Source organism: Bacillus sp. FSL R10-2780, from assembly GCF_038006125.1.
In the GTDB taxonomy this organism is placed as follows: Bacteria; Bacillota; Bacilli; order Bacillales; family Bacillaceae_G; genus Bacillus_A; species Bacillus_A cereus_U.
The window spans coordinates 2,248,226-2,478,911 of the sequence record NZ_JBBOUQ010000001.1; the positions used below are offsets into that span (position 1 = coordinate 2,248,226).

Sequence of the window (230,686 nt, forward strand, 5' to 3'; positions counted from 1 at the left end):
ACGGGCTGAATGTAAACGCCGCTTTGGAAAAACTTTATTATTGCAAACAGAAATTAAAGAAGAATTACTCTTTGAACAAAAAGAAAGCTGACCATAAATTGGCCAGCTTTCTTATCCGATCATATTTTCACATGAAGATTAGGGGCATCCTCTTTAAGGATCGGGATTTACCCATTATGTGCGTTCCATAATGGTCATCGAACAATATATTTCTATACAATAAACTATTGAATAGAATAGGGCAAAACTTGTTCGCATTTTTAGAAAAGGGATAGGGATATAATTCAAGTAATACTTCGAATACTCGAACTTTACACTCATTATATTAAAGCAAATCTTTTTATATGGGAAATATGAATTACTTACATAATTCATTCGTAAAATATATTAATAGTTTTCTTTACTCTACTAACAACATACATCCAGCTAATATTGGTGTCATAATCATCGAAAACCTTAGAAGCATGCGAGGTGCATAATTTGTAAACTTAGCTCCTATATATGCGCCTAACATTGTCCCGATTAAAACTTGTACTAATAATACATAATCTAAATACCCTTCCGAACTATATCCAAGCCCACCTCCAATTGCGATTGGTAATATAACGAGCATTGTCGTCCCTACAGATTGACGGATCGTTAAACCTAATAGAACCATTAACCCGAGTTGGATAAAGGGTGCTGAACCAATCCCAAACGAACCAGCTAAAATTCCAGTAACCAGTCCGAGACATATACATTTAATCAAGTTATCCTTCGTAAGTTCTTTTCCCTCTTTTAAAGACGACTGCTCCCTGTTTTGAAACATAATCAATCGAATAAACATAAAAATTGCAGATAAAAATAACATACCCGCTGTAAACCAATGCAACAGATGTGCTGGTATTAGCGAACCAAACTTTGAACCAATAAAGGAACCAATTGCTCCAAATCCCCCAACAATCCCACCTATTACAAACACAACATTCCCTTCTCGGTAATGACTTACTACTCCAGATAATGTTGTAAATGCCATAGCAGTTAAAGATGTTGCAAGCGCAACATGAATAGGGATATGGAATATTAGAGTGAGTATCGCGATGATAAATCCTGCTCCTCCTGCTCCGACAAATCCTAATAAAACTCCCATTAATAACATTGTTATAATAATTGCCACATACTCCCCCTCCAATACCCCAATTATCTATCATATGCGCACTTCTATACAAACAAAAAGCACCCTAAATGGATGCTCTTTCTACTTTTCTATATTGATAATATGTACTTACTCTTGATTAATCAAAATAACAGCAGGACCAGAAACAACTACTCCGGCCACTTCTATCTTTTCAAATTCCATCACTGTAATAGATATAACTCCTTCTCTTTCCATCAATTCCTTACTCAGGACTTCAGTCGGTATTGATTTCACCGTCCTACCTCCTTTTCATTTTATACAAAATTACAAAAACTACCCAATGCCTCTAAATATATGCATCACCTCCACTTTCATTCCTTATTCCATTCAACAATTCATGCCCCTTCTAAAACAAATTAAACAATAAAAAAGAAGCTATAAAAGATATAGCTTCTTCCCTCAATATTTTAATCTCGTTGCACCTTATATTCTATTACTCTTCCATCTCTATCAAATTGCAATACAAGGCATTCACTATCTATAGAAATAAAACCACGTTCATTCCCAAGATAATACAAAGTAGTAATTCCCTTTTCCCAACTTCTTGTTTCCGTGGGGGCCCCTAACAATTTTGTAATTTCCTCGTTTGATTTCCCTATCATTTTATGTTCTTCCAATAAGTTATCTACCATATATACCCGTTTTTCTTTATAATTTAACCATCGATCCTGATTAAAATTTGAAGTGTATGCATTTATACTTAATTGTACGATGCACACTATTAATGGAATGAGCCCCACCATCATTACAGTAAACAGTTGTTTCTTACCCTTATTACGTTTTGCAGAAACATGCAAGCTAAACTTTTGAATAATAACTAATAGGACAAAAGGCATTACTACCAAAAAAATACTCATTACACTCAATGACACATGAACCATATCAATAACAAAAATAAACGTAATATACATTAATATATACAAACAAAAATAAATGTATAATATCCCCCTCAATATAGCGCTTTTACCTTTTACCTTTCTCCATTCATTCAACACCCCTACTTTATTTTTCACTTCGCAACATAATTCATCTGGCCAATCATATCTCTAAGCTTTTGTAGTTCTCGTGCTGTATATATTACTTTACTTGTTAAAACTTCATTTCTGAAAAACGTTACAATTTGCTCTCTATCTTTAAATCTCGGCAATTCTTCATTAGAAAGATCAATAACTTCTTTTCCGCTTTCATTTTCAAAATATACAATCGGTTTTACTTTTTCCTTTACAATATCTACTTGCATTTCTTCCAAACAATTATATAAAGTTTGAGATAGTATTTTCGCTTTATACGCTGGATTCCCTTCATTTCTTACTTGCATAGTTAATGAAGTTCCCTCCGTAATAAATTCAAACGTCTCTTCTTTTTCAATTTCATGTTGATACTTACCAATTTCCTCCATCATAAATGAACATACACCAGCATTTTCTCTCGTTAAACCATGAATTAATGTCCCCGTCCATTCTTTCGTCTCAAGTAGATAAATGCCAGTTTTACATAAGATGAGGTGATGGATTCGATTATCATTTATGTCACGTTTATCTCTATATTTATTGCGTATCATAAAAACGTTCGGTATAATATGAAACTCTTCTTCTAGTATTATTCCTTGCTCAACGAAACCTCGCTTCATATAATGTAATGTTTCATGCGCATTCACTTCAGCACCATTTTTGGTATATTCTCGTAAATCCGCAATTAAATTTTGAAACATATGTATTTCACTACTATGCTTATCTTGCATTTCACTACGTTCTTTACTATGTTGAACAGCCAATTGATTTTTCATCATACGCATATTTTCAAGTTCTCTAGCTGTATTCACTTGTAAATCATTATATTTTTTCTGTTCCATATTCTTTAAAGTATCCTGTTGTTCTTTATGCCCTGTAATCGTAGCTGCAATCTCATTTTCATACGTTTCAATCGCTTGTTTTTTTTCAAACTCTACTTGCTGACTCTCTGATTCTAACTGTTTATTTTTATAAAACAGTACAAACACTACAGCTAATAATATTAAAATCCCACCTATTAGCACATACTCCATATTATTACTCCTTTATTTCATTTCCGATTATTTTTAAACATATATCAAATACATTATACTATGTTATCAATATATACTTTGTAAAAATTATATATTTTTCATAAAAAAGCACCTTAAGCAAAATACCACTTTATTGTCCACAAGAAATTTCATTGCATACTTTTACTACTTCAATGAATTAAAAACAGACCTTATAATTACAAGGCCTGTTGCAAACTCCCTTTATTTTGTAGTAAGTACATATTGTAGTAAAGTCCTTGTTCACTAAGCAATTCTTGATGTGTTCCTCTTTCTATGATTTCCCCTTCATGCATAACAAATATTTGATCCGCATCTTGGATTGTAGACAATCTGTGTGCAATCGCTATCGTTGTTCTACCTTTTCGCATTTGTTGCAATGCCGTTTGGATCGCCTCCTCTGTTTCTGTATCAATATTTGCCGTCGCTTCATCTAACACTAATACTTTCGGATTAGTTGCTATCGTTCTAGCAAAAGCAATTAATTGCCTTTGACCACTAGAAAACGCAGCTCCTCTTTCGACTACTTCTGTATCATATTTCTCTGGTAATTTTTCAATAAACGTATTCGCTTGCACAAATCGCGCGGCTTCTTCTATCTCTTCATCCGTTATCTCTTCATTATACATACGAATGTTTTGCTTTACATTTCCAGCAAATAAAAATGCATCTTGCAGCACAAGACCAATTTTCTTTCGAATTTCTTGTTCTTCAAACTTCTCTAAACCCACTCCGTCTATTACAATATTACCTGATTTAATATTGTAAAATCTCATTAATAAATTCATAATTGTACTCTTACCACTACCAGTGTGTCCAACGAAAGCAACCGTTTGCCCTGGCTTTACGTGAAAAGATACATTTTTTAAAACGTCACGCTTTCCATCATATGAAAAAGTAACATCTTTAAACTGAATTTCTCCGTTAACTACTCGTGGATTTTCACTCCCCATTTGAACAGGAGCTAAATCTTTATCGTCCATTAAATGAAATACACGCGATGATGAAACGAGCGCTTGTTGGAAGAAAGATAGTTTCATCATCATCTCATTTACCGGCTGGAAGAAACGATGAATATAGTTAACGAAAGCATATAAAACCCCTACTTCAACAGGACTCTTTAAAGCGTCAATTCCAAATAAACCAAGAACTAACGCAATTGCTACAATATGAACAAGATCTGTTGCTGGACGTAAAAGTAATGCATCTAATTTCAATGTACGACGTCCAGCACTATAATGCTTGTTGTTCACTTCTTCAAACTCTTTTCTCATCCGCTTTTCTTGCCGGAACACTTGAACAATATTCATCCCTTGAATGGACTCATTTAACTTTGCATTTAATACACTCAGTTGATTACGTACCTCTAAATAAAAAGCTGCACTTTTCCGTCGATACAGCACCATAATCGCAAACATAATTGGAATTAATATGAGAGAGAATAGCGCTAATTTTACATCTAGTAAAAACATCGCTACTAAAATCCCCACTAAAAAGACTACATTTTTCACGAATGTTGATAGTACACTAACATAAAAATCCTTAATCGCTTCCGTATCATTCGTTATACGAGATACAAGTGTACCAATCGGCGTACGATCAAAGAAACTTAATGACAATTTTTGAACATGGTCATACACTTCAACTCGCATATCTTGAACAATCTTAAAAGCGATATTTTGAAAGTACAATAAGTCTAAATACGTAAATAATACTTTTAATAAGTGAGCAATAATATACACTACAAATAGAGTTACAAGTGCTGATTGTTCAAAGTTACGTGGTACTAAGTGTTCATCAAGAAATTGTTTAATTAAAAAAGGACCCATCATTTCAGTTACAGTTGCACCAACTAGAAATAAAAATGCTAATGCTAATAACCCTTTATATGGTCTCATATAAGAAAGCAATCTCCTTAAATCACTCCGCTTTTTCTCAGCCATCATACGCCTCCTTTCTCTACCAACGCCTCTAACTGCTGGCTTTCATACATTTCTTTATACCAACCATTTTCGTTCATTAGTTGTTCATGTGTTCCTCGCTGCATAACCTTACCTTCATCAATAACAAGAATAAGATTTGCATGCTGAATCGCACTTAAACGGTGCGCAGTAATAATCGTCGTTTTTTCTGCTCTTTCTCGTTTCAATGCAGTTAATATAGTTTCTTCTGTTTTTGCATCTACAGCTGATAAACAATCATCTAAAATTAAAATTTCAGCATCCGTTAATAACGCACGTGCAATTGAAATCCGCTGTTTTTGGCCTCCTGATAGCGAAACCCCTCTTTCACCTACTACCGTGTCATATCCTTCCGAAAATTGAATAATATCATTATGAATACAAGCAATCTCAGCAGCCCTGCTAATTTCTTTATATGTAGCATCGGCCTTTCCAAAAGCAATGTTCTCCCCAATACTCGCTGAAAATAAAAAATGATCTTGCGGTACGTATGAAATTGCAGAGCGTACACCGTGAAGTGTTAAATCTCGAATATCCCGCTCACCAACTTTTAATTCACCATTAAAGTGGTCATACTCGCGAATTAAACATTTTAATAACGTCGTCTTCCCTGCACCGGTACGCCCGACAATTCCTAACGTTTCACCTTTTCTTAAATTAAAGTAAATATCTTTTAAGTTTAATAGTTCATTCTTTTTATAAGAAAACGAATCAACAGCAAACGAGACATCACCACTTGCTATAGCATGTATAGCATTTTCCTTATTCACTACATCCGAAGTTTGTGAAAGTATTTTCTCCACACGATCATACGAAGCACGTCCACGCTCCATAATATTAAATAGCCATCCAAAAGCTAACATTGGCCATACAAGAGTCCCTAAGTATGTTGTAAATGTTACCAATTCCCCTACAGTTAATTCACCCCGTACGACTAATAATGATCCGTAACAAATTGCGATTAAAAATGAAAATCCGACAATTAAGGAAATCGTTGGATCGAATAACGAGTCAATACGTGCAACTAACATATTTTTATGTACGACATCTTCCGATTTTTTCCGAAACGCTTGTAAATCCTCTTTCTCTTGTCCAAGTGAGCGAATTACCTTCATCCCACTCATACTTTCTTGTACTTTATCATTGATTTCAGAAAACGATTGCTGCGCTTTATGAAATCTTCTATGCAATAAAGTTCCATAATAATTTGTAGAAATAGCTACAATTGGCATCGGAATTAAACTTAATAACGTTAACTTCCAGCTAATTGTAAACCCCATCGCTACGAGTACACATCCTCCAACAGCTAATGAATCAACGAGTGTTAACACACCTGACCCAGCAGTTTGCTGAATCGCCTGAATATCATTTGTCGCATGTGCCATCAAATCGCCCGTACGACGTGATTGATAAAAGGATGGGCTCATCTTTGTAAAATGTTCATATAAATTCTTTCGCAATTGACGAGCTAGTTTTAAAGAAGATCCAAAAATCATAATACGCCATAAGTAACGTAATATATACATCGTCATTCCTACAACTACTAATAGAATAACCCAGTTCAACAATTTTTCAGACGTTAATGTTCCATTATTAATTTCATCTACTACAATTCCTAGTACCCTTGGCGCTACAAGTTCAAGAAGCGCGACACCAAATAACATAATAATTCCAATTATGTACGCTCGTTTTTCTTGTTTAAAAAACCAAGCTAAATTAAAAAATACTTTCATATTTATCCTCCTCCCTTAAAATGAGCGATATTTTCAGTTTATCAAAAATACAGAATTTTTAAAAGTTTTAAATATCTTTTATATCCAAAAGAAAAGGGCACTCGGTAAGAGTGCCCTTTGGCGCTTATTTTGTTTGTTGCTTATTCATCGCGCTCATCATTTGATTGATTTTCTTTTGGGAAGGTTTTTGTCCCATTTGCATCATCATCATTTTTAACATTTGTTCGTTAATTGGTGGATTTTTTTGTAAGTAATTCATCATATATTTGCGGGCAATGAAAAATCCTAACGCCACGCCTGCTACTAGTGCTACTACGCCCACTAGAATACCTAACCACATTGGCATATCTTTTCCTCCTTCATGTTGTCTACCTTACAGTGTACTAAAACCTTTTCAATAAGACAAGATACTATTCGACATTTTTTACACATATGTTCGTACTTGTTTGAGAGGATTTAACCATCCGTACTTTTTATTTTCATAATCCATCGCTAAAAATGTTAACTCACACTTTCTAAGCACCTCAAAGAAAGTTGTTTCCATGGATACATTTCCAGAAGTATTCATTCGAATATATTGTGGTTTCACCATTATTTCGCCATATTCGGCTCCTGTATAGAGCGTATGAGTATGATGTGTTCTTTCATATTTGCCAAGAACATGCAAAGCTTGTTCTAATTTATGATGAAGTTTCATTACTTGTAATGGCATCGTAATATACGTCATTTGTTTATATAATACTTTCTTCTCCGAAAGGGACCCAGATTCTGAAAATCGAGCAAATAAATCAAAAAACAAATATTCACGACCAAAGTAAGCTTTCGCAATATCCTCTTGAATTAAATACAATTCATACGTTTTCATTTTTTCCCTCCCGATCTGGACAACCTTTTCCCTACATTATATAAGAAAAAATTTGCAATGATTGTCTGACTACGGAGAGAGAAAAAACTTTTCCTGTCGAAAAAACTCAATTACATAGAAAAATCTCCCCATGCTGGAGAGATTTTTCTAAAATCATTAAAGCATTTCTTTTACTTTGCGAACAACGTTCTCTACAGTAAATCCATACTCTTCCATAATCTTCTCACCAGGAGCAGAAGCACCGAATGTGTCGATACCTAGTACATCTCCATCAAGACCTACGTAACGGTGCCATCCGAATGTAGCACCCATTTCAATTGCGAAACGTTTCGTTACTGCTTTTGGTAGTACAAATTCTTTGTACTCAGCAGTTTGAGCTTCAAAGCGATCCATAGATGGCATGCTAACAACAGCTGCATCAACGCCGTCTGCTGCTAAAGCTTTTTGCGCTTCGATTGCTAAGCTTACTTCAGATCCAGTTGCAAGTAGGATTACATCAGCCGTTTCTTTCTTGCTTGCAGAAACTACATATGCACCTTTTGCTACTTTTTCATAAGTATCGTCTTTTGCACCTTCTAATGTCGGAAGATCTTGACGAGTTAACACTAATGCAGTTGGTGTTTTTGTAGATTCTAAAGCTAATCTCCAAGCTGCAACAGATTCGTTACCGTCAGCTGGACGAATAACAGAAACGTTTGGCATTGCACGAAGTGCTGCTAATTGTTCAACCGGCTCATGCGTTGGACCATCTTCACCAACAGCGATACTGTCGTGTGTGAATACATACGTTACAGGCAATTGCATTAATGCTGCAAGACGAATTGCTGGACGTAAGTAGTCAGAGAATACGAAGAACGTACCACCGTAAGTTTTTAAACCGCCATGTAGTGCAATACCGTTCATTGCTGCACCCATCGCAAACTCACGAACACCGTACCAAATGTTTTTACCGCTGTAATCAGCTCTTGTGAAGTCTTTTTCGTTATTCATGTATGTTTTGTTAGAACCAGCAAGGTCAGCTGATCCACCAAAGAATGATGGTACAGACTCTGCAATAGCATTAATTACAGCACCTGAAGAATTACGTGTTGCTGCTTTTGATCCTAATTCATAAGTTGGTAAGCTTTGTTCCCAACCTTCTGGAAGAAGACCATTCATTGCTGCTTGCAGCTCGTTTGCTAATTCTGGATATGCTTGTGCATATTCACCGAGCATCGTGTTCCATGCAGCTTGTGCAGTCTCACCAGCATCTTGTACCGTTTTACGGAAGTTGTCATATACTTCTTCTGCTACATGGAAATCTTGTTCAGCAGTCCAAGCATATGCTTCTTTCGTTAATTTTGTTTCGTCTACACCAAGTGGAGAACCGTGTGAAGCTGATTTTCCTGATTTGTTTGGAGAACCGAAACCAATTGTCGTTCTTACTTCAATTAGCGTTGGGCGTTTTTCGTCAGCTTTCGCTTCTTCAATTGCTTTTGCAATTGCTTCAATATCGTTTCCATCCTCAACACGGATTACTTGCCAGCCGTATGCTTTGTAACGATCTTCTACACTTTCAGAGAATGAGCGATTTAAATCGCCATCTAATGAAATATCGTTTGAATCGTAAAGCACAACAAGACGACCTAATTGTAAATGAGCAGCTAATGAAGATGCTTCAGCAGAAACGCCTTCCATTAAATCGCCATCACCACAAATAGCGTATGTATGATGATCTACTACATTGTACGCATCACGGTTATACTTTGCTGCTAAATGTCTTTCAGCCATCGCCATACCAACAGCTGTTGCAATACCTTGTCCAAGTGGACCAGTTGTTGCGTCTATACCTGCTGTGTGACCATACTCAGGATGTCCTGGAGTTTTGCTTCCCCATTGACGGAAGTTCTTTAAGTCATCCATTGTTAAGTCATAACCAGATAGATGAAGTAGGCTGTATAGTAACATTGAACCATGACCTGCAGATAATACGAAACGATCGCGGTTAAACCACGTTGGGTTATTTGGATTGTGTTTCATAAATTGAGTCCATAATGTATAAGCCATTGGTGCTGCACCCATTGGCATTCCTGGGTGACCAGAGTTTGCTTTTTCAATCGCATCAATGGATAATGTGCGAATCGTGTTGATAGAAAGTTGTTCGATTGAATGTGACATGCTATTCTTCCCTTCGCGTATGTTAGTAAACGTTTTATACATTTATATGATAGCTTCCCACGCAAGATTATACAACATGTATCGACAAATATGTTGATGTTTTTTTGATTTTTTATAAAAAAACCAATGTTTCCGGTAATGTATGGGTATTCAATATGACATACTTTTTTATTGTTTTTATTTTAAAAATAAAGGGAATTATCTGTATATTTATACAAATATATGAACTTCTTCTATACCAACTTTTTTGATAAACACTAAAAAAATACAAAAAAAGCATCTAACTTCGATGCTTTTAAAATTCGTTAAATAATCCGTTTTCGAATCGAACTTGAAATAAAATCAATTATAATTACCATTAAAATGATGCCTAATAAAATAATTCCCACGCGGGACCAATTCCGTGAACTCAGTGCAAAAATTAATGGAGTACCAATACCACCTGCTCCAATAACACCTAAAATCGCAGCGGATCGTACATTAATTTCGAATCTGTATAACGTATACGATAGAAAATCCGGTAACACTTGTGGTAATACTGCATACCAAAGTATTTGAAACCGATTTGCACCTGTTGCGATTAACGCTTCCGTCGGTCCCTTGTCTATATTCTCAATTCCTTCCGAATATAGTTTCCCTAACATTCCGATAGAGTGTAATCCTAAAGCTAGAACTCCGGCGAAAGAGCCTGGACCGACAGCTTTTATAAATAAAAGGGCCATAACTAATTCAGGAAATGTACGAACAAAACTAAGTACAAATTTCCCAGTTACTGAAGTTAATTTTCCACTACTCATATTCGTTGCCGCCCAAAAAGCAAATGGAACAGATAAAAAGGCAGAAATAAATGTACCTAATATCGCAATTGCCAATGTATCAATTAAACCATGTAACAAATCTTCACCATCTGGTAAAGATACATAGGACCAATCTGGGTTCAGTACGCCTGTCATAATTGCTTTTGTAATTTCTCCCGCTGTATCCTTTATTCCCTCTAGCGGGACTCCTGAAAAGGCCCATACATATATAACTGTAAGTGCTATAAAAATAATCCAGCGATATACACTCGGTTTCTTCGGTTTCGGTACGATTATCGTCGTTTTACTCATTATAATTTCTCCCGCAACAATGTACTTACATAATCAATTAGCAATACAACAACAAGAGTATAAATAATAATAGAAGCAGTTTGTTGATATTGTAAAAATCCAAGTGTACGATCGTAATATAATCCAATACCACCCGCTCCTACTAAGCCTAGAACAGCTGCTGCACGCACATTCACCTCAAATGTATAAAGGACATAGGAGACAAAGTGCGCTTTTACTTGCGGAATTACCCCATAAACAATCCATTGCACCTTATTTGCTCCTACCGCTGTCATTGCTTCTAATGGACCTGGGTCAATTGATTCAATTGACTCATACAACAATTTCGCCACGAGTCCAATCGAGAAAAAAGTAAGCGCCAAAATACCTGGAAGTGGTCCTATTCCAAAAATAGCTACGAAAATTGCCGCTAATAATAAATCTGGTATTGTCCGGATAAAATTTAAAATCAATCGAGCTGGACTGTACAAAAATGCGCTAGTAAACACATTACTTGCCGCAAATAGTGCAATTGGAATAGCTAAAATCGCTCCTAAAGTCGTCCCAATAATTGCCATGCGTATTGTATCTAACATTGCTGTTGTAATAACTTGAAAATAGCTCCAATCTGGCGGCACCATCTCTTTCAGCAAATCCATCATATTAGGAAAACCAACTACTAGTTTTGCAAATGATGCGTCGACCTGCACACTACTTCCCCACAAAAGTAAAATAACTAGAATAGCCGTTAACATATGTTTCAATTTACTCGGCGGCTTCGGTATCGATTTCGAATATATCGTCACGTCATTCATTTAGCTGCCACCTCTAATAATTCGCTTTTCTGAGCTACGTCCCCATAAATTTCAGCAAATTTTTCATCCGTTGCCTCTTCTACTGAACCATCAAAAACAATTTCACCTGCATGTAATCCAATAATGCGTGTAGCGTATTGCCTAGCTAAATCAATAGAATGTAAGTTTACAATTGTCGTAATTCCAAAATCTTCATTAATTTTTTTCAAATCATCTAGCACTTGCTTTGTTGTCAACGGATCTAACGATGCAACAGGTTCATCTGCCAATATGATTTTCGCTTCTTGCGCCAACGCTCTAGCAATCGATACACGTTGCTGTTGTCCTCCTGATAATTCATCAGCCCTCGCATATGCTTTTTCTAAAATATTCACTCTTTTTAACGATTGAAATGCAAGCTCCAAATCCTCTTTTGGAAATAGACCTAACGTTGTACGCAGTGTCGAATGATACCCAACACGTCCAGCTAATACATTCTTCAATACCGTTGACCGCTTTACAAGGTTAAAGCTTTGAAAAATCATACCAATATCTCGACGCATACGTCGTAACCCTTTTCCTTTTGCAGCAGTAATAGACTCACCTTCTATTATGATTTCACCTTCCGTAATCTCATGAAGGCGATTTACCGATCTGAGAAGTGTAGACTTTCCAGCCCCGGATAACCCTACCATTACAACAAACTCACCTTTTTGAATTTTCAAATTTATATTATTCAATCCTTTTGTACCATTCGGATACACTTTGGAGACATTTCGAAACTCTATCACACATCTTACCTACCTTCTATGTATTCAAAACGGCAAACTAACTGAAACTACACCCCTTCCAGTTAGCTGCCATTTTCATATGTATTATTGCGTTTTTACTTTCTTTCCGTATTCACGAACGATATCAAATTTACTATCATCAGATTTAACGTATCCTTCATGTGAGTATACTTCTTTAATGATTTTGTGCCCTTCCTCATTCTTTCCTATTTCAATGAAAGCATCCTGTAATTTCTTGCTCCACTCTGCATCTAAATCAGAACGTACAGAAATCGTATCGTTTGGAATTTCCTCCGTAAATTTCACTATTTTCGTTTGATCGAATATATTAGGATAATCTTTTTTTACAATATTACGAGCATCTTGGAATACAACAGCTGCATCTACATCACCATTTAAAAGCGCAATAAGTGACTGATCATGACCTTTTAATGTAACAGGTTTCACATCTTTCAACGGATCAATTCCCTCTTTTAACAATACAGCCGCAGGCCATACATACCCCGCTGACGATGTTACATCCTGATAACCAATTTTTTTACCTTTTAAATCTTTTACACTGTTAATATTAGAATCTTTCTTAACAACAAACTCAGATTTATAAAAGTCTACTAAATCTTTTGTAGGAGCTCCTGTCTCATCATCTACACCAAAACGTTGTGCCTGTAAAATTACATTTGCAGCCTTTTTCTCATGCGCTAACACATACGCTGTTGGAGGTAAAAAGCCTACATCTACTTGCTTAGATGCCATCGCTTCTACAATTGTATTGTAATTCGTTGAAATACTAACTTTTACCGGCATATTTAATTTATCACTTAATAGCTTTTCCAACGGTTTTGCCTTCGCCTCTAACGTATCTGCATTTTGAGAAGGAACAAATTGAACATTTAAAGTCTTCGGTACATAACCTTTTTTCGTATCTTCATTTTTACTTGCACTTGATTCCTTCGTTCCACAGCCACTTAATAATCCCGCTGCTAGTACAACTGTTGTACTCATTACAAAAACTTTTTTCAACATATTAATGCCCCCATTTTTGTTGTTATAAAATAACCTTCCGTAAACATGAAGAAATATATCACACATTTTCACGAATAATTCTCTATTTACAGAATCTTTACACATTCTATACATTCACATTAAAATTCCCTTCATATATTTGATATGCTTAATTAGTAGATAACAATAGAAAAGGTGAATGATATTGAATCAAAATCAAATTGTAACTTTAAACATCTTATTAACAAGCGATATACATGGTACTGTTTATCCAATTCACTACCAAGATAACTCCCAAGCAGACATTGGTTTAGCTAAGATTTCCACTCTTATAAAAAAAGAACGTTCTCAAAACACAAACGTTCTTTTAATTGATAACGGGGACTTCATTCAAGGAACACCATTTACTTATCATTACGCTACATACGAAAAAGATATGGAAAACCCAATGTCCTTATTAGCCAACTACTTAGAGTATGACATTGCAATTATCGGAAATCATGAATTTAATTATGGAATGGATATATTAAATAATGCTGTGGCTACTGCAAATTTCCCTTATCTATCAGCAAACATTTTAGATAAAAACAGAAAAGAACCTTATTTCGGGAAACCATATATAACAAAACATATTGAATCAAATATAAAAATTGCTATTTTAGGGGTGACAACGCATTACATCCCCCATTGGGAACAAGCACATCATATTAAAGATTTACAATTTGAAGATGCATTTGAAACAACAAAAAAATGGGTTTCTTACATCCGTAAACATGAAAAACCAGATTTACTAGTCGTAGCCTATCACGGGGGATTTGAACGCGATTTACAAACCGGGGTACCGACTGAAGTTTTAACAGGTGAAAACCAAGGATATGCAATGTGCCATGAAATTGAAGGCATAGATATTTTACTAACAGGCCACCAACACCGAGAAATCGCTCACACCGTGATTAATGGTGTAACAATTTTACAGACCGGATGCAATGGACACTCAGCTGGAAAAGTAACAGTAACATTCGAAAAAGCAGAACAAAAATGGGTGAAAAAAGAGAGTTATTCAGAGTTATTGCCCGTACAAGGAATTGCGGCAGACCAAGATGTTCTTTCCTTGGTTGCCAATTATGAAGAGAAAACACAAAATTGGCTTGATAAACCTATTGGACTAATCTATGGGGACATGCAAATTTCAGATGCTATGCAAACTCGTTTGCAAGACCATCCTTTTATTGAATTCATAAATAAAATACAGATGGATATAGCTAATGTTTCAATTTCTTGCACAAGTTTGTTCCATAATACATCTCCAGGTTTCCCGAAACATGTAACAATGCGTGACATCGTTTCTAATTATATTTATCCAAATACATTAAAAGTAATTAGAATAACCGGAGCGGATATAAAAGATGCTCTCGAACTCTCTGCTTCTTATTTCACATTAAAAGCAGATGGATCCATCATCGTAACCCCTACCTACATAGAACCAAAGCCGCAACACTATAATTACGATATGTGGGAAGGGATTTCGTACGTATTAAACATTTCAAAACCAATTGGTGAGAGAGTAGAATCTTTACAGTATAAAGGCGCTCCCCTTAATATAAATGAAGAATATGACGTTGTTATGAATAATTATCGCGCAAGTGGCGGAGGGAACTTCTTTATGTTTCAAAATAAGCTAGTAGTAAAAGACATACCAACAGATATGTCTGAACTTATCGCTAACTATATATTGAAGCACAAAAGGATAGAAGCAACAGTCAATCACAACTGGAAAGTTATTAAATAACGAATTTAACAAATAAAAAAAGATGGGCTATGCCCATCTTTTAATTTAATTTTGCATTCTCTTGCTTTTTTAAAGCTTTTAATTTCGCCGGTGTAACATCCGTTCCTTCTTCGTTAACGACTTTAATTCCTTTTAATTCGTTTAACATATTTTGACGAAATCCTTTTAAATATTGTTCACGTAGCGATTGGCGCTCACGTTGTTCTTCTTCAGTTAAGCCTTCAGCTTTTGCTTTTTTCGCTAAGAAGTTAATGCGTTCAATGAGTTCTTGACTTGGCATCTCGAATCCCCCTTCTACTCAAAACTGATTATTATCATACAATAGTTAGTCCTCTTTATCAAGCAATTGCTTTGTATATTCTACATACCTTCGATGTACAGTTGCTTTTGAAACATCATGACCAAAACCACGAAGTGTTGCTGCAATTTCTTCAAAAGTTAATTCATTCCGGCGCAAACGTACAATTTCCTCAATTGGCACTTCTTTTTTCTCACGTCCTACGCTTAAATGACGATTTTTCAAATTATTCTCTGGACGAAATCCTTTCTCCACTGCTCTTTGCATGCCACGTTTAATTTTTAAATTGTGGATCTTTCTTTGATACTCTTCAACGATCCCAATTATATTTAGCACCATCGAATCAGAATCTGAAAGCTGTAATTCACCACTATGCGTGTGCGTATAAACTTTTATCCCCTCTTTATGTAAACAATGCATTAATGCAATCTTTGCATTTCCTCTACCAAGACGCGTTTCATCTTGTATAAGTAGTACATCAACTTGTTCATCTCGAATTGTATCTAGCACTTCTAATATGCCATCACGTTCAATTGTATAACCGCTAGCCTGCTCCTCAATTACCTTTGTAACATCCATTTGATAGCGCTCAGCTAAATGCAATAATTCATCTTTTTGACGCAATAATGATGTTTCCTGTTCTTCTTTTGTTGTGCTCACACGTGCATAAATAATTGCATTCATTTTGAACCCTTCTTTCTCACTATATCTTCCTTATAGTGTATCATAAATTTGCCTTTCGTTCGAACTTATGTTTGTAGAATGTTTTTTCGCATGTTATACTTAATAATAAGAAAAATGAAAGAAAACGAGGTGTTAGAAAACATGGAAAAGTTAACGAAACGCCAGCAAGACATTCTCGACTTTATTAAGTTAAAAGTACAAGAAAAAGGATATCCACCTTCCGTACGTGAAATCGGTCAAGCAGTCGGCCTTGCTTCTAGTTCTACAGTGCACGGACATTTATCACGACTAGAAGAAAAAGGATATATTCGACGCGACCCAACAAAACCACGCGCAATTGAAATTTTAGGTGACAACCGAATAGAAACACAGTCAGTAATTCAAGTTCCAATCGTCGGAAAAGTTACTGCCGGTTTACCGATTACAGCAGTCGAAAGTGTAGAAGATCACTTCCCACTTCCAGCAAGTATCGTTGCTGGAGCAGATCAAGTGTTTATGTTACGCATTTCTGGAGATAGCATGATTGAAGCTGGTATCTTTGATGGTGATTTAGTTGTTGTTCGCCAACAACAGTCTGCAAACAACGGTGAAATTGTAGTTGCTTTAACAGAAGATAACGAAGCAACTGTTAAACGTTTCTATAAAGAAAAAGATTATTTCCGTCTACAACCGGAAAACTCTTCACTAGAACCTATTATTTTAAAACAAGTGTCAGTTATCGGAAAAGTAATTGGCGTATATCGTGATTTACATTAAAAATAATAAAAAGAAGATAATTCCCTTATTTATATAGGTAATTATCTTCTTTTTATATTTTGATAGATTTCCGTTCATTCAAAAGAATGCGTTTCATTAATTATTAACGTGTTTCAATAGTAACATCTCCAGCAGCGGTTTTACCGCTAATCTTTTTACTACCATTACCAATCGTTATATTTTTATTGTCTTCATTAAAAATTGTCACGTCTCCAGCAGCGGTTTGCCCAGTTATAACTGCATCTTGTGGTTTTTCCAATAAAGTAATATCTACATCTCCAGCAGTTGAACTTGCCTCTAAATCATATTTAGAATCATGATCAATAATATCTATATCCCCACTAGCCGTTTTTGCTGTTACTTTCCCTATTACTTTTTTAAAATTCACCTCACCAGCTTTTGTAGACCCCTCCACACTCTTTGCTGTTACATGTTTCAAATCCACTTCTCCGGCGAGTGTTTCAACACTTACGCGGTCACTTTTCACATTACTTATTTCTATTTGTCCAGCGGATGAATTTACTTTTATCTCTTGATAAGAACGTTCTGGTACTAATATAGTCAATATAGGCGTTTGAAATCCGAAATTGTAAAATGAAAAATGAAATGAAACACCTTTTTCTATTTCCCCTATGACTTTTAATGTGTCACCATCTTCAGCAATACGAATCTCCTGTTTACTTACGTCTCCTGTTTGCTTTACATAAAAAGAGGAATCAGGAGATTCTTGGACAACAATATCTCCAGCATCTAACTTAACTTCCACATTTTTTAGCGTTTCGTTTTTAATAACTTCTTCCTTATTTCCTTTCTCTACAGTTTCTACTGCTTTCTTATATGTTTGTGAAATCCCTATTACTCCAATAATGATACAAGCGATAGCTACTAATAATATTTTTTTCATCATCTACTCCCCTTTTATCATTTTGAAGTTCCATACTACATAGCGTACACATAATCTTTTAAACCACTTCGTACTATAATAAGCTACAATACATAACAACAAACCTACTCCAACAAACGTTATACTAACGAAAAGATCCAACCATATAAAAGTACCCATAAATACTTTTACAATAACGAAAAATGGTGTCACTACACTAGCAATACCACCGACCCAAAAGGAAAATATAAAAGCTATAATTGCAATTAATGGGCCTAACACAATAATAAAATTAAACAAACTAAGTCCAACCGCTGCCAGGACAGCTCTTGTTACATTCGAAGTCGATGGATCTTTTTTCATCTCATCAAAGCGATACAAAGCAAGCAAGTCTTTCGCAATTACTTTCGGAGAACCAAGCCCCTTTATTATTTCTGATTCAGTTTTCCCCTCTTCCATCCCAAACTGAAAGTGCTCTTCATAATCAAATAAAATATCTTGTCGCTCTTCTTCTGGTAACTTTCTAAGATGACTTGATAATTCTTTAAGAAACTGTTCTTTACTCATCCCATTCCACCCCTTCAATAATTTCTTGAACACCTCTAGCAAAATCACGCCACTCTGTTACTAATAACGTAAGTTGCGTCTCCCCTTGCTCTGTTAGTTGATAATATTTACGGGGCGGTCCTTCCGTGGATTCTTTTAAATATGTTTGAAAATATTCCTCTTTCGTTAAACGACGTAATAGCGGATATACAGAACCTTCCGATATTAAAAATTTATTTGAAATTTGCTGAACAAGTTCATAACCATAACAATCCTTACGTTTTACAAGCGCCAATACACACAGTTCTAACACACCTTTTTTAAACTGAACGTTCAAGGACAATCCCCCTTTCTTATTTCAGTACTGTTCAATACACGGTACCTATTATATCCATAATATACCATTAAGTACTGTTTATTGCAAGGTACTAAATTATATTTATTCCCTAAATTTACAAAACACAAATATAAAAGCCCGAATAAGATCTGCTGTAACTGACCATTATCCGGGCTATCATTCAACTCGAATTACAATAATACAAAATTTCATTCAATCTTTCTCCCCTAAGAACCAACTTCCATTTGTGAGCCCAATAAATTTCGAAACACACCTTTTCTCTCCTTAGCCAATTGATTAAATTCACCTTTTTGAACAATTTCACCTTTTCCTAAAACAATAACTTGATCTGCATTACGGATCGTAGATAAACGATGCGCAATAACAATAATAGTCATCGTTCCTTTCAATCTTTCTATTGCTGATTGAATCTTCACCTCATTTTCAGTATCTAATGCACTCGTAGCTTCATCTAATACTAAAATGGACGGTTGTCTTAAAATAGCTCGAGCTAGTACAAGTCGTTGACGTTCACCACCTGAAAGCCTCACTCCACGATCTCCAATAAGAGTATCAAGCCCTTTTGGAAGCATTCGTACAAATTCAGCTGCCGCCGCAAAATCTAATGCAGCCCAAATCTGTTCTTCACTCGCATTCGGATCAATCATCAATAAATTTTCTCTTATGCTTGCATTAAATAAGAAAGGATCTTGTGGCACATAACTAATAGCCCGTCTCAATGACAATAAATTTTCACTTGTAAGAGGAGTTCCATCTATTAATACTTGACCTTTCTCTGGTTGAATCAATCCCATTAAAACATCGATTAATGTACTCTTCCCAGCTCCCGAATGTCCCACAATAGCCGTCATACTATTGATTGGTATTTTTACATTTATATTTTGAAGTGCATACAAATGCTCCTTCTTATTATACCGAAAATAAATATCCTTACATTCAATACCCTGTTCTATACAAATCGGCTTTATATTTTTTTGCTGATATATATCCTGCATTTCAATCGCTTCAATACATTCCCCTTGTAATTCCCATAATGACTTAAAAGCAGGAATGCTTGCAGCAAGCTGTTCTAAATTTGACTGAATTGTCATAAATCGTGGCCATATCCTCGAAAAGATAAGTATGATTAATAGTAATTGGGCCGGTTGAGCTTTAAATATACTTACTGATAATAATATAAAAAATGCAATTAAAATAGCCATTGAAACTTTATAAAACAATTGAGAGTTCGATCTTATTCTCATATACTCCATTTGTTCGTTACTCATCTTTCCTGTTATAGATTGTAACCAATCTAAACGTGATGCTTCCAAAGTATTACTCTTTATATCTTTAATTCCATTAAAATGATCTGTTATACCAGAAAGATAGCCTTGTGCCAATTTTGAGGTCTTACCGCCTAGTATTCGTGCTTTTTTTATAAAAACACGAGAAGCTACCAAGAATAATAAGCCAAAGACCAAAACAAATATAGTTATTTGGGGTGATAATAAAAACGCAATCCCCACCTGTATGAATGTAAACAGAATAGCAGCTAACAATTGTAAAATTAAATTAACCCCATAACTTACGCGAGCTAATTCTGTAGTTAATATATTTATTAGATTTGTTTTCCTTTTCTCTAAAAAAAAACTCCACTTCGCTTTTAGAATCATACTATATGTTTCTATTCTTAATTCTCGTACAAAAGCTTGTTGCGTTCTCGCATCCCTTAGCGTTATGTTTCTTTGTAGTAGATTTTGACCTAACACTATTAGTATATATATACCTAAAATAGAAATTAGACTTGTTGTTTTAGGGAAATCCTGTAAAAATCTATAGACAGGTGCAATAAAAGCAGTCTCCTCACCTACATTGATTATTCCAGTCATACTTATCATAGGAATTAATAAAATAATACCTATCCCTTCAAGTAAACTTATTAAAACCATACCAAACAAATTCACATACAGAATTTTCCCTGCAGAAGAATATAATTTCTTCATAAAATATATAATATGATTCATCGATGTTCCCCCTATAACAAAGCAAGCTCCTTTGTTTTCCTCCAAAGACACAGAAACGGACGTAAAGGAAAATATAAAAAATGAAGAGATTTAGGTAACGGTAATGTTTTTGCATCAATTGGATAAGGATAAAGTTGGCTCAAAATAAATATAATTTTTTGCTGATTAGACATCAGTGAAAATAAATGTCTACTATGATAAGCAAGTACTTCTTCAGGAACAGGTTCAGAATGCAAGTTTATCATTTTCTTGAAATAAAACAGTGCTTCTTGTGCTAGCTGCTTCGAATGTTTTTTAGCTACTAATTCCGTCATTCTTTCATTTAGTCGTGTACCTAGCAATTGTGATGCCAAAATTAATGCTTGTCCTCCCAAATGAAGTATTTGGTATTTTCTCATTAATTTATGAATCTCATTCCAGTTAAGATCTTGATTGACAATTTTTTTTATGTCTACTAACCAACGTAACCTGGACCAACCATGTCTGGCACCATGAGATACAAGAAATAAAAATAAGTCTTCCTTTCCTAACATATATACCGAATTACTCGTAAGTGTACTTTTTCTCTTTCGCTTCCAAAGCTCTTCAAACCCAGGTTCCTTACCCGGTCCGGGATTTAACCTCCAATGAATTTCAATTTTGATCCGCCTTGTTGGATGGAAAAATGTTATATGGTGATGCCTCCATTTCCAATCACTTAATATCGTTTGAATATAATCATCTTTCACATATCCTTGCTCTAAAAGTAGTTTTTCTACTTTTTCTAAATTTTGAATAGGAATGAGAACGTCCAAATCGCAGGATGTTCGCAAAGAAATATCTCCATATAAGTCCTGAGATAGTACAGGCCCTTTTAGAAACATCGTACGAATCTCATTTTCATTAAAAAGTTTATTTATTCGTTCCATTTCAGCACTTAAATAAAGCATTTGAAATGTATTATTTTTATATTTTCTATTTAAAGTTTGTACAACATGTGAAGGAATTCGTTCCTCATCTACCTGTTTAAGTTTTTGATAAATCACCGGATAAACACGATGATGCATAGCTTGCTCAAGAAAAACCTCCCAATCAATATCTGCAAACCATTCACTACTGTAAGTTTGCAGTGTTTCGTCATCTTGTAACTTCAAAATTGCAAAAAGAAATTTCAATTCCTTAGACATGAACTCTACATCAAGATCAAAATCATTCCTCATTTTATTCTCCTTTAATAGTGTCCTCACTTAACCTCTTTGCAAATGATCCAACGACAGTAAACTTCTCCATCCCCTCTGATCCAGTAACATAAAAAGAACCGCTACGTAACCATGCATGCGCAATTAATTCTCCATTATTATCCTTAGCAGTTCCTAAATAAAGTGTACTCTCAATATGACGTTTTTCGAGCATTTTCATCCCAGCTATAGCTTTAACAAGGCACTGACTTTCCCAAAAAGTATAACGACTCATAACAGAAATAGCTTCGGACACCTTATTTAGTGTATCCCAGTTTGGCTGAATGTGAGTAAATGATGTTTCGTTCATGTAATCTCCTAAAGAAGGTGCAACTTTGGAAAAGGTAATACTTTTTAATACACGCGCCCACCCTAAAAAAATAAAAGCCTCTAAAAATAAAAGCTTTGTTTCCGTGTTCAGTGATAAAAATACCCTTAACCTTTTCACAATATTCATTAATCCCTCCCTAACAATTCTCTTAAAGTTATGAATCTACTTATTAGGGTGGTCTTTTATTTGAATTAAACCTTCTTGAAACAAACACTCTAAAAAGGAAAGAACTTGCTCTTCACAATCTTTTCGTTCAATATCATAGTTAGATACTAACATAGTAACAAGCTGATTAATTATTATCGGCTTCTCAATAAGCTCCCATATTTCTCCGCCTATTTCTCCTAAGTTATAGTAATTTCCTTTTTGGACATTTAACATAACTTTTTCTCCATCCATATCGCTTACTATATTACCCTTACTTTGGACAACGTTATGTTCTAATGATATTTCTCTCGAGTGGACAACCACCAACCATACTCCCTTTCTGTATAGTATTTAAAATAACTTGCACTAGCTCATAAGCTGTAAATCTTGAAGTCGGGCGACTTACTTGAAACATTTCCATTCCACTTGCAATATTAGTTGAAGTTTCAAAATGCCATTCCATCAATCCTAATTTAGAAATCAAAGAACTCCTAAAAGTATGACGGTATAATTTATACAAGCGTGCGAGCCCTTCTATACGGGTCATCTCAATATCTTCTCCCTGTGTTTTTACTAATTCAATAACACCAGCAAGAGGTAATGGATCAGGAAAGAATTGAGAATTCACAGGAACAGCATACTTCGTTTCTCTTTCAAATAAAGGGCTAAATTGCGCTACTTCCATTCCTAACTCATTTATGCTCTCTTGCCATAATTTTTGTTGTGCGTAAGAAGGATGAACTATTGCAGTATTTTTATTCAAAAGAGACACAGCAACTACATCATCACTTAAAAGCTGATATCCTTTATTCAAAAAAGCCGAGGCTAACGTTGATTTTCCAGCTCCTGAATCACCAATCAATGCATATGCTTTTCCATCGATGGCAATTACACTCCCATGCAATGGGAGTGTTTTACGTTGCATTAAAAGCGCCCCCATACAAGTTCCCAGAATATATAGGCGAATTTTATCTTCTTCTGCGTCTGCCATAGGTGAAAAGGTGATTTTCTCGCCGGCTTGTATAGAAAATATTGCAGTTTGAGGAACATGAAACATAACTACATCATCCTCCACTACAATTGTTTTTTTCTTTTCTGCGCTATATTTACGCCACTGTTCTGACAAATCCGTTATTTCAACTTGAACATCTGCCATCTCTTTTTTTTCATTCAGCTGAGACAATTCGGGTAATGGAATTTCACTTACTATTTTTAACCCGAAGGCTTGATATAACACATTCCCCATAGAATCAAACATCCTATCCCCCACATTGTCAATTTTTTGAAAGCTCTTATATAATAAAGCTATATAAGAGCTTTATTTTTCCAATGACTTAACTGTACTTCACTGGGTCATCTGGGTCAGGTTGAACAGCATCTGGATATTTATGCCCAGGCCCAGCCATAGTCATATTAATATTAAGTACTTCTAATACAGGTTGTTTCCATTCCTTTTTCATACGTATCACCTCCTTTCATATTGCTTTTTTTATAAATCGATAGAAGATTAAGCTGCGCATTAAAACTCTAAAATCTAAATCAAATGCATATTCTGGTCGAGGTTCTTTACAAATTTTTGAGATAGCTTTCTTAATTACCTCTACATTTAGAAATTCAGAGATTACTGGATCTACACTAAGTTCTTCAACTTCCTCAATAAATTCATTCCAAAAAGGAGCCATACGGTAAACACCATCTGCACCTTGAATACCTCGAACCCGTTGATTCAATCGTACTTTATCAGGAAGGAAGTTCTTTGTGGCTCTCCGAATCAGGGCTCGATCTAAACCATTTTGAACATACTGTTCTTCTGGGACTGACAAACAAAATTGAATCAATCGTAAGTCATTTGTGGGATCACGATCCCATAAGGCATAACGTAATGATAATTTCGTTTCATACGTGCCATTTATGCTCCAATAATATGGTTTTTCAAACTGTTCTCTTTTCATGTCATATGCATTAGAAATAGAGGTGCCTGTTATATCTATTTCTTGTTCTCTAAGTCTGTCAAAAACATTCATTTCCCTTGCAAATTCCGGATTAATTATTGCGGAATTTGCATCTTGTTTTCCTGAAAAAAGTAACTGGTGCAAAAATGGAAATGCCTTTCGTCTTACCACTTCAAAAACACGTGATTTTTTTACTCCTATATTTCTACTATATAAATATAGTTCACGATAAAAACGAATCCAATGTAGCTTTTTCAATAACATTGCCTGGTAATCTAACATAGGCCCCCACGATACTGTCCAATTACCTCTTTGACCACTAAGAAGTACTCCTATTCCATGCTGAGATGCTTTTTCATAAACTCCACTCAACCAAAAAGTATTCTCAAAAAATTTATATGGCATCTCCATTGTTTCCAGCCAATCATCAATTTCCGATAGTGGGCTTCTCTCTGGCAATTCTAAATAATAATCCTGTATATTCCCTACATGCTCTACAGTGGATTGAATAAATGGCCTTTCATCAGCCATTCTACCTTTGTGTGTCCAATCTTCAAATCCTGTTACAGGGACATAACTAAACGTATGTAACTTTTTATTTTCAGCACGTAAATCCTTTGCAGCGAAGCTAACGACAGACCCTGAGTCTAGCCCTCCGCTCAAATGAGCTCCTACTTGGTGATGTGTTCGTAAACGTGCCTTCACTGCACTTTGATACACCTCTCGAAACGCCTCTTCATACTCTTCATTTGATTTTAAATTAAGCATTTTCCCAACAGTTGGTGTATAGTATCGTGAAAACTTCACTTCGCCTTCCTTTACCAAAATAGTGTGTGATGGAGGCACTTGTTCTATATATTTGTAAACTGTTAACTGTGGATCTACCGATTCGAAATTTACAGGTATAGCTAAAAATTCAGCAATCCACTGCTCATTCAATTTTTTATCAACATATGGTAGAGTAAATAACGGATTTATAATAGTGCAAAAAGCAAACTTTTCCTCACCACGATAAAAATAAAGTGTCCGGCTTCCCGAAAAATCTCTAGCTCCAAAAAGAATTTGTTTTTTCTCATCCCAAATCATAAAGGCAAAATCGCCTACCAAATATTTTGGAGCCGCTTCCCCCCATTTCTGATAAGAGAGTAAAATCAACTCACTATCTGTCATGTTTTTTCTATCTGCATAATCCACTTGTAATTTTTCAAATAACTCATTACGATTATCAATAATAGCATCTGCTGTAATTGCCAGTTGCTTTTCGTAATTATAAAAGGGTAATTGTTCACCAACAGATTCTGGTGTGATCCACTGTGCGTGACATCCTAGAAAAACATTTTCTTTATGCCATATTTGAATATCATCAGCAGGGTACTTTTGTAAATAACTCATTAACTGTGTGCCATGCTGAATCGATATAGTTTCTTCATTAAAATGAATAATACCTGTTATAGCACTCATTTTCCCCACCCCTTATACAACAAGTTACCACAACGGTTCTTTTTTATTTAACACAACTTTTCTCTCACGATTTAATTCTTTTTAAAGAACAAAATATACATTTCAACTCACAATCAATCACACACTCCGATTCGCCTATAACCCTAGGTATATATACATTTAAATTATCATTATATTACTTTTCCGTCAATATACAAATGGGAATATACACCAAATATACAACATTAAGGTTCATTATAATGAACCTTAATGTACCTGTTTCTCTGTGAATTATTCCAGGTTATATAATATTTATAATCGCCTGAATAACTCTCCACTGATCCTCATCCATCATATTGGACCCAGAAGGAAGACAAATCCCCTGTTCAAATAATCTTTTAGATACATCATTATCTTTCTGATGATAATAATACTTACTTTCTTTAAAAAGTGGCTGCATATGTAGTGGCTTCCAAGTAGGACGTGCTTCAATATTCTCTTCTGCTAAGGTTGTCAATATTTTTCCAATAGAGATACCAGATTCCTTTTCATCAATCATCATAGTTGTAAGCCAACGATTCGAGCGAGTATTTTCTAATTCTGGCATAAAATAAAATCCAGGTATGTGAGATAATTCTTCATAATACCGATTAAATATACGCCTTCTCGTCCTCACTCTATCTTCTAACACTTTTAATTGCCCTCTCCCAACACCTGCTAAAATATTACTCATTCGATAATTATATCCTATCTCACTATGTTCATAATGTGGTGCTGGATCCTTTGCTTGCGTCGCTAAAAATTTTGCTTTCACTAATGCTTCCGCATCATCAGATACAAGCATTCCACCACCCGAAGTTGTAATGATTTTATTTCCGTTAAATGAATAAACGCCAAACCTCCCGAATGTACCGCTTGCTTTCCCTTTATATGTAGAACCTAGAGATTCTGCTGCATCCTCGATTATAGGAATATCATATTGATTACAAAGCGAAAGAATTTCATCTAACTTAGCACTTTGACCATATAAATGAACAAGAATAACAGCCTTCGGTAATTTCCCTGCTTTATTAGCATCATATAATGCATGCGCTAGCGCTTGTGGTGACATATTCCATGTTTCCGGTTCTGAGTCAATAAATATCGGTTCAGCTCCCAAATAAACAATCGGATTCGCACTCGCTACAAAGGTGAAACTTGAACAAAACACTGTATCTCCCTCTTGAACATCTAATAACCGTAAAGCTAAATGAATGGCAGCCGTACCTGAACTAACTGCAGTCCCACCTTTAACTCCTACAAAGGATGCAAGTTCTCTTTCAAATTCATCTACATTTGGGCCAAGAGGGGCAATCCAGTTTGTATCAAATGCATTTTGAATATATTTTTGTTCATTTCCGCCCATGTGCGGTGAAGAGAGATATATTCGTTTTTTATGCTGAACTGTTTGCATGTAAACACACCCTTTATACATATTTAAAATATTATGTATTTAAAAACATATGCTTTAATACAGGGATCTCTGGAAGTCTTCTTAAACTATTAATTGTATAATGCGCTTTATAATCTTGCTCAACTATAAGATTACGGTAAATCCCATCTTCTCTATTAATATGAATTGTTATCCACTTTAGTTTCTTGGCAGTTATAAAATCCTTACTTAAATTATCTCCTATATAAACACACTGCTGATGAGGAACCTGTAGTTCCTTACTTATTTTTTCATAAGGAATTTGGCTCGGTTTCCAATATTCTTTTCCAAGCTTATCAGTGAGAATTATCGAATGAAATCTCCCTTTTAACTTTAATGCATTAATCTTCTTTTCTTGGGTAACTAAATATCCGTCTGAAATAAGTCCTATTTTAACGGTATTAACTAAATTATTTAGTACCCACTCCGCTTCATCCAACAATTGAATATCTGGTTTATGAAACCTATACTGTTCTATCAAATTACTAATCAAATTTTCATCGTAAGGAATGTTTAACTTTTCAAGCGTTTTATTAAACACAAACCCTCTTTCCCCCAAATCAAATAATTGAATTGCAGCATTATAAAATCCAGTTTTCTTGTAGTTCTCTTCAATCCACTCATCCACTGCTTTAAAACCACTTACGATATAATCCTTTTCTTTATATAAAGTATCATCCATATCAAAAACAATTGCTTTAATCACCATGTTAAGTACTCTCCGTAAAAACCGCTTCATCATATCTAAGCATTGTTAAATTTTCTCTCCAATCAAAGTCCTTATCTATAAACACTTCCCCCTGACACATTTTAATTGTCCAAAGTGGAAAATTCGCTCCTGCTTCTATTGATAGTGGAATTCCCCCACCAAAACGTGGGTTTATTTCAATAAACGTAATTTGTCCATCCTCCTTTTTAAAACATTGTAAAGTAATACACCCAATAGGATTAGGAAGAGCTTTTATTACAGTTTCTGCCGCTTTGATGATTTCAATATCCTTCTTGGTCATACCTTTACTTACCTCACCTGCTCGTGTCTCTATACGTAATCTAGGAACGATCGTTTTTATATTTCCATAAAAATCTACCATGGCATCTATTGTGTATTCTTCTCCTGAAACGTACTCTTGTACCATAGCGTTAGGTATATACTCCTTAAAAAATTCCAATTCCTTTTCATTCATTATTTTTGTTACACCTTTACTAGAACTGCCATCATAAGGTTTAATTAATAGTGGAAATTGATATTCTTTTCTTTCAATCTCTTCATCACTATATACTCTAGGCGTTGGTATATTATTAGCAACAAAAAAGTTATATGTGTATTTTTTGTTATTAGCTATTTTATTTAATTCCATACTAGAAACTAATACACTTACACCGATACTTTCAAAAACCTTAGTATTATTAGCCAAAAGGATTAATTCTGTATCAATTAACGGTATTATTAAATTTATTTCTTCAGATCTACATATTTTTAATAATTTATTTATATACCCTTCTTCATTTACACGTGGAACTACAAAATGCTTATCGCTATAGTGAATGGTAGGAGCAGTTTCTTTTAAATCTGCAGTAAATATTTTCCCTTTGATTCCCTCTTGTTTAAGTGCTTCCTTAAATTTTTTAATTAAAACGACCCTCCTACCCGAGCTAGTAAACAGAATATTCATTTTATTATCTCCCACGCTCGATTCCCCCTTTAAAAACTGGCATAGTCACATGATTATCATTTGTTATCCCTTCCGACTTTAAAACCTTCCTAAAAGTTAGGTATAAAATTTTCAAGTCTAAAAGAAAACTTTGATTCTCAACATACCATACATCTAACTTAAATTTTTCATCCCACGAAATACTATTCCTTCCATTGATTTGAGCCCACCCGGTGATTCCAGGTCTTACATTATGCCTTTTAAATTGTTCTTTCGAATATAAAGGTAAATATTCCATTAATAATGGCCGAGGACCTACTAAACTTAATTGACCCTTTAGCACATTTACTAATTGAGGTAATTCATCTAAACTATATTTCCTAAGAAATTCCCCAAATTTAGTTAATCTAGCGTGATCAGATAGCAGTTCGTTATTACTATCTCTAGCATTAGTCATCGTACGAAATTTATAAAGATTGAATGGCTTTCCATATAAACCTGGACGCTCTTGTTTAAAGAATATTGGAGACCCTAATTTAAACTTAACAAAAATGGCTATTAAAGCTATAACAAAAGAAAAACACAATAATAAAAATAGAGAAATAAACATATCAAAACATCGTTTCATTTATTATCACTCTCCTAACCCTTTATTTGCTTTCAATCTTTTCCTCGAAAGTTTCACCTATTAATCAATTCATATTACCTACATAAAAAAAACATAAAAAAGGTTAGAATAAAATTATTCTAACCTTCTATCAAACCAAAACGTTTAAATACTGCTAACATATCAACATATTGCCACTCTAGCTTTCCATCTGTGCCTATACCACTATTATGCGAAGGAGCATTCGCACCACTAATACCTGCTGTTATAGCTTTATACACTTTTCCACTGGCATTTACTAAACTATTTACTGAATACTCTTTACCCGCCGTCCACTTGTTTCCATTCGCTGTACCAGGACTTATACAAACCCACCCAATATATCCACCAATAATTGGAGTAGCATTAAATACTACTTCTCCACGAATGTACTTTCCATAATTAGGTTCTACTGCTGCTGTAGATGAAAGCGGTATATTTCCTATTATATTCTTTTCTAATTGTGAATTAACATTATTCGTAAAGATTATATTTGAATTAACTGAATTATTACCTTGAGATATTATAGTTGTTTTTGGTGTCGGCAACACTGAATCTTTTTTTCTGTAAGCCCCTTCGATCACTATTGTTCCCATCGTATTAATTCCAATTTCATTATTCGTAACAATGTTATTATTCGAAACATTCAAATAATTTTCCGTGAACACCCTTAGCGTATATTGTGAACCAAGCGAAGTAACTTTACCATTTACCTCTATATTATTATTCATAACCTCTAATCTTGGTATATAAATAAATGATACGCCTGGTCCTCTTGCTTCATGAACCGCTAAACTATAAGGTTTTTCCCAAACAATCCGATTATTTCTAAAACTATGCGTTGGATACCCCGTATCTTTCGCTAAATTCTCATTACCATATATATCTCCACCATCAAATCTAAAAGATTGGTTTATAAAGATATTATTCTCAACTCTCATAAATTCGGCCGCCATCATACGACTATAATTAGGTGTTTCTCCTTTATGAATAAACTCACACTTTTCAAGAATTAATCTTTTAGCACCAACATAATGACCACCGCTTGATTCAGTAGTTAAAAATTTCACGTTAGAGAATATAGCATTTTCTGTTTGAGCATAACCAGTTGTTGCAATTCCTTTCGCTCTCCTAATATCAAATAAGGAATTATATATTTCTATATTTTTACTTCTAAAATCTAACACTCCATTTACATCCGGATCGTCAAAAGTAAATTTACAGTTGTTAATTTTTATAGTTTCTCCACTTAAAGAAATTGTACTTTTTGAAAAAACACAACCATCCAAAGTCGTATTTCCTCCTGCTATATTACACATTTGTCCAAATATAGAATCATTTGTGAACGAGCAAAAAGTTCCATCAGCTTCTAATCCACTTGTTATAGACCTTCCTGATATTGGTCCATAATAAACATTATTTAAAGAGGCGTAATCATCCCCACTCCCCCCGAAACTAACAATTCCTTTAAATTTATTATTCTCTAAAAACACACCCCGTGTACTTATACATATAAATGCACCTGCTCGATTATCATAAACGTGAGTATTTCTAACCGTAATTTTTTGATTTGTCATATATCCATCTTCGACATCTATACCGTAGCCTGGATTACACCCAACAGAACGGCTCATTGGATTGCTATTATTAAAAATTTCACAACTGTCAAACGTCACAAACCTTCCTCCATTAACTGAAGCCCCGAGCCTGCGATTTTGATAAAGCTTACTATTGCTTACATTAATATATTGTGGTATTTTAGCACACAATACATAATGTAAATTCCCATTCATCAATGCATAATTTTGTAAAAACGAAAATCTTACTTTTTTCGTATTAGCAGGCATTGAATTTAAATACACAAATTCATACGTTCTTGTATTTCTATACCCTAAATATGATCTATCTTCCGCATAAAAATGTACCTTAATAATAGTTTTGTTTAAATTGCTCCCTGTTCCATACCCACCGTATCCATCTCCAGAATAATAAAAATATCCAACAGATTTTACTAGGCTTCCTGTAACATCAAAAAATTTAGTTACTGTTGTATAATCAGATTTTGTACTGTCTAATTCACCTTTACTATTTAAATCTCCTTGTGCAAAATGCGCAGGGTGCTGCATGCCACCTAGTGCTGAAAAATCCATAGATGTTACAACTCCATCCCCTGTACACTCACTTATCTCACAATCCTTAATTAATATGTTATAACATAAATCTTTACATTGAATCCCATGCCCCCATTCATGTGTACCACCACTTGAATAGTCATGAGTTTCTCTATCACCTTTTATTATTGCTCCCTCTATATTCACATTTTTTATTCCATCACATAATAATATGTTATATTTCGGAAGATTATTAGATTCCTTGATAAATATACAATTATAAAGTCTATACGTTGTATTATCACAAAAGTTTATCACATTATTTTTATCTATTAAATATTTCCCCTCAGGTAACTGAACAGTTTGAAAGCCATTATCCCTAGCCCATACAAAAGCATTATTTATGCCCTGTGTAGTTTGCAAAGGAAAAGTTGCATCATTTTTTATTCCCCAGCGATCGAGTTCAACCATATATATAACCATTTAATTCATCTACCCCCATTAATATCCGCTTATATTGTATATGATTTTCTAATAACTATCATATTCATTTAGTGGATCTATTGTATGGATAGATGTTCTACTTCCTTGACTAAAAAGGTATACCTCTCTAACGTTGGACAAATAGGTATACTACAAACTATGTCTTGTATCTATTCGCAAAGTATCCTATTACCTCTTCATCTACACTTCGATCAAATTTCCTTGCAAAATATTGATTTGACATTTCAATTGAATTAACATCTTTCAGTGTAAATACTATAGGGTGATTTTTATTTTTATAATCCTCTCCCCATCTTAAATATACTAAGTTATTATTTATTACCTGACATTTAAAATCTGAGTTCATTATAATTGTCTGAAAAAACCATTCATCTGGACATAACGCATATTTAAACAAATAATAATACCAGCTATTTTGTTCCAAAAACTCTATAATATATTTTACAACATCCAACGGAATACAAAACCATTGTGAGCCGTGGTAAAATTCCATTTTATCAGGTAATTTATATTGATTTGAAAATATATTTATTCCAAATCCATATAGAATCATGATCAATCTTCTGAAAAACCTAAAAGGATGGAATATACTGTATTGTTTTCTTGTAACTTTTGGCCACCTGATATTTGGAAAAGCCGCATCTGGATTATTTCGATCTACATGTGTTGCAGTCATAAATATTTTATTGCTATTCTTTAATAAATACTCCCCAAATCCGTTTTTTACTACTAAATCTTGACCACTTCTAAAACAGACAAAATCGTATTTACATTGTGTTTCCAATACTGCTTTTAATAGCAGAATAGTTGCCTCTACTTGACTAATATCTCCCCATTGTACATCCACACTCTTATTTAATATTTTTAAATTTTCATTTTTAGAGATCAAAGGATATATTTCATCGAAATTCTTTTTATCTATATGAACAAATACATCCCCATATTTTTCTGAAATCAGTTGACTTATAAACTGGTTTACTTGTTCTGGGTTTTTATGCACTTGTAAAATATATGCTATTCGTGGTTTGCTTCTAAAACTCTTATCGTATTCCAATAGTATTTTCGAGTTCTCTCTCATATCTTTGTTCATAATTAGCCTCCACCAAATCAACATAATGAACCATTATATTCGATATTAAGAACGATTAAAGGGGATTAACCATTTTTATTTGTATTTAAAAATAAATCCCCCCTGATCTCCAATCCTGTACATTATCCCTAATGTACCCTATACATTCGCTTTCTACATTTAGATATTATATTTTTTGCTGGCTTCATAAATAAATCTTTTTCATATTCATTCGTCCCAAACAACCATAGTAAGTAAATATATACTACAGAAAATATACTAATCTTAATAATTAATAACCCCCAACTATATTCAAGAAAAAAATGATTCATTATCGCCCCAAATACCACACTTATTACAACAGTAGAACTCATCCTCATAATATTGCTCCAAAATCTAGGTATATCTATATTAACTTTTTTCCAATAATATATATTCATTATCACTATATTACCTAAAGTGAATGCCACTGCAGTTCCTACAGCACCACCTATAGCTCCCCACCATTTTACAAATACAATACTTATCAGTACATTAATTACAGCTGTAATAGCATAGACTATCGATTTGAATGTTTGAATATTTTTCGCTTGAAGTATAATCCCCCCTATACTTTGCATTAACGATACGATCATGGGTACCAAAATAATAATAGCTATAATAAAAGCATCATTATATTCTTTACCAACCCATAAATGAATAAACTCTCGCCCAAAAACAATAAATCCACTAAAAACAAATGCTAATATAATATATTGAATTCTACCTATTCTAATAAATAAATTTGAGATTTCTTTGTCTGTTACATCTTTTGTTACCATACTTGTCACCCTACTTAAAAACACATTGGATATTGCTGTTGAAAAACCCGAAAAGTATCCTGTAAAAGATGCTCCAATTGAATATACTGAAATTGCCGCTGCTCCGCTAAATATCCCTAATATAACTTGATCCGTAGACCAATATATTTTATCAATTATTAAATTCAGAAAAATAAATGATGAGAATACTATTATTTCTTTTAGTAACCCTCTTTCAACCTTTTTAAATAAAATTTTAATTTTAAGCACTCTGAAGCAATAGTATATGTTAATCAAAATTACCATCAAGTTTAACAGTGTTGTCACTATGACCATTGTAATAGAACCATAACCCTTAATAAGAAAGGGTAACATTATAAGGGGATTTATAATGGCATACACTATACCTATCACTTTCTGAAAAACAAACCGTTCGTAAGCTAACATGACAACACTGAAAAAACCAAATCCTATTCCTGTAGATATGTTCACTATCATTATCCACATTAAAATTGTTAACGTATGAACTTCATCCATGCTTAAAGAGTGTGAAAACATGCTATCAGCATTTATAGTTAATATTGTGCCAGCTATTAATGCTAATATTCCTAATACTCCATACATCACACAAAACATTCCATATAAATTCGAGATTCCTTCATCATCCTTTAAAGCTCTATATTTTGCTGTATATCTGATTACTGCATTTCCTAATCCAAAGTTCAATATCCCCACATAACCTGCCACCGAAGATGCTAAACTATATACACCATATTCTGATTGACCTAGAAAATTCAACATAACTGGAGTATATATTATTGATATAATACTATTAATAAATAACGCCACATATGATAGTAATGCACCGGCTTTAAGTTGATTTTTCATCTTAACAAATTACCTTTCATCTAACATAATTAATAGTTTAATTAATCAAAACTATCTAACATATTATTGATGTTTTCCCTCCAAATTGAGCCCTCATCTTCAGCAGTATTATTATTTTACTAATCCCTTACCTACTTTTTAAAATTTAATTTTATTGTCCCTTTATAAACAATTAGAAGTTTCTGATTTTAAAAGCCTTTTCTTTTTTTTGATGCCTTGATCATAATTTTCTATCGCTAAATTCCGAGAAAAATATTCACATAAATTTTGATTAATCACCAATTTCTTTATAGCTTCATAAATATCATCCTCATCTACATCTACAATTAGTCCTGTTTCCTCATGTCTTATTTGTTCTTTAGCACCAGTAAAATTCGTTGTCACAATAGCTTTATTTAAGTATCTTGCTTCAGCAAGTGTTATACAATATCCTTCATGCCTAGACGGCTGTACATATATATCGCATTCATCCATATAAACATATGGATTTCTTTTTTCTCCTAGTAAAATAAATGTATCTTTGAGCGAATAATGCTCTATAAGTTCTTCATACTGCTTTCTTGAACTCCCATCACCTACACAATACCATTTAACTTTGAAACCCTCACCAATTAATCTAGATAATACTCGTATAGCTAAATCTTGTCCTTTCTCGTTGGCTAATCTACCAACTGTCAATATCCTCAACCCAGTAAAATTATCACTAAATCCCTTACCATCTTTTGCTTGTTTTTGAATTAAATTTGAGGAAATCACATTTGGAAATACGTCTGTTTTCTTTTTTATAGAAGGTATAATGCTAATCAACTTGTTTTTCGCTTCATTTGATACTGTAAAAATTCGATCAAATTCCTTATATATATTCGCTGAAAACACTTTATTAAAAGAAACCTTTGTAACATCAAAGTGAATCCATTGAATTTTCTTTTTGGCCACTATCTTCTTTACTACAAAATAACTTATAAAGTCCATAGGTCCCGCATAGGCAACTACACTATCATATTCATTATCAATTACAGGATAATCCCTTAATACATACTTAAAAAAAAGACTTCTATCTTTCATTAACTTACATATTAAGTGAAAAAAAATAACATTAAAGGCTTTTATAATCTTTCCTTTTTTTAGTAAATCCATAAAAACTATATACGGTGAATTATTTAGTGTATCCTTTATATTTTGATATCCTTCCAAATATTTAACTTGAACTTCTCTAGGAATTGAACCTAAAAACCCTCCGTATTTTTCCAACATTAAAATCGTTACATCATACTGATCTTTCGGCATCTCTGCTATCATATTAAGTAATGCCTTTTCAGTTCCGCCCACATTCATATTTATAACCATAAAAATGATTTTTTTTTTCATATTTCCTCCAATGTAAATTTTTATGTTCCTAAAAATCTACTTAGTTTTTCAAAATGATTATCAGCTCTACCACTTATAATATTCCGTTCTAATTTATAAGATAATGACTTATTTATAATATTTTCATCATATTGCATATGCAAATTATCCATATTTATTAAAGTACCCTTAAACTTTATATCATTAAGCATATTACTAGTTTTTTGGCTATATATTACAGGCACAACCCCAACATCTAATAATAACCCTAGTATATTTGCATGAAATCTCGCTGCAATTAACAATTTAAAAGAAGCTATCAATTCGATAGCTTCTTTTAAATTCCCATTATAACTATAGATTATAATATTTTGTAACGCTCTAGACGAGAGGCGGGATTTTATTACATTTATTACTTCCAAATCTCCCTCTCGTTCACAAAATGACATTAAATAACATTTATATCCTTTACTTATTAATAACTCCAATGCTTCTACAGTATTTCGTACATACTGATTATAATAAGTTGATAATCCTTTTTTATGCCGCACATCAATAATTGAAAATCCGATTTTGTTTGATTTTTTTTCTTTACGATATCCATCTACATTCATACTAAAAATAATATCAGGCGCATACCTAACTTGTGATAAGTTTTCAAATAATTGAAATGAGTTCATATCTCTAAAACATACATCATCACATAACATGAAAAGTTTTTTATAATCTTCTAAAAATTCATCCGTTGTAAACGGTCCAAAATTTGCTCCTAGTATATAAACTTGCTTATCTCTTTTCTTAAACTCTTTTACCATCCTCATCCTATCTTCATATAACGACTTATGATACTCCTCTTCTCTAAAAATTGAACCTCCTATAAATAACAAGACATCATGCTCTTCCGCAACTTGATCATAGTTTGTTATAGAATCAGATAATTTAAGCCTTTGCCCAATTTTATCAAAAAATGTGTACTTTCTTCTCTTTACATTACTATATTTTGAAATAAGTTGATCATAACTTTTCCCCAGATAATTAACGGTAAACATGCTATTTGGGTATTTTTTCAGCAATATATCTAAAAATAAGTCATCTCCTAAGTTAAACATCAAATATATATCTACAAAAACTTTTTTCATTTCATTATCACCACACATTATTTTTCTATCAATGCATAAAATTCCCTTAATTGTTTTATCGAACTATACGGTTCTGTAGTATTCAATTTTTTTATTATTTGTTGTCTAAATTTAACATCATCCAAATATTTTTTAATCCCTTTGTATATTCCATTTATATTTTTCTCTACTAGTAAACCATCAACATTATGATTTATTATTTCCTTCGCTGTAGGAAAGTTTGTACATACAATAGGCTTCCTTAAAATTTTCGCTTCACTTACCGTGAGACCGAATCCTTCTTTTATAGATGTTTGTACATATATATCACAATTTTTTATATAGGGATATGGGTTCAATTTTTTTCCAAGTAGCATAAAACAATCGCTCAATTTATATTTATTTATTAATTCCTGAAGTTTTTTGCGTTCTGGACCTTCTCCAATTCCAAACCATTTAAATTTGTAGCCTGATTGTTGTAATAACCTCGCTGTTTCTATGGCAGTACTATACCCTTTCGCTGTTACTAATCTACCAACCGTCACAATATTAATAAACGATTGATCAAATTCATTAACTTCATGTTCATTAGCCATTTGATTAATCATATCGGGGTCTACTATATCAAAAAGAAGATCTACCTTATCCTTATATTCTTTCCTAATTTTAGATACTGAATCTTGAGTATTCCTCGAAACAGTAATTATTTTATTGATTTTTTTATACGATTCATAGTCAAGCTCTTTATCGTATAATGTATGGACATAGTCAGTATTTATCCACGCCATTTTTTTTGATGCATATACCTTGTTGGCAACAAAATATGTCGGCATTCCTTGGCTATATGCAATTGCTACATCATATTTCTTTTGAGCTGGAGCAATTATTTTTTCAAGGCTTCGGAATACTACTTGCTCGCTATGTAAAACATGATTTTTATATTCATTTATCCTTAGGTGAACAGTAGTTTTTATTCTATAATAGAAATACAGAATGCTTTTATTTACTGGAATTTTTTCATTACTTATATATTGAAAATACTCTGGTATCGGTAACATATTCACTTGATTCGGTACATATTTTCTAAGATCACCATCTTTTTTAAATAATAAAAAATCAATTTCATACTTCGAATAATCAATTAAATTTAACAACGAAACTATACTCTTTTCCGCCCCACCTATATTTAATGAATCAATAACAAAGAGCAATTTCTTTTTCATGAATCAATCTGGCCCCCTATTTTTATTCTTCTTTTAAAATCTCTTAGCATATTTAAAAATACACCATAAAAAATGCTCAATCTTATAAAATCTTTTTTCACCAGAAAAATATATACCTTATAGACTACATTGCTAGATGAAAATAAATGCACCGAATTACTAATTTCGTAAATAGATAAGATTTCTTTTATATTTGATGTCGCATTTCTTATTCCAATTGCTCTCATTCTCACACTTTCTTGCTCTATTAAACCTAATACAAAATCTTGAACTCTCTTTGTAAGTATTTCATTTATCTTATTTTTCTCTAAATAAACAGAATGTAAAATCTTCTCGATTCGTTTCCATACATTTATATAGTTTTCAATATAATGTATGGAAATATTAGAGCTTATACTGTTTTCATTTAATCTATTATAATAATATAAATAGTCCTTTATGGAACTAACCGTTTTACATCTCGAGGCATATTGCAAAACAAAAATTAAGTCCTCGCACATAAATATTTCTTTGTCCATCTTAAAATCATACTTAGTGATAATCTCTTTTTTGTATATTTTCCCCCACAAAACACCACCTGTTCCCTGACAGATTATTTCCATAAAGTTCTGTATAGATATATTCTTTTCAAAATCAAAATCTGTATACTTTAATACTCCATATTTCGAAATATCTCTATATCCACAGCAAACTAAATCAGAATTTGAATCAATCATTTTGTTCAACAAAAATTCAACATAATATTTATCTACTGTATCATCTGCATCAATAAACACTAAATATTTTCCTGTTGCATTTAAAATGCCCTTATTACGTGCCTCAGATGGCCCTTTGTTTTGCTGAGAATAATAAACTATTCTACTATCCCTCTTTTTATACAACCTTATTATACTTTCACTTTCATCATTGGACCCATCATTAATAATTATTATTTCAATATTAAGATAACTCTGCCTGATTATACTATCTAAACATCTTGAAATATATTTTTCACCATTATAAACAGGTACGATAACACTTACCTTTGGATTCACTTTCTCTTTCCTTTCTCAATTAAATTTTCATACTTGTAGAAAAGAATATAAACAAACTTAACTCTCTTCATCAATAATCTTATATAACTTTTCAATCTCATTGCTGTTTCCATAATCCACTTTCATCGTATTCATCATTAATCGCTTCCTTAGTTCCATATCCTCAATCATTTCCCTTATACCTTTCACTATTCCATCTATCCCATTCGGAGTTATCCACCCGTCAAAATTATGACACAGCTGACTTTTGGACGTAGGAAAATCGGTTATTATAACGGGTTTCTCTAAAATCTGCGCTTCCCTCACCGTTACCGCTTTTCCTTCATATCTCGATGGCTGACAATAAATATCACATTTATTAACATACGGATACGGATTCACCTTTTTTCCTAACAAAATGAACCTATCAGTTATATTATTTTCTTTTATTAATTGCTTAATTCGAGATTCCTCACTTCCATATCCTACAACATACCATTTTATGTCATACCCTAATTCCACTAATTTCTTACATGCGTATACTGCTTGATCAAATCCTTTCGCACTACTCAATCTTCCTACAGAACAGATTTTTATCGAATTGTCACTCTCCATCTCATTTTTTATGTCTTTTTTCGCTTGATCCTTTACAAACGTAGGTGACAAAATATTTTCTATAACGATTGACTTTTCCTTTAAACTAGGAAATACCCTTAAAAAAGATTCTTGACAGTCTTGAGATACATTAACTATATAATTTAATCTGTTCCACATCTTTTCATCTAATGATTCGTCCGGATTAACGACTGTGAAGTAATCTGTGTGATTCCAACCTAATTTTATATTCGCTGTTACCTTATCCAATATAAAATTATGAGGACCGAGGAAACTAATTGCCACATCATATTTTTTAACCAACTTAGGGAGCAGAGAGATAGAATAATGCCATGTATATTGCATTTGTCGATATGTCCGTTTTTCTTTCTCTTGTTCTCTATTCTTCATATTAGCTTTCAGCTTAGCTAATATTCTCATCACTCCTAAATAAATATGTCCCTCTTTCACAATGTTTTTGATTGATCTCTCAAAAGTTGTATACTGCTTAATTACTGGCAATAAATTAACTTCTTCAGGAACAAGATCCAAAAAATCTCCTTCTTGCCTATACAAAAATAGATCTACGTCATATTTTTTATAATTAAAGGATTCTAATAGCCCTATTAAACTTCGTTCAGCACCACCTATGTTTAAAGAGTACATACTTATTAATATTTTTTTCTTCATAAATATCTCCTCGGATTTAGCATCTAATTAAATATAAAGTTACATATGCGATTTGCTACACGAAATGGCAAGTTATTATATAGTAAAGACATCATCCGCTCTCCTTTTCCTCTCCTATCTTTCCATGGCTTAGTCTCTTTCCATGGTGTCATTGCTAAATACTCCTCATACAATGCAGTTAGTGGATGCCGGCATCCTTTAACCCAAGGTCTGTTTACAAATGCTGGAGTATAATGTATAAACACTGGAACCTCTATTGCTTCTCTTAATTCACTCTCACTATAATAATTTTGCAGACCATAGTATTGCATAATTTCATATCTACCCATAGTAAAAAAAGGGGTCATAGCATTATATTTAGGATGAAGATATAACACCTTTCCTTTTAATACCCCATTTATAACCCCTTGATCATGATGGAACACTTGACCATTATATTTATTAATAAACTCTATAAACTGTTTTTCAATCCCCTCTGTTCTCCATCTCTTAAGATTCACTAAGAGCATACCAGCGTTTATATATCTATCGTTTTTATCCATATTTATCCTAAATTTAGTTTGATTACTAACCGTATCACAAACACCTGCCACAAAATATTCTGTAATATCAGTATTCCATAAATCACTTAAACTACTATTGATTATTGAATCACAGTCTAAATAAATAATTTTATCCAAATCTTCTGGAATGACGCTTGCTAAAAATAATCTAGCATATGAATTTATTGCAATTGAGTCACCGATATTAAGTTCTAACCTATCTGACAAAACATTAAAATTTATATATTGAATAGTTCTGTTATATTTCTTACAAATGGAATTTAAATTTTTTTTACTATATGATGAAAGGTTATTTTCAATAAGATAAATATTAATGGTATTAAAATGATTATTATTCTGCAACAACGATATCAATGATACCCCTACATGTTGGGCATAGGTATCATCACTTGAATACACAACACTTAAATTCAAATTCAACCCCCCCATTATTTAGATAATATTTTTCTTAATTTTAAAACATTATCTCCACCTATTATTTTAGACAACATTACTTTTAGCTTTACCTTCAACCTAATACGAAATGGCAACCAACTTTTATAGAAATAATGCATCGCATACGTATCTTTAGTTATAAATTTTCTACAATTTATATAATCATATGGAGAAAAATATGTTTGTGGATAAAAAACACCTATATCCTCTATTTCTTGATACTCTCCATTTGGCTTTAAGCCTAAATTCTGTAGAATCTTTGTTACAATAGCAACATTGGTCAAATCATCATAAGCTCCATTGTTTTTTATAAATTTTTTCTCTTTATAAGAATCCAAAAACACTTTAATAAGTGGATTCCCTTTCCTTGCTCCGATTGTACTTGTAGCTATATAATCTGCCTGTTCAAAACCCCAAAAAGAATGGTGATGCAATAAATTATCAAAGGATTTAAATACCTCAACATCAGTATCTAAATAAATTCCACCAAAATCATACAAAACATGAACTCTTGCATAATCACTTACAAATGCATACTTCTCATTTTCATACGCTTCTTTTACATACAAATTACAATTTATATCAAAATTTTTTTCATTCCATTCTATGATTTCATATCCGGGTAGATTCTCCCTCCAGCTCGTAATACACTTTTCAACTATACTAGGCTTCTCTTTCCCACCAAACCAACAATAATGTATTTTGCGCGGAATTTTCTCGGCCTTTCCCACCTTAATTCCTCCACTCACTTTTTATATTTCCCTATCACTCATAAATAACTACTTCTATAAACTATCCCTAAAGTAATGAGGTGTTCATAAACAAAATAAATAAAATAGCATACTAGGATGCTATAATAAATTAATTTTCGATCCTTTTTTGTAAATAATTTTACAACCCATGCAATTAAAATTAGTTGGTATAATCCAAAATAAATAGAGAATCTTGCAAAAATCCAGTTTTGTGTCGAAATAAACATAAATACCGTACCAAGTAAAGCCATATTTACGATATAATCACACTCAGGAAAAATCTCTCTCAGTCTATCTCTACCAATGTACGCAAGAATAAGCGGTACCGAATCTACAGCAACCCTCAGTATATTAGCTCCACCTTCATGAAATTCTTTATATTGGCTATATTGAGTATCTTCTATAGCTTTAAATAACACCTCTGTAAATTGATTGAACCCTATAACTATAAGTACGGCTAAAAAAAGAAGTAGAAATGTTACCCCTGACCATGCTCTCCTTCTTATTAAAAAATATAAAGGAATAAGTACTAACGCACTTTGATGAAAAGTTGAAGCAATAAGAACTATTAAAATATACATTTTCCAGTTACCATCGAAAATATATTTAGTCGCAGCGAAGATAATCGCAGCGGCCAAATATTGCCTTATTCCATTCATAGAGACTAAATACATTCCAGATGTTATATATACATAGAGACTTATCTCAATTAACCTTGAATATTTATATAGAGTAAGTACAATTAACACATTTGTTATCAACGCTGTAATAAAAACCATAGCTTGAGGATCGTCCGTGTACCCCTTTAAAATCATTTGAAAAATATAGAACCCCTTATCTTTATTGTTCTGAATATGCTCCCAATTAAATTCAGTAATTTTATATGCATGCATATAAAAATAAGTATCCCCAATATTATTTCGAAGACCCGCTACTAGTACGAGGGATAGAGCGGCCATCAAAATTAGAACCTGATTTGGCTTTATCGATGTAAGACTATTAGTCACAGGAATAGCAAAATACCTTGCAAAAAATGCGAGTATGAATACTATAAAAAGATTCATCCAAAGTATAGTCATTATTATGTCCTCTCATTTACTTACTAAGTAAATCCCTATATATTTACTTCCATTCTTGTTTTCATTGTAATGTAACTATAAAGAATAATCCCCAATGGTAATGCGCAAATCGTCAGACCTTTGCATGGCGACTCTTGTATAAATCTTTTATTTCTCGCTATGAAGCTGCTGGATACATAATGTACAGCTTGCCTATACTTGAATACTCGATTAGTAAATGGTAATTTCATAAGTTCCTTACGATAAAAAGCAAAACCTCTTGGATTTTTACGATATTGATTTAGCATATTCATTGATGAACCGTCAGGCATGTATTCAACATAGCAAAGTGCTTCGTTCATTAGTAACATCTCATATTGTTGATCTAACATATAGTATTTATATGCTAATCCTACATATTTTTCATTTTTAAAAATTGGGTATGGATATTTCTTAGTCAATTCTGTGCGATAGACCAATTTTTTATCACCTGTAACACCATGTTTGTTGTAAAGATCAAAAAGCGTGGAGTATTTAAGGTCCTCTGGTAACTTTGAGCCAATTATTTGCCCATTTATATACAAGTCCAGTCCAATTATTCCACTAACTTCATCATTCCCATAACTATTCCAAAAAGAAAGAATTTTTTCTACAGCATCATCTGGCATGTAATCATCAGAATCAATACAAACGTTTAACTCCGTATCAATCATTTCATAGGCTGTATTATGAGCACCATGCATCCCTTGATTTTGTTGCCAATGATACATAATTTTGATATGTTTTTCAGCAATCCAGCTATCCACCAATTCTTTTGTGTTATCACTAGATCCATCATCTATTATTAACCATACAAAACCCTTACATGTTTGACGTTTTAAACTCTCATAACAATTTTGAAGACAATACGCTCTATTATAAGTAGGGGTGAAAATCGTTAAATTCTCCAAATTACTCACCTCGAAAGTACGGAATAAAAATCTTGGGTTAATTCTGCCGTATGCTTAATATCGTATCCTTTTTCTAATAATAATTGAGCTGATATATTCCTCGAGAAATTACTAGTTTCTAATTTTTTCATTTTTTCTATCCAAGCCACTTTATCCGTTAGAGGCAAATGTTCAACTAAATTCATTCCCAAATCCACTTCTTTCGTAATAGTATCCGATATGATACAAGGTAAACCAACCCCTTGCGCTTCTACAAGTGTGACTGGTAATCCCTCATGAATAGATGGAAAAACAAATGCATCAAATGCTTGAAGTATACGTTCTATATCACCTCGTACCCCAAGAAATCTTATATTCTTCTCTATATTCAAATCTTTAACTTTTTTTTCAATTTCCATGCGAAGCGGCCCTTCACCAGCTAATAACAGTATTGAATTTGGCCGAAATTGAGTTAACTGAGCAAATAAATCTATAAGATAGGTATGATTTTTTTGATAAGCGAATCTTCCGACATGACCTATAACAAAAGCTTCCTGTTCAATTTGTAATTCCTTTCTTACTTGTTTTCTTATTTCTGGACAGAACAAAAATCTATCACAATCAATTCCATTTTTTAAGATTTTAGCTACATCAGCTTTACCCGCAAATAGCCACCTGGCAGCAGCATTTGAACATGCTAACAAATGCGTTGCACATGTACCTATAGATTTTCCTGCATACCATTTATAGATTTTTGCAGCAGCACCACCTTCACTACTAGTATTGTGACTATGTGCAATCCTAACCGGTATTCCCGCCTTCTTAGCAGAACGAAGTACAAATCCGCTCATTTTATCCATGTGTGAATGTGCAATTCTATATTCTTGATGAGAGGTAAAGAAAGCATCCAGTGCCTTTATATATCCTCTATGTCCAACGTTTGTGATATATGGAATTCTATGAATTTCTCCGCCTAACTTTACTATTTCTTCATCAAACACTCCTTCTTTACATGTTAAAAAATCAAATTGAACTTTGGAACGATCTATATTGCGATATAAATTCATAATTAGCGTTTCGGCGCCGCCTCTATTCATATTTACGACTACGTGTAATACTCTTAATGGAGTACCCACCTTAACTCCTCCATTTCACCCATGAATGTTGTATAGATTTCTTGTTTCTCTTTTAACACTTCATTAACTGAATATTCATTTGTAATAATAGTACGTCCACACTGTCCAAACTGAGCTTGTAATTTAGTATTTTTAGAAATAGAATTTATACTTTCAGACATCGTCTTTATATCATCACGATCTATAATCCAACCATTTTTATTACTAATAATTAGCTCCCTATGTCCCCGATTGTCAGTAGCTATAACCGGAAGTCCACAAGCCATAGCTTCCATAATATTAACTGGTAAACCTTCCCGGTAACTCGATGCAACAGCTAAGTCACACATCTGCAACAAAGAGGCTATATCATTTCTATAACCAAGAAAGTGAACCATATTACTCACGCCTAGTTGAGTCGCTATTTTTTTGCACTCTTCCTTTAACGGTCCTTCGCCAGCAAGTAGAAGCTTTGCATGCGGAATTTCATTTTTCAACTGCGCTAATGATTGAATTAAAAAGTTTTGGTTTTTGTTCTTATTAAATTCGGCAGCATAAAACATTAAAAAATCCTTTGTCTTATAACCATTTTTAAGCCTTAATTGCTCTTTTTCACTTTCAGTAACAGGAACATATCGTTCTATATCTACTCCTACGCCATGAACAAGTTTAATATTTTTCACCTGAAACCGATGTCTTACGGCTAAATTGTAATCTTCTTGATTAATTGTTATGAGACAATCCGTAGTAGTAGCTAAACTTCTTTCAATCGGATAGTATAGAAGCCAATTTATGAATGGTGATCCTTTACAAAAATGAAATCCATGTGCTGTATATACGACTTTCGTTCCTTGCTGCCTGGCTTTTCGAGCAGCTAAACGAGCAATTACTCCTCCCATAGGCGTATGACAATGAATGATATTATATTTATTTTGATGAATAATTGATTTTAGTTTTTTATATGCGTGGAGGTTTTGTATGCTAAGAGGTGATCTTTGAATAGGAATATTATATTTTTGAGTTACGTACGGAAGATGTATATTCCCATTCGCTGCAACATGTACTTCCCATCCTTGGTCTGCAAACCATTTCAAATATGGTAAATGAAAAGCTTTAAAATGATAATCCACAGTTGCACAAAACAGAACTTTTTTAGACACCATCCCACGCACCCGTCTTATTATAAATTTTTGCTATTAACCTGATACTGGTATTAATAGTTTTAAAGTTTTACGCTGATTCACTAAATTTAACAATCGCTTTCTTAAAGCTACTTCGTTTAAATCTGTATAATTTGAAATAAACTCTTCTATTTCTTCTATTCGAACATTCATTTCTTGTCCTACATAAATTCTTGGGTGAACTTGCTTCTCATTCACTTCATCTTCTTTTAGTAATTCTTCAAAAAGTTTCTCTCCTGGGCGTATACCAGTAAATTCTATTCCGATTTCATCCACGGAATTTCCGGATAATCGAATGAGATTTTTAGCGAGATCGACTATTTTTACTGGTTCTCCCATGTCCAGCACAAAAATCTCCCCACCTTCAGCTAACGCACCTGCTTGCACTACAAGTCTAGATGCCTCTGGAATTGTCATAAAATACCGAACCATATCAGGATGAGTAACTGTAACTGGTCCACCATTTTGAATTTGCTTCTTAAATAAAGGTATTACACTCCCTCTACTTCCTAAGACATTCCCAAATCGTACAGTAACAAACTTTGTATGACTTATTTTATCTTTATGTTGAATTACCATCTCAGCTAGTTTCTTTGTTGCTCCCATAACACTCGTCGGGTTCACCGCTTTATCAGATGAAATCATAACAAACGTTCCTACTCCAGTTGCTCTCGCTGCCTCTGCTACATTCATAGTTCCAATCAAATTATTTTTAACAGCCTCTTCAGGGTTATTCTCCATTAGTGGTACATGTTTATGTGCAGCTGCATGATATACGACATTCGGAAGATGTTTGCTCATAATTAAATGCATCTTCTTATCATCTTGTATATCTGCGATTTCAGGAATAAATACGCCTTTCATCTCTCTATATTTTTCGTTTAATTCCATTTCTATAGAATAAATACTGTTTTCTCCATGCCCTAATAAAATTAATTTTTTCGGCTTAAATTTCGCAACTTGTCTACAAATTTCCGAACCAATTGAACCTCCTGCACCAGTAACCAAAATGACTTTGTCAGTTATATAATCTGAAATAATATCCATATTAAGTTCCACAGGATCACGCCCTAATAAATCTTCCACCTGAACATCCCTGAATTCATTCACCGAAACTTTACCTGTTACTAAGTCTTCTAACATCGGAAGAATTTGAGTTTTCACCTGTGTTTTCAAACATTCTTTTAAAATAATATTTCGATTCCCTTTGCTTAGTGAAGGAATTGCTAGGATAATAGTTTCAACATTCAGTTTTTTTATAGCAGTTTCAATTTGATTGACACCGCCAATTACTGGAATCCCCCAAATATCAAGATTATGTTTTTTTACATTATCATCAATAAATGCGACTGGCATTAATTCGGCAGCACTATTCTTTAACAACTGTCTTGCAACCATTGTCCCTGCTGAACCAGCACCAACAATTAAAGTTCTTTTTTTATCACCCTTTTTTACATAATAAGTATCTCTATATATTCTCCATATAAAACGCGAACCACCAATTAATAAAATATGAATCATCCAAGTTACAACTAGCAACCGAAAATACATTTTTGGCATTATTATTTGTTGCACAACTGCTGTAGTAATGATAGAAAATGTAACCACTTTGCATATAATGAGTAACTCTCCTATACTTGCATATTCCCAAGTTTTTTTATACAACTTATAAAGAAAAGCAAACATATGATGACTTACTAATAAAGTAATAGAGCTAATAACTGATGATAAAGTGATAACACTGAAGCTAGCATTTACAAAGAAATAACTAAAAAAAATAGCACCTAATACAATCAGTGAATCCATTAAAAGCAATAGCGATATCCTCCGTCGATACGTCATATTACTTCCCCCTTTAATCAATTCCTTACATAACTCTTCCTAATTTATTCCAAAAATAAAGTTTGTAGCTATATTCTCTTTACTAAAAACACATAGCTACAAACTTTAATAAAAATGGGCATCTAACCCTCCCTCACATTACGCTCTTGATGACTCGCATCTAAGGTTGTTTTCACAGCCCACAGCATAATCGAGTGCCTCCATTGATAGCGGTAAGGAGACATCACCACATCGTAGTCCTTTTTAAAAAAATTCTTTATAAAGAACATCTTTATATACAAATTTTGATTTTTTTCTAAAGTACATTTATATTATTCATACTTTTCCATTCAAAATCGCACCTAACATCCTACTTTTCGTAAAACTTAACGCCCTTTTCGTTTCAAGCGCATCTTCGTTCACGGTATGATTATAACGTATCACCAATAATACACCTTCACATTTATCAGCCAATACACTTGTATCCGTTACCTCTAATACAGGAGAAGAATCAAATAATATGATATCATACCGTTCCATTGCCTTTTGAACTAACATATCCATTGAACTCGAACTAAGCACTTCAGATGGATTAAATGGTACTGGTCCGCTAGTTAATACATCCAGCCTTCCCAGCTCTGTTTTTTTCACTGCCCCCTCTAAAGTTATTTTTCCGTTCAGTATATCAGTTAATCCAATTGTATTTTCCACTCCAAACATTTCATGAATAATCGGCGTTCGTAAATTTGCATCGACCACCAATACTTTCTCACCTTTTTGTGCCATCGAAGCTGCTAAATTAACTGTAATAGTTGATTTCCCTTCACCATACCTTGGAGAAGTAATAACTATAGTTCTATTTTTATGAATAGACGCGGATAATTGGAGATTTGTTCGAATCGAACGATACTGCTCTGAAATTTTCGATCTTGGAGCGGTATGTACAATTATACTTTCTCCTTTAACTTTATTTGTTTTTCGTCTATTTTTGTAACCCACTCCGTTTCCTCCTTCAATGATAACGTATTCTTTTCACTATATTTGTCTTTCTTATTTTTCTTACTCATTTTAGAAATTCCACCTAAAACCGGAATATCTAATAATTGCTCAATGCGTCTTTCCGTTTTGATTGTCTCATCGAGAGAGTCCAATAAAAAAATAAAACCGATACTTAGCACCATACCTATCAGGAATGTAATTGCAATCGTCTTAGTGTGATTTACATTGATAGGCATTGAATGTTTTTGAACCGGATCTTCTGGTAATATACTCACATTATTAAAATTCAATATATTAGCTACTTCTTTCTTATAAACAGTTGCAGTAGTATTTGCAATTTTATGCGCAAGCAGAGGATCAGTATCTACCACATTAATCCTTATTATTTGGGAACCTTGTACACTTTCTGTACTTATTTGTCCACTTAATGCACCTACGGATCTATTAATATGCAATTCAGCGGCTACTTTTTCTAATATTACAGGCTCATTTACCATTGCTTTCAGTGTATTCATAGTTTCAGCGTTAGCTTGGACAATAAGTCTTGCCGAGGAGGCATATAATGGCGTTTTTACATACATACTATAAATCGCTCCTCCTAATGTTGTAAAAGTTGTAAATAATAGAATTATCCAAATTTTCTTCCGTATAATGGTAAATAGATTTTTCAAATTTATTTCCTTATCCATAACTTTCCTCCTCATTTAAAACCAATGAGCTTCAACTTGAAATTGGCATCTAAAACTTAAGAAAAAATAATATCTTCATTCTTTTAAATATACAAACATTTCTAGTTAATGCCATTTTAGTTCTTTATACAGAACGCGTCAACACAAATTATTTTCACTAAATTACTTCCTGATGACACTAAAAATATTACGACAACATTCGTGTTTTTTCACTGTAGATAAATGACGAAAAAGCCCTAATACCGTAGTATTAGGGCTTTTTTCTCTCTTAGTATAGAGACATATATTGATCGCGTTCCCATTGGTGAACTTGCGTTCTAAAGATATCCCACTCAATCTCTTTCGCTTCGATAAAGTGCTCAAGTAAATGATCTCCTAGCGCACCGCATACTACTTCATTAGATTGTAATGTAACTAATGCTTGCGCTAATGTTGCTGGTAAGTCAACAATACCCGCTTCTTCGCGCTCTTCTTTTGTCATTACATAAATGTTACGGTCTACTGCAGCTGGTGGAGTTAATTTGTTTTTAATTCCGTCAAGACCTGCTGCTAATAATGTAGCCATTACTAAATATGGGTTTGCAGCTGGGTCAACACTACGTACTTCTACGCGTGTACTAATTCCACGAGATGCAGGGATACGTACTAATGGGCTACGGTTTTGTGCAGACCATGCTACGTAACAAGGAGCTTCGTATCCAGGTACTAAACGTTTGTAAGAGTTTACAGTTGGGTTTGCTACCGCTGTAAATGCTGGTGCATGTTTTAAAATACCCGCGATGAAGTGACGAGCATCATCACTTAATTGTAAGTCTCCGTTTTGATCGAAGAATACGTTCTCACCATTTTTAAATAATGATAAGTTACAGTGCATACCTGAACCGTTCACACCGTATAATGGTTTCGGCATAAATGTTGCATGTAAGCCATGTTTACGAGCAATTGTTTTTACAACAAGTTTGAATGTTTGAATGTCATCACATGAGCGAATTGCATTTGCATATTTAAAGTCAATTTCGTGTTGACCTGGTGCAACCTCATGGTGAGACGCTTCAATTTCAAAGCCCATTTCTTCAAGTTCAAGAACGATATCACGACGACAGTTTTCCCCTAGATCCATCGGCGCAAGGTCGAAGTATCCACCGTTATCGTTTAATTCTAATGTTGGATTTCCTTTTTCATCAACTTTAAATAGGAAGAATTCTGGCTCTGGTCCAAGATTGAAATCTGAGAATCCTAATGCTTCCATTTCTTTTAACACACGCTTTAAGTTGTTACGTGGGTCGCCATCAAATGGATCACCAGCTGCAGTGTAAATATCACAGATCAAACGAGCTACTTTACCTTTTTCAGCTGTCCAAGGGAAAATTACCCAGGTATCTAAATCTGGATATAAATACATATCAGATTCTTCAATACGTACGAAACCTTCGATAGAAGATCCATCAAACATCATTTTGTTATCAAGAGCTTTTGTTAATTGGCTCACTGGAATTTCTACGTTTTTAATTACTCCTAAAAGGTCCGTAAATTGTAAACGGATATACTTTACATTCTCTTCTTTCGCCAAACGGAAAATATCTTCTCTTGTGTACCTAGCCATTATAAATTCCTCCTTAGTCCCTCTAAACACCTTAAGAATCAGTTATCTTTAGTGAAAAAACCTTGAAATGTCACCTTGTCGCAATGAAGTCCGATTAAATCTACCTGTATGTTGTAGTTCATCTCGAAGAATTTTGCGAAGCTCGGATTTTGAAATTTCTTTCGTTTCTTCTTTTACTTTCACTGCTTCTGTTTGATTTTCTTTCATTTGCAATACTTGTTTAATTCCGGCCATATTTAAGCCTTGATCTAACAAATCTTTAATTTCCAACAATTTATCTACATCGTTAAATGAAAATAATCTACGATTCCCTTTTGTACGGGTTGGAAAAATAAGATTATGCTCTTCATAGTAGCGAATTTGACGTGCAGATAATTGTGTTAAATCCATTACAATACCAATAGGAAACAGCGGAGCAGAACGTCTATCTTCTTTCATCACTTCAGTTCCTCCTTCGCCTTAACTGCTTCTCATTTTATACCACGTTATGTTTAGTGTCAATAGATGTTAGCTTTTCTTACATGGTTTTTTATAAATTTTTTCATTCTTTTTTCTAATGGCACAAATCATTACTTTCACACGAAAAAAAGCTGTCGAAATCGACAGCTTCCCTTTAAGAAATTGTTAATAGATTTTTTTCAATTAACGCATCAATTGCAGAACAAATCGCAATTTTCACATGAGAATACGTCAATCCACCTTGTACATATGCAACATACGGAGGACGAATCGGACCATCCGCAGATAATTCGATACTTGCACCTTGAATAAATGTCCCAGCAGCCATAATTACATCATCTTCATATCCCGGCATATAGTTTGCATACGGAGTGAAATGAGAATTAATTGGAGATGCATATTGAATCGCTTGACAGAATGCAATCATACGATCTTTATCGTCAAATTGAACAGATTGAATTAAATCCGTTCTTGGTGCATTCCATGCCGGTGATGTATTCATCCCTAATTTCTCTAAAAATGCCGCCGTAAAAATAGCACCTTTCAGCGCTTGACCAGCAACATGCGGAGCCAAGAAGAACCCTTGATACATTTCTTGCAGACTGTATAAAGACGCTCCTGCTTCCGCACCGATTCCTGGAGATGTTAGACGATATGCACACGCTTCAACATACTGTTCTTTACCGACAATGTAACCACCCGTTTTAACAATTCCCCCGCCAGGATTCTTAATAAGAGAACCTGCCATTAAGTCCGCACCAACATGACATGGCTCGTTTTTTTCAATAAATTCGCCATAGCAGTTATCTACAAATACAATAACATCAGGTTTAATCTCTTTAACAAACGCAATCATCTCTTTAATTTGTGAAACTGTAAACGACGGACGAGTAGCATATCCTTTTGAACGTTGAATACCAATCATCTTCGTGTTACTACGGATCGCAGCTGCAACAGCTTCAAAGTCCACAAATCCCTCTTCAGTTAACGGAACTGCGTTATAACCAATATTATATTCTTTAAATGAGCCTACACCTTTTCCGCGCACACCAACGATTTCTTCTAACGTATCATACGGTTTCCCCGTTATGTATAGTAACTCATCTCCCGGACGTAAAATACCAAATAAAGCTGTTGAAATTGCATGAGTACCCGAAATAATTTGAGGACGAACAAGACCCGCTTCCGCTCCAAATACATCCGCATACACTTTCTCTAACGTGTCACGACCAATATCATCATACCCATAACCTGTCGTCGGAATAAAATGCGAATCACTAATTTTATGTTTACGAAAACTTTCTAGCACACGAAATTGATTACTCTCAATTACTTCATCCACACGTTTATGCACTTCTATAATTTGACTTTCTACTTCTTTTACGATTGGAGCAATTTTTTCTCCATTTTTCAAACGATCAAACATTATTATTTTCTCCTTCTTCCACTAAAAATCTCTTTAATTGCCCATTAAGCGATGAATGAGCAAATATATATCCTGTACAATCATATACAAATTTATCTTCTAGAAACTCCATTTTAGTTAATAACGTTTCCGTCTTTAAAAGCGTTAACAACCTACCTTCACTCGGAGGAATTTCCACTTGATAATCATCCATTTCTTCCTTCATCTTCATTTCTATCGCTTCTTTTATACGCAGTAAATCACTTTCTTCAAAAGCACTAGTCATTAAGAAATCACTTTTCGGAAATGGAATGAAGTTTTGATGCAATTTATCTTTTTTATTATATAACGTAATAATAGGAATACGATTAATTTCAAGGTCTGACAATAATTGTTTTACTGTCTGCTCATGCCCTACATAATTAGGATCTGCTGAATCAACAACATGTAAAATAACATCCGCTTCTCCAGCTTCTTCTAACGTAGATCGAAAAGCAGCGATTAGTGACGTAGGTAAATCTTGTATAAAACCAACCGTATCAGTCAAAAGCACTGTATAACCAGAAGGTAACGGCATTTTCCTTGTTGTCGGATCTAGCGTTGCAAACAATAAGTTTTCTTCAAACGTATCAGCTTCCGTTAATCTATTAAACAACGTAGATTTCCCTGCATTTGTATACCCAATTAACGAAATTTGAAATACTTTATTATCTTTCCTTCTCTCACGATATCTTTTCCGATGTTCTACAACAACCGCAAGTTGCTTCTTTATTTCATCAATACGTGATCGAATATGACGACGGTCCGTTTCGAGCTTCGTCTCTCCCGGCCCTCTCGTACCAATTCCACCACCAAGACGTGATAAAGACAAACCTTGCCCCATAAGGCGCGGCATTGTATATTGCAACTGAGCTAACTCTACTTGAAGCTTACCCTCTCTCGATTTCGCACGTTGCGCAAAAATATCTAGTATTAACTGCGTTCGATCAATCACTCTCGCATCTAATACTGAAGATAAATTCCGAATTTGACTTGGTGTTAACTCATTATTAAAAACAATAACAGCCGGCTCTAACTCTTCCGTCATCGCAGCAAGCTCTTCTAGTTTACCTTTTCCTATATAAGTTGCAGGATGAAACTTCGGACGCTTTTGCGTCGTTGATACTAACACTTCCGCTCGCGCAGTCTTCGCTAGCGATGCCAGTTCTTTCATGGAATGCATAAATTTTCCATCATCATCTTGCGACAATTGACAGCCAACTAATATGACTTTTTCTTTTTCTTCCATCAAATATGTTCACTCATCCTTTTCGAAATTTAAACCTTCTAATATAATAGCAGAGGAAGCATATTTCATCTAGTTAGCGGGGGAGAAAATTCATGGCATGGGAGATTTTTAGCATCATAGGCACAATCGCCTTCGCACTAAGCGGAGCCATTGTTGCAATGGAAGAAGATTATGATATTTTCGGGGTATATATTTTAGGAATGGCAACCGCATTTGGGGGAGGTGCCCTTCGTAATTTATTAATCGGTTATCCAATCGTCGCATTTTGGCAACAAGACATGTTATTCCAAATCGCACTATTATCAATGACGATTATTTTTCTTTTTCCAAATAAATTAATTAGACATTGGAAAAAGTGGGAAAACATCACGGACGCCATCGGTTTATCAGCATTCGCTGTACAAGGAGCACTATATGCTCAAAAACTAGATTTACCAATCAGCGCTACAATCGTAGCTGCTGTTTTAACAGGCATCGGCGGCGGTATTATTCGCGACCTTTTAGCTCGCAGAAAGCCTCTTGTCCTTCGAGCTGACGTATATGCGTTTTGGACGATTTTAGCAGGGTTCTTAATTGGCGCTAAAATTATCGTTAGCGATTGGGCTCTATACACCTTATTCATTTTAATTGTTTGCTTCCGCATGATTTCTATTCATTACAAATGGCATTTACCGCATAGACGTATTGATACAAAGGAACGTTCAATGCATAAATAGCGCTCTAACCTCTTTACATATCGTAAAGAGGTTTTTCTTTTCTAACGAGTTTTTCTTTACATAATGTTCATACTAACTTTTAAAGCGAGGTGAATACAAATGACAAACCATGTTAATAAAGGTGCTCAAAAAAGCTCAGTAGACCAAATTACACACGATCCTAATTCGGCACACGAAAAAAGCGCTAAAATGGAACGCTTCCATAAATCTTACCAAGAAAAAGCGAAAAAAGAGTAACGTACTTATACATCAAAAAACAGACGCACAGTTTACGTACTGTGCGTCTCCTCTTCAAGCATCAAATCCATACTTGATATCCCAATTAAATCATATTTATCATACGTATCCTCTTGTAACAATCGCATAGCTTGTGTGCGAATTGATTTTTCAACAATATTCCGTACGTATCGCCCATTACTAAATGATGTAATTTGTGACGAATACTTGACCGCATGTAAATGATCTCTAAATTTCCACTCTGCTTCTTTCGATAACTGATATTCACGCTCTTCATACATTCTCTTTCCAATTTCCAACAACTGATTTACCGAGTAATCCGCAAATTCAATAATAAACGGAAAACGAGATTGTAATCCTGGATTTAATGAAAGAAAATGATTCATCTCTCTTGAATATCCAGCTAAAATTAATACAAAACCGTGCTGCTTATCTTCCATATGCTTCACAAGTGTATCAATAGCTTCCTTCCCAAAATCCTTCTCTCCACCCCGCGCTAATGAATACGCCTCATCAATAAATAAAATCCCTCCCATAGCCTTCTTTATTAAATCTCTTGTCTTCTGCGCTGTATGACCGATATACTCACCTACAAGATCAGCACGTTCAGCTTCAACTAAATGCCCCTTCGATAAAATATTCATCTCAAACAACAATTTCCCTATCATTCTAGCAACGGTTGTCTTCCCAGTACCCGGATTCCCCCTAAATAACATGTGAAGCACTTGCTTCTCAGACTTCAACCCCACCTCTTGCCTTTTTTTGTTTACATAAATCCAAGCATAAATTTCTTTTATTATCTTTTTTATATCATCCATCCCAACAAGTTTTCCCATCTCTTCTTCAATTCTCTGCAACATCTCATGTTTAGTAGTGGTTTCACTTGAAATTACCGTTTTATTTTCTGATGCCGGTAACGAAATTTTCTTTCGATGGTTTAATACAATATTAATTTGATTGTTATTTTTCTTACGCATCGATTGTTCCATACAATCACCTCATTTTATCCACTCACCAAATATTATTATTCCAGTCCCTCTTGCAAATGCCTATTTTCAGAAAAGTTTGCTATAATATAAGAAATAATCAAGGTGGTGGGACTATGGAAACAACGGAATTCCATGATACAATACAAGCCTTTTCTATTTTTTTATTGAATAAAGGCCGAAAGTCTTCAACCATTAAACGTTATGTTTATGACATTGAAGATTTTGGACATTGGTTAGAAAAAAACAAAAAGCTCCCTTCCAGTAATATATGGGCAACACTTTGTACAAAAGACTATGAAGATTACTTTTCAGACTTAAAAAAGAATCGACACTACTCTGAGAAAACAATGCATCGTGTATTTATTGTATTAAATAGAATGCATCATTTTCTTAACATTCCAAATCCATTAAAGAATATGGAAATTACTATTCAACCAAACCGTGCATTGCGTAATGAAGATTTCATTTCATGCGAGGAAGAAAAAAGATTAAAGTATATAGTCACTTCATTAGAAGGACTTTCAGAAAAACAACGTCCTGTTCGTCCGTTATTAATGGATCGTAATATTGCCATTTTAAGTCTATTAATCGACTACGGACTATCCTTACAAGAGCTTACAGCATTAACTATGCATCACGTTCATTTTGAAACTAATACACTTTCTATTCCGGCAACCGCAGGAGTAGAAAGAACAATCCCCTTAGCAACCGAAGACAAAAAACAACTGTACACATATTATAAAAGTATTCCAGAACCAGTTCGTCCTAAATACCATAGTAATGACCCGTTGTTTGTCGCATTCGATTTTAACCGCGGAACATACAGATGGGTATATGAAAACGACGCACCAAAAGCACTAACAGAAATCGCTATCCAAAAGATGATTCGACTTGAAGTAGCAAGAGCGAATTTACGTAAAGGCATTTCTGGACAGCATTTCCGGAACACGTTTATTTTACGCCTAATAAAAAAACAAACCCCAGAGCCAGAGATCATAAAATTAGTTGGCTTCAAATCAAAAATTTCACTAAAGCGATATTATCAATACGCTGAAAATAAAAAAAACGCCCTATAATAAGGCGTTTTTTATTTTTTTCTCGAAATAATCAATTTTACTATGACCATTTAACTACTCCCTGCATCTACTATGATGAGTTTCGTTTACATCCTCATTAGAAAGGAGAGATTTAATGTCTCATTTTAACGACAATCAAAATAAATACACCAAGCCATGCTTTCCAACTAGTGCTGGACGAATCCCAACTACTCCAACGATACCAATTACTAAAGCACAAATTAGAATATTCCGCGCAATCATTAACGATTTAATAAAAATAATCCCTAAACTTTTCGCCAATCCATCCCCAAAAAACATAGAAGATCTAATAGATACATTGCACCTACTAAGCAAATTCATTTGTTTACTAGACGCTACTTCCGCTCTGAAAGCACAAGGATTCGCCATTATCAAAAACTTAATAACTATATTAAAAAATCCGACCTTCGTAGCAAGTGCTGTATTTATTGAACTTCAAAACCTAATTAATTATTTACTATACATTACCAAACTATTCCGAATTGACCCTTGCACGCTTCAAGAGCTTCTTAAATTAATAGCAGAATTACAAACCGCTCTAGTTAATTCAGCTTCGTTCGGTCAAGGACCTACTGGACCTACCGGACCTCGAGGCAACACTGGTGCCACTGGACCTCAAGGTAATACGGGCGCTATTGGCAACACCGGTCACTGGTGCCACTGGACCTCGAGGCAACACCGGTGCTACTGGTCTGGACCTCGAGGCAACACCGGTGCTACTGGTGCCACTGGACCTCGAGGCAACACCGGTGCTACTGGTGCCACTGGACCTCGAGGCAACACCGGTGCTATTGGCGCCACTGGACCTCGAGGCAACACCGGTGCTACTGGTGCCACTGGTGCCACTGGACCTCGAGGCAACACCGGTGCTACTGGCGCCACTGGACCTCGAGGCAACACCGGCGCTACTGGTGCCACTGGACCTCGAGGCAACACCGGTGCTACTGGCGCCACTGGACCTCGAGGCAACACCGGTGCTACTGGTGCCACTGGACCTCGAGGCAACACCGGTGCCGGTGCTGGACTGGTGCCACCTGGACCTCGAGGCAACACCAACACCAGGTGCTACTGGTGCCACTGGACCTCGAGGCAACACCGGTGCTACTGGTGCCACTGGACCTCGAGGCAACACCGGTGCTACTGGTGCCACTGGACCTCGAGGCAACACCGGTGCTACTGGTGCCACTGGACCTCGAGGCAACACCGGTGCTACTGGCGCCACTGGACCTCGAGGCAACACCGGTGCTACTGGTGCCACTGGACCTCGAGGCAACACCGGTGCTACTGGCGCCACTGGACCTCGAGGCAACACCGGTGCTACTGGTGCCACTGGACCTCACACCGGTAATACGGGCGCACTGGACCTCGAGGCAACACCGGTGCTACTGGTGGACCTCGAGGCAACACCGGTGCTACTGGCGCCACTGGACCTCGAGGCAACACCGGTGCTACTGGTGCTACTGGACCTCGAGGCAACACCGGTGCTACTGGGCCTCTACGGGCGCTACTGGCGCCACTGGACCTCGAGGCAACACGGTGCTACTGGGCCTCAAGGTAATACGGGCGCTACTGGCGCCACTGGACCTCGAGGCAACACCGGTGCTACTGGGCCTCTGGACCTCGAGGTGCTACTGGCGCCACTGGACCTCGAGGCAACACCGGTGCTACTGGTGCCACTGGACCTCGAGGCAACACCGGTGCTACTGGTGCCACTGGACCTCGAGGCAACACCGGTGCTACTGGTGCCACTGGACCTCGAGGCAACACCGGTGCTACTGGCGCCACTGACCTCGAGGCAACACCGGTGCTACTGGTGCCACTGGACCTCGAGGCAACACCGGCGCTACCGGTGCCACTGGACCTCGAGGCAACACCGGTGCTACTGGCGCCACTGGACCTCGAGGCAACACCGGTGCTACTGGTGCCACTGGACCTCAAGGTAATACGGGCGCCACTGGACCTCGAGGCAACACCGGTGCTACTGGGCCTCAAGGTAATACCGGCGCTACTGGCGCCACTGGACCTCGAGGCAACACTGGTGCTACTGGGCCTCAAGGTAATACGGGCGCTACTGGCGCCACTGGACCTCGAGGCAACACCGGCGCTACCGGTGCCACTGGACCTCGAGGCAACACCGGTGCTACTGGTGCCACTGGACCTCGAGGCAACACCGGTGCTACTGGACCTCAAGGTAATACGGGTGCTCAGGGCAACACCGGCGCTACCGGTGCCACTGGACCTCGAGGCAACACCGGTGCTACTGGACCTCAAGGTAATACGGGCGCTACTGGCGCCACTGGACCTCGAGGCAACACCGGCGCTACGGGTATCGGAGTTACTGGACCGACTGGACCTTCTGGTGGACCAACTGGACCTACGGGGCCGACTGGAATTGCCTTCCCAGTAGCAACAATTGTTGTAACAAACAACATTCAACAAACTGTACTCCAATTTAACAACTTCATTTTTCATACAGTATTTAACGCAAACAATATTATCTTCAACGGCACAGATACAGTTACTGTTATCAACGCTGGTATTTATGTAATTAGCGTATCCATCTCTACAACTGCACCAGGATGTGCTCCGCTCGGAGTAGGAATTTCAATAAATGGAGCAGTCGCAACTGACAACTTCTCTTCAAATCTAATAGGCGACTCACTTTCATTTACTACAATTGAAACGTTAGTAGCTGGCACAAATATTTCTGTCAAATCTACCCTTAGCGAAATTACAATTCCCGAAACAGGCAACACTAACATCCGACTTACTGTATTTAGAATCGCTTAAATTTCACTATTTATTGTTTATGACAAATAAAAAAAAGAGCGAGAAACTCGCTCTTTTTTTGTTATGTACAATAATTCATTACTACTCTAATTCAATCGAAACATTTTTTTGTGGTACAAATGTAGAAATTGCATGTTTATAAATAAGCTGTTGCTTACCTTCTGTTTCCAGCAGGACTGTAAAATTATCAAATCCTTTAATTAATCCACGAAGCTGGAAACCATTTAATAAGTACAGCGTAACGAACGTATTCTCTTTACGGAGTTGATTTAAAAACTGATCTTGAATATTGATTGATTGCTTCATGTCGAATCCTCCTCTTTTTCTCTACTTACTATTATTCGACTTTAGTTGTAGCTTTCCTTCTATGTATCGTAAAATTTCTGACGTTTTTTCACCATCAGTAACATCGAACCACGCGACATCCATCTTATTACGGAACCACGTTAATTGACGTTTTGCATAACGGCGTGAATTCGTCTTTAATTGTGATACCGCTTCTTCTAAAGATACACGATTCTCAAAATAATCATATATCTCTTTATAACCAATCGCTTGAATAGATTGACAATCTCGCACTCCTCTTTCATGTAGACCTTTTACTTCTTCTAATAAACCTTGTTCAATCATTAGGTTAACACGTAAGTTAATGCGATCGTATAGCATTTCTCGATCCATTGTCAAGCCAATTAATGAAACATCGTACAGTAACTCATTTTCTTGTTTTTCGAGCTGGTTACTCATTTTTTCACCCGTCGTGTGAAAAATTTCTAACGCCCGAATAACACGCCTTACATTATTGGCATGAATACGCTCCGCACTTTCTGGATCTACTTCTTGCAACTTTTTATGTATATATTCCACACCGCGTTCTAATGCTAATTTTTCCATCTGTTCTCGGTATGTAGCGTCCCCAGCCTCATCTGTAAACTGGTAATCGAATAGAACAGATTGTATATAGAGACCGGTTCCACCAACAATAATTGGTAATTTCCCGCGCTCAGTAATTTCTCGAATGCACTTACGGACACGTTCTTGAAATTCCGCCACAGAAAATGAATCTTCCGGATCTTTTATATCAATCATATAATGCGGAATTCCGTCCATCTCATCTGTCGTCACCTTTGCAGTCCCGATATCCATCGTACGATAAATTTGCATGGAATCACCACTAATAATCTCACCATTCAACGCTTTTGCAAGATCGATACTTAATTTCGTCTTCCCGACAGCAGTTGGCCCAATGATGACAGCAACTTTTTCACGTTGCACTTCTCCCATATCATTCAACTCTCTTTATGTAATATACTCCATCTATTGATTATACCCAATCTTACCAATTTTAACGGCATGATTGCAAGTTCTTTGAATCTAGTACATGAAATTATACATAAAAAAAGAGCATAGCTTGTCCAATTCTGCATATACATGATAAAAAATAGCTCGGGAGAGGGTGCAGTGACTATGAAACAAGCGACTATCGATTTTCCATTATTAATAAAAGACCTTATTTTAGCTACCGCTACAAAAGAACAAAATTGTTCACAAGAAGAATTATATTTCGCACTAAATTGTTTACTACGTTCCTTTCATTCTACTCTTCAAGAAACAGCGTTACATCCAGAAAATAAAAATACAGAGTATATGCAAACTCAATTTTGCACCGCGTATAAAATTATTACAGGTAAAACAATTTACCCTTTTCAATAATTCTTATAAAAAAAGCGGCCGCTTAGACATTTTCAAGCAGCCGTTTTTTATTTTAATACATTATTTTATAACTTTCACTTTAACGGATTTACGACCCCAACTATCAGCAGTGCTATCTGAACCAACTAAAACGTCAATACGGTTTCCTTTAATCGCGCCACCAGTATCTCCAGCAATTGCTTCTCCATATCCTTCCACCCACACTTTTGATCCTAGAGGAATTACTTTCGGATCAACAGCAATAACTTTCATATTTGGATTTGCTGTTAAATCATGCCCCATCGCAGTTAACACACGACCACCATATGTGCCATTTTCACTCGGATTAGCTGTGTAAGCTGTCGCTTCTACTGTTATTTCACGACCAGCAGGTGCACTTGTTTCAGTAGATTTCGCCACTGGCTTAGCTGCCGGCTTCGCTTGTGCTACTGGTTTACTTGATGCCCCACTTTTAACAGATTCTTTTCCGTTAACTGCCGTATCATTTTTAGCCGGAGTTTTCTCCTTAACTGATGCATCATTTTTAACCGCCGTTTTCACCTTAGTTGGTGCTTCATCTTGAGCTGGAACTTCTTTTCTTTCAATAACAGGTGCTGTACCTGTTAAAAATGGTACGTGAACATACGCCGCTTTCCCACCATATTCGAATTGTAACCATTCGTTTTGTACTTGATTTGTCGTTTCAATCAAGTCATCTTTTTTAAGCGTACCAAGAATTTCTGAATCAGTATTCGCTCCAGCACGAACGTTTAATACATTTGCTGTTACATAATAAGAACTTTTCGTAAACTCAGCACTTACAAACGCTTCTTTGCCATCTAATTTAATTTTGGACCATCCGTTTTCTGTATTTATAACATCTAATTTATTTCCACTTAACATTTTACCTACAAGCTTTGATTCTACAGTTGGGTTTTCTCTAACGTTTAATACATCTGTTGTTACAATCGTTTCCGCTTTAGCAGAACCTGCAAAAATCCCAAGACCAAAAACTGCTGCTGTTGCTATACCTAATAATTTTTTCATGAATAGCCTCCATTTGCTTTGTTTTCGTGTTCTCATTATAGCAACAGTTTTTTGTAGAATTTCGAAAATCACACAATTACAAAGCATTCGTAATAAACGATTAATGATTTGTAACATAAATTTCCATATTAAAGAATTGCATTTCTACCAAAATTAGCAATAGTTTTCATATATTTCTCACAAATTAGTATAAGAATTTTTTTCCAGAAAAAATTACAGTATTACTTTTTTGTTACAAAAAAGTCACTTTTCATTACATCTTTTACCAAATTCCATCATAATCCAATTATTAAATTACTTTTTGTAATGAAAAAGGAACAACTCCTATTAGCTGTCCCTTTTTATCTTTTATTTAACTTTCTTCTTCCAAACACCTATCATAATAGCTGAAACAATCGTCCCAATTAATATAGAGAAAATGTATAGCAACGGTTTATTCACTAATGCGATAACAAACAATCCACCATGCGGTGCCGGCAATGTAATTTGGAATAACATAGATAAGGCACCCGCGATACTTGAACCAACAACACAACTTACTATTACTCGAACTGGATCGGCAGCTGCAAATGGAATCGCACCTTCTGTAATAAACGAAGCTCCCATAATATAATTTGTTAAACCAGATTTACGTTCCGCTTCTGTAAATTTTGTTTTAAAGAATGTGGTTGCTAATGCAATCGCAAGTGGTGGTACCATACCACCAGCCATAACTGCTGAGTGCACTCCAAAATTCTGTGCTTCTATGGCAGCAATACCAAATGTAAATGCCGCTTTATTAATTGGACCACCCATATCAATTGCCATCATACCACCTAAAATAAGGCCTAATAATATAGCATTTGTACCACTCAAACCATTTAACCATCCTGTTAACATTTCATTTAATGCTACTACAGGCGGGTTTACTACTTTTTGCATAACAACTCCTGTAATCAACAATCCAAAGACTGGATATAACAAAACAGGTTTAATTCCTTCTAACTGTACTGGTAATCCTGAAAATAATCTTTTCAACCCTAAAACAACATATCCAGCTAAGAAACCAGCAATTAATCCACCTAAAAATCCAGCATTCGCTTGTGCTGCTAAAAATCCACCAACAACACCAGGCATAAAACCAGGACGATCAGCAATAGAGCTTGCGATAAATCCAGCTAAAATTGGTACAAGGAATAAAAACGCACCTGTTTCTCCACCGCCAATAGCCATTAATATTTCAGCAATAGGACCTTTTGCCTTAATTCCACCGAACATAAACGCTAGCGCGATTAAAATCCCGCCACCAACAACGAATGGAAGCATATTACTTACACCGCTCATTAAATGCTTATAAATTCCCAGCCCTTTTTCTCTCTCTACACTTTCTGCCTTCCCATCCTTTTTTACACCCTTAAAGATTGGTGCATCTTGTTTTACAGCTCGATTAAGAAGGATTTCAGTTTTTCTAATGCCATCAGCGACCGGCACTTGAATGACATGTTTTCCAGCAAAACGGTTCATTTCTACTTGTTTATCTGCCGCAACGATAATCGCTGTTGCACGTTCAATATCCTCTTTCGTTAAACCATTCTTTATACCTGTTGATCCGTTCGTTTCAACTTTAATGGCTATACCTAACTCTGCTGCTTTTGCTTTTAAACTATCCGCAGCCATATATGTGTGAGCGATACCAGTTGGACAAGCTGTAACAGCTAATACGTACGGTTCATTCCCTTCTGGCTTTGCTACTTCAACTTCTTCTTCTTTTTCATTCTCTTTTTCATCAAATAAACGAAGCAGTTCCTCTTCATCCTTTGCTTCTAATAATTGTTTACGAAAACCTTCATCCATTAATAATGTAGATAGACGCGACAACGTTTCTAAATGAGTATTATTCGCCCCTTCACTTGCAGCAATCATAAAGAATAAATGTGCAGGCTGTCCGTCAAGCGATTCATAGTTGATACCGCTTACACTTCTACCAAAACAAATTGCTGGTTGCTTAACAGCTTTCGTCTTCGCATGAGGTATAGCAATACCTTCACCAATTCCTGTTGTACTTTGTGACTCCCGCTTTAAAATAGCTTCTTTAAATTCAGCTTTATTATTTAAACGATTAGCACCATTTAATTTCTCAACTAATTCATCTATGACAGCTTCTTTATTTGAAGCTGTCATATTCATAATGACTGTATCCCTTTTTAATAGTTCTGTAATTTTCATATGTTGCTTCCCCCTATCGCTTAACTACAACTACTTGCGACAACAATTCTTCTACTTTTTCCTTTGTACATAAATCTGCTGAAAATGCTGTTGCACTCCCCGTTGCAACACCATATTGAAATGCTTTTTCAATATCTTTTGTCTGTTCATATTTACCTACAAATCCTGCAACAAGGGAATCTCCTGCCCCAACTGAATTAATTACAACACCTTTTGGAACAGTTGCTTCATATATACCTTCTGCCGTAAATAATAAAGCTCCATCTCCTGCCATTGATACGATAACGTGCTCTACACCTTGTTCGATTAATTTTCTTCCATACGGTAAAATGGCCTCTACTGTTGAAAGCTCCACTCCGAATAACTCACCAAGTTCATGATGATTTGGCTTTATTAAAAATGGCTTATTTTTAGTTACATACTGCAGTGCACTTCCACTTGCATCTACTACTACACGAATACCTTTTTCAGCTCCAAACGCTGCGATTGATTCATAAAAGGTAGTTGGAATAGAAGAAGGTACACTTCCAGCTAGTACAACACAATCTCCAGATTGCATACTTTCGATTTTTTTCATCAATTGTTCAAATTGCTCATTTGTCACAATAGGACCTTGTCCATTTAACTCTGTTTCTTCTTGCCCTTTTATTTTCACATTAATTCGAGAATCTCCATCTACTTGGACGAAGTTCGTTGTTACACCTTCACCATGCAATACATCTTTAATAAATTGACCAGTAAATCCACCCGTAAATCCAAGCGCTACATTTTCAACACCTAAACGATGAAGAACACGAGAAACATTAATCCCTTTTCCTCCAGGAAACTTCATATCTTTCTCTGCTCGGTTTACTGTTCCTAAATCGAAAGAATTAACTTGTACTACATAATCAATAGATGGGTTTAAAGTAACTGTATAGATCATTGTTTATCAGCCTCAATTACATTGGTTTGTCTTTTATATTTTTCTAAATCAATTTCTAAATGGTTTGTAATAATGCTTGCATCTTCAACATTTGCAATTTTCGCAAACGCAACTTCTGAAAATTTACTTTCATCAATTAAGAAATACCCTTCGTTCGCTAATGTTAATGCCATTTGTTTCAAGAGTGCTTCTTCTGGATCTGGCGTTGTATACCCTAACTGTTCATGTACACCATTAGCTCCTAAAAAACATTTATCAAAACGATACTTCTGCATACTTTCCTGTGCCATAGCACCAATTAAAGCTTTCGTCCTACCCTTCATCATCCCGCCTAATAAATACGCACAAATATTATTTTCAACTAAAGCTTCAATATGCATAAGTCCATTCGTTACGACAGTAACATCTTTGTTTATTAAAAATGGAATCATTTCAAATGTTGTACTTCCTGCATCTAAATAAACGCAATCCCCTTGTTCAACAATACTAGCCGCATACTTGGCAATTTGTTGTTTTATTTGAATGTTTTTGGATGATTTTTCAATCATCGTGGGCTCCTGTCCTTTTCCTGTTAAAACAGAGGCACCACCATGAACTCTTTTTAATAACCTTTGTTTTTCCAATTGTGCTAAATCACGACGAATTGTCGACTCAGAGCTTTCTGTTCTTTCCACCAATTGCTGTAATTTAACCACTTTTTGTTCTTTTACAAGTTGTAGTATCATTTGATGACGTTCAGGAGTTAACATCTTCTTCACCTCTTCTTTGATTACAGTATAATGAAAACGATCACAAAAATCAACCACAAACAACCAAAAATAATCATTAACAATCACAATCGGTTATAAACAACAAAAAAGAAACCTATTTGATACAACAATCAAATAGGTTTCTTCTCTCGCTTCACTTATAAAGAAGCTTTATAAATTGCAAGAACATCATCTTTATTTAATTTTTTAAAGTTACCGAATTCACCATAAGCCATCGCTTTATCCGCCATTAAGTCAATTTCACTTTCTCTAATAGCGTAATCAGCTAATGTTACTGGCGCTTCAATCGAAGTCCAAAATTGACGTAATGCCTCAATTCCCTCTAATGCAATCTCTTTATCGGTCTTCCCATCTGTTTCTACATCGATTACACGAATAGCGAACTGTTTAAAACGACTTATATTTTCATCTACAACATGCTTCATCCAGTTCGGGAATAAAATCGCAAGGCCACCCCCATGTGGTATATCATGAACAGCAGAAACTGCATGCTCAATATTATGAGTTGCCCAATCTCCTCTTACTCCCATCGCTAAAATGCCGTTTAACGCCATCGTTCCGCAATATAATATTGTTTCCCTATGCTCATAATTTTCTAAATCACTTAAAAGCTTAGGAGCTGTTTCAATGACTGTTCTTAAAACAGATTCACAATAACGATCTTGTAGTTCTGTATTTGTTCCATGATGGAAATATTGTTCTAATACGTGTGACATAATATCTACCATACCGTAAATTGTTTGATCTTTCGGTACAGACGCAGTATGAACTGGATCTAAGATTGAAAACTGAGGGAATGTAACTGGACTGCCCCAGCCGTACTTTTCATTCGTTTCCCAGTTTGTAATTACAGAGCCTGCATTCATTTCAGAACCTGTTGCCGCAAGAGTGAGTACAGTACCGAACGGTAACGCCTCGCTAGCAAATGATTTTTTCGTTACAATATCCCATACATCTCCATCATATTTACTACCAGCAGCAATCGCTTTCGTACAGTCGATTACACTTCCTCCGCCAACCGCTAAAATAAATTCGACTCCATTGTCTTTACAAATTTGAATCCCTTTCTTTACTGTTGATAAACGAGGATTCGGTTCAACACCCGTCAACTCAAACACTTCCGCATTTATATCCTTTAAAATAGAAATTACATTATCATAAATACCGTTTCTTTTAATACTTCCTCCTCCATATACGAGAAGAACTTTTTTACCGAACTGTGGAATTTCAGTTTGTAACTGCTCTAATTGTCCTTTACCAAAAATAAGTTTTGTTGGATTACGAAATACAAAATTTTGCATATACCTTTACCATCCCTTCCATATGAAAAGCAACTATACTTTTGTATACCACACTTTTTTAATTTCACAAACAAATTTGCTTAACAAAAAAATCCCAGCCTTAAAGGCTGAGATTTTTTATTGATAATAAGGCGAGATCATTAAGTAAACAATAACACCAGATAAACTTACATATAACCAAATCGGCATCGTCCAACGTACAATTTTACGGTGACGTGTTAATTGATTCGTAAAACCAAATACTAGTGCGAACAATGCAAGTGGTACAATAATCGCCGCAAGGATAATATGTGTAATTAAAATGATGAAATACACATATTTAATGACTCCTTCTCCACCGAAATGTGTTGCTGGTGCTAAGTAATGGTACGATAAATACGAAACACAAAATAGTAAAGTCGTTGTAAATGCTGCCAGGATAAAACCACGGTGCATTTTCACATTCTTTTTAATAATAGAGAATAAAGCTGCTAATAAAAATACAAACGTAAAACTATTAAAGATTGCATTTAACATTGGTAAAATTGTTACATCAAAATGTACTTCTCCTTCATAGCCAACAGGTCCAAAGAACAAAAATAATATAATCGCATTTACAATTACAGAAAGCGTTATCACAATAGGAGCATAGCTTTTCTGATTTGTTGATTGATCCACCAAAATGGTCACTCCCTCTTCCTTCAAATATGTATACGTAACCTCACTATTTTAACATATTATTCACAGTGTAAATGTGACAATAGTTTGACACAGCAAGACAAGGCAAAGAAAAAATCCTTCTTAATAAAACTTCTTAAGAAGGATTTTATCGCTTTATTATTTAAATAGCAATGCAATTAGTTTTTGTTAAAAAACGTACTGCTATACGCTTGATATATTTCAGACACTTGATATCCCATTAGTGAAATTGCTGTTAATGAAAAGAAACCAATCATAAGAAATCGAAACCACATATAAATCTCCTCCTTGTATTTAGCTTAAAAAACGTTAGCTATCTTACAAGTTAAGTGGCACTCTTCTTCATCACTTTCTTTCCTCTTCACAATCGCTGTTATAAAACGAATCATAAAGAATATAACAAAAGGAATTTGTTTATCATTTATATTGGCATAGTTTGGTAACGGCTCTCTTTGCAAATCGAACGGAGATGAGAAGGAATAGAACATACCTTGCTCTTCCATATATACGATTACAATCTTCATACAAAATACTATCCCGAGAAACGAAACAATATCTTGCCATTCTGTCGTATATAACAGGTTATACAGCTCTAATACGTACTCTTCCATCGTCATCCCCCCTTCCTTTTTTATCATTTTGCTCTCCTTCATATAAAAAGTCAAGAAAAAAGTTTATTTTCACTATGCTAATAGTAATTACTTGTTTCTTTACTTATATATGAATCTTTTCTAGCAATGATTGGATATACCATTCTTCGAAAACAAGATATCATAGGAAGTTCGATAGCCGAATTCATGCTATAGGTAAAATAATATGTGACGTCAAGAACAAGGCGCTAAAACATCGGAACACGAATCTGTACGGTATGCTGATAGTACCTAGCTCACGACCCTATATGGTCTGTCGTGAGAGTGGTGATGGCACACCGCAATCTTGCACGTCAGCGATACCAGAAATGGACTTCTCCTTTGGTAACAAGAATCCCACTAACATTAGTCAACTTGCCCCTTTAAGGGTGGGAGTGTCAAATAACCTATTGTTGTTTTTTATTTATGCAAATTACTTTGTCGTATTCACATCTAAAGTTTTAAGAGATTCTTTTCCATCTCTCAAATAACTATTTACGAGACTTAAAAGTAACTTCCCACCAACCAACATCGCACGTTCATCAAAATCAAATTGAGGATGATGATGTTGGTATGTTGCTCCTATTTCTTCATTACCCGCACCTGTAAAGAAAAATGCTCCTGGAACATGTTCTAAATAATATGCAAAATCTTCTCCACCCATAATCGGTGGTACTTCAATGACTCTGTCTCTTCCAAGATCACGTTTCGCAATCTCCATAAAATGACTCGTTTCATCTAAATGATTTATTAATATTGGATAACCCCGTTTATATTGAATATTAACTTCAGCATGAAGAGACTGACAAATCCCCTCAACAACTCGTTTAAATTCCTTCTCCATAAATTCTCTAACTTCAGGATTTAACGTCCGAATTGTCCCTGTAAATGTAGCAGTATCCGCAATAATATTATCTGCTTGACCAGCATGGAATGTACCAACTGTTAATACAGCAGATTGCAACGGATCTACTTTTCTACTAACTAAAAGTTGCAATTGATTAATAACTTGTGTTGCAACGATAATGGCATCTACAGTATGATGCGGCATACCGCCGTGACCGCCTCTCCCTTGAATCTTCACTTCAAAAGTATCAGCTGCGGCCATCATTGCTCCAGCTTTCGCCCCAACAATTCCTACAGGTATTTGAGAAGATAAATGTGTGCCAAAAACAACATCTACTCCTTCTAAACAACCATCCTCAATCATAGCAATTGCCCCACCAGGTTCTTTCTCTTCTGCATGTTGATGAATAAGGACTATTTTCCCTGAAAGTTGGTCTCTGTTTTCACTTAATATTTTTGCGACTCCTAAAAGTGTTGCTGTATGTCCATCATGGCCACAAGCGTGCATTACGCCAGGAATCTTTGATTTATATGAAACTTGCTTTTCATCTTGAATAGGTAGTCCATCAAAATCAGCACGCAACGCGATCGTCTTCCCAGGTATTCCACCTTCAATTACGCCGATTACCCCTCTTCCCCCGACATCTGTTTTCACATCAATATGAAAACTTTTTAAGATTTCAGCTATTTTTTTCGGTGTTTCTATTTCTTGAAACGATAGCTCTGGGTATTGATGAAAATCTCTTCGCCACGAAACCATTTGGTTATATAAACTTTCCAATTCTTTATGCCATGTTTCTATCATAAAAATTCCCCTTTCTTTTTAACACTTCAAACAAAAAATACACAATATTCTGTATTTAATCAATAAAAAAGAGAACTTTCTTTAAAAGTACTCTTAATTCTCCAAAATATGAAACGTTCTACTTTAGTTACTACTTTGCTTCAATACAAAAACTGAAAGTTCAGGTACACTCCAAAATCTAACAGGCATTCGCGTCGTTCCAATACCGCGATTTACATATAAATGTAATGGCTTACTCTTTCCTTCTAATTCATACATTCCTTCAACATACTTCTCTGCTAATTTTGTGGTAATTAAAGGACCTACAAAAGGAATCTGAACTTGTCCTCCGTGACTATGTCCTGAGATTTGAAAATCAACTGGATAACAAGCTACTTTGTCTACAACATCAGGCTCATGTACTAATAACATATTGAAATCTTGTTGTCTTAAGTTTTTTAAAGTCGAGTCTATTTGTGGTTTCCCTAATAAGAAATCATCCAAACCTGATATTGTAATATACTTGCCATTTTCCACTTTAATTTTCTGCACGTCATTTACTAAAACAGAAAAACCCGCTTCCTCCATGTACCTTTTGTAGAATAAACTACCGCCCCCGCCTCTATCATGATTCCCAAACACAGCATACTTTCCGAGAGGAGCGTGAATTTTCCTCAAAATTTCTTTCGCCTCTTCTCTTTCCTCATTATAAGATCCGAACTTATCTATTAAATCCCCTGTAAAAACTACTATATCTGGACGTAACTCATTCATTTTTTCAACCAAATTATCTAGTTGCTTCAGTGTAAACTCTGGCCCTAAATGCACATCTGAGAATTGCAATATCTTTTTATTGTTAAACTCTTTAGGAATCGTAGGAGCTTCTATTTCATTCCACGTGACCGATACTAATCTTCGTTCTATTTCTGTTGCATAGAAATACAAGCTTATTGGAATCATTAATATACTTATGAAACTAATAATAAATTTCTTTACGATTGATTTTTTTCGCTCTTTTTTCACATGATGCGTATTCATATTTTCACCTCTAGATGTACTTTAAAACCTTTTTGTTACATTGATGTGACAACATGAAAAAACGATACGAATTTCAATTTTTTTGTAAATATATCTGCGTACACTTGTTCTCTGAACTTTTATACGTTATAATAACAACTTAAATAGCATTATTTACATATGAGGTGAAAACATGAATAAAACAGAATTAATCAAAAACGTAGCGCAATCAGCTGAAATTTCTCAAAAAGAAGCTACTGTAGTTTTACAAACTGTAGTAGAATCAATCACTAACTCTTTAGCTGCTGGCGAAAAAGTACAACTTATCGGATTCGGTACATTTGAAGTTCGCGAAAGAGCTGCTCGTACAGGCCGTAACCCACAAACGGGTGAAGAAATGCAAATCGCAGCTTCTAAAGTACCTGCTTTTAAAGCTGGTAAAGAACTAAAAGAAGCTGTAAAATAATGAAAAATAGCCTTCTCATTTATGAGAAGGCTATTTTTTTCATTATATAATTAATAAAAATCTGACCATTATGCTGCTTATTTTGTTCCTTTATGCAAATATAACCTTTACTTTCAAAGAAAGGTTTTGCTGTAATACTTGCCTCTGTATATATATCCCTATGTTCTAGCTTCATTACTTCTTTTTCTAACTTTTGTAATATATAAGAAGCTATCCCTTTCCCTTGATAATCTTTATGTGTAAACAAACGATTTATGTAATGTTCATCATTATAATCCCCAAATCCAACTATCACACCGTTGTTATCCGCTACATAACTAATATTCTTTTCTAAAGACTTTAGCCAACTTTCTCTATTTAGTCGCTTTGGTGCCCATGCCTGTAGCTGTAACGTATTATAATCTTGTGCATTAACCGTATGAACCGTTTCATAGAACAATTGTAATACTTGCTCTAAATCCTCTTTCTGGAATGTTCTAATTTTAATATCTTTAAACATATGTAAAACTCCTTATCAAACTAACTCTTCTATTTCGGTTATCCGGATAATTATTTCGTCTTTATTTTTGAAACAGTTTCTTCCACTATATAAGATTCACTACTTCTCCTCTTTCTATATTAGATCGATCTTTCCTTCTAAACGAACAATAAACAATACTTATACAAAGTATTGTTTATTGTAAAAAAGCATATTAAATTCGTTTTATAGCTGAAAGTGTTTAAGATTTCAATTTAACTCTTTGCAATCTTAATGCATTTAATACGACTGATACAGAACTAAACGCCATCGCTGCACCTGCAACCCAAGGAGCTAAGAAACCGAGCGCCGCAATTGGAATTCCTAGGCCGTTATAAGCTAATGCCCAGAATAAATTTTGCTTAATATTTCTAATCGTCATTTTACTCATGAAAATTGCATCAGCAATACTATTTAAATCGCCACGGATTAACGTAATATCCGCTGCTTCCATCGCTACATCTGTTCCTGTTCCAATTGCCATTCCAATGTCCGCTGTAGCAAGAGCAGGAGCATCATTAATTCCATCTCCAACCATAGCCACTTTCTTACCACTAGCTTGAAGTTTCTTCACTTCTTCTGCTTTTCCTTCTGGTAATACTTCTGCAATTACGTGATCAATACCAACTTGCTTTGCAATTGCCTGAGCAGTTTGTGTATTATCTCCTGTAATCATAACGACATCTAGACCCATTTTCTTAAGTCTTGCAATTGCTGCTTTTGAAGTATCCTTTACAGTATCTGCAACAGCAACAATTCCAGCATATTCCTTATCTATCGCTATAAGCATTGCCGTTTTTCCTTCTCGCTCTAGTTCTTCCATCGCTTTAGAAACTTCTTCAATATCAATATTAAACTTCTTCATTAATCGGCGTGTACCAATTAATAACTGTTTCCCTTCTACAACCGACTCAATACCAAAGCCAGGAATTGCTTCAAACGTTTCTGAACTTGGGATATCAATTCCCTTTTCTTTAATTCCTTCTACAATTGCTTCTGCAAGTGGATGTTCAGAATTTCTTTCTGCTGCACCAACTAATTTTAATATTTCCTTCTCATCAAATCCATCTGCCACAATTATATCAGTTAATACCGGTTTTCCATTTGTCACTGTACCCGTTTTATCTAAAATAATCGTATCTAATCTGTGCGTCGCTTCTAAATGCTCTCCACCTTTAAATAAAATACCGTATTCAGCTGATCTTCCTGATCCCGCCATAATAGATGTAGGTGTTGCAAGACCTAATGCACATGGACAAGCGATAACAAGCACTGCTATCATTTTCTCAAGTGCTCCTCCAAAATCACCAGGTGTAACAAATATCATCCATACCGCAAATGTGATTATAGCAATCACAACTACAACAGGTACGAAAATACCTGAAATTTGATCAGCTACCCTTTGAATAGGAGCTTTCGAACCTTGAGCCTCTTCCACTACTTTAATAATTTGAGCTAATGCAGTGTCTCTTCCTACCTTAGTTGCCTTAACTTTTAAAAATCCATTTTTATTCATTGTAGAACCGATTACTACATCCCCAATTGTTTTATCAACTGGAATACTCTCGCCTGTTAACATCGATTCATCTATCGCTGATTTTCCTTCTACAATTTCTCCATCTACTGGGATTTTTTCACCAGGTTTAACATAGACAACATCACCAGCTACCACTTCTTCGATTAAAATTTTCATTTCTGTGCCATCTCGCACAACTGTGGCAGTTTTCGCTTGTAATCCCATCAACTTTTTAATAGCTTCTGATGAACGCCCTTTTGCTTTCGCCTCAAATAATTTACCTAAAATAATTAAAGTAATAAGTACCGCGCTCGTTTCAAAATATAAATCTGTCATATGTTCTGAAGAACCAATTGATTGAATACTTAAATAAACACTATAGAAATAAGCTGCGGACGTTCCAAGTGCCACAAGAACATCCATGTTTGCACTTTTATTGCGTAACGCTTTATAAGCACCAATATAAAACTGGCCTCCAATTATAAACTGTACTGGAGTTGCAAGGGCCAGCTGCACCCATGGGTTCATAAGCATATCAGGTAAATAAATAAAAGATGTAAATGAAAAATGACTCACCATTGCCCACAATAACGGAAATGATAAAATAAACGAAAAAATAAACTTCTTCTTTTGTCGCTCAATTTCTTTTAAGCGGTGATCTGTTGATGAATCTTGCTCATCCGATTTCACTTCTAATTTATATCCTAATTTTGTGATTGTACTCTTCATCTCATTTACACTGATTTCATTAGGGTTAAAGTCTACTGTAGCTGATTCTAAAGCGAAATTTACTGTCGCCTTGTTCACACCATCTAGTTTATTTAAACGCTTTTCCACTTTATTCGCACACGCTGCGCATGTCATTCCCGAAACGGTAAACTCCGCTTTATCACTTACAATGCCATATCCTAACGATTCAACTTTTTCTTTAAATTCTTTCGGATTTGTTTTAGTTGGATCGTACAAAATTTTCGTTTTTTCAAGTGCAAAATTCACATTTGCATCCTGCACACCTTCTACTTTTTTAAGACCTTTTTCAATTCTATTTGCACATGCTGCACATGTCATGCCTGATATTTGGAGATTGGCCTCTTTTTGTTCATTCATGTCTCTCACCTCTATATACCCTTATAAGGTATAATTTTTAGCAAAATAAATCGTACTCCATATAAAGTACGATTTATTTCCATATTAAAAATTATTATTGAACATCATAGCCTTGATCTTCAATTACAGCAACGATATCTTTTAATGTTACAACTGATGAGTCGATAGTAACTTCAACAGTTCCTTCTGCTAATTGAACTTTTACTTGTTCAACGCCGTTTAGTTCTTTCACATTACTTTCAATAGAATTTACACAATGCCCACAAGACATACCCTCAACTTTTAATGTTAACTGTTCCATTTAAAATCCTCCTCTTGTTTCTTCATTGTTTGTTAATCACAACTACATCTTACCATACCCCCCTAAGGTAATCAATGGTTTTATATAATGATTTAAAAATTTTTCTAAAACCTTTATTTTCTCTTTATTCCACGCATCAATTTTTATACCATCTGTCCATACCCCATATATGTATAAAGAAAAACCAAGCCAGTCAAATACTAGCTTGGTTTTTACGCTTTTGAAAAACGTTCAAAAACGGTCATTAATTCTTCAATTGCTTCGTCACCATTCCCGTTTTTAATAGCTCCTGAAACACAATGATTTGTATGATTCTTTAAGACGCCCATTCCTACTTTTTTCATCGCTGCATTGATCGCTGAAATTTGCACTAGAATATCAACACAATAACGATCATTTTCAATCATATTTTGAATTCCACGAACTTGTCCTTCAATTCTCTTCAATCTATTTATAATTTGCTCTTTTTCTTTTTCTGATCTATGCATAGCCGTTGTTTCCTGCTCTTTATGATCCATATTATCACCTTCTTAAAGTTTCTCTTCATCCAATAAAAACAAATACTTTTTACGAGTATACCAATTATAGCATTAAATATCTATGTAATGATACCCTATATGAGTATCTTATCTTTATATGATTATTCTTAACAAATACTTAGCTTCTCAATCCCAATTATCATTATACCCTTTCCCTTTTTCAAAAAAACAATGAAATCTCCCACTAAAACTCAATAAAAAAAGCCTCAATCATCACAAATTTGAATTGAGACTTTTTTTCTTTCTATTATATATACATCTATTGTTGATCACATAATTTTGTGTCATTAACTACAGAAGTTCCTTCAACGGTAACTGTATGAAAACAATCATTTACACGAACTGTAACAACATTATCTTGTCGATCAATAATATGATATTCATTAAATTCTTTATTTAGAGCACTACGAATTTGTTCTCCTTCATAAATTGGAATACCGTGTGATAAAACCCAAATAAGCCCAGCGATAGCAAGAATAGTTTTCATACGACCTACCTCCTTGAGAATAAAGTGAACTTTTAATCAGTGGTGTTTTCAGCCCTACTGATTATTAGTTGAATCAATTGGGCTATTATGCGGGATAAGTTCATTTCGTTTATAGTATGTTTATGCTAATTGTGACGGAAATGTGACAACTTTTTGTCTCTTTAGACGAAAAGTTGAAACAAAACTTTCAAAAAGGACAATTCTACTTACGTGAACAAAAAGGCTATGGAGAATTTCCTCCATAGCCTTTTTGTTGAATTTTATTAAACGACCATTTCACTATGCTTAATCTTAAGCGTTTCGATTTGAATTGTAGCATGTTCAATATGGAACTCCTGTTTTAACATAGTAATAATATTTTGAAGCACTTCTTGATCGTCCTGTTTTTTATCGATCATTACATGGACACTTAATGCATCTAATCCTGATGTAATTGTCCAAATGTGGAGATCGTGTATATCACGTACACCCTCTACTTCTTTAATAGCTTGCTTAACTTGTTCTATCTCAATTGAAACAGGTGTACCCTCCATAAGTATATGAATGGAATGTTTTGTTACTCCCCATGCACTCTTTAAAATTAATAGCGCTACAACCACTGAAATAATTGGATCTGCAATATACCATGAAAATAACGACATAAGTGCACCAGCTACTAACGCACCAACTGAACCTAAAGCATCTCCAAGAACATGTAAATATGCGCTACGTAAATTGACGTTATTTTTCACATCACCTTGTCTCATAAGAGCCCATGCACTAATTAAATTTGCTAGTAAACCAATTGATGCGATTAACATCATCGGACCACTTGCTACAGTTGGTGGTTCAAAAAACCTTCCAATCGCTTCCCACACGATAAGTCCAGCTACAACAAATAATGTAATACCATTAATTAATGCCGCCAATATTTCAAAACGATAATATCCATACGTTTTTGTAGAAGTAACAGTTCTAGCTGCTAATCCAATGGCAATTAAACTTAATAATAACGAACTCGTATCACTTAACATATGTCCTGAATCAGATAATAAGGCTAAACTATTTGTAACTAGTCCTCCAAAAAATTCAAGAAACATAATAATTGCCGTAATTACTAATGCCGTAATTAAACCTTTCTTATTCCCTTCTCTACTCTCTTCAAAATGATGATGTCCGTGGGAATGCCCGTGAGTATGCCCATGATGTTGGTGACCGTGATGATGTCCCATATAAATTCCTCCTTTTAATCTTGTTTTATCTTTAATAATTCTTCTATTGAATTTTCACTTTATTTATAAACGGCTCTTTTCTTACTTGAATTGAACTTGTTGGACAGCCGTCACTAGCTGCCAACATTGCTTTCAAGAAAATTTTTGGGATTCCCATTATTCCTTCATTGTTATCTAATACACCAAATGATTTTCCTTTTCCATCTAATTGATATATATCAGGAGCTACGGAAGCACATAATCCACATGACCCACAATTTTTTTTATTTACGACAGTATAATGTAACAATATAAATCACCTCCGATATCCACATACAATACATAGGTAGGGTATATTAAACCGTTTGTTTTATACCCATTTTCATTCTTAAATAATAATGACATATCGGTTTTAAATCGTTATCAAATTCATAAACTAATGGTGTTCCTGTTGGAATGTTTACATATTCTATATCTTCATCTGAAATTTGATCTAAATATTTTACTAAAGCTCTTATTGTATTTCCATGCGCTGCAATAATCACTTTTTTTCCATCTTTTAAATTAGGGGCTATTTCTTCATCCCAATATGAAACAACTCGTTTTTCTGTATCTTCTAGATTTTCTGTAAGGGGAAACTTATTATCTTTTAAATCTCTATACTTCGGATGTGCCGCTTCATATCTCTCATCATCTTTTGTAAGAGCTGGTGGGCGTACATTTGTTGAACGTCTCCATAAAGTTACTCTCTCATCACCATATTTTCTCGCTGTTTCTTCTTTATTTAATCCTTGAAGTGCACCGTAATGTCTCTCATTTAATTTCCATGTTTTATGAATAGGTATCCACATCAAATCCATTTCCTCAAGAGTAATCCACAAAGTACGCATCGCCCTTTTTAAAACAGATGTATATGCTATATCGAATGAGAATCCATTGGCTTTCAAAACCTCTCCAGCTTCTCTTGCTTCTCGAAGACCAGCATTTGATAAGTCTATATCTGTCCAGCCTGTAAACCGATTTTCAACATTCCATTCACTTTGTCCGTGTCTTATTAAAACGAGCTTAATCATACTTATTATCTCCTCTCCTTTTAAAATTGCATTTTCATAAAGAAATTTCTTTATGAAAATGCCTTACTACATATCGAATTCTTTATTTTTCATTTCACTACTATGACTAAACGCTAATTCAATTAATCCATTTACATGAGAATCATCTAATGAATAAAAAACAAGTTTTCCTTCTTTACGCTTTTTTGCTAATCCTATTGTTTGTAACAGTCTTAAATGATGCGAAGCCGTTGCAATACTACTATGAATAATACTGGCGACATCACGTACACAAAGTTCCTTTTCCGTATACAGTGCATACGCAATTTTTAATCGTGTTTCATCCGCGAGTGCCTTGAACATTTTCGCTACACTACTTATATTTTCTTTCTCCAACATATCACTTGCATGTTTTACTTTTTGCTCATCGTGATAACAAAGTTCACAATGTTCTTCTTTCATAAGTAACACCTCTTATTCAAATATATATTTGATTATGTATGTAGTATACCTTATTAACCAAAAACATTCAAATGTTTATTTGAATGTTTTTGGTTATCCTAAAAAAAATTATAAAAAAAGAATCCTAAATGACTTTGGATTCTTTTCTATTATTACTTCTCTTTAGAAAAACAAAACTTCGAAAAAACCTCCCATATAAGTTCATTTCTACTACATACCCCTACCTTTTCAAAAATGGATTTAAAATGATCTTGAACTGTATACGTAGAAATATGCAATTCTTCCGCCACGTCTTTTGTTGACATTCCTTTAACAATCCCTACTATCACTTGCTTCTCTCTTTGAGAAAGACTATAAGAATCTGCAATAAGGGGAAAAACTTCTTCCGGCCTCGCTCTTTCAAACAAAACTATATAGCCATCATTACAACTACCGTAACCTTCTAACCTACTCGCGCGAATAACTAAAAATTGTCCACAAGATAAACCAATACATACCATTTCCCCTTCATCTGCTGCTTCCCTATTAGATTCGTTGGCTTTCACTCTTGAACAAACCGCACGTATTGGCCTTGGAACGTCATCTTCATTCAATTGTTCATATGTTCTAAGAGTGGATAGCCACGCCTTTCCATTTTGATCCCAATATAGTAGGTCAAATTTTTCATTTAATATAATCGTACCCGTTCCTACTACTTCCACTTGTTCCTCTGAACATGTTATAAATGATTTTCTTAATGTATCTCCCACAATAGAGCTTATTTTTGATAAATACTCACATTCATTTTGTTGAAAAGATACTCTTGTATTATCTCGAAACAAACTTAAGTGTCCAAAACATTTTCCTTTACTCATACAAACCACTCTTACTTCATCTATAAAACCGGCTGGTTTTAAAATATTTCGATACCTAGCGCTTTTTATCGGATTATCATTTGTGACAATACGTATCGCGCCAACATGGGGGGCCTTTCGTGCTAAATCTTTAAATTTGTTGTAATCATCCTCTAAAAATTCATTCATAAATAACTGCGAATGCAGCTGTTCAATTATTCGATCTGTATATGCCCCGGTTGATAAAAATGTGCGTGGGTCTATAGCGGTGAAGCAGGAAGCATCAAATGGAATTACCTTTTTTAATATATTTAAAAACTCTTTTTGGAATTGTCTAGTTGAGCTCTCGCTTTTCATTAACACTGTTATTTCTTTCGTTGCCTGTTCATAAATCATCTTTATTCCCCCCAGATTTATGGGATTGTTTCCTCTAACCATTTCATTTCATAATAAAGTGAAACTTTATTGTAAAAGAGGAGGTTAAAAAATGAGCTGGAATGATTGTACTGTACATACGTATGAACGAACAATTCCGTTGAAAATCCCTGGATATTTTACCCTATATGAAATGATGAATCATTTCTTATTTACTACACTCCCTAAAGAAAATATGAATCCAAAGTTACTAGTTATAGGTGCTGGTGGTGGACAAGAAATCCTCTCAATAGGCAAACAAAATAGCAATTTTTATTTTACAGGTGTTGATCCATCTGAAAGCATGCTACAGTTAGCTAAAAAAAGAATTGAAAACGAAGGCATACAAAATCAAATTCACTTTGTACATGGAACTGTTCATTCATTATTAACCAATCCATTATTTGACGCTGCCACCTGTATGCTTGTCCTGCACTTCATCCCAACTATGAAGGGGAAAAAAGAGTTACTTAATGAAATTAGTAGTCGCTTAAAGCCCGGTGCTCCATTCTTTCTCTCTTCAATAAATGGTATACCCCATACAAGTATGTTTTCTGCACAATTAAATGCTTGGCGCAACCATATGATGCAAAATCAAATTCCATTAAAAGATTGGGAACGATTTGAAAATTCTTTTGGAAAAGAAATGTTTCCTATTTCTGAAACAGATTTACTAACTATCATGGAGGAATGTGGCTTTACTCAAATCACTCGTTTTTTCACTAGCTTTTTAATTGATGGATACGTGGCAATAAAACAATAATGAAAAAAGGTAAGCAATTGCTTACCTTTTTTCATATACGTCTTCTACACTTGACTAATAAATCGCAATCCTTTACTTAAAGACGTTGGGACAACAGATGCGTGATTCTCCCCTTCCGCTTCATAAAACTTAAATTTAAGTTTATCATGTGTTACTTGGAGAAGGCGCTCTGATAATTCATTTGCACCTACAACCATATGCTCTCGTTCTAGTGACCCAACTGTAAGGAATACCCCTGTTTCAAACTTAGCATTGTTTAATTCATTTATAAGGTTTTCTTCTTTTTCAAGTACGGATTGATTATTCCACCAAATAGACGGACTACTAATAAAATAATTTTGAAAAGCATTTACATTTGTAAATAGTATATGTAATGCAAATAATCCGCCTAGGGAATGTCCAAATAACGTTTGTTTCTCTTTATCAATTTCAAAATTATTTTCAATTTGTGGTTTCAATTCTTCTTCAATAAACGTAAAGAAGTTATGTGCCCCTCCTGTTTTAGGCCACGGTTTACCATCCGGTTTTAAAGGAGCATCTTTTGAAATTACGCTAGGCGTAAAATCATAGCATCTTTCTTCACCTGAAAATGCCCCTTCAATTGGATAACCAATACCTACTATAATGGCTGGTGAAACACCTGTTTTTTCTGCTCTAACTGATTGTATTTTAAGCGCTTCATGGAATGTTTGAAAAAAGGCATTGCCATCTAATACGTATATAACAGGATATCCTGACTCTGGTGCCGGCTGCCTCGGCTTTGAAATATGAATTTGATATTCCTTACCTTCTAATTTTGAATACATTTTCCACTGTTCTGTATTAGATGTAATAATCTGCTGTTTTTCAATAGTAGTATTCATCTTATATCCCCCCTTCTTAACTCGTTACATATATTTCTACTTTCTCTTCTTGAGATACAACGCTATCGTATCCAAAACAAACAGGAGACCCATTATACGGATCAATCATGACACGCGCATCAATATGAAATACTTCTTTTAATACTTCATTTGTAATAATCTCTTCTGGGCTTCCAGTTGTAACGATTTCCCCTTCCTTCATTGCAATAATTTCATCTGAAAACCTCGCTGCATGGTTAATATCATGTAATACCATAACGACCGTACAATTATGTTCTTTATTTAACTTCTCCACAATTTGTAATACATCTAATTGATGAGACATATCAAGATATGTCGTTGGTTCATCTAGTAGTAACACTTCTGTCTCTTGTGCTAATGCCATCGCTAGCCATACCTTTTGTCGTTGACCACCTGATAAATTTGCTATTTGTCTCGTTCGAAAAGCAGATGTTTTCGTTATATCTAATGCCCAATCAATCATTTCTTTATCTTTTTCCGTTAACTTATTCACGTTATTGCGATGTGGATAACGCCCATAAGAAATTAATTCTTCTACTTTAAGCTCTCCTGGCGCAATTGGAGTTTGCGGGAGTAACGCTAATTGCTTGGCAATTTCTTTCGTTGGAATTGTATGTAAATCCTGTCCTTGCAAATACACTTTACCGCTTTTTTGCTTTAAGATTCTTCCCATTGTTTTTAACAATGTCGATTTACCGCACCCGTTTGGCCCTATAATTGTCGTTACTTTTCCTTCTTGTATTTCCACATTTAAATCGCGAAACACTGTAAGCTTTTCATAACTCGTCTCTAAATTTTTTGCACTTAAAATACTCACTTTTATTCCTCCTCTTACGCTTTCGCCTTATAAAGTAAATATAAGAAATACGGTACACCGACAATAGAAATAACGATTCCAACTGGTAACTCTACAGGTGTGAAAACTGTTTTTGCAATAAAGTCTGAAGCAATTACAAGGAACATTCCGATTACTCCGCACGTAGGAATTATATGCTTATGCTGAATACCGACAAGTCTTTTCGCTATATGCGGTGCCATTAGTCCAATGAAACCAATACTTCCTGAAACAGCAACACATGCGCTCACCAGTCCGATACTACTTAATAGTAAAATTGATTTCTCTCGTTCTACTGCAACACCTAAACTCGTAATACTCGTTTCTTCCAATTGAAATAAATCTAATAAATAAGCTTTCTTTTGTATAAGCGGAATTAATATGATAAGCCACGGCAACATAGCAACAATATACTTCCAGTTTGCACTATATATGCTTCCAGACACCCAAACTGCAGCCATCTCGAAATCAGTTGACTTCATTTTGAGCGATAAATACATAGAAAACGCTCCAAATCCAGATCCAATTGCAATCCCTGTTAATAAAAGACGCTGCGAGTCTAACTTACCGTTTTTCCAAGAAAACAGATAAATTATTATAGCGGCTCCTAGCCCACCGACTAAACCAAACATCGGCATCATCATAATAGAAACCCAGTCTGTGCTCTTTAATTGCCCTTGAAAGAAGAACATGAAAATTACGATGGCTGTACCTGCTCCGGCATTCACTCCTAAAATACCTGGGTCCGCCAATCCATTTCTCGTAATCCCTTGAATTACAGCACCCGCAACACCTAGGCCTAATCCTACTAATCCAGCAATTACAATGCGCGGAAGGCGAAACTCAAAAATAACTAAATCATGGTCTGGTACTGGATCTATTCTAAAGAGTGTTTTAAATACATCTGTAATCGTAATATCAAACGTACCATTCGTTAAACTAATATAAATAGCACATAGTATTAAAAATATACTAATCCCCATTGTCATTCCAAAACGTTGACTTGAACTTTTAAGCATGTCTCTCTCCTCCTCTTGTACGGATTAAATAAAGGAAGAATGGAATTCCAATTAAGGAAGTAACGACTCCAATTGGTGTTTCAAATGGATAGTTTACAAATCTACTTAAAACGTCACATAATGCTAAGAAAACTCCACCAATAACGCCTGCGCAAGGCAAAATCCACTTATAATCTACCCCAATTATAAAGCGCGTAATGTGTGGAATAATTAAACCTACAAAACCAACTTTCCCCACTAAAGCAACTGCTGTTCCTGTTAAAAAAATAACTGATAAAATTGCCATCGCTTTAACTAGTTTTGTACGCTGCCCTAGATTAATAGAAACTTCTTCTCCTAAAGAAAGAATGGTAATAGATTTTGATATTAAAAGTGCTAAAATTATACCAATTATCCCAAATGGTATCGTGATTTTAATGATATTAGGGTCCACTTGATCTAACTTTGCATTAAACCAAAAACTAACATTTTGAGAAATTTGGAAATACGAAGCCATCGCGGCTGATAAACTACTTAAAAATGTTCCAATAACCGTTCCTATAATCGCTAACCTAACAGGTGATAAGCCATTTTGAAGGAGTGAACCAAAACCAAACACTATACCTGCCCCGAGCGCTGAGCCAATCATTGAACATAAAACCATACCGATTGATGACATTCCCGGAAGAAAAATCATACAAAGTGTAATAACAAAGGCTGCACCATCCGTCACACCCATAATAGAAGGGGATGCAAGATAGTTTCTTGTCATCCCCTGCATAAGTGCTCCTGATATGGCTAGAAATGCTCCGACTAAAAGAGCTGCAACTACCCTTGGTAAACGTGAAGTAATAATAATATTATGATTTACATCGCTTGAATCAAAATGAAATAAAGCATTCCACACTGTTTCAGCATCAATGTTTTTCGCCCCATATAAAACAGAAAGTATAACTGTAAATAAAATCAATATGGGCGCTATACATAAAATGGTTACTGGTACCGCATTCGTTTTCTGCATATCATTCAACGCACCTTACTTATTGTATTATTTAGATAAATTTTTCACTGCTTCTTTTAAGAATGCTGTTTTACTCCAAGCTGTGCCACCTTGTGCCATTGGATCTACAACGTTTACAAATACTTTCTTTTCTTTTGCAGCATTCATACTTTGCCAAATTGGATTGCTTTCAATTTCTTCTAGCACTTTCGGGTTTTTATTTTCACTTTCCTCATATTGTAAGAAAATATAATCTGGGTTAAGTTCAGCAAGTTTTTCAAATGAAATTTTCTCTTGTGCTTTTACAGTTTTAAGTTGTTCTGGAGCAGTTAGTCCAAGATCTTTATAAATTACAGGGTTGAAGTATACTCCTTCTGGATATAGGAATAATTCATTTGCTCTTAGTCTAATTACAAGTACTTTTTTGTCTTTTAACTTATCTCCTAATTTTGCTTTTGCTTTTTCAGCGTCCGCATTGTAATCTTTAATAATTTTTTCTGCTTTATCTTTTTTACCAGTTAATTCTCCCATTAACTTTAAGTTATCTTCCCAATCTGTTGAAACGTGTGATACCGGGAACGTCGGAGCTACTTTCGTAAACTTTTCAGCTGTTTCTGCTGGGAATTTCGTACTAGATGTAATAACATCCGGTTTTAATTGAAGTAATGTTTCAAAATTAGGTTGCATTTTTTCACCCACAGATTTTGCACCCTCTAATTCTTTTTCAAGATACTTTGGTAATTTACCACCTACAGTAATTGCACCGACTGGTTTAATTCCAAGTACTGCTGCATCTTCCATCGACTCTAAACTAGCTGTCGCAATTTTATCTACTTTTGCTGGTACTGTATATTCTTTACCTAAATATGTAATTTTTCGTTTTTCATCTTTTTTTGTTTCCGTAGCTTTTGTCTGTTGCTTTTGTTCCCCTGAAGTTTTATCCGTACTATTACATGCTGCTAAACCTACACTTAAAACTGTAACCATCCCTAATGTAAATAACTTCTTGTTCATCTTTATATATCTCCTCTCAAAACTTGTAAATAGATTATTTTCATATGAAAACTTAACTACATGAAACTTGTCCCAAACATATATTTCATTAGATTAATAATTTTATCCGGAACTCATTCTCATTCACTTCCCCTAAACTATAATTCTTTTACACCTCACCCATTGATAATCTTTCCTAGTGATAATGATTATCGTTACTAAGTATATATTTAATATGCAATTATTTCAAGAATGATTTGAAAAATTTCAACAAACTGAATTAAAAAAGAAGTATCCTCCTAATATTAGGGAGATACTTCTTTTTTTAGAAATTTATATGTAATTCAACTGGACAATGGTCTGATCCCATCACTTCACTATTAATTTTCGCATCGGTAATTTTATGTTTTAGCCTTTCAGAAGTTACAAAATAATCTAAGCGCCATCCGATATTTTTCGCTCTTGCTCCCATACGGTATGACCACCATGAATATGCTCCTTCTTGATCAGGGTATAAAAAGCGATATGTATCAACAAAGCCTTCTTCTAAAATATTTGTAAACTTCTCTCTTTCTTCATCCGAAAAACCAGGATTTTTTCGATTACTTTTCGGATTTTTTAAATCTATTTCTTTATGGGCAACATTTAAGTCTCCACAAAAAATAACTGGTTTCTTTTCATCTAATCGCTTAATATAGGCCCTGAAATCATCTTCCCATTCCATTCTGTAATCTAAACGCTCTAATCCTCGTTTTGAGTTTGGCGTATATAACGTTATGATGTAAAAATCTTCGAATTCTAAAGTAATAACTCTTCCTTCTTGATCATGCTCTTCAATACCTAAACCATATGTAACAGCAATCGGTTCTTTTCTCGTAAAAATAGCCGTTCCTGAATATCCTTTTTTCACAGCATAATTCCAATATGTATAATATCCATCTAGATTTAAATCAATTTGTCCACTTTGTAATTTAATCTCTTGTAAACAAAATATATCTGCACTGGATTCTTCGAGATATTCTAAAAATCCACCCTTTGCAATAACTGCTCGCAAACCATTTACATTCCATGAAATTAACTTCACTTATAGTCCTCCTCTTGATGTTCACTTCCAAATTTCATGCTATCACAAAATAGAAAAAGAATCATATTTTCATCTTTGTAATCTTGCTCTTACATTTGTGAATACGTACATACGCACATGATTCAGGTTATACTAATTTCAGAGGTGATGATCTTTGCATAATGAAGGGTTTTCGTTAACAAATGAGTATTGGCAAGCAATTATTCATAATGATTCTTCATATGATAACAAGTTCTTTTATGCTGTGAAATCAACCGGGATCTTTTGCCGACCATCGTGTAAATCGAGAATACCGAATAAAAACAACGTACGAATTTTTCTAAATGCAGAGCAAGCACTGCATGAACACTTTCGTCCGTGCAAACGTTGTAAACCAAATGGGATAATTTTACCTAATGAAGAGTGGGTAGAACAAATTAAAGACTATATCGAAAAACATTATGACGAAGCACTAACTCTCGGCCTACTTGCAGAAATGTGCCACGGTAGCCCTTTTCATTTACAACGCACTTTCAAAAGACTGATAGGAATAAGTCCCATAGAATATATACAGCAATTTAGGATTGTTAAAGCGGCAGAATATCTTTCACATACAAATCAATCCGTTAAGGAAATTAGTACTGCTGTCGGGATAGAAAACACGGAGTATTTCGCAACTTTATTTAAAAAGAAAACCGGATTTACTCCTACTGAATATCGAAAAAAGAACGAAATGAAAGAGGGATACAATAATGAATTCCTATAAAAATAAATCTATATATTGGACGCTAATTACACATAAAAATTGGCGCTTGCATATTGCTGCAACTGAAAATGGACTATGTTTCATTGGATCTCAAGACGAAAACTTTGAAGAACTAAATTTGTGGGCTAGAAAAAAACTGCCACAACATATATTGACTCGCAATCCAGATTACCTGCAAACATATACAAAAGAAGTTATCGAGTATTTAGAAAACAAGCGAGAAACTTTCACATTGCCTATTGATGCTTACGGAACTGAATTTCAATTATCTGTTTGGAATACGGTACGTGAAATTCCTTACGGAAAAACATATTCTTATTCAGAAATTGCAGAAAGAATTCAAAAACCTACAGCTGTACGTGCCGTTGCTTCTGCTATTGCTGCCAACCCACTTCTTATTACAATTCCTTGCCATCGCGTTATAGGAAAAGATGGCAAACTAACTGGTTTTAGAGGCGGATTAGAAATGAAGAAAGAATTGCTTACATTAGAAAAGTTACCGGTGAAATTCATATGACAGCAGAATATAGTAGCACATTGACTTTAGCAGTTCCGAAAGAATTTAGTTTCCAAGAAAATTTACGCTATCTATCACGTTCTAAAAATGAATGTATGTTTCACATTGAAGATAACAAAATTTATAAAGTCATCCCTGTTCAAGATGTAAATCCTTTTGTTGAAATTAGTATAAATACTGATGGCAATATTCAAATGCGTTTTTTAGGAGAATCATATATCTCTAAAAAATGGATATGCGATGCTATAGCTAACTATGTAAAAGAGTGGTTTGATTTAACTACGGATTTAGCTCCCTTTTATAAATTAGCAAAACATGACCCACTCCTTCAAGGTCCTATTCGAGAGTATTATGGGCTTCGCACATTAGGTATTCCAGATTTATTTGAAGCACTTTCCTGGGGAATTATTGGTCAACAAATTAACCTCACATATGCCTATACTCTAAAAAGAAGATTAGTCGAAAACTTTGGCACTTATGTAGAATGGAACGATAGAAAACATTGGATATTCCCCTCACCTGAAGTAATAGCAAATCTAAGTGTAGAAGATCTCGCATTATTAAAAATGACTACAAGAAAATGTGAATACTTAATTGACATCGCACAGCTCATTACAGAAGGTAAATTATCAAAAGAATCTCTATTAGAAATACAAGATGTGAGGCTAGCTGAAAAACAATTAACTAGCATTCGCGGTATAGGTCCATGGACTGCTCACTATGTTTTGATGCGTTGTTTACGATTCCCTTCAGCCTTTCCAATTGATGATGTCGGCCTGCATAATGCTATCAAATTTATTACAGGTTCCGAAAAGAAACCGACTAAAAATGAAATAAAAGAATTTGCAGCAAATTGGACAAGTTGGGAGTCTTACGCGACTTTTTATTTGTGGCGGGTGCTATATTAAAATTTCCTAATAAAAAATAGATAGGAAAACCTATCTATTTTTTCACATGTAAAAACTTCACACATACTGGTTCTGGAACATTTATGCCCGTCTGTACAAGCATTAACTTACCTGTAAATTCATTCCTAGTAAATAAAGTCAATGTATTAGATTTTTCATTCGCAGCAATTAAAAATCTTTCGGTCGGATCTAAAGAAAAGTCACGTGGCCAATCTCCTTCTGTCGATACTGTTTCAACAAAAGTTAGCTCCCCATTATGCTCGTTCACTCGAAAAACTACGATACTATTATGTCCTCTGTTTGCTGCGTAAACGAATTTGCCATCAGAAGAAATATAAATTGCACTTCCATAACTCTCTTCACTATACTCTTCAGGTAATGTCGAAATGTATTGTTTTTCTTTAAAACTGCCACTCTGTGCATCATATTGCAGTACAATAATTTCTGAACTTAGTTCCGTCATAACGTATGCAAGATGTTTATTGGGATGGAATACAAGATGTCTCGGACCGCTACCAGGTTTAACAGATAAACAAGCAGCTTCCATTAATCCTCCATCACTTTCTTTATATGTAATCACCTTGTCTATTCCTAAATCAACTGCTACTACATATTTTTCATCAGGAGTGAAATTCGCATAATGAGCATGTGCCTTTTCCTGTCTTTCCTTATTCAGTCCTGAACCTTTATGTTCTACAATTGTCGTAGCAGTATTTATACTTCCACTACCCTTTTTCACTATATAAGATTCAACTGTTCCTTTATGATAATTCGCTGCTACTACTGTACTATTCTCTCGATCCACACTTAAATGACACGGCGATGCCCCTTCTAAAAGTTGTGTATTAATCAAATCTAGATTACCCATTTTATTATGAATGGAAAAACTAGCAATTCCACCTAATCCATTATCTTTCGCAACAGAATAAAGGTACTCGTTGTTATGACTAATCGTTACATATGTTGGATTTCCTATATGAGCTGCTAATTCAATCCCTTTAATCTTTCCAATTTTCGTATCAAGTATAAATTTATAAATCCCCTTACTATCCGCCTTTGTATATGTCCCTATATAACCATGATACTGATTTTCACTCATAACATTTCCCCCTTTTACACATGTCTTGTAAACAAGTTTCACCTTGTATTTTTTACTATAGAAAAGAACCAAGTAGTACTTCATGACTACTTGGTTCTCTTTTTAAGCTTGCTCTTCAAATCGTCTTGCGATTTCTACAATAACTTGAACAGCTTTTTCCATAGTATCTACCGAAACATATTCAAATTTACCATGGTAGTTTTCACCGCCAGTAAAAATGTTTGGTGTTGGTAATCCCATATATGATAATTGAGATCCATCTGTCCCGCCGCGAATCGGATGAATATTCGGTTCAATATTTAAACTTTTCATTGCCTCATACGCAATATCAACAATTTCTCTCACCGGTTCAATTTTTTCAAGCATATTATAATACTGATCATTCATCTCTAAAACGATTGCATCTTCGCCGTACTTCTCTTGCATGTTTTTCACAATATCTTGGATGTTATTTTTACGCGCTTCAAAATGATTACGATCAAAATCTCGAATAATATAGTAAGCTTTACTTTGCTCAACATCACCATTTAAAGAAAGTAAATGATAAAACCCTTCATACCCTTCAGTATATTCTGGCGCTTCTTCTACTGGCAAGTATCTATCAAATTCCATAGCGAGTTTACTTGCGTTGCGCATTTTGTTTTTCGCTGTTCCAGGATGTGTATTTGTCCCTTTAAAAGTTAACTTAGCGCTTGCAGCGTTAAAACTTTCATATTCTAAACCACCTAATGGACCTCCGTCCATCGTATAAGCAAATGATGCACCAAACGCTTCTACATCAAAATGAGATGGTCCACGGCCAATCTCTTCATCTGGTGTGAATGCTACTCTTATTTTCCCATGCTTAATTTGCGGATTATGTATTAAATAATTCATTGCCACCATGATTTCTGTAAGACCAGCTTTATCATCTGCTCCAAGAAGTGTTGTACCATCAGTTGTAATAATTGTATGTCCTTTATATGATGGTAATTCCGGGAACTGTTCAGGTGTTAATACAACATTTAACTCCTTATTTAACGTAATCGCATTACCATCAAAATCTTCATGAATTTGTGGTTTTACGTTTTTCCCCGTAAAGTCTGTTGCTGTATCTAAATGTGCTAAAAAACCGATTACAGGAACATCTTTATCTGTATTTGCAGGAAGTGTTGCCATTACATAACCATTATCATCCATCGTCACTTCCGATAATCCAATCTCTTTTAACTCTTCTACTAATAACTTACCAAATTCAATCTGTCCTGGTGTTGTTGGCACTGTATGACTTTCTTCATTTGATTGTGTATCAATCTTCACATATCTCGTAAATCTTTCAATAAGTTCTTTTTTCAAATTCGTTCACTCCTTTTTATATTTCTTTCTCTATTATAATCCTTATAACGAAATATTTTAACTTTTTTGACTGTGAAGATGTATATTTCATGTACATTGTTAACACTTTTAAAAAAACATAAAAATACATAATATTTGCACATTAAAATTCTAACATGTAATATACATAATTATATAATGGGAGGTTTAAAAAATGAGACTAACTCTCTTTCGCTATTTTCTTTTTTTCTTAGGATTAATTTTCTTTGGGCTCGGAAACGCTCTTGCAGTCAAAGTTAAATTCCTCGGGTTACATCCTTGGGAAGTTTTAAATATGGCTCTCTATGAACGATTCGGATGGACACTTGGTACTTGGAGTGTTATATGCGGGTTATGCCTCGTACTTATTTCTTTACTAATAGATCCAAAATATATAAACGTAGGCACATTTTTAAATGCATTGCTTATCGGCCCTATTATGGACTTTTTCTTACAATCAAACATCCTTCCAAACGCTACTGATTATTTATGGATAAATTTATTCATTTTGTTTTCTGGTATTGTAATTACAGGTATTGGGGGCGGTATGTACGTTGCGGCTGGAATTGGTGCTGGACCTCGTGACGGATTCATGCTTACTATTTCTGACAAAACTGGACTGTCTATTAGCCGGGCTCGAATCATTGTAGAATGCGTTGTACTAGTTATTGGATATATGCTAGGAGGTCCTGTTTTCATCGTAACTTTTCTATACACTTTTATTCAAAGTCCAATCTTTCAGCAATCATTTAAGATATTTCAAACACTCTTACATACTTTACATAACAAAAACCCAGAGCAAATTAATGAAAATACATAAAACATAACTTAATACCAATTACTCTTTTCATTAACTTTCTTACAAATAATTCACCCTACTTACGATTCCCACCGCAAATAGGGTGTTTCTTTTTTCATCCGATAATATATATTTAATTAAACATCAAGAGCATATACTACTCATTCACAATAAAAGTATATACATCATTATAAATACAACCATTGACCCTAATAACATACTTCCCAGGCTCACTAAAACTAATTGTGTATTTGTTTAACTGAATTCCCTCCTTATTTCCAGAAAGAACGTCGATGTTACTCTATGAGCATCTAAAGTTCCCTTCTCAGTTAATCCACATGTTCTTTCATCTCCTTCTAATTTTGGTGATTCACCATGCCTAACCATATAGATATATGTATTCATAAGTCCTCCTTGAAAATATTTATAAGTTAATTACTTATTTTAATCTCTGCCGTCTCAAAACTTGAGTACAATCAAAATATTAATTAATTCTTCTTTTAAACTATTTTATGAACTTTGCTAAACTGTTCGTCTAATCCATTCCCAAACTAAACTCTCAAATAGATCAGGCTGTTCAATTTGCAAATTATGTCCCGCCATATCTAACACCGCTAATGTTGCTCTTGGGTAATCTTCAATAATTCGTACAATATCTTGATAACCTACTGATATATCTTGTCTCCCAGCTAACAATAGAACTGGTTTCTCATATTTCTTACGATGGAAGTCTAAAGTAAGAGAATAATTCTTTTGTAATCTTTCAATAAATTCATTATTAGCAACATCTAGACCCGGCTTAATCTCTTCTTTGAATCGCTTATATGTATATTCATTCGCTACCACTGCTAATTCGCAAAATTCTTCCCTTTCGGTTGAAGTGAGCGTTTTTAAAAATTCCTCATCTCTTACAATTACCTGTTTATCTGGTAGAAGTCTTTTTCCTGGTTGTGCTACAACAACAGGACATACTAATAATAATCCATTAACCCTCTCAAACATCTTTGAAAGTATCCCTCTAGCTAAATATCCCCCGTATGATTCTCCTACCAATAAAAATTCTTCAGCAGAAATGATTTCCTCAATAAATGTGATAAGCACTTCTACTATACGATCTGAACTATTTATCCAATCTGGAGCATTCGATTTCCCCATGCCAGGTAAATCAATATAAATTCTTTGATAACCTTCATATTTCTGAAATACTGATTCCATACATCTCTTCATTAACCTATGGTCAGGAGCACAACCATGTATGATAATGACTGGTTTACCTTCTCCCACAATTTCATAGTATATTTCTGCGTCTCTAATCCGGCATATCATAAAAAAACCTCCCTAGTTTTATATTTATCTTTAAAGACAACTGTCTCAAACCAATAGGAATATACGTTCTTACTTTATATCTTTTCATAACATTTTTTCAAATTTTAATTTTCAGACTTAAAATCCAAAAAGCTTCCTCCTAGTTTTATTTCTGAGAAGGAAGCCAATATATTTTTACCTTATCGAAATTCGAAACCTTATTCTTATTTGTTTCATTACCCTTTATTCTTCTATTTTCATTAACACAATTCTCCAACCATCCGGATCCTCTATCGTTATCCCCTTATCTTTCCAATATGGATTTTCTGGTTCTACTTCATCGTATCCCATTGCATGCAGCCTTTTACTCACTTTTTTCATTTCACTATCTTCACGCATGTAAAATACAAGTAAATTGTCTTTTGTTGGAGCCGGACAAGGGCTTCCATCTATATGTCTTGTAAATTCTAAATGATACTCTTCATCTGGTAGACCGAACATGATCCCATCATAGCCATCATGATCGTAGAATTCACCTATACGTTTTAAACCTAATCCTTTTTCATAGAATGCTATAACCTCTTCAAATTTATCAGTTGGACGTGCTATTCTAAACTTCACCCATTTCATCATGATTTTCCCTCCATATTAAAAATTAATTACTGTATTACATATTATTGTATATAATCAACACGTTTCTTTAATCCCTCATTAGTATGAGAATAGCTACATACAAAGGTCTTACTTAATACTCTATAATAACGAAAAACTCACCTCATCTAGAGAGAAGTTCCCATCATTTTATCCCGCTATTTGCAGGCAGTAAGACTCCCACCTCAAAATTCGGCGAACACGAGGAAGTTATGTGGGAGTCAGGCTGCCCGTAAAAGCCCGATTGGTGAGGGCTAAAAATCAGTGGGATGGACAAAACCCCAACTGATTAAAGTTTCACTTTATATGCAAATTTGCATCTCCACTTGCAAAGCACTAAAAAACCTTTAAAATATACAGGATGACTAAATATACAATTTTCATCTAAAATCTTGATACACTAAAAATCATTAAATGTAACATTTTTTCAATTTCAAGAAGTATTACACTCTTATTTTTTCCTTATAAGCATGCTTTTTATAAGGAAATCTGATACAATCCTTAAGTAATATTATTATGTATAGATATTACGAATATAGTGCATACTTAAAGAAGGTGATTTTATTGAAATTAAATAAAAATTTACAACTATGTATATTAATTACAACATTAATATGCTATTCAATCTATTTTATGTTTTTCTTTCTGTTCCCTACTCATTTTTCAAATTTCAATGTACGCTTCGCTTCACTCATCGTTGAAGCCATTACATTTATATCGCTAATTTACTCTATATATTCTAAAAAAGTTAGTTCAAATCCTTTTTGGATATGTATTACAATTGCAATTGGTAGTTTTTTATTAGGAAAAGTAGTATATACGTATCAAGATACCTTTTTCGAACTTCCAATACATCATTTTGCTGTTTCTGATGTATTTTACATGTTTTTTCTATTCTTCTGTCTTATCGCTTTCTGCTATAAAATCTTAAAAGAATGCAATAAATGGGAAAAAGCTTTCTTTATTTGTGATATATGTATAGTACTTACTTCCATATTCACATTAGAATGGTATTTATTTAATCAGCCAAATTTAAATATATTCTCACTTTCACTCGGAGATGTTTTCCTTTCATTTCTATATCCAATTGCAGATCTATTATTTCTTCTACTAGGTGTTAGTCTCTTTTTCCGCCCAACAATTTTTAAGTCCAAGCGGAAAATTTATATCTTTATTTTTGTATTAATTAGTTCTGCAACTTTTAACTATATTTACTTTTACTTAAATACCCATTTATCAACTGACACTATAACATTTTTACGTCTTTTATATAGAATACCTATATTGCTTATCGCAATAGCTGGGTCTATTTCAGAAGATGATAACAGCCATAAAAATTATTTCATTGTAAACCCTATACTAGGAAAGAAAGTTTTAGTCGTATTTCCCTATCTTGCTGTTGCAATACTAATCGGGTTTACATTAAAAGAACAAACATCATCTTCCACTCTCATTACAGGAAATTGTATCGCTTTTGTTTTTGTACTTATTCGACATTCTATTGTAGGTATGCAAAACGCTACTCTAACAAAACGTCTACAAGCATTTAATGCTCAACTAGAAGAAAAAGTTACTTTAAGGACTTCTGATTTAGTCCATAAATCAGAGGCTCTATCTCAAAAACAACAAAAGTTTAAATCATTATATGAATATCATCCTGATCCTATTTTTACGATTGATTTAAATGGAATATTCTTAAATGTAAATAAAGCCGGGAGTATGCTACTTGGAGCGCCAACAAACGAGTTACTTGGTGAAACATGTTTTTCGATTATTTTAAAAGAAGATAAACATAAACTAGCATCTGCATTAGAAAAGGTTAAACAACAAGAATCCGCATCTTTACAACTTAGTTCTCAATATAAAGATGGCTTTACTTATTTTTTATACGTTACCATCGTTCCTATTATGATAGATGGACAAATTTCAGGAAGCTATATTATGGTAAAGGATATTACCGCATTAAAAAAACAACAAGAAGAAATTAAATACTTAGCATTCCATGATACTGTAACGAAAATTGGGAACCGTGCCTTTTTTCATAAGAAATTAAGAAAAGTTATAAAAAATGCTAAAACAGCACAAAGTGAGTTCGCATTATTATATTTAGATTTAGACCGCTTTAAAGTAATTAACGATACACTGGGGCATTCGTCAGGTGATTACATATTAGAAGAGGTAGCAAAGCGATTCCAATCATGTCTTCCATCACATACTCTTGTGTCAAGAATCGGTGGCGATGAATTTACAATTTTAATCGAAAACTATACGGACCATGATTCCTTATTCAAGTTATGTAACCAATTATTTGAAGGCATGAAAAAACCGTTTGTCCTACATGAGCATAAATTAACTTTATCACTTAGTATCGGCATCGCTATATATCCATCTGGTGGAATTGATACCGCTACACTCTTAAAAAACGCTAATGTTGCAATGTATGATGCTAAGGAAAAAGAGCTTAACTCTGTCTCTATTTATGACGATGTAATCGCAAAAAAAATCGAAAGACGATTACGATTAGAGAAAGATTTACCAAACGCAATTCAAAATGAAGAATTGTTCCTTTTATATCAACCTCAAGTTGATAGCAAATCAAATAAAATTATCGGTGCCGAAGCTTTAATCAGATGGAACCATCCCGAATTAGGTGTTATTTCTCCGTATGAATTTATCCCTATCGCCGAAGAAACACTACAAATTATTCCAATAGGAAAATGGACATTACAGCAAGCCTGTCAGGAAATGAAACGTTGGCACACACTCGGATATTCTCATTTGAAAATAGGAGTAAATTTATCTGCTAAAGAATTTGAACAAGAAGACTTTGTAAAATCTATTTCTTCTACTTTAGCAACTACAGGCTTACCAGCAAGTTCCCTTGATCTAGAATTAACAGAACGAATTGCAATGATGGATGAGAGAGAAACATTGATAAAACTGCGTACACTAAAAAATTTAGGGATTCACATTTCAATCGACGACTTTGGTACAGGCTATTCTTCCCTAGCCTACTTACCTTTATATCCAATCGATACGTTAAAAATCCCAAGAGAATTTATTACAATGTCTGAAACGTGTGAAGATGGAATGGAAATCATTAAAACGATCATCACATTAGCACATACATTAGGAATGTCTGTCATTGCTGAAGGTGTAGAAACGAAAGAACACGTAAATTTCCTTCAAAAAAATAAATGTCAGTTTATTCAAGGTTATTATTACAGTAAACCTATTTATACAAATGAATTTACTAAGCTGTTAGAAAACGGTATTCGTCCATAGTATATAGCTCTATACAGAATATAATCGGCATAAGTAACAATGAATTTGAACAACTATAGTAAAAAGGAAAGAAGATACCTTCTTTCCTTTTGTTTTTCTATTTAAATTTCTATTACTTCACCACTTCATTTATTATATCTATTAATTGATGAATTCCCTCATCATTTGTTTTCTTAAATCCATTCATGTTTTGAATATATCTCTCCTTATTGGCATACAACTTATTTACCGCATCTGTAAATGTACTGGCGCTTATTCTATCCTGAAGTAATACTTCCGCATACCCTTGTCGTGCAAAATAGTCAGCATTTAAAACTTGATCCCCTCTACTGGAACCATTAGTTAACGGAATAAGCAACATCGGTTTCTTCAAAAATAACAATTCAGAAATAGCAGTAGAACCCGCTCTGGAAACTACAACACTTGCCATATTCAGTATATGCGGCAACTCTTCGCCTATATATTCAAATTGCATATAACCTTCCATTCCAATAGATGGATCCACCTTCCCTTTACCACACATATGAACAATATTAAAACTTAATAATAATGTATCTAAACTTTTCCTTACCATATCATTTATCCATTGTGCACCTTGACTCCCACCCATTATTAACAGTACCGGTTTATCTTGCCTAAATTTACAATAGCTTCTTCCTCGTAATACGTTACCGCTCTCAATTTCTTCCCTTACAATTGGTCCTACATAAACCTTTTTCTCATTACTTACATTCTCCCCTGTATGAGGGAATGTTGTGCATAGTTTTGTAGCAAAAGGTAATGCTATTTTATTTGCTAACCCTAACGTACTATCTGGCTCACGTATTACGATAGGTACATGATTTAACCATGCCCCTATAACTACAGGAACTGAAACAAATCCTCCTGCCGAAAAGATAACGTCAGGCTTCATTTTCTTAATTAATTTATAACTTTGTAAACAACCGTTTATAATTTTAAAAGGATCTTTAAAGTTCTCCCAATCCCAATATCTCCTAAGCTTCCCTGTTGAAATACTATTATACTTAACATTTTGAACTAATAATTTTTCAATTCCATTTTGAGATCCAATATACTCAACTCCCCATCCTTTTTCCATAAATTTAGGAATCAATACCATGTTAATCATTACGTGTCCGGCTGTACCGCCCCCAGTAAAGAGAATCTTTTTATTCATAACTTATATCCACCTTTATCATTAAAAATCTAGCTTTATATTAATCTTTAACTCAAGTCCTATATCTTGTAAGAGATCTTTGATGAGTTCATAAAAATCATTTCCATACTCACTACACTCATACTGAGCAAAAACTTGAATCACATGCCTAGTTCTAGTCTCTAGTGCTCGCTTTATTCGATTAACCTTTTTTTCTTCCACATACGCTCGATATTGATTTATTGCCTCATAGAGGTGCAACACATGCGCTTCTTCATCTTTCCAATCCAGCGTATCAACAATCGAAAGAAATAGCGTACTTTGATTATCTATTGCTTCATAACTATTCATATACTTCTTACACCCTTTTTTATTTTTCATTGAATGCAGATGTCACTGTGCTTCGCATACTCAAGTACATCTTTCAATGATTGATGAAATTGGATTTTCGGGACCCAACCTAACTTTTTTATATCCTCTAACACTAAACTTTTATTTGAGTCACTCTCAAAATTATCTGTTTCTTTTATAGTAAAGTTCAGCTGTGTTAATCCTTTATATTGTTCTAGTACATCTAATAAAGATCGTTTTACTCCTGATCCAATATTATATTCTTTTCCATTTATACCATCACGTAATAACACATGATACGCTTTAACTACATCACGTACATCTAGAAAGTCCCTACTATCTTTCAAACTGTTTACTTCAATAATTGGTTCACTTTTACCCGACTCTATATCTATCATTTTTTTTGCCAGAATAGAACAAATACCATTCGATACTCCTGGACCAATTAAGTTCGAGGGCTTTGCAATGATAATATTTGAATCCATTAACCCACCCCAAGCCTCTGCGACGATTACTTGCATAGTTTTACTTAAACTATATGGATTTGAAAATTTTATGTTGTTCATACTATCTGCTTGCAATGCAGATCCTATAACTAATGTTCTACAATGGGGTGCTTCTTGCTTAATTGCTTCTAATAAATATAACGTCCCTATCACATTAATCTCCATGTATTCAAGAGCAGCTGTCCAAGACTCTATGACCGAATTTCTTCCTGCTAAATGCAATACATAGTCTGGCTTTATTTGTTTAATTACCTTCATTACTTCGCCCTTATTAGTTAAATTACAAGTAATTCCATTCCTGCATTTTTCTCTATGTGAACGATTTTGAAACATAGGAATTACATGAAAGCCCTTGTCTAAAAAATATTGGCAAGCATGGCGCCCTGTGAAGCCATTTGCACCAGTTATTAAAAGGCTCACATTTTTTTTCATAGTAAAAATCCTCCTTTTTCTAACATTTGTTTCACCTCATGTTTTGCAAGTAAGTCTTGTTGAGAACTAAAACTCTTCACATCCACAAGCGGATAACTAGCATAATATTCTTGAAGTCCTTCTATAGGAATAGTCGGTAGTACCACAAAATAATTTTGATCAAAACTAATACTTGTTTTACTCTCTACCTCAGATAAAAGCATTTCACTTAATTTTTCACCAGGTCTTATCCCTACCTCTTTTATCTTCACGTTTTCTTTTTTCGAATCTTCAATCAATACTTTTGCTAAATCCGTTATTTTACATGCTGGCATTTTCATAACAAAGATTTCCCCTCCTCTTCCTTCAGATGCTGCTTTAAATAACAATCCAACAGCATCTTCAATTGTTAAGAAAAATCTAGTCATATTTTCATCAGTAATCCCTACCTGTGAAGACTTTTTAATTTGCTTTTTAAAGAGCGGTACCACACTTCCACTCGTCCCTAAAACATTTCCACCACGAACACAAATGAATTTTGTTTTCTTCGTTTGCACATTCGCATGAACCATTAACTTTTCACCAATTGCTTTTGTCATCCCATACGTATTTGATGGGTCGGCCGCTTTATCAGTTGAAACATATATAACTTTCTCAACTTGCTTCTGGATTGATGCTTCAATTACATTTTGCGTACCATGTATATTTGTTTTTATAGCTTCATAAGGATAATACTCACATACTGGAACATGTTTTAAAGCTGCAAGATGGAATACATAATGTACACCTTGGCAAGCATATACGAGTTGGTCTTTATCACGAATATCTCCAATAATAAATTTCAATCTATCTTCATTTATAAACTGTTGCTGCATTTCAAACTGAACTGTTTCATTTCTTGAAAAAACTCTAATTTCTTTCGGTGATTTTTCTAATAGTTGTTTTATAAGTTCATGCCCCCACGAACCTGTACCACCAGTAATTAAAATTATTTTATTAAGCATTCCTTTTCCTCCTACCGGACATTTCATTAAAAATTGTATTTATTAACGCGATTGAATTATTTTCAATTGATTCAAATCATAATCGTCGTTTGTTACATTTAATTGACAAAATAAAAAAACAGAAACTATTAAACATAGTTTCTGTTTTTTATTTCACTTCTTAACAGTAAGATTTTTTCATACTGTTTGCATGATAACTATATTACTTGTAGAAAAACACCGTTCATTTATTTCTTATACTCGTAATAAAATAAATAGAATGGTGCATAGCCAATGCCATGTTTACATTCATGAAAAAAGGGAGGTAATGGAATGTACCGAAGCAATTCAAACAACTCAAATAATATATATAACGATCCTTCCAAAGCACTTCCTCTCTCCCTATTCGATGTAAAAAATGAGTTAAAACAAAAAAGCAAACTCATTCATTCTGGCACCATGTATACATTAACGAAAGAAGAGCAACTCATCATCGACAAAATAAAAGTACAGACAAAACAACTAAATAAAAATAACGTCACAAGAACACGTGCATACTATCAATTTTACATTCAATATCCCGAAATACATTGGGCACTACTTGGACATATGGTATCACGTAACGGTGGTTGGAATATGACTGATTTAAAGGGAGACTTATATACGAAGATTTTATCAGAGAAGGATCAAATTACATTTTTTTCTTTTTTAGAAAGAGGAAATTGGCTCATTTTTCAAGATGTATATCCTCAATTTTTGCTATATGAACAAAGTGTTAAAAAATCACAAAAGCTATTTCATCTTCTTCCTCACCTAAATGTTTCTACATTTATGGAAACGATGTGGAACGATTTTTGGAAAACAGGTAACAAAAAAACATTGGCGATCGCAACTATTATTAATGAACAAAACTACTTAGAAAAAAGGGTTATTCAAAATGTACACTTTCAAAAGACTGTACTAAATAGTATTGGATTTAAACTCTTTGATTTCTTTCAGTTTAATCATATCCTTTTCCCATTCTACGAAAATGATAAGAAACAAAAAGTATTACTATTTGGTGATACAATGAAACATTTTACGTCCTTGCATGAACGAATCTTAATTGGAAAAAGGTTGTATTCACTATTATTTCGGGATACACATATTTTATCTCAAATAATAAGTTGGGCCGAGCATCATCCACACACAGGCTCAAGGAAAGATTACTGGCCTCATTTATTTTCAAGTGTAAATGAATCTTTTTCCCGTGAGTTTTATAAACGCCGAATAAAGAAATGCCAGTTGCGTAGTGGTGCATATCGTATATACAGCCCTGCACTCATCTATGCATGGCGCGATATGAAACATGAAGAAGATAAAAGTAAAGATTGGTTTACTGATTGGCAAGTTGTAAATTACTTAGTTGATAAGGAGGAAAGTATAAGTGGACAAATTTCAGAAGACTACTGCAAAACACTCGAAAAAATTGAACTTGCAATTCTCGCAAAGAAAAATGTCCTCCTCCGAGAGGAAGAATGACTTTCTAGCTTTAATAATTACAGTTTTTCTCTCTGCTATTATTGGAACTTGTTTAGATGCTTTCTTTGTTAATAAACAAATATATTCTTTTCCAGTTAGACCCTTCTCATCCACATTTTCAGTTAACATAGCTTTCATATTACTCGTACTACCGATTTTAACAGCCTCTTTTATACAAATTTCAAAAACATTATCTACAGTTTCTAGAACTCTATTTATTATTTCAATAGGCGTTTGTGCTAGCATTTTTGAGCAAGTTGCTGAGAGGCTAGGTTTATTTGTACATAATGAGCATTGGCATCATACTTATTCTTTGTTTGGGTATATGATTTTTCTTGCTTTTATTTGGAAAGTATATCGTTGGCTACCAAAATAAAGAGACCGTTTGTATAACGGCCTCTCCTCTTAAGCATAATCTTCAATTCTTACTACTGAACGACTTTGAAGACTTTTTGATCGCAAACGATATGCAACTACTTTCTTCTTATATTGCTTTATTACATCAACGTGTTCCTCGTAGCTATATAAAGAAAACTTAATCGTTTTCTTTCCTATCTTCGTCTCAATAACTAATGGTGTTCCATTCCCTTGCGGCGGAAAATAATGCTTATCCAAAAATAAAGCCTCATTAAATTCATGAATAACTTGAAGTTTCATTTCTCCTTCTATACTTTCCCCATCTACTGTTACAGTAGTATTTTCCTCATCCAATTTTTGATGTAACTCAAATCTACTAATAATTGATTCTACGACAGAAGTTGGCATACTAGAAACTAGTACTTTAACAGCACCAAAAATAAATAATGTAACTATAAACCATGTTGTCATTTTAATCATCTCCATTACACTCTAAAATGAGTAGTGTTATGCTCCTTATTACGATTCATTAATTTTCAAAATAAAAATTTCATTCCATAAGGTACTAATATACTAATAAGTATCCCTGTTACAATCATCGTTACCGAACCGATAGTTGCTTCTTTCTCTCCCTCTTTCACTAGACGACTCACACCAATGATATGTGATGCGCAGCCCATCCCAACTCCTTTTCCAATTGTACTTGTTATACGGAAAAGTTTAAGTACTGTCGGTCCCATGATAGCACCTGTTATTCCCGCAACAACTACAAAACTAGCAGTCATAGATGGAATACCCCCAATTTGTTCGGCTAATGAAATTGCAATAGGCATCGTCGCTAATTGCGGGATAGTTGTTAATATAAGTTCCTTATCTATATTCAACATTTCCCCAATCACTACATTCAAACTTATTAAAGCCACTATACCGATTACTACCCCAACAAGTATCGATAAGAAGTTTTTCATAAGTATTTTTCGTTCCTTAAATAGTGGTATTGCTAAAGCTACAATCGCAGGGCTCAAGAAACTGGAAAGAATATCTCCCCCATTTTCCTTATAATCTTGATGAGAGATCCCGAAAATAAGGAATATGCAAATCATAATTGCCGTAACTGTTAACACCGGTAAAGTAAATGGAAACGTAAATTTTTTATATAGCTTTGTCGCCAATAAATAAATCACTACAGTAATAAAAATTAAGACCATTTGAATAGCGCACCTTATCAATTTTATTTTTTAGATGTTATTAATAATTGACTTACATAACCTGAAATAATCAATGTTACTAAAGTACTTACAACAACTAGAAAGAACATAATACTACCCTTACTTAAAAGAAATGAACCGTATTCCATTAGCCCCGTCGTTGAAGGAATTAAAAATAAAGGTAAAAATACTATTAGCTTTTCTGCACCTATCTCAAACCATTTTAATGGCAAAATGCGAGTAGAAAGAAGCAGAAAAAGAATTAACATTCCTATTAAACTTCCTGGCATAGATAGATGAAATACTTCCTGAATCCATACACCAACCAAACTAAACATATATAGCACTCCTACTTGAAGTAAAAGCTTCAAAAACTTCAATTGCTACTCCCCATTTCAATACCAAATCCCCACAATTTATTATTGAATCTCGTTTAATGTCTCTGCAAATCTTGTAATTCCAAGCTGAATTTGTTCGACATTCGCTCTGCCAAAAGTAAATCGTATATATTCACTTTTCGAACCTAGGACGCTTCCTGGGACAAATGCTACACCATTGCGTATAGATTCACCTAGTAAATGGTATTCATCAAACGTTCCTTGCACTTTACACCATAAATGTATTCCGCCCTCTGGAACAAAAAATTCAACCTGGTCCCCTAATATTTCTTCAAGCTTTCTAATTAACTCATCTCTTCTTTGCTTCAGTTGTCCACGAAGCATAGTAATATGCGTATGAAAATCCTCAGATTCTAAAAATTGGTTCGCTACCCACTGTGTAAATACACTATGACCGAAATCAACTTGCTGCTTCGCATCTGCCAATCGCTCAATTACGCGCGTGGGGCCAATTACCCAACCAATACGTAATCCTGATGCAACAATTTTTGATAATGAGCTTACATAAAGAACATTCCCATTTTGATCCATCGATTTCAATGTTGGATTCACTTCTCCATTAAAAGAAGTCAAACTATACGGATCATCTTCTACAATCGGTATACCAAATTCAGAAGATAGTTCTAAAACCTTTTTACGTCTTGCCAACGAAAGTACCGTTCCAGTTGGATTTTGATAATCTGGATTTAAAAATACCATACGAATGCGATGCTTTTTGTGCAAATCGATTAAGTCATCGGGATTCATTCCATGCTCATCAACTGGTAAACGGAATATGTTTAAACTTGCTGATTTAAACATCGGAAGTGAATAACAATAGGAAGGATCCTCAATTGCAATCGCATCGCCAGGTTTTAACAAACATTGAACGATAAGATTAAGTGCCTGCTGAGCTCCAGATGTAATAAGAATAGAGCTTGAATCTGCTTCTATTTGTTTATATTGCTCGACATGTGCTGCAATTGTTTTTCGCAACATTTCATTTCCAAGTGGATGGTCATAACCGAGATTTTCCATAAATGTTTTCTCCGACAAAATTGTTCGAAATCTATCACTCGGAATTAATTCTGGTGACAATTCACCACTCGCTAAATTGATTAAATCATCTTTTTGTGTTTCCGTTCGAATTTGTTGAACAAGTGGTACATTAGGCAAGAACGATCCATCCTCAACGTACCTACCCCAGTTCGGTATTCGTTTATGTGACACACCCCATATGTCTGTATTCACCCGGGTGCCGCTTCCTTTTTGCCGTTCTACTACCCCAAGTGATTTTAATTCCTCATAAGCAGCTACTACCGTACTCCGGTTCACTTGTAACTCCTGTGCTAACATACGCTCAGAAGGTAATTTTCTATCAGAAGGGAATTCACCGGTAGAAATGCCTCTTTCAATGTAATCAGCAATTTGTTTATAAACTGGTATCTTATTTTCACGATTCGGTTGCCATTCCATTTAGTTCCCTCCTCTCCAAGCAGGTGTCCTGAATTCATTAATAATAGTATTCACTGTGAAAATGGTATTAATCAAGCGCATGATTTAAAAATGTCTCAACCGTCACATTAAAACTAGTAGGCTGTTCTAAATAAGGCAAGTGCCCACTATCTTTCAACTCAACGAAAGTCACGTTTCTCAGGTGTTTTTCAAATTCTCTCACATACTTTTCCGGAACAAAATAATCATTCTCTCCTCGTATTATTAATGCAGGACATGCAATGTTAGAGAGGTATGGTCTTTGATCGTAATCAACTAATTCAGCGAATAGCCTTTGAATATGCATTGGATTAATAGTTTGTAGGGATTGATGAAATCCTCGGACAATTGCATCATTATCTTCTACTCCCATTGCGCTCAATAACGTATCCGCCCAAGCTTTCCCGTTATCATTTACGCTAAGTAAGTCATATATTTTAAGTCGTTCTTGACGATCTTCTGGTTCCAAATAGGGAAATGCATTTACAACAATTAAGCTAGTAACAAAGCTTGGATAGTGAATAGCAAAATCAATCCCTACTCTAGCCCCTTTTGAAAGACCACAAATGACTACTTTTTGTAGCTTTAAATAATTGCATAACTCATACAAAACATTTGAGTATTCTTTAAAACTAATTTCCAGTCCTTCAGATTTCCCATGTCCAGGTAAATCAAGTGAAATCACTGTCCAATTTCCCTTGAAATATTGTCTTTGATATAACCAATTGTTTGAGTTTCCTCCAAGACCGTGTAAAAACAATATGACAGGACCCGATCCTTCTATATTGTAATAAACCTTTTGATTTTTATATATAAAATACATATAAATCCCCTTCAATTATAGCACTACATTTTCTTATTCTTTAATGGATATATCCAAAACGGCTCTCTTTCTAACCACTCAACTGTTTCTGGAACACCGTCTTCATACTCTCTTTCCAGCTCATCCACTTTAGTTGCAAATTGTGATGCATGTGCTCGTAATGCCTCTAATTTTTTCGGAACATATTCCGTCACTTCATTTTTAAAATCCGGAGGGCCTATTTCGTCTTCATGATTTTTCGAAAAAGCTACAGCATAAAAGACCGGTCGTTTACTTTCCGAAATATTAGCTAATGCCTCTACTACCGCTGCCCCTGTTGCATCGTGATCTGGATGAACTGCATACCCAGGATAGAAAGAAATAACTACAGAAGGATTCAATTCTTCAATACAGTTTTGAATCAGACTTCTTAATTTTTCAGGCTCTTCAAATTCAAGAGTTTTATCACGATATCCCATCATACGTAAATCTTCAATCCCTAAAATATTTGTAGCTCGCTTTAACTCTTTCTCTCTAATAGCATATAAAGACTCACGTGTTGCAAAAGGTGGATTCCCCATTGCTCTCCCCATTTCACCAAGTGTTAAGCAAACATAAGTAAGAGGGACTTTCTGCTCAGTATAGGCCAAAATTGTGCCAGCCACGCAATATGACTCATCATCTGGATGCGGGAAAACAACTAAAACGTGGCGCTCATTTTTCATCAATATATTAACTCCTTCATCATATATAAACTCTATAAAATAACGACCGCATACCAAGTAACTCCTACAAGAAGCACTAAAAGAAGAATGATATAGATAGCTGATAAGTTTTTCACATTCCTCTTTGTAGACTTACCGTAATTCTCCTCCACATTTCGTGCAACTAGTACGGTCCCAAACAGTGATACAACTACAATAATAACAACTAGTGAAATCGCAAAACTCATTGTCTTTTCACCTCTCTAAAACCAGTCTATTTAAACAAAGAAGATACATATAAAATGTCCTTCTTAAGGTACAATAAAATACTACCTTTCTTCTCTTATCATAATGGAAGTTTGCGAAAAACGGACCAACCACTTTTAGGTTTTTTTGCTCATCCACTTCAAAATAAAAAGCAACTGATCTCCTAGAATCAGTTGCTTTTTTACAAGGCTAATTATATTCATTTTCACTTAAAATTAATCCGATTTAAAAGTTTGGTCTTTTCATAATGAAACATCGATTGAGATAACTCAAAAATGGTTCCATTTACAAGATGAACTGTATTTTCAATAAGAAGTGCCGGATCACCTTCATTTATTTCTAAAAGCTGTGCATTTTCTTTATTTACTTTTTCACAACTAATAACTTTATCGGCAAAGCCAATATTTAATCGTAAATCTTCAATGAAATAACTGTATACAGAGCTTAATGCTATTTCTTCATTCAAATAAGGAATGATATCCTTTTTGAAATAACTTACTTCAATAGAGAATGGTTTCCCATCTACAATTCTTAAGCGCTTCAAAAAATATAACCTAGTTCCAACTTCACATTGCATCCGCTTTGCTATCTCTTCGTCCGCATCTATTACTTCAAGCTCTAACACTTTCGTTTCAATATTTTGTGAAACGAGGTTTTTCGTTAATCCACGCAAACTGCCTAGATTAATGTAATCTGTTACAGAAGTTTCACGTAAAAACATGCCACTACCTTGCACTTGAAAAATATAGCCTCTATTAACAAGCTGGCTAATCACTTTACGTATCGTATTACGACTTACTTCAAATCGGTTCATCAACGCTTCTTCTGTAGGTAGTTTTTTCGTTTCATTAAAAAGTCCTTCTCGAATGTCTTGCTCTAAAATATCTGCAATTTGTTTATACTTTGCACTCATACACTTTCTCCTAAAATACTCTTTTATCTTTTATAAATTTTCTCCTCTCGTTTCGATAATATGCTTATACCAATGAAACGAAAGTTTCTTCTTACGTTTTAAGTTATCATTATGATCGACAAAAATAAAGCCATATTGCTTTTTATATCCATTTAGCCAACTTAACAAGTCAATAACTGACCATGCATAATAGCCTTTTAAATTAATCCCTTCTTGAATCGCACGCTTCATTACTTTTAAATGCTCTTCAATGAATTTAATTCTCGGAACATCTACAATTTCTCCGTCAATGATTGGATCTTCATCACCTAATCCGTTTTCTGTCACATACATCTTTATGTCACCGTAACGTTCTTTCAACATATGCAATCCATCTAAGAAACCTTCCGGAGATATTTCCCATCCCCATTTTGTATATGTTTTATCTTCCATTTTAACTGTTCGATAAAACCCATCAAAAGAAGGGTTACCCGGAGCAAGTGTTGAGTTTTCTCGAGAATGCTCCTCGCTCTTTATATCCATATCGTATCTTTCTACTCGTATCGGTTGATAATAATTCAAGCCAATAAAATCATTTTTTTCGGCATTTTGTTTAATGATTTCTAATTCTTCAACCGTCCAATTAGGAGTCCATCCTTTTTCCTTTAATTCCTGCACAACATAAGACGGATACTCACCTTTTAAAACTGGATCATAGTACCAATACATTTCATATTCATTCGCATGATTTGCTGCTAGTATATTTTCTTTTTGATCATCCACACTATAAGCAGGTAAGAAAACATGCGTAATCCCAATCTCTCCATATTGTTTCAGCTGCTTGTACACTGCAACTGTTTTTGCATGCGCATAAAATACATAATGAGTCGCTTGAAAGTACTTTGGAATATCATTTTGTATTCCAGGTGGATGTGCACCTTTTAAGTACCCTAATCCACAAAACATCACTGTTTCATTAAAAGTAATCCAATGTTTAACTCTATCACCAAATGCCTTAAAGCAAATCTCTGCGTACTTTACGAAAGCTTCTGCTGTTCGTTTATTCGTCCATCCACCGTCTTTTTCTAAAGTTAATGGTAGATCCCAATGATATAAAGTTACAAACGGTACAATCCCGTATTTTAAACATTCATCAATTAAGTTGTTATAAAATGCTATTCCTTTTTCATTTACCTCTCCATCTCCAGTCGGCAAAATTCTCGCCCAAGAAATAGAAAAACGATACGATTCTAATCCCATCTCAGCCATTAAGCGAACATCTTCCTTATATCGATGATAATGATCAACAGCTACATCACCATTTGTCCCATTGTATGTTTTGCCAGGAATTTTTGAAAACTCATCCCAATTCGTAACACCTTTTCCATCTTCATTCCATGCACCTTCTACTTGATAAGAAGCTGAAGCAGCCCCGAATAAAAAATCATGTGGAAACTTCATAGTATATACCTCCGTTTCATTACAATAAATCAAATTTATTACTACATATAAAATTTATAGGTACAAATTTATATGTGTAATTATAGCGTAAGTTTCGATTTTTTTCTATCATGAACGTACGATATGTAAAACTATATTTAATGTTAATTTTTAGAAAACAAAAAAGAAGCGACGTAGTTCATCGCTTCTTACAATCACCATCTTTACTCTTTTATAAGTGACTTATTCGCTCTTATAACTTCTTGATAAAGTAATGGTGACCATTTTTCATTTATATAATCTTGAATTATCCAGCCCACTCTCGTAGGATTCTTTTGCTTCATATAGTTTGCAATTTCAGGATTTATGTAGGACGCATAATAATATGGACTATTCCATGCTGTACCACCAGAAGACAAGCTTGTAAAATTAATATATAGATGATTAAAATCTTCACTATTGTTAATCGTTTCATTTATCGTATCTTTAATAGATTTTACTTTCTCATCATAACTCACTTTATATTTATCTTGTACTGTTACATTTACATTTTGATTTACATTTGTAGTAAACGTCTCATTGTCTGGCCAATAAAAATTATTATATCCTCCAGACTCATTACTGCCACTATATCTTTTTAATAATACAATTTTCCCACGAGCATCTCCAAGTTTTATATTGCCTTCTGTTTTTAAAAAGATAGGATCAAGAAAATAATTTTTTTCAAACGTACTACTAAATGAGTTTTCCGCTCCTTTCATATCCTCATACTCTTTTTTTAAAGACATAATAATCGTTTCACTTGGGTTATCTTTTAAAAATTGTTTCGCTTCATTTATAAATCCGTGTAATGTTACATAAAGATATAATGGCCCATGATGAAGAACTATCTTATTATCATCTGTTAAACGCCCTCTTATATCAAAAATTCTAGCTCCGTGATCCGTTTGATAACGAAAATCATATTCTTGCGTCATTCCCCATACTTGCTTTATCGGATTTTGCAACTTGAACGTTCCACTATCATGTGTTCCTGGAATTGAAATTCGTGTTAACGGTATGTCATCAGGTATAGGTTTCATCCATTTTGACCAGTTTTCAAGCCCATTACCAGAGCTAGCAGCAATTGCTTGCTTATCATTCAAAGCAAATACAAATGTGCTAAGTATAGTACTACATATGAATAATTTCAAAATAAACTTCTTATTGCTCATTTTTATTCCTCTCTTTTTGTGTTTTTATATCAAACTTATTGAATATAATATAAGCTACTTAATAAAAAATAAATAATATTTCATAAATATGAAGTATTACATAGAAGTAAAATTAAAAAATCATTCACATATTCTCAATGCATTAGGAAAATTTAAAGTCCCTTTCTACTAGATAAATTATAGTAATCAACAACATAAACTTCAATGGGCTTTCATATGCAATATTTCATATTTGGGTCCTACATGATATAAATAAAAAACTTATGATGATTATTTATTCTGTACGTGCTAATATACTTATATTAAAATATAAATACATACCTTATATACTCTGAACTACATTATTCAACAGTTAAAACTTAATTTTTTATTGGGAGGATTTACAATGAAATTATTAAAAATAAAACATATAATTCCTTTATCTGCAGCAGCAATTACATTCGTATGTAATCAAGGTGCAACTGAGGCTTCCACCATTCATACAGTAAAAAAGAATGATACACTTTGGGGTATCAGTAAACAATATGGAGTTTCAATACAATCTATTAAACAAGCGAATAATAAAGGAAACGATCAAACTTTTATTGGTGAACAGTTAAATATTCCAGGATCCATGAAATCAAATGAGGTCACTGTTCATCAAAACGACAAACCTAAGAACATCTCTGGACAAATTATTTATCAAGTACAGCCGGGAGATTCATTAGAAACTATAGCAAAGCGTTACAATGTTACCGTTCAATCTATAAAACAAATTAACAATACAGTCGGAAACAAGCTTTATACAGGACAACATGTGAAAATTAATTCAAGTATTTCAGAAAAAGAAAAAGACTTAATGGCACGCTTAGTTACTGCTGAAGCGGGTGGCGAATCATATAAAGGAAAAGTGGCAGTGGCGAAAGTTATTTTAAATCGTGTAAATGCAAAAGGTTTTCCTAATACAATAACAGGCGTTATTTATGAACCTATTAAACACGGATATGCATTTACTCCTGTTACAGATGGAAGAATTAATCAGCCTGCAAGTGCAGAAGCAAAAATGGCAGTAGAAGAGGCTATCTCCACAAATGGAATACATTCTGATTGGCTTTATTTCTATAATCCGAAAACATCAACAAGCAAATGGATTACTACACGTCAAACAGTAGCAGTCATAGGTAACCATGTCTTTGCTAAATAAAACTGTAATTTTCTTCAGATTTATTCACTTAACAACTATTTCAAATGATTAACAGACCTCTTTACTTAAAAGGTCTGTTCTTTTTATATGTAAGCTTTTTATTAACCATATGATAAAATGATTGTTTAAAAGTATCTCTCTTTTCAAATAAAAAACTGTTGTATCTCATTCATCATTTAGAGTAATTGAGAAAGTATCAAATCCACAACTATGACTTTATTAATACAAGCTATTTCTTAACTTTGTAAAATTGTTATACACTAGGAAAATAGCAAACAAACTATTCGGTAGCAGGTGAAAAAAATGTATGATATTACAATTATCGGTGCTGGAGTGAGTAGCATTTTTATGGCTTATACATTAGCCAAAAGCAACAAAAAGGTTTTAATTCTTGATAAAGGTAAACCGTTAGAACATCGAAATTGCTCTTTAAAACAAGGGGAAATATGTAACTGTACTGCATGTGATAAATATTTCGGGTTTGGTGGTTTAGGAAAGTCTGAAGGGAAATTTAATTATACAAACGGATTTGGAGGCGAACTCGAGCAAAAAGTAGGTAAAGAAGGATTTATGCAACTCATGGCGGAAGTAGATGAAATTCTATGTCAGTTTGGCGGAAGTTCAGTTTCAAAATATTCTACAGAAAATCCAACTCTCACTAAGAAGGCTGAGACATGTGGTTTACAAATGCTAACAACAGAAGTAAGGCATCTGGGTACTACACTTTCAAGTAACATTTTTCAGCAGCTCTATGAATTTTTACTTACCAAAATAGATATCCAATTTCATATAGATGTACAAAATATCGTTAAGCAGAAAGACCATTTTAAAATATATACAAATCAAGAAACTGTCCATTCTAAGAAATTAGTATTTGCAACCGGTCGTTCCGGGGCGGATTGGTTAAAAGAAATGTGCACTTCTCTAAATATTTCTCAGGAGCAAACCCGTGTAGATTTAGGTATTAGGGTAGAGATGAAAGAACATCAATTACGTTCTATATTAAAAGATACATTTGAGACGAAACTTTCTTATCAGCATGAACATTTCACGGCTACTACTTACTGTATGAATCCAAAAGGACGTATTATTCGAAAGTACGAAGAAGGTTTAGTTATGCCTGACGGTCAAAATTTTCGAGAGCAAGGAACTGGCACTTCTAACTTAAATTTCACTTTATTTATCCCGCGCTATTTTCCAACTCTCAAAGAAGCAAATGTATACGCAAGTTCAATTATTAAAAGCATTAACCAAGGACGAGATCGGATTGTTATACAGCGTTTAGAGGACTTAATAAAGAAACAACCTACAACGGAGAACAACATGAAACATAATCGTATACAGCCTACACTACACGGAGATTATGGAGATTTGAATAAAGAAATTCCTCAATTATATATTGAAGGACTCAAAAAATTTTTATTACGTTTAGAACAATTTATCCAAGAACCTATCGATAAAGATACTTTATTATATGGAATTGATGGAAAGTTCTATGCCCCTACGATAAAAATCAATAACCATTTTGAAACAAGTATGAATGGGCTATTTTTAATTGGAGATTGTTCAGGCATCACTCATTCATTATCTCAAGCAGCTGCAAGTGGTCTGTATGTTGGAAAATATTTATCAGACATTTAATTACTCTAATCAAATGGAAAGGGAGCAACTAATTGCTATTGCTCCCTTTTCCCTATTACTTCTCTTATAACACATGATGCAATCTGCTATTAAAAAGAACGTACATATTATACAGATGTAAACAAAAAACAACTCCAAAATCAACTTTTATTGTATATTTTGGAGTTACTTTACGTTTATTCTATGATTGTTTCTAAAGGTAAATCTGTATAGGAATTATCCTCACCTATATTCAAGATTACTTCACATTGACGTAATCTCAATTCAAAGAGCGTTATAGGATCACGATAAACTTCAGGGTTTGATTTCATTTTATGCAGTTTATCTTGTTTTTCTTTTATTTCTAAATGAGTGTTTTTTACAGCTTGTTCCAACGCGCCAAATGGATTTCTAAAGAACATATTAATATCCCGCTCTTGTGTGTTTTCAAACAGCTCAAATTGCAAGAAAAACTTCTTCATAATAGAAGCCGTTACATCGGTATAATCTTCATTTTCTAAATACTGTTTGTATTTGTTATATAGCATAGCTTTATTTTTAGGAAGAACTCCAAATAATTTACCGGCACTTTTCAGTAAAAATTGTGCTGGTGTAAATCGGCGTAAAATATTTACTTCTTCCATTTGTATTCTAGTTGTCATTCTATCAGTATCTCTGCTCCAGTCATCAATTACTTTAAAGTCACATTCTAACTGTATTCGATTTTCTCCAAATAAAGAATTAAGTCCTTCACTGGTTTCTTCTAAGAACAATTGACTTTGAAGGAGCTCGTTATTAGAAGTCGCAATCCAATTTTGCATAGAGCGAGCAAGATTAGGTAATACAGTTTGTTCTAGATATTGTTTCACTCTTTCATTCATCGCTGTGTTTAGTTCAATATCAATGTGACCAAAATCGCTTTCTTCACTAATTAAATCGGAACAACTCTGCAATAGTTTCGGAATATGTTCTGCAAGATCATTAGTAATTTCGTTTTTCATTGTACGATATGATTCTGTAATTAAATGAATTTTGTCCTTCTCAAAAGCAGTAAGGTTATTAATACAACCATTTAGTTTAACTAACATATCTTCATTCCAATTAATAGAATCCACTAGATTGTTTTCCCTCTCGACGCGTTTATCCAAAAGATATGTAATTGTTTTTCGAATGAAAAACAATAGCTTTTCATTCCGTTCTGCATCGATATTTTTATGGTTAAAGTTAAAATGAATAAACTCAGTTAAATCGTTTAGTTGTTTACTATTTGTATATAACGAAGAATAAGGGAAAATTCTTGCATTAGGGAAATATGTATTTATTCTCACTTGCGTATCTTGTATAACTCTTTTTGCTTCTGCTTCATTGTAAATGTTATCGATTTTATTTAATAAGAAATGAACTTGTAGATTTGGTGTATGTTCTTGAATACTTAATAGAATGTCACGTTCTTTGTCAGTAAAAGGTGAATCCGCATTCAATACGAATAATAACTCATCTGTAGAATTTAAATATTCAAATACCTCATCTTTCGCGTCGTTGTTCCTATTAAAGCTAGGTGTAACAACGAATGTAAGTTTATTTTCACTTAAAAATCTGCATGGTAATTTAAATTCAACACATGCTCTATCTCTATATGTTTGACGGTGCACTGCCATCATGTTATGGAAATCAGAGAAATTCTCAGTTGTTGTAATTTCCGAATCTGTTATAGCGTTAATTTCTGTATAAGCGTCATTTTTAAAAACAACTACATTTGAGATTGAGTTTTCTAATATATTTTCTCCTAGAATAGAGTTAATAAATGAAGCTTTTCCGTTTCCTGAAGTTCCAGTTACTAATAAGCGATTTGTTCTTAAATCTGCAAGCTCGCCAACTAACCAGCTAAATCGGTGACCCATTTCTAAATCATGTTCTTGTGCCCACCCTGTAATAGATTCAAAAAGATGTAAACTATACTCTAAGCCATTCACATGATTAATAGAATATGACAGTAGGTTTTCCGCATATTTTATATCCGCTGAATCTATTTTGGAAGGAAAAATCTCATCCCATGCCAATACTGCTGCAGATGGAAATACAGCATGAGAGGGATTGACTACCTTTAACCAATTTGTTAACAGATTTGGAATAATATCGTGTAATTGTCTAAGCATATATTGACCTTGAATTAATTCAAAGTATGTTTCTTCGTAAAGAGAAGAAATTTCGTCCCATATATCGGACGAATGCATTTCGATATGTATGAAAAATTCATTTATTGTGTTAAGCCATAATAAGTAATTTTGTTCATCTTTATAGCTGTGCCAAAGTGATGAAACCATTTGCGTAAATTGCACTTGATCTACATTATTTAATGTAACTAATACTGTATAAAAATAATCTGGTGAAATATTTTTAGTAAATCCTTTATCGATATATTCTTTTAGAACCTCAAACCACGGATAAGATTCTGTTCGAATTAACTCGTTCACAGCAAGCTCTACTGCACTATCAAAATCTTGCTGTTCTTCATAAAAGGAACGTGCAATTGTTGTGACGCTTGGATAATCGGGATTTAAAGAAACCGCTTCTTTTATAACAGCGAAAGCTGAATCAAAATTATTTTGCTCGATGTAAAGAGACAGTAATTGCAGTACAATTTCGGTCATAAGTATTTTGTTATCAGTAGTAATGGAAGTATACACATTTTCAGCAACTGATAATTGGTTAAGTTCGAAGTAAGCATCCGCAATATTTTTTTGTGCCCATGGCGCTAATTCATTACTAACTTTCTCCCATTTAAAAATAGCTGCTTCAAAATCTTGATGGTGATAATAAAATTCACCTTGTGCAAAACGAATATAAGATCCATCAGAAATCTCATTTTTTTCTTCGTTTACATAAGCTTCTCCAAGTACTTGAAGAAGTGGGTGTGTTTCATTCTCCATTAAGAATGTTTCATAATACATCTTTTTTATTAATTGTTTTTCTAATCTCATCTTTTCCCCCACTATATCTCGAAAATACATTTTTCGAGATATGTCAATACTTTTTTGTATGTATGCTTTTTATCTTAACAAAGAATTCCTTTTGGAAAATTTCATTTTCCTTTCATTTTTCAAGTAAGATTGAATTTTTATGAGAAAAGTTTCAGTTCTTTTTCAATTCCCTTTCAGTTGTGAAACAATATTAAATGTTCCTAATAGCTTAATACGAGTATAATATCCACATTAAATTATTAGGAACATTTAATGTAGAGACCTTTATAAAAACAATATATAGTGAATATATATGCTACGTGTTATAACATTCAATAAGAATCCCGCTTTTCCTATAGCAATTGAACAGTGAAAAAAAAGCATACCTAACGGTATGCAACTTAGACAACAAAAATACTTGAATAACATAGTAGAACAAGAACATCGCTTTATAAAGAAACGAACCGAAATCTGAACCCAGGTTTCGGTTTTTCGGGGTATGATGAATTACAAATTTTATTAATAATCGAATAAAATCAAGAACTTTTAGCTGGATTACTCTATTCTTGAATAAACTTTACAACAGAATCCTTTTTCCATTTGTATAAAACTATTTTATGATAAACAGGATCAAATAATGGATTTGAATAAAAGACGGCTTCCTTTTCAACTTGTCCTTCTATATTAATCCCTTGTTTTTGAAACCCTTCAATGAGATGATTCGTAACATATATATTATCATTTTTATGATATTTTTTATCTTGTAAAAAATATGAATATGTGTAAAACCGTTTATGTTCATACGGCACTTGTAAATATTCCATAACCCTCGTCTCTTCCCAAGTGTATACAATAAACGGCTCTTGTTTCCCCTCCAAATATGACGCGAGTTGATATGTTGCCGGTACCTCCACTTGTTGTTCTTTCATGAGCGGTATACTCATCATAAGTTGACTGGTTGCAAACAAAAGCAATATAATACCACGATGTATTTTTAACCATGAAATAGCAAGTACACAAAGTAACATCGCTACAATCGGATAAGAGTGACGAGGTTTATCAATATTTTGTCCAAATAAATTCCAAAGAAAATAGAAAACTCCAAGAGCAATCAAAACCTTTGGATAGCAACGTATGTTTTTCCATTGTAAAACAAACAGAAACAAAAAGAACAAAAAGAAACCTACCAAATAATAAGAGTGGATACCTATTCCTGCAAAGATGATGTTTTCAGAAAGTAAACGATAGAGGCGTGAAATAAGTGGTTCACTCGTATCTGTAACTGCTCCACCCCATTCGGTAAAATGTCCTTCTACAAATCCGAAAGAAATTTCCCACAACCCCGTGATTCCACCAATGTTCCAAATAAGAGCACTGACCCAAACTAGTTGCGAAAGGACAGCTGTACAAAATAAGATTATAAACCGCCATTTTTCTTCATGCCATTGTTGCCATAATAACAATATAAGTACAATTCCAAACGGTGCATATGATAACCGTATACCCATTAATAGCGCAAAGAAGAGAATTGGCCAAAATTGAGTTTGAAAACGCTTTGTACGAAAGGCACGTTCTATACTCCATATATACCACCATACGATTGCTAACGCTGCGCCCTCTGACATGGGCTGCGTTACTAAAATAGAGAAATACCCGCTCGTTTGTAAGACAGCTACAACAATAAGAGCACTCGTTTTACTTACATAATGGCGTGCAATCCAATACATCGGAAAAGCTGCGCCGAGTGCCATGATGGCATTAAAAATCCCTAACGATTGTACAGGGTTTTCTATAAAAATATGCGTTATCATTCCCCCTAAAATAAAAAAAGGATATCCAGGGAAATGGGGCTGCATCGCTAATATGTCATATTGCTTTAATCCAAGTGTAAAATCAACTTCGTCCCACGTTGCCGCAAACGGACTCGCGTAAAAAAAACGAATACAAATCACACTAACAACCAGGATAACTGCCCATATACGTAATACTTGTTTCATCTCATTTCCTTTCTGCAAAAAAAGTACAAGGAAAACACCTTGTACTTTAACTTACTGACTTATTTTCTTCAATTATTGTTTGCTTTTTTTTAACAGGTTTTTTAAAGATGATTAACATGTACAATACAACAAAATATCCGATATACACAAGTACTTCTTCAAGAGATGGCATCGAGGAATACCCTAAAAATGCTTTTAAGAAAATACCGATATCACCAGAAAGAAGTGGTGCAGTCCCGTGATCACGAAGATAATGAGCATAATCAATTGGATGCTCTGGCAGTAGCCATGTAATATCATATACGTGCGGCATTACGCTGCCAAGTATCTTTAAATCTTGAAGCATAGAAACGCCTTGTACAAGAAGTCCTGCTGCAATTAATACGATAAATGCACCTGTTACTTTAAAGAATACTTTGAGTGAAATACGCATCGTTCCTTTAAAGAATAAGAAGCTAACAACAGCTGCAACGAGTAGACCAGATATAGCTCCCCAGCCTTTCATCGCTTCTCCGATGTTCCCTCCTGTAATCGCTGCAAAGAAAAAAACTGTTTCTACACCTTCTCGAAGTACAACAAGAAAAGAATGCACGACCATTCCAATTATATTTCCAGCCGTAATATACTGATTCATTTTATTTTCCATATTGGCTGTCATATTCTTACTATGTTCTGCCATCCAAAATACCATTTGTGTAAGTAAAATGGCTGAAACGAAAATAATGGATATTTTTAAATACATTTCGCTACCCATAGCAGCAAAACCAGTAAATACAACTTGAAAGACTAGGGCAACAATATAACTTGCTACAACCGCAAGCCCTGCTCCTAGCCAAACATATTTCACATACTGCTTACTATCTGTGCGCTTTAAGTACGTTGTAATAATCCCAACGATAAGCAACGCTTCTAATACTTCACGAAATGTAATAAGAAATGCCTGAAGTTGCATTGCTCTTCCCCCTCACCCTTACTTGCGTTTTCTTACAGCATATACAATGACCCCAACAAGTATAAGTACGATAACTACAATCGGCGCCCAGTTTTTCAAGCTGCTTAAATCTGTCCACTCTGTTTTTTCAGAAGCTGCTTTATCTTCTTGACTATTCGCACTAAAGTGCCCTACTTTAAAATCTTTAATTTTAAATTCTTTTTGTAAACCTGTTAAAATAGCATCTTTACTTTTCTTGAAAGCATCTTGATTTGCTTCTTTTTGACCTACTCCAAATAACCCTGGGTTTCCTAATGATTCTAAAGCTTTATTAAATTCATCCTTTAGCTTTGTATCCAGCTCTTTATTACGCTCACCAATAACAGGAGATAACGCTTCATATGTAGCAAATGCTTTAGCTAATAGACGTTTGCTTGTATCATAGTCTTTAAATTTTTCATCAACATTTGTTAAACGACGGTTAATATTGAGCGCAAGAATTTTTTGCATATCAGCAATAATATCTTCTTTATTTTGTTTATCAAAGTCCTTCATCATTGCTTTAGAGGGTTCTTTTCCCATATGCTGATCAATTTCTTCTTGTACATTTTCATATGCTTTTTTAGCTTCTTTAAAGTTTGCCGGATTTTCATCTAACTTGGTAACCATCTGTTTATATGCTTCAGCTACTTTTTCTTCGTTCGGATTTCCATACGAATAAGCAAATGCACTTGTTTGCACAGAGAATATTAAGAAAATACCAACAAATAATGATGTAATGATTCTTTTCATGAACGTTCCTCCCGAGGTTAATGATTATTATTGTCAAGATAAGAACCGCTCGCTACGAGCACCTCTTATCTTCTGTTAATACATGGGCAGTATAGTCAATCGTAACTTTCTCTACTGGACGCTTCATTTCTTTCCAAATTGCCGGAAGCACACGCGTCATATACTTACGAAAAGATATGAAAGAATCGCCTGTTTCTCTTACTTTATACGTAATCGGTACTTCTTGTACTCGAAAGCCTTTTCGTACTAAATTCAAAGTAATAACTTGGGCATAGTTATAATCATGAATAATTTCCCCATGCTCCATCGCTTGTCTAGAAAAAGCACGCATACCTGATTGCCCATCGCGAATCCACTTTCGCAATAACAAACATTGCAGCGTCGTAAAACAATAATTTCCAAGACGTCGATGCAATCTCATTCCTTGAATGGTTCCACGAAAACGAGAACCCATCGTATAATCTGCTTCTCCAGTAAAAATAGGTTCGAGTACATTCGGAATTTCATCAGCTGGATACTCATCATCAGCATCAATCATTACACTAATATCAGCCCCAAGACGATAGCTCTCCTGCAAACCTGCTCGAACTGCTGCACCAAGCCCTCTGTTTTTTGCCAATGACGAAATATGATCAGCACCTGCTTCTTTTGCAACAGCTACTGTTCTATCAGTTGATCCATCATCGATGACAAGTACTTCTACCGTTACATTTGGATGAAAATGACGCGGCACCTTTTGAATGACTTGTGCAATAGAATCCTCTTCATTTAAGGCCGGTATAAAAACAATTACTTTCATTCCTTTTCCTGCTCCTTTAACGCTTCTACTAATACAGGACCACGGCTATGAGATGGATACGGCGCTCCTAATAAGTAAGCAATTGTAGGTGCCATAGAAACAAGACTCTTTTTCTCTTCTACTTTTATACCTTGGGCAATATGAGGACCGTACATAAAGAATGGTACAAACCGTTCACCCTCGTCTAAATGACCGTGACCACCTATTCCATCCGCTTGTCCATGATCTGCACAAATGATAAATGTCGTATTTTCTGCTTTTCCTGTTTTCTCTAAATGCTCAATAAACTGCTTCACATGCTGATCTGCTTCATGAATTTTTTGTAAATATTCATCATATAATACGCCGCGGCTATGACCTGTTTGATCTGTAGAAATAAGCTGGACGATAAATAGATCTGGATCTTGTTCATCCATAATCTTTCTTGCTTTCTCCATAATTTTCGAGTCAACAACATCATTTTTCATCACAGCAGTAAATGTTTCCACATCATCGCCAAACGCGTCGACAAGATGAGCAACCGCCAACATCTTCCCTGTTTTATCCACTTTACGAAGAGAATCAAAAATACTCTCCACGTTCACTCCATGCTTCCAAACCATATTCGATTTAATTCCATGCTCAAAAGAATACGTTCCTGTAAACATAGATGAGAAACATACAACTGTACGAGCTGGATATACAGTTTCCATATTTAAAAACTCTGTCCCTTGTTTTCGAAGGGAATCTAAGTACGGTGTATGTGCTGCCTCAAAACGATCTTTTCGCATACCATCTATCACAATCACAACTACTTTTTCATTTAATGCCTTTTGATTTTCAGGCATGTTTTCTGTATAGCTAGAAATTGCCTTTGGCTGCCAATCAAATAAATTACGGTGTAAAATAAGCGTATATATAAGAAGAGCACCATAAAATATACACAGCACTTTCCAATCTACACCGTTAAATGTACCGCCTGCTTGAAAGAAATCGTAATAGTAATACCAAAGCGAAAGTAATAGTAAGAACTTTGGCATCTGTTCTTGTGCATTCCCACTTGTAGAATCACTATTTTTTAAAACCAGCTTCCAAAATCGTGTGAAGTTCAACCATGATGTACCAATTCGTAAATGATAATATAAAGTTCCCCAAAATAAAATTGTAAAGAAGAAATATAGTCCTAATGCAAAAAAGAATAATGGCAAATGGACCATCTTAAATACAATTAAATATGCAATAAACGGAAACCATAAATAATTTCTTAAAAACAATGGAAAATCAAACAAATAATATAAAACAAGTAAAGGTACAATGAGGACAAAACTACTAAAAAATGCTGAAATAAAACCATTTTGTCCAAACTGCGAGATAGAAAACAATAAAAATGTACCGAATACAAAAATAGGCGTAAACGGTTTTCCTTCATTCAGTAAGTTCCAGCAACGGGCTGCAACTTTTTCAAACTTTGATGCTTTTTTTACTTCTTCCACCGGATGTTTTCCCCCTTCTGACTGACTAGTGAACGCAACTCCATTGGGTATAAGACGAGCAGGATTGCACCCACACCGTAAGAAAATATAAATTTAAAACCGTGACTCATTAATGACCATTCATATGCTGCCACTTCCCCTACTCCAAGCGCCCTTAGCGCAAACGTCATTACCGTTTCATATGTCCCAAGACCGCCTGGTGTTAATTGAAATACTTGTCCTGCTATGGTCATACTATTTACCCAAACCGCCTGTATGAATGTAAGTGAACTCGCAATCTCATAAATTACAAAAGCCTCGCAAATCCAGCTCATTACAATTAGTAATATAATGATAAGGCCTTGTATTGTAAACAAAACGGCCTTTAATTGCTCCCATTGTCCCTCTACAAATTGCGGTACTTTTTTATACAAAAGAAACAACGCCCCACTTCCAATACATATACAAGCGAGGATAACGGGAACATTCAGTAAAACATTCCCCCACAGTATAAACATCCCTACTGTTCCAAATACACCAAGAATAAGTAAATCTAATATACGAAGAATAACAACTGATTGTGTCGCTTCTCCTAATGTCACTTTCTTTTCTTTTGTAATAATCGCAATGCGAACAGCATCCCCTACTTTCAATGGAGAAACATGATTAATAAACAAGCTATAAAACAATCCATATAAAGCCGCTTTCATTGTAATATGATGATGAAGATACAATTTCCAAGCGTATGCACGAAAGAAAAATGCAACGCCATACATCACAATAAGAAACATTAAAGTATAAGGATGTTTCCATAATTCATATAGTTTTCCCCACAAAGAAGACATTTCAAATGACTGCCACGATATAACAAAAAAAACACATAACAAGAAAATACCACAAAGATTAAACAGTATCCGGATATTCTTTCGCCCAAGCAATAGTCTGCTCCAACCCTTCTGCAAATGATACACGAGGTTCATATCCCAGCTGATTTTTCGCCTTCGAAATATCAGCCCACGTCGATGTTACATCTCCTTGACGATGCGCCTCTCTATTTACGCGCATAAGCGGGAAGTGCTTCTCTAACTGTGCAAGCAATTCAGTCATTAAAATTGGTGCATTCGAACCTAGATTGTAGACATCGCTCCTATTCGACTCTAACGCAAGAGCAATCCCTTCTGTAATATCATCAATGTATGTGTAATCTCTTCCTGTTCCCTTTCCATATACAACAATTTCTTCACCACGTAATAATTTTCGAATAAAGCTCGCTATCGCCATATCAGGGCGCCCCCACGGACCATATACAGTAAAGAATCGTAAAATATTCATTTGAAATCCATACATATATTGATAAGCATGGCAAAGTGACTCCGCCCCGTATTTCGATGCTGCATAAGGAGATAAGACACGGCCGTTTGCCATTTCCTCCTTCAAAGGCATTCCTGTTTGCTCTCCATACACAGAAGAAGAGGATGCTACAATGACTTTCTTTACATTTTCTTCTCCTGCACATGTTAATACGTTACTTGTCCCTTTTATATTAATATCAATATAAGCGCCTGGCATTTCAAGTGACGGTCTCACACCTGGAAATCCAGCTAAATGAATAACTGCATCAACCTTCTCTTGCTGCATAACAGCTTTCACATCTTCTTTGTGCAAAATATCGCACTCATAAAATGGAACGTTTCCATATCGCTGAACTTGTTCAAGCTGAAACTGTTTTCTTGATTTCGCATAGTAGGAGTGGAAATTATCCATTAGTACAACTTGCTTTCCTTGTGCTAACAATTTCAAAGCAAGATGACTTCCGATAAAACCTGCTCCCCCAGTAATTAATACTTTCATTCATTTCACCACCCTTTACCACACTATGTAAAAGAAGAAACCTTGTCAAGACAAGGTTTCTTCAAAAAGGCATACGTATGAGCAGATTATTTCGCTGCTTCAACAGCTTTATTTAACGCACCCTCAAGTTGTGGTAACAATTTATCAGCATCTTCTTTCTTCTTCGCTTTTACTGCTTCTAAATAAGACTGTGCTGTTTTTGTTAACTCTACTGTTTGCTGTTCGCCAAGTACTGCTTTTAAATCACTTTCAATGATATTAATGAACAATGCGCCTTCTAATGCTGTAATAGGACCTTTATCTTTTCCAAAGTTCTCTTGACTTTCTTTATACTCACCTAATGCAACTTTTGAGAATCCACGTACAAACGCTTGATTAACTGCTTTTGCATCAACTGTTTTTATATCAGTTTTTAAATCAAACTGCTTTAAGATAAAGTCCGCATCTTCAGGAGCTGCTTTTTTTATATACGGATAGATCGCTTGATAAAATGCCCATCCTTCTGCTTGTTCAATTTTCGCTGTCTTCTCATCAGTTTTTGCTGCTTCTACCATTTTTGTAGCATAGCCATGTGGAACTCCACCTGTCGCTAGGTAGAATGTTTTCATTATCGTTTTATCTACAACTTGCTTACCAAGTGCAAATGCAAGTTTGTCGTCTTTATCAATGGCTGCTTGCATTTCATCAAAGCCGCCTTTAATTTGAGAAGCCATTTGTGTACCATATGCTGTATCGCGTTTTCCAACTGTACCTTCTACGCCCTTATAAAACGCAAGTGCTTCATCCATTTCTTTTTTCACAACATCTTTTTTGCCCCAGTTTGTATCAATTTCTTTAAAATCATGGCGCATCGATTGGAAAAACTCTTTTTGCATTAATTTATCAAATAGTTGCTTTACAACCATTGGTTCCATTTCTTTCTTTTTTCCTGCTTCTAATGCAGCTGTAATTGTTTGGTCGATTTGTTCACTGAATTCACCGTCACGCTTTTGAACAAGTGATTGTAATTTTTCTTTATATAGCTTTGTTACTTTATCGAAGTCAACCTCTTTGCCATCTTTCGCTTTTTCAAGTTCAGCTATCCCATCTTTGTAAGCTTGTACAAAGTCAGCTTCTTGTTGTTTTGTTTCTTCTTTTTTCACTGTCTGTTCTGTCTTTTTATTTTGTGCTTCCGATGCTTTTGTTTCCTCTTTTGCACAACCCGTAAAAAGAAGAGATGTTACCGCAGCTGCAGATAATACTTTTAACTTGAATGTCATGAATTACTTCCCCCTGCTACCCCTAAGTGATAGTGATTTTCATTATTGTCAAATTGATTATAAAAGCGCTTACGTTAAGTGTCAACATAAATATTTCAGCAGTTGTCATATTTTCGTTTGGTAATTTCAACCAATACAAAAACCCTAATAAAAAGACATCTGATCCTTTTTTAAAAGCTACGAAAATATAGGTTTTTTGTTTGGATTTTGACTTGAAAATCTGGAACTACCATAACCGTTCAGGTTATGATAATTTTTAGTTATGGAACCAAATATACTGAAACGTATTTTCTTTAATAGACATAATCATTAGGGACAATTTATAATCAAATATGGTATAAAAATTCAGTAAATCTCTTTGGAATGAATTTTAAAATTCATTCGATTTGGATACCTTAAAGATGAATTTAAATTGTTTGGATGTGAAGGTTGTCATCAAGTTCGAAAAAAATCTTATCGTTGTAAAGGGCGATTTTGTATAACCTCTTCTGTAGGAAAATGTGATGAAACAGAGAATATTCCGTATTCTGTTGTGAGAGGATTTGATGTGATTAATATAGGCGATTGGACTATTCCACCTATCTTTTCCTGTGAACAATATAGTGGAGATATGTATCCAGAAGATTACACAGGAGTATTGCTAGGACTACGTACAAACTATCAAATATTCGCTAAATCAAAAAGCTTTTACCTTATCATCTCTTCTCATTTCTGGTACGAGTAGATTTTTTCATATGTCACCAATTGAACTTATCCACCAATATTAAACTAAAAACTAGCACTAATTTCAGAAGGGTGATCATTTTATGGATATATGTATTATAGGCTCTGGCTATGTTGGACTAACATCAGCAGTAGTATTAGCCGATTTAGGACATCATGTTATCTGTGTTGATAAAGATCAAAATAAAATTAACGCTCTCCAAAAAGGAGAGTATCCTATCTATGAACCAGGTTTAACAGAACTTATGCACAAACATCGAAAACGGTTACAATTCCGTAGTGATGTTGATCAAGTTATTCAACAAACACCAGTTATTCTTATTGCTGTAGGAACTCCTTCCATGTCTAATGGAAAAACAGATTTAACATATATTTACTCTGTTATCGATATGTTAGCTCAAACTATAAAATCATATAAAACCATTATCACGAAAAGTACGGTTCCACCAGGTACCAATCAACTCATGCGGGAAATGCTTATAAAAAAAGGTGTAGAATCCTCACTTTTTAATATCGTTTCTAATCCAGAGTTTCTTCGTGAAGGCTCCGCTGTTCATGACATGCTCTTTCCAGATAGAACAGTCGTGGGCATACAAAAAGATGACACAAAGTCACTAGAAATTATGCAAGCACTATATAAAGGTATTCAAGCACCGTTCTTTCCTACAAGTTTAAATGAGGCGGAAATGATTAAATATGCATCTAATGCGTTTTTGGCTACGAAAATATCTTTTATAAATGAAATTGCTAGAATTTGTGACGCTTATCACATTGATATTACTGAAGTAGCAAAAGGAGTTGGGTATGACTTTCGAATCAATCCCCATTTTCTTCAAGCAGGACTTGGTTATGGAGGATCCTGTTTTCCAAAAGATTTGAATTCATTAATTTACACAGCAAATAGTAAACAAGTACCAGTCCCTATTTTACAAGCTGTACAATCTATCAATTCGACACAAGTAGATCTCTATATTGAAAAAATCAAAAACAATTTAAAAAATCCTTCTTCAAACAGATTAACAATTTTAGGGATTTCCTTTAAACCAAATACAGATGATACACGCTACTCTCTCTCTGTAACACTTATTGAAAAATTAATTCCGCTCGGTTACGAAATTCACGCCTATGACCCAATAGCCCTTCTCCCTTCTCATATGAAAAAACAAGTTACACAACATACTGAATTGGAACCTTCTATTACAAATTCGGATTGTATAATTATTGCCACAGAATGGGACGAATTTAAAACACTTGATTGGCAACAAGTAAAAAGATTAATGCGCGGATGCAAAATCGTTGATGGCCGCAATTGTATTAAACAAAATGAAATAGTAAAACACGGTTTACAATATATTGGGATTGGTCACCGATAAATACTTCGTAGGAAATGGGAGTTCTGGATAACCAGAACTCCCATTTCCTACGAAGTTGAATATCCAGCGTCTATCCCCTTTTTATCAATTGCTCAATATAAATAGCACCATTTCCCTTTGACTTTTATATAGGTTTCACCCATTTCCCAATATAGTTCTGCTCTTTTGTTTTTCTTCTTCCAAATTTGATAGATAAGTTTTTCCCCTCCATGAACCCATCGCATAATGGTTGTTGGCTGAACCGAGATGCTACCTTCCTTCAGAATTTCAGATATATCACGATAACTTAAAAAAAACAACAATAGTTATGTAATTAAATTCCATTAATATTTATAAATAACTAGTCCAAAAAAATATATATGCATATCATATTATAGTAAAGAACTTAGGAAATCCTAAAAAGGAGGCATTCTCATGTTTGAAGATAAATCTAAAATAAATTACCCATATGAATTTACCGAAACTACAACAATCCCCATAAAAAACCCAGTTTATAAACAATACAAAAACGGCACAGGTACACATAATTTCCCAATAACAAAACATTACAAAGAAAAAGTTCTATATACTGAAAAAATTAATAATAACAAAAATAAATAATTCTATAGAGCATCATTGTGACCATGCACAGTTACGTTTTAAGTAGTGTCTAAATCTTGATTTTGCAGCTCACACACCCTTTAAAAAGGAGAGTTTACTGGAAAACTCTCCTTTTTAAAATTGCTGATATACCACGCTTTTTTCATTCTTAGTAGGATTTGATAACAGGATAAAGTAACCATAGCCAAGAAATTAATTCCTTCAAAAATGAATAAATACTAAAAAACAAAATACCTTTATAACCTCTTAAATACTCTTTCCAATTCTTATTTCAAAACTAAACTGATTCACACTCATTGAACAATAACAAATCTACATAAAAAAAGGAGAGCAACTAATTACTGTTGCTCCCTTTGCAATCTAACTTTATCTTTATTAAATCCAAAACATTTTAGAAGAAAACAACTTCCCCTACATAACCCTCTTAAACATCTTCTCCAATTCATAAGTAGAATGATGCACCAGAATCGGTCTTCCATGCGGACATGTATACGGGTTTGTCGTCGTACGAAGTTCTTCAAGTAAAGCAAATATTTGATCGTTCGTTAAATATTGATTTGCTTTTATGGAAGCTTTACAGCTCATCATGATGGCTGCTTCTTCTCGTAGTTTTTTAATATCTACTTTTTTTAGTTTGACAACTTGCTCCATCATTTCATCGATGATTTCTGTTTCTTGTCCTTTCGGGAACCACGTTGGGTGCGAACGGACGATAAAGGATTGATGGCCAAACTGCTCTAAAAATAGTCCAACTTTCTTTAATTCTTCTAACTGCTCTTCGACACGTAAAAATTCGGTAAGAGATAAATCAATACGGTACGGTACAAGTAACTCTTGCACTTCTTGCGTAACTCGTCCCACTTTATCACGGAAATATTCATAATTGATGCGCTCCTGCGCTGCGTGCTGGTCGATCATGTATAACCCTTTATCATTTTGAGCAAAAATATATGTTCCGTGCATTTGTCCAATTGGATAAAGCGGTGGTAAGTCATTCCCGTTCATTTCAATCTCTTTTATTCCCCCAACTTCTTCTTCCAATTCCTCTAACTCAAAGTCCTCTTCATTACTGTTCCATGATTTTTCTTCTCGAATCGGTTCTTCGATTATCGGTTTAGTAGTAGTTGGTTGCCAGCCTTCTTCTTCTCTTACGAGCGACTGTGGTGGCTGCCATTCTTGCTTCGGCGGTTGCCAAAGTTGCGCTGGCTGTTTTACAGTCGTTGTTTCTTCTTGTTTCTCATCCATTCCAGTCGGTAAAACGATGTTTGGCACCTGTGGTTCTTTCGGTTTTGTATGCTCAAACTGGAACTGCCCTTGCACACTTTCGTCTTTTTCTTTTTTCTTCGTTGTTACTCCTGCATCTGGAATGAGCTGTATTTTTTTGAATGCATCTTGCAATGTTTCTTCGATAAGTTTTAGCAATTCTTGTTCTTTACTAAAGCGAACTTCTAATTTTGCTGGATGTACGTTGACATCAACAAGCATTGGATCCATTTCAATTGATAAGAAGCCGATTGGGTATCGTCCGATTGGCAGTAACGTATGATATCCTTGCTGAATTGCTTTCATTAATACGAAATTTCGAACGTAACGGCCGTTTACAATCGTTGACATATAGTTACGAGACGCTCTCGTTACTTCTGGCAATGTTACATAACCTTTAATGGTAAAGTCTAGAGACTCAGCTTCAATCGGAATCAGCTTCTTCGCAACTTGAATGCTGTAAATCGATGCAAGTACTTGTCTTACATCACCGTTTCCTGATGTATGAAGCAATTTCTTTTCATTATGAAACAGTTTTAACGATACTTCTGGATGAGACATTGCAATACGATACACGATATCTGTAATGTTCCCAAGCTCTGTATGAATAGTTTTCATATATTTAAGGCGCGCTGGTGTATTAAAGAATAAGTTTTGTACTGTAATATCTGTTCCTTTTCGGCTCGCCGTTTTCTCTTGTCTTATAATGTCTCCACCTTTAATAATAAGGTGTGTACCAGGCGCATCACCTGTGCTTGTGATTAATTCTAATTCACTTACAGAAGCAATACTCGGCAGGGCCTCTCCGCGGAAACCGAGCGTTCTTATACGAAATAGATCATTTTCATCTTTAATTTTGCTCGTTGCGTGGCGTTCAAATGCAACGATACAATCTTCTTCTGCAATGCCATCTCCATTATCAATGATGCGAATTTTCGATAACCCAGCTTCTTCTAAGTGGATTTCAATAGATGTACTATTCGCATCGATGGAATTTTCCACGAGTTCTTTTACAACTGAGGCAGGGCGCTCTACTACTTCCCCTGCCGCAATTAAATTAGAGAGTTGATCATCGAGTTTGCGAATTTTCCCCATCTACTTACTCATCCTTTCTTTAACTTTTTCTGTAAACGATACAGTTCGTTCATCGCTTCTAAAGGCGTCATATCGAGTAAATCAATCTTTTTAATTTGTGCAAGTACTGCCGTTTCTTTTTGATCGAGCACAGGCTTGTCTTGTTTTTTCGAAGACTGTTCTCCTCCAAAGAAAGATAGTTGTGATTCTTCGTCTGTCTCCTCTTGTATTTTTGCCGGTTCTTCTTTTACAACAACTGGTTCTGGAGCAACTTCTTGCACTTTCACTTCTACTCGTTTCGGAATAATAATTTCTTCCTGTCCTTCTAGTTGCGCTAACACTTCTTTCGCGCGAGCGATTAAGCTCTCTGGAAGCTCCGCAAGTTGAGCAACGTGAATTCCGTAACTTTTATCAGCCGCTCCATCTTGAATTTTATGAAGGAACACTACTTTTCCATTCTCTTCAATTGCTGAAACATGTACATTCTTTAGTTGGTCTAAATTTTCTTCTAACACCGTTAATTCATGATAATGTGTAGAGAATAATGTTTTCGCACCAATTTGGTCATGAATATGTTCAATGATTGCTTGTGCAAGTGCCATACCATCGTACGTAGATGTACCGCGTCCAATTTCATCGAATAAAATCAAACTTCTTTCTGATGCATTTGCAATTGCATTTTTCGCTTCTAACATTTCAACCATAAATGTACTTTGACCTGAGATTAAATCATCTGCTGCACCAATTCTCGTAAAGATTTGATCGAAGACAGGTAATACTGCTTCTGTCGCTGGTACGAAGCAACCAATTTGTGACATAACAGTAACAAGTGCTAATTGTCTCATATACGTACTTTTACCAGACATGTTCGGTCCTGTAATTAAAAAGACATCCATCTTCTCCGGCATAATACAATCATTCGGTACATACAATTTCCCGTTCAATACTTTTTCAACGACAGGATGACGACCATCTTTAATAAAGATTTCGCGCTTAGTTGTTAAAACAGGTTTTACAAACTGCTCTTCTTCACTAACTGTCGCAAAGCTTTGCAGTACGTCTAGTTCACTAATTACTTTCGCTAAGTGTTGCAATTTCGGTATGAATACTTTTACTTCTTCGCGAAGTGCTGTAAATAAATCGTATTCTAATTGTACAATTTTCTCTTCTGCTTCTAAGATTAATGTTTCTTTTTCTTTTAGTTCATCTGTTATGAAACGTTCTGCATTTGCAAGTGTTTGTTTACGCTCATAGCGCCCTTCTGGAAGTGCTGCAAGATTCGCCTTCGTCACTTCAATGTAGTAGCCAAAAATACGGTTGTACCCAATTTTCAATGATTTAATCCCTGTAATATCACGCTCTCGTTTTTCAAGCTCAGCGATCCATGTTTTTCCATTTTTACTAACGTAACGATATTGATCAAGCTTGTCATTATAACCATCTTTAATAATATCTCCATCTTTAATAGAAAGCGGTGGGTTTTCTTGAATACTTCTTCCTAGTAATTCAGTTAAGCTCTCACATGGATCCGCACCTTGAATTAACCTTGCTGCATAAGCATTATCTAAAAGACTAATCGCTTCTAAAATAGCTGGTACTTGCAGTAAAGAACGTCTTAACTGTAATAAGTCCCGTGCATTTACATTACCAAATGCAACTTTCCCTGCTAAACGCTCTAAATCATATACTTCTTTTAACTTTTCTTTTAAATCTTCACGTAAAAAGTAATCATTTACAAACGTTTCAACCATTTCTAAACGCTCTTCAACTTTTTCTTTCTGGATAAGTGGACGTTCCATCCACTGTTTTAACATACGCCCACCCATAGCCGTTTTTGTTTTGTCTAATAGCCATAATAATGAGCCTGTCTTTTCCTTCGTGCGAAGAGTCTCTGTTAACTCTAAATTGCGTTTTGAATGCACATCAATTTTCATAAATTGATTCGTGTAATAAATTTCTACTGGTTGCAAGTGATCTAACGAACGTTTTTGTGTTCTTATCACATAGTTAAATAAGCGTCCAATTGCTTTAATTAATTTTGCTTGGGAAACATTTTTCACAAGATGTTCTAATCCTTCTGGAATAGTTGTTGCATCTTCATACGAAATCGTCATTTTTAATGTTTCAGTTAATTTATTTAATTCATCTTTTGAAAATGTAGAATCTACAACAATTTCTTTTGAACCAGTTGCATACACTTCTAATAAAATATCTTCTACTGAACCTGTTAACAACGTCACTGTATTTTGTCCAGTCGTTAAGTCATTGCAAGCTAGCGCATAAGATCCATCTTCGAAATGTGTTAATGCTGCTAAGAAGTTATTCTCTTTCTCGTCTATTGTACGCCCTTCCATCATCGTTCCTGGCGTAATTAGTTGTACTACTTCACGGCGCACTACACCTTTAGCTGTTTTTGGATCTTCCACTTGCTCACAAACAGCTACTTTATATCCTTTTTCAACAAGTTGTTCAATATAATTTTTAGCTGCATGATGCGGTACACCGCACATCGGTATACGATCACTACTACCACCATCTCGGCTCGTTAATGTAATTTCAAGTTCATGAGCTGCTTTAACCGCATCCTCAAAGAACATTTCATAAAAATCACCTAATCGGAAAAATAAAAAGGCATCTTGATAGTCTGCCTTAACCTTTAAGTATTGCTGTATCATAGGCGTATATTGCGTCATGTCTTTCCTCCATAATTCTTACATAATAATCTATATTCATATATGTCACACTTCACGGACACCCATATCTCCTATTCCAGGAGTCTTTCCTCATTATAGCACATTTCATAAGGAATCATGGTCATTCAGCACCACTTATGTACTGTAAAAAGCTAGGAAGAACTTCTCCCTAGCTTTCTCTTACTCTTCTTCTGCGTCAACGATAAAGTTCGGATCTAATTCTTCAAACTCATCATCATCGACTTGGAAATCCTCGTCTGATTCTACGCAACCTTCAGGATTTACACTTACACAAATTTTCGTTTCCCCAACTACTTCTGTTACAAATTCACGTTCTACCGTCACAACAATTTTATTACCATTTGGCGATACAAGAGCTTCTAAACAATTTGGCGGCTGAATTACACGAGCGATAATTTCTAAATCGTCACCAGAAAAGTTTTTGTCACGATAACCAATGCTTACTTCATCATTGTAGTTAACACGTTCTGTTACAACTTCAGTCTTTGTGTTTCCATCAAATGAATACCAAGTGTTTACATCATAGAAACCTTCAATTTCCACATGTTTCCCATTCTTTCTCGCTTCGTACGAATGGTTAATTACCCAGCACCCTAAAATACTTGTTGGCTCATTATTCGATTCACATGTATGCGTTGACTTTGTATACTTACGTCCTTTTCCAACCACTGCTTTTGTAATAATCTCTCTAAATTCGGACATTCGTAACCCTCCTCAATCACTATTCACTTAATCATATGCGTGACAATAGCGGAATGTGTCATTCTTTTTTTTGAGAAGAATTTACAATATAACTCACTAAAAAAAAGAGATGTCAATAAGACATCTCTTTAACAACCACAATTCCCTTTTTTACTTTCTACCGCTGCACCAGTTTCACCCTTCAATACATCGCCACCAGTTGAAACTAATATTTCATCTGTTACATTGTTAGAAATGGTACTAGCAACTAACTGTAGTAAGTCATTTACATATGTTTGTGAAGATTTAAACTCCTGTACAACTGGGATATTATCCAACTTATCTTGAAGCGCATCAATTTCAGCTTCTACTTTTTTCAAAGCTTCCCATTTCCCATAATGTTGCAAGTTTACTGCTTGTTTTTGCAAAGCTTTTATTTCATCAATTGCTCTCTTTACATTTTCATTTTTATGAATTTGTGCTTCTGCTCGCTTAAAAAAATCGACTTCTTCTGTTTCAGAGATCATTTTTGCTAATTCTTTCGCTTGCTCAACAATTTCATCTTTCGTATATACTTTCATCTATTATTTCACCTCAATCGGTTCCTTAACCAATTCCCCGTTAAGAGACCAAGTTTTTGCTTCCGTTACTTTTACTTTCACAAGCTGACCAATTAAAGATTTTGAAGCAACAAAGTTTACAAGTTTATTCGTACGTGTGTATCCTGCAAGTACTTCAGGGTTATTCTTACTTTCTCCATCAACTAATACTTCTACAATTTGTCCTATATAGCGCTTATTCTTATTAACTGCATATTCATTCACTAGTGTATTTAAGCGTTGTAATCGCTCTTTCTTCACTTCCATCGGCACATTATCCTGCATTTTTGCAGCTGGTGTACCTTCACGCGGAGAATAAATAAATGTAAATGCCGTATCAAATCCTACTTCACGATATAACGACATCGTCTCTTCAAACTGCTCATCCGTTTCATTTGGGAAACCAACGATAATATCAGTCGTTAGTACTGCATTCGGAATGGTTTCTTTAATTTTTCGTACAAGCTCTAAATAGTGTTCTCGCGAATATTTACGCGCCATAATTTTAAGCATATCTGTACTACCAGATTGAACTGGTAAGTGGATATGTTCTACTAGGTTACCACCTTTTCCAAGAACATCAATTAAATGATCATCAAAATCACGTGGATGGCTTGTTGTAAAACGAATACGTGCGATATCGATTTTACGAAGTTCATCCATTAAATCGCCAAGACCATATTGTATATCTTCAAAGTCTTTACCGTATGCGTTTACGTTTTGTCCAAGTAACGTAATTTCTTTATAACCGTTCGCAGCTAAATGGCGAATTTCTTTAATAATATCTTCCGGACGTCTGCTGCGCTCTTTTCCGCGTGTATACGGTACAATACAATATGTACAGAACTTATCACAGCCATACATAATATTTACCCAAGCTTTAATATCACCACGACGTACTTTCGGAAGGTTTTCAATTACATCCCCTTCTTTTGACCAAACTTCAACTACCGTCTCTTTTGAGAACATTGCGTCCTTTAAGATATACGGTAATCTATGAATATTATGTGTACCAAACACCATATCTACATGCTGATTTTTTTGCATAATTTTATTTACAACAGATTCTTCTTGAGACATACAACCACATACACCAATTAAAAGATCCGGATTTCTTCGCTTTAATGATTTTAAATGACCAAGTTCACCGAACACTTTATTTTCAGCATTTTCACGAATTGCACAAGTATTTAATAAAATCACATCTGCCTCTTCAGTTGAAAAAGTTGGCTCATATCCAAGTGTTGTAAAAATCCCAGCCATTACTTCTGTATCATGTTCATTCATTTGACAGCCGTATGTACGAATGTAAAACTTTCTTCCTGCGCCAAAATTGCGGAACTCTTCAGGTAAGCCAAAATCTCGTTCAATTTTAACTTCTTCTTTCCCACGCTTTTTCGCCAATTTCAAGGAAGGTGGTTGGTATACACTTTCAAAGTATTTACTATAATCTTTCTCTTCTTTTTTCGTAGAGGAATTTGCTTGTCGACTTGCTAATCGTTGTTGCTCGTTCATCGGTAATCTCCTTTCACCCTTAACTATACACACTCTGTAGTCCATTTTAATGCGCTTAGACCCATCTCAATGATGTTAGATAGCTTGAGAGATAACTTGCCCTTTGAAACTTGAGTAATCGATCTAATCATCCGTAAGAATGAAGTCTTCCCCACACAAATAGACATTCCCTTTTATTATTTCATCTTGTCCTATTGAAAAGCATATTGCTTTATCCCTATACACATTATCATAGTATAGAGCCTTTAGCCAACTTTAACGAAGAAGAAGCCTTATCCTATATTACATTTCACAGTTAATGAACATGCTATTTTTATACAACGATTTATATATTATTTTATCATTCTGAATTTTCTAAGTAAACAAATCTATTAATTATTTTTATTCACTCAAAAAGAAGGTTGCCAAGTGGCAACCTTCTCTCCGATCATTACATAAATTCAGCAACAAGCTCATCAAACATTTTCTGATCCATATTTAAATCAGCTTGCACTAAAGGCTTTTCACTATAGTCTTTTACAAGCTCTTGGTAAGAAGGCTGCTTTGTATTTTGATAAATTAAACCTGTTACTAACCCGTTCTTTTCCATTAATGTTTGCATAGCCATCATGCGGTTAGATGGATCATATCCTTCTACTGTACTTAGTTTCGTTAAATTCTCTTTAAACCAATCATAAGTATTTACTTTATTGTAAGTAACACATGGACTAAATACATTAATTAATGAAAAGCCTTTATGGTTAATACCAGCTTCAATAATTTGCGTCAATTCTTTTAAATCACTTGAAAAGCTTTGCGCCACAAATGTCGCACCAGCTGTTAAAGCCATTTCCATAACATTTAGTGATGGTTCAATTGAACCTTGTGGTGTACTTTTCGTTTTAAATCCAGCTTCACTACGTGGTGAAGTTTGACCTTTTGTTAATCCGTAAATTTGGTTATCCATTACGATGTACGTAATATCAATGTTACGACGAATAGAATGGATCGTATGTCCCATACCAATCGCAAAACCATCACCGTCACCACCGGATGCAATAACTGTTAAATCACGATTTGCCATTTTCACACCTTGTGCAATCGGAAGAGCACGTCCGTGAATACTATGCAAACCATATGAATTAATATACCCTGAAATACGACCTGAACAGCCGATACCAGAAATAACAGCTAGCTCATCTGGATTTAAACCAACGTTAGCTGCCGCACGCTGAATCGCAGCCTGCACCGAGAAGTCTCCGCAACCTGGGCACCAGTTTGGTTTTACACTGTTACGAAAGTCCTTAAATGTTGCCATTTAATACAACCCCTTTTTTACATTCGTTGTAAATCTCTTTCGGCAAGAATGGATTTCCATCGTATTTCAAAAGATTAGAAATTTTCTCACCATTGCCAAGATTCATTTTCATAATGTTAGCAAGCTGACCAGTTGCATTGTTTTCTACTACTACAACACGCTTCGCTTTTTTCACAAGTGGATCGATTTCAGCTGTTGGGAACGGATGAATTAAACGTACATGGGCATGGTTTACTTTCATTCCTTCTTGTTCCAAACGCTGCATTGCCTCTTCGATCGCACCACGAGTTGAGTTAAAGCCAACTAACAATACGTCTGCGTCATCATGCTTAGCATTTTTGTAAATAGGGGTATTAAACTGCAAGTTCGCCATTTTACGGAAACGTTTGTCCATTTGATCTTTACGATTTAACGCTGATTCAGATGGTTTACCCGTTTCATCATGTTCTACACCTGTAACATGGTGAATACCATTTTTCATACCAGGTAAAACACGTGGTGAAACTCCATCTTCTGTTACTTCATAACGCTTGAAGTATGCTTTATTTTCACGTTCTGGTAATTCTATTTCTAAATCAAGCTTACCGCGACGAATTTCAACTTTATCTAACTTAAGTGGTTCTACTGTTTGCTTTCCTAAAGAAAGCTGTAGATCTGTTAAGAAGATAACAGGCACTTGATATTCTTCTGCTAAGTTAAACGCTTCTACAATATCATAGAAAGCTTCTTCAACTGTACTTGGCGCCATTACGATTTTTGGAATTTCACCATGCGTTCCGTAAATCATAGCCATTAAGTCAGACTGCTCTTGTTTTGTTGGTAAGCCCGTACTTGGACCACCACGTTGTGTATCAATGATAACTAGTGGTGTTTCAGTAATACCTGCTAAACCAATTGCTTCCATCATTAATGAAAGACCAGGACCAGCAGATGCTGTTAATGTACGAACACCAGCGTAGTTTGCACCGATTGCCATTGTACAAGCTGCGATTTCATCCTCAGTTTGGATTACTGTTCCGCCGACTTTCGGTAACTTTTTAATTAAATATTCCATAATTTCAGATGCAGGTGTGATTGGGTATGCGGACATAAAGCGAGCACCACCAGCTACCGCACCAAATGCGATTGCGTCGTTTCCAATCATAAACATGCGTTTCTTACCATCAGCTTTTTCAAGCTGCATCATGTTTACTTTCTCACCAAGCAATTCTTTCATATATTGAGAGCCGCGTTTAATTGCTTCCATATTCTTTTGAACGACTTGCTCCCCTTTACGACCAAAGATTTCTTCAACAACCTCTAAATAAGCTGTTTCGTCTAACCCTAATACCGAACTAGATGCCCCAACAGCAACCATATTTTTCATTAATGATGTGCCTAACTCTGAAGCAATATCTGTAAACGGTATCACATATAGATTTACATCTGTATTATCAGGTATTGTTGGATTAAATTTCGCATCCGCAACTACAATTCCGCCCGGACGTAGTTCGTGGAAGTTAAAATCAATTGTTTCTTGATCAAAAGCAATTAAAATATCTAAATCATCTGAGATCGCGCGTACTTCTGTTGTACTTACACGAATTTTATTATTTGTATGGCCGCCTTTAATACGTGATGAGAAGTGGCGGTAACCGTATAGGTAATATCCTAATCGGTTTAATGCAATACAGAAGATTTCCCCTGTACTTTCAATTCCTTCACCTTGTTGGCCTCCAACTTTCCATGAAAGTTGACTAATCATCTCCTACACCCCTTTTGGCTGCATTCATTGTAGTGTATTTTTTTACAGTATTAGTTTAGCATTTTTTATGCAAATAAACTACAATGGACGCAAATTATGCCTCTTCTGATTTCCCTTAATCTTTAGTATAATGCTATTTCGTTCACCATTCTAGTATTAGGTCTTAAAAAAATCAATAAATTACCGCGAGTAAAATTTATTTTTTCTGATTTTTTAGAAATTAATAATCAGAAAGTAATACGGTCAATAAAATTTTTATACAAAAAATGCTCTACCATTGATTCACTATACTTTTTACAAAGTTGGTTAATTATATTTTCATAATCCCTATATGCTTCTACACCTACAACAGTTTCTAAAATCCCATCAAAATCAGAACCAAATCCTATATTTTTTTCTCCACCTAATGAACAAATATATTCCACATGCCTTAATATATCTGCTATATTCGCTTGTCTTTCATTCGTTAAAAACTGTGGTACGAAAGTAATACCAATAATGCTATTTTTCTTTATAAGAGCTCTTATTTGTTCATCGGTTAAATTGCGTGGATGCCCACAAAGTTGATAACAGTTTGAGTGAGATGAAATTGGGTTTTCAGCAATTTCTATAACATCCCAAAAGCTTCTTTCATTTAAGTGAGACACATCCGTCCATAAATGTAACGTATTAAGTTCTTGTACAACATGTCTACCAAATGTAGTTAAACCTGCCCCACGTGCCTCTAGCGCTCCATCCGCTAACAGATTGGCATAGTTCCATGTCAATCCAAAGGAACGTACACCTAAGCGATAAAACAAACGTAATTTCATCGCTTCTTTTCCAATTGCTTCGCATCCTTCTAATGTTAATAATGCTCCAATCTCGTCCTGTTTTAGCATGTTAATATCGTTTTTTGTCTGAATAAACTTCATTCCTGGTAGCGATAAAATTTCATTATGAAAAATATCTATCATTTGCAGCGCAACTTCAAAACGATTTTCATACGCTACTGTTTCTGGTACATATATAGCAAAGCATTGTATACTTCCTTTTCTTTTCTTTAATTGTTCAAATGTAATATGTAATTGTGAATCGTTTTGAAAGTCTTTTTTCCCCTTTGCACTCCATAACTGAAAGAGTACATCGCAATGCGCATCAAAAATTTTCATTTTCATTCCTCCATTACAAAAACAACCTGTTTGCATACATGCAAACAGGTTGTTTCAACTTAACGAGGTTCTACAATTAATTTTATTGCTGTACGCTCTTCACCATCAATCATAATATCTGTAAACGCTGGGATACAAATCAAGTCCAAACCGCTAGGCGCTACAAATCCTCTTGCAATTGCTACTGCCTTTACCGCTTGGTTCAATGCACCTGCACCAATAGCTTGAATTTCTGCTGTTCCGCGTTCGCGAATAACACCTGCAAGTGCACCAGCTACAGAATTAGGGACCGACGTTGCTTTAACTTTTAATATTTCCATTCCGCGTTTCCTCCTCGTTTCTATAAAAAGTAATAGCAATTATTTCACTTTAACTTATATTCACGAGGAATGACACGTATTCCTGCTAAATCCCTGTAATTTTTCTAAAAAATTAAAATATAAAAAATTCTCTAACTTTTCGTTAAAAATCAATCAAAAAACGGCTGGTCATCATTAATTAAAATACGCTCAATTTTCTTCGCTTTCCCTGTATTAGGATCCACATCAATTAACACTGCACTTAATTGCGTTCTACCATTCGTCACTTCAAAACGTACTGGTAAGTTCGTTAAAAACTTCTTCAATACCGCTTCGCGATCCATACCTAAAATCCCATCATATGGGCCTGTCATACCAACATCTGTAATATAAGCTGTTCCGCTTGGTAAAATACGATTATCAGCTGTAGGAACGTGTGTATGTGTACCTACTACCGCTGTAGCACGACCGTCTACGTACCAACCTAACGCCTGCTTCTCACTTGTTGTTTCAGCATGAAAATCAACAAAGATAATGTTTGTACGTTTTTTTGCAATGCTGATCAACTCATCCACTTTACGGAATGGACAATCGATTGGAGGAAGGAAAGTACGTCCTTGTAAGTTAATAACTGCAACTTCTGTTCCATTACAATTTACAAAGATAAGCCCTTTTCCCGGCGTCCCTTCTGGGAAGTTAGCTGGTCTTGCAAGATATTTTGCATCATCAATAAACTCAAATACTTCACGGTTATCCCAAGCATGGTTTCCAAGCGTAACCGCTTGTGCCCCGCACTCTAAAAAGTTTCGATATATTTTTTCCGTAATTCCACGTCCACCCGCAGCATTTTCTCCATTAATAATTGTTACTGTAGGTGTATATTTTTTCTTTAAAGCCGGTACGTACTGTTGAATCATGTCTCTACCAGGAGATCCTACTACATCCCCAACAAATAATATTCTCATATGTCTTACCCTTTCTATGTACTACATTTTTTATTACCATACTATAACGTGAAGCTATTTTCTTACAACAGTTACAATTTATCTATTATAAGTTTCTTTCACTTGCATACTGCTCATAAAGTGAAACTATAATCAGTGGGGCGTTAACGGGCAGTTTATCACCCACCTAATTTCTTTGCTCAAGCCGAATTTTGAGGTGGGAGTTTTACTACCCGTTAACGCGGGATAAATAGTTTTTTTATTTTACCCAATTCCAACACAAAAAAATAAAGTGGTGTTTCACCACTTTATTTTGCGTATTCCACTGCACGTGTTTCACGAATAACAGTTACTTTAATATGTCCTGGATAATCCAGTTCATTTTCAATACGTTTTCGAATATCACGAGCTAAACGATGAGCTTCTAAATCATCAATTGTATCTGGTTTTACCAGAATACGAACTTCACGTCCTGCTTGAATTGCGAAAGATTTTTCTACGCCTTCATAAGACTCTGAAATTTCTTCTAACTTTTCAAGACGACGAATGTAGTTCTCAAGCGTTTCACTACGAGCCCCCGGTCTTGCAGCTGATAATGCATCTGCTGCAGCAACTAGAACTGCAATGATAGAAGTTGGTTCTGTGTCACCATGGTGAGATGCGATACTGTTTATTACAACAGGATGCTCTTTATATTTCGTTGCGAGTTCAACACCAATTTCAACGTGACTACCTTCTACTTCATGATCGATTGCTTTTCCGATATCATGTAATAGACCAGCACGTCTTGCTAGTTTTTCATCCTCACCAAGCTCCGCTGCCATAAGTCCAGTTAAGTATGCAACTTCCATAGAGTGTTTTAAGACGTTTTGTCCATAACTTGTACGGTATTTTAAACGACCTAAAATTTTAATTAAATCTGGATGTAAGCCATGAACACCCACTTCAAACGTTGTTTGCTCTCCGACTTCACGAATATACTCGTCCACTTCACGTCTTGATTTTTCGACCATCTCTTCAATACGCGCTGGGTGAATACGTCCGTCCTGTACTAGTTTATCAAGAGCGATACGAGCTGTTTCACGACGAATCGGGTCAAATCCAGATAGAATTACCGCTTCTGGTGTATCATCGATAATAAGGTCAATACCTGTTAACGTTTCTAACGTACGAATATTACGACCTTCACGTCCGATAATACGTCCCTTCATTTCGTCATTTGGAAGATTTACAACCGAAACGGTTGTTTCAGCAACATGATCAGCTGCACATCTTTGCATTGCAAGAGATAAAATCTCTTTTGCCTTCTTATCCGCTTCTTCTTTCGCGCGAACTTCACTTTCTTTTACCATAACGGCAATTTCATGAGAAACTTCACTTTCCACTTTACCAAGAATAATTGCTTTCGCTTGTTCGCGGGTCAGATTGGAAATGCGCTCTAATTCTGTTTGTTGCTTTTGAACTAACTCTCCCACTTTGCTTTCCAACTCTTCAATCTGTTGTTGTTTCGCTACAAGAGATTCCTCTTTCTTTTCTAACTGTCGCTCGCGCTTATCGAGCGTTTCGTCTTTACGATCAAGGTTCTCTTCTTTTTGCATTAAACGATTTTCTTGTTTTTGTAATTCGCTTCTACGGTCACGAATTTCTAATTCAGCTTCTGTACGAAGTGTATGAATTTCATCCTTTGCTTCTAAAAGCGCTTCTTTCTTAAGTGCTTCAGCATCACGATTCGCTTCGTCTAGAATACGTTTTGCTTCATTAGCTGCACCATTAATCTTCGCTTCAGCAATAGACTTTCGAACAAAAAAGCCAACAACTGCACCGACTGTTGCAAGCAAAATGGAGATGAGTATCCAAACTGTACTACTCATGATTTCACCTCCCCTTGCTATGAATGAAAAAAGACTGTCGGCATGTACATTGAATTACAACGTACAGCAAAGACCGTCGTCCCGCTTTTTTAAGGGACTTTCTTCATTTCACAATTAAAATGTCATATTATTATTTCGGCAAGATTTAAGTCTTACTCCGAATATTACTTCTCTTCTTGAGAAGAGTGTATCGTATATAAGAAAAAATATACATTCTCATTGTATCTATCGCAATTTTCATTGTCAAGCGTTGTCTACTTTTACTTTCTTTACCTTCAGCCCTGAATCTTATATGGATGAAAAAAACAGACGGCATATTATCCTGGAAAACCTTAGAAAATCCCAATTCATTCACTTAAAATATATGAATATTCCCCTTTACACATAGCCTTTTGGACAGAATAAATATTTTATCTCCAGCTATATACAACGCTTTCATAGTGGATTAAAAAATAAAAGACACGGTCCCGTGTCTTTTATTTTTTAATCTTGACGAGTTGAATCTTCCGTGTCTTCAACACCAGAGTTTTCACCAATTCCGTGATGTTCACGAACAAAGAAGGCAATTTCCTCTCTTAAATCCGTATTCTCTTTTAAGAATTGCTTCGAATTTTCACGACCTTGCCCTAAGCGTTCTTCATTATAAGAGTACCAAGCACCGCTCTTTTGAACGATATCAAGTTCAGAAGCCATATCTAAGATTTCACCTTCTCTTGAAATACCTTCTCCGTACATAATATCAACTTCAGCAACGCGGAATGGCGGTGCTACTTTATTTTTAACTACTTTTACTTTCGTTTTATTACCAACGATGTCATTACCTTGCTTTAATTGCTCAGCACGACGTACTTCAAGACGGACAGTTGAATAGAATTTCAACGCACGACCACCTGGAGTTGTTTCTGGGTTTCCGAACATAACCCCAACTTTTTCACGAATTTGGTTGATAAAGATTGCGATTGTTTTTGATTTGTTGATTGCACCTGAAAGTTTACGAAGTGCTTGTGACATTAAACGTGCTTGTAAACCAACGTGAGAGTCACCCATGTCCCCTTCGATCTCAGCTTTCGGTACAAGAGCTGCTACAGAGTCAATTACGATAATATCAACCGCGCCACTTCGTACAAGTGCTTCTGCGATTTCTAGTCCTTGCTCCCCTGTATCAGGCTGTGATAATAGTAATTCATCTATGTTAACACCTAATTTTTGTGCATATACAGGATCCATTGCATGCTCCGCATCAATGAACGCTGCTTGTCCACCTTGACGCTGTACTTCCGCGATTGCGTGTAATGAAACTGTTGTTTTACCTGAACTTTCAGGTCCATAAATTTCAATAACACGGCCACGTGGGTATCCGCCTACCCCTAGTGCCACATCAAGTGCTAAAGAACCACTTGAAATTGTAGAAATTCTACGCTCCGCTTGTTCTCCTAATTTCATAATTGAACCTTTACCGAATTGCTTCTCTATTTGTTTTAACGCCATATCTAATGCCGCTTGACGATCGCTCATTCAAAATTCCTCCTTAACTAAATTGCTAATCTTATTATACCTATTTTCAATTCAATTTGCCAACAAAAATCGAACATTTATTCGTTTTTTTATTTTTGATCGAATAAAACTAGGTTTTCCAACAAAAAAAACTAGAAGAAATTTATATCTCTTCTAGCTTCTTAAATAAATGATAAAATCCATATTTTGTAGAGCGTTCTCTAATTTGTTGACGACTTCCACTTAAATTAAGCGAGAAGACTACAGCTGGTTCATCTTTAATCACCAATCCAACAAATACGGTTCCTGGTTCTTTATGCTCTGAAGCATCCGGTCCTGCCACCCCAGTGAAACTAATCCCGATATCTGCTTTTAACAGTTTCTTTACATTTTCAGCAAGATAACGAGCACACTGTTTACTAACCGCGCCGTCAGTGCGTAACACTTCTTCAGGTACATTTAAAATTTGTTGCTTCACATCATTTTGATAACAAATGACACCGCCTTTAAATACAGACGAGACGCCAACATTTTCTGTTACTTGATTTCCAAAAAGACCACCTGTTAAACTTTCTGCACATGCTAAAGTTAACCCTTTTTCCTTCAATAGCCTTATTGCCTTGTAATGAAGGAAATCTTGGTCATATCCGTAGAAAAATTCTCCTACTCTTTCTAAAATCAAATCTTCCACATGCTGAATCAGTTTCTCCGCTTCATCAGCATTTTGATGTTTGGCAGTTAAACGTAATGTCACTTCTCCATCATTTGCGAGTGGTGCAATGGTTGGGTTCGTTTGTCCATCAATTAAATCTTGAACTTTCACCTCTAATTGAGATTCCCCAATACCGAAAAAACGAAGAACACGAGAATAAATATTTTCCCCCGTTGTAAACTTACATAAAAAAGGCTCTACGTAACTTATATACATCGGCTTCATTTCTTTTGGTGGTCCTGGTAATAAAATATAAACTTTTCCGTTCTTATTTACCCCCATACCAGGCGCCATACCGTGATCATTCGCAAATACAGTCGATCCATTTAAAACGAGCGCCTGCTTTTTATTATTCTCCGTAAATTCACGGCCTGTACGCTTAAAATAATCGCTTATCGATGTTAATGCCTTTTCATCATACACAAGCTCTTCATCTAAACTAGATGCTATTGTTTCTTTCGTTAAATCATCTTTTGTCGGTCCTAATCCACCTGTAAAAATGAGCATATCAGCTCGTTCTTCAGCCAATTCAATTGCCTTCTGTAATCGCTTGTTATTATCCCCAACAACAGTATGGTAGTACACGTTAATTCCGATTGAAGCTAATTTTTCAGATAAAAACTGGGCGTTTGTATTTGCAATTTGTCCAAGTAATAATTCCGTTCCAACCGCAATAATTTCAGCATTCATCCCAATTCCCCCATAAACTTCTATTTTGATTTTACAAAAGCATCTTTATTTTTCCAGAAATAATCCCACCCTGAAATAACGGTAAAGAATAATGCAATCCATATGAAAATATCTGCAACTGGAATATGAAGTAAATTTAACGGTACATCATGTAATAAGTATGCTGCAATCGCAATAATTTGTGTCCATGTCTTAATTTTCCCTAGCTGATTTGCTGCAACTACTTCCCCTGTCCCAGCAAGTACAAGGCGTAAACCTGTTACTGCAAACTCACGGCTTATAATTACAATAACGATCCAAGCAGGTACATATTGCATCTCTACCAACGTGATAAGTGCTGCAGAAACAAGTAATTTATCTGCTAACGGGTCTAGAAATTTCCCTAAATTCGTTACAAGATTATATTTTCTTGCATAATATCCATCAATCCAATCTGTAGCTGAAGCAATTATAAAGATTAGTGCTCCTACTAAATGTTGAATTGGTAAATTGACATCACCAATTGTATATGAGCCCCAGTTAAAGGGCGCTAGCATAATTACCATAAAAATTGGAATTAAGCAGATTCTAGATATTGTAATTTTATTTGGTAAATTCACAGCTATTCCTCCATCATGTCAAAAACATTTGTTCATTGAAAAAAGTCATCGAAGCGATGACTGTTATTGCGCAGCTTGCCCTATCCCTAGATTTTTAATCAAGAATTTCTGATGAAAATTCTCTTCAGGATTCAACGGGAATGTAACGACTTGGCCATTCAATTTAAATTCAACATTCGGTGCACTTCCTATATTAAGGTTTACCTCTTTCGCTGTTGATAAATCATATTTTTGGGTCTGGCCTGCCTGTAAAGTACCGCTAAAGATATCATTTCCTGCCTCATTTTTAATACCTATATAACTTGCGTCTTTTGTTGTAATTTCCAATTCTAACGCTTTATTATTATGAATTTCCAAAGTAGATGTTATCTTATCGGTTCCAACTAACTTAATTTCATTCTCACCAGTTGGCTGTCCTTTTTGTTCCTCTTTCTTTGGCTCTTCTTTCTTTGGTTCTTCTTTTTTAGGTTCTTCCGCTTTCACTTCATCTTTCTTCGTATCTAGCGGAGAATCTTTTGCTTTTTGAACTTCAATTTTCTCACCTTGAGCATTCGGAACTTGCCTATCATCTTTTCCAGTTAACGCTTGAATAACAAACCAGACTACCACTCCAAATGCGATTACTAACAACGCAATCAAAATTTTTGGCATATGATCCGCAATTGGCCATGATGAAGATTTTTGCATTGTTTCTTGTGTTTTTTGTCCAGTTGATACTTGTGGAACTTCACGTTTTTCAGACTGTGGTATCGTGCTCTGATATTCTACAAGCAGTTCCTCTCCATTTAATCCAACAGCATCTGCATATTGTTTAATGAATGCACGCGCATAAAAAGCTCCTGGCAACACATCATAATTGCCTTCTTCAATCGCTACTAAATGGCGTTTTTGAATTTTTGTAATCTCATGCAGCTGATCAATAGATAAGCCTTTCGCTTCTCTTGCTTCTGTCAGCTTTTGTCCTAATTCCGTCACTACTAACACCTCAATATTTCTTTAAAAGTCGAACATAGAGAAATTGTTTTTCGTACCTTGCTCAATTTCATCTACTAAATTATATTGAATTTCTTCATCATAATCGTTACGCAATTCGATAATATAATCAAAATCATCCAATGTGTATTCTGACTGACTCACAAACACATCCGGATGTTCCACAACTTTCGTTGCAGGCAATCTCATGATTTCACGAACGAGCTGCCAGTGTCTTTCATTCGCACGCTTTGTCGACACAATTCCATCTAGTATGAAAATATTTTCGTCGCTATACTCATCTTCAATCAATTGGCTACGAACAGTTTGCTTAATGAGAGTAGATGATACGAATAACCATCTCTTATTTGCACAAACACTTGCGGCAACAATAGATTCTGTTTTTCCGACACGAGGCATTCCTCGTATCCCAATTAATTTATGACCTTCTTTTTTCATTATCTCCGCCATAAAGTCTACAAGCAATCCTAATTCATCACGCACAAATCGAAATGTTTTCTTATCATCTGCATCTCGTTGTATGTACCTACCATGTCTAACTGCTAGCTTATCTCTAAGCTTTGGCGGACGATATTTCGTTACCGTTATATTATCCATCGTATTTAAAATTGATTCAAGTCTAGAGATTTGTTCTTGATTATCACACATAAGCAAAAGTCCACGTCGTGCATTATCTACACCATTAATTGTGACAATATTGATGCCAAGCATACCGATTAACGAAGAAACGTCACCAAGTAAGCCAGGTCGGTTTTTATGTATTTCATATTCAAAATACCATTCAATCATCCAAGATCACTCCCCTACGCTTACTTTACACCTACGTACTATATTATATGATTTCACCTTAATAGGGAAGCTAAATGTATAATCTATTCCTCCTAATTACTATACAAAAAAAGTAGAGAGGAGCTTCTCCTCTCTACTTTTACTTATGTTGTACAAACTTCACCATTAAATTTGCGATTGTATGTTGCTCTTGTTCATCAGCAACTTTCCAAAGCTCAGACAATAATTTTTCTTGATCGTTGCGCGCTTCTACTTCATTTGCTAAATAATCACCAACACGAAATGCCATATCTGATACGGCACCACCATCAAGCCCTTTTCCCCCCGCTTGTTCTAAACGTTCTCCTAAAAAGCTCTTCCACTGATCAAAATTATCTAACACTGACATGTTTAAGCACCTCACTATTGAGTAATAGAATCATGCTTAATTTGTGCATTTTTTTATTTTTTATGTAAGAAATTTTTAGCAATGCCAACCGCCATTCACTCCGATAATTTGCCCCGTAATATAAGAAGCTCCTGGCGAAACGAGGAAGGAGACTGTTTTTGCTACCTCTTCGGGTAGTCCTATTCTACCTAATGGAATATCTTCAGCAATTTCATTTTTATCATCTTCTGAAAATGCATGTAACATTTCTGTTTCGATTGCACCTGGCGCTACCGCATTAACGCGCAATCCACTTAAAGAAACTTCTTTCGCTAAAGCCTTCACATAAGAATTTTGTGCACCTTTTACCATTGAGTACAGCACCTCACAAGATGCTCCTATTTGCCCCCATATGGATGAAATAATGACAACATTACCACTTCTCCGCCCGATCATCGGTGGAAGCGCCATCGATAAAAGTCTATATACACTCTTCACTTGAAGCTCCACCATATAATCTAATTCTTCATTCGTAACATCTGTTACTAATCCAAAGATACTCTTTCCAGCTGCGTATACAATAACATCAATAGGATGTTCAATTTGTCCCCACAATTCCTCCGCTCCATCGATAGAAGCTAAATTTGCTTGCACAGGAATCACTGCATCAAATTCCTTTTGTAACTCCCTTACCTTCTCTTCGCTTTTATTGTAATGAATATAGACTGTATAACCATCCTCGATTAACTGCTTCGAAATAGTAGAGCCAATCCCTCCGCTTCCTCCAGTTACTAATGCATACTTTTTCATAAATTCCCTCTCTTATCTTTTTATGTATAAATAAATAATACCCTCATCTTACCATTTGGCAATAACCAAACGTTAGATGAGGGATATAGATACTGCGTTTTTCATTCACATATTACTTCACTTTTTTGGTAACACTTGGCAGACACTCATTTTCTCTTCAATTAATAATGTTTTTGCTGCTTGTTGTAGGTCTTGAACAGTTAATCCTTCTAACACTGTAAGAGCATCAAATAAACTAGATTCATTAAACGCATATCGTGTAAACTGATTTGCAATATATTCAGGTGAATTCAACGATCGTAAAAATCCGCCAATTTTCTTTTTCTTCACCCGTTCCAGCGCAGTCTCATCTAACTGATCATAATTCGTTTGTAGTAAAATACCTTTTAATCGCTCTGCCAATTCATCAGGGTGCTTCGTATCTCCACCAACCATTGCAAAACCGAAGTTATTTTCTTCTGTATAGTCATACGAGAACGAATCATCAATAAGACCTTCATTATATAAAGATTCGTAATGAACTGACCCTTTTCCAAATAAATAATCTAAAAGTAATGTAAGCGCAATTTCTTGTTTTAAAAGGGCTTGCCCTTTTTCTTTTAAATTCGTTGCCTTAATACCAACTAAACATTTTGGAGTTTGGACAGGCATTGAAATAATCTTTTTCTTTTCATTTACTTCTTCTGGTTCCTCTTCAAAAGAACGAACGATTTCCGGTTGATTTTCGTAATCTTTTTTCGCTTGATTTTCACGAACTAAATCCATTGTTTTTTCAGGATCAATCGCTCCAACAACAAATAATAACATGTTGCTCGGATGGTAAAAAGTCTCATAACATTCATACAGTAGGTCTTTTGTAATTTTACTAATAGACTCAATCGTCCCTGCAATATCAATTTTAATTGGATGTTTCACAAACAAACTATCGATTAACCCAAAGTACAAACGCCAGTCTGGGTTATCTTGGTACATTTGAATTTCTTGACCGATAATACCTTTTTCTTTTTCAACCGTTTTTTCAGAGAAATACGGTTCTTGTACAAAGTCTAACAACGTATTTAAATTTCTCTCTACATTTGATGTACAGGAAAAGAGATAAGCGGTTCTTGTAAAAGATGTAAAAGCGTTCGCTGAAGCACCTTGTTTACTAAACAATTGAAACGCGTCATGGTCCTCTTTTTCAAACAATTTATGCTCAAGGAAATGAGCAATTCCATCTGGTACACGAGTCATGTCTTCTTTTCCAAGCGGAACAAATGTATTATCAACAGAGCCGTACTTCGTCGTAAATGTTGCAAATGTTTTGTTGAAGCCTTGTTTCGGTAAGATATATACGTCTAATCCATTCGGAAGTTTTTCATAATATAGCGTCTCTTTTAATTGCTCATACACAATTTTCTCCATTTATTCTCCCTCCGTTCCATGTAAAAAGTAAATTGTATCTAGTTCAATATTATTAGCAACTTTCACAATCTCTTCTTTCGTCACGCTTTCTATGCCCGTTAGCCATTCTTCAACTGGACGCGTACGCTCTGAGATTACCCCGTGATAAAGCATTTCAACAAAACCACGTGGTGTATCAATTGCCTCTAAGATTTGATTTTGAATTACACTTTTCGTTTGCTGAATCTCTTCCTCTGAAAAATCACCGCTTTGCATTGCTTTCATCTGTTCTTTAATTATTTCAACAGCTTTTTCAAAGTTCTTCGCTTCAATCCCAGACATAACGAAGAGCAAACCTTTATGACTTTCAAATCTCGATGCTGCATAGTACGCTAAACTATTTTTTTCACGGACATTTACGAATAACTTCGAATGAGAAAACCCTCCAAATAATCCGTTAAACAATTGTAATGCAAAATAATCTTCATCTTTATACGTAATGAATGTGCGATAGCCGATATTTAATTTACTTTGCTTTAGTTCTTGTTTTTCAACAATTTCTTTTTCTTCAGTATTTCGTTTATGAAGAAGTACATTTCTCTCTTTCACAACACGAGGTGAAATCGAAAAATACTTATTTACAAGCTCCACAGCATCTTCTGAAATGTCACCAATGATATATAAATCCATTTCATCTTCAGCTAACACTTTTTGATAATATTGATACAAACTTTCATTTGTAATAGAAGCTACACTTTCTTTTTTTCCATTTGCACTTAAGCGATATGGTTCTACTTTGCACATTTCTTCAATTAAACGCTCGTTTGCATAACGCATTTTATCATCATAAGTAGCTTCAATTCGTTGCAAGAGTGCTCGTTTCTCACTTTCTACAATAGAAGATAGAAAACCGTCCCCTTCTGTTGCTGGATGTAAAACAATATCAGATAACATAGAAAGCGCCTTTTCAAATAACGGTGGTGCATCGCGTAAATATGTTTCATTTGCAATGTCTACATAAATAGAGATGATATGGTCTTCCCCTTTTTTACTTACATCCACCGCTAAAGAAGATCCATATAATTCTTCTAAATATTGACGAAGACGAATTACAGAAGGCAGTTTTTCTGTCGCACTTTGCAATACGTACGGCAATAGAGCACGCTCTGTCACCGTCTCCTCATTTAAAGGTGCTTTAAAACGAAATACAAAGGTATTTGTTTTAAATTTATCAGTCGGAATAATATGTACTCGCAAGCCACCTAATTCATGCAGTTGCTGTTCCATTAGTTTCATTAATAGCCCTCCTTTACGTATGTAGGAATATTCCTCTTCAATATACAGTTTTTAGAAATAAAAAATCAACTTTTCTTCCTTATTATGCTTACATTTGAGTCTTTCTAAAAACTTTAATATGTAAGGAACATAGTAAAATTCCGTATTAAATATATTCTATGTAAAAAAGCCCACACTAATGTGCGAGCTTTTCTTATACTTTCTAAATACTCATCGTTTTCCTTTTTCATAAGGCGTTCCTAATGCTTTCGGAGCTTCAGATCGTCCTACAAAACCAACAAGTGCTAATATTGTAAATACATACGGTAATATCGTTAAGAATACACTTGGAATTTCTTTTAATACAGGAATTGTACCACCTGTTATCCCAAGTGATTGAGCAAATCCGAAGAACAGCGCTGCTCCAAGAGCACCAAGTGGATTCCATTTACCAAAGATCATAGCTGCTAGTGCTAAGAAACCTTGTCCAGTAATTGTAGCACCTGAGAAGTTACCAGAAATCGACATTGCGAAGACCGCACCACCCACTCCTGCAAACATTCCAGATATACAAACTGCAATATAACGCATTTTATATACATTAATCCCCATCGTATCTGCTGCCATTGGATGTTCACCAACAGCACGAAGACGAAGACCGAACGGCGTTTTATAAATAATGTACCAAACAACAAAAGCTAAAATAATAGCAATATACGATGTTAACGGTACATTTGAGAAAAAGATTTTCCCGATTACCGGAATATCCGAAAGTCCTGGAACATCGATTTTTTCAATTCGGTATTGAATAAAATCAGTCTGTCCTTTACCAAAGATTTTCTTAATCGCAAATACTGTTAAACCGAGGGCCAAAAAGTTAATCGCTACCCCGCTTACTACTTGATCCGCGCGGAATGTAATGGATGCTACTGCGTGAAGAAGTGCAAATAACCCACTACCAATAGCTGCAAATAATAGTGCAATCCAAGGAGTCATTGCTCCCCACGTATCACCCATTAATAACGTTGTAACGATACCAGTAAATGCACCAAATAACATTAAACCTTCTAATGCTATATTTACAACTCCAGAACGTTCACTGAACACTCCACCTAACGCCGTAAAAATAAGTGGCGCTGCCGTATATAACGTACCAGTCACAAGAATGGCTAAAACATCTAAAAAGCTCATTTATTTTCCCTCCTTGCTCATACGTGTAAGTGCCCAGCGTAAAACATAACTGCAAGCAACAAAGAAAATAATACATGCGATAATAACATTAATTAACTCAGAAGGTACATCTGCTTCAAAATTCATTTGTGGGGCTGCACTTTTCAAACCACCGAACAGTAAAGCCGATAATAATATACCAAATGGATTATTCCCTCCAAGAAGAGCTACCGCAATCCCATCAAATCCAATACCTGTAAACGAAGACATCGCTGTCATGTTTTGGAATGTACCAAGCCCTTCCATAGCACCACCAATCCCTGCAAACGCACCCGCAATCGTCATAGATAGCACAACATTTCGAGAAACTTTCATCCCCGCATACTGAGAAGCATGTTGATTAAATCCAACAGATTTCAATTCGTATCCCAATGTCGTTCTATCCAATAAGAACCACATAATAATTGCAATTAAAATCGCTACGATAATTCCCCAGTGCAAACGAGAACCATCCGTTAAAGAAGATAACCATTCAGAAGATAATGAAGCACTAGATTTTATGTCATACGATTTCTCATTCGCCTCATGTAAAAAGCGCTTAATTAAATCATACGTCACATAAAGTGCAATATAATTCATCATGATCGTTACGATTACTTCATTTACTTTAAATTTCCCTTTCAAATATCCCGGGATAAATCCCCATAAACCACCAGCTATCGCCGCTACTAAAATTGACAACGGAATATGTAAAATTGCCGGTAATGATACTGCATATCCAAACCAAACAGCAGCAAGCCAACCAACTAATAATTGCCCCTCTACTCCGATGTTAAAAAGACCTGTACGGAATGCAAATGCCACAGAAAGTCCTGCTAACACAAGCGGAATCATCGTACGTAATGTCTCACCAATTGCTTGCGGATTTCCAACCATTCCTTCCCAAAGCGCTGCATACCCGACAATTGGATCATATCCACTAACTAACATTACAATGGCACCAACAAGTAAACCAAAAATAACGGATAATACAGGAACTAAAATGTTAATTGTTCGCTCCGTTAAAAATTTTTTAGCCATTTGTATTCACCTTCTCTTTCTCCGTTCCGCCAGCCATCAACAAACCAAGCTGTTGTTCATTTGTTTCTTTCGCATCGACAATTGCTACAATTTTCCCTTCATATATAACAGCAACTCGATCACTTACATTCAAAATTTCATCCAGTTCTAGCGATAGAAGTAATACTGCTTTCCCATTATCTCTCTGCTCGATTAATTTTTTATGAATAAATTCAATCGCACCTACATCTAAACCACGTGTTGGCTGTGCCGCAATTAATAAATCCGGATTACGATCCACTTCACGTGCGATAATTGCCTTTTGCTGGTTTCCACCAGATAGTGCGCGAGTTAAGGTTTGTTCACTAGGTGTACGTACATCAAACTGTTCAATAAGCTCTTTTGCTTTTTGTGTGATTTTACTAAAGTTTAAAATCCCTTTCTTTGAGAATGGGTTTTTATAGTACGTTTGCAAAACTATATTATCTCTAACAGAAAAATCAAGCACAAGCCCGTGTTTATGACGGTCTTCTGGAATATGACCAATTCCTTCCTCTGTAATTCTTCGAACAGGCCAATTCGTTATTTCTTTTCCTTTAATTGCAATAGAACCTGACTCAACTTTTCGTAAACCAGTAATTGCCTCTATTAATTCACTTTGTCCATTTCCATCAATCCCTGCAATACCAACGATTTCTCCTGCACGAACAGTTAAGTCAAGGCCTTTTACAGCAGGTAATTGGCGGGCATCATGAACGACAAGATTCGCAACAGACAGAACCTCCTCTTTCGGTTTGGCCCCTATTTTTTCTGTTTTAAAATTCACTTGACGTCCGACCATTAATTCTGCAAGTTTATGTTCATCCATTTTCGCAACGTCAACTGTACCAATTCCTTTACCTTTACGAATAATTGTGCAACGATCGCAAACTTCCATAATTTCTTTTAATTTATGTGTAATAAGAATGATAGATTTTCCTTCTTGCACAAGCTTTTTCATAATTTGAATCAACTCATGAATTTCTTGAGGAGTTAACACTGCAGTCGGTTCATCGAATATTAAAATCTCCGCACCACGATAAAGCGTCTTTAATATTTCAACCCTTTGCTGCATCCCAACCGAAATATCTTCAATCTTTGCATTTGGATCAACAGCTAAACCGTACTGTTCAGATAATTGTTTAATTTCTTTTGCAGCCTCTTCAACAGCTATTTTCCCTTTTCTCTTCGGCTCATTTCCAAGAATGATATTCTCTGTAACTGTAAAATTATGAACAAGCATAAAGTGCTGATGGACCATCCCAATTCCAAGGTCATTTGCTATATTCGGATTTGTAATTTTTACAGGGTTTCCTTTAATTTTAATTTCGCCCTGTTCTGGTTGATACAAACCGAACAGTACATTCATCAACGTTGATTTCCCTGCACCATTTTCTCCAAGTAAAGCGTGTATCTCTCCCTGTTTTACTTGCAGCGTAATATCATCATTCGCTACAATGCCTGGGAATACTTTTGTAATATTGTTCATCTCAATTACGTATTCCATTTTGTTCCTCCTTCTAGCAGGGAACACTCCCTAATTACACTCTATTAAAAGTATTTTTATATATACAAAGGTTAGTTCTAAGAACTAACCTTTGCTATTGCTCTATCATTATTTCTTTAGAGCAGCTTCGTATGCTTTATATTCATCATCAGTCGCAGGTACTTTAATTTCACCAGCAGTGATTTTCTTCTCAAACTCTTCTACTTTTGTTAAAATTTCTGGGTTTACTTTTTTCACATTATCAGTTGATTTCGAGATACCAACACCATCATCTTTTAAACCAAACTCTTCTACTTTACCGCCTTTTAACTTACCATCTTTCGCTTCTTGTGCTACTTTTGCAACTGCAATATCAACACGTTTCACCATAGAAGTTAAAGTTACGTTTTCAGGCATACCTTCTTGATTTTGGTCACGGTCAACACCGATTACCCAAACATTTTCACCTTTTTTCTTACGGTTTTTCGCTTCTGTGAATACACCGTTACCAGTTGCACCTGAAGCATGGTAAATTACGTCAACGCCTCCACCGTACATTGCTGAAGCTAATATAGATCCTTTTTCTGGCTTATCAAATGCATCAGCATATTGTGATACGATTTCGATATTTGGGTTTACTGCTTTTGCACCAGCTTTGAAACCTGATTCAAATTTTGTAATTAATGGACTCTTCACGCCACCAACAAATCCAACTTTATTTGATTTTGTTGTCATTGCTGCTACAGCACCAACTAGGAATGAACCTTCATGGTCTTTAAATGTAATACTTGTTACATTCGGTTCTTTCACAACAGTATCTACAATTGCAAATTGCTCTTTCGGATATTGTTTTGCAACCTTTTCAATCGAGTCTTGCATTAAAAATCCAATACCAAACGTTGTATTATAATGATCTTTCGCAAATTTCGTTAAATTCGGAATGTAATCAGCATCTTTACTTGATTGAAGGTAACGATATCCTTCATTTTTCTTTAAATCGTTGTCTTTACCAAATTTCGTTAAACCTTCCCAAGCTGATTGGTTGAATGATTTATCATCAACGCCCCCAACATCTGTAACCATACCAACCTTAAACTCTTTATCCCCTTTTTTGTCACTATCCGCTTTATCCGAGTTACCACATGCACCTAACACTGTACTTGCTGCTAACGTTAACGATAATAAAAGACCTGTTTTTTTCTTCATACTAGAAACCCCTCCTGAAATGTTTTGTCTAATGATTCATACGCTGCTGTCCCTTACTTCTTGCTGTCACCTCCCTAAAAAGGAACTTCCCTACATACGTTTTCTTAATACGTGGAAGCTAAACTTATCAGCTCTAAAGTAATTAATAGAATATAAGATTGGCTCATCATTTTGATCATAGTGCATTTGTTTTAAAACTAGCAGTGCCGTTTCAGGTTCACATTCTAAAATCGGTGAAATTTTCGAGTGATAACCAATCGGTTCAATGTGAGCAACTGCGTATGTGATACGCTTGTGCGTATTATTATGTATTACTGTAAGCAGCGATTCCTCATTGTATCCCGATAAATCTGGTAATATCTCTTTTGCTAGTTTATCAATGCAATATACAACTGGTTCCCCATCCGCTGTACGAACACGTTCAATCATTACTGCGCTAAAACCATCTTCACAATTAAATTTCTCTTTTTCTTCTTCTGTTAAAGTTGTTGTAGATGATGATAAAAAGATTGTTCCTGGTGTTTTCCCCACACTAGAAATCATATCTGTAATACTAGAAAGTTGCTCTATTCCAGAAGAAAATAACGGCTTCGCATTTACAAATGTCCCTACACCATGTCTACGAATAACAACATTTTCTTCTTCTAAAATACGTAGTGCTTCCCTTAAAGTTGCCCTACTTACACCAAGTTCTTTCGCTAGATCAAACTCTGAAGGTAACTTTTGTTTTTCTTTGTAAGCCCCATCTTTAATTTTCCCTTTGATGTGATCAATCACCCGCAAATATAGGTGACGACTATCGGATTTTACTGACATAAGACTCCCCCGCATTTCAATTATTCGACCTCTGATGTAAGACTTCTTTTCTCTTTTTTCAACTTACAACATAGTATAAATTACTAAATACTAAAAATAAGCGTAATTATCGAATAAATATTAATAATTTTTCAAGATGAAATTTTCACACTTTATTCCATAAAAAAAACTTTGCACCATAAACATTCCTCATATCGAGAAAAAGTTCGGCACAAAGATTCCTTACATCCTTTGTTACACACTTTTCCCCTCATAGTCTAGCAATTCATGGTTGCCAGGTAGAAACTTATGGACCTTATCTCCAAGATTATATGAGGTAGTGGTTCTTTTCGAAGTAATCTTACCACTTGCTCCCATATGTGTCAACAGAATTCAACATTTTTCTACATTAAATATCGAACGTTTAGAAAATCAAAACGATAAGCATTCGTATTCTAAAGAGCCCTCCGTTATGTAAGCACTTTCTTTTCTATTGACTATAGTATATAACAAAAACAGCATATAAAAAAGCCTAATTGTAAAAACAATTAGGCTTTTTTTAAGAACTTTTTTCTTGCACATCTTTAATGAGTACTCCCCTTGGTTTACTACCTTCATAAGGACCTACTACACCATTCATTTCCATGGCATCAATTAAACGAGCTGCTCGCGTATATCCTACCCTAAATCTACGTTGTAACATAGAAACAGATGCTGTTTGCATTTCTACTACAAGCTGAACCGCTTCATCGTATAATTCATCTTCTACTTCCTGCTTTGTTTCAGGAACATCTTGTGGAATCATATCCTCTTGATATTGCGCTTTTTGCTGCGCAATAACAGATTCTACGACTCTCTCAACTTCATCATCTGATAAAAACGCCCCCTGTACACGAACAGGTTTCGATGCACCAATTGGTATGAACAACATATCTCCACGACCTAGCAACTTCTCTGCACCACCACCGTCAAGAATCGTTCGAGAGTCTATTTGGGAAGATACAGCAAATGCAATACGCGATGGAATATTCGCTTTAATAACACCCGTAATAACATCAACTGACGGACGCTGAGTCGCAATAATTAAATGAATACCAGCAGCACGTGCCATTTGTGCTAAACGCATAATCGCATCTTCTACATCCGAAGAAGCAACCATCATTAAATCAGCTAACTCGTCCACAATTACCACAATATATGGTAATTCAGGTTGTTTCGCTTCCGATTGGCTATTATGTTCTTTAATATAATCGTTATACCCTTCAATGTTACGCGTACCGCTATGCGCAAATAATTCATAACGACGCTCCATTTCACTCACAACTTTCTTCAAAGCCTGTGACGCTTTTTTCGGATCAGTTACAACTGGTGTTAATAAGTGCGGAACACCGTTATATACATTTAACTCTACCATTTTCGGATCAATCATCATTAATTTTACTTCATGCGGTTTCGCACGCATTAAAATACTTACAATAATTCCATTAATACATACACTCTTTCCACTACCAGTCGCACCAGCTACTAATAAATGGGGCATTTTATTTAAACGTGCCAATACAGCCTCTCCTGTAACATCACGTCCAAGACCGATTAATAACTTCTCTTCTGGGTGGTTATTCGCCTTTGAATCAAGAACTTCTCTCAGCGTTACCATAGAAACTTCTGAATTCGGAACCTCAATCCCTACAGCTGATTTCCCGGGAATAGGTGCTTCAATACGAATGTCTTTCGCTGCTAAAGCAAGCGCCAAATCATCACTTAAACTAACAATTTTACTTACTTTTACTCCCATATCAGGATACACTTCATACTTCGTAACTGCAGGACCTCTATGTACTTTTGTTACTTTCGCTTTCACACCAAAACTCTGGAATGTACGTTCCAATTTACGAGCATTTTCATAAATTTCCGCATTTTCATTTGTAACTTGCTTATTTTGGGGAAACTTTAATATATCAAGCGAAGGAAGCTTATAATCTTTATTTTCCACATTAGAAAATTGCATAGGAGGTGCTTTCGTTTCACCTTCTAGCGATTCAACGATTTTTTCTCCTCGTTTCTTTTGAGATTGTTCTTCTGGCGTAGGTGGAACTGCCTCTTCAATAAACGGAGGAGTGATTAAATCATTTTCTTCTATCTGCTTTTCCGTCTCTTCACTTACTGGATAATTCTCAGTAAAATTTGAAATAATTGGTGGACCAATTTCTATTTCTTCTACTGGCTCAATAGCTTCTTCTTGTTCAGCAACACGTTCACGTCTCTTGCTTCTTGTTGTTTTTTTCTTTTCAGTTTGCTCGGCGACCCTTTGAGATTTCCAATCTTTATAATCCCCTTGCATTACTTGAAATTGACTTCTAAGAATTCTCCCTACCGGAGCAAGTACTTCTCCAATGTGCTTATTTGTTATACAAAGTATTCCAAGAATAACTAAAATAATTCCAATGATATATGCCCCTACTTCGTCAAATAAGAAGTAGCACGTTGCGAACATCAGTGCACCGAACATACCACCACCTAAATGAACACTATCCGGGCCCTTTTTCATTTCAAGGAAGAAGTAATCTTTTGTACTAACAATTACAGAAGTATTTTGCACAGCTCCATCTTTCGTAAGAAGGTTAAATAATGTAATATGACTAAACATTAATATTGCTAGTACAATTAAATAAACACCTATTAACCGTTTATTTAAAAGGTTTGGCCATCCACGCTTTATTACAAATGCAACAGATAAAGCTATTACACCTAACACACCAATTATGTACCACTCACCAAAGAAGAAGCGAAAAAATAACACAAACGATTTACCTACAACACCTAGCTGTAAAATCGTAATAATTGAAAGTGCAAAAAGAGTCAACCCGACGATTTCATAATACAAAGTTGGCTTTATCGTACGTCTTGCCTTTGCCTTCGTCCCTCTTTGCTTTTGTTTTGCCATTTCTTCACCTCGTGTTCTAAAAATTAAGTACAACTTCCTTATAAAAAAGTTCTACTTATATGTCTTTCTCTCTATTTTTCAGGTCTTTATATCTTCTATTTTTACACTTCTTGTAAAATGTTAAATAAACAGAAGAAAGCAGCCTACTCATGGCTGCTCAACCGTCTTGTTTTGTATATTATACCATAGCTCCTAAACAAAATCCTTCTTTTTGCTAAAAGGTAATTTTCTGTCCAGGCTCAAAATCTAGGTAGTGAGACGGATTCGTACTTAATACACGTACAATAGAGTAACATTGATTATCCTCCTCAGAAACCACTAATTCCACGCCATTTATATTCACAACTTTTTGGCTTTCGCATTGTGAATAATCGGCCGGATACACAAGTTGCTCCGGCATAATTGTATATAAAATCATTGTAGCATTGTCCCTTCTGCACTATTATCCATGCGTTCATCAATTAATTCGTTTAATTTTCGAAGTGCGCTACCAATACCACCGACACCATCTATAAGACCATACTTCACTGCATCTCCACCTATTACATTCGTCCCAATATCTCGCGTCAAATTCCCTTTTGCAAACATAAGCTCTTTAAAACGATCTTCCGTTACTTTCGAATGCTTTGTCACAAATCGAATGACTCTTTCTTGCATTTTATCCAAATACTCAAATGTTTGCGGCACACCTATAACAAGACCTGTTAAACGAATCGGATGAATTGTCATCGTCGCTGTTTCGGCAATAAATGAATAATTAGTCGAGACCGCAATCGGTACACCGATTGAATGCCCTCCTCCTAAAACAAGAGATACAGTTGGTTTTGAAAGCGAAGCCACCATTTCAGAAATCGCTAACCCAGCTTCAACGTCACCTCCAACTGTATTTAATATTAACAGTAAACCTTCAATTTTTGGATTTTGTTCAATCGCGACAATTTGCGGAATGATGTGTTCATATTTTGTTGTTTTATTTTGTGGTGGCAACTGAATATGACCTTCCACCTGCCCAACAATTGTTAAGCAATGAATACGCGATTCATTCATTTGTGGTACATTCGTCTGTCCAAGTTGCTGAATTTTCTCCACTATAGAAGCCTCTTTTGGAACTTCTTTCGGCTCAGCTTCTTTTTCTTCATTTGTATAACGATCACGTTCTGTCATATCGCATCCCCTTTCACTCGTATATAACTATTATTTCTTAAGTTATAAATTTCATTCGATAGGGTTAAAAAAGAAAAAGATCACCTGTAAAGGTGACCTTCTTTATACTTCCATAATAATCGGTAAAATCATTGGCTTTCTCTTCGTTTCTTCGTACAAGAACTGCCCTAATAATTCACGAATATTTTGTTTCAACATAGACCATTCAATTGTATACTCTTTAATTGATTGTTCAACAATCATACGTACAATATCTGTGGATCGTTCGATTAATGCTTCTGATTCACGAACATATACAAAGCCGCGTGAAATAATTTCTGGACCAGAGATTATTTTCTTTTCATCCTTACCTAGTGTTACAACAACAACTAAAATTCCATCTTGAGATAACATCTTTCTATCTCGAAGAACGATGTTACCGACGTCACCTACACCTAATCCATCAATTAAAACATTGCCAGCTTGCACTTTACCAACTAATTTTGCTTCATCGTCACCAAAAGCAATTACATCACCTTTTTCTACGATAAAGATATTCTCTCTCGTAATACCTACATCTTCCGCTAAATATGCATGTGCTTTTTGCATACGAAACTCACCATGTACGGGTACAAAATACTTCGGCTTCATTAAATTTATCATCAGCTTTAATTCTTCTTGGCTACCGTGACCTGAAACGTGAACTTTTCTTTCACCGTAATAAATAACCTCAGCACCAGCTCTAAATAACAAGTCAATAATTTTTGATACAGATATTTCATTTCCTGGAATTGGAGAAGCTGCAATAATAACAGTATCACCTTTACGAATTGAAATTTGTTTGTGAGCTTGCTTCGCCATTCTAGAAAGGGCTGCCATCGGTTCCCCTTGACTACCAGTCGTTAAAATAGCTACCTTTTTTTCCGGGAAATTGTCTATTTCTTGTAATGAAATAACCATACCTTCTGGAACATCTAAATAACCAAGACGTCTTGCAATATCTACCACTTTTACCATGCTACGTCCTACTACTGCTACCTTCCTTCCAGTTTCAGCAGCTGCATCAAACACTTGTTGAATACGATGTACATTGGAGGCAAATGAAGCAACAATAATACGTCCTTCTGAACTATAGAATACTTTAGAAATCTCTATACCAACTTCTTTTTCCGAACCTGTATAACCAGGACGTTCAGCGTTTGTACTATCAGATAACAAGCAAAGCACGCCTTCATTTCCAATTTGCGCCATTTTCCCAATATCTGCTCCACTATTTCCGATTGGAGTTTGATCAAATTTAAAGTCTCCTGTATATACTACAGCACCTTTTGATGTATGGAAACAAACACCCACAGAATCCGGAATACTATGTGTCGTTCCGAAGAATGACACAGTTGTTGAATTAAACTCTACTGTTGAATTCGAGTCAATTGTTTTTAAGTCTACACGGCCTAACATTCCTGCTTCGCCAAGCTTTTCTTGTATAAGTCCTACCGTTAATTTCGTCGCATATACTGGAATAGATAATTTACGAAGCACATAAACAATTCCACCAATATGATCTTCATGACCATGGGTAATAAATAGTCCTTTTACTCGCTCTTGATTTTCTACTAAATATGTAATGTCAGGAATAACAATATCAATCCCAAACATTTCATCTCCCGGGAACATCAATCCTGCATCTACAATAAAGATTTCAGAATCAATTTCAACACAGTACATGTTTTTTCCGATTTCACCTACTCCGCCAAGCGCAAATACTTTAACAGACTCATTCTCTTTTCTCTTCATGTTGTTGCCTGGTTTAAAAATCTTGCAAACACTGATTTCACTAAAATTGCAGAGACACCAGGGGAAACTCTACAACCACCATATATTCACCGTCCAAGACGAATGTCCTTACCGTTATGCGATATCATGTCCTTGTTAATTTTTTAAACCAGGTTTCACCTCTCTTTCATTATATAAATCAAATATCTTATTCGATATGATATGAAAATTTCATTGAATCGTAATTTTTACCAATTTTGCTAAGCATACCCGTACTAAGCTACTTAGCCATATTATACCTGATACAAGAAATAGAACACAAGTTAAATTATGCGAAAGACAAGAGAAGACGCTAAAGTGAGGCTGTAATTTTCGGGGGGAATTTTCATATCATACTCACTATTTTTCCTACGTAATAGGAGTTTAATGGAAAAATATTCATGTAAGTTCTTTACATAAACATGAAACGATATTCACTAAAAAAATCTTATCTCTGTAATCCGTTTCTAACTAATCCTACACTCTGCCATCGCCTTCTTATTACAGCCTATTAACTATAGCTAATTTTCACCACTTACATATAGTTAGTCAAAATAAAAATGACCTAGTTTCACACTAGGTCATTTTTATTAACGAGGAATAGATTGCATTACAGATTGTAACGTTACTCTTTCTTCTTCCGTTAATGGAAGAAGTGGTAAACGTACAGAACCTACATCTAATCCAACCATTTGTAATGCTGTTTTTACTGGTGTTGGGCTTGGCGCCATAAATAGTGCATCCGTTACTTTTACTAGTAATTGATGTAATTTCTGCGCTTTTTTGAACTCTCCAGCTTGGAATGCAGCAATCATTTCTTGCATTTCATTCCCGATAACATGAGATGCTACAGAAACAATACCTTTTGCTCCAATTGCCATAGCTGGTAATGTTAAACCATCATCACCGCTGTATACTGCAAAGTCGTCCGCTGTTTTTTCAATGATTTCTGTCATTGTTAACACATCGCCGCCTGCATCTTTAATCGCAACAATGTTTTCTATTTCTGATAAACGAACAACTGTATCAACGGAGATTTGTACAATAGATCGCCCTGGAACATTATATAGCATTACCGGAAGCGGAGTACTTTCAGCGATTGTTTTAAAGTGCTGGTACATCCCTTTTTGACTCGGTTTGTTATAATACGGTGCCACTAGCATAACTGCATCAACACCAACTTCAGTTGCCTTTTTTGTTAAATCAACAGAAGCATGCGTATTATTGCTACCTGTTCCAGCGATTACGGGCACCCTTTTATCGACAACAGATACGACATGGCGATATAACGCTACTTTTTCTTCTGATGTTAATGTAGGAGATTCTCCAGTCGTTCCTCCTACCACGATTGCTGTTGTACCGTTATCAATTAAATAATTTACCAATTTCGTTGTCTTTGCAAAATCGATATTATCGTTTTTATCAAACGGTGTTACCATCGCGGTTGCAATTGTCCCAAAATCTATCATGATCTCACTCCTTATTGTTCCAGTTGCTTTTCTTTTGAAAGCTCAAATGCACTATGTAATGCATTCACAGCCTCCACTAAATCGGCTTCTTTTACAAGAACCCAAATTGTCGTATGACTATCTGCTGATTGCAGAATTTGAATACCTTTTTCCGCTAAAGCTGTGACAATTTTCGCTGTAACCCCTGGAATACCTGCCATTCCAGCACCAACGATAGAAACCTTCGCACAATGCTCTGTCACAACTGGATCATATCCAAGTTGCTTTAAAACCTCAACTGCACGCGCTGATACACTATCCTTTACTGTGTAAGCTACACCGGTAGGAGAAATGTTAATTAAGTCCACACTAATCCCTTCATTAGCCATTTCTTTAAACACGTGTTGTTGTAAATCATATGCAGTTTCTTTTGCAAGCACTTTAATTTGCGTTACATTTGACACATGGGCAATCCCTGTAACAGGACGCTCTTCTACATCCTGCCCTTTTGTAGCACCATCATATGCCGCAATAAGCGTACCTTCACTATCAGAATACGTAGAACGTACACGAAGTGGTACTTTTGCATGCATCGCAATTTCAACCGCACGCGGATGAACAACTTTCGCACCTTGATAAGCCATGTTACAAATCTCGTTATATGTTACTGTTTGAAGATGACGCGCATCTTTTACGATACGAGGATCCGCAGTCATAACACCTTCAACATCTGTGAATATATCGATATATTCAGCATGAAGCGCAACACCTAATGCTGAAGCTGAAGTATCACTACCTCCGCGGCCAAGTGTTGTCGTATCTCCATTTTTCGTTTGACCTTGGAATCCAGTAACGACGATAACATCTACATTTGCTAACTCTTCATGTATACGATCGCAATTCATTTCAATAATCTTAGCATTCGTAAAGTCATTATTCGTTACAAAACCAGCTTGTGCACCATTTAATGCTGCTGCTTTTATACCATTCTCATTCAACATGTTAGAGAAAACAATTGCTGAGATTAATTCTCCGCATGATAATAATAAATCTTGCTCACGTTTAGAAATATTAGATTCCTCTTGATTTACAAGACTTAATAACGTATCAGTTGCGTACGGTTCACCTTTACGGCCCATTGCTGATACGACAGTAACTACTTTATAACCAGCAGCTAACGATTTTTTTATATGGTGAAGCGCATGCTTACGCCCATTGTCATCACGTACTGATGTTCCACCAAATTTTTGAACAATAATTTTCATATTTTGCACCTTCTCTTAGCCGTTTACACTAATTGTAATTTTACTAAGCGCTCTGCAATTTGAACAGAATTCCATGCAGCGCCTTTTAATAAGTTATCAGATACGACCCAAAGATGGAATCCTTTATCATTATTTAAATCTTTACGGATTCTTCCAACGAATACTTCGTTTTTACCTACTGCAGTAGCTGGCATTGGATATAACTGCTCTGCTGGATTATCTTGCAGTACAATACCTTCTGCATTTGCAAGTAAGTTTTTCATTTCTTCTACTGTTACGCCTTCTTTATCTACTTCAATGTACACAGACTCGGAATGACCCGATACAACTGGTAAACGTACACATGTCGCAGCTACTTCTAATTCAGGCATATGCATAATTTTTTTCGTTTCATTAATCATTTTCATTTCTTCAAATGTAAATCCATTATCTTGGAATTTATCAATCTGTGGAATAGCATTAAAAGCGATTTGGAAATGCTTTTCGTCACCTGATACAGGTAAAACATTCGCCTTTACTTCTTCGCCATTTAAGATTGCTTGTGATTGTTCATGAAGTTCTTCAATAGCTGCCGCACCAGCACCTGATACAGCTTGATATGTGGAAACGATTACTCGTTTTAAACCATATTGCTGGCGAACTGGCTCAAGAGCTACTACCATTTGAATTGTAGAACAGTTTGGATTTGCAATAATACCATTATGTTCTTTTAAATCATTTTCATTTACTTCAGGTACAACAAGTGGCACGTTTTCTGTCATACGGAATGCACTTGTATTATCAACAACAATTGCACCGCGCTTTGCTGCTTCTGGCGCTAATTGTTTCGATACAGATCCACCTGCACTAAATAGTGCAATATCTACTCCTTCAAAACTTTCAGGAGTTGCCTCTTGAACTGTAAATTCTTCGCCTTTAAATACAAGTTTCTTACCTGCAGATCGTTTAGATGAAAGTAACGTTAACTTCCCAATTGGAAATTCTCGTTTCTCTAAAGTATTTAACATTTGTTCACCAACTGCGCCGGTTGCTCCAACTACAGCGACATGAAAAGTTTTTTGCTTTCCCATCACTATGCCCCTTTCTAGATACCAATCCTTCTATAACTTAGAATTAGAAGGAGCTTACAATGCCCCCTCTAATCTTAATAACGTTAATTTTATCATATTCTACAGTAAGAATGATGGTTTCAACAAAAATTGTACGTTTTTTTTCGTTTTTTAATTCATATATCTGAATTTTTCTACAACAACAGGTTGTAATTGTTTTCCTTGTAACGCTTCTAATACTGTATCTTCAAGTAACTCCATACGAGCTACCATTGAGTTCGGTTTTTTCTCTGGTGCATCTTGGCCGAATGGTACGAAGTAAATGTCTTTTGTAGCCATTAGGCGCATTAGATTTACCCCATTTAACCCTAAAGCATCATTCGTCGAAACAGCTAACACAACAGGCTTTCCATTTCTAAGCGTCGCTTTTGCTGCCATTAATACTGGAGAATCTGTCATCGCATTCGCAAATTTACTCATCGAATTTCCAGTTAAAGGAGCAATCACCATACAATCTAGCGGGATTTTTGGTCCGAGTGGTTCTGCTCCGACAATTGAATTAATTGCTTTAAACCCTGTTATTTCTTCGATCTTTTTAATCCATTCTTCCCCTTCGCCAAATCTAGTATTTGTTGATTGGACAGTATAAGAAACAACGGGACGTACTTCTGCACCTTCTGCAATTAACTTCTCTAAATGCGGCATAACTTCTTCATACGTACAATGTGAGCCTGTAAATCCGAAACCAATTCGTTTCCCCTTCAAACTCATTTCTCATCCTCCTCCTTTGCGATTGCATCTGCTATTAATAACTGAGAAAGAACATTCGCTAATATTTGTCCTGCTGTTTTCGGTGCAACAATCCCAGGAAGACCAGGTGCTAATAGTGCCTTCACTCCACGCTTCTCCGCATAGCGAAAGTCCGTGCCACCTGGCTTAGAAGCTAAATCAATAACTAGCGTATGAGCTGGCATTTTTGAAATAACATTCGCTGTCACAACGAGATGCGGAATTGTGTTAATAACAATATCGATATTACCTACTTCTTTCTTTATGTCTTGCATATGAAAAGGAGAAAACATCATTTCTGTAATACGAGCAATATGTTCCGAACGTCTTGCTCCAACTTTGACATGTGCTCCTAATGATTGAAAGGCTCTTGCAACACTCATACCAGTTCTACCAAATCCTAAAACCATTACATTCGATCCATGAATTGTGTAATCAGTATGTTGAATAACCATCATTAGTGTACCTTCTACGGTCGGAATAGAGTTATAGATTGCAACATCATCACGATCAAATAATTTTACAAGTTTGCGATTTGTAGTAGATACGAGATTTTCCAAGTAAGGTGTACCAATACCTGAATATATAGTAAAGTTTTCTGGCGTCTTTTCAATTTGTTCTTTCGTTATGGAAACTTTTTCATTTGAAAAAATAGTATCTACTTCTCCTTTGGCATTCGTCCCTGCAACCGGCAAAATAATCGCATCTAAAGAAGTGAAATTTAAATCTTGTATACTTTCTTTTGCTGCCCCTGTGAAGCCATGGTCTAACTGTTCAAACCCTATTAATGAAAGTTTTGCGTCCAGTTCGACTAGCTTGCGAATTACTTCTAGCTGTCGTGCGTCTCCTCCTATGACAGCAATATGCATCTCAGTCAACATTCTCTAATTCACCTTCTTTTTCTTTCATTTATAAGAAAAATGCCTACTTTTTCTTTTTCCTCCACATCATATGTAATGTACGGGTTTGAGGTGATTGAAAAACAAAAAGCACACGTGATTTAACTTCTTTATCCCGCTATTTGCGAGGAGTAAGACTGCCTCCTCAAAATTCGGCTGAAACAAAGAAGTTAGGAGGCAGTCACAGGTTGCTCGTAAAAGCCTTCACTTTATATAAAAATAAAAAAAGACAACCAAAATGGTCATCTTTCACTCCGATCTTGAATGGTTCGTAAGATCACAAAGTATCATATCATTTCCCACCTTCTTAATTTTGCTCCACTCTACTCTCACTTCTTGCTGTTCTCTTTTAAAACCTCCCCATTTCCCAGTAGGTATAATAAGCGCTTGTATTTGTCCATCTCTCTCATCAATTTCTAAATCTGCATGACCTAAAACTCCCATTTTTTCTGCTCTTTCTAAATCCACAATCTCTTTGCCACTTAATTCACTTAAACGCATTAAATCTCCCCCTATCCTACTTTTCATGAAGGTTATCCTATAATAAGTACCTATTCTGCATATATAAAAAAAATAACCGTATCTCATATAAAAGAGATACGGTTATTTCCGAAAGCGAATGAATTACAAAATTGATTAAAGTTTCATTCCTTTTGGCAGTTTTCCATCTGGACTAATAAGTGCCGCAGAGAATTCATCGGTAAACATATTGCGAATTAACTCGTCTACATTTTGCTTTGTTACAGTGTTTACACTTTCAATAATCTCATCAAGAGAACGATGTTTACGAAGAAGCAATTCGTTTTTACCATTACGGCTCATACGACTATTCGTACTTTCTAAACTTAACATCAAGTTTCCTTTTAATTGTTCTTTACTGTTAACAAGCTCTTTTTCTGTAATACCTGTATTTTTCAACGTATTTAACGTTTCTTGCATTGTTTCATACAGTGTATCTAACTGTTTGCTACCTGTTCCACCGTAAAGTGTTAACATTCCTGTATCTTCATAAGAAGAGTGATAAGAGAATACTGAGTACGCCAATCCACGTTGCTCACGTACTTCTTGGAATAAACGGCTACTCATACTACCGCCTAAAACATTATTTAATACAATTAAGTTATAAATATCTTCGTGTCCCATTTGCAAGCCTTTATATCCTAAACATAAATGAGCTTGTTCTGTTTCTTTCTTACGTGCTACTTTATTGAAATGGAAGATTGGGCTATGTACTTGTTCACGATTTGTTGTTCCTTCGTAATTACCGAAATATTGCTCTACAGTTTGTAAAAATGCTTCATCAATATTTCCTGCAATTGATACAACAACATTTTCAGGTGTGTAATGATCTTTCATATATTGACGTAACGTATCACCTGTAAATGTTTCAAGCGTTTCTTCTGTTCCTAAAATAGGATATCCAAGCGGATGCGTTTCATATGTTGCTTTCGTTAACATATCATGCACAATATCATCTGGCGCATCTTCGTACATTTTTATTTCTTCACATACAACATTCTTCTCTTTTTTCAGTTCTTCCTCATCAAATGTTGAATTAAAGAACATATCTGCTAAAACATCTAACGCGTATTTAGCATGCTCATCTAGCACTTTCGCGTAGTAACATGTATATTCTTTTGAAGTAAAAGCATTTACTTGTCCACCAATGCTATCAAATGATTCTGCAATCTCTCTTGCACTTCGCGTTTCTGTCCCTTTAAAGAACATATGTTCCAAAAAGTGTGAAACCCCATTATTTTTTTCATTTTCATTTCTTGAACCTGCGTGGATCCATATACCAATCGCAACCGAGCGTACAGTTGGTATATTCTCCATAACAATTCTTACACCATTTTTACACGTATATTTTTTAATCAAAAACTTTCCTCCTAATGCCAGTTTCTCTAAATAATTGCTATTATTTAATGATAACAAGTTTAGAGATGAATGTCATGCAAATGTATTTAATCCACACGTTTTTCATCTAGTAATTCTGTAATATTCCCCACTTTATATCCTTGTTCCTTTAAATTTTTAATCATAGTATCTAGCGCTTCTGTTGTAGATGAAGTAGGATGCATTAGCACAATAGCACCTGGATGTATTTTTCGCATTACTCTCTGCAATAACACACCCGGTTCTGGCCGCTTCCAATCAATTGTATCTACAGTCCACATAATCGTCCCCATTTGGAAATCATCCGCTATTTTTACTACCTCATCCCGAAAGCTTCCGCTTGGCGGAGCAAACCATCTCACTTTCTGATTTGTAGCTGCTTCTATCATTCGATTCGTTTTTTGTAATTGATCTCGTATTTCATCTGTAGACAGCGTTTTCATATCAGGGTGTGTGTAAGAATGATTTCCTACTTCTTGATTTGCATCGACAATCATTTTGGCAAATCGTAAATTTTCTTTCACCCAGCGTCCTTCTAAAAAGAAAGTCGCCTTCACATCATGTTTTTTCAATACCTCTAATATACGTGGCAAATACTCATTACCCCAGGCCACATTAATTGTTAATCCCACCATTTTTTTATTTGGATGTCCTCGATAAATGGGAGCTGGTGGTAAATCTTCTAAGTGAACACTCGGTGATACTTCCTTAAATTCAAGTTGTTTTTGATCAAACTTCTTGATTTTCTTCATATTATTATAGGACGCTTCTATATCCACTTGTTTTCCATTATACCCAGGCGTCGCCTTCCAAATCTTATCAATCATCGCATTTTGCGGCATAATCTCGTACTGTTTTACATGTTTTTGAATCTCTTCATGCAAGTTATCCTGCGCAAAAACGGAATAAGAGCCAAAACCCACATATAAAGAAAATATAAATATGTACGCTAATATACGAGCTTTCATATAAACCCTCCCATTAACTATAAAAAAGAAACCATTTTCTTCTTATCTTTGTTAATTTGAGCGTTATGATGAAAACTATACCTATACTCACATAAAAATCTAAATGAATCACATTTTTTACATAACAAAAAAAGCCAGCTAAACTGGCTTTCACTTATTGTTGCTCTTGTGCGTTTTCTTCTTTAGCTGCTTCTTCTTTAGCAGCTTCTTTTTCTTGCTCTTCTTTTAGCAATACTTTTCTAGATAAGTTTACACGACCTTGTTTGTCAATCTCGATAACTTTAACTGAAATCTCATCACCGATTTTCACAACGTCTTCTACCTTACCTACACGCTCAAGTGCAAGTTCAGAGATGTGAACAAGTCCATCTTTACCGCTAAATAATTCAACGAACGCACCGAATTTTTCAACACGTTTAACTTTTCCTAAGTAGATTTCGCCTACTTGTACTTCGCGAACGATATCTTCGATAATTTTCTTCGCTTTTTCATTCATCTCTTGATTAATTGATGAAATGAATACTGTACCATCTTGCTCGATGTCAATTTTAACGCCAGTTTCTTCAATGATTTTATTAATCTGTTTACCACTTGGTCCAATAACATCACGAATTTTATCTGGGTTAATTGCCATTGTAATAATCTTCGGAGCATACGCAGATAACTCAATGCGAGGTTCAGCGATAACAGATAACATGTGATCTAGAATGTGCATACGACCAACTTTCGCTTGTTGTAATGCTTCTTCTAAAATCTCACGAGATAAACCATCGATTTTAATGTCCATTTGTAGTGCAGTTACACCTTTTGCAGTACCTGCTACTTTAAAGTCCATATCACCTAAATGATCTTCCATTCCTTGAATATCTGTTAAAATTGTGTAATGCTCACCAGATTTCACTAGACCCATTGCAATACCAGCAACTGGCGCTTTAAGTGGTACACCCGCATCCATCATCGCTAATGTACTACCGCAAATACTCGCTTGTGAAGTTGAACCATTTGATTCTAATACTTCAGATACAAGACGAACTGTATATGGGAAATCCTTTTCAGATGGAAGTACAGGTTCAAGAGCACGTTCTCCTAGTGCACCGTGACCAATTTCACGACGACCTGGTCCACGCATTGGTCTTGTTTCACCAACACTAAATGAAGGGAAATTATAATGGTGCATAAAGCGTTTTGACTCTTCTACACCTAGACCATCTAAAATTTGCACATCGCCTAATGCACCTAATGTACAAATACTTAATGCTTGCGTTTGTCCACGTGTGAATAGACCAGAACCATGTGTACGAGATAAAATGCCAACCTCTGATGCTAAAGGACGAATTTCGTCACCTTTACGACCATCTGGGCGGATTTTTTCAACTGTAATAAGACGACGTACTTCTTCTTTTACAATTTTATATAAAATCTCACTTACTTGTCCTAATGTATCAGCATCAGCTTCCTCAGCTTCGTAATGCTCAATTACACGCTTTTTCACTACGCTAATTGCATCTTCACGTGCATGTTTTTCGTGCACTTGAATTGCAGAATGCATATCTGTCTCAGCCATTTCACGTACAGCTTGGTTCAAATCAGCATCCACTTCATAAAGTTTCACTGCTGTTTTCTCTTTACCGACAGCTTGTACAATCTCTTCTTGGAATGCAATTAGACGTTTAATTTCATCGTGTCCGAACATAATTGCTTCTAACATTGTTTCTTCAGGTACTTGATCCGCTCCTGCTTCAACCATGTTAATTGCATCTTTCGTACCAGCTACAACAAGGTGCATATCACTTTGTTCTTGCTGTTCTACTGTTGGATTAATAACGAACTCGCCATTAATACGGCCAACTGTCGCACCTGCGATTGGACCTTCAAATGGAATATCTGAAATAGATAATGCTAATGAAGAACCAAGCATAGCTGCCATCTCAGAAGAACAGTCTTGATCAACACTCATTACGATGCTGACAACTTGTACTTCATTACGGAAACCATCTGCGAAAAGTGGACGGATTGGACGGTCAATTAAACGACTTGCTAAAATTGCTTTTTCACTTGGACGGCCTTCGCGCTTAATAAAACCGCCTGGGATTTTTCCGACTGCATATAAACGCTCTTCATAGTTTACTGTAAGCGGGAAGAAATCTACATTTTTTGGCTCTTTTGATGCAGTTGCTGTAGATAGAACTGCTGTGTCGCCATATCTTACTAATACTGCTCCGTTTGCTTGTTTTGCAAGCTGACTTGTTTCAATTGTTAGCTGACGACCAGCTAAATCTATCGAGAAGACTTGCTTTTCCTGACTCATTTAAGTACCCCTCTCAATTTAAAATATTCAATTCTTCTATGTAAATGGATAGTATATCACAATATTCTTTCCTCTAGTATTGCCGAAAATTAAGTAAGCTATAAAGAGTAGAAGATATATTTTTACCTAACAAAAAAGCGGGAATATTCCCGCTTCTTTGACTATCGACGTAAGCCAAGCTTTGTGATTAATTCACGGTAACGTGTGATATCGCTATTACGAAGGTAAGTAAGTAAGTTACGACGTTTACCAACCATCTTTAATAGACCACGACGTGAATGATGATCCTTCTTGTGAGTACGTAAGTGCTCGTTTAGAGTGTTAATTTGCTCCGTTAGGACAGCAATTTGAACCTCTGGAGAACCAGTATCAGTCTCATGAGTTCTAAATTGTGCAATGATTTCATTTTTACGCTCTTGTGTTAAAGCCATCCTATTTCACCTCCTAATAATTAAACCCCCAGTTACCTAGCAAGCATCGGTGAGTCGCAATGCCAAGTAATGGTTGTCATAAAGTACATAACATAGAATACTACTTTTCATTTGAAAAAGCAAGTATATTCTTTACGCTCGTAAAATATTCTTGGGCAACCTTTTTATCTTGAGCGATTTGCGCAACTAACTCATCAATTCCATTAAACTTTTTTTCTTCTCTTATACGCATGTGCCACTCCACTGTAACACATTGATCGTATATGTCTTTATTAAATTCAAATAGATGCACTTCAATAGATAATTGACGCTCATTCTCTTTGAAAGTTGGTTTATATCCGATATTACATACACCATCATGCCATTCATCATGGACCTTCAACCTTACCGCATATACACCTACAGGTGGCAACAGATATTCATCACTTAAACCTATATTTGCAGTTGGAAAACCAATTTGACGTCCACGCTTATCACCGTGTACAACTGTTCCTTCTACCGTGTAAGCTCTCCCTAAAATAGATGGAATTTGTTCCATTTCACCGTTTCGAATTAACTTTCGTAATGAAGTAGAACTTACTTTTTCTTCTTGATATTCAACTTTTTCGATCACGGTTTGTGTAAACTCCCCTCTTGCATGAAATGGTAAAGTCTCCATCTTTCCTTTTCCTAAACGTCCATATGAATAATCAAAGCCTGCTACTACATGCTTTACATTTAAACCAATAATATACTCATCGACAAACTGTTGTGGCAATAATCCAGCAAATGGCTCATCGAATTTCACCACATATAAGATATCAATTCCTAAACTTGCGATGATTTCTTCTTTAAGACGCATCGGTGTAATATACTCCACATGCGCTTCTTTTTTCCCTAATACAACAGATGGGTGTGGATGGAACGTCATGACAGCACTTTTACATCCTCTTTCATCCGCTATTTTTTTCGCTGTTCGAATCACACGTTGATGTCCTAAATGAATGCCATCAAAATATCCTAATGCCATTACAGTAGGTGGTAATTCTATTTTATTTTGTTCATGTGGATGAGTTAAATGAATAAGTTTCACGCTTGAATTCACCTTTTTCTGTAATAATCCTTCCAATAATTCATTATAGCTTTAGTTCTTGATTATTCACAAGTACTTTCATTGGCTTTAGCATGCCAGGGTGTTTTGGGTGATGCTCATAAATTGCTAAGCAACTATCATTTTTATCAAATACTGTAATAAATGGTGCTGTTGTTTCTAATTCATTCTTTAAGAACATGCCATTCTTTATTTTTTCAGCTTGCTTTTCATCTACAACCATTTTTGGAAACTTACTTAGCGCCTCATCGATTGAGATGAAAATAGACTCTACTGTTCCATTTTGCACGCTTTCTTCAATTTCTTCAAATGATATGCAATCTTCTAGTAAAAATTCACCAGATGCTGTTCTTACAAGGTGAGACATATGTGATGGAAATCCAAGTTTTTCACCAATCATTACTGCTAGTGTTCTTACATATGTTCCTTTACTACACGTTACACGGAAACGAAATGAAATGTTTTCTCCTTCAAAAACTTCACGTTCATCAAGTAATACAAATTCATGAATTGTAATTGTACGAACTGGACGTTCAACTTCTTGTCCTGCCCTTGCATATTCGTATAGTTTTTTTCCGTTAACTTTTACAGCTGAGAACATCGGTGGCATTTGTTCAATTGTCCCTGTTAGTTCCGCTAGTACCTCTTCTACTTCTTTACGTGTAATGACACGATTTACATCTTGTTTCTCCACAACTTCACCAGAAGCATCTTCTGTTGTTGTTGAAAATCCTAATGTCACTTCACCTTCGTATGTTTTTGTTTCACTTGTCAAAAATTGCGCGATTTTTGTTGCACGCCCAACGCAAATAGGTAATACTCCTGTTACATCTGGATCCAGTGTCCCTGTATGACCAATTCGTTTCTCACGCAATATCTTTCTTAATTTGAACACACAATCATGTGATGTCATTCCCTTTGGCTTATGTAATAATACTACACCTTCCATATATTCACCTCATCGTTATTCTTTTGTAGTAATTGCAATTATGCAAAACTTATTTTACATGGAAAAAATGGATAGACAAATGTCTATCCATTATTCTTCACGTTTACCGTCTTTATTAATTTGATGTAAAAGTGTATCAATTCGATGACCATATCCGATAGACTCATCAAACTCGAAGGAAATTTCCGGTGTTTTACGAAGACGAATACGTTGGCCAATTTCTGAACGAATAAAGCCTTTTGCCTTCGCTAAACCTTTTAATGTATTTTCTTTCTGTTCTTCGTCACCTAAAACAGAAATATATACTTTAGCAATTTGTAAATCTCCACTTACTTGTACATCTGTTACTGTAACAAATCCAATACGTGGGTCTTTAATTTTACGACTGATAATGTCGCCTAATTCTTTTTTCATTTGCTCGCCCACACGGTTCGCACGTAATTTCATAACTCTTCACCTCATTCAATACCATTCCAAATGTGTTATCGTACGTTCAATTTCAGGAAATGAATCGATATACTCAAGTACACGATTCATTTCTTTTTCACAGACAACACGATTTGAGGATACGGAAACAATTGCAATTTCTGTACGTTGCCATACATCTTGATGCCCAACTTCAGAAACAGCTACATTATAGCGCTGTTTCACACGAGTTAGCACACGTTGCAAAATTGCTCGTTTCTCTTTTAAAGAATGCACATCGTAAATCATACACTCGAATGAGAGTGAAGCGATAATCATCGCTTCACTTCTTCCATAACGTATGCTTCAATGATGTCCCCTTCTTTAAGATCATTATATCTCTCAATTGTAATACCACACTCATAGTTTTGTGCAACTTCTTTTACGTCGTCTTTGAAACGTTTTAACGTATCAAGTTTTCCTTCGAAGACTACTACGCCATCACGGATAATACGAACGCCACTATCACGTGTGATTTTACCGTCTATTACGTAACAACCTGCGATTGTTCCAACTTTTGTTACTTTGAATGTTTGACGAACTTCCGCTTGACCGATTACTTTTTCTTCGAATTCTGGATCCAGCATACCTTGCATTGCTGATTCAATTTCTTCGATTACTTTATAGATAATACGGTGTAAACGAACATCAACTTTCTCTAATTCAGCTGTACGCTTCGCATTTACATCAGGGCGTACGTTAAATCCAATTACAATTGCATTAGATGCAGAAGCTAAAATAACATCAGATTCTGTAATCGCACCTACGCCTGTATGGATAATTTTCACTTTTACGCCTTCAACATCAATTTTACGAAGTGATGCTGCCATTGCTTCTACAGAACCTTGTACGTCTGCTTTCACAATTAAGTTAATTTCTTTTACATCGCCCTCTTGGATTTGTTGGAATAAATCTTCCAGGCTGAATTTAGATTTCTCACCACGTTGTGCAACTAACGCTTCTTGTGCACGTGATTCACCGATTTGACGAGCTTTCTTCTCATCAGCGAATGCCATGAAACGATCTCCCGCTTGTGGCACTTCATTTAAACCTGTAATTTCAACAGGAGTTGATGGACCAGCAACTTTTACACGACGACCAATATCACTTACCATTGCACGAACACGACCGAATGATGTTCCAACAACAATTGGATCTCCAACTCGAAGTGTACCGTTTTGAACAAGTAATGTCGCGATAGTTCCTTTACCTTTATCAAGCTGTGCTTCAATTACAGTACCAGCTGCATAGCGATTTGGATTTGCTTTATATTCTTCTACTTCACTCACAAGAAGGATCATTTCTAGTAAGTTGTCAATTCCCTCGCCTTGAATCGCAGAAATTGGTACGAAAATCGTGTCTCCGCCCCAAGCTTCTGGAACTAATTCATATTCTGTTAATTCTTGCATTACACGATCAGGATTTGCCGCTGGTTTATCCATTTTATTCACAGCAACAATAATTGGTACTCCAGCTGCTTTCGCATGGCTAATCGCTTCAACTGTTTGTGGCATAACACCGTCATCAGCTGCAACAACAAGAATTGTAATATCTGTTACTTGTGCACCACGAGCACGCATTGTTGTAAATGCCGCGTGACCTGGTGTATCTAAGAACGTAATTTTCTTATCATTTACATCAACTTGGTATGCACCGATATGCTGAGTAATTCCACCAGCTTCGCCAGCAGTTACTTTTGAATTACGGATAGAGTCAAGCAATGTTGTTTTACCATGGTCAACGTGTCCCATAATTGTAACAACAGCTGGACGTTCTTTTAAGTTTTCTTCATCATCTTGCTCATCGATGAATGTTTCAAATTCAGTTTCACTTACAACTACTTCTTCTTCTACTTCAATACCGTAATCAGTTGCAATTAACTCAATTGTATCTTTATCTAAGTCTTGGTTAATTGTTGCCATAATTCCTAGCATGAAGAGCTTTTTAATAATTTCAGATGGCTCTTTGCTTAACTTTTTAGCAAGGTCACCTACTGTAAGGCTTCCAGAGAAAGTGATTTTATCTGGCGTTTCTACTATTTGTGTTTGTTGTCTTCCAGCAAAGTTATCTTGACGTTTGTCTTCATTTGCTTTGCCTTTTTTCTTATTCTTATTGCTGTTCTTTTTACTGCGAACAACTTTCTCTTCTACTTCAAACTCATCTGCAACAGAAGGTTTTTCTGCTCCAGTGTTATATTGATTATCTAATTTGTTTACTACTTCATCTTCTAACATTGTCATATGATTCGAAACCTCGATATTCATCTCTTTTAGTTTTGTCATAAGATCTTTACTTGAGATATTATTTTTTTTTGCATATTCATGTACTCGAATTTTACTCATACCTTCACCCCCGGTAATTTGTATCGAGCATGCTACGTAGCTTTTTCGCAAAGCCTTCATCTAACACAGCTACGACGACTCGCTCGTCTCTCCCAATCGCATGCCCTAATTGTTGTCGATTTTCGACTTTTCTCATTGGTATGTTGTAGTACGTGGTTTTATCAATGATGCGTTTTGTAGTGTTCGCTGACGCATCTTCAGAAAGCAATACTAGCTTTGCTTTGCCACTTCGTACTTCTTTTAAAACGAGTTCTTCACCCGAAATGATTTTTCGAGCGCGGTTTGCTAGTCCTAAAAATGATTTCCAATCAGACACTTATTTCGACTCCTTCTCAACAAGCTCAAGAAGCTCTTCGTACAGAGAACTGTCGATTTTCGCTTTTAGATGATGTTCCAAAATGTTTTTCTTTTGAGCTTGAATAATGCTTTCTTTATCTTTTGATAAATATGCACCTCGTCCTGATTTTTTTCCTGATAAATCAATAGACACTTCGCCCTCTTTGGAACGAACAATGCGAACTAGCTCTCGTTTTGATTTCATCTCTTGCGTCGCAATACATTTTCGTAACGGAACTTTTCGATTGCTCATACTCATCACCTCTATTCGATTTCGTCTTCAGCTGAATCGAATCCGAATGCGATTACGTTATCTTCTTCTGTCACAATACCAAGTTGTTTCGCATCAGACTCACTTTTAATATCAATTTTCCAGCCTGTTAATTTAGCTGCAAGACGCGCATTTTGTCCACGCTTACCAATCGCTAATGAAAGCTGGTGGTCTGGAACAACAACAGTTGTTGCTTTCTCTGCTTCATCTACAAGTACTTTAACAACCTGTGATGGACTTAAAGCATTTGCAACATATTCAACTGGGTCATTCGACCAGCGAACGATGTCAATCTTTTCACCTTTTAGTTCATCTACAACGCGTTGTACACGTTGTCCTTTTGGTCCTACACAAGAACCTACTGGATCAACATCGATATTCTCTGCATATACAGAAATTTTAGAACGGTCGCCTGCTTCACGTGCTACAGAGCGAATTTCTACAGTTCCATCATAAATTTCTGGAACTTCCATTTCGAATAAACGTTTTAAAAGACCAGGATGTGTACGTGATACGTAAATTTGTGGTCCTTTTGTTGTCTTTTCTACTTTTGTAATAAATACGCGAATACGATCATGTGGTTTATATTGCTCATTTGGCATTTGCTCACTTACAGGTAATAAAGCTTCTACTTTACCTAAGCTTACATAGATGAAACGAGCATCTTGGCGCTGTACAATACCAACCATAATGTCTTCTTCACGATCACTAAATTCTGAATAAATAACACCACGTTCCGCCTCACGAACTCGCTGTGTTACAACTTGTTTTGCAGTTTGCGCTGCAATACGACCAAAATCTTTTGGCGTTACTTCAATTTCTAGTACATCGCCATCTTGGTAGTTTGGATTAATTTGTCTTGCCTCTTCTACAGAGATTTCAAGACGTGGATCAAATACATTATCCACAACGTCCTTACGTGCTAAAACTTGAATTGTTCCCACTTCTGGGTTAAAGCTCACACGAACGTTTTGTGCTTGGTTGAAATTGCGTTTATAAGCAGAGATTAATGCTGCTTCAATCGCATCAATAATAATATCTTTACTAATACCTTTTTCTGACTCTAATACGAGCAAAGCATCTAACAACTCAGTGCTCATGAAGATCCCCCTTCTTACTAAAACGTAACAGCAAGTCGCGCATTTGCAACTTTATCCATTGGAATTTGGATTTCTTTTTTACGTGTTTTAATTGTTAATAGTAGTGTAATTGTAGTACCGTCGTAGGAAAGTAGCTTTCCTTCAAACATCTTCTCACCATCAATCGGCTCATATGTTTTAATTGCCACTTGTTTTCCTACCGCTTGCTGGAAGTCTTTCTCTTTCTTTAATGGGCGTTCCGCTCCAGGAGATGATACATCCAAAAAGTAAAGATGAGGAATTGGATCCTCTTTATCTAAAGCTTCGCTTAAACGTTCACTTACCGCACCGCATTCTTCAATGTCGACTCCCTTTTCAGAATCGATGAATACGCGTAAGAACCAGTCTTGTCCTTCTTGCACATACTCTACATCTACAAGTTCAAGATTTAACTCTTCAACGATTGGCTGCGCAAATGCTTCTACAACTTCTGTGACTTTCTTATCCATAAACAGCCTCCTTCCTGCCGCCATGTACCATTTACAAGAAAAGATCCCGTTCATAAAGACGGTCTATCTTATTCTTTCTCGTTAGCTAACAAAAGCCCCTGCCGTTAAGCAGGGAATATCTGTCCTAGTATTACCAAATTTAAGAAGTAAAACTTGTAACAAAATATGTATATACGACAGAAATATCTTTACTATCTACATAGACAAAATGTAGATAGTAACACGAAAGAGTGGGTTTCCCCACTCTCTTTTTCACAAAATATACATGACATGGTTATCTCGGTTTATAGTATACCATAGCAAATATTGATTTGCAAAGACTTTTCCTACCTATTAGAACAGTGACAATTGGTTTTGATCCGGTAAATCTCCTAGACAACCTTGACCATCTAAATACTCAATAATCGTTTTAGAAACCTTACTGCGCTGCTGTAAGTCTTCTTTTGATAAGAAATCACCATTTTTACGAGCTTCAACAATACTGAAAGCTGCGTTTGTACCAAGACCAGGCACTGCATTAAATGGAGGAATTAAAGTATCCCCATCAATTATAAATTCGGTTGCATGCGAGCGGTATAAATCAACCTTTTGGAATGAATAACCACGCTCACACATTTCAAGTGTCATTTCTAGTACCGTTAATAAACTCTTCTCTTTCGGTGCTGCATCCAATCCCTTTTGTGCAATTTCATCAATTTTTACACGTATGGATGCTGAACCTTTCGCCATCGCCTCTACATCAAAGTCATCTGCACGAACTGTAAAATATGCCGCATAGAATAAAAGTGCGAAATGTACTTTAAAGTATGCGATACGTACAGCCATAAGTACGTAAGCAGCCGCATGGGCTTTAGGGAACATGTACTTAATCTTCTTACATGAATCAATATACCAACCTGGTACATTGTTATTTCTCATTTCCTCTTCCCATTCTTCTGGTACACCTTTACCTTTACGCACCGACTCCATGATTTTGAAGGCTAATGATGGATCCAAGCCTTGATAAATTAAATATACCATGATGTCATCACGACAACCGATAACTTCACTCAGTGTACACGTACCGTTATAAATTAATTCATTCGCATTACCTAACCATACATCTGTACCATGGGACAGTCCAGAAATTTGGACAAGCTCTGAAAACGTCGTTGGTTTCGTTTCTTCTAACATTTGTCTTACGAATTTCGTACCAAACTCTGGTATACCAAGTGTACCTGTTTTACAGTTAATTTGTTCTTCCGTTACCCCTAAAGATTCTGGACCAGAGAAAATCTTCATTACTTCTGGATCATCCGTTGGGATTGTTTTCGGGTCAATACCACTTAAATCTTGAAGCATACGAATAACAGTCGGATCATCGTGTCCTAATATATCAAGTTTCAATAAATTATCATGAATTGAGTGGAAGTCAAAGTGCGTTGTTCTCCACTCAGCACCTATTGAATCAGCCGGAAACTGAATTGGTGAAAAGTCAAAAATATCCATGTAATCTGGTACAACGATAATACCACCTGGATGCTGTCCGGTCGTACGCTTTACACCTGTACATCCCGCAACTAAGCGATCAATCTCTGCATTTCGAATTGTTAAGTTATGATCATTAGCATAACCTTTCACATACCCATAAGCGGTTTTTTCCGCAACCGTACCAATTGTTCCTGCGCGGTATACATAATCTTCACCGAACAGTAATTTCGTATAGTTATGGGCGCGTGGTTGGTATTCTCCGGAGAAATTCAAATCGATATCCGGCACCTTATCCCCTTTAAATCCAAGGAACGTTTCGAAAGGAATATCATGCCCATCTTTCACATATGGAACATTACATGTTGGGCATTCTTTATCTGGCAAATCAAAACCAGAACCTACAGAACCGTCATTAAAGAACTCTGATTGTTTACAATTTGGACATACATAGTGTGGTGGTAATGGATTTACTTCTGTAATTTCCATCATCGTTGCAACAAATGATGAACCTACCGATCCACGCGAACCTACTAAATAACCGTCTACTAACGATTTTTTCACAAGCTTATGTGAAATTAAATAAATAACGGCGAATCCATGTCCAATAATACTTTTCAATTCTTTTTCCAAACGAGCTTCTACAATTTCCGGTAGTTCATCTCCATAGATACTTCGTGCCATTACATAGCTCATATCACGTGTTTCATCATCGGCACCTTCAATTTTCGGTGTATATAAATCATCTTTTACTGGATGAACATCACCAATTAATGATGCAATCTTGTGTGTATTTGTCACAACAATTTCTTTTGCTTTGTCTTCACCTAAGAATGAAAAACAATCTAGCATTTCATTTGTTGTACGGAAATGTACAGGCGGTAATGAATGGCGATTTAACGGATTAGCTCCGCCCTGCGAACTGACTAAAATTTTCCGATATATCGCGTCCTCTGGATCTAAATAATGCACATTCCCAGTAGCAACAACTGGCTTATCTAACGTCTCACCTAGTTTTACTAGGTTAGAAATTATTGTTTTTAACTGTCCTTCATCTCGAACGAGTTCACGTTCTACTAAATGACGTAACACTTCTGGAGGCATGACCTCAATATAATCGTAGAACTGCGCAATTTCTTCTACTTCTTCAGGCGCTTTTTGCATCATAGCTTCAAACACTTCACCTTTGTCACAAGCTGTTCCTACTATAATGCCTTCACGATATTTTTTTAATAGTGATCGTGGTACACGTGGTACACGATAAAAGTAATTCAAGTGAGAATATGAAACAAGTTTATATAAATTTTTCAACCCAACATCTGATGTGGCAAGTAATGTCATATGACTTGGACGCCCACGTTTATATGCATCCCCTTGTCCCATACTATCGTTTAGTTGATCGTGATATTCAAATCCCTTTTCAATTACATCTTTTAACATCTTCACAAGTAAATATCCCGTTGCTTCTGTATCATAAATCGCACGGTGATGTTGCGTTAATTCAATATCAAGCTTTTTACACATCGTATTTAATCGATGATTTTTCATTTCCGGGAATAAGAAACGTGCAAGTTCTAACGTATCAAGAACTGGATTTTTCGTTTTTTCTATCCCAGCCTTTTTAAAACCTACGTTAATAAAGCCCATATCGAAGCTTGCGTTATGAGCAACAAGTGTATGGTCACCCATCCATTCCTCAAACTTTTTAAACACTTCGTCCACTTCTGGTGCATCAGTTAACATATCATCTGTAATACCTGTTAATTCAATAATCGTCGCCGATAATGGTTGATGAGGATTTGCGAAAGATTCAAAGCGATCAATAATTTCGCCACCTTTTACCTTTACAGCAGCTAACTCAATGACTGTATCATATACAGCAGATAACCCTGTTGTCTCAACGTCAAAGACAACATATGTTTCTTCTGCAAGTAGACGATGTGCTTCGTTATACGCTATCGGCACACCATCATTAACTAAATTTGCTTCTACACCATATAGAACTTTAACTCCAGCCTTTTTACCAGCAGAATATGCTTCTGGGAATGACTGTGCAACAGCATGGTCTGTAACTGCAATAGCCTCATGCCCCCATTTTCCTGCTTGGGCAACGAGCTTAGAAACAGAAGTAACAGCATCCATTTGACTCATTGGAGTATGAAGATGAAGTTCTACTCTTTTTTCCCCTTCTTTTGCTTTATCTTTACGAGAAGGTCCCGTTATTTCATTTATATCATTTGCGATCATAACTAAATCACGCACGAATGTATCATTTTGAACTGAACCACGCGCTTTTACCCACGTTCCTTTTTTCAAGGATTGTAACATCGGGATATCTTCTTTATCACGTGAGAACATCTTAATCATAATAGAGTCCGTATAGTCAGTTATCTTTAAAGTTAATAACGTACGTCCACTACGAAGTTCTTTCGTCTCTACATGGAAAACATACCCTTGAACGGTTTTTCTTCTTTCTTCATCTTGAATTTCACGCAGCGGCGTAATCTCTTCATCTGGCTTAATAAGGTAACCAAGCACAACTGGTCCTTCATGAACAACATCACTTTCTTCAGCTTGCTTTTTAGCCATCTCTTCCATAGCCTGTATAACTCGTTGACGATCTTCTTCCTGTGTTTGCTCACGAAACTTTTGCATTTCTTCTGTATTTTGCTTTATATGTGTGTCTAGCTGAAAACGTGGGAATCCAAAAGCTTCGTATTGATCCCCTACTGGTTTCGCAACGTTTTTCTTTAAAGCAGTAGATTCCAGCTCATTATTCACATTTACTAGCAACTTCACGCCATTGACCTGCGGAAGTTGCTTCTTTAAGTACGCGAACATAGGTGAAAATGTAATTCGTTCTGTACAAAGCGGCCAATATGCCTTCACTTCTTCTTCTGTAAATTGTTTATTCTCTGTTTCTAATGCAAATGTTGTTCTTGCAATATGAGAAAATGATTGCTTAAGCTTTGTTTCTAGCAACTCATATAATTCTGTCGGCAAAATACGTGGCACTTGTAAGTCAAAATGCCAACTTTTATTCGCTTTATCAATAACTAGCTTTTCAATTCCACCGCCATGTAAATATTGATTTATAAGGTCTTCTGGTATTTGCAACTGTTGGAGCAAAATTTGAAATCGCTCTTGTTGTTCATTTGTTAATGACATAAGCACTCTCCTTCCATTTGCTATTATAAATTGAAACGTACTACAAAGAAAGATTTCTCCCTTCTTCTTTTACAAAATACGTTTACAAAGAAAGAGAAGGTACCTCATTACGAGGTACCTCTTCTTATTTTAAAATATTAGCAATATATGTTTGAAGTTCTTCTACTTTCACTTCTTCAGACTCGCCTGTAGCACGTACTTTCACTTCTACAATACCTTCGTCTGCTTTTTTACCAACTGTAACACGAACTGGAAGACCGAATAAATCTGCATCTGCAAATTTAACACCTGCACGTTCTGCACGATCATCTAGTAATACTTCGTATCCTTGCTCTTGTAATGAGTTGTAGATATTTCCACCCATTTCACGTTGTGCATCAGATTTCATATTTACTGGAATTACATGCACATGGAACGGTGCAACAGCTTTTGGCCAAACTAAACCATTCTCATCATTAAACTGCTCTGCAATTGCTGCCACTGTACGAGATACACCGATACCGTAACAACCCATAATAAGTGGTTTTGTTTTTCCGTTTTCATCTAGGAACGTTGCGTTCATTGCTTCACTATAACGAGTTCCTAATTTGAATACATGACCAACTTCAATTCCACGTGCGAAAAGAATTGTTCCATTTCCATCTGGAGATTGGTCTCCTTCTTGGATGAAGCGTAAATCTGTATATTGACTTACTTTAAAGTCACGTTCTGGATTTACATTTACATAATGGAATCCTTCTTCGTTCGCTCCTGAACATCCGTTGACAATTGATGCTACAGCATGGTCAGCGATAATTTCGATATCCCCTGTAACACCAATCGGTCCTAAAGAACCCACTTCACAGTTTAATAACTCTTTTATTTCTTCATGTGAAGCAAGCTCAACGACTGAAGCTCCGTATACATTCTTCACTTTTACATCATTGACTTCATGATCGCCACGAACAAGTACTACTACTAATTTCTCATCTACTTTAAACACCATAGATTTAATGCATTTTTCCGCTGCAATATTTAAGAATGCAGATACTTCTTCAATAGCTTTTTGATCTGGAGTTGCTACTTTTTCAAGTGCTTTTTCGGCTTCATCACTCTTCGTATACGTAGCAACAACAGGAGCCATTTCAATATTTGCCGCATAATCAGATGTATCAGAATACGCAATTGTATCTTCACCTACATCAGATAACACCATAAATTCGTGTGTATCTTTTCCGCCCATTGCTCCAGAATCAGCGATAACTGCACGGAAATTCAAACCACAACGAGCAAAGATATTAGAATACGCTTTGTATAAACCGCTATATACTTCATCCAAACTTTCTTGTGTTGCATGGAAAGAATACGCATCTTTCATTAAAAATTCTCTTCCGCGTAATAAACCGAAACGTGGTCTTTGCTCATCACGGAATTTTGTTTGAATTTGATATAATGTTAATGGTAGTTTTTTGTATGATTTAATTTCATCACGTACAAGATCTGTAATTACTTCCTCATGAGTTGCCCCTAGCGCAAACTCGCGTGCATTACGATCTTTCATACGCATTAATTCTGATCCGTAAGAATACCAACGGCCTGATTCTTGCCATAATTCAGAAGCTTGCATAGCTGGCATTAATAGTTCTACTGCCCCTGCGCGCTCCATTTCTTCACGAACAATACGTTCTACTTTGTGTAACACTTTTAAACCAAATGGTAGAAAACTATAAATACCAGAAGCATTTTGACGCATAAACCCTGCGCGAAGTAATAATTGATGACTCTTAATTTCAGCATCTGCTGGAACTTCACGTAATGTAGGACTGAATACCATACTTTGTTTCATTTATTCGCACCTCTTCATTTTACTCTTACACGCAATAAAATCCCTCACCTCGAGTTAGGTGAGGGATTTTATTCTACGAGCTCTATTTCATTATAAACTTCTTCTTATTTTACAAGAAAAACTTACGGATGTCATTCCATGTTACAACTAACATAAGCAACATTAATAATGCAAACCCAATAAAGTGAACCATTCCTTCTTTTTGACGATCAATTGGTTTTCCTCGTAACGCTTCAATTAAGAAGAAGAACAAACGTCCACCGTCTAAAGCTGGGACTGGTAATAAATTAAATAAACCAAGGTTAATACTTAAAACTGCCGCTAAACTTAGTACACGCGTAAATCCATAATCTACAACTTGATCTGTTAGATTATAAATTCCTACTGGACCTGACAACTCATTAATAGAAAATTGACCCGTTACTAATTTCACAAGAGAATCAAAAATTAGTTTCGTCCATTCGTATGTTTGTTCAAATCCTGATTTAATAGAACCCATCACTGTTTTCTCTACAGGAGAATAAACACCAATTCTACCAACTTCGTCTTTTCCTTCTTTATCAAGCGTTGGTGTTACTTTCACATTAAATTGCTCACTATCACGCTTTACATGTAACGTAATTTCTTTATTTGGGTTTTCACGTACAATCGTTACAACATCTTTCCATGTACTAGTGTTCTTACCATTGATTGCTTGAATTGTATCGTTTTCTTTTAATCCAGCTTGTTCTGCAGCACTATTCCCCATTACTTTTCCAACCATCGGTTTGTCAACAGGAACTCCTTGTACAAATCCAAGAATCACAAAAATAACAAATGCTAGAATAAAGTTCATTGCAGGACCTGCAAAGATTGTTAGAGCGCGTTGACCCAATTTTTTAGAGCCAAATTGTCTATTGTACGGAGCGATTTGAATTTCTTCTCCCGCAGAAATGATACGAGCTTTTTCATTCACTCGGAACGTTTGCAGCTCTTCCTCGTACTCTTCATAACCCGAAATTGTAAGATTATGCTCTAAATCAGCTTGTTCGACTTCAATGACACGAACATTTGGATATTTTTCATGTCCGTCAAAAACTAATTTCACAACTTCGTCTTTTTCATTTAATACAAGCCCAACCTTTTTTCCAGGTTTTAACTCAACTGTGTCCGCATCCTCGCCAGCCATTCTTACATAGCCACCAAGGGGCAATAATCGAATCGTATACACCGTTTCATTCTTTTCAAATGAGAATATTTTTGGACCAAAACCAATCGCAAACTCGCGGCACAAAATACCTGCTCTTTTTGCGAAATATAGATGCCCTAGCTCATGGAAAAATACGAGTGCACCGAAAATTAATATAAAGGCAATCGCTGTATTCAATTCCATAACCACCTTTGCTAAATTTGTTCCATCACAAACCGTCTTGTGGCTGCGTCAATTTCCTGAATTTCCTCTAAGCTCGGACGTGCAATGACAGTGTGATGGTGCATTGCTTTTTCAATGAGGTCTTCCACTGTTAAGAAACCAATTCTCTTTTGTAAAAAAGCTTCAACAGCTACTTCATTTGCCGCATTCATTACAGCCGGCATACTTCCACCTGTCTTTCCAGCTTCATACGCAAAACGTAGACAACGGAAACGCTCTTGATTCATTTTCTCAAAATGCAATGTTCCCATTTCCCATAAATTTAACTGTTTCGTGTCTGAAAGAGGTAATCTATCAGGATATGTAAGCGCGTATTGAATCGGTACTCGCATATCAGGTGAGCCCAGCTGTGCCATTACACTACGATCTTCAAATTCAACCATAGAATGAATAATACTTTCTTTATGTAGAACAACATCGATTTGCTCATAAGGGATACCAAAAAGCCAGTGTGCTTCAATTACTTCTAGCCCCTTATTCATCATTGTAGCAGAATCAATTGTAATTTTCGAACCCATTGACCAGTTTGGATGACGAAGTGCATCTTCTACGGTCACTTGATGCAATTCATCTCTCGTTTTATCACGAAAACTTCCGCCTGAAGCAGTTATAATTAAGCGAGAGATTCTTTTTTCATTTTCACCATTCAAGCATTGAAAAATAGCTGAATGTTCACTGTCTACTGGAAGTAACGATACATTATGTTTTCGTGCTGCTTCCATTACAAGATGCCCTGCAGTTACTAACGTTTCTTTATTTGCAATTCCAATTGTTTTTTTCGCCTCAATTGCGCGGAGTGTAGGTAACAACCCTACGCTACCTACAACAGCATTCACTACAATTTCTGTATCTGGGTGTAGCGCTACTTCTAATAAGCCTTCGCTACCATATACTACTTTTGTATTACCAGAAACAGCTTGTAATTTTAAAACATCTTCCTCTCTTTGCACAGAGACAATTTGCGGAGAAAATTCTTGAATTACCTTTACTGCATAATCAACATTTTTCCCTACAGAAAAAGCAACGAGACGGAATTGGTCTGGGTGCGAGCGTAACACATCTAATGTTTGTGTACCGATTGATCCGCTTGCACCTAGTAAACTAATGTTTTTCATGACTCCAACCCCTCGTTCATTTATTAATTGTATTGTAATAAGAAGTATAGAATTGGTAACACAAATAACCAACTATCTGTTCGATCTAAAATACCACCATGTCCAGGTAAGATTGTACCGGAATCCTTTACACCATAATGGCGTTTAAAGGCAGATTGCACTAAATCACCAATTTGTCCAAAAATAGAAATGATAATCGTCAGAACGATTAAAATTCCTACATTCGCTTCAACTGGGAAGAACATGTTATAAACAAGTGCAACAACAATTCCACAAACAATTCCGCCTAATGAACCTTCAATCGTTTTATTCGGACTAATTTCTGGCCACAATTTTCTTTTTCCAAATGCTTTTCCTATGAAATAGGCACCTGAATCAGTTGCCCATATGACAAATAGTGCACAGAACACATATTTGATTCCTAATATTCTCGTTTCATTTAAATATAAGAATCCCATTCCAACATATGTCGTTGCCATAAGTAAAAATGAAGCATTGTCAAAAGTAAATGTATTCTTAGAAAGGACTGTATATGATAAAAGTAATAAAACAATCACAAATGTGATTTCTAATTTACCTAATCCAATCCACGTAAACAGTTCTGATGCACTACTCGGAATTAAAATAATCCACAATAATACTGCAGCTAAAACTGTTGGTACCGAAATAAGCGTAAGCTTGTTCATACGAATTAATTCATATAAACCTATAGAAGCAAGTGCATACACTAAAACTGTAAAAGGCACGCCACCGTAAATTACGATGGGAATGAATAGCGCGGCAGCAATCACTCCAGTAATAATTCTCTGTTTCACTACCAAACCCTCTCTTTCTACACGCCTCCGAATCTGCGCCCTCTATGTTGAAAGTCTGTAATCGCATTTAGCAAATGTTCCTCGGTAAAATCTGGCCAATACACATCTGTAAACCAAAATTCCGAATAAGCAATTTGCCATAACATGAAATTACTAATACGTAACTCTCCGCTTGTACGGATTAACAGCTCTGGATCAGGTAAAGAACTCGTCATTAAGTAAGAAGAAATCATTTCTTCACTTATTTCTTCCGAACGAATTTTTCCTTCCTCACTATCTTTCATCATATGTTGCACAGCAGAAACGATTTCATCTCGACTTCCATAGTTTAACGCGAAATTAAGAATTAATCCCGTATTCTCTTTCGTATCTTCCATGGCTTTTTCCATCGCTCTGCGCGTATGCGTAGGAAGACGATCTTTTTGCCCTATTACTCGGACTTGTACATTTTCTTCAATCAACTCTGGTAAAAATGCACCTAAAAATTCTTCTGGAAGCTTCATCAAATAATCAACTTCTTTTTTCGGTCTTTTCCAGTTCTCAGTCGAAAAAGCATAAAGAGTTAATACTTTCACATCAAGCTTACTTGCAAATTTTGTGATTTTCTTCACAACTTGCATACCTTCATGATGACCAGCAATGCGAGGCATGGCTCTTCTCTTTGCCCATCTTCCATTACCATCCATAATAATAGCAATATGTTCTGGGATATATCCTTTTTTCACTTTTTCAATGAGATGATCAAACGATGTGACCTTTTTACTTTTAAAAAAAGGAAACTTTTTAAACATCATTCATACCCTCCAACAAGCAGACGTATGCCTAAAAGTGTAAAAAGACCCCCTTAAGAAGAGGGTCATATTTGCGAAATTATCGCTATTACACTTCCATAATTTCTTTTTCTTTGTTTTTTGCGATTTCGTCAACTTTTGCAATATATTTATCTGTTTCTTTTTGGATATCTTCAGTATATCCTCTTAAATCATCTTCTGTAATGTCGCCAGCTTTTTCAAGCTTCTTAAGGTCATCATTACTGTCACGACGTACGTTACGAACAGCAACTTTTGCTTCCTCAGCATATTTTTTCACAACTTTTACAAGATCACGACGACGCTCTTCTGTTAATGCAGGGAATGCAATACGAATTACAGTTCCATCATTAGAAGGGTTTAAGCCTAAATCTGCTTTTAAAATTGCTTTTTCAATATCACCGATAGAAGTTTTATCATAAGGTTGAATTACAAGCAAACGTGCTTCTGGAACTGTAATGTTCGCTAATTGCACAACTGGTGTTGGTGCACCATAGTAATCAACTTGTACCTTATCTAATACAGACGAGCTTGCACGACCAGCGCGAACTGTTGCTAATTCACGAGAATAAGCAGCAACTGCTTTTTCCATTTTTTCATTTGAAGACTTCAATACTTGTTGTCCCATAATTTATTTCCCCCTTACAACTGTTCCAATATTTTCGCCTAAAACGGCACGTTTAATGTTACCTTTTTCCATAACCGAGAATACAATTAATGGAATATCATTATCCATACATAAAGAAGAAGCTGTAGAATCCATTACACCTAAACCTGCTTTTAGTACATCTAAGTAAGTAAGTGTTTCGTATTTCGTAGCTGTTGGGTCAATAGATGGATCTGCACTATATACGCCATCCACATTATTTTTCGCCATTAAAATAACGTCCGCTTCGATTTCAGCTGCACGTAATGCTGCTGTTGTATCTGTAGAGAAGTATGGGTTACCAGTACCTGCAGCAAAGATAACAACACGTTTTTTCTCTAAGTGACGAATTGCTTTACGACGAATGTAAGGCTCTGCCACTTGACGCATCTCAATTGAAGTTTGTACGCGAGTTTGAATTCCAATATTCTCTAAGCTATCTTGAAGAGCTAATGAATTCATAACTGTTGCCAACATGCCCATGTAATCTGCTCCTGCACGATCCATGCCCATTTCGCTTCCAATTTTCCCACGCCAAATGTTACCGCCACCAACAACAACAGCAACCTCTACATCAAGTTCTGCAATTTCTTTCACTTGTTCCGCAACTGACTTAATAACAGCTGGGTTAATTCCAAATCCTTGCTCGCCAGCTAAAGCTTCTCCGCTTAGCTTTAAAACAACACGATCATATTTCGGTTTACTCATAATGAACCTCCAATTGCTTACATCTTTATTTTAAAAAAGGGAACACAATGTGTTCCCTAATCTGTATTAGTTGTTACCTTTTACTTGGTTCATTACTTCTTCAGCAAAGTTGTCTTCGCGTTTTTCGATACCTTCACCAACAGCGTAGCGAACGAATCCTTTTAATGTTCCGCCTTTAGACTCAACGAATTGACGAACTTTCATATCAGGGTTCTTAACGAATGTTTGGTCAAGTAAGCAAATCTCTTCAAAGAATTTGCCAAGACGGCCTTCTACCATTTTCGCAACGATTTTTTCAGGCTTGCCTTCGTTTAAAGCTTGTTGTGTTAATACTTGACGCTCATGCTCAACTTCTTCAGCTGTTACAGCATCACGGTCGATGTATTTAGGGTTAACTGCTGCAATGTGCATTGCTACATCTTTAGCAGCTGCTTCATCAGTAGAACCTTCAAGAACTGTTAATACACCAATACGTCCACCCATGTGTAGGTAAGCGCCGAATGCATCTGCATCAGTTTTTGATACGATTTCGAAACGACGAAGTGTAAGTTTTTCACCAATTTTAGCGATTGCTTCATTGATGTGCTCTTCTACTGTTTTGCCGCCTTCAATTGTTTGAGCCATAGCTTCTTCAACGTTAGCAGGTTTGTTAGCTAATAAGTGAGCAGCTAATTCTTTAATTAATGCTTGGAAACCTTCGTTTTTCGCAACGAAATCAGTTTCAGAGTTTAATTCTAAGATTAAACCTTCGTTACCGTTTGTTTCGATGAAAGTTAAACCTTCAGCAGCGATGCGGTCTGCTTTTTTAGCAGCTTTCGCAATACCTTTTTCACGTAAGAAGTCAATTGCTTTCTCCATGTCGCCATTAGTTTCAGTTAAAGCTTTTTTGCAGTCCATCATACCTGCGCCAGTTTTTCCACGAAGTTCTTTTACCATTTGTGCAGTGATTGCCATATTTTTCATCCTCCTAAAATATGTATTTATACCTTTTATAAAGGTGTTTATACCTTAAAAAAGGTGATAAAAGGCCGAACCCCTTATCACCTTTCCAAATTTGTTACGCAGTAACAGTTTCTTCACCTTGTTTTGTTTCAAGGATCGCGTCTGCCATTTTAGATGTAAGAAGTTTTACAGCACGAATTGCATCATCGTTTGCTGGAATAACGTGATCGATTTCGTCCGGATCACAGTTTGTATCAACGATACCGATGATTGGAATGTGTAATTTGCGTGCTTCAGCAACTGCAATACGCTCTTTACGAGGGTCTACTACGAATAATGCACTTGGAAGACCTTTCATATCTTTAATACCGCCTAAGAATTTCTCAAGACGCTCTAACTCTTTTTTAAGTTGAACAACTTCTTTCTTAGGAAGTACTTCGAAAGTACCATCTTCTTGCATTCTTTCGATATCTTTAAGACGCTTGATACGCTTTTGGATTGTTTGGAAGTTTGTTAAAGTTCCACCTAACCAACGTTGGTTAACGAAGTACATACCAGCACGAGTTGCTTCTTCTTTAATAGCTTCTTGTGCTTGCTTTTTAGTACCTACGAATAAGATGTCTCCGCCTTCAGCAGCGATGTCACGCATCGTTCTGTAAGCTTCCTCAACTTTTTTCACAGTTTTTTGTAAGTCGATGATGTAGATACCGTTACGCTCTGTGAAGATGTAACGCTTCATTTTTGGGTTCCAACGACGAGTTTGATGTCCGAAATGAACACCAGCTTCAAGCAATTGTTTCATAGAAATTACTGACATAATTTAGTTCCTCCTAAATGGTTTTTGATATCCTCCGTTTACTTCATCTCTAAGCGAAACTACAGACGTAGCACCAACACTTAAATCAGTAAACGTGTGTACTTTGTACTGACACCACTGCTTACTATATCATACTGAAATATTACAATCAAGTCGAAAATGCGAACAATGTAAAACTTTCTTTTTTTCACGCTCAAATTCTAGTATTACCAACCTTCAATTCCTTTAAGCAAGGAATTGAAGGTTAATTAATAGTTTTCTAATGAACGTTGTTATGACGCCTTACGTAAGCAAAATCATTCTCTAAAAAAAACAAAAAACTCTCCTCAACCGAGGAGAGTTTTTTTATAAATTAGTTTGTTTTCAATTTAGCAAGTTCCTGTAGAAACTTGTCGTTTAGCACTTTAATGTATGTTCCTTTCATACCTAAAGAGCGAGACTCAATAACACCAGCACTTTCTAATTTACGTAGTGCATTTACGATTACAGAACGAGTAATTCCTACGCGATCAGCAATTTTACTTGCAACAAGTAAACCTTCTGTTCCGTTTAATTCTTCGAAGATATGCTCGATTGCTTCTAACTCACTGTAAGATAATGAGCTAATCGCCATTTGAACAACAGCTTTACTACGTGCTTCCTCTTCGATTTCTTCTGCTTTTTCACGTAAGATTTCCATACCTACTACAGTTGAGCTGTATTCAGCAAGAATTAAATCATCGTCTAAGAACTCTTGACCAAGACGAGCTAATACTAGTGTACCTAGACGCTCACCACCACCAACGATTGGTACGATTGTAGTTAAACCTTGACCGAATAATTCTCTATTTTCTACTGGGAATGCTGTGTAGTCACTATCCACACCTAAATTTGAAGATGTTTCTGTAACATGGAATAAGCTTTGCGTATACTCTTCTGGGAATTGACGCTCTGCAAGCATGTGCTTCATACGTTCGTTCTCGATTTGTTGGTGAATCGCATATCCTAATAATTTACCGCGACGACTTACAACGAACACGTTCGCTTCAATTACTTCACACATTGTGTCAGACATCTCTCTAAAGTTTACAGGCTTTCCTGCTGCGCTCTGTAATAACGCATTTAATTTTCTCGTTTTTGCTAATAATTCCATTTCAAAATTTCCTCCTACATGTTACTTACATATTTTTTCATCACTTGGAAACTAGGGCGAGTCACCTGATGACACTATTACAAAATAAACTGGCTCACATCTTTATTTTTAGCTATTGTCGCTAATTTTTCCTCAACATATTGAGGTGTTATCGTTATTTTCTCTAACGTAATTTCAGATGCCTCAAACGATAAATCTTCAAGGAGCTTCTCCATAACAGTATGAAGTCTTCTCGCTCCAATATTATCTGTATCCTGATTAACTTGATAAGCAATCTCAGCAATCTTACGAATAGCTTCGTCTGAAAATTCAATTTCTATACCTTCAGTCGCTAATAACGCCATGTACTGTTTAATTAGCGCATTGTCAGGCTCGATTAATATTTTAACAAAATCATCCGCCGATAATTTTGTTAATTCTACTCGAATCGGAAATCTCCCTTGCAATTCCGGAATTAAATCCGACGGTTTAGACATATGGAACGCTCCAGCTGCAACAAATAAAATATAATCCGTTTTTACTGACCCGTATTTTGTTGCTACATTCGATCCTTCTACAATCGGTAAAATGTCACGTTGCACACCTTCACGCGATACATCTACGCTATTCGACTGCTTACCAGCAATTTTGTCAATTTCATCGATAAAAATAATCCCGAGCTGTTCAGCACGATAAACAGCCTCTTGTGTAACTTCATCCATATCAATTAAGCGCTGTGCCTCTTCATTTGTCAAGAGTTTTCTTGCTTCTTTTACAGAAAGTTTACGTTTTTTCGTTTTTTTCGGCATGATACTTCCTAGTGCATCTTGGAAATTCATTCCCATTTGCTCCATGCCAGTTCCTTGCAACATATCAAACATAGAAGACTGTTGTTCCGTCACTTCGATCGATATCACTTCATCTTCAAGAAGGCCTGCCGCAAGCTTTCTTTCCACATCTTGACGTTTCTTTTCGATTTCATCATCTTCCTCTACATCAGATGTTTGGTTTGAATTTTGATTACCACCAAAAAGCATTTCTAATGGATTTTTAAATCCAGATTGTTTCTCCGGACTCGGCACTAAAATTTCAACAAGACGTTGATTCGCTTGCTCTTCTGCTTTATCTTGAACTTTAACTACCATTTCCTCTTTCACAATGCGAACGGACGTTTCAACAAGATCGCGGACCATCGACTCTACATCTCGACCCACATATCCAACTTCTGTGAATTTCGTCGCTTCAACCTTAATAAAAGGTGCTCCAACGAGTTTCGCCATTCGCCGTGCTACCTCTGTTTTACCAACACCTGTCGGTCCAATCATTAAAATATTTTTAGGTGCAATTTCATCACGTAAATTTTCAACTAATTTACTGCGACGGTATCGATTTCGTAGAGCTACAGCAACCGCTTTCTTTGCATCTTTTTGACCGATGATGTATTGATCTAATTTTTCCACAATTTGACGCGGAGTAAAATGTAAATGCATATAAAATGCCTCCCTTACGATTCTACAATTCTTCAACAATTATGTTATGGTTCGTATAAACACAAATATCGCCTGCAATTTCTAAACTGGCCTTCGCAATTTGTTTCGCTGTTAAATGTTCACTTGCATGTTGCTTTAAAGCACGACCAGCAGCAAGTGCATAATGTCCGCCTGAACCAATTGCTAAAATACCATCATCTGGTTCAATCACTTCTCCTGTACCTGAAACAAGGAGCATCGTTGTTTTATCCATGACAATGAGCATTGCTTCTAGCTGACGTAGCATTTTATCACCACGCCATTGTTTCGCCATCTCAACTGCAGCGCGCTGCAAGTTGCCATTATACTCTTCTAATTTCCCTTCAAACATTTCAAAAAGAGTAAATGCATCAGCAACTGATCCTGCAAAACCAGCTAAAACTTTCCCTTGGAAAAGTTTGCGAACTTTGCGAGCTGTATGTTTCATTACAACAGCATTCCCCATCGTTACCTGACCATCTCCAGCCATTGCACATTCTCCATTATGATGAACTGCAAATATCGTTGTAGCGTGGAAATTTCCCATAGAAAAAACTCCTTTATATGTTTTTATAGCCTTAAAAGCAATTTATGCCCGCGGGTGATGCTTCATGTACACAGAACGCAATCTTTCTTTAGAGACATGCGTATAAATTTGTGTCGTTGACAAATTCTCATGACCTAATAGCTCCTGCACAGTACGTAAATCCGCTCCTTCATCCAACATATGTGTAGCAAATGTATGCCTTAACATATGGGGACTTATCCGCATTGTAAGTGAAGCTTTCTTAATGAGTTCGTTCAAAACATAACGTACACCCTGATCTGTTAACGGCTTACCTTTCGCATTTAAAAATACCATATGAGATTGTTCTTCAGTCTTTTGAGCTAACTGTTTTCTCCCGTTCTCTATATAAGTAATTAAAGCATCTTGTGCATAGCTTCCGAACGGAATATACCTTTGTTTTTTCCCTTTTCCCATCACTAAAATTGTTCCCACTGCAAAGTCAATGTCGGTAAGTTGCAAATTAACGCATTCACTTACACGAATCCCAGTTGCATACATCAACTCTAATAAAGCTTGATTCCTTTGACCTAATGGTGCCCCTGTATCAGAAACTTCAAACAATTCCTCTAACTCTTCAGCATATAAAAACTTTGGGATTGACAATTCTTTCTTGGGAAGTGATGCAAGTGCAAACGGATTATCTTTTTGATAACCTTCACGCATCAAAAAACGATATAAACTTCGTAAGCTTGATACTTTCCTTGCGACAGATTTACGGGCTAACTTCTGATCGTGCAACGTCGTCAAGTATAAACGAACATCCGCGTATGTAACATCTAAAAAAGAGGATATGCCTTCTCGCTCCATAAATTGCACAAAATGTTCTAAATCATTTTGATAACTTGCAATTGTATATTTTGAATAATTTCTTTCAATTTGTAAATATCCAACGAATAATTGTAACAAATTCTTCACATTCACATCCATATAACTCACCTCAATAAAGGCTACTAAATCGTATCACAACTTAGTAGCCTTTGCAAGAAATTTAATTAAATATTTACAAAATTTTGAATTGTTTCCAAAGCGCGTGTAGCATATGCTTCATTTCGCTCTTGTTTCTTTTTAATTTTCTTCTCTAACGGTGTAAATAAACCGAAGTTTGCATTCATTGGCTGGAAGTTTTTCGCATTTGTCGCAGTAATATAATTTGCCATACTTCCCATTGCAGTTACAGGTGGTAATACAACTGGCTCTTCACCTTGTACAAGTCGAGCAGCGTTAATACCCGCTAATAATCCTGATGCTGCTGATTCAACATAACCCTCTACCCCAGTCATTTGACCAGCGAAGAATAAATCATCACGTTGTTTATATTGATATGTTGGACGAAGCAAATTAGGCGAATTAATAAACGTATTACGATGCATTACACCATAACGTACAATCTCTGCGTTTTCTAGTCCTGGAATTAGCTGTAACACTTCTTTTTGTGGCCCCCACTTTAAATGTGTTTGGAAGCCTACAATATTGTATAATGTTCCTGCTGCATCATCTTGACGTAACTGAACAACCGCATACGGTGTTTTCCCTGTTTTCGGATCTTCTAACCCAACAGGCTTCATCGGTCCAAATACTAACGTCTGTCTTCCTCTACTTGCCATAACTTCTACTGGCATACAACCTTCAAAGAAAATTTCTTTTTCAAATTCTTTTAAAGGCACTGTCTCAGCAGCAATTAAAGCCTCATAAAAACGATCAAACTCTTCTTCTGTCATTGGACAGTTTAAATATGCCGCTTCACCTTTATCATAACGAGATTTTAAATATACTTTATTCATGTCAATGCTGTCTTTCTCAACGATTGGCGCTGCAGCATCATAGAAATAAAAATAATCTTCACCTGTTAGTTTTTTTAGTTGTGCAGAAAGATCCGGAGACGTAAGTGGACCTGTCGCAATAACAGTTGGCCCCTCTGGAATTTCAGTGATTTCCTCATTCATTACAGTTACGTTCGGATGATTTTTCACATATTCAGTCACTTTCGCCGCGAATTCATGACGATCTACAGCTAAAGCACCTCCTGCTGGTACAGAGCACTCATCAGCTGCACGAATAATGACAGAATCCATTAGACGCATTTCTTCTTTAATAACACCGACAGCATTTGTTAATGTGTTTGCGCGAAGTGAGTTACTACATACTAATTCAGCAAATTTATCTGTATGATGAGCTGGTGTTTGCCTTACTGGTCTCATTTCATATAATTTTACTTGGACACCACGCTTTGCAATTTGGTAAGCTGCTTCGCTTCCTGCAAGACCTGCGCCAATGACGTTTACTACTTGTGTTGTCATATATATCACCTTTCCTTTTCTTCCCGAAAAAAATGTGAGCAGTTACGCTCACATTTGTTGTTCTTCTTCATAATCACACGAAACACATTGTACTTGCACGCCTTTTTTCAACTTTTTCTCTACGAGCATACTTTCACACTTCGGACATTTACGACCAATCGGCTTGTCCCAAGATACAAAGTCACATTCTGGATACGTACCGCATCCATAGAAAAGGCGTTTCTTTTTATTACTACGGCGTTCAATAATTTGCCCTTTATCACACTTCGGACAAGTAACACCGATTTCTTTTACAATCGGTTTTGTATTACGACATTCCGGGAAATTCGAACAAGCCATAAACTTCCCATATTTACCCATTTTAAAGACCATCGGGTGACTACATAATTCACAGTCTTCCCCAGCTGGTTCATCTTTAATTTCCACTTCACGCATTTCTTTTTCCGCTTTTTCTAAGCGCGGTTCAAATCCTACGTAGAAATCATCAACAATTTTCACCCAATTTGCATTTCCTTCTTCTACTTCATCAAGGCTTTGCTCCATATTGGCAGTAAATTCAATGTTAATAATTTCTGGGAAAAACTCTAAAATAAGTTCGATTACTATTCCACCAAGCTCAGTCGGAACGAAGCGTTTATTATCTAAAGCAACGTATCCTCGTTTTTGGATTGTTTCAAGTGTCGGTACATAAGTAGACGGTCTCCCAATTCCAAGCTCTTCAAGTGTTCTTACTAGACGAGCCTCTGTATAACGCGGCGGAGGCTGTGTGTAATGTTGCTTCGGTTCTATATCTTTTGAAAATACAGTTTCACCTACTTCTAAAGGTGGCAACATCTTATCCTTTTCTTCCGCACCATCATCTTTCGACTCTACGTACACTTTCATAAATCCTGGGAACTTTACAACTGACCCACTTGCACGGAACTGAACATTGTTATTAATGAGTTTCGCTGTAACAGTATCCATTATAGCAGATGCCATTTGACTTGCAACAAATCGCTCCCAAATCAGTTTATACAAACGGAGTTGATCACGACTTAAGAAACTTTTTAGTTCCTCTGGCTTTCTCATTACCGAAGTAGGACGAATCGCCTCATGCGCATCTTGTGCTTTCGACTTTTTCGTTTCTTTCTTCTTCTCTGTTCCTATGTATTCCGCACCAAACGCCTCAGTAATGTAATCACGAGCCTCTGTTTGAGCTGTTTCTGAGATACGTGTTGAATCAGTTCTCATATACGTAATAAGACCTACAGTCCCTTGTTTTCCAAGATCCATCCCTTCATACAGCTGCTGTGCAAGCATCATTGTTTTCTTTGCTCGCATATTTAACTTACGCGCTGCCTCTTGTTGCAAGGAAGATGTTGTAAACGGTAATGCAGGGTTACGCTTTCGCTCTTTTCGCGTTACATTTTCAACCGAAAACGCATTGTCTTTCATCTTTTCGATTATTTCGTTCACTTGTGCTTCGTTCGTTAATTGAACTTTTTCACCATCTACGCCGTAAAAGCTTGCTTCAAATGTGTCTTTCCCTTTCACAAATTCTGTTTTAATTGTCCAGAATTCTTCAGGTTCAAAACTTTGAATTTCTTTTTCACGTTCGATGATTAAACGAACTGCTACAGATTGTACGCGTCCTGCACTTAATCCTTTTTTTACTTTCTTCCATAATAAAGGACTAATATTGTAGCCAACAAGACGATCGAGTATACGCCTTGCCTGTTGTGCATCTACTAAATCCATATTAATTGCACGAGGATATTTAAATGATTCTTTTATTGCATCTTTTGTAATCTCATTAAATACAACTCGGCAATCTGATTCAACGTCCACATTTAACGTATTTGCTAAATGCCAAGCAATTGCTTCTCCTTCACGATCCGGATCGGCCGCGAGATAGACTTTCTTTGCTTTTTTTGCCGCTGATTTTAAATCTTTTAAAACGGGACCCTTACCACGAATGGTAATATACTTCGGGGTGAAGTTATTCTTTACTTCTATCCCCATTTGGCTTTTAGGTAAATCGCGGACATGTCCCATGGACGCGACGACTTTGTATTTTTTCCCTAAATATTTTTCAATGGTCTTCGCCTTAGAAGGCGACTCCACGATTACGAGGTAATCTGACATGCTAGTGCCTCCTTAAGAGGTGGATTCAAGTCTTCATCAATCTTATTGATTTCTCTTGTTTTTGTCAATCAAGAATGAATATACCATACAGCGACAATCTACCATTTGTCAATAATTGTTTAATAAAAACATGAAAATATATGGTTAATTTAAAATTTCTTCAAGGATATCCTCCGCATTTCTTACTAGCTTTGCGCCTTGTTGAATTAGATGATTCGTTCCCGCTACACTCTCTATAAATATAGGTCCAGGAAGCGCAAACACCTCTCTATTTTGTTCTAATGCAAGGTCTGCAGTAATAAGGGATCCACTTCTCGTTTTTGCTTCTACAACTAAAACACCTTTACTTATACCGCTAATAATTCGATTTCTTTTTGGGAAATACCATTTTTTCGGCACATAATGAGGCGGATACTCTGTCAATAACAATATATAATCTTTCCACGTGTCATATAAACCTCTATTCTCCTTTGGATACATATAAGATAATCCGTGTCCTAATATTGCAATAGTCGGGCAATGCTGCCTTACTGTAACTTCATGAGCAATTGTATCTATCCCTCTTGCAAACCCACTAACAATAAGCCATTCTTTTTCAAGTAAAGGTTGTAAAATAAACTTCACACTCTCCTTTCCATATAAAGACGGTTCTCTCGTTCCAACAATTGCTAATTTATTTATCTTGCCAAGAAAATCTCTCTCTCCTTTTCCGTATAAAACAAAAGGGGGATCTTGTATTTCCTGCAATAGTTGCGGATAATCCTCATCCCATATGGTTATATAAAATATTCGATTTTTTTCTAAATAGGATACATATTGCTTTAGATTTGAAGTCTGAAGGAAATTTACTAGTTCTGAAGATTTTTTCGGGGATATTCCAGCGTAATATTCAAATTGTTTCGGACTAAAAGTGTATACTCCCTTCAGTTCTGGATCAACATATAGTAGTCTCTCCATCGCCTTCCAATGATCCGCCAACATGTAATGAAGGTGCAATAAACGTTCTCTTTTCATCTCAATTCTCCTTACCCATAATTTTTATTATGTAAACAAAAAATGTGTAAAAAGACACCCTCTAATAAGAAGGTGTCTTTCAAAAAGATTAGTAGTTTTTGCAAGTCTCAAATAATCCCTTTTCTTTTAAAACAGAGATTAATGTTTCACCCATAACAGCTGGTGTTTCCGCTACTTTAATACCACAAGCTTCCATTGTTTTAATCTTTTCAGCAGCAGTTCCTTTGCCGCCAGAAATAATCGCCCCAGCATGACCCATACGTTTGCCTTCAGGCGCAGTTTGACCGCCAATGAAGCCTACAACTGGTTTTGTCATATTAGCTTGTACCCACTCAGCTGCCTCTTCTTCTGCCGTACCGCCGATTTCACCAATCATAATTACAGCATGCGTTTCTTCATCTTCATTAAATGCTTTTAACGCATCAATAAAGTCCGTACCATTAACAGGGTCTCCGCCGATACCTACAGCAGTAGATTGGCCAATACCTTCTTGTGTTAACTGATGTACAGCTTCATACGTTAATGTACCAGAGCGAGATACGATACCAACATGACCTTTTTTGTGAATATATCCTGGCATAATACCAATTTTACATTCGTCAGGTGTAATAACACCAGGGCAGTTTGGTCCAAGTAAACGTGTATGTTTACCCGCCATATATCTCTTAACGTTTACCATATCTAATACAGGGATTCCTTCAGTAATACATACTACTAAATCAATCTTTGCATCAACAGCTTCCATAATTGCATCAGCCGCAAAAGCGGGTGGAACGTATACAACTGAAGCGTTTGCGCCTGTTGCTTTCACAGCATCTTCTACTGTATCAAATACTGGTACGCCTTCAATATCAGTGCCACCTTTACCTGGTGTTACACCACCTACAATTTTCGTACCGTATTCAATCATTTGCTTTGTATGGAATAACCCTTGAGAACCTGTAATACCTTGAACAATAACTTTTGTATCTTTATTAACTAATACGCTCATTTTTCTCCCCCGCTTTCTATTAGCCCACTAGTGAAACAATTTTTTGTGCACCGTCTGCCATAGATTCTGCTGCAACAATATTTAAACCAGACTCATTTAAAATTTTCTTTCCTAACTCTACGTTTGTACCTTCAAGACGTACAACTAAAGGCAACTCAAGACCTACCTGCTTCGTTGCTTCAATAACACCTTCTGCGATAACATCACACTTCATAATGCCACCAAAAATGTTAACGAAGATACCTTTTACATTTTTGTCAGAAAGGATAATTTTGAATGCTTCTGTAACTTTTTCAGCTGTTGCGCCGCCACCAACATCTAAGAAGTTAGCTGGGTCACCATGGTAATGTTTAATGATATCCATTGTAGCCATTGCTAAACCTGCACCATTAACCATACAACCGATATTTCCATCTAAAGGAATGTAGTTTAAGTCATATTTAGAAGCTTCAATTTCTTTTGAATCTTCTTCTTCAAGGTCACGAAGTTCTAAAATATCTTTATTGCGATATAACGCATTAGAATCAAAGTTTAATTTTGCATCTAACGCCATAACTTTACCGTCACCTGTTGTAACAAGTGGATTAATCTCAGCGATAGAGCAATCTTTTTCGATAAACGCACTGTATAAGCCCATCATAAACTTCACAGCTTGTCCTACAAGTTCTTTTGGAATATTGATGTTAAACGCGATTCGACGCGCTTGGAAACCTTGTAAACCTACTGCTGGATCAATATATTCTTTAAAGATTTTTTCAGGCGTTTTTTCTGCTACTTCTTCAATTTCTGTTCCACCTTCTTCAGATGCCATTAAAACAACTTGAGAAGTTGCACGATCTAATACAAGACCTACATAATATTCTTTTTTAATATCGCAACCTTCTTCGATAAGTAAGCGTTTTACTTCCTTACCTTCAGGACCTGTTTGATGCGTCACAAGTGTAGTTCCTAAAATGCTTTCTGCATATGTACGAACTTCTTCTAAATTTTTCGCAACTTTTACACCGCCAGCTTTGCCGCGTCCACCAGCGTGAATTTGCGCTTTAACTACACATACTTCCGTTCCTAATTCTTTCGCTGCTTCTACAGCTTCTTCTACTGTAAATGCAACCTTCCCGTTCGGAACGCTAACCCCATAGCTTCTAAGGACTGCCTTACCTTGGTACTCATGGATATTCATGGTCCCATCCTCCCCTGTTTTCCTGTTTTACTCGAAAAGTTTTTTAATGTTTAAAAAACATTACATTGCCATTGTATAAGATGATTGGCACGCTGTCTACAATAAAGTGTCAGAAAACTGAAATCGCTTTATTCTTTTTCGAAAATAATAATGTTTATATACCAAAATAAAAAATAAGCTGTGAATATACAGCTTATTTTTGAATCATATCTTTAATTGGCGCAAATGATTTTCGATGTTCCTCTAATACTCCATGTACTTCAATCGCTTCTAAATGCTGTTTCGTCCCATATCCCATATGTTGTTCAAATCCATATGCAGGATACTTTCCTCCTAACTCTTTCATCATGCGATCTCTCGTCACTTTCGCAATAATAGATGCAGCTGAAATAGAGACACTTTTCGCATCACCTTTAATGATTGATGTTTGCGGAATTGATGTAGGAAGCTTCATCGCATCGATTAATAAATATTCTGGTGTACATGATAAATTAGCAACGGCATCTAACATCGCTTGCTTCGTCGCTTGATAAATATTTATTTCATCAATAACTTGTGGTGATACAATTCCCACTCCAATCGCAATTGCATGCTCTTTAATTTCATCATAAAAACGCTCACGTTTCGCTTCACTTAATTTTTTCGAGTCATTTAATCCTGGAATATAAAAATCTTCTGGAAGGACGACAGCCGCCGTCACAACAGGTCCTGCTAACGGCCCACGGCCCACTTCATCAATGCCAGCAATGTACGTGAGCCCTTTTTCACGTAACTCATTTTCGTACTTTGACATTTCTAGAAATTTTCCTCTTTCTTTTTGAGCTAACTCTTTTTGTTTATACCACTTCAAAATTAGTTTTTGAACACCTTTTCTCTCATCTTTCACTAACATTTGAAAACGCTCGTCTTCTTCACTCATAATTTCTTGCAGCAAACATCCCGCTTCTTGAATAGTCATTTTTTGCATTCATTTACACTCCTTTTAAACGTAACCAAAAAGAAAAGACGTACAAACGCACGTCTTATACTTCTTCTACTTTTTCTACATCTTCCACCTGCTCCGCAAACTCTTCTGGTGTTTCAAATGTCATTTTCCCAAATCTTCCACCACGAAGCTCACGAAGTATAAGCTCAGATGTTTTATCATAATCAATCATTCCGCCGCCCATTAAGCAACCTCTGTTTTTTCCAATTGCATCAAATAACTCCACAATTTCTTCTGGAATGTCATTTAACTTATATCGCTCTTTTAAACGTTCTGGATAATGTTTTTCCATAAAACGTAGTGCATAAATAGCTACATCCTGTAGATTTAATATAGAATCTTTAATTGCACCCGTCGTCGCTAAACGAAGACCAACTAATTCATCTTCAAATTTAGGCCACAAAATACCTGGTGTATCTAATAATTCCATTTCTTTCCCAACTTTAATCCACTGCTGAGCCGTTGTCACACCAGGACGATCTCCTGTTTTTGCTATATTTTTCTTCGCTAATTTATTAATCAGTGTAGATTTACCAACGTTTGGAATACCTACAATTAAAGCACGAATTGCTCTTGGTCTAATGCCTTTAGCAACCATTTTATCGAATTTTTCTTTGACAAGCACTTTACAAGCTGCTGCAATTTCTTTCATACCTTGTCCAGCTTGTGCATTAATTGAAATTGCTTTTTGACCTCTTTCATCAAAATATGCAATCCACTGCTTTGTAAGACGATCATCCGCCATATCCGCTTTATTTAAAACAACAAGCCTTGGTTTATGCGTAATAATTTCATCAATCATTGGATTACGAGAAGATAAAGGTAATCGAGCATCTACAAGCTCAATTACAACATCAATTAACTTTAATTTTTCTGTTACTTGGCGTCTAGCCTTTGCCATATGTCCCGGGAACCATTGGATTACCATGTTGCCACCTTCTTTTTCTTTTATTTCACAATACGTGCATCTTTTAACGGCCAATATAGCATATTTGCTTTACCAATCACTTGGTCCATTGAAATTGTACCAATCGAACGGCTATCTTTACTAAAACGACGATTATCGCCTAAAACAAATAATTGACCTTCTGGAACAGTTTTCTTTCCTGTCATTTCTTCAAGAGTAAAATCATATGTAAGCGGTCCGTCAGCAAGTTGTTTTTTCTGCTTATCTAAATACGGCTCCTCATAAGGTTTCCCGTTAACATATAGTTTATCATTACGGTATTCGATTTCGTCGCCCGGCAGGCCAATAATACGCTTAATGTAATCTTTTTCTTCAGTCGCTCGGAATACAATAATATCAAAGCGTTTCGGATCACCTATGTGATAGCCAATTTTATTAACAATCATTCGATCACGGTCATGTAAAGTCGGCGACATCGATACACCATCTACGAGAATTGGGGCAAAGAAAAACTGTCTAATTACGCCCGCTAATACAACAGCAATCAAAATTGCTTTGATCCATTCCCAAAGTGAGCTCTTCTCTTTCTTCATGCTTTCCCCTCCACAGTTATGTAAGCTGCTCGTATTATACCAAAATTTCATATAGATTGGAAAAAGGGAGCTTGTGTATTTACAAGCTCCCATACATGTCTTATCGAATTTCTTTAATACGTGCTTTTTTACCGCGAAGGTTACGTAAGTAGTATAACTTAGCACGACGTACTTTACCACGGCGAAGTACTTCGATGTTCGCGATTCTTGGCGTGTGAACTGGGAATGTACGCTCAACACCTACACCGTAAGAAATCTTACGAACTGTGAATGTTTCACTGATTCCGCCACCACGACGTTTAATTACAACACCTTCGAAAAGCTGAATTCTTTCACGAGTTCCCTCAACTACTTTTACGTGTACACGTAAAGTGTCTCCAGGACGGAATGAAGGAAGGTCAGTTTTCAATTGGCCTTTTGTGATTTCTGTGATTAATTGTTGCATATTAAATTCTCTCCTTTAAACAGATGCTCTTATAAAGTCTTATTAAATTACAGCGGAACATCGTTAATACGGCTACTGATTTCAGTAGCACAAATGTTATAATAGCATATTGCTAGGACTGTTGCAATAGAAAATATATCAAGCCCTTATCGGTCTTCTTTAATCTGTTCCAGCCATTTCTCTTCTTGCTTAGATAATTCTCGTTCTTCCAGTAAATCCGGTCTACGTGTGTACGTACGACGTAGTGACTCTTTATGGCGCCATTCATCAATGTTTTTATGATTTCCTGACATTAGTACATCCGGTACCTTCATACCACGAAAATCAGCAGGACGTGTATAATGTGGGTGCTCTAACAAACCTGTGCTAAAAGAGTCTTCCACTTGTGACGTTTGATTCCCAAGCACTCCTGGCAAAAGACGTACAACACTGTCAGTGACTACCATAGAAGCCAATTCTCCACCCGTTAATACGTAATCCCCAATAGAAATCTCATCTGTTACAAGATGCTCACGAATTCGTTCATCGTATCCTTCATAATGGCCACATACAAAAATAACATGCTCTTCTCCAGCAAGCTCTTCTGCCTTCTTCTGCGTGAAACGCTCTCCTTGTGGACACATTAAGACGATTCTCGGCTTACGGTCTGTTTCCTTCGTTAACTCTTCTACCGCATCAAAGATAGGCTGCGGGGTTAATACCATACCAGCGCCCCCACCATACGGATAATCATCTACACTATTATGCTTACTAGTTGTATACTCACGGAAATTGACAACACGAAGCTCTACCGCTTCTTTTTCTTGTGCTTTCTTTAAAATTGAAGACCCAAATACACCCGTAAACATATCTGGAAACAATGTTAAAATGTCAATTTTCATTATAGTAGCCCTTCCATTACATGAATGGTTACTAATTTATTTTCAATGTTAACTTGAAGTACAACGTCATCAATATAAGGAATTAACAGATCTTGACCCTTTGGACGTTTAATCACCCAAACGTCATTCGCACCAGGAGATAGAATCTCTTTGATTGTCCCTAATGCTTCTCCTTCTTCCGTTACAACGTTGCAACCAATAATTTCATGGTAGTAGTATTCACCTTCAGCTAGTTCGCCTAACTGCTCTTCTGGTACTTTTATTAAAGAACCTTTAAACTTCTCTGCTTCATCTACATTGTTGTATCCTTCAAATGTTAATAAATCAAATGTCTTATGTTGACGATGAGCAGTTACCTTCACTGTAAGATAGTCTGTACCTTTCTCATCCCATATGTATAACGTGTTCCCTACTTTATATCGCTCTTCTGGAAAATCAGTACGAGAAATAACACGAATTTCTCCTTTTACGCCATGAGTATTTACAATTTTCCCTACGTTAAACCATTTTGTCATAAATAGTATGTCACCCCTGGTTTCTATATAAATTAAGCATTTCCATTTCATATATGGAACATGCAATTTCTCTTTAAATGTTAAAAAAGGGAGAGGAAATAACTCCTCGCCCTTTTACGTTTATTGAATTTCCAGTGTGACGTTCTCATCATTATGATGTCCCACTGAATACAAGAGCATTCGAATCGCTTTCGCAACTTTCCCTTGCTTTCCAATGACTTTTCCAACATCCTCAGGATGTACAGTTAATCGATACTTTATTTCTCCGTTGCAAAGTTCCTGTGTAACTTTTACATCTCCAGGATGATCCACAAGAGGTTTAACAATTGTCTCGACTAACATTTTCATTGTCATTGCCTCAATTACTTACCTTGTTTAGATAAGTGGAATTTCTCCATGATACCTTGGTTAGAGAAAAGGTTACGAACTGTATCAGACGGTTTAGCACCATTTCCTAACCATTTTAATGCTGCTTCTTCGTTGATCTTAACTTCCGCTGGTTGAGCAACCGGATTGTAAGTACCGATTTCCTCAATGAAACGTCCGTCACGAGGAGAACGAGAATCTGCAACAACTACACGATAGAAAGGAGTTTTTTTAGCTCCCATACGTTTTAAACGAATTTTAACTGCCATTTATAAAGCACCTCCGAATTTATTTAACACAGATAATTATATTAGCAAAAAGACTATTGCTTTGTAAAGTATTTTTTCTTAACAGAGCCATCTTTTTTCCTTACATGAATGGAAACTTCAATCCACCTAGTCCTTTTTTCTTACCTTTTTGCATTCCCGTCATCGTCTTCATCATTTTTTTCATATCATCAAATTGCTTGATTAGACGATTGATTTCTTGTACCGTTGTACCGCTACCTTTGGCAATGCGCTTTTTACGACTAGCATTGATTATTTCCGGTTGTTCTCGTTCTACTTTAGTCATAGAACGAATAATTGCCTCAATATGCCCAATTTGTTTTTCATCAACTTGTGCATTTTTCAGCCCTTTAATTTTATTTGCACCAGGAAGCATTCCTAACAATTCGTCAAGCGGTCCAAGTTGACGCACTTGTCCAAGTTGTTCTAGGAAATCGTCAAGCGTAAACGAAAGCGTACGCATTTTTTGCTCAAGTTCTTTTGCTTTCTCTTCATCAACTGTAGCTTGCGCTTTTTCAATTAATGTTAAGACGTCACCCATCCCTAAAATACGGGATGCCATACGTTCTGGATGGAACGCTTCAATTGCATCTAGTTTTTCACCCATACCAGCAAATTTAATTGGTGTATTTGTTACAGCCTTAATAGATAATGCCGCACCACCGCGCGTATCACCATCTAATTTCGTTAATACAACACCTGTTAATCCTAACTGTTCATGGAAACTTTGTGCTACATTTACCGCGTCTTGTCCTGTCATCGCATCGACAACAAGGAAAATTTCATCCGGTTTCGCAACTTCTTTGACTTTCGCTAATTCATCCATTAGTTCTTCATCAATATGCAGACGACCCGCTGTATCGATTAAAACATAATCGTGATGATCTTCTTTTGCTTTCGCAATCGCTTGTTTCGCAATTTCAACCGGACTTACTTGATCTCCTAAGGAGAAAACAGGCATGTCCAATTGCTTCCCTAATGTTTCAAGCTGTTTAATTGCTGCTGGACGGTAAATATCCGCTGCAACAAGCATCGGTTTACGATTATGCTTTTTTCGAAGCAAATTCGCAAGCTTACCTGTCGTCGTTGTTTTACCCGCACCTTGCAGACCAACCATCATTATAACAGTAGGTGGCTTATTAGCAACAGCAATTTTGCTTTGCTCTCCGCCCATAAGTTCTGTAAGTTCTTCCTGTACGATTTTAATTACTTGTTGTCCAGGTGTCAAACTTTTCATTACATCTTGTCCGACAGCACGCTCAGACACACGCTTTATAAAATCTTTTACTACTTTAAAGTTAACATCCGCTTCTAAAAGAGCTAGACGAACTTCTCTCATCATTTCTTTCACATCGGCTTCAGAAACTTTTCCTTTGCCGCGGATTTTTTGCATTGTCTGTTGAAGTCGGTCGGCTAATCCTTCAAATGCCATATTGCCGCCCTCCTAATCTAATTTTTCGATAGCTTCAACAACTTGTTTCATTTCTTCATACACATGCTCTTCTTCGCTGATTAGCTGTTTTAGCTTTGCAACAAGTCGCTGTCGCTCTTGAAACTTTTGAAGTAATACTAATTTATCTTCATATTCTTCAAGCATCGCTTCAGTCCGTTTAATGTTATCATACACGGCTTGGCGACTTACATCAAATTCTTCCGCAATTTCACCAAGAGATAAATCATCTAGATAATAAAGCGACATATAACTTCTTTGTTTTTGCGTTAACAACGATTGATAAAAATCAAATAAATAATTCATTCTCGTTGTTTTCTCGAGCATGTTGGATCATCCTTTGTTAAGTGATTTCCCTTTACATGATTTAGTTTACATGGAGTACAAAAGAGTGTCAAGTTTTTTTCTTAACATCACATATTTTTATAGAAAAAGAAGCGGAAATACCGCTTCTTTCACTTACACTTCTTCTGTTTCTACTAAGTTCGCAAACAAACCATAAACATATTGTTCTGGATCAAACTGCTGCAGATCATCCATTTGCTCTCCTAGCCCAACAAATTTCACCGGAACATCCATTTCGTTACGAATCGCTAAGACGATACCACCTTTAGCAGTTCCATCTAACTTCGTTAAAACAATACCAGTAACATTTGTTGCTTCACGGAATGTTTTCGCTTGGCTTAAGCCATTTTGTCCTGTTGTTGCATCAATAACTAGTAATACTTCATGAGGAGCCCCTGGTACTTCACGCTCAATTACGCGCTTCACTTTCTCTAACTCTTTCATTAAGTTTACTTTATTTTGTAAACGTCCTGCTGTATCACATAGTAATACATCCACTTTACGGGCCTTTGCCGCTTGTACAGCATCATACATAACCGCCGCTGGGTCAGATCCTGATCCTTGTTTAATTACTTCTACACCAACACGATCGCCCCATACTTCTAATTGTTCAATCGCCCCAGCACGGAATGTATCTCCTGCCGCCAATAGGACAGACTTACCTTCTGATTTAAATTTATGTGCAAGCTTACCAATCGTCGTCGTTTTCCCCACACCATTAACACCAACAAATAAAACTACCGTTAATTGATCCTCTTGTATATTAACTTCATTACTAAAGTCGCTGTCACCTTTGTAAATTCCCACTAGCTTTTCAGAAATAACAGCCTGTACTTCTTTCGGATCTTGAATGTTACGACGTTGCACTTCTTCTTTCAACTGATCAATTAATTCCATCACTGTCGAAACTCCGACATCCGCACTAATTAAAATTTCTTCTAATTCCTCAAAGAAATCTTCGTCTATTTTACGGTAACGGTACACTAAGTCATTTACTTTATCAGCAAATGAATTTCTCGTTTTTTCTAATCCTTGTTTAAACTTCTCTGTTACCGTATCCGTTTGTTTTGAAATTTTTTCTTTTAATTTTTTTAAAAAACTCATACTTCCCATCCTTCCTATCTACTTGCAACAAGTTCTTCGCCATCATCTAAACGAACAGAAACAAGCTTCGATACCCCTGATTCTTGCATTGTGACACCGTACAATACATCAGACTCTTCCATTGTACCTTTTCGGTGTGTAATTACAATAAACTGTGTTTCATCACTAAATTTCTTTAAATACTGCGCAAAACGAGCAACGTTTGCCTCATCAAGAGCTGCTTCTACTTCATCTAGTACACAGAATGGAACTGGGCGTACTTTTAAAATACCAAATAAGAGCGCAATTGCCGTTAAAGCACGCTCTCCCCCTGAAAGTAAACCTAAGTTTTGTAGTTTCTTTCCTGGTGGTTGCGCTACAATGTCAATACCAGTATTTAGTAAATCTTCTGGATTTGTCATTACTAAATCCGCTCTTCCACCTCCGAATAGTTCAGAGAATACATATTGAAACTCTGTTCGAATCCCTTCGAACGTAGTAGAAAAGCGTTTTTTCATCTCTTCATCCATTTCCATAATAAGTTGATGCAATGTCGATTTCGCTTCTTCTAGGTCATCTCTTTGCTCTAATAAGAATGTATGGCGCTCTGCTACACGTTCATATTCATCAATTGCCCCTAAATTTACTGCGCCTAACTCTTCGATGGATAGTTTAATTAGTTTCACCTTTTTACGTGCATCTTCTGCCGGCATCATCATTGTATACTTAAGTTTTGCTGCTTCAAATGAAATAGTATATGTTTCACGTAAATGTTGCAATCTATTTTCCAGCTCTACATCAAGTCGGTTAATTTTCACTTCTTGATCTTTCAGCATCTCAAGAATATATTTATGTTTACCTATTGTTTCTTTCGCACCGCGCTCTAAATGCTCGACTCTTTCTTGCAATGATACGCGTTGTTCACGACGAGAACGAATTAACTCCGAAGTTTGATTACGATCATACGCTTTCTTCTCAATCATATTCGTAATTTGTTCTTCGCCACTTGAATTAGATGTCATCTCTTGCTTTAAGAACGCTAAATCTTCCTTCGTTTTTACAAGCGTCGCATCAGTCTCTTCTTTTTCCTTCGTCAATCGTTCGACTTTTTCTTTTTGATTAGACAAACGTTGTTGTTGTTCAGCAGCTTGTACTTTTAGCTCCGTCATTTCCTTCTGAACTTTTTCTTTTGAAGAATGTTGTTCACTTTTTTGTTTCGTTAAAACGACGATTTTGCTATCTAATTCCCCAATCTCTGCTTGAAGAGTCGCTAAAATCTTTTCTAACTCTTCTTTACGCCCTTGCATTTTTACTTGATCTTGTAAAAATCCTTCAATCTCTAAATCGTAAATCGATAAACGATCATTAATACGATGTTCATCTAATTCTAAACGATTAATTTCTTCTCTTAGCTTCTGTTCATCTACACGTTCGGTCTCTACACCTTGGCGTAGCTCTCGTATTTGCACTTCTTTTTCTTGAATCTCTTGCTTTACTGCTTTAACAAAGTTTTCTAGCTTCGTTGTTTTTTCTTCCATGTCAGTTAGTTTTTTAGTCCACTCTTCAAGTTCACGTTGACGTCCCAATAAAGAGGATTTCGCCTGTTTTACAGCTCCACCCGTCATAGAACCACCCGGATTCACTACGTCACCTTCGAGTGTTACAATACGATAGCGGTATTGCAGTTGTTTCGCTAACTCATTTGCTCCGCGTAAATCTTTCGCAACAACAACAGTACCTAATAAACTGGAAACTACATTCTCATATTTATTATTGTACTGCACAAGTTCTGCCGCTACACCGACAAACGATGGATGCTGATTCACAATGCGTAATTGATCAAATGATAGCGATCGGCTTTTAATAACAGCTTGAGGTAAAAACGTTGCACGGCCATGTTTATTTTGCTTTAAAAATGCAATTGCATTACGAGCATGTTCTTCTGTTTGTACTACGATATGTTGCATCGCTGCCCCAAGGGCGATTTCCATTGCGATTTCATATTCTTTCGGCACAGTCAGAAGTTCTGCAACAGCTCCCTCAATACCTTGTAGCCTATTTTCTCTAGCCTTTAATACTTCACGTACCCCTTGATAGAAGCCAGAATAGTCCTCTTGCATCTCTTCTAACATTTCTTTCCGAGAGCGCGCCTGTTGCACAAATTGATACGCTTGATACAGTTTCGTTTCATTTTCACTATACTGTGACTTACATTTCCCAAGTGCCGTTTCTGTCTTCTGTATGTTAGAAATAATGCCAGCTATTTTCTCTCTCGCTTGCTCATAACTTTCTACAAGTTTCGCCTTTTTCGCTGTAATTCCCACACGCATCTGTACATACTTTTCATTTTCTTCATCAAGTCGTTCGTTTTTAGAGTTTTGCTGTTTTGATTGTTCTTCAATCATAGATAATTCATTACGAAGACTTGCTTGTTGATTTAAAAGTTCAATATAGTCACCTTTTAAATTCTCAATTTGTTCCTCTAAATTCTCAGCAAAAGTCGCAAGTAATTGCTCGTTATCATGCAATTTCTTCTCCAATTCTTTTACTTGATTCACAAATTGCATTAACGCTTCTGTACTTGTTTCAATTTCGTCATCATAACTTGTAGCTTTCTCTGTTAACTCAACAATTAGCTTTTCAAGCTGCGCACAATGCGTCGTTGCATTTTGCTTCCTTTCCTTTAACAGCTCGCGTTGCCCTTCTAGTTTTTCTAGTTCTTTACTAGACAGAAGGAGAACTTCTTGTAAGGAATTTACAGATTCATCAACGGCTTGTAATTGCCCGCGTAATTCCTCAAGCTCTTCTTCACTTTTTTGTAAGTTCGCCGACATTTTAGCTTCTTCATCTTTATTATGCCCAAATTGATTTCGAAGCGCTTCCCACTTTTCATGTAATTCTTCAATTTCATGTACAATAAGCGCAGCTTCTACTTTCTCTAATTCTTCTTTTTTCTCAAGATAATCTTTCGCAATAGAAGCTTGTCTTTCTAGTGGTTCTACTTGACTACTTAATTCGTGAATAATATCTTGTACACGATTTAAGTTTTCTTGTGTTTCCGCCAATTTCCCTTCAGCTTTCTTTTTACGAAGTTTGTATTTCAGCACACCCGCAGCTTCTTCAAATACACCACGACGTTCTTCTGATTTACTACTCAAAATCTCTTCGACTTTCCCCTGGCTAATAATTGAAAAAGCTTCTCTTCCCATACCAGAGTCCATAAATAAATCAATAATATCTTTCAATCTACAAGATTGTTTATTAATATAAAAATCACTATCACCCGAACGAGATACACGACGCGTTACACACACCTCGTTATATTCAATCGGTAAGCGTTGGTCTTCATTATTTAAAGTTAATGTAACTTCAGCAACATTAACCGCTCTTCTCGTATCACTGCCGGCAAAAATAATATCCTCCATCTTTGCACCGCGTAATGACTTTGCAGATTGTTCACCAAGTACCCAGCGAATTGCATCAGTAATATTACTTTTCCCGCTCCCGTTAGGTCCTACTACAGAAGTTACACCTGGAACAAAATCGACAGATACACGCTCAGCAAAAGATTTAAATCCTGCTATTTCTAATCTTTTTAAAAACACGAAAGGCCTTCCTCCTATTCTCCGTTGTTGTAAACGTTGTCTGTACGAAAACAAGCTACTATACGGATTTCCCACTCCTTTTATTTATAAATAAAAGGAAAGTTTCATTCTATGCATAAGGAATCCCCCTCATTCAAAGGGGGATTCCTTATGATTGTTCTTTTAATTTTTTCAATGCTTCTGCAGCAGCTTGTTGCTCTGCCTCTTTTTTTGACTTACCACTTCCAAGACCTAATGTCTCATTATTTAAAGTTACACGGGACACAAATTCTCGGTTGTGGGCCGGTCCTTTTTCTTGCAAAATTTGATACTCAACATTGCCACTACCATCACGCTGAATCAATTCTTGCAATTGACTCTTATAATCCATCACATGAGAAAAAGCACCTTCATTAATTTTTGGATATACAACTTCTTTTAAGTATCCCCAAACTGTTTCTAGCCCTTGATCAAGATAAAGGGCACCAATAAACGCTTCAAAGACATCCGCTAATAAAGCTGGTCGTTCACGTCCACCCGTCATTTCCTCACCTTTTCCTAATAAAACAAGGCTACCAAATGACATTTCGTTTGCAAAACGAACAAGAGATGGCTCACATACAATAGCTGCACGTAGTTTTGTTAACTCTCCTTCGCTCATTGTCGGATATTTTTGAAACAGATACTGTGATACAGTGAGTTCCAATACAGCATCGCCAAGAAATTCAAGACGCTCATTGTCCTCATGCGGTTTTTTTCGATGCTCATTCACATACGATGAATGCGTAAATGCTTGAATCAATAATTTTTCATCTGTAAACGTAATACCTATCTTTTCTTGAAATACTTTAAAAGCTTCACGATATTTTGTTTCGTATTTTTTTTCTCTATGTTTTCGGTACGGCATAGGTCCCTCCAGATATAAGCCGAGAAGCCCCGTTAAAAAACGGGACTTCACTTAAGCATTATAGATGACTCTCTATGTAAGTCACAGCATCGCCAACAGTAGCAATCTTTTCAGCATCTTCATCAGAAATTTCCATTTCGAATTCATCTTCTAATTGCATTACAAGTTCTACTACATCTAGGGAGTCTGCGCCCAAATCTTCTTTGAAGCTTGCAGCTGGTACTACTTCAGTTTCTTCTACTCCTAAACGATCAACGACAATTTTTGTTACACGCTCTAAAACATCTGCCATTTTATTCACCTCCCCTCAAATATTATATAAAATATTGTCCAAAAAAACTAGGTGAAATCGATTCTTTTATTACATTACCATACCGCCGTCAACATTTAACGTTTGACCTGTAACATATTTACTTTGATCAGAAGCGAAAAACGTTACAGTATTTGCGATATCTTGTGCTTCTCCAAACTGAGCCGCAGGAATTAATTTTAACATTTCTGCTTTTATATTTTCATCTAATACATCCGTCATATCAGTCGCAATAAACCCTGGAGCAATTGCATTTACAGTAATATTTCGGCTCGCTAATTCTTTTGCTGATGTTTTTGTTAATCCAATTACACCAGCTTTAGCAGCTACATAATTTGCTTGTCCTGGGTTTCCTGTTACACCAACAACAGAAGCGATATTAATAATACGTCCATGACGTTGACGCATCATATAGCGCGATACTGCTTTCGTACATAAGAAAACACCTTTTAAGTTTGTATTAATAACTGTATCCCATTCTTCTTCTTTCATACGCATTAATAAATTATCTTTTGTTACACCAGCGTTATTTACAAGAATATCAACTTGTCCAAACGTATCTACAGTTTGTTTCACCATACTTGTAACATCATCAGCATTTGCAACATCTGCTCTTACTGCAATGGCATCTGAACCTAATTTCTTTATTTCATCAACTACTTCATTCGCCTTTTGCTCATTACCAGCATAATTTACTACAACATTTGCCCCTTGTTTTGCTAAATCAATGGCAATCGCACGACCAATCCCACGTGAAGCACCAGTTACTAATGCTACTTTCCCTTTTAACATCAGCTTTCTCCTCTCAAATTTGAAATGGTATCTTTTAATGTCTCTTCATCATATATCGCATATGCTTTCACTGAAGAATCAATCGACTTCATAAGACCAGCAAGTACTTTTCCAGGTCCGATTTCAATGAATGTATCTACCCCTTGATTCACCATATACTCAATAGATGGGTACCATAATACAGGCGAATAGAGCTGTTCAATTAGCTTTTCTTGAATATCTGTACCACGTGTAATAACATCCGCCGTAACATTTGCAATAATAGGAATATTCGTGTCTTGAATTGTAATTTCATTTAAAACACTTTGGAATTTCTCAGCAGCTGGTTTCATAAGCGAGGAATGAAACGGTCCACTTACTTTGAGCGGGATTGCTCTTTTAGCGCCATTTTCTTTCGCTCTTTGAGAAGCAAGTTCTACTCCTTGCTTTGTTCCAGAAATAACAATTTGCTTCGTACTATTCATATTAGCAATTTGCACTGCGTATCCTTCACTTGTTACTTCTTCTGTAACTCGTTTCAGCATATCCGGATCCGCACCTAAAATAGCTGCCATTGCACCTTCCCCGCCTGGAACAGCTTCTTCCATATATTCCCCGCGTTTCCTTACAGCATATACAGCGTCTTCAAATGTTAATGCACCAGCAGCTACAAGAGCGCTATATTCACCCAAACTATGTCCTGCGACAAAATCAGGTGTAATATCATACTCCTTCAAAGCTGTTAAAATTGCAAAGCTCGTTGTTAATAGTGCCGGTTGCGCATTTGTCGTTAATGTTAACTTTTCCTGCGGTCCTTCAAAAATCACTTCTGAAAGAGAATCATGCAAAACCTCATCCGCTTTTGCAAACACTTTCGCAACCTCTTTATTATTCTCCGCTAACTGTCTACCCATTCCAACTGCCTGTGAACCTTGGCCCGGAAAAAGAAATGCTATTTTTCCCATTTCAAATCCTCCTCTTATTGAAGCGGCTCCTTCTCCATTACACTTGAAATTGTAGGAATTACTTCTTTCGCTACCATTTCTCTCGTTTGACGAATCGCACTAAATATCGATTGGTCATTAGAAGAACCGTGAGCCTTAATGACAGGAGCTTTCAATCCAAACAACGCCGCTCCTCCATACTCCGAATAATCCATTTTATCTTTCAATACCATAAGTTTTGGTTTTAATACCGCTGCTGCTAATTTGCTCGTAAACGAACTCATTAATTGTTCTTTTAACATAGAGAATAACGCAAGTGCTGTTCCTTCTAATGATTTTAGCGCTACATTACCCGTAAAACCATCACATACAACAACGTCTGCTACACCTTGCAATAAATCTCTTGATTCAACGTTTCCAACGAAATTAATTGGTGCATCCTTGAGCATAGCAAAGACCTGTTTTGAAAGCTCGTTTCCTTTACCATCCTCTGTTCCAACGTTTAAAAGTCCAACGCGTGGATTTTTAATTCCTCTTACCTTCTCTGCGTAAACAGAGCCCATTACTGCATATTGATATAAATGAATTGGTTTTGCATCAACGTTGGCTCCAACATCTAACATAACAAAACCTTCTCCATCAACAGTTGGCATTGTAGGTGATAAAGCTGGTCGTTCAATTCCTTCCATACGACCAATAACAAACAATCCAGCTGCCATCAAAGCTCCTGTACTACCTGCTGATATACAAGCATCCGCTACGCCGTCTTTTACTTGCTGCGCCGCTAGTACCATTGAAGCTTGTTTTTTTCGACGAACCGCTCTTACTGGTTCGTCTGTCGATTCAATTTTTTCGTCTGTATGAAGTATAGTAATTCGTTCTTCACTCGTTAAATATTGACGAATTCCCTCTTCTTTCCCTACTAACGTAATATGTAAATCTGAGTATTCCTTAATAGCTTTCATTGCTCCTAATACTACAGCCTTTGGTGCATGATCGCCGCCCATTGCATCTATTGCGATTTTCATAAGTTGTTACCTTCCTCACTATAATTACTAGATCGATACATTTCAAAAGTGCCTGTAAAAACAAGTTCTTCTCCTACAAAGCTACGCACTTTGACAACCGTCCGTCCTTTATCATTCTCTACATCTTCAACACGTGCTTTTGCAACAACACGCTCTCCTAATTTTACAGGACGAATATATCGAATGGTGGACTTTGCAGTTAAAGCTAATTCTTCATCAATAACCGCAACAGCTAGTGAGTTTGCTTGCGCAAACAAATGATGCCCACGAGCAATTTGATTTCTTTTAAATACATGTTCTACCTTTACTTCAAAGATAGAAATCGCATGTCTATCTAATTCTATATCGATAATTTCTCCGACAACCTCTTCTAACGGTAAAGATTTCACATCTTCTTCATGTTGTTTTGTAGCCACATGCTTAATTCGTTCTCTTAATTCAGGAATAGATAATTCCATACGATCAAGACGAACAGTTTGTATGCTCACTTGAAATTTTTCCGCTAAATCTTCATCCGTTATAAAAGGATTCGTTTCTATTGTTTGTTGTAATAATTCTTGTCTTTCTTTTTTACTTCTTCTTTTTTTCATACCGCACCATCCATTTTTTATGACTAGGTACTAAAAGTAGTATATAATCATTAAAAGTAGAATGCAACAAAAACTTTTGCAGACTACTTTTAATCGAGCTTCTCTCCCTGGAACACACCTGTCCCATTAAGATAAGTACGCAGCGAAGCATACTGATCATTATGCCAAAACGCTTCTGAATCAACTAGTATCGCCGCATCTTGTCTTGCTGTTTCTAACGCCCGATAATCATGCACCATATCAGCAACCTTAAATTCTGGCAGACCACTTTGCTTACTTCCAAAGAAATCCCCAGGACCTCGTAACTCTAAATCTTTTTCTGATAATACAAATCCATCATTTGTTTCAGTCATAATGCGCATTCTTTCTTTTCCCGTTTCTGATTTTGGGTCCGCAATTAATAAACAATATGATTGTTCACTACCACGCCCAACACGCCCCCTCAACTGATGGAGCTGTGATAAACCGAAACGTTCCGCATCATAAATAACCATAACAGTCGCATTTGGTACATTCACACCTACTTCAACAACTGTTGTCGACACAAGAATTTGCACTTTATTTTCACTAAACTGTCCCATTATCTCTTCTTTTTCTTGGGATGATAGTCTCCCATGCATTAATCCAACTTGGCATTTCCCTTGATAATGATGAGTCAGCATACTATGTAAGTCGATAGCATTTTGTACATCAAGCTTCTCAGACTCTTCAATAAGAGGGCAAATAACATATGCCTGTCTTCCTTTTTTTATCTCTTTCTCCACAAAGCCGAGAACACGATCTAACATATCATGTTTTGCCCAGTACGTTTCGATTACCTTTCTACCAGCTGGCATTTCATCGATAATAGAAACGTCCATCTCTCCAAATGCAGTGATAGCTAACGTACGCGGGATTGGGGTCGCCGTCATAAACAACACATCTGGACTTTCACCTTTCTCACGTAAAACCCGGCGCTGCGCCACACCAAATCGATGCTGTTCATCGGTAATAACGACACCTAACCTATGAAATATAACTTCGTCTTGAATTAAAGCGTGCGTCCCAACAAGGATATCTACCTCTCCTTGTTCTAATCTCGACAAAATTTCTCGACGTCTCGCACCTTTAACAGAACTTGTTAGCAATTCAACCTTCATACCGAAATGTGAAAACGTCTCCGCGAGCGACTGATAATGTTGTTCGGCTAAAATTTCTGTAGGAACCATCAAAGCACCTTGATAATGAGCCAATTTCGCCGCATAAAGAGCAATCGCAGCAACAACTGTTTTCCCAGAACCTACATCCCCTTGCAATAATCGATTCATTCGGTACGGAGATGTCATATCTTTCATTATTTCATCTACAACCCGGCGTTGTGCACCAGTTAACGGAAACGGAAGTGCATCAGTAAACTCTTGTAATTCTACTAATGAAATTTCTTTTTTCGTCCCTTTCGAGTTTTCCCTTTCCATTTTCCGTAATGTTTGCATTTTCAACTGAAACAAGAAAAACTCCTCATATACAAAACGGCGACGCGCTTGCTTTAAGTCTTCCTGTCCCACTGGAAAATGTAACCCTCTGAGCGCTTCATAGCGTGATAATAATTTATATCGACTTAACAAACCATCTGGTAACACTTCGACTATAGAATCTCCATACTCCTTAAATGCTTGTGCAACAAAACGGCGCATCTGTTTTACTGTCAGTTTTCCTTTCACTGAATATACAGGTTCTACTTCTTGTTGTCGTACAACCGGTCCAAAATTCAGTTCTGATACAGCAATTGTTTGGCGATGCTGATCCCATTTACCAGTAATCGTTACCGTTTCATCTAGATTTAACTTTTGTTTATAGTATGGTCTATTAAAACATACAGCTGTAATTAAATAACGACCGACGAGAACACGAACTGTAAGACGTGACTTCTTCTTCCCATAATATTGCAGTAAAGGAGCACTATGAACTTTCCCCTCAACTGTTACACGCTCGTCATGCTTTACTTCAGCAAGATCTTTCATCGCATAGTCTTCATAGCGGTACGGAAAATGTTCTAATAGATGAGAAACTGTATAAATTCCCATCTCGTGTAACAACTCAGATGTTTCTCCTCCGATTCCCTTTACATCCGTAACAGGAACTTGTACAACTTCATTCAAGATTCTCACGCTCCGTCACATTATTTTATTTGATTCATTCTATTGATTATCCATTAATATCATTGACATCTGTAATTGCTCTCTTTCACCTTATATATTCTATCATAGGCATTCTAAGAGAAACTACTCTAATCCCTCTGTATAAAGTGAAACTATAATCAGTGGGGGTTTTGTTCATCCCCCACTGATTATTAGCCTTCACCAATCGGGCGTTTACGGGCAGTTTATCTCCCACCTAACTTCTTTGCTCCAGCCGAATTTAGGGGTGGAAGTTTTACTGCCCACAAATAGCGGGATAAAACAAAGTTGTACAATACGTAAGAAAAGAGCCTCACTATTAGCAGCAAGGCTCTTTTCTATCATCAATATGCTAGCCTTTTGAATAAAAACTAGTAATAAATTTCATATCACTATTTCTTATCCATTAGCAAGTAAGTAACCCATTTATTTCCAAATCAAATCTTATCTTATTCTACAGAGAAGATGAAAGAATACACCGGTTGGTTCCCTGCATGTACTTCTACTTCTGCATCTTCAAAGTTCTCTTCTACAAATGCAACTAATTCAGCCACTTCTTCATCTGTTGCATCTTCACCTTGTAGGATCGTTACGATTTCAGAATCCTCATCAATTAGCGCTTCTAGTAATTGCTTTGCAGCTCCTACTTTCTCAGCATTTGTAGATACAATTTTCCCATCTGCAAGACACATGAAATCATCTTTTTGAATCGCTACACCGTCAATTTCCGTATCACGAACAGCATACGTAATCTGACCTGTTTTCACATGAGCTAAAGCTTCTTTCATGTTTTCTTCATTCTCTTCTAGCGTTCCAACTGGATTAAATGCTAACATTGCAGCCATACCTTGAGGAACTGTTTTTGAACGAATAACAATAACTTCTTGTTCTACAACTGACGCTGCTTGTTCTGCTGCCATCACGATATTCCCGTTATTTGGTAAGATGATGATTTTTTCAGCATTCGCCTCTTCAATCGCCTTCACAATATCCTCCGTACTCGGATTCATCGTTTGGCCACCTTCGATAACTTTCGTTGCGCCAATGCTCTCAAATAAAGTTTTAATACCCGATCCCATAGCTACAGTTACAATACCATACGGTTGTTTCTCTATTGGCTGATTCGTTTGTTCAGGCACCATGGTAGGTTCATCTAATAAAGCAGTATGCTGTTCACGCATATTTTCTACTTTGATCTTAATTAGACTACCGTAACGTTGTCCATAGTTCATAGGTTCTCCAGGATGTTCCGCATGAATATGAACCTTTACAACCTCATCATCCGATACAACAAGTAGTGAATCTCCGTACACACTAATATCTTCACGGAATTTTTGTTCAGAGAAATTATGTTCCTTCATTTTTTCAGGCTCTAATTTCACCATGAATTCCGTACAATATCCATACTTAATATCTTCTGTACTCAATTGGCTTTGTACACTACGGTGATGTTCTGCGCGTACCATGTCATTCATAGATGGTTGGGCAGGCATATTAGAAGAAATCGTTTCTCCTTTTAAGTCAGCTAAAAATCCTTCATACACAACAACAAGACCTTTACCACCGCTATCTACAACGCCAACTTGTTTTAATACAGGTAATAAATCTGGCGTACGATTTAACGATGCGTTTGCTTCTTTTACAACGTCTTCCATAAACAAAACAAAGTCGCGCTGTTTTTTCGCAACTGTCACTGCATATTTACCCGTTTCTCTTGCAACCGTTAAAATCGTTCCTTCAATTGGTTTCATAACCGCTTTGTAAGCTGCCTCTACTCCAGCTTCTAAAGCTGCAGCAAAATCAACTGTCGTTAATTCTTCTTTTTGTTCAATGGATTTAGAGAAACCACGGAATAACTGAGATAAAATAACCCCAGAGTTACCACGAGCCCCCATTAATAATCCTTTGGCTAAACTTACGCCGACTTTACCAGCATGCTGTGAAAGATTTGCTTTCACTTCACGTGCGCCTGAAGTCATTGATAAGTTCATGTTTGTACCGGTATCGCCATCTGGAACTGGAAATACGTTTAATGCATCAACAAGCTGAACATTATTTGTTAAATTATTGGCTCCTTGAATGATCATTTGTGATAAACGTTTTCCATCAATTTTTTGAATTGACACAGATTTTCCTCCTTAATGCACATTACAAGTTTATTACTTTAACTCCTTGTACGTAGATGTTTACAGAATCTACTGCTAGTCCTACAGTTTGATCTAATGTATATTTCACTTTAGTCTGCACGTTATGTGCTACTTCTGAAATTTTCGTACCATAGCTCACAATAATATACATATCAATATGTACTTCATCTTCATCTTTACGAACAATAACGCCTCTAGTGAAGTTTTCTTTTCGTAAAATGTCTGTTAATCCATCTTTTAACTGATTTTTTGATGCCATACCTACGATACCGTAGCAATCTACTGCGGCACCTCCAGCAATTGTTGCAATTACATCTGTACTAATATCAATTTGACCGTACTTCGTTTTAATTTCAATTGACATCTCGTTTCCCCCTTCATAAATGGTGAAAGTGAGCTAGACTACTTTAGTTACTATCATATAATCTTTTCAAAGAAAATTCCATCGTTCTTTCTTTTTCACTCTCATATTTTATGTTTTAAATTACATTTTTTTATGATGAGCAAAATAGTCCATTGTTATTATACAACATGTACCACTATAATATGTCAAGCAATTTTTCTTGATTTCACCTTTTCTTCATTGACATATAGTGTCAAGTATTTTTTCTTGATTTCTTTTTCCTACGGTGTTGCATTCTCTTTTTAGTTGTGTTAAATTATAGTAGTGTTTTTAGCATCGCATAAAAGGCTAACATTGAAAAATTACGTATGTTACGGTAGTTAAGGGAGGGAAATATAAATGGCTCGTGTTTGTGCTATCACTGGAAGAAAAGCTCGTTCTGGTAACTCTCGTTCTCACGCAATGAACGCTACAAAACGTAAATGGGGCGCTAACCTTCAAAAAGTTCGCGTACGCATCGACGGAAAAGTTCAACGTGTTTACGTTTCTGCTAGAGCATTAAAATCTGGCAAAATCGAACGTGTTTAATAATAAAAAAAAGAGCCGCTAGGCTCTTTTTTTATTATACCAATGGAAAAAGCACCGGTAATAGGTGCTTTTTTTAGTCTTTTTTGAAGGTATTTAACATCGCACGAACAATTCCACCAAGAAATTTAGGTAACTTAATTGTATAAAATCTCATGGTTTCCCTCCTAATCCCCATTACTCCACTTGTTCACTATATGATGCAAGGAGCAAAATTGTTTCTTCAATCAGTGCTTCTTATCATCATTAATATGCCAGAAGTAAATGAAAAATTACCTTTTTCCTCAATGAGTTCATTACTAATACAAAGTGTCGATCCCCACTCTATTGTTTTATTAGTAAGAGGGTACTTAAAACCGTGAAGTGTAATACCTTCTACCCTTTCAGTAACTGGTACAAATGATACGTATGGAAAATGTTCGTTTCCT

The 230,686-nt window shown here is 35.7% G+C and carries 217 protein-coding genes, 4 pseudogenes and 1 riboswitch (2 of these 222 cut by a window edge); of the genes and pseudogenes, 24 read left to right on the plus strand and 197 right to left on the minus strand.

Going from position 1 to position 230,686, the window contains the following annotated elements; translation table 11 throughout:
• A protein-coding gene (locus NSQ47_RS11710; RefSeq protein ID WP_002111199.1) for a DUF3903 domain-containing protein crosses the window boundary here: on the plus strand, nt 1-91 show its 3' portion. 110 nt of this gene lie to the left of the window's left edge; only the last 91 of its 201 coding nucleotides appear in the window; its start codon lies off the left edge, out of view; it ends in the stop codon at nt 89-91.
• Nucleotides 92-400: 309 nt separating this feature from the next.
• Here NSQ47_RS11710 and NSQ47_RS11715 read toward each other — a convergent pair whose 3' ends face one another.
• The 13 genes from NSQ47_RS11715 to NSQ47_RS11775 form a co-directional block, all read right to left on the minus strand.
• Nucleotides 401-1,156 carry a sulfite exporter TauE/SafE family protein gene (locus tag NSQ47_RS11715; protein ID WP_341036989.1) on the minus strand — a complete coding sequence of 252 codons (756 nt, stop codon included), beginning with the start codon at nt 1,154-1,156 and terminating at the stop codon, nt 401-403.
• A 108-nt stretch (nt 1,157-1,264) separates the two neighbouring features.
• Entirely contained in the window at nt 1,265-1,411 is a 147-nt protein-coding gene (locus NSQ47_RS11720) for a BC1881 family protein (protein ID WP_000836278.1), read from the minus strand.
• A gap of 173 nt (nt 1,412-1,584) precedes the next feature.
• On the minus strand, nt 1,585-2,088 hold the full coding sequence (locus NSQ47_RS11725) for a hypothetical protein (RefSeq protein ID WP_341038232.1): 504 nt from the start codon (nt 2,086-2,088) through the stop codon (nt 1,585-1,587).
• Nucleotides 2,089-2,186: 98 nt separating this feature from the next.
• A complete protein-coding gene (locus tag NSQ47_RS11730) occupies nt 2,187-3,221 on the minus strand; it encodes a nuclease-related domain-containing protein (protein WP_002160874.1) in 1,035 nt (344 codons plus the stop codon).
• Between the two features lie 197 nt (nt 3,222-3,418).
• Nucleotides 3,419-5,182: an ABC transporter ATP-binding protein gene (locus NSQ47_RS11735; RefSeq protein WP_070139814.1), complete on the minus strand. Its 1,764-nt coding sequence runs from the start codon at nt 5,180-5,182 to the stop codon at nt 3,419-3,421.
• Nucleotides 5,182-6,933, minus strand: a complete 1,752-nt coding sequence (locus tag NSQ47_RS11740) for an ABC transporter transmembrane domain-containing protein (RefSeq protein WP_341036990.1) — start codon at nt 6,931-6,933, stop codon at nt 5,182-5,184. Before NSQ47_RS11740 ends, NSQ47_RS11735 begins: the two co-directional genes overlap by 1 nt.
• Before the next feature lie 124 nt (nt 6,934-7,057).
• Nucleotides 7,058-7,279, minus strand: a complete 222-nt coding sequence (locus NSQ47_RS11745; protein ID WP_001132292.1) for a YneF family protein — start codon at nt 7,277-7,279, stop codon at nt 7,058-7,060.
• A gap of 78 nt (nt 7,280-7,357) precedes the next feature.
• Nucleotides 7,358-7,798, minus strand: coding sequence for a sporulation inhibitor of replication protein SirA (sirA, locus tag NSQ47_RS11750; protein ID WP_002160871.1), 441 nt, complete (start codon nt 7,796-7,798; stop codon nt 7,358-7,360).
• Nucleotides 7,799-7,954: 156 nt separating this feature from the next.
• Nucleotides 7,955-9,955, minus strand: a complete 2,001-nt coding sequence (gene tkt, locus NSQ47_RS11755; RefSeq protein WP_341036991.1) for a transketolase — start codon at nt 9,953-9,955, stop codon at nt 7,955-7,957.
• A gap of 305 nt (nt 9,956-10,260) precedes the next feature.
• A complete protein-coding gene (phnE, locus tag NSQ47_RS11760; protein WP_002160869.1) occupies nt 10,261-11,064 on the minus strand; it encodes a phosphonate ABC transporter, permease protein PhnE in 804 nt (267 codons plus the stop codon).
• On the minus strand, nt 11,064-11,858 hold the full coding sequence (gene phnE, locus NSQ47_RS11765; protein ID WP_002160868.1) for a phosphonate ABC transporter, permease protein PhnE: 795 nt from the start codon (nt 11,856-11,858) through the stop codon (nt 11,064-11,066). The genes phnE (NSQ47_RS11760) and phnE (NSQ47_RS11765) overlap by 1 nt, the downstream gene beginning before the upstream one ends.
• Complete coding sequence (gene phnC, locus NSQ47_RS11770; RefSeq protein ID WP_016100236.1) at nt 11,855-12,628, minus strand: phosphonate ABC transporter ATP-binding protein; 774 nt, start codon at nt 12,626-12,628, stop codon at nt 11,855-11,857. The genes phnE (NSQ47_RS11765) and phnC overlap by 4 nt, the downstream gene beginning before the upstream one ends.
• Before the next feature lie 84 nt (nt 12,629-12,712).
• The gene (locus NSQ47_RS11775; RefSeq protein ID WP_033710861.1) at nt 12,713-13,651 is read right to left on the minus strand and encodes a phosphate/phosphite/phosphonate ABC transporter substrate-binding protein; all 939 of its coding nucleotides are present in this window, start codon (nt 13,649-13,651) and stop codon (nt 12,713-12,715) included.
• A 184-nt stretch (nt 13,652-13,835) separates the two neighbouring features.
• Between NSQ47_RS11775 and NSQ47_RS11780 the strand changes: the two genes are divergently transcribed.
• Entirely contained in the window at nt 13,836-15,419 is a 1,584-nt protein-coding gene (locus NSQ47_RS11780) for a bifunctional metallophosphatase/5'-nucleotidase (protein ID WP_341036992.1), read from the plus strand.
• A 40-nt stretch (nt 15,420-15,459) separates the two neighbouring features.
• Here NSQ47_RS11780 and NSQ47_RS11785 read toward each other — a convergent pair whose 3' ends face one another.
• Both NSQ47_RS11785 and NSQ47_RS11790 read right to left on the minus strand, forming a co-directional pair.
• The gene (locus NSQ47_RS11785) at nt 15,460-15,699 is read right to left on the minus strand and encodes a DUF896 domain-containing protein (protein WP_002111213.1); all 240 of its coding nucleotides are present in this window, start codon (nt 15,697-15,699) and stop codon (nt 15,460-15,462) included.
• 45 nt (nt 15,700-15,744) lie between these two features.
• Nucleotides 15,745-16,401 (minus strand): YneB family resolvase-like protein, encoded by a 657-nt coding sequence (locus NSQ47_RS11790; RefSeq protein WP_002128580.1) that lies wholly within the window; start codon nt 16,399-16,401, stop codon nt 15,745-15,747.
• A 141-nt stretch (nt 16,402-16,542) separates the two neighbouring features.
• On the opposite strand from NSQ47_RS11790, the gene lexA reads away from it, so the two are divergent.
• Nucleotides 16,543-17,157, plus strand: a complete 615-nt coding sequence (lexA, locus tag NSQ47_RS11795; RefSeq protein ID WP_002111215.1) for a transcriptional repressor LexA — start codon at nt 16,543-16,545, stop codon at nt 17,155-17,157.
• Nucleotides 17,158-17,260: 103 nt separating this feature from the next.
• Here lexA and NSQ47_RS11800 read toward each other — a convergent pair whose 3' ends face one another.
• The 35 genes from NSQ47_RS11800 to hflX form a co-directional block, all read right to left on the minus strand.
• Complete coding sequence (locus NSQ47_RS11800) at nt 17,261-18,064, minus strand: DUF4097 family beta strand repeat-containing protein (RefSeq protein WP_341036993.1); 804 nt, start codon at nt 18,062-18,064, stop codon at nt 17,261-17,263.
• Nucleotides 18,065-18,607, minus strand: a complete 543-nt coding sequence (locus NSQ47_RS11805) for a DUF1700 domain-containing protein (RefSeq protein WP_002111217.1) — start codon at nt 18,605-18,607, stop codon at nt 18,065-18,067.
• Nucleotides 18,600-18,923, minus strand: coding sequence for a PadR family transcriptional regulator (locus tag NSQ47_RS11810; RefSeq protein ID WP_286097397.1), 324 nt, complete (start codon nt 18,921-18,923; stop codon nt 18,600-18,602). Before NSQ47_RS11810 ends, NSQ47_RS11805 begins: the two co-directional genes overlap by 8 nt.
• A 227-nt stretch (nt 18,924-19,150) precedes the next feature.
• On the minus strand, nt 19,151-20,950 hold the full coding sequence (locus NSQ47_RS11815) for an ABC transporter ATP-binding protein (RefSeq protein WP_341036994.1): 1,800 nt from the start codon (nt 20,948-20,950) through the stop codon (nt 19,151-19,153).
• A gap of 11 nt (nt 20,951-20,961) precedes the next feature.
• Nucleotides 20,962-22,149 (minus strand): nucleotidyltransferase domain-containing protein, encoded by a 1,188-nt coding sequence (locus NSQ47_RS11820; protein ID WP_131230856.1) that lies wholly within the window; start codon nt 22,147-22,149, stop codon nt 20,962-20,964.
• 1 nt (nt 22,150) lies between these two features.
• Nucleotides 22,151-22,624 carry a lasso peptide biosynthesis B2 protein gene (locus NSQ47_RS11825; protein ID WP_131230854.1) on the minus strand — a complete coding sequence of 158 codons (474 nt, stop codon included), beginning with the start codon at nt 22,622-22,624 and terminating at the stop codon, nt 22,151-22,153.
• A 36-nt stretch (nt 22,625-22,660) separates the two neighbouring features.
• On the minus strand, nt 22,661-22,969 hold the full coding sequence (locus tag NSQ47_RS11830; RefSeq protein ID WP_002146238.1) for a lasso peptide biosynthesis PqqD family chaperone: 309 nt from the start codon (nt 22,967-22,969) through the stop codon (nt 22,661-22,663).
• Nucleotides 22,932-23,903, minus strand: coding sequence for an aldolase (locus tag NSQ47_RS11835; RefSeq protein ID WP_341036996.1), 972 nt, complete (start codon nt 23,901-23,903; stop codon nt 22,932-22,934). Before NSQ47_RS11835 ends, NSQ47_RS11830 begins: the two co-directional genes overlap by 38 nt.
• A 76-nt stretch (nt 23,904-23,979) precedes the next feature.
• Nucleotides 23,980-24,105 (minus strand): paeninodin family lasso peptide, encoded by a 126-nt coding sequence (locus NSQ47_RS11840; protein ID WP_000712621.1) that lies wholly within the window; start codon nt 24,103-24,105, stop codon nt 23,980-23,982.
• A 15-nt stretch (nt 24,106-24,120) separates the two neighbouring features.
• Nucleotides 24,121-26,058 (minus strand): lasso peptide isopeptide bond-forming cyclase, encoded by a 1,938-nt coding sequence (locus NSQ47_RS11845; RefSeq protein ID WP_341036998.1) that lies wholly within the window; start codon nt 26,056-26,058, stop codon nt 24,121-24,123.
• Between the two features lie 280 nt (nt 26,059-26,338).
• Nucleotides 26,339-27,490, minus strand: a complete 1,152-nt coding sequence (locus NSQ47_RS11850; RefSeq protein WP_341036999.1) for an aminotransferase class I/II-fold pyridoxal phosphate-dependent enzyme — start codon at nt 27,488-27,490, stop codon at nt 26,339-26,341.
• Between the two features lie 31 nt (nt 27,491-27,521).
• Complete coding sequence (locus tag NSQ47_RS11855) at nt 27,522-28,217, minus strand: HAD family hydrolase (RefSeq protein ID WP_341037000.1); 696 nt, start codon at nt 28,215-28,217, stop codon at nt 27,522-27,524.
• Nucleotide 28,218: 1 nt separating this feature from the next.
• Nucleotides 28,219-29,196: an ATP-grasp domain-containing protein gene (locus NSQ47_RS11860; protein ID WP_341037001.1), complete on the minus strand. Its 978-nt coding sequence runs from the start codon at nt 29,194-29,196 to the stop codon at nt 28,219-28,221.
• Entirely contained in the window at nt 29,186-29,788 is a 603-nt protein-coding gene (locus NSQ47_RS11865) for a sugar transferase (RefSeq protein ID WP_341037003.1), read from the minus strand. The genes NSQ47_RS11860 and NSQ47_RS11865 overlap by 11 nt, the downstream gene beginning before the upstream one ends.
• A 119-nt stretch (nt 29,789-29,907) precedes the next feature.
• The gene (locus NSQ47_RS11870; RefSeq protein ID WP_341037006.1) at nt 29,908-32,400 is read right to left on the minus strand and encodes a right-handed parallel beta-helix repeat-containing protein; all 2,493 of its coding nucleotides are present in this window, start codon (nt 32,398-32,400) and stop codon (nt 29,908-29,910) included.
• Nucleotides 32,401-32,557: 157 nt separating this feature from the next.
• A complete protein-coding gene (locus tag NSQ47_RS11875; protein ID WP_341037007.1) occupies nt 32,558-33,511 on the minus strand; it encodes a beta-1,6-N-acetylglucosaminyltransferase in 954 nt (317 codons plus the stop codon).
• A 128-nt stretch (nt 33,512-33,639) separates the two neighbouring features.
• Entirely contained in the window at nt 33,640-35,178 is a 1,539-nt protein-coding gene (locus tag NSQ47_RS11880) for an oligosaccharide flippase family protein (protein ID WP_341037009.1), read from the minus strand.
• A gap of 162 nt (nt 35,179-35,340) precedes the next feature.
• The gene (locus NSQ47_RS11885) at nt 35,341-36,546 is read right to left on the minus strand and encodes a glycosyltransferase (RefSeq protein ID WP_341037010.1); all 1,206 of its coding nucleotides are present in this window, start codon (nt 36,544-36,546) and stop codon (nt 35,341-35,343) included.
• 20 nt (nt 36,547-36,566) lie between these two features.
• The gene (locus NSQ47_RS11890) at nt 36,567-37,664 is read right to left on the minus strand and encodes a polysaccharide pyruvyl transferase family protein (protein ID WP_341037011.1); all 1,098 of its coding nucleotides are present in this window, start codon (nt 37,662-37,664) and stop codon (nt 36,567-36,569) included.
• A gap of 17 nt (nt 37,665-37,681) precedes the next feature.
• The gene (locus tag NSQ47_RS11895) at nt 37,682-38,866 is read right to left on the minus strand and encodes a glycosyltransferase (RefSeq protein WP_341037012.1); all 1,185 of its coding nucleotides are present in this window, start codon (nt 38,864-38,866) and stop codon (nt 37,682-37,684) included.
• A complete protein-coding gene (locus NSQ47_RS11900; protein ID WP_341037013.1) occupies nt 38,863-39,900 on the minus strand; it encodes a glycosyltransferase family 2 protein in 1,038 nt (345 codons plus the stop codon). The genes NSQ47_RS11895 and NSQ47_RS11900 overlap by 4 nt, the downstream gene beginning before the upstream one ends.
• A gap of 57 nt (nt 39,901-39,957) precedes the next feature.
• Nucleotides 39,958-41,163 (minus strand): glycosyltransferase, encoded by a 1,206-nt coding sequence (locus tag NSQ47_RS11905; protein WP_341037014.1) that lies wholly within the window; start codon nt 41,161-41,163, stop codon nt 39,958-39,960.
• 23 nt (nt 41,164-41,186) lie between these two features.
• Nucleotides 41,187-42,140 (minus strand): glycosyltransferase family 8 protein, encoded by a 954-nt coding sequence (locus NSQ47_RS11910; RefSeq protein WP_341037015.1) that lies wholly within the window; start codon nt 42,138-42,140, stop codon nt 41,187-41,189.
• Nucleotides 42,141-42,154: 14 nt separating this feature from the next.
• Nucleotides 42,155-42,892, minus strand: coding sequence for a glycosyltransferase family 32 protein (locus NSQ47_RS11915; RefSeq protein ID WP_341037017.1), 738 nt, complete (start codon nt 42,890-42,892; stop codon nt 42,155-42,157).
• A gap of 38 nt (nt 42,893-42,930) precedes the next feature.
• Nucleotides 42,931-43,992 carry an EpsG family protein gene (locus NSQ47_RS11920; RefSeq protein WP_341037018.1) on the minus strand — a complete coding sequence of 354 codons (1,062 nt, stop codon included), beginning with the start codon at nt 43,990-43,992 and terminating at the stop codon, nt 42,931-42,933.
• A gap of 35 nt (nt 43,993-44,027) precedes the next feature.
• Nucleotides 44,028-44,921: a glycosyltransferase family 2 protein gene (locus NSQ47_RS11925; protein WP_002111245.1), complete on the minus strand. Its 894-nt coding sequence runs from the start codon at nt 44,919-44,921 to the stop codon at nt 44,028-44,030.
• 5 nt (nt 44,922-44,926) lie between these two features.
• On the minus strand, nt 44,927-46,036 hold the full coding sequence (locus NSQ47_RS11930; protein WP_341037019.1) for a glycosyltransferase family 1 protein: 1,110 nt from the start codon (nt 46,034-46,036) through the stop codon (nt 44,927-44,929).
• A complete protein-coding gene (locus NSQ47_RS11935) occupies nt 46,021-47,178 on the minus strand; it encodes a glycosyltransferase family 4 protein (protein WP_341037022.1) in 1,158 nt (385 codons plus the stop codon). Before NSQ47_RS11935 ends, NSQ47_RS11930 begins: the two co-directional genes overlap by 16 nt.
• A 33-nt stretch (nt 47,179-47,211) precedes the next feature.
• Entirely contained in the window at nt 47,212-49,038 is a 1,827-nt protein-coding gene (locus tag NSQ47_RS11940) for a polysaccharide biosynthesis protein (protein WP_341037023.1), read from the minus strand.
• 315 nt (nt 49,039-49,353) lie between these two features.
• The gene (locus NSQ47_RS11945) at nt 49,354-50,016 is read right to left on the minus strand and encodes a CpsD/CapB family tyrosine-protein kinase (protein WP_002160835.1); all 663 of its coding nucleotides are present in this window, start codon (nt 50,014-50,016) and stop codon (nt 49,354-49,356) included.
• Nucleotides 49,965-50,705 (minus strand): YveK family protein, encoded by a 741-nt coding sequence (locus tag NSQ47_RS11950; RefSeq protein WP_341037025.1) that lies wholly within the window; start codon nt 50,703-50,705, stop codon nt 49,965-49,967. Before NSQ47_RS11950 ends, NSQ47_RS11945 begins: the two co-directional genes overlap by 52 nt.
• 268 nt (nt 50,706-50,973) lie before the next feature.
• Nucleotides 50,974-52,308 carry a type I glutamate--ammonia ligase gene (gene glnA, locus NSQ47_RS11955; RefSeq protein WP_002111253.1) on the minus strand — a complete coding sequence of 445 codons (1,335 nt, stop codon included), beginning with the start codon at nt 52,306-52,308 and terminating at the stop codon, nt 50,974-50,976.
• Nucleotides 52,309-52,356: 48 nt separating this feature from the next.
• Entirely contained in the window at nt 52,357-52,746 is a 390-nt protein-coding gene (gene glnR / locus NSQ47_RS11960) for a transcriptional repressor GlnR (RefSeq protein WP_002014475.1), read from the minus strand.
• A gap of 175 nt (nt 52,747-52,921) precedes the next feature.
• Nucleotides 52,922-54,193 (minus strand): methionine gamma-lyase family protein, encoded by a 1,272-nt coding sequence (locus NSQ47_RS11965; protein WP_341037026.1) that lies wholly within the window; start codon nt 54,191-54,193, stop codon nt 52,922-52,924.
• Nucleotides 54,186-55,460, minus strand: a complete 1,275-nt coding sequence (gene hflX, locus NSQ47_RS11970; protein ID WP_341037028.1) for a GTPase HflX — start codon at nt 55,458-55,460, stop codon at nt 54,186-54,188. Before hflX ends, NSQ47_RS11965 begins: the two co-directional genes overlap by 8 nt.
• A gap of 92 nt (nt 55,461-55,552) precedes the next feature.
• Here hflX and NSQ47_RS11975 point away from each other — a divergent pair, with 92 nt between their 5' ends.
• Nucleotides 55,553-56,176, plus strand: coding sequence for a trimeric intracellular cation channel family protein (locus NSQ47_RS11975; protein WP_002111257.1), 624 nt, complete (start codon nt 55,553-55,555; stop codon nt 56,174-56,176).
• A gap of 99 nt (nt 56,177-56,275) precedes the next feature.
• Entirely contained in the window at nt 56,276-56,413 is a 138-nt protein-coding gene (locus NSQ47_RS11980) for a hypothetical protein (RefSeq protein ID WP_002111258.1), read from the plus strand.
• Between the two features lie 32 nt (nt 56,414-56,445).
• Here the strand turns inward: NSQ47_RS11980 and spoVK are convergent, their stop codons facing one another.
• Nucleotides 56,446-57,402 (minus strand): stage V sporulation protein K, encoded by a 957-nt coding sequence (spoVK, locus tag NSQ47_RS11985; RefSeq protein ID WP_002111259.1) that lies wholly within the window; start codon nt 57,400-57,402, stop codon nt 56,446-56,448.
• 113 nt (nt 57,403-57,515) lie between these two features.
• On the opposite strand from spoVK, the gene NSQ47_RS11990 reads away from it, so the two are divergent.
• Nucleotides 57,516-58,478: a tyrosine-type recombinase/integrase gene (locus NSQ47_RS11990; protein ID WP_016105898.1), complete on the plus strand. Its 963-nt coding sequence runs from the start codon at nt 57,516-57,518 to the stop codon at nt 58,476-58,478.
• A 115-nt stretch (nt 58,479-58,593) separates the two neighbouring features.
• A pseudogene (locus tag NSQ47_RS11995) lies at nt 58,594-61,289 on the plus strand (Gly-Xaa-Xaa repeat protein).
• 81 nt (nt 61,290-61,370) lie between these two features.
• Here the strand turns inward: NSQ47_RS11995 and hfq are convergent.
• Together hfq and miaA are read right to left on the minus strand one after the other, a co-directional pair.
• Entirely contained in the window at nt 61,371-61,595 is a 225-nt protein-coding gene (hfq, locus tag NSQ47_RS12000) for an RNA chaperone Hfq (protein ID WP_000813896.1), read from the minus strand.
• Nucleotides 61,596-61,616: 21 nt separating this feature from the next.
• A complete protein-coding gene (gene miaA, locus NSQ47_RS12005; protein WP_002111263.1) occupies nt 61,617-62,570 on the minus strand; it encodes a tRNA (adenosine(37)-N6)-dimethylallyltransferase MiaA in 954 nt (317 codons plus the stop codon).
• A 183-nt stretch (nt 62,571-62,753) separates the two neighbouring features.
• Between miaA and NSQ47_RS12010 the strand changes: the two genes are divergently transcribed.
• A complete protein-coding gene (locus tag NSQ47_RS12010) occupies nt 62,754-62,999 on the plus strand; it encodes a hypothetical protein (protein WP_002199601.1) in 246 nt (81 codons plus the stop codon).
• A 60-nt stretch (nt 63,000-63,059) separates the two neighbouring features.
• Here NSQ47_RS12010 and entD read toward each other — a convergent pair whose 3' ends face one another.
• From entD to NSQ47_RS12055, 9 genes are all read right to left on the minus strand, one after another.
• Nucleotides 63,060-64,025, minus strand: a complete 966-nt coding sequence (entD, locus tag NSQ47_RS12015; RefSeq protein ID WP_078172986.1) for a cell wall-binding protein EntD — start codon at nt 64,023-64,025, stop codon at nt 63,060-63,062.
• Nucleotides 64,026-64,373: 348 nt separating this feature from the next.
• Nucleotides 64,374-66,230 carry a PTS fructose transporter subunit IIABC gene (locus NSQ47_RS12020; RefSeq protein WP_002160826.1) on the minus strand — a complete coding sequence of 619 codons (1,857 nt, stop codon included), beginning with the start codon at nt 66,228-66,230 and terminating at the stop codon, nt 64,374-64,376.
• A gap of 13 nt (nt 66,231-66,243) precedes the next feature.
• The gene (gene pfkB, locus NSQ47_RS12025) at nt 66,244-67,155 is read right to left on the minus strand and encodes a 1-phosphofructokinase (protein WP_002160825.1); all 912 of its coding nucleotides are present in this window, start codon (nt 67,153-67,155) and stop codon (nt 66,244-66,246) included.
• Entirely contained in the window at nt 67,152-67,904 is a 753-nt protein-coding gene (locus NSQ47_RS12030) for a DeoR/GlpR family DNA-binding transcription regulator (RefSeq protein ID WP_078180973.1), read from the minus strand. Before NSQ47_RS12030 ends, pfkB begins: the two co-directional genes overlap by 4 nt.
• Before the next feature lie 158 nt (nt 67,905-68,062).
• Nucleotides 68,063-69,226 carry an iron-containing alcohol dehydrogenase gene (locus NSQ47_RS12035; protein WP_341037031.1) on the minus strand — a complete coding sequence of 388 codons (1,164 nt, stop codon included), beginning with the start codon at nt 69,224-69,226 and terminating at the stop codon, nt 68,063-68,065.
• 117 nt (nt 69,227-69,343) lie between these two features.
• Complete coding sequence (locus tag NSQ47_RS12040) at nt 69,344-69,886, minus strand: DUF420 domain-containing protein (RefSeq protein ID WP_341037034.1); 543 nt, start codon at nt 69,884-69,886, stop codon at nt 69,344-69,346.
• Nucleotides 69,887-70,203: 317 nt separating this feature from the next.
• The gene (locus NSQ47_RS12045; RefSeq protein WP_002160823.1) at nt 70,204-70,542 is read right to left on the minus strand and encodes a hypothetical protein; all 339 of its coding nucleotides are present in this window, start codon (nt 70,540-70,542) and stop codon (nt 70,204-70,206) included.
• Nucleotides 70,543-70,966: 424 nt separating this feature from the next.
• The gene (locus tag NSQ47_RS12050; RefSeq protein WP_341037036.1) at nt 70,967-72,184 is read right to left on the minus strand and encodes a M20 metallopeptidase family protein; all 1,218 of its coding nucleotides are present in this window, start codon (nt 72,182-72,184) and stop codon (nt 70,967-70,969) included.
• A gap of 123 nt (nt 72,185-72,307) precedes the next feature.
• Nucleotides 72,308-73,201 (minus strand): metallophosphoesterase, encoded by an 894-nt coding sequence (locus NSQ47_RS12055; protein WP_215571944.1) that lies wholly within the window; start codon nt 73,199-73,201, stop codon nt 72,308-72,310.
• A 172-nt stretch (nt 73,202-73,373) separates the two neighbouring features.
• Between NSQ47_RS12055 and NSQ47_RS12060 the strand changes: the two genes are divergently transcribed.
• The gene (locus NSQ47_RS12060; protein WP_002111275.1) at nt 73,374-73,646 is read left to right on the plus strand and encodes an HU family DNA-binding protein; all 273 of its coding nucleotides are present in this window, start codon (nt 73,374-73,376) and stop codon (nt 73,644-73,646) included.
• 19 nt (nt 73,647-73,665) lie between these two features.
• Here NSQ47_RS12060 and NSQ47_RS12065 read toward each other — a convergent pair whose 3' ends face one another.
• From NSQ47_RS12065 to NSQ47_RS12110, 10 genes are all read right to left on the minus strand, one after another.
• Nucleotides 73,666-74,145: a GNAT family N-acetyltransferase gene (locus NSQ47_RS12065; RefSeq protein WP_002160820.1), complete on the minus strand. Its 480-nt coding sequence runs from the start codon at nt 74,143-74,145 to the stop codon at nt 73,666-73,668.
• Nucleotides 74,146-74,365: 220 nt separating this feature from the next.
• A complete protein-coding gene (locus NSQ47_RS12070) occupies nt 74,366-76,786 on the minus strand; it encodes a heavy metal translocating P-type ATPase (RefSeq protein ID WP_002160819.1) in 2,421 nt (806 codons plus the stop codon).
• A 94-nt stretch (nt 76,787-76,880) separates the two neighbouring features.
• On the minus strand, nt 76,881-77,087 hold the full coding sequence (gene copZ / locus NSQ47_RS12075) for a copper chaperone CopZ (RefSeq protein WP_002160818.1): 207 nt from the start codon (nt 77,085-77,087) through the stop codon (nt 76,881-76,883).
• Between the two features lie 212 nt (nt 77,088-77,299).
• Nucleotides 77,300-77,605: a metal-sensing transcriptional repressor gene (locus tag NSQ47_RS12080; RefSeq protein WP_002160817.1), complete on the minus strand. Its 306-nt coding sequence runs from the start codon at nt 77,603-77,605 to the stop codon at nt 77,300-77,302.
• A gap of 280 nt (nt 77,606-77,885) precedes the next feature.
• Nucleotides 77,886-78,113 (minus strand): hypothetical protein, encoded by a 228-nt coding sequence (locus tag NSQ47_RS12085; RefSeq protein WP_002160816.1) that lies wholly within the window; start codon nt 78,111-78,113, stop codon nt 77,886-77,888.
• A gap of 263 nt (nt 78,114-78,376) precedes the next feature.
• Entirely contained in the window at nt 78,377-79,324 is a 948-nt protein-coding gene (locus NSQ47_RS12090; RefSeq protein ID WP_002111281.1) for a cation diffusion facilitator family transporter, read from the minus strand.
• A 43-nt stretch (nt 79,325-79,367) separates the two neighbouring features.
• Entirely contained in the window at nt 79,368-79,613 is a 246-nt protein-coding gene (locus NSQ47_RS12095) for a ferredoxin (protein WP_002160814.1), read from the minus strand.
• Nucleotides 79,614-79,659: 46 nt separating this feature from the next.
• The gene (gpmA, locus tag NSQ47_RS12100; protein WP_002160813.1) at nt 79,660-80,376 is read right to left on the minus strand and encodes a 2,3-diphosphoglycerate-dependent phosphoglycerate mutase; all 717 of its coding nucleotides are present in this window, start codon (nt 80,374-80,376) and stop codon (nt 79,660-79,662) included.
• Between the two features lie 66 nt (nt 80,377-80,442).
• The gene (locus NSQ47_RS12105) at nt 80,443-80,817 is read right to left on the minus strand and encodes an ArsR/SmtB family transcription factor (protein WP_002111285.1); all 375 of its coding nucleotides are present in this window, start codon (nt 80,815-80,817) and stop codon (nt 80,443-80,445) included.
• Between the two features lie 152 nt (nt 80,818-80,969).
• Nucleotides 80,970-82,046, minus strand: coding sequence for a helix-turn-helix transcriptional regulator (locus NSQ47_RS12110; RefSeq protein ID WP_341037039.1), 1,077 nt, complete (start codon nt 82,044-82,046; stop codon nt 80,970-80,972).
• Between the two features lie 91 nt (nt 82,047-82,137).
• Between NSQ47_RS12110 and NSQ47_RS12115 the strand changes: the two genes are divergently transcribed.
• Nucleotides 82,138-82,827: a class I SAM-dependent methyltransferase gene (locus NSQ47_RS12115; RefSeq protein ID WP_341037040.1), complete on the plus strand. Its 690-nt coding sequence runs from the start codon at nt 82,138-82,140 to the stop codon at nt 82,825-82,827.
• Between the two features lie 44 nt (nt 82,828-82,871).
• Here NSQ47_RS12115 and NSQ47_RS12120 read toward each other — a convergent pair whose 3' ends face one another.
• From NSQ47_RS12120 to NSQ47_RS12145, 6 genes are all read right to left on the minus strand, one after another.
• A complete protein-coding gene (locus tag NSQ47_RS12120; protein WP_341037041.1) occupies nt 82,872-83,690 on the minus strand; it encodes an alpha/beta hydrolase in 819 nt (272 codons plus the stop codon).
• A 16-nt stretch (nt 83,691-83,706) separates the two neighbouring features.
• The gene (locus NSQ47_RS12125) at nt 83,707-84,528 is read right to left on the minus strand and encodes an ABC transporter ATP-binding protein (RefSeq protein WP_341037042.1); all 822 of its coding nucleotides are present in this window, start codon (nt 84,526-84,528) and stop codon (nt 83,707-83,709) included.
• Nucleotides 84,529-84,542: 14 nt separating this feature from the next.
• Nucleotides 84,543-85,565 (minus strand): FecCD family ABC transporter permease, encoded by a 1,023-nt coding sequence (locus NSQ47_RS12130; RefSeq protein WP_098777270.1) that lies wholly within the window; start codon nt 85,563-85,565, stop codon nt 84,543-84,545.
• Complete coding sequence (locus NSQ47_RS12135; protein WP_078172975.1) at nt 85,558-86,565, minus strand: FecCD family ABC transporter permease; 1,008 nt, start codon at nt 86,563-86,565, stop codon at nt 85,558-85,560. The genes NSQ47_RS12130 and NSQ47_RS12135 overlap by 8 nt, the downstream gene beginning before the upstream one ends.
• A 27-nt stretch (nt 86,566-86,592) precedes the next feature.
• On the minus strand, nt 86,593-87,558 hold the full coding sequence (locus NSQ47_RS12140) for an iron-hydroxamate ABC transporter substrate-binding protein (RefSeq protein ID WP_078172974.1): 966 nt from the start codon (nt 87,556-87,558) through the stop codon (nt 86,593-86,595).
• 304 nt (nt 87,559-87,862) lie between these two features.
• Complete coding sequence (locus tag NSQ47_RS12145; protein ID WP_078172973.1) at nt 87,863-88,621, minus strand: exodeoxyribonuclease III; 759 nt, start codon at nt 88,619-88,621, stop codon at nt 87,863-87,865.
• Between the two features lie 154 nt (nt 88,622-88,775).
• On the opposite strand from NSQ47_RS12145, the gene NSQ47_RS12150 reads away from it, so the two are divergent.
• The 3 genes from NSQ47_RS12150 to NSQ47_RS12160 are packed head-to-tail and all read left to right on the plus strand — an operon-like array spanning nt 88,776 to nt 90,791.
• A complete protein-coding gene (locus NSQ47_RS12150) occupies nt 88,776-89,366 on the plus strand; it encodes a bifunctional transcriptional activator/DNA repair enzyme AdaA (protein WP_078172972.1) in 591 nt (196 codons plus the stop codon).
• Nucleotides 89,353-89,883 carry a methylated-DNA--[protein]-cysteine S-methyltransferase gene (locus NSQ47_RS12155; RefSeq protein WP_078172971.1) on the plus strand — a complete coding sequence of 177 codons (531 nt, stop codon included), beginning with the start codon at nt 89,353-89,355 and terminating at the stop codon, nt 89,881-89,883. The genes NSQ47_RS12150 and NSQ47_RS12155 overlap by 14 nt, the downstream gene beginning before the upstream one ends.
• Nucleotides 89,880-90,791, plus strand: a complete 912-nt coding sequence (locus NSQ47_RS12160) for a DNA-3-methyladenine glycosylase family protein (RefSeq protein WP_341037044.1) — start codon at nt 89,880-89,882, stop codon at nt 90,789-90,791. The genes NSQ47_RS12155 and NSQ47_RS12160 overlap by 4 nt, the downstream gene beginning before the upstream one ends.
• A 34-nt stretch (nt 90,792-90,825) precedes the next feature.
• On the opposite strand, the gene NSQ47_RS12165 is transcribed toward NSQ47_RS12160, so the two are convergent.
• Together NSQ47_RS12165 and pepT are read right to left on the minus strand one after the other, a co-directional pair.
• On the minus strand, nt 90,826-91,890 hold the full coding sequence (locus NSQ47_RS12165; protein WP_341037046.1) for a lactonase family protein: 1,065 nt from the start codon (nt 91,888-91,890) through the stop codon (nt 90,826-90,828).
• 102 nt (nt 91,891-91,992) lie between these two features.
• Nucleotides 91,993-93,225, minus strand: a complete 1,233-nt coding sequence (gene pepT / locus NSQ47_RS12170; RefSeq protein ID WP_088099444.1) for a peptidase T — start codon at nt 93,223-93,225, stop codon at nt 91,993-91,995.
• Between the two features lie 193 nt (nt 93,226-93,418).
• Between pepT and NSQ47_RS12175 the strand changes: the two genes are divergently transcribed.
• Nucleotides 93,419-94,063 (plus strand): YczE/YyaS/YitT family protein, encoded by a 645-nt coding sequence (locus NSQ47_RS12175; protein WP_341037048.1) that lies wholly within the window; start codon nt 93,419-93,421, stop codon nt 94,061-94,063.
• Nucleotides 94,064-94,336: 273 nt separating this feature from the next.
• Here NSQ47_RS12175 and NSQ47_RS12180 read toward each other — a convergent pair.
• The 3 genes and pseudogenes from NSQ47_RS12180 to NSQ47_RS12190 form a co-directional block, all read right to left on the minus strand.
• Nucleotides 94,337-94,447, minus strand: a pseudogene (locus tag NSQ47_RS12180) (histidine phosphatase family protein); the annotation flags it as partial.
• Between the two features lie 117 nt (nt 94,448-94,564).
• On the minus strand, nt 94,565-95,368 hold the full coding sequence (locus tag NSQ47_RS12185; RefSeq protein WP_341037049.1) for an alpha/beta fold hydrolase: 804 nt from the start codon (nt 95,366-95,368) through the stop codon (nt 94,565-94,567).
• Nucleotides 95,369-95,590: 222 nt separating this feature from the next.
• On the minus strand, nt 95,591-95,980 hold the full coding sequence (locus NSQ47_RS12190) for a VOC family protein (protein WP_002111302.1): 390 nt from the start codon (nt 95,978-95,980) through the stop codon (nt 95,591-95,593).
• 582 nt (nt 95,981-96,562) lie between these two features.
• On the opposite strand from NSQ47_RS12190, the gene NSQ47_RS12195 reads away from it, so the two are divergent.
• Nucleotides 96,563-99,283, plus strand: a complete 2,721-nt coding sequence (locus tag NSQ47_RS12195) for a bifunctional diguanylate cyclase/phosphodiesterase (RefSeq protein ID WP_078181505.1) — start codon at nt 96,563-96,565, stop codon at nt 99,281-99,283.
• A 112-nt stretch (nt 99,284-99,395) separates the two neighbouring features.
• On the opposite strand, the gene NSQ47_RS12200 is transcribed toward NSQ47_RS12195, so the two are convergent.
• Genes NSQ47_RS12200 through NSQ47_RS12215 form a run of 4 tightly spaced genes read right to left on the minus strand, consistent with a single transcriptional unit; the run spans nt 99,396 to nt 102,711 of the window.
• Nucleotides 99,396-100,460 (minus strand): undecaprenyldiphospho-muramoylpentapeptide beta-N-acetylglucosaminyltransferase, encoded by a 1,065-nt coding sequence (locus tag NSQ47_RS12200; RefSeq protein WP_002199579.1) that lies wholly within the window; start codon nt 100,458-100,460, stop codon nt 99,396-99,398.
• Between the two features lie 21 nt (nt 100,461-100,481).
• On the minus strand, nt 100,482-100,820 hold the full coding sequence (locus tag NSQ47_RS12205) for a DUF6572 domain-containing protein (RefSeq protein WP_341037055.1): 339 nt from the start codon (nt 100,818-100,820) through the stop codon (nt 100,482-100,484).
• Nucleotides 100,817-101,728 (minus strand): NAD-dependent epimerase/dehydratase family protein, encoded by a 912-nt coding sequence (locus tag NSQ47_RS12210; protein ID WP_002160792.1) that lies wholly within the window; start codon nt 101,726-101,728, stop codon nt 100,817-100,819. The genes NSQ47_RS12205 and NSQ47_RS12210 overlap by 4 nt, the downstream gene beginning before the upstream one ends.
• Nucleotides 101,725-102,711 carry a UDP-N-acetylglucosamine 4,6-dehydratase family protein gene (locus tag NSQ47_RS12215; protein ID WP_002111308.1) on the minus strand — a complete coding sequence of 329 codons (987 nt, stop codon included), beginning with the start codon at nt 102,709-102,711 and terminating at the stop codon, nt 101,725-101,727. The genes NSQ47_RS12210 and NSQ47_RS12215 overlap by 4 nt, the downstream gene beginning before the upstream one ends.
• Before the next feature lie 312 nt (nt 102,712-103,023).
• Here NSQ47_RS12215 and NSQ47_RS12220 point away from each other — a divergent pair, with 312 nt between their 5' ends.
• Both NSQ47_RS12220 and NSQ47_RS12225 read left to right on the plus strand, forming a co-directional pair.
• Nucleotides 103,024-104,211: a DUF2515 domain-containing protein gene (locus NSQ47_RS12220; RefSeq protein ID WP_341037056.1), complete on the plus strand. Its 1,188-nt coding sequence runs from the start codon at nt 103,024-103,026 to the stop codon at nt 104,209-104,211.
• Nucleotides 104,186-104,587, plus strand: coding sequence for a CBO0543 family protein (locus NSQ47_RS12225; protein ID WP_341037057.1), 402 nt, complete (start codon nt 104,186-104,188; stop codon nt 104,585-104,587). Before NSQ47_RS12220 ends, NSQ47_RS12225 begins: the two co-directional genes overlap by 26 nt.
• 29 nt (nt 104,588-104,616) lie before the next feature.
• Here the strand turns inward: NSQ47_RS12225 and NSQ47_RS12230 are convergent, their stop codons facing one another.
• From NSQ47_RS12230 to NSQ47_RS12275, 10 genes are all read right to left on the minus strand, one after another.
• Nucleotides 104,617-105,039, minus strand: coding sequence for a YfmQ family protein (locus tag NSQ47_RS12230; protein ID WP_002160789.1), 423 nt, complete (start codon nt 105,037-105,039; stop codon nt 104,617-104,619).
• A 65-nt stretch (nt 105,040-105,104) separates the two neighbouring features.
• The gene (locus tag NSQ47_RS12235) at nt 105,105-105,776 is read right to left on the minus strand and encodes an LrgB family protein (protein WP_002111311.1); all 672 of its coding nucleotides are present in this window, start codon (nt 105,774-105,776) and stop codon (nt 105,105-105,107) included.
• A 23-nt stretch (nt 105,777-105,799) separates the two neighbouring features.
• Nucleotides 105,800-106,156: a CidA/LrgA family holin-like protein gene (locus NSQ47_RS12240; protein WP_033710841.1), complete on the minus strand. Its 357-nt coding sequence runs from the start codon at nt 106,154-106,156 to the stop codon at nt 105,800-105,802.
• A gap of 39 nt (nt 106,157-106,195) precedes the next feature.
• Nucleotides 106,196-107,629, minus strand: a complete 1,434-nt coding sequence (gene pdxR / locus NSQ47_RS12245) for a MocR-like pyridoxine biosynthesis transcription factor PdxR (protein ID WP_341037059.1) — start codon at nt 107,627-107,629, stop codon at nt 106,196-106,198.
• A 67-nt stretch (nt 107,630-107,696) separates the two neighbouring features.
• Complete coding sequence (locus NSQ47_RS12250; protein ID WP_341037060.1) at nt 107,697-108,470, minus strand: alpha/beta fold hydrolase; 774 nt, start codon at nt 108,468-108,470, stop codon at nt 107,697-107,699.
• Between the two features lie 23 nt (nt 108,471-108,493).
• Complete coding sequence (bshB2, locus tag NSQ47_RS12255; RefSeq protein WP_002199566.1) at nt 108,494-109,174, minus strand: bacillithiol biosynthesis deacetylase BshB2; 681 nt, start codon at nt 109,172-109,174, stop codon at nt 108,494-108,496.
• Between the two features lie 32 nt (nt 109,175-109,206).
• Entirely contained in the window at nt 109,207-109,401 is a 195-nt protein-coding gene (locus NSQ47_RS12260) for a hypothetical protein (RefSeq protein ID WP_002066705.1), read from the minus strand.
• A 224-nt stretch (nt 109,402-109,625) separates the two neighbouring features.
• A complete protein-coding gene (locus NSQ47_RS12265) occupies nt 109,626-110,333 on the minus strand; it encodes a GntR family transcriptional regulator (RefSeq protein WP_002111317.1) in 708 nt (235 codons plus the stop codon).
• 30 nt (nt 110,334-110,363) lie between these two features.
• Entirely contained in the window at nt 110,364-111,773 is a 1,410-nt protein-coding gene (locus tag NSQ47_RS12270) for a glycoside hydrolase family 1 protein (RefSeq protein ID WP_341037062.1), read from the minus strand.
• A 203-nt stretch (nt 111,774-111,976) separates the two neighbouring features.
• Nucleotides 111,977-112,966, minus strand: a complete 990-nt coding sequence (locus tag NSQ47_RS12275) for a phosphatidylinositol-specific phospholipase C (RefSeq protein ID WP_341037063.1) — start codon at nt 112,964-112,966, stop codon at nt 111,977-111,979.
• A 385-nt stretch (nt 112,967-113,351) separates the two neighbouring features.
• Here NSQ47_RS12275 and NSQ47_RS12280 point away from each other — a divergent pair, with 385 nt between their 5' ends.
• Together NSQ47_RS12280 and NSQ47_RS12285 are read left to right on the plus strand one after the other, a co-directional pair.
• Nucleotides 113,352-114,149, plus strand: coding sequence for a cell wall hydrolase (locus NSQ47_RS12280; protein WP_016105945.1), 798 nt, complete (start codon nt 113,352-113,354; stop codon nt 114,147-114,149).
• A 303-nt stretch (nt 114,150-114,452) separates the two neighbouring features.
• Entirely contained in the window at nt 114,453-115,790 is a 1,338-nt protein-coding gene (locus tag NSQ47_RS12285; protein WP_078172950.1) for an NAD(P)-binding protein, read from the plus strand.
• 176 nt (nt 115,791-115,966) lie between these two features.
• Here the strand turns inward: NSQ47_RS12285 and NSQ47_RS12290 are convergent, their stop codons facing one another.
• Nucleotides 115,967-118,750: a dynamin family protein gene (locus NSQ47_RS12290; RefSeq protein ID WP_341037064.1), complete on the minus strand. Its 2,784-nt coding sequence runs from the start codon at nt 118,748-118,750 to the stop codon at nt 115,967-115,969.
• Between the two features lie 298 nt (nt 118,751-119,048).
• On the opposite strand from NSQ47_RS12290, the pseudogene NSQ47_RS12295 reads away from it, so the two are divergent.
• Nucleotides 119,049-119,192 (plus strand): annotated as a pseudogene (locus NSQ47_RS12295) (IS6 family transposase); the annotation flags it as partial.
• 97 nt (nt 119,193-119,289) lie between these two features.
• Here the strand turns inward: NSQ47_RS12295 and NSQ47_RS12300 are convergent.
• The 8 genes from NSQ47_RS12300 to NSQ47_RS12335 all read right to left on the minus strand — a co-directional run bounded on the left by NSQ47_RS12300 (nt 119,290) and on the right by NSQ47_RS12335 (nt 127,809).
• A complete protein-coding gene (locus tag NSQ47_RS12300) occupies nt 119,290-120,726 on the minus strand; it encodes a hypothetical protein (protein WP_341037065.1) in 1,437 nt (478 codons plus the stop codon).
• Between the two features lie 46 nt (nt 120,727-120,772).
• Nucleotides 120,773-121,678 (minus strand): FTR1 family iron permease, encoded by a 906-nt coding sequence (locus tag NSQ47_RS12305; RefSeq protein ID WP_340825339.1) that lies wholly within the window; start codon nt 121,676-121,678, stop codon nt 120,773-120,775.
• An 18-nt stretch (nt 121,679-121,696) separates the two neighbouring features.
• Nucleotides 121,697-122,449: a hypothetical protein gene (locus NSQ47_RS12310; RefSeq protein WP_341037067.1), complete on the minus strand. Its 753-nt coding sequence runs from the start codon at nt 122,447-122,449 to the stop codon at nt 121,697-121,699.
• A 52-nt stretch (nt 122,450-122,501) separates the two neighbouring features.
• Nucleotides 122,502-123,248, minus strand: a complete 747-nt coding sequence (locus NSQ47_RS12315; RefSeq protein ID WP_341037068.1) for a glycosyltransferase family 2 protein — start codon at nt 123,246-123,248, stop codon at nt 122,502-122,504.
• A complete protein-coding gene (locus tag NSQ47_RS12320) occupies nt 123,245-124,720 on the minus strand; it encodes an alkaline phosphatase family protein (protein WP_341037069.1) in 1,476 nt (491 codons plus the stop codon). Before NSQ47_RS12320 ends, NSQ47_RS12315 begins: the two co-directional genes overlap by 4 nt.
• Entirely contained in the window at nt 124,708-125,637 is a 930-nt protein-coding gene (locus NSQ47_RS12325) for a lysylphosphatidylglycerol synthase transmembrane domain-containing protein (RefSeq protein WP_341037071.1), read from the minus strand. The genes NSQ47_RS12320 and NSQ47_RS12325 overlap by 13 nt, the downstream gene beginning before the upstream one ends.
• Nucleotides 125,603-126,550: an SDR family NAD(P)-dependent oxidoreductase gene (locus NSQ47_RS12330; RefSeq protein WP_341037074.1), complete on the minus strand. Its 948-nt coding sequence runs from the start codon at nt 126,548-126,550 to the stop codon at nt 125,603-125,605. The genes NSQ47_RS12325 and NSQ47_RS12330 overlap by 35 nt, the downstream gene beginning before the upstream one ends.
• Nucleotides 126,551-126,636: 86 nt before the next feature.
• Nucleotides 126,637-127,809 (minus strand): hypothetical protein, encoded by a 1,173-nt coding sequence (locus NSQ47_RS12335; RefSeq protein WP_033731179.1) that lies wholly within the window; start codon nt 127,807-127,809, stop codon nt 126,637-126,639.
• 412 nt (nt 127,810-128,221) lie between these two features.
• On the opposite strand from NSQ47_RS12335, the gene NSQ47_RS12340 reads away from it, so the two are divergent.
• Together NSQ47_RS12340 and NSQ47_RS12345 are read left to right on the plus strand one after the other, a co-directional pair.
• Complete coding sequence (locus NSQ47_RS12340) at nt 128,222-128,533, plus strand: hypothetical protein (RefSeq protein WP_033731180.1); 312 nt, start codon at nt 128,222-128,224, stop codon at nt 128,531-128,533.
• 82 nt (nt 128,534-128,615) lie between these two features.
• Nucleotides 128,616-129,905 (plus strand): UDP-glucose dehydrogenase family protein, encoded by a 1,290-nt coding sequence (locus tag NSQ47_RS12345; protein WP_341037076.1) that lies wholly within the window; start codon nt 128,616-128,618, stop codon nt 129,903-129,905.
• Between the two features lie 95 nt (nt 129,906-130,000).
• Here the strand turns inward: NSQ47_RS12345 and NSQ47_RS12350 are convergent.
• Nucleotides 130,001-130,207, minus strand: a pseudogene (locus NSQ47_RS12350) (IS6 family transposase); the annotation flags it as partial.
• Nucleotides 130,208-130,319: 112 nt separating this feature from the next.
• Between NSQ47_RS12350 and NSQ47_RS12355 the strand changes: the two are divergent.
• A complete protein-coding gene (locus tag NSQ47_RS12355) occupies nt 130,320-130,505 on the plus strand; it encodes a hypothetical protein (protein ID WP_002111324.1) in 186 nt (61 codons plus the stop codon).
• Nucleotides 130,506-130,916: 411 nt separating this feature from the next.
• Here the strand turns inward: NSQ47_RS12355 and mutL are convergent, their stop codons facing one another.
• The 88 genes from mutL to NSQ47_RS12795 form a co-directional block, all read right to left on the minus strand.
• Complete coding sequence (gene mutL, locus NSQ47_RS12360) at nt 130,917-132,863, minus strand: DNA mismatch repair endonuclease MutL (protein ID WP_341037078.1); 1,947 nt, start codon at nt 132,861-132,863, stop codon at nt 130,917-130,919.
• 8 nt (nt 132,864-132,871) lie between these two features.
• On the minus strand, nt 132,872-135,535 hold the full coding sequence (gene mutS / locus NSQ47_RS12365) for a DNA mismatch repair protein MutS (protein WP_341037080.1): 2,664 nt from the start codon (nt 135,533-135,535) through the stop codon (nt 132,872-132,874).
• 180 nt (nt 135,536-135,715) lie between these two features.
• Nucleotides 135,716-136,258, minus strand: a complete 543-nt coding sequence (gene cotE, locus NSQ47_RS12370; RefSeq protein WP_002014610.1) for an outer spore coat protein CotE — start codon at nt 136,256-136,258, stop codon at nt 135,716-135,718.
• 128 nt (nt 136,259-136,386) lie between these two features.
• Complete coding sequence (locus NSQ47_RS12375) at nt 136,387-136,818, minus strand: RicAFT regulatory complex protein RicA family protein (protein WP_002033698.1); 432 nt, start codon at nt 136,816-136,818, stop codon at nt 136,387-136,389.
• A 3-nt stretch (nt 136,819-136,821) separates the two neighbouring features.
• Nucleotides 136,822-138,351: a tRNA (N6-isopentenyl adenosine(37)-C2)-methylthiotransferase MiaB gene (gene miaB / locus NSQ47_RS12380; RefSeq protein WP_016100344.1), complete on the minus strand. Its 1,530-nt coding sequence runs from the start codon at nt 138,349-138,351 to the stop codon at nt 136,822-136,824.
• A 430-nt stretch (nt 138,352-138,781) separates the two neighbouring features.
• Nucleotides 138,782-139,648 (minus strand): 2-oxoacid:ferredoxin oxidoreductase subunit beta, encoded by an 867-nt coding sequence (locus NSQ47_RS12385; RefSeq protein ID WP_002088040.1) that lies wholly within the window; start codon nt 139,646-139,648, stop codon nt 138,782-138,784.
• Entirely contained in the window at nt 139,635-141,392 is a 1,758-nt protein-coding gene (locus NSQ47_RS12390; protein WP_002160764.1) for a 2-oxoacid:acceptor oxidoreductase subunit alpha, read from the minus strand. The genes NSQ47_RS12385 and NSQ47_RS12390 overlap by 14 nt, the downstream gene beginning before the upstream one ends.
• A 227-nt stretch (nt 141,393-141,619) precedes the next feature.
• A complete protein-coding gene (locus tag NSQ47_RS12395) occupies nt 141,620-142,543 on the minus strand; it encodes a dipeptidase (protein WP_341037083.1) in 924 nt (307 codons plus the stop codon).
• A 59-nt stretch (nt 142,544-142,602) separates the two neighbouring features.
• Nucleotides 142,603-142,863, minus strand: coding sequence for a stage V sporulation protein SpoVS (gene spoVS, locus NSQ47_RS12400; RefSeq protein ID WP_000404341.1), 261 nt, complete (start codon nt 142,861-142,863; stop codon nt 142,603-142,605).
• A 149-nt stretch (nt 142,864-143,012) separates the two neighbouring features.
• Nucleotides 143,013-143,807 carry a TIGR00282 family metallophosphoesterase gene (locus NSQ47_RS12405; protein ID WP_002014601.1) on the minus strand — a complete coding sequence of 265 codons (795 nt, stop codon included), beginning with the start codon at nt 143,805-143,807 and terminating at the stop codon, nt 143,013-143,015.
• A gap of 287 nt (nt 143,808-144,094) precedes the next feature.
• On the minus strand, nt 144,095-145,657 hold the full coding sequence (gene rny / locus NSQ47_RS12410) for a ribonuclease Y (protein ID WP_002160762.1): 1,563 nt from the start codon (nt 145,655-145,657) through the stop codon (nt 144,095-144,097).
• A gap of 483 nt (nt 145,658-146,140) precedes the next feature.
• Complete coding sequence (recA, locus tag NSQ47_RS12415) at nt 146,141-147,172, minus strand: recombinase RecA (RefSeq protein ID WP_002014599.1); 1,032 nt, start codon at nt 147,170-147,172, stop codon at nt 146,141-146,143.
• Nucleotides 147,173-147,314: 142 nt separating this feature from the next.
• Complete coding sequence (locus NSQ47_RS12420) at nt 147,315-148,553, minus strand: competence/damage-inducible protein A (protein ID WP_341037084.1); 1,239 nt, start codon at nt 148,551-148,553, stop codon at nt 147,315-147,317.
• Between the two features lie 20 nt (nt 148,554-148,573).
• Entirely contained in the window at nt 148,574-149,152 is a 579-nt protein-coding gene (pgsA, locus tag NSQ47_RS12425) for a CDP-diacylglycerol--glycerol-3-phosphate 3-phosphatidyltransferase (protein ID WP_002111336.1), read from the minus strand.
• A gap of 63 nt (nt 149,153-149,215) precedes the next feature.
• Nucleotides 149,216-150,127, minus strand: a complete 912-nt coding sequence (locus tag NSQ47_RS12430) for a helix-turn-helix domain-containing protein (protein WP_341038233.1) — start codon at nt 150,125-150,127, stop codon at nt 149,216-149,218.
• A 21-nt stretch (nt 150,128-150,148) separates the two neighbouring features.
• Nucleotides 150,149-150,934 carry a DUF3388 domain-containing protein gene (locus NSQ47_RS12435; RefSeq protein WP_341037085.1) on the minus strand — a complete coding sequence of 262 codons (786 nt, stop codon included), beginning with the start codon at nt 150,932-150,934 and terminating at the stop codon, nt 150,149-150,151.
• A gap of 139 nt (nt 150,935-151,073) precedes the next feature.
• On the minus strand, nt 151,074-151,322 hold the full coding sequence (locus NSQ47_RS12440; protein WP_000114449.1) for a DUF3243 domain-containing protein: 249 nt from the start codon (nt 151,320-151,322) through the stop codon (nt 151,074-151,076).
• 75 nt (nt 151,323-151,397) lie between these two features.
• Nucleotides 151,398-152,111 (minus strand): elongation factor P 5-aminopentanone reductase, encoded by a 714-nt coding sequence (gene ymfI / locus NSQ47_RS12445; protein WP_002160757.1) that lies wholly within the window; start codon nt 152,109-152,111, stop codon nt 151,398-151,400.
• A 117-nt stretch (nt 152,112-152,228) separates the two neighbouring features.
• Nucleotides 152,229-153,515 carry an EF-P 5-aminopentanol modification-associated protein YfmH gene (gene yfmH, locus NSQ47_RS12450; RefSeq protein WP_002014592.1) on the minus strand — a complete coding sequence of 429 codons (1,287 nt, stop codon included), beginning with the start codon at nt 153,513-153,515 and terminating at the stop codon, nt 152,229-152,231.
• On the minus strand, nt 153,516-154,790 hold the full coding sequence (gene yfmF / locus NSQ47_RS12455; protein ID WP_131230712.1) for an EF-P 5-aminopentanol modification-associated protein YfmF: 1,275 nt from the start codon (nt 154,788-154,790) through the stop codon (nt 153,516-153,518). It lies immediately after the preceding gene.
• A gap of 210 nt (nt 154,791-155,000) precedes the next feature.
• On the minus strand, nt 155,001-155,960 hold the full coding sequence (locus tag NSQ47_RS12460) for an ABC transporter permease (RefSeq protein WP_002111342.1): 960 nt from the start codon (nt 155,958-155,960) through the stop codon (nt 155,001-155,003).
• Nucleotides 155,961-157,019 carry an ABC transporter permease gene (locus NSQ47_RS12465; RefSeq protein WP_002111343.1) on the minus strand — a complete coding sequence of 353 codons (1,059 nt, stop codon included), beginning with the start codon at nt 157,017-157,019 and terminating at the stop codon, nt 155,961-155,963.
• Nucleotides 157,012-158,544: an ABC transporter ATP-binding protein gene (locus NSQ47_RS12470; protein WP_002111344.1), complete on the minus strand. Its 1,533-nt coding sequence runs from the start codon at nt 158,542-158,544 to the stop codon at nt 157,012-157,014. The genes NSQ47_RS12465 and NSQ47_RS12470 overlap by 8 nt, the downstream gene beginning before the upstream one ends.
• Nucleotides 158,545-158,652: 108 nt before the next feature.
• The gene (locus tag NSQ47_RS12475) at nt 158,653-159,729 is read right to left on the minus strand and encodes a BMP family lipoprotein (RefSeq protein WP_002111345.1); all 1,077 of its coding nucleotides are present in this window, start codon (nt 159,727-159,729) and stop codon (nt 158,653-158,655) included.
• 90 nt (nt 159,730-159,819) lie between these two features.
• Nucleotides 159,820-160,545 carry a GntR family transcriptional regulator gene (locus tag NSQ47_RS12480; protein WP_002111346.1) on the minus strand — a complete coding sequence of 242 codons (726 nt, stop codon included), beginning with the start codon at nt 160,543-160,545 and terminating at the stop codon, nt 159,820-159,822.
• A 233-nt stretch (nt 160,546-160,778) separates the two neighbouring features.
• Nucleotides 160,779-160,880, minus strand: a riboswitch (purine riboswitch).
• A gap of 203 nt (nt 160,881-161,083) precedes the next feature.
• Nucleotides 161,084-163,468, minus strand: a complete 2,385-nt coding sequence (locus NSQ47_RS12485) for a DNA translocase FtsK (RefSeq protein ID WP_002160753.1) — start codon at nt 163,466-163,468, stop codon at nt 161,084-161,086.
• Between the two features lie 214 nt (nt 163,469-163,682).
• Nucleotides 163,683-163,886 (minus strand): YlzJ-like family protein, encoded by a 204-nt coding sequence (locus tag NSQ47_RS12490; protein ID WP_002111349.1) that lies wholly within the window; start codon nt 163,884-163,886, stop codon nt 163,683-163,685.
• Nucleotides 163,883-164,632 (minus strand): translocation-enhancing protein TepA, encoded by a 750-nt coding sequence (gene tepA / locus NSQ47_RS12495; RefSeq protein ID WP_002146116.1) that lies wholly within the window; start codon nt 164,630-164,632, stop codon nt 163,883-163,885. The genes NSQ47_RS12490 and tepA overlap by 4 nt, the downstream gene beginning before the upstream one ends.
• A gap of 102 nt (nt 164,633-164,734) precedes the next feature.
• Nucleotides 164,735-166,405: a ribonuclease J gene (locus NSQ47_RS12500; protein WP_002111351.1), complete on the minus strand. Its 1,671-nt coding sequence runs from the start codon at nt 166,403-166,405 to the stop codon at nt 164,735-164,737.
• A gap of 608 nt (nt 166,406-167,013) precedes the next feature.
• Nucleotides 167,014-167,892: a 4-hydroxy-tetrahydrodipicolinate synthase gene (dapA, locus tag NSQ47_RS12505; RefSeq protein WP_341037086.1), complete on the minus strand. Its 879-nt coding sequence runs from the start codon at nt 167,890-167,892 to the stop codon at nt 167,014-167,016.
• Between the two features lie 11 nt (nt 167,893-167,903).
• The gene (dapG, locus tag NSQ47_RS12510; RefSeq protein WP_002160751.1) at nt 167,904-169,136 is read right to left on the minus strand and encodes an aspartate kinase; all 1,233 of its coding nucleotides are present in this window, start codon (nt 169,134-169,136) and stop codon (nt 167,904-167,906) included.
• Between the two features lie 23 nt (nt 169,137-169,159).
• Entirely contained in the window at nt 169,160-170,206 is a 1,047-nt protein-coding gene (gene asd, locus NSQ47_RS12515; protein WP_341037087.1) for an aspartate-semialdehyde dehydrogenase, read from the minus strand.
• A 150-nt stretch (nt 170,207-170,356) separates the two neighbouring features.
• Entirely contained in the window at nt 170,357-170,956 is a 600-nt protein-coding gene (gene dpaB, locus NSQ47_RS12520) for a dipicolinate synthase subunit B (protein ID WP_002111357.1), read from the minus strand.
• The gene (dpaA, locus tag NSQ47_RS12525; protein WP_341037088.1) at nt 170,953-171,855 is read right to left on the minus strand and encodes a dipicolinic acid synthetase subunit A; all 903 of its coding nucleotides are present in this window, start codon (nt 171,853-171,855) and stop codon (nt 170,953-170,955) included. Before dpaA ends, dpaB begins: the two co-directional genes overlap by 4 nt.
• 267 nt (nt 171,856-172,122) lie before the next feature.
• Nucleotides 172,123-172,374, minus strand: coding sequence for a YlmC/YmxH family sporulation protein (locus NSQ47_RS12530; protein ID WP_002160748.1), 252 nt, complete (start codon nt 172,372-172,374; stop codon nt 172,123-172,125).
• 135 nt (nt 172,375-172,509) lie between these two features.
• A complete protein-coding gene (locus tag NSQ47_RS12535) occupies nt 172,510-173,751 on the minus strand; it encodes a M16 family metallopeptidase (RefSeq protein WP_002111360.1) in 1,242 nt (413 codons plus the stop codon).
• A gap of 86 nt (nt 173,752-173,837) precedes the next feature.
• Nucleotides 173,838-174,737, minus strand: a complete 900-nt coding sequence (locus NSQ47_RS12540) for a polysaccharide deacetylase family protein (protein WP_002111361.1) — start codon at nt 174,735-174,737, stop codon at nt 173,838-173,840.
• A gap of 154 nt (nt 174,738-174,891) precedes the next feature.
• Entirely contained in the window at nt 174,892-177,045 is a 2,154-nt protein-coding gene (gene pnp, locus NSQ47_RS12545) for a polyribonucleotide nucleotidyltransferase (protein WP_002111362.1), read from the minus strand.
• Nucleotides 177,046-177,206: 161 nt separating this feature from the next.
• Nucleotides 177,207-177,476, minus strand: coding sequence for a 30S ribosomal protein S15 (gene rpsO / locus NSQ47_RS12550; protein WP_001229392.1), 270 nt, complete (start codon nt 177,474-177,476; stop codon nt 177,207-177,209).
• Nucleotides 177,477-177,576: 100 nt separating this feature from the next.
• Complete coding sequence (gene ribF / locus NSQ47_RS12555) at nt 177,577-178,548, minus strand: bifunctional riboflavin kinase/FAD synthetase (protein ID WP_002160744.1); 972 nt, start codon at nt 178,546-178,548, stop codon at nt 177,577-177,579.
• Nucleotides 178,549-178,591: 43 nt separating this feature from the next.
• Nucleotides 178,592-179,515, minus strand: coding sequence for a tRNA pseudouridine(55) synthase TruB (gene truB / locus NSQ47_RS12560; protein ID WP_002160743.1), 924 nt, complete (start codon nt 179,513-179,515; stop codon nt 178,592-178,594).
• A gap of 90 nt (nt 179,516-179,605) precedes the next feature.
• On the minus strand, nt 179,606-179,962 hold the full coding sequence (gene rbfA, locus NSQ47_RS12565) for a 30S ribosome-binding factor RbfA (protein ID WP_002146104.1): 357 nt from the start codon (nt 179,960-179,962) through the stop codon (nt 179,606-179,608).
• A 15-nt stretch (nt 179,963-179,977) separates the two neighbouring features.
• Nucleotides 179,978-180,259, minus strand: a complete 282-nt coding sequence (locus NSQ47_RS12570) for a DUF503 domain-containing protein (RefSeq protein WP_002088157.1) — start codon at nt 180,257-180,259, stop codon at nt 179,978-179,980.
• On the minus strand, nt 180,256-182,322 hold the full coding sequence (gene infB / locus NSQ47_RS12575; RefSeq protein ID WP_002111364.1) for a translation initiation factor IF-2: 2,067 nt from the start codon (nt 182,320-182,322) through the stop codon (nt 180,256-180,258). The genes NSQ47_RS12570 and infB overlap by 4 nt, the downstream gene beginning before the upstream one ends.
• A 4-nt stretch (nt 182,323-182,326) precedes the next feature.
• The gene (locus NSQ47_RS12580; protein WP_001286519.1) at nt 182,327-182,638 is read right to left on the minus strand and encodes a YlxQ family RNA-binding protein; all 312 of its coding nucleotides are present in this window, start codon (nt 182,636-182,638) and stop codon (nt 182,327-182,329) included.
• On the minus strand, nt 182,639-182,911 hold the full coding sequence (rnpM, locus tag NSQ47_RS12585) for an RNase P modulator RnpM (protein ID WP_002088161.1): 273 nt from the start codon (nt 182,909-182,911) through the stop codon (nt 182,639-182,641).
• Nucleotides 182,912-182,922: 11 nt separating this feature from the next.
• A complete protein-coding gene (gene nusA, locus NSQ47_RS12590) occupies nt 182,923-184,029 on the minus strand; it encodes a transcription termination factor NusA (RefSeq protein WP_002111366.1) in 1,107 nt (368 codons plus the stop codon).
• A 17-nt stretch (nt 184,030-184,046) separates the two neighbouring features.
• Nucleotides 184,047-184,517 (minus strand): ribosome maturation factor RimP, encoded by a 471-nt coding sequence (gene rimP / locus NSQ47_RS12595; RefSeq protein ID WP_000359098.1) that lies wholly within the window; start codon nt 184,515-184,517, stop codon nt 184,047-184,049.
• Nucleotides 184,518-184,850: 333 nt separating this feature from the next.
• On the minus strand, nt 184,851-189,152 hold the full coding sequence (locus NSQ47_RS12600; protein WP_078172936.1) for a PolC-type DNA polymerase III: 4,302 nt from the start codon (nt 189,150-189,152) through the stop codon (nt 184,851-184,853).
• 124 nt (nt 189,153-189,276) lie between these two features.
• Nucleotides 189,277-190,977, minus strand: a complete 1,701-nt coding sequence (locus NSQ47_RS12605) for a proline--tRNA ligase (protein WP_002160741.1) — start codon at nt 190,975-190,977, stop codon at nt 189,277-189,279.
• 109 nt (nt 190,978-191,086) lie between these two features.
• The gene (rseP, locus tag NSQ47_RS12610; protein WP_002160740.1) at nt 191,087-192,343 is read right to left on the minus strand and encodes an RIP metalloprotease RseP; all 1,257 of its coding nucleotides are present in this window, start codon (nt 192,341-192,343) and stop codon (nt 191,087-191,089) included.
• A 17-nt stretch (nt 192,344-192,360) separates the two neighbouring features.
• On the minus strand, nt 192,361-193,503 hold the full coding sequence (gene dxr / locus NSQ47_RS12615) for a 1-deoxy-D-xylulose-5-phosphate reductoisomerase (RefSeq protein WP_002014547.1): 1,143 nt from the start codon (nt 193,501-193,503) through the stop codon (nt 192,361-192,363).
• Between the two features lie 23 nt (nt 193,504-193,526).
• Nucleotides 193,527-194,318 (minus strand): phosphatidate cytidylyltransferase, encoded by a 792-nt coding sequence (cdsA, locus tag NSQ47_RS12620; protein ID WP_002160739.1) that lies wholly within the window; start codon nt 194,316-194,318, stop codon nt 193,527-193,529.
• 17 nt (nt 194,319-194,335) lie between these two features.
• Nucleotides 194,336-195,112, minus strand: coding sequence for an isoprenyl transferase (gene uppS, locus NSQ47_RS12625; RefSeq protein ID WP_002111371.1), 777 nt, complete (start codon nt 195,110-195,112; stop codon nt 194,336-194,338).
• An 85-nt stretch (nt 195,113-195,197) separates the two neighbouring features.
• The gene (gene frr / locus NSQ47_RS12630; RefSeq protein ID WP_000531506.1) at nt 195,198-195,755 is read right to left on the minus strand and encodes a ribosome recycling factor; all 558 of its coding nucleotides are present in this window, start codon (nt 195,753-195,755) and stop codon (nt 195,198-195,200) included.
• Between the two features lie 3 nt (nt 195,756-195,758).
• Complete coding sequence (gene pyrH, locus NSQ47_RS12635) at nt 195,759-196,481, minus strand: UMP kinase (protein WP_002146098.1); 723 nt, start codon at nt 196,479-196,481, stop codon at nt 195,759-195,761.
• Between the two features lie 66 nt (nt 196,482-196,547).
• The gene (tsf, locus tag NSQ47_RS12640) at nt 196,548-197,435 is read right to left on the minus strand and encodes a translation elongation factor Ts (protein ID WP_002146097.1); all 888 of its coding nucleotides are present in this window, start codon (nt 197,433-197,435) and stop codon (nt 196,548-196,550) included.
• Nucleotides 197,436-197,538: 103 nt separating this feature from the next.
• A complete protein-coding gene (gene rpsB / locus NSQ47_RS12645; RefSeq protein WP_078172935.1) occupies nt 197,539-198,240 on the minus strand; it encodes a 30S ribosomal protein S2 in 702 nt (233 codons plus the stop codon).
• Between the two features lie 352 nt (nt 198,241-198,592).
• On the minus strand, nt 198,593-199,372 hold the full coding sequence (gene codY, locus NSQ47_RS12650) for a GTP-sensing pleiotropic transcriptional regulator CodY (protein ID WP_002160737.1): 780 nt from the start codon (nt 199,370-199,372) through the stop codon (nt 198,593-198,595).
• A gap of 77 nt (nt 199,373-199,449) precedes the next feature.
• Entirely contained in the window at nt 199,450-200,841 is a 1,392-nt protein-coding gene (gene hslU / locus NSQ47_RS12655) for an ATP-dependent protease ATPase subunit HslU (protein ID WP_002111373.1), read from the minus strand.
• A gap of 22 nt (nt 200,842-200,863) precedes the next feature.
• Nucleotides 200,864-201,406, minus strand: a complete 543-nt coding sequence (hslV, locus tag NSQ47_RS12660; protein WP_002014538.1) for an ATP-dependent protease proteolytic subunit HslV — start codon at nt 201,404-201,406, stop codon at nt 200,864-200,866.
• A 42-nt stretch (nt 201,407-201,448) separates the two neighbouring features.
• Nucleotides 201,449-202,348, minus strand: a complete 900-nt coding sequence (xerC, locus tag NSQ47_RS12665; protein WP_078172994.1) for a tyrosine recombinase XerC — start codon at nt 202,346-202,348, stop codon at nt 201,449-201,451.
• Between the two features lie 71 nt (nt 202,349-202,419).
• Nucleotides 202,420-203,724 carry an FADH(2)-oxidizing methylenetetrahydrofolate--tRNA-(uracil(54)-C(5))-methyltransferase TrmFO gene (trmFO, locus tag NSQ47_RS12670; protein WP_002066796.1) on the minus strand — a complete coding sequence of 435 codons (1,305 nt, stop codon included), beginning with the start codon at nt 203,722-203,724 and terminating at the stop codon, nt 202,420-202,422.
• Between the two features lie 48 nt (nt 203,725-203,772).
• Complete coding sequence (gene topA / locus NSQ47_RS12675; RefSeq protein WP_002160736.1) at nt 203,773-205,851, minus strand: type I DNA topoisomerase; 2,079 nt, start codon at nt 205,849-205,851, stop codon at nt 203,773-203,775.
• A gap of 144 nt (nt 205,852-205,995) precedes the next feature.
• A complete protein-coding gene (dprA, locus tag NSQ47_RS12680) occupies nt 205,996-206,865 on the minus strand; it encodes a DNA-processing protein DprA (RefSeq protein ID WP_002160735.1) in 870 nt (289 codons plus the stop codon).
• Between the two features lie 88 nt (nt 206,866-206,953).
• A complete protein-coding gene (gene sucD, locus NSQ47_RS12685; protein ID WP_000115186.1) occupies nt 206,954-207,856 on the minus strand; it encodes a succinate--CoA ligase subunit alpha in 903 nt (300 codons plus the stop codon).
• Nucleotides 207,857-207,875: 19 nt separating this feature from the next.
• Nucleotides 207,876-209,036 carry an ADP-forming succinate--CoA ligase subunit beta gene (gene sucC, locus NSQ47_RS12690; protein ID WP_002014529.1) on the minus strand — a complete coding sequence of 387 codons (1,161 nt, stop codon included), beginning with the start codon at nt 209,034-209,036 and terminating at the stop codon, nt 207,876-207,878.
• A 193-nt stretch (nt 209,037-209,229) separates the two neighbouring features.
• Nucleotides 209,230-210,003 (minus strand): ribonuclease HII, encoded by a 774-nt coding sequence (locus tag NSQ47_RS12695; protein ID WP_002066793.1) that lies wholly within the window; start codon nt 210,001-210,003, stop codon nt 209,230-209,232.
• Between the two features lie 55 nt (nt 210,004-210,058).
• The gene (ylqF, locus tag NSQ47_RS12700; protein ID WP_002066792.1) at nt 210,059-210,949 is read right to left on the minus strand and encodes a ribosome biogenesis GTPase YlqF; all 891 of its coding nucleotides are present in this window, start codon (nt 210,947-210,949) and stop codon (nt 210,059-210,061) included.
• A 20-nt stretch (nt 210,950-210,969) separates the two neighbouring features.
• Entirely contained in the window at nt 210,970-211,521 is a 552-nt protein-coding gene (lepB, locus tag NSQ47_RS12705) for a signal peptidase I (RefSeq protein WP_002066791.1), read from the minus strand.
• 100 nt (nt 211,522-211,621) lie between these two features.
• Entirely contained in the window at nt 211,622-211,966 is a 345-nt protein-coding gene (rplS, locus tag NSQ47_RS12710) for a 50S ribosomal protein L19 (RefSeq protein ID WP_002014524.1), read from the minus strand.
• A 146-nt stretch (nt 211,967-212,112) separates the two neighbouring features.
• Complete coding sequence (trmD, locus tag NSQ47_RS12715; protein WP_002014522.1) at nt 212,113-212,847, minus strand: tRNA (guanosine(37)-N1)-methyltransferase TrmD; 735 nt, start codon at nt 212,845-212,847, stop codon at nt 212,113-212,115.
• Complete coding sequence (gene rimM / locus NSQ47_RS12720; RefSeq protein WP_033710827.1) at nt 212,847-213,362, minus strand: ribosome maturation factor RimM; 516 nt, start codon at nt 213,360-213,362, stop codon at nt 212,847-212,849. The genes trmD and rimM overlap by 1 nt, the downstream gene beginning before the upstream one ends.
• 120 nt (nt 213,363-213,482) lie before the next feature.
• On the minus strand, nt 213,483-213,710 hold the full coding sequence (locus tag NSQ47_RS12725; RefSeq protein ID WP_002088196.1) for a KH domain-containing protein: 228 nt from the start codon (nt 213,708-213,710) through the stop codon (nt 213,483-213,485).
• Between the two features lie 14 nt (nt 213,711-213,724).
• A complete protein-coding gene (gene rpsP, locus NSQ47_RS12730) occupies nt 213,725-213,997 on the minus strand; it encodes a 30S ribosomal protein S16 (protein ID WP_000268750.1) in 273 nt (90 codons plus the stop codon).
• Nucleotides 213,998-214,097: 100 nt separating this feature from the next.
• Nucleotides 214,098-215,447, minus strand: coding sequence for a signal recognition particle protein (gene ffh, locus NSQ47_RS12735; RefSeq protein WP_002111383.1), 1,350 nt, complete (start codon nt 215,445-215,447; stop codon nt 214,098-214,100).
• Nucleotides 215,448-215,459: 12 nt separating this feature from the next.
• A complete protein-coding gene (locus NSQ47_RS12740) occupies nt 215,460-215,792 on the minus strand; it encodes a putative DNA-binding protein (protein ID WP_002160734.1) in 333 nt (110 codons plus the stop codon).
• A gap of 132 nt (nt 215,793-215,924) precedes the next feature.
• The gene (gene ftsY / locus NSQ47_RS12745; RefSeq protein ID WP_002160733.1) at nt 215,925-216,914 is read right to left on the minus strand and encodes a signal recognition particle-docking protein FtsY; all 990 of its coding nucleotides are present in this window, start codon (nt 216,912-216,914) and stop codon (nt 215,925-215,927) included.
• Nucleotides 216,915-216,928: 14 nt separating this feature from the next.
• The gene (gene smc / locus NSQ47_RS12750; RefSeq protein ID WP_002160732.1) at nt 216,929-220,498 is read right to left on the minus strand and encodes a chromosome segregation protein SMC; all 3,570 of its coding nucleotides are present in this window, start codon (nt 220,496-220,498) and stop codon (nt 216,929-216,931) included.
• Between the two features lie 148 nt (nt 220,499-220,646).
• Nucleotides 220,647-221,384 (minus strand): ribonuclease III, encoded by a 738-nt coding sequence (rncS, locus tag NSQ47_RS12755; protein ID WP_341037090.1) that lies wholly within the window; start codon nt 221,382-221,384, stop codon nt 220,647-220,649.
• A gap of 58 nt (nt 221,385-221,442) precedes the next feature.
• Nucleotides 221,443-221,676, minus strand: a complete 234-nt coding sequence (gene acpP, locus NSQ47_RS12760) for an acyl carrier protein (protein WP_002014515.1) — start codon at nt 221,674-221,676, stop codon at nt 221,443-221,445.
• A gap of 69 nt (nt 221,677-221,745) precedes the next feature.
• Nucleotides 221,746-222,486 (minus strand): 3-oxoacyl-[acyl-carrier-protein] reductase, encoded by a 741-nt coding sequence (gene fabG, locus NSQ47_RS12765; RefSeq protein WP_016106004.1) that lies wholly within the window; start codon nt 222,484-222,486, stop codon nt 221,746-221,748.
• A complete protein-coding gene (gene fabD / locus NSQ47_RS12770) occupies nt 222,486-223,430 on the minus strand; it encodes an ACP S-malonyltransferase (RefSeq protein WP_002160730.1) in 945 nt (314 codons plus the stop codon). Before fabD ends, fabG begins: the two co-directional genes overlap by 1 nt.
• A 14-nt stretch (nt 223,431-223,444) precedes the next feature.
• Nucleotides 223,445-224,437 carry a phosphate acyltransferase PlsX gene (plsX, locus tag NSQ47_RS12775; protein WP_002160729.1) on the minus strand — a complete coding sequence of 331 codons (993 nt, stop codon included), beginning with the start codon at nt 224,435-224,437 and terminating at the stop codon, nt 223,445-223,447.
• The gene (fapR, locus tag NSQ47_RS12780) at nt 224,434-225,027 is read right to left on the minus strand and encodes a transcription factor FapR (protein WP_000747352.1); all 594 of its coding nucleotides are present in this window, start codon (nt 225,025-225,027) and stop codon (nt 224,434-224,436) included. Before fapR ends, plsX begins: the two co-directional genes overlap by 4 nt.
• 89 nt (nt 225,028-225,116) lie before the next feature.
• Nucleotides 225,117-227,165: an ATP-dependent DNA helicase RecG gene (recG, locus tag NSQ47_RS12785; RefSeq protein WP_341037092.1), complete on the minus strand. Its 2,049-nt coding sequence runs from the start codon at nt 227,163-227,165 to the stop codon at nt 225,117-225,119.
• A 467-nt stretch (nt 227,166-227,632) separates the two neighbouring features.
• Complete coding sequence (locus NSQ47_RS12790; RefSeq protein WP_002160728.1) at nt 227,633-229,309, minus strand: DAK2 domain-containing protein; 1,677 nt, start codon at nt 229,307-229,309, stop codon at nt 227,633-227,635.
• A gap of 22 nt (nt 229,310-229,331) precedes the next feature.
• On the minus strand, nt 229,332-229,694 hold the full coding sequence (locus NSQ47_RS12795) for an Asp23/Gls24 family envelope stress response protein (protein WP_000021109.1): 363 nt from the start codon (nt 229,692-229,694) through the stop codon (nt 229,332-229,334).
• Nucleotides 229,695-230,072: 378 nt separating this feature from the next.
• Here NSQ47_RS12795 and rpmB point away from each other — a divergent pair, with 378 nt between their 5' ends.
• Nucleotides 230,073-230,261: a 50S ribosomal protein L28 gene (rpmB, locus tag NSQ47_RS12800; protein ID WP_000124776.1), complete on the plus strand. Its 189-nt coding sequence runs from the start codon at nt 230,073-230,075 to the stop codon at nt 230,259-230,261.
• A gap of 73 nt (nt 230,262-230,334) precedes the next feature.
• Here rpmB and spoVM read toward each other — a convergent pair whose 3' ends face one another.
• Complete coding sequence (spoVM, locus tag NSQ47_RS12805) at nt 230,335-230,415, minus strand: stage V sporulation protein SpoVM (protein ID WP_001213599.1); 81 nt, start codon at nt 230,413-230,415, stop codon at nt 230,335-230,337.
• 66 nt (nt 230,416-230,481) lie between these two features.
• On the minus strand, nt 230,482-230,686 hold the end of the coding sequence (locus NSQ47_RS12810) for a thiamine diphosphokinase (RefSeq protein ID WP_033714868.1). Its footprint extends 476 nt past the window's final position; only the last 205 of its 681 coding nucleotides appear in the window; its start codon lies off the right edge, out of view; its stop codon occupies nt 230,482-230,484.

Coding starts and splice junctions, on each gene's coding strand:
- NSQ47_RS12050 (WP_341037036.1), bottom strand. CDS start 72,184: ATGATAGAAACATGGCATAAAGAATTGGAAAGTTTATATAACCAAATG.
- NSQ47_RS12315 (WP_341037068.1), bottom strand. CDS start 123,248: ATGAAAGTAATTGTTTTTATACCGGCCTTAAATGAAGAGGATTCTATT.
- NSQ47_RS12570 (WP_002088157.1), bottom strand. CDS start 180,259: ATGATTATCGCTTCACTCTCATTCGAGTGTATGATTTACGATGTGCAT.
- NSQ47_RS11815 (WP_341036994.1), bottom strand. CDS start 20,950: ATGAATCATATTATATATTTTATGAAGAAATTATATTCTTCTGCAGGG.
- acpP (WP_002014515.1), bottom strand. CDS start 221,676: ATGGCAGATGTTTTAGAGCGTGTAACAAAAATTGTCGTTGATCGTTTA.
- NSQ47_RS11825 (WP_131230854.1), bottom strand. CDS start 22,624: ATGAATATTGTGAAAAGGTTAAGGGTATTTTTATCACTGAACACGGAA.
- NSQ47_RS12265 (WP_002111317.1), bottom strand. CDS start 110,333: ATGAGTGCAAAGTATAAACAAATTGCAGATATTTTAGAGCAAGACATT.
- NSQ47_RS12065 (WP_002160820.1), bottom strand. CDS start 74,145: ATGTTTAAAGATATTAAAATTAGAACATTCCAGAAAGAGGATTTAGAG.
- NSQ47_RS12135 (WP_078172975.1), bottom strand. CDS start 86,565: ATGCAGAAAACGAATGCGGTACCAGTAACCATTTTATGTATAGCGCCC.
- NSQ47_RS12045 (WP_002160823.1), bottom strand. CDS start 70,542: ATGATAAAAAAGGAAGGGGGGATGACGATGGAAGAGTACGTATTAGAG.
- frr (WP_000531506.1), bottom strand. CDS start 195,755: ATGGGACAACAAGTATTGAAGTCTTCAAATGAAAAAATGGAAAAAGCA.
- NSQ47_RS12285 (WP_078172950.1), top strand. CDS start 114,453: ATGTATGATATTACAATTATCGGTGCTGGAGTGAGTAGCATTTTTATG.
- NSQ47_RS11940 (WP_341037023.1), bottom strand. CDS start 49,038: ATGACGTATCGACGGAGGATATCGCTATTGCTTTTAATGGATTCACTG.
- NSQ47_RS12235 (WP_002111311.1), bottom strand. CDS start 105,776: ATGGTCTTAATTTTTATTACTGTAGTGATTTATTTATTGGCGACAAAG.
- NSQ47_RS12205 (WP_341037055.1), bottom strand. CDS start 100,820: ATGAAAAATAAAAAAGGGTGTAAGAAGTATATGAATAGTTATGAAGCA.
- tepA (WP_002146116.1), bottom strand. CDS start 164,632: ATGACAGAACGTGATCGTTATACAAATGAAGAAAAAGAAGCTGAGCCG.
- NSQ47_RS12280 (WP_016105945.1), top strand. CDS start 113,352: ATGAAATTATTAAAAATAAAACATATAATTCCTTTATCTGCAGCAGCA.
- NSQ47_RS11990 (WP_016105898.1), top strand. CDS start 57,516: ATGGAAACAACGGAATTCCATGATACAATACAAGCCTTTTCTATTTTT.
- NSQ47_RS11775 (WP_033710861.1), bottom strand. CDS start 13,651: ATGTTGAAAAAAGTTTTTGTAATGAGTACAACAGTTGTACTAGCAGCG.
- NSQ47_RS12440 (WP_000114449.1), bottom strand. CDS start 151,322: ATGTCAGTGTTAGATAATTTTGATCAGTGGAAGAGCTTTTTAGGAGAA.
- ylqF (WP_002066792.1), bottom strand. CDS start 210,949: ATGGTAATCCAATGGTTCCCGGGACATATGGCAAAGGCTAGACGCCAA.
- ftsY (WP_002160733.1), bottom strand. CDS start 216,914: ATGAGTTTTTTAAAAAAATTAAAAGAAAAAATTTCAAAACAAACGGAT.
- NSQ47_RS11785 (WP_002111213.1), bottom strand. CDS start 15,699: ATGCCAAGTCAAGAACTCATTGAACGCATTAACTTCTTAGCGAAAAAA.
- NSQ47_RS12305 (WP_340825339.1), bottom strand. CDS start 121,678: ATGCAACTTCAGGCATTTCTTATTACATTTCGTGAAGTATTAGAAGCG.
- fapR (WP_000747352.1), bottom strand. CDS start 225,027: ATGAAAAAAAGAAGAAGTAAAAAAGAAAGACAAGAATTATTACAACAA.
- NSQ47_RS12420 (WP_341037084.1), bottom strand. CDS start 148,553: ATGAATGCTGAAATTATTGCGGTTGGAACGGAATTATTACTTGGACAA.
- pdxR (WP_341037059.1), bottom strand. CDS start 107,629: ATGGAATGGCAACCGAATCGTGAAAATAAGATACCAGTTTATAAACAA.
- rpsO (WP_001229392.1), bottom strand. CDS start 177,476: ATGGCTTTAACACAAGAGCGTAAAAATGAAATCATTGCACAATTTAGA.
- NSQ47_RS12355 (WP_002111324.1), top strand. CDS start 130,320: ATGTTTGAAGATAAATCTAAAATAAATTACCCATATGAATTTACCGAA.
- NSQ47_RS12200 (WP_002199579.1), bottom strand. CDS start 100,460: ATGAATAAAAAGATTCTCTTTACTGGGGGCGGTACAGCCGGACACGTA.
- NSQ47_RS11870 (WP_341037006.1), bottom strand. CDS start 32,400: ATGGTTATATATATGGTTGAACTCGATCGCTGGGGAATAAAAAATGAT.
- spoVS (WP_000404341.1), bottom strand. CDS start 142,863: ATGGAAATATTAAAAGTTAAAGCAACGTCGGTCCCTAATTCTGTAGCT.
- NSQ47_RS12020 (WP_002160826.1), bottom strand. CDS start 66,230: ATGAAAATTACAGAACTATTAAAAAGGGATACAGTCATTATGAATATG.
- hflX (WP_341037028.1), bottom strand. CDS start 55,460: ATGGAAGAAAAAGAAAAAGTCATATTAGTTGGCTGTCAATTGTCGCAA.
- NSQ47_RS11730 (WP_002160874.1), bottom strand. CDS start 3,221: ATGGAGTATGTGCTAATAGGTGGGATTTTAATATTATTAGCTGTAGTG.
- NSQ47_RS12405 (WP_002014601.1), bottom strand. CDS start 143,807: ATGAGAATATTATTTGTTGGGGATGTAGTAGGATCTCCTGGTAGAGAC.
- NSQ47_RS12500 (WP_002111351.1), bottom strand. CDS start 166,405: ATGAAGAGAAAAGAGAATGAGTCTGTTAAAGTATTTGCGCTTGGCGGA.
- NSQ47_RS12230 (WP_002160789.1), bottom strand. CDS start 105,039: ATGACAACATGGTTTATAGTTACATTATTTATTTTTGGTGCTGTTAAA.
- NSQ47_RS12465 (WP_002111343.1), bottom strand. CDS start 157,019: ATGGCTAAAAAATTTTTAACGGAGCGAACAATTAACATTTTAGTTCCT.
- NSQ47_RS12175 (WP_341037048.1), top strand. CDS start 93,419: ATGAGACTAACTCTCTTTCGCTATTTTCTTTTTTTCTTAGGATTAATT.
- NSQ47_RS12330 (WP_341037074.1), bottom strand. CDS start 126,550: ATGAAAGTATTAATTACTGGGGGAGCAGGTTTTATCGGAAGTCATCTT.
- NSQ47_RS11920 (WP_341037018.1), bottom strand. CDS start 43,992: ATGACTATACTTTGGATGAATCTTTTTATAGTATTCATACTCGCATTT.
- NSQ47_RS11805 (WP_002111217.1), bottom strand. CDS start 18,607: ATGAGTAAAGAACAGTTTCTTAAAGAATTATCAAGTCATCTTAGAAAG.
- NSQ47_RS12435 (WP_341037085.1), bottom strand. CDS start 150,934: ATGATTGAATGGTATTTTGAATATGAAATACATAAAAACCGACCTGGC.
- sirA (WP_002160871.1), bottom strand. CDS start 7,798: ATGAAAACGTATGAATTGTATTTAATTCAAGAGGATATTGCGAAAGCT.
- NSQ47_RS12085 (WP_002160816.1), bottom strand. CDS start 78,113: ATGAAAACTATTCTTGCTATCGCTGGGCTTATTTGGGTTTTATCACAC.
- NSQ47_RS12600 (WP_078172936.1), bottom strand. CDS start 189,152: ATGTCATTAACAAATGAACAACAAGAGCGATTTCAAATTTTGCTCCAA.
- spoVM (WP_001213599.1), bottom strand. CDS start 230,415: ATGAGATTTTATACAATTAAGTTACCTAAATTTCTTGGTGGAATTGTT.
- NSQ47_RS11980 (WP_002111258.1), top strand. CDS start 56,276: ATGACAAACCATGTTAATAAAGGTGCTCAAAAAAGCTCAGTAGACCAA.
- NSQ47_RS11865 (WP_341037003.1), bottom strand. CDS start 29,788: ATGAAACGATGTTTTGATATGTTTATTTCTCTATTTTTATTATTGTGT.
- dpaB (WP_002111357.1), bottom strand. CDS start 170,956: ATGAGTTTGAAGGGGAAACGAATTGGTTTCGGATTTACAGGCTCACAT.
- NSQ47_RS12490 (WP_002111349.1), bottom strand. CDS start 163,886: ATGATTTTATATACAATTATGCCGGAGCAACTTGTGTATCCGGCCGAT.
- rbfA (WP_002146104.1), bottom strand. CDS start 179,962: ATGAAATTACGTGCGAACCGTGTGGGCGAGCAAATGAAAAAAGAATTA.
- rnpM (WP_002088161.1), bottom strand. CDS start 182,911: ATGAGCAATCGAAAAGTTCCGTTACGAAAATGTATTGCGACGCAAGAG.
- NSQ47_RS12375 (WP_002033698.1), bottom strand. CDS start 136,818: ATGAAAGTATATACGAAAGATGAAATTGTTGAGCAAGCGAAAGAATTA.
- NSQ47_RS12225 (WP_341037057.1), top strand. CDS start 104,186: ATGTCCTCCTCCGAGAGGAAGAATGACTTTCTAGCTTTAATAATTACA.
- NSQ47_RS12185 (WP_341037049.1), bottom strand. CDS start 95,368: ATGATATGCCGGATTAGAGACGCAGAAATATACTATGAAATTGTGGGA.
- hslU (WP_002111373.1), bottom strand. CDS start 200,841: ATGCATTTACATTTTACTCCGCGTCAAATTGTGGAAAAATTAGATCAA.
- NSQ47_RS11950 (WP_341037025.1), bottom strand. CDS start 50,705: ATGGATAAGGAAATAAATTTGAAAAATCTATTTACCATTATACGGAAG.
- pyrH (WP_002146098.1), bottom strand. CDS start 196,481: ATGAGTAAACCGAAATATGATCGTGTTGTTTTAAAGCTAAGCGGAGAA.
- NSQ47_RS11740 (WP_341036990.1), bottom strand. CDS start 6,933: ATGAAAGTATTTTTTAATTTAGCTTGGTTTTTTAAACAAGAAAAACGA.
- spoVK (WP_002111259.1), bottom strand. CDS start 57,402: ATGGAACAATCGATGCGTAAGAAAAATAACAATCAAATTAATATTGTA.
- NSQ47_RS12605 (WP_002160741.1), bottom strand. CDS start 190,977: ATGAAACAAAGTATGGTATTCAGTCCTACATTACGTGAAGTTCCAGCA.
- NSQ47_RS12220 (WP_341037056.1), top strand. CDS start 103,024: ATGTACCGAAGCAATTCAAACAACTCAAATAATATATATAACGATCCT.
- NSQ47_RS12215 (WP_002111308.1), bottom strand. CDS start 102,711: ATGCTTAATAAAATAATTTTAATTACTGGTGGTACAGGTTCGTGGGGG.
- rpsB (WP_078172935.1), bottom strand. CDS start 198,240: ATGTCAGTAATTTCTATGAAACAATTGCTTGAAGCTGGTGTTCATTTC.
- pnp (WP_002111362.1), bottom strand. CDS start 177,045: ATGAGTCAGGAAAAGCAAGTCTTCTCGATAGATTTAGCTGGTCGTCAG.
- NSQ47_RS12725 (WP_002088196.1), bottom strand. CDS start 213,710: ATGAAAATGTTAGTCGAGACAATTGTTAAACCTCTTGTGGATCATCCT.
- NSQ47_RS12160 (WP_341037044.1), top strand. CDS start 89,880: ATGACAGCAGAATATAGTAGCACATTGACTTTAGCAGTTCCGAAAGAA.
- topA (WP_002160736.1), bottom strand. CDS start 205,851: ATGTCAGATTACCTCGTAATCGTGGAGTCGCCTTCTAAGGCGAAGACC.
- NSQ47_RS11890 (WP_341037011.1), bottom strand. CDS start 37,664: ATGAAAAAAGTTTTTGTAGATATATATTTGATGTTTAACTTAGGAGAT.
- NSQ47_RS12795 (WP_000021109.1), bottom strand. CDS start 229,694: ATGTCAATTGAAATTAAAACGAAGTACGGTCAAATTGATATTAGTACA.
- NSQ47_RS12740 (WP_002160734.1), bottom strand. CDS start 215,792: ATGCTCGAGAAAACAACGAGAATGAATTATTTATTTGATTTTTATCAA.
- NSQ47_RS12475 (WP_002111345.1), bottom strand. CDS start 159,729: ATGAAGAAAAAAACAGGTCTTTTATTATCGTTAACGTTAGCAGCAAGT.
- trmD (WP_002014522.1), bottom strand. CDS start 212,847: ATGAAAATTGACATTTTAACATTGTTTCCAGATATGTTTACGGGTGTA.
- hfq (WP_000813896.1), bottom strand. CDS start 61,595: ATGAAGCAATCAATCAATATTCAAGATCAGTTTTTAAATCAACTCCGT.
- plsX (WP_002160729.1), bottom strand. CDS start 224,437: ATGAAAATCGCAATAGATGCAATGGGCGGCGATCATGCACCAAAGGCT.
- NSQ47_RS12395 (WP_341037083.1), bottom strand. CDS start 142,543: ATGAAAATTTTTGATGCGCATTGCGATGTACTCTTTCAGTTATGGAGT.
- miaA (WP_002111263.1), bottom strand. CDS start 62,570: ATGGGAGAAGTGCAACGTGAAAAAGTTGCTGTCATCATTGGGCCAACT.
- rpmB (WP_000124776.1), top strand. CDS start 230,073: ATGGCTCGTGTTTGTGCTATCACTGGAAGAAAAGCTCGTTCTGGTAAC.
- NSQ47_RS12190 (WP_002111302.1), bottom strand. CDS start 95,980: ATGATGAAATGGGTGAAGTTTAGAATAGCACGTCCAACTGATAAATTT.
- gpmA (WP_002160813.1), bottom strand. CDS start 80,376: ATGATTAAGCTCGTTTTAATAAGACACGGACAAAGTGAATGGAATGTT.
- miaB (WP_016100344.1), bottom strand. CDS start 138,351: ATGAACGAGCAACAACGATTAGCAAGTCGACAAGCAAATTCCTCTACG.
- tkt (WP_341036991.1), bottom strand. CDS start 9,955: ATGTCACATTCAATCGAACAACTTTCTATCAACACGATTCGCACATTA.
- NSQ47_RS12060 (WP_002111275.1), top strand. CDS start 73,374: ATGAATAAAACAGAATTAATCAAAAACGTAGCGCAATCAGCTGAAATT.
- NSQ47_RS11735 (WP_070139814.1), bottom strand. CDS start 5,182: ATGGCTGAGAAAAAGCGGAGTGATTTAAGGAGATTGCTTTCTTATATG.
- NSQ47_RS11835 (WP_341036996.1), bottom strand. CDS start 23,903: ATGTTTGATTCTATGGGGAATGTGTTATATCAAGCCTTCGGGTTAAAA.
- dapG (WP_002160751.1), bottom strand. CDS start 169,136: ATGAAAATTATTGTTCAAAAATTTGGTGGAACATCAGTACGTGATGAC.
- NSQ47_RS11975 (WP_002111257.1), top strand. CDS start 55,553: ATGGCATGGGAGATTTTTAGCATCATAGGCACAATCGCCTTCGCACTA.
- NSQ47_RS11790 (WP_002128580.1), bottom strand. CDS start 16,401: ATGAATGCAATTATTTATGCACGTGTGAGCACAACAAAAGAAGAACAG.
- NSQ47_RS12030 (WP_078180973.1), bottom strand. CDS start 67,904: ATGTTAACTCCTGAACGTCATCAAATGATACTACAACTTGTAAAAGAA.
- cotE (WP_002014610.1), bottom strand. CDS start 136,258: ATGTCCGAATTTAGAGAGATTATTACAAAAGCAGTGGTTGGAAAAGGA.
- NSQ47_RS12115 (WP_341037040.1), top strand. CDS start 82,138: ATGAGCTGGAATGATTGTACTGTACATACGTATGAACGAACAATTCCG.
- NSQ47_RS12080 (WP_002160817.1), bottom strand. CDS start 77,605: ATGGATCATAAAGAGCAGGAAACAACGGCTATGCATAGATCAGAAAAA.
- NSQ47_RS11820 (WP_131230856.1), bottom strand. CDS start 22,149: ATGAGGAATGATTTTGATCTTGATGTAGAGTTCATGTCTAAGGAATTG.
- NSQ47_RS12165 (WP_341037046.1), bottom strand. CDS start 91,890: ATGAGTGAAAATCAGTATCATGGTTATATAGGGACATATACAAAGGCG.
- sucC (WP_002014529.1), bottom strand. CDS start 209,036: ATGAATATCCATGAGTACCAAGGTAAGGCAGTCCTTAGAAGCTATGGG.
- NSQ47_RS11845 (WP_341036998.1), bottom strand. CDS start 26,058: ATGAGTGCTATAACAGGTATTATTCATTTTAATGAAGAAACTATATCG.
- NSQ47_RS11885 (WP_341037010.1), bottom strand. CDS start 36,546: ATGAAAAAAAAAATCATTTTTATGGTTATAAATATGAATGTGGGCGGA.
- NSQ47_RS11850 (WP_341036999.1), bottom strand. CDS start 27,490: ATGCAAACAGTTCAGCATAAAAAACGAATATATCTCTCTTCACCGCAC.
- ffh (WP_002111383.1), bottom strand. CDS start 215,447: ATGGCATTTGAAGGATTAGCCGACCGACTTCAACAGACAATGCAAAAA.
- NSQ47_RS12110 (WP_341037039.1), bottom strand. CDS start 82,046: ATGATTTATGAACAGGCAACGAAAGAAATAACAGTGTTAATGAAAAGC.
- NSQ47_RS12480 (WP_002111346.1), bottom strand. CDS start 160,545: ATGTCAGTAAAATCCGATAGTCGTCACCTATATTTGCGGGTGATTGAT.
- rimP (WP_000359098.1), bottom strand. CDS start 184,517: ATGGATAAGAAAGTCACAGAAGTTGTAGAAGCATTTGCGCAGCCAATC.
- NSQ47_RS11855 (WP_341037000.1), bottom strand. CDS start 28,217: ATGGTGATTAAAGCAATTGTTTTTGATATGGATGATACTTTATATAAA.
- sucD (WP_000115186.1), bottom strand. CDS start 207,856: ATGAGCGTATTAGTTAATAAAGATACAAAAGTTATTGTTCAAGGTATT.
- glnA (WP_002111253.1), bottom strand. CDS start 52,308: ATGGCTAGGTACACAAGAGAAGATATTTTCCGTTTGGCGAAAGAAGAG.
- NSQ47_RS12460 (WP_002111342.1), bottom strand. CDS start 155,960: ATGAGCTTTTTAGATGTTTTAGCCATTCTTGTGACTGGTACGTTATAT.
- rpsP (WP_000268750.1), bottom strand. CDS start 213,997: ATGGCAGTTAAAATTCGTTTAAAACGTATGGGAGCTAAAAAAACTCCT.
- NSQ47_RS12010 (WP_002199601.1), top strand. CDS start 62,754: ATGAAACAAGCGACTATCGATTTTCCATTATTAATAAAAGACCTTATT.
- dxr (WP_002014547.1), bottom strand. CDS start 193,503: ATGAAAAACATTAGTTTACTAGGTGCAAGCGGATCAATCGGTACACAA.
- phnE (WP_002160868.1), bottom strand. CDS start 11,858: ATGAATGACGTGACGATATATTCGAAATCGATACCGAAGCCGCCGAGT.
- recA (WP_002014599.1), bottom strand. CDS start 147,172: ATGAGCGATCGTCAAGCGGCATTAGATATGGCGTTAAAACAAATAGAG.
- codY (WP_002160737.1), bottom strand. CDS start 199,372: ATGGAATTATTAGCAAAAACGAGAAAATTAAATGCGTTATTACAGAGC.
- lexA (WP_002111215.1), top strand. CDS start 16,543: ATGGAAAAGTTAACGAAACGCCAGCAAGACATTCTCGACTTTATTAAG.
- uppS (WP_002111371.1), bottom strand. CDS start 195,112: ATGATGTTTAAAAAGTTTCCTTTTTTTAAAAGTAAAAAGGTCACATCG.
- phnE (WP_002160869.1), bottom strand. CDS start 11,064: ATGAGTAAAACGACGATAATCGTACCGAAACCGAAGAAACCGAGTGTA.
- NSQ47_RS11935 (WP_341037022.1), bottom strand. CDS start 47,178: ATGGTGTCTAAAAAAGTTCTGTTTTGTGCAACTGTGGATTATCATTTT.
- NSQ47_RS11880 (WP_341037009.1), bottom strand. CDS start 35,178: ATGAAAAATCAACTTAAAGCCGGTGCATTACTATCATATGTGGCGTTA.
- NSQ47_RS11965 (WP_341037026.1), bottom strand. CDS start 54,193: ATGTTTGATCGTTTGAAAAATGGAGAAAAAATTGCTCCAATCGTAAAA.
- NSQ47_RS12250 (WP_341037060.1), bottom strand. CDS start 108,470: ATGTATTTTATATATAAAAATCAAAAGGTTTATTACAATATAGAAGGA.
- mutL (WP_341037078.1), bottom strand. CDS start 132,863: ATGGGGAAAATTCGCAAACTCGATGATCAACTCTCTAATTTAATTGCG.
- dpaA (WP_341037088.1), bottom strand. CDS start 171,855: ATGTTGACTGAGATGCATATTGCTGTCATAGGAGGAGACGCACGACAG.
- bshB2 (WP_002199566.1), bottom strand. CDS start 109,174: ATGAAAAATGAGCGCCACGTTTTAGTTGTTTTCCCGCATCCAGATGAT.
- NSQ47_RS12290 (WP_341037064.1), bottom strand. CDS start 118,750: ATGAGATTAGAAAAACAATTAATAAAAAAGATGTATTATGAAACATTC.
- copZ (WP_002160818.1), bottom strand. CDS start 77,087: ATGGAACAGTTAACATTAAAAGTTGAGGGTATGTCTTGTGGGCATTGT.
- NSQ47_RS12105 (WP_002111285.1), bottom strand. CDS start 80,817: ATGAAAGAAGAACATTGTGAACTTTGTTATCACGATGAGCAAAAAGTA.
- NSQ47_RS12275 (WP_341037063.1), bottom strand. CDS start 112,966: ATGAGCAATAAGAAGTTTATTTTGAAATTATTCATATGTAGTACTATA.
- NSQ47_RS11875 (WP_341037007.1), bottom strand. CDS start 33,511: ATGAACAAAGATATGAGAGAGAACTCGAAAATACTATTGGAATACGAT.
- pfkB (WP_002160825.1), bottom strand. CDS start 67,155: ATGATCTATACAGTTACTTTAAACCCATCTATTGATTATGTAGTACAA.
- NSQ47_RS11895 (WP_341037012.1), bottom strand. CDS start 38,866: ATGAAAAAGAAATTGCTCTTTGTTATTGATTCATTAAATATAGGTGGG.
- NSQ47_RS11725 (WP_341038232.1), bottom strand. CDS start 2,088: ATGTATATTACGTTTATTTTTGTTATTGATATGGTTCATGTGTCATTG.
- NSQ47_RS12390 (WP_002160764.1), bottom strand. CDS start 141,392: ATGATTAGTCAACTTTCATGGAAAGTTGGAGGCCAACAAGGTGAAGGA.
- NSQ47_RS11840 (WP_000712621.1), bottom strand. CDS start 24,105: ATGAAAAAGGAATGGAAACAACCTGTATTAGAAGTACTTAATATTAAT.
- NSQ47_RS11800 (WP_341036993.1), bottom strand. CDS start 18,064: ATGATGAAAAAAATATTATTAGTAGCTATCGCTTGTATCATTATTGGA.
- NSQ47_RS12300 (WP_341037065.1), bottom strand. CDS start 120,726: ATGAAACAAGTATTACGTATATGGGCAGTTATCCTGGTTGTTAGTGTG.
- NSQ47_RS12310 (WP_341037067.1), bottom strand. CDS start 122,449: ATGAAAAGAATCATTACATCATTATTTGTTGGTATTTTCTTAATATTC.
- mutS (WP_341037080.1), bottom strand. CDS start 135,535: ATGACGCAATATACGCCTATGATACAGCAATACTTAAAGGTTAAGGCA.
- NSQ47_RS12210 (WP_002160792.1), bottom strand. CDS start 101,728: ATGAAAAAAAATGTGAGCCTTTTAATAACTGGTGCAAATGGCTTCACA.
- NSQ47_RS12530 (WP_002160748.1), bottom strand. CDS start 172,374: ATGCGTTTAAGTGAATTAAGTGGCAAAGAGATTGTGGATTTAGAAAGA.
- NSQ47_RS11905 (WP_341037014.1), bottom strand. CDS start 41,163: ATGAAGAAAAAAATATTAATAAGTATGTACTCTTTAAACATAGGTGGT.
- nusA (WP_002111366.1), bottom strand. CDS start 184,029: ATGAGCACTGAGTTGTTAGATGCTTTGCTCGTATTAGAGTCAGAAAAA.
- lepB (WP_002066791.1), bottom strand. CDS start 211,521: ATGAAGAAAGAGAAGAGCTCACTTTGGGAATGGATCAAAGCAATTTTG.
- NSQ47_RS12155 (WP_078172971.1), top strand. CDS start 89,353: ATGAATTCCTATAAAAATAAATCTATATATTGGACGCTAATTACACAT.
- NSQ47_RS12270 (WP_341037062.1), bottom strand. CDS start 111,773: ATGAAGTTTCCACATGATTTTTTATTCGGGGCTGCTTCAGCTTCTTAT.
- ymfI (WP_002160757.1), bottom strand. CDS start 152,111: ATGAAAAAGTATGCATTAGTAACTGGAGGAAGCGGAGGGATTGGCTCT.
- NSQ47_RS12470 (WP_002111344.1), bottom strand. CDS start 158,544: ATGGAATACGTAATTGAGATGAACAATATTACAAAAGTATTCCCAGGC.
- NSQ47_RS12055 (WP_215571944.1), bottom strand. CDS start 73,201: ATGAATACGCATCATGTGAAAAAAGAGCGAAAAAAATCAATCGTAAAG.
- trmFO (WP_002066796.1), bottom strand. CDS start 203,724: ATGACAACACAAGTAGTAAACGTCATTGGCGCAGGTCTTGCAGGAAGC.
- NSQ47_RS12335 (WP_033731179.1), bottom strand. CDS start 127,809: ATGACATTCAAGTTAAAAGTATTATCTGCAGCTGCGGTAACATCTCTT.
- hslV (WP_002014538.1), bottom strand. CDS start 201,406: ATGGGAAATTTCCACGCTACAACGATATTTGCAGTTCATCATAATGGA.
- NSQ47_RS12120 (WP_341037041.1), bottom strand. CDS start 83,690: ATGAATACTACTATTGAAAAACAGCAGATTATTACATCTAATACAGAA.
- NSQ47_RS12140 (WP_078172974.1), bottom strand. CDS start 87,558: ATGAACAAGAAGTTATTTACATTAGGGATGGTTACAGTTTTAAGTGTA.
- NSQ47_RS12695 (WP_002066793.1), bottom strand. CDS start 210,003: ATGCAAAAAATGACTATTCAAGAAGCGGGATGTTTGCTGCAAGAAATT.
- yfmF (WP_131230712.1), bottom strand. CDS start 154,790: ATGAAACTAATGGAACAGCAACTGCATGAATTAGGTGGCTTGCGAGTA.
- rimM (WP_033710827.1), bottom strand. CDS start 213,362: ATGACAAAATGGTTTAACGTAGGGAAAATTGTAAATACTCATGGCGTA.
- NSQ47_RS12260 (WP_002066705.1), bottom strand. CDS start 109,401: ATGAGTTTTGCGATTTCACTAGTTGTTATTATTGTAGTTGTATCACTG.
- asd (WP_341037087.1), bottom strand. CDS start 170,206: ATGGGAAAGCAAAAAACTTTTCATGTCGCTGTAGTTGGAGCAACCGGC.
- NSQ47_RS12090 (WP_002111281.1), bottom strand. CDS start 79,324: ATGGGACATCATCACGGTCACCAACATCATGGGCATACTCACGGGCAT.
- entD (WP_078172986.1), bottom strand. CDS start 64,025: ATGAAAAAATTATTAGGTATAGCAACAGCAGCAGTTTTTGGTCTTGGG.
- tsf (WP_002146097.1), bottom strand. CDS start 197,435: ATGGCAATCACTGCACAAATGGTAAAAGAACTTCGTGGAAAAACTGGC.
- NSQ47_RS12540 (WP_002111361.1), bottom strand. CDS start 174,737: ATGAAAGCTCGTATATTAGCGTACATATTTATATTTTCTTTATATGTG.
- fabG (WP_016106004.1), bottom strand. CDS start 222,486: ATGTTAAAAGGGAAAGTAGCATTAGTAACTGGTGCTTCACGTGGGATT.
- NSQ47_RS12070 (WP_002160819.1), bottom strand. CDS start 76,786: ATGAATGAACAAAAAGAGGCCAATCTCCAAATATCAGGCATGACATGT.
- NSQ47_RS12345 (WP_341037076.1), top strand. CDS start 128,616: ATGGATATATGTATTATAGGCTCTGGCTATGTTGGACTAACATCAGCA.
- NSQ47_RS12385 (WP_002088040.1), bottom strand. CDS start 139,648: ATGGCAACATTTAAGGACTTTCGTAACAGTGTAAAACCAAACTGGTGC.
- NSQ47_RS11745 (WP_001132292.1), bottom strand. CDS start 7,279: ATGCCAATGTGGTTAGGTATTCTAGTGGGCGTAGTAGCACTAGTAGCA.
- rncS (WP_341037090.1), bottom strand. CDS start 221,384: ATGCCGTACCGAAAACATAGAGAAAAAAAATACGAAACAAAATATCGT.
- rny (WP_002160762.1), bottom strand. CDS start 145,657: ATGAGTAGTACAGTTTGGATACTCATCTCCATTTTGCTTGCAACAGTC.
- NSQ47_RS12035 (WP_341037031.1), bottom strand. CDS start 69,226: ATGCAAAATTTTGTATTTCGTAATCCAACAAAACTTATTTTTGGTAAA.
- NSQ47_RS12130 (WP_098777270.1), bottom strand. CDS start 85,565: ATGCTTAAAAGTTCAAGTCAACGTTTTGGAATGACAATGGGGATTAGT.
- infB (WP_002111364.1), bottom strand. CDS start 182,322: ATGAGTAAAATTCGAGTACATGAATATGCAAAAAAAAATAATATCTCA.
- dprA (WP_002160735.1), bottom strand. CDS start 206,865: ATGAAAAGAGAACGTTTATTGCACCTTCATTACATGTTGGCGGATCAT.
- fabD (WP_002160730.1), bottom strand. CDS start 223,430: ATGGGAAAAATAGCATTTCTTTTTCCGGGCCAAGGTTCACAGGCAGTT.
- dapA (WP_341037086.1), bottom strand. CDS start 167,892: ATGATAGATTTTGGGACAATTGCAACCGCGATGGTAACACCGTTTGAT.
- glnR (WP_002014475.1), bottom strand. CDS start 52,746: ATGAAAGAAGATAGACGTTCTGCTCCGCTGTTTCCTATTGGTATTGTA.
- truB (WP_002160743.1), bottom strand. CDS start 179,515: ATGGAAGGTGTAGTATTATTACATAAGCCAAAGGGAATGACATCACAT.
- rplS (WP_002014524.1), bottom strand. CDS start 211,966: ATGCAACAATTAATCACAGAAATCACAAAAGGCCAATTGAAAACTGAC.
- NSQ47_RS12485 (WP_002160753.1), bottom strand. CDS start 163,468: ATGGCAAAACAAAAGCAAAGAGGGACGAAGGCAAAGGCAAGACGTACG.
- yfmH (WP_002014592.1), bottom strand. CDS start 153,515: ATGGAGAAAATTGTGTATGAGCAATTAAAAGAGACGCTATATTATGAA.